This is a genomic window from Rhodohalobacter barkolensis (genome assembly GCF_002834295.1).
GTDB classification, from domain to species: domain Bacteria; phylum Bacteroidota; class Rhodothermia; order Balneolales; family Balneolaceae; genus Rhodohalobacter; species Rhodohalobacter barkolensis.
On sequence record NZ_PISP01000001.1, the window covers coordinates 1 to 230,686 of the forward strand.

A 230,686-nucleotide genomic window follows, 5' to 3' on the forward strand; every position below is an offset into this window, starting at 1 on the left:
CCCAACAACGTCATAAGAGATTCCATACAAGTTTTGATGTGGTGATTATAGCGCGGAGGTCCCACCCGTTCCCATCCCGAACACGGCCGTTAAGCTCCGCAGCGCCGATGGTACTGCATACGCGGTAGAGTAGGTCGTCGCCTCATCTTTATACTTCAAGCCCCTAACGCTATGCGTTCAGGGGCTTTTTTTATTTCCACACCTCCACAATACCATGAAATGGTTTTTAAACAGCTATTGTTTATATTTGCTGTATACAACCCATCAAATAAAAAAGCAGTAGACCATTGGAATTTAATTTAGCCCAAAACTTGAATATCAAAAAGGATATAACCTCATTCTTATCAGACTATAAAGAGAAATTGTCTGAACTTTTTACTGATAGAAATGATGAAAATGAAATGCTGGCCACCCGTGGCCTACCACCCTATGTTTTACGTGAAGTTTTAGAGCATAATCCATTATCCACATTCATTCCTAAAGAGTATAATGGAAGAGGAGCCATCACCAGTGAAGCACTTTCTATGCTGGAAACAACTTCATACCAATCATTACCTCTATCATTAATGATGGGGATAAACGGTGCACTATTTCTGCAACCGGTTGCTAATTATGGTAAAGAGGAGGCACAAAAGTCTGTTTTTCAAAGATTCTTGCAAAAGAAAAATATGGGTGGACTAATGATTACAGAACCTGATTATGGTTCTGATGCTTTGAGGATGCAAACCAGTTTTGAATACGATGAAGATCAAGATTCATACTCTATAAAGGGATTAAAACATTGGGCCGGCTTAACAGGATGGGCCGATTTTTGGTTGATTACTGCCCGTGGAATGGATAAAAATGGTGAGTTGGGTCGAGATATAGGATTTTTTATCCATGACAGTTCCAATGGTGGTATTGAAGTATTGGAGTATTACAAAAATCTTGGTCTCTACATGCTTCCTTATGGAAAAAATAGTATTGACATCAATGTTCCTGGCACCCACAGATTAGAGCCTAATACTACCGGGGTTACGATGATGCTGGATATTCTTCATCGAAGTCGCCTTCAGTTCCCGGGTATGAGTACAGGTCATTTAAAGAGAATGTTGGATGAAGCTTTAGATCACTGTAGAACCCGATTGGTTGGCGGACAAAGCTTATTCAATTACGATCAAGTGAAAGAGAGATTAGCTCAGCTCCAGTCATACTTTACAGTAAGTTCGGCAATGAGCTTTTTCACGAGTACGAATATTCCCTTGGAGAAAAACACATCCCGCATGGATGTAGCAGCTAATTCAATTAAATCAGTGGTTACAGATTATATGCATGAAGCTTCCCAATCATTGATGCAGTTGGTGGGTGCAAAAGGATACCGTTTGGATCATATTGCAGGAAGAGCGATGGTAGACAGTCGTCCATTTCAGATATTTGAAGGATCCAATGACATACTCTATCAGCAAATATCAGAATCTGTGCTGAAAAAGATGAGAAAGAGTAAAGAAACGAATCTTTATAAATTCCTGAAAAGTTACTCTCTGACAGAGAATGCAGCCGATTATTTTAAAGATCTGCTCAATTTTGAAATTGATTATAAACTGCCTCAACGTAAGCTCGTTCAATTGGGCCGCGCTTTGGGTCGTATCGTATCTATGGAAATGACACTGAAACTGGGCAATACAGGCTTCAATTCCGATATGATTTCAAACAGTTTAAAAGTATTAAGATCAGAAGTTCATTCCTTAGTGAGTACGTTCAGTAACAATGAAGAGCCTTCCGTGCTTGAAGATTACAGTGATGACAGCAGCTGGCTCAAATTTGTGAAAGCTTAAAATGATCTTGAATTCCAATTTCGTTGCTAGATAGGCCTATCGAACATATAGTTGTACTAACCGGTGCCGGTATTAGTGCCGAAAGCGGACTCTCAACATTCAGGGATGCCGGTGGATTATGGGAAGGCTTCGATATTAATGAAGTAGCTTCTATAGAAGGATGGTATAGGAATCGGGAGAAAGTTCTTGATTTCTATAACATCAGAAGGAAACAAGCGGCACAAGCTAAACCCAATGAAGCTCACACCGCTCTGGCTGAATTAGAGAATCGGTATCAGGTAACCGTTGTGACTCAAAATGTAGATGATCTGCATGAGCGGGCCGGCTCTTCGGAAGTTATTCATCTGCATGGTAAACTCAGAGAAGCACGCAGCGAGGAGGATCCCGACCTAATCACAGATATTGGCGAAAATCCAATATCGATCGGACAAAAATCGTCTGATGGCACACAGTTAAGACCAAATGTAGTATGGTTTGGAGAACCGGTCCCGATGATTTCTAAAGCAGCAGAAGTTGTTTCTAAGGCAGACCTTTTTATGGTAATCGGCACATCATTAGCTGTTTATCCTGCAGCAGGATTGACGGATTATACACGGCCGGGAATTGATAAATATTTAGTGGATCCAGGTACACCCGAGTTATACTCTTTCGAAGGATGGGAGCACATCAAAGAAAGTGCTGCAAATGGAGTTCCAAAATTAATAGAAAAATTGTTAAACGAAGATTATGAGTAATAGAGCATCAGATAAAGAGAAAGAAGCATTGGAGAAATATCTGCTCCAGTTTTTAAACATTGAAAAGCAATTTCCACTCCTACCGGGTATAACCGATAGAAACGCCATTGCCGGTTTGATGGGAATTGAAACGGAAGAACTAACCAAATTAAGAAATCATTTTGCAGACAGTGCAAAGGATGCCGCGCTGGAATTGTTAAAAGAAGATGATATCACAGATTGGCTGGACGATCTGCCATTCAAAAAGGATGATACCATCGTGGCGTTAGGTGATTCGTCAACGGATGACCTGCAGGGGTGGTTTGAAATTTTTAAAAACTTACTGAATATCACCATTGAAGGTGCCGATTTTATATTTATAAACGCAGGTATAGCGAATAATACAACATCAGAGGCGCTGCGAAGAATGCATCGGGATGTGCTGGCTCATGAACCTGACTGGGTGATTGTGAGCTTAGGTACATTTGACACGATACGTCCACGATTTATGCCGAAACGAACACTTCTTCCGCTATCCGAAACATGGGAGAACCTGGCTACGATTGGAGATGCGATTAAAACGGTTACGGATAATCCTCCTATCTGGATTTCACCCCAGCCTGTCATTCCGGGCCTGCTCGATGAAATGGAGCTGTTCGATTTTGATATAAATGAAAAGGATCTGTCTCAAATCCGCCAAATTCTGTTAGGAAAGGCTGGCTATATTGTTGATCCATTGGGTAAAAGAATGGGCAATCCGCCGGAAGCTTGGTATTATTTGAGTGATGGGATCAATCCATCACTTTCTGGACATGTTAATACCGTTCGCGAATTGATTAAAACTCTTGCTACTGCAGAAGAAAAAGACGGAACAATGGCTTCCGTTGATTTTGATCCGGAGGAGTGAAAAATCAGGTTATGAGCTGATCTAAAATTGCGCCTTGAAGGAGACCATTTTTAGTGCAGGTGTTAACTCATATCTTAATTCCTGAGTGCTCAGCGATTTTTGTGCGATGATGTCCGGTGCTATCAGTCCAACACTGATTTGATCGCTGTTGTACTCAATCAATGAGTCTCGGTTCATAAGGTTTGATGATACAAAGTCTGAATTGCGTTCTGCGTAGATGAAAGAGTCAAACAGTCCCACTCCAAAACCAACCCAGGCTCCAACTCCTGAACCATATTGTAATCCATCTACGATCGGGCTGTTGCTAATCAACATTACGGCAGAACCGAGAATTGCCCCACCGGCCGCTCCGTAAAATGTATCCAAAAGGACAATGACGGATGAGTTGTTGCCATCATTAAACATTCCTGAGATGAAAAATTCCTGACCCTGCGGAAGGGTTACGATATCGTACACGGCAACTCCCGCCCCTGCTAAAATACCGGCTCCTAAACCGATTCGCAGCGGCGCAAAATCGCTGCTGTTCTGAAGTCCCATTGTTGCTGCACCCAGTGCAGTTCCGGTTAAAGCTCCATTCAAAACATTACCGCCAAGCAGCTGTCCGGTTTGAGCGGATGACTTTTCAGAAGTAGAAATTGTTATCAATAACAGAAATAGAGTCAGCAGGGAAAATTGCTTCATGAAACACCTTGATTTAATGAGATAATAGCTTTGCAGAATTTACCAATAATCATCCTTTAAAACAGTTTAAATTCTAACCGGGATCACCCAACGTAACGGGTAAAATCTGGCCATTATAAAATTTGTGTCCGTTTATGATAAAATCAGAAATATAGTCCGCCATTTCCTGAGGGGAGACCGGTGCTTCGATACCCGGAAAAGCCTGCTCCAGCATCTCAGTTTGTACAGCTCCCAGGCACAGAGAATTACAAGATATTTTATCTTCAGAAAGCTCAGTTGCGAGGCACTCGGTTAAAATGGACAGGCCTCCCTTTGTGGCACTATAGACCGATAAACCAGGAAACTTGCTGCTTCCCTGGAAACCGCCCATACTGCTAATGGTTACAATGTGCGATCCAGGATTAAAGTGTGATTTTAACTCTTTGGTTAAAAGAGCCGGAGCCATCAGATTTACTTCAAACTGCTTTTGCCAATCAGCACGTTCTTGTTCGGCAAATGGCTTATTGATTAAAACTCCTGCGTTGTGAAGTAATCCGTCTATGTTCTGACTAAGACTATTTAGATGCTCAGCAATCTTTTTCCCGGCATTTTCTTCAGTAATGTCCAAAACGAGTGTCGAAATATGATTCGGGTAATCACTCTTTAACTGATTTAACTCTTCTTCTGATCTGGAAATAGCAGTCACAGTATGTCCCATTTCTGCCAACTTTCGTGAGGTTTTATTACCGATTCCCCGGCTGGCACCCGTTATAACAATGTGCTTTGACATTTTTACTCTATAGTTCTGAATGTTTAAATTTTTAGTGGAGAAACATAAGGTCTGAAACCATTTAAGCCCATCGGCTTAACCGGTATCTTAAAAATAGACCATGCTTTTGACTTTAAAAAGTTGCCATTGCAAGCGCTTTTTTTGTTTCTTTACGTGGCTTTAACAAAATTGCATTAGATTGAATTCGATGCTAATTAACAATTATGACTGTTTAAAACAGATAGAGACGCACAACATCTAAATAAAATTCAAATTGAATAAGAATCACTTGGGTTGATCGCCATGAATATTGCAGATTTACTACCGGAAAATATAAAACGATTAAAACCATATGTAGCCGGTAAAACCATAGCAGAAGTAAAAAAAGAGTATGGTCTGGAGCGAATATCCAAGCTGGCTTCAAATGAAAATCGGTTGGGCTGCAGTTCAAAAGTTAAGGACGCTGTTTTAACCAGTCTGAAAGAGATTCAGGACTATCCCGACCCAGTTTCGGGCAAATTGAGAGCTGCCATTGCAGATAGAAATGCAGTAAAAGAGTCTGAAGTAATTTTGGCGGCGGGTTCAGAAAGTATCATTTCAATTTTGTGCAGAACCTTTTTTAAACATGATGAAAATGCTGTAACCGCCAACGCAACCTTTGTCGGATTTTTTGTGCAGGCGGGGGTTCGGGGTGTAGAGCTGAAAAAAGTGCCGGTTACCGAAAGTTACCGCTTTCATGTGGATGGTATTCTGGATGCGATTGATGATAAAACAAAAATGGTCTACCTGGCCAATCCCAATAACCCAACAGGTACGTATTTAAAAGCAGATGAGTACAGGAAATTGGTCGATGGTATCCCCGAAAATGTACTTTTAATAGCTGATGAAGCTTATTTTGAATATGCCAATGAAGTAGACGACTATCTTTCGGCAATGGATTACCGTAAACCGAATGTGATTATCTTGCGAACATTCTCTAAAGCCTTTGGTCTGGCTGGTTTCAGAATCGGGTACGGCATCGCAGACGAAACGTTGATTACGGAGATGCTAAAAACAAAACTTACCTTTGAGCCCACTGCTCCGGCTCAGGCAGCTGCCTTGGTTGCGTACGATGACCTGGAATTTCTGAAAAAGAGTACTGAAGTAGTAAAAAAAGGCAGAGATCGGCTGTACTCATTTTTTGACGATCACAATGTTCAGTACGAAAAATCGATTTCAAATTCTGTGATGATGATTTTAGACTCCGAAAGTGAAGCGGTCGATTTTACTCAGAAAATGTTAGAACAAGGCGTTATTTTACGACGTATCAATGCGTTTGGACTCCCGAATTGTGTACGGATCACGATTGGAACACCATCAGAGATGGACCATTTTGAAGAAAGTTTTAAACAAATTTTTAAGCAGTAGAAAGAATCTGATTTATGGCTAAAAAGAAAGACGCGAAAAAAAAGATTGACTGGCTACAGGTTGCCGATACACTCCTACTTTCCAGGGCAATAGATGATCTTGAAGAAGCTGAACTGGTTCCAGATAAGAAGATTCTCTATCAATTTTCTGCCAGGGGACATGAATTAGGCCAGATTCTCTTGGGAATGCAGCTGGATCAACCCAATGATGCAGCTTCTGCATACTATCGCTCTCGCCCGTTAATGCTGACGCTTGGACTTTCTGCTGAAGATGCGATTGCATCAGGTATGGCAAAATCTGGCGGGTACAGTGATGGTCGCGATATCGGTGTGGTTTGCAATATGCCCGGTAATGAAGGAGTAACCGTTCTTCCCATGGCGGGTGATGTGGGATCGCAGTACACTCCAGCAGCAGGCTGGGCACAAGCTATTGAGTACAGGAAAAAAGTGTTAAAAGAAGAAGCATACTCGAATGCAATTTCTGTGATTCTGGGCGGCGATGCTTCAGTAGCGACGAACGGCTTTTGGTCGTGCCTTACCATGGCTACTACACTGAATTTGCCCATATTGTTTTACATCGAAGACAACGGATATGGAATTTCGGTCACCAGTGATATGCAGACGCCGGGAGCTAATATCGCCAATAATCTCTACTCATTTAAAAATTTAAGAATTTTTGATGGCGATGGTACAAGCCCGGAAGAAGCGTTAGCCCTGATTACTGAAGCTTCCGATTATACACGGGAAAGAAAAGGTCCGGCACTGCTTCGACTTACGGTTCCCAGATTAAACGGTCATTCATACCAGGATAATCAAGCTTATAAAGACGAAGAGCTGTTGAAAAAGGAGAGTGATAGAGATCCTCTCAAAACTCTGAAAGAATTTATGATACCTGATCTCATCAGCAAGAAGAAGTGGGATGAGCTTGAAGAAAAGAACCGTGAAAAAGCTCGTGAAGCAGCTGATTCTGCGTGGAACAGACCGGACCCGGATAAAGACAGTTTAACAAAGTATGCGTTTTTTAAAGAGGGTGATGAAATTCAGCAGGTAGGCGGTTTATTTAAAGAAGGGTTTGAGTTTCCTGATGCTTCAGAAGATCCGTCACCGGAAAAACAGAGAATCAATATTGTGGAAGGAGTTCGCCGAACCCTGGAACACGAACTGGATATCAATGAGAAGGTTGTGGTTTTTGGTGAAGACGTAGGCGCAAAAGGCGGAGTTCATGCTGCTACTATGGGGCTGCAGACCAAGTTTGGTGAGGAACGCGTATTTGATACCAGTTTGTCAGAGGAAGGAATTATCGGACGTGCAGTGGGGCTTGCCTACGCCGGACTGATGCCGGTGGCGGAGATTCAGTTCAGGAAATACGCAGACCCGGCAACGGAGCAATTGAAGAATACAGGAACCATACGCTGGAGGACGGCCAATAAATTTGCTGCCCCGATGGTAGTTCGAATGCCGGGCGGATTTGCGAAGTGCGGAGATCCATGGCACAGTGAATCGAATGAGGTGTTTTTTGCGCATATGATCGGCTGGCAAGTGGCCTATCCGAGCAATGCACAGGATGCTGTTGGACTTCTTCGATCGGCAATGAGAAGCAATAACCCAACAATCTTCTTCGAACATCGTAATTTGCTCGACTCTAAATATGCCCGAAAGCCATATCCGGGAGATGATTTTATTGTTCCGTTTGGAAAAGCTAACAGACTTCGGGAAGGAGAAGATCTCACCATTATCACGTGGGGAGCCATGTGCGAACGCTGCGAAGCTGCAGCAGATGAGTCTGATATCTCAATGGATATCATAGATTTGCGAACAATCATGCCCTGGGATAAAGAAGCTGTATTTGAATCCGTCAAAAAAACCAATCGATGTTTAATTGTGCATGAAGACAGTGAAACAGCCGGATTTGGTGCAGAATTGGGGGCAACGATTTCTAATGAGTTGTTTAGATATCTTGATGCTCCCGTACAGCGATTAACCATGCCGGATATTCCGATGCCCTACAATGTGGAATTGATGAATCATGTGCTGCCATCTGTAGAGAAAATTGTTGAAAGGGCAGATCAGATCGTTCACTATTAATTACCAAATCAAAAGGTTTGAAGACCTTTTTGTAGATTTATTAGTACAGTGATATTGAGACTGCGAATAAGCCAATTTTTATATCATTAAGAACACTGTTGTAAAAACCAGGGATTAGAGTACTTGCCGGCAACTCGGTTGCCGGTTATACTTTTTGCAAATACTTCTTTGTAAGTTTAAAAAAGCTTTACACTTCAGACTTAATAATTTCTGAAACTTCTCTACAAAATGTATTACATTCCCCTCAGAGTGATTTTTTGACTGACCAAGATGAGTAAATAAAATCGAGATATAAATGCGTCTTGGTACTAAATTATTATTGGGCTTTATCTCTATTGCACTACTGGTGTTGATTACCGGAAGTTTGTCGTACTATCTGAGTAATGCGGTAAAGAATGATCTGATTGAAACCAGTGAGTTAACCTCCCGTCAGCTTCAGTCTTTAACTGAGATGACGTCAGATCTGCAAAATTCCCTACTTTATACGCGGAATTATCTCACAGAATATGATAAACGAATCAGAGGGGATCGTTCGCTCCCGGTTACTGCACAGATACGGGAATCCCGCCGTATTGTAGAAAAGAGCCTGGATCAATTTGAATCTGACTTCAAGGAATTCAGGGAGTTTTCAACTAATAATTTCGGCAATACCGAAGATGATCCGTCATTTGAATCGGAAATCGATGGATTGGCTGATTCCCTTCAGGTATCATTTTCTTACTACAGTTCCCTCACGCGACAGATTATCGATGTGGATCAAACCGACTTTGGAAATGAAATTTTCAACGTAACCGTTGAGCCATATTTCCGGAATACAGTACTCCCATATTTGATTGAGCTTAGGGGAATGTTTCACGACCGGGTCAATTTGCAGCTCGCTGAGCTTGAAAACAGGGCAAATACAACTATTCGGCAGGTCATTGTAATTACCATACTTGCTTTCCTGATCGCAATTTTATTTACGTTTATTGTTTACCAATCTATTGCCAAACCCATACAGAAATTACAGCGAACGGCTGATGAGCTGGGTTCAGGAGATCTCTCGAAGCGGATTCATATTCAAACCAAAGATGAGCTGGCCGATTTAGCAAACTCATTTAATATGATGGCGGAGAACCTGAGCAAAAGCATGGTTTCCCGGAGTTATATGAATAATATTATCCAGTCGATGGGAGATATGCTGGTTGTAACGGATAAAGAAAATCGGATTGAATTGATAAATCATGCGGTTTCACTAACCCTGAACTATGATCCAAAGAAATTAAAAGGGAATAATTTCTTTGATCTTTTCAACGAGGATGACAGAACGGAAGTAGCTGAAACCTACGCCGAAACGAAATCTGATAATCCTGTTGTGGATGAGTGGATTATGAATACCGGTACGGATCAAAAGATTCCTGTAGTTGTGACCCATACCGAAATTCAGGATCAAAATGGCGAGAGAAAGCATATCTATGTTGCCCGGGATGTGACAGAGCAGAAGGAGGCCGAAAAGCGGATCAGCGACTCTTTGAAGGAGAAAGATGTAATGCTATCGGAAATTCATCATCGTGTAAAAAACAATCTGGCTGTCATTTCGGGGCTGCTTGAAATGCAGGTATGGAATACCGAAGATGAGTCGATTGCTGAAATATTACGCGATAGTCAGCTCAAAATTAAGTCGATGTCTTTGGTGCATGAGAAACTCTATCAGAATGAAAATTTTGCAAATATAGATATCGGCAATTATACGGAAGAATTGGTCAGTGAAATTCAGAAATCATATCAGTCGAAAAGAAAAAATATTGAAGCATTTTTTGACTGCGATTCCATCTCTGTTACGTTAAATCAGGCTATACCAATTTCACTGCTTCTAAATGAGAGTATCGTAAATATATATAAACACGCGTTTACCTCGATGAATGAAGGTGTTATTTCCATCAGAATGAAAATGTTAAATGGAAATATCGAAATCCGAATTTCTGATAACGGAATTGGTTTGCCGGATGGATTCGATAAGGAGACAGGCGGCTCAATGGGCCTTGTGTTAATTGACACACTTGCCAAACAGCTGAATGGTACTTATCAGTTTCAAAATGGAGAAGAGTCAGGAACCGAGCTGTTGATCTCTTTCCCTAAAAATGATAAAAGCGGCGGCGGATTTGTGAAGTAGTTCCCGGGTGTAATTGTGAATTACATTTTCTGAACTTAAAGAATATAGGCTGATGCTACGGCTTCGTATGAAGCGACTTGCGTTTTTTGCCACTCCCTGCTTTTGTCCATTTCATTCCCCATAAGTTCTGCAACTTCAGGAGCCATTTCCACACTGGCTTTTGCATCCAGAAGTAAAGCTCGGGTTCGGCGGGCCAGAACGTCTTCTACCGTCATGGCCATTTCATTTCGTACTCCCCATATTACTTCAGCTTTCAGGTAAGGAAGTCGCTCATGAAGCGGTTCTCCAAGTTCAGGATTTTCTTTGATTAGCTTTTCAATTTCAATACGATCTGACCCATAGTGGTGCAACGGATCGGAGTGGTCGGTGTTCTTGAGCCATCCGTGGATCCGCATATTTTCGGTCACACATTCATTGATGTTCAATCCGGCAATGGTGGCGGCCTGATCTACAGTATCCTGAGCCATTTTCCGATAGGTTGTCCATTTACCGCCTGTAATGGTAACCAATCCGCTGTTTGAAACGATGAGAGTATGGTCGCGGGATATGGAGGCGGTATCACTGCCGTCACCTCCTGCTTTAACAAGTGGGCGTAAACCGGCAAATACACTGCGAACATCTTCGCGGGTAGGGTCACCGGTCAAATATTGGGCCGCATGTTTTAAAATAAAGTCAATCTCTTCTTCCATTGCTTTCGGCTCAAGCTCAGGATTGTCAACGGGCGTGTCTGTTGTGCCTAATACGAGTTTCCCATTCCATGGAACGGCAAAAAGTACACGTCCGTCATCGGTATGCGGCACCATAATGGCCGATTCACCGGGTGAAAACTCACTGTCAATAACGATGTGTACGCCCTGACTTGGAGCAATTATCGGTTTCGCTTCAGGGTTGTCCATCTTTAGAATGTTGTCGGTAAAAACGCCTGTAGCATTGATAACTACCCGTCCATTTATTTCATACTCTTCCCCGGTCAGCTGGTCTTTAAATGCAACACCATCAACCATATTATTCGTTTTCAGGAGCTCCGTTACTTTACCGTAGTTAATGAGTGTAGCTCCATGCTCTGCTGCAGTTTGAACCAGATTGATTGCGAGTCTGGAGTCGTCAAACTGTCCATCGTAATAGATCACACCGCCACGGAGACCATTCTGCTCAAGTGTTGGAAGCTGCTCAATGGTCTTTTCCAGCGAGAGATTCTTAGATGGCCCCAAACCAAGTTTTCCCGCTAGCATATCATAAACTTTCATGCCGATACCGTAAAAAGGCCCTTCCCACCAATCGTAGTTGGGTACGATGAACGATTGATTACGAACCAGGTGAGGTGCATTTTGAATGAGAAGTCCACGTTCGCGTAAGGCCTCCAAAACCAAAGAAACATTTCCCTGCTGCAGGTAACGGACACCACCATGAACCAGTTTAGTGGAACGGCTTGAGGTACCCTTTGCAAAGTCGTGCTGCTCTAAAAGCAGCGTGCTATACCCGCGTGAGGCCGCATCAACAGCTGTTCCCAAACCTGTGGCTCCACCACCGATGATAATAAGATCGAAGTAGCCTTTTTTATTCTTAACAGCGTCGATCATTTCAGTTCTGATCATGGAATCGGGATTTGGTTTTCGTTGAAATTGATTGAAAATAATCTCTTATGGAATTACGTAATAACTGATCGAATTTTCCAATGATTTAAAAAATAAATCAGGAAAAAAATTATCAAAAATTCACTGTGAAATTAAAATGTAAAAAAAGCCAAAAATTGTTTGTTGTTTTATTCTGAATTAACTAATTAGGGTTTGGCTTGTTTTCAAACGAGCTGGAATGACTAAAATAAACCTTCATAATTATACAAATCACTAACCCCTACTTTATGAAAAATCAATACAAATCAACTCTTTTTATAGTGTTGTTCTTGTTTTTGTATTCGGGTAGTGCCTACGCTCAATTTACGGTGAATGGTACTATTGTAGATGCGGAAAGTAATGAACCACTATTTGGTGTTACTGTCGTCGATGCTCAAACAGGTGATGGCGCTGCTACAAATATTAATGGTGAATTTTCACTCAATGTATCTGGTGAGTCAACAACCCTGAGAGTGACCTATATCGGTTACATTACGCAGAATGTTGACGTAACTCGAAACGGTAACTCAGTAGTAGAAATTGAAATTGAACTCGAACCTGATATTTCCCGATTGGATGAAATCGTTGTAACAGGTTTGGCTTCAAATGTTAAGAGAAGTAACCTTGGTAATTCAGTTGCTACAGTTTCCAGAAAGGAGCTTGCAGGAACTACAATCGGACAATCGCTAGATAACTCTTTATCCGGTAAAATTCCGGGTGTAAATATAGTTGCAAACGGTGGTTCTCCCGGCGGTGGTAGCAACGTACAGCTAAGAGGAATTTCAACATTAGGATCCGGTTCATCTCAGCCACTCTATATTATTGATGGCGTTTATGTGGATAATACAGTTATCTCAACCGGACGGTCTTCGGTTAGTGGTGCCGGTGGATCTAATCAGGATGATTCTGCAAGCCGTATTTCAGATTTGAATCCAGAAGATATTGAATCCATTGAGGTGCTTAAAGGTCCCTCCGCCGCTGCTATTTATGGTGGACGAGCCAATGCTGGAGTTATCATCATCACCACGAAAAGAGGACAAGCCGGTGAAACACGTGTTGGTATCAAACAAGATATAGGTTTTACCAGTGCCTTAAACCTGCTTGGCTTTGACGATTGGAGTGAAGATAAAATAGACTTGGTTTACAGTGGTCAAAGAGCTGAAGCTGAAAAGGCAATCTTCAGACAGAATGGAAATTTATTAGACTATGAGGAAGAGTTCTACGGTGAAACCGGCCTGTTGAGTAATACACAGATCAGTGCTTCCGGTGGAAATGAAAGAACTCAGTTTTATGTGAGTGCAGGTGTACAATCGGAGGAAGGCATTATTAAAAATACCGGTTTTGATAGAAATAACATTCGTTTGAATCTGGATCACTCCATAAACAATAATATTTCTGTTACATCGAACTCAAACTATATCAGAACAGATTCGGATCGAGGTTTTACGGGTAACCAAAATGGAACAGGTGGAAGTATCGGGTATAATATTGCATATGTTCCGAGTTATTTCGACCTCAGACCCGATGAAAACGGTCTCTATCCGAACAACCCATATTTTGCGGAGAATCCATATAACCTGCGCGATAATGCGGAAAATAATCAGTTAGTCAACCGTTTCTTACAGAGTGTTCGTCTGGATGCTAATCTTTATAGCAGTGACAACAGTTTTCTAAGATTTAATACTCAGGTGGGTTTGGATTATCTGAATTCAAATTCAATAATTTACTTCCCGGAATCTTTTCAGTCACAACAGGCAAGTTCCACTCCCGGTGACGTTATTCACGGTAAGCAGGATAACTTCAACCTGAACATGCAGGCATTTCTGGTTTACAATGTTGATGTGAGTGATTTCAACTTCAATACACAGGTTGGATACACACGCTTGTATGAGGAGTCTAACAGACTTCTGAACCGTGGCCGAGGTCTAGCGCCCGGACAAACAAATCTGAATCAGGCACAGGTTCAATCTGTATTTTCACAAGTGTTTCAGGAAGTTTCGGAAATTGGTTTAGTTGCTCAGGAAGAGATCAACTGGGACGATAAAATTATTGCATCACTGGGTGTTCGGTTTGATAAATCAACACTTAATGCACAGCAAAATACATTCTATCCGTTTCCAAAAGCATCGTTAGCCGTAAATCTTACAAGCTTTGATTTCTGGAATGTAGATGAGATTGAACTCTTTAAACTCCGTACAGCTTATGGAGAAACAGGAGGTAAAGCACAGTTTGGAAACACTTTTGAAGCATTGGGTGGTGTGAACATCGGTGGCGGACTCGGTTCAGTAATTTCAACTCGAGCTATTGATCCTGACCTGAAGCCTGAGACAGCCAGTGAGATTGAATTTGGTGCAGATATCAGTGCATTTCAAGGAAGAGTGGGTCTTGAAGCAACGTACTACATCAAAAATGTAAGAGACTTGATTCTTGACCTTACACCCGCATCCTCAACAGGTATTACAGCGATTGCTACAAATGCTGCAGAACTTGAAAACAAAGGTGTAGAGCTGGCACTGACAGCATCACCGTACAGAAGCAGTAACCTTTCTTGGATTACAAGGCTGATGTATTGGAGTAATGATTCAGAAATCACACGACTGGATATTCCTTCTTACGATACCGGAGCTTTTGGACTATCGTTAGGACAGTATTTGATTCGCGAGGGTGAATCACCCACATCGATTGTTGGGAATCCACAGGATCCTGATCTGACGTTTTACGGTGACGCACAGCCTGATTATCAGATGTCCTGGTATAATGAATTCTCATTCTTAGGTAATTTCGAATTTAGTTTCCTATTTCAGTATCAAAAAGGAGGAGATAACATCAACCTGACTAACTTTCTGCTAGATGGCGGTGGCAATACGCCAGACTGGAGTAATGATGACGATGGTGATGGTACACCTAATGGTCTGGACAGAGGTCCATTTAATCCAAGTCAATTTGTGGAAGATGCTTCCTACATCAAACTGAGAGAAGTTGGTCTTTACTATACTCTTCCCGGTGAGGTTGTGTCAAACTTCTTCAACGCTCAGCGTATGCGTTTTGGCGTTTCAGGTCAAAACTTACTGTTATTTTCAGATTACAGCAGTTACGATCCTGAAGTATCGAACTTTGGCGCGCAACCGGTTTCGCAATCTGTGGAAGTGACACCGTATCCAAGTGCAAGAAGAGTATTCTTCCATATTAATCTCGACTTTTAAGAATGACTACTATGTTAAAAACAAAACACTACTTAACGACGATTTCTATAGTACTGTTGTCATTTTTAATGGCTACAGGATGTGATTTGCTTGATGTGGAGGAGGTTATTGACCCCAATAATCCGTCTTCAGCCGGCGTGTTAAATGATGCGACTCGCGGTGAATTACAAAATATGGTTACCGGTCTTGAAAGCCGGCATCGAGGATATGTGGCAAACACCACACAGCTCTTTGGGTCATTCGGCCGCGAAACATGGAACTTCTTTGCTTCTGATCCGAGATTCACCATTGACTGGTTGGGACAGGAAACCATAACAGAGCCGTATCCAAACTTCTTTTCCTCAGGAGGGACATATAACACACCCTATCAGGCAATTAAGCAGGCTAACCTGCTAATAGGAGCGGTGGAGAACACAACGACTGTGACTGAAGCCGAAGCAAATGCTTATCTCGGGTTAGCAAAGACGATTAAGGCATTTCAATATCTCATTCCGTTAAACGGACAGTACCAAAACGGAATTCGAATTGATGTGGCTGACCCTCTAAATCCGGGACCATTTTTAAGCTATGATGACGCATTGGATGAAATCCTTGCGCTTCTGGATGAGGCCTACAATGATTTAGGTAATGCTCCTGCAGATTTACCTTTTAATCTAACGGATGGATTTGGTGAGTTTGAATCTACGGATGGGTTAAGACAGGTGAACCGTGCCATCAAAGCACGAGCTTCTATTTATGCTGAAGATTTTACCGGTGCTTTAGACGCGTTGGATGACTCATTCATGGATTTAACTGCCGGTGAAGAGAGTATGAATCGCGGGGTGGCACATGTTTACGGAAATCCACCGGATTCATTCAACCCGCTGTTTTATCCTTTGGATGCAAATACAAATCAGATTATGGTTGTTCACCCATCCATGATTGAAGATGCGGAAGCCGGTGATTTGCGCGTTGAGAATAAATTCTTTGAGCGTACGACTCCTGTTTCCAATTCAAATGTTCCCGAAGATGCAGAATACCAGGATGCTCGATTTGAGAGTAATACCTCACCAATCCCTTATTTACGCAATGAGGAGTTAATTCTGATCTATGCGGAAGCGTTGGCACAAAGAGGACAGGGCACCGATTTTGTGGATGCTACAGCCGCAATTAATCTGATTCGAGAGACATGGGATTTAACCCCGGTTGCTCTGGCTACCTCGGATGAGATCATTGATCAGGTTTTGTTTGAAAGAAGATATTCACTTTGGGCAGAGGGCGGTCATCGTTGGATTGATGCTCGTCGTTACGATCGGTTGGATGAAATTCCAAATCGATACGGAAGAGTATTTACTCAATTGGCTCGCCCAACAAGCGAAACCAACTGGGAGAACCAGAACAATTAACTCAACCTATGTTTGGAACAGTCTGCTTGTAAGCATATAAAAGCAGACTGAGACGAGATCGAAGGATTAACAAAATCAAAAAAAGGCTCTGTGATTAAGTTCACAGAGCCTTTTTTATATCTTTAAACTTTCAAAACTTAGTAAAAAAAGGTGAGATTGAAGGCCTGAAAATCCCCTCCTTTCAAAGGAGGGGAATAAGGGGTGGTTGCATATAACTGACTTAGTTCCGAATAATCGGTAACGTGATACTACTCGGGTACTCCTTCGAATGGTGAATGTTATTTGTTGCTGTTACTCCTTCCGATTCATCATAGTTATTCCCACCGGTATTCAGGTTGCGATCAAACCGAGGAAAGTTGGAACTCGAAACTTCAATTCGAATTCGATGACCTTCCTTGAAATAGTTACTGGTCGACATGGGTGTCATGTTGACTTCATAAATATTTCCTTCTTCCATGAAGACCTCTTTCTCATAGCCTTCGCGATATCTGACACGCTGAATGGTTTCGTCAAGGTTATACGCGGTTCCATCCGGATAAACATCAATCAGCTTGATGGTTACATCCGTATCTTTAACATCTGAAGAGAGGTATAGTTTGCTCTCGATAAAACCGCTCACTTCAATGCCTTCTTCCAGCGGTTCAGATGTGTAGACCAGAATATCATCCCGCAATTCCATCTCCTGCTGATCAAAAGCACCACCCTGCACGGCATTTCCGGTACAGCAGACATTACCGCCATAAGAGGGAACCGGCTCCATTGGATCGTAGACAAAAGAGTCAGGCTGATCCTGATCAGGAGCTTCATCTTGAAGAGCACCGTCACCGTTTCTGGTGTTTGCACTACCGCCGCTGTTCAGGTAGAATGTGGTCATTTCTGCATTTGCGGGGGGCCATTGATCGGCAGTCTGCCACTCATTGGAACCCATCGTGTAGTATCGAACTCTCGGTAGCTCTTCAGTAATATTATTGTCTTCTCCTTTCATCCAAAAATCGAACCAGTCGTAGATCATCTCCTCGTAGTTGAGGGTGGCATCTCCCACATTTCGTTCACCTACTACGGTCTCTTCTGTGGCTCTTGTATAAGAACAGTGAAGGGTAGGGGCAATAACCAGGTACTGGTTGTCGCGGATATCCGGGTCGGATGCGTTTTCCCTGACGTGATTAAAAAGAGCCAGGTTTGGACTCACACCTACATCATACCAGGAAACGAACCAGAAGCTTGGAACTCCAAAATCCATGTCGTCGTGATACAGGCCGCTTTGATACCATTGGGGATCATTCGGTTTTCGGGTGATCATCTCTTCGTAAATCCCTTCCGGTCCGTTTACGTTTTTGATGATATCCTGAATGGGGAGATGACGTAAGCCTTCAGCCCAGTCAACCCGGGGATAGGTGGGAGCCATATCATAAAAACGCTGTAACCGTTGCAGGTCTTCCTGTGAAATACCGCGTGGAAGCTTGGGGGCCATGGGATCGTGCTGGGTAGAGTAGAGCCACGCTGTAAAGAGCATCTGTCCGGCACCGCCTCGGTACCAGTTGCCCTGCTCGTAAAACTCACCGACTCGCCCAACCCCGGCTCCATATCCCTGCGGAACCATAGCGGCGTGTGCGGGGTGATCCATGGCGGCCACAGCCATCTGCCATTCTGCTGTAGATGAACAGCCAAGCGTTCCGATATTCCCGTTGCTCCACTCCTGGTCGGCCATCCAGGTAAACGCATCGTAACCGTCCGTTAGCGGAGTGCCGAGGATATCCCAGTCGCCCTCAGAGAAAAATCGTCCTCTTTCGTTCTGAACCACGTAAGCATATCCACGCTGTACAGCTTGAAGTGCAGAGTTCATCGTTCGTGTATTCAGTTCTCCGTTACGGTAAGAGTTAAAATTATAGGGAGTTCTGGAAAAGATGATCGGCACCGGTTCATCTGTTTTGGGCCGATAGATATCGGTTGCTAATCGCACTCCGTCAGACATCGGCATCATCACTTTTTGATCGATGATGGCGACCTCTTCGAGCTGCTCTAATATATTTTGATTCTGCCCATACGCGAAACTGACACATAATATCAGAAATGAGGAGAGCAGAATTGAAATTTTATATCTCATAGTGGAAAGATTTGATTGATTGATAATACACTTAATGTATATGATTCGCAGTTGAGAATGAATCTGTATTAAAAAGAATGGATTAAAACAAAAAACGCCGGACAGCTCTTACCGCTCGGCGTTTTTGTTTGAATATGTTTTACCTCAACCCTCCAAGGGTTCATAACCCTTGGAGGGTTTTAGATGCTCACTCCGAATCAGTTTTCAATTCCCCTTTATTGTATTTATGGATGATGCTTGAAATAAGTTTCTGATAAGGAATGCCCTCTTCCATTGCTTTAACCTGAATATCCTTAAAGTCCTTTTCCGTGAGGCGAATATTAATTCGTTTATTTTTCAGCGTGCTGTTTTTGGCTGCTTGTCTGATCTCTTTCTTTAGTTCTACTCCGGAAGAAACCCACTCTTCGTTTTCATAGGACTCAATAATCTCTTTCTCTTCTTTATCTATATAATCCATTACTGATTCTCATTATTGATCTATGTTTGAGTTGCTTTACGGCTGCGTTAAACTGCAACCGTTTAACGTGAATCAATCCTGTGATCGTTTATGTTATGGTGATTTTGTATATTTAGGGTATTATAAATGGAAAAATACGTTAAAAAATATCACCTCGAAGACCCACAGCAGTACGAAGATGAACGGGAGTACTGGCGCAGTAAAACGCCGGAGGAGCGGCTTTTGGCACTCGAACAACTGCGCAAGCAATACATGAAACTAAAAGGGATAGATGCTGAGCAAGGAGTTCAAAGAGTTTGCGAAATTATTAAACGATCAGAAAGTTGAATATCTGCTTGTAGGTGGATATGCCGTAGTTCTTTACGGGTACGTTAGATATACCGGTGATATTGATTTCTGGATTAACCCAACCGAGGAAAATGCAAATCGCATAGTTGAGGTTCTCGATCGGTTTGGATTTGGAAGCTTAAATCTTACTATTAAAGATTTCACCAAAGATGATCAGATCATTCAATTGGGATATCCGCCCAACCGAATTGATATCATTACTTCTGTAACAGGTCTGACATTCACGGAGTGTTATCCTAAAAGAAAATCATTTTCAATTGAGGGAGTTGAAGTTCAAACCATTTCTCTTGAAGACCTGAAGAAGAATAAAAAAGCAGCCGGTCGATACAAAGATCTTGATGATCTTGAAAACCTTTAGTTTTATTAAGCAGAATTTTTAATTCAATAAACCCCGGACATCTTTCACCGCCCGGCGTTTGAATTTATTTACAACTAAACCTCCAAGGGTTTCGAACCATTGGAGGGTTTTAGTTTTTAGTATGAATGGTGATTAATGCCCGTGCCCATTACTGTTTCCACCGGTGATGGCATGCCAGTCGAACTGCTCGCTGTAGCCTTCCTGTTCCCACCAGAAGGGCAGACGCTCCCGCTCATGGTTACCGAACTCATTCATCGTTTTGGAATCGTATAGACGGCCGTTGATCATGGTGTACTCCACAAACTCGGTATCGTAGATATCCTCGAGAGGATTCCCGTCAATCACAATCAGGTCAGCCAGCTTGCCAGGCTCGAGTGAACCGATATGGTCTCCCATCCCAATGTAGTTGGCGCCGTTGAGAGTCGCCACTTTCAGTGCATCGTGATTGCTCATGCCACCCTGAGTAAACATCCATGTCTCCCAGTGAGCGGCGAGTCCCTGCAGCTGTCCGTGGGCACCGATATTTACAGTAATTCCGCGATCGTGAAGCTCTTTGGCCGCCGCGGCAACCTGCATGTGGCCAATCTCATACTCCTCTTCAGGAACCATCGTTCGGTGACGAGATCTGGAATCAACCATTCCTCTTGGAGTGAATGTCAGCAGATGCTCTTTTTCCCAAACGTTGGTATGCTGATACCAGTAATACTCACCATTCATACCGCCGTAGTTTACGACCAAAGTAGGCGTGTATCCCACATTCGACTCACCCCAAAGTGTTAGTACATCATTGTAAAGCGGAGCAATTGGAATATTGTGCTCTATTCCTGTGTGCCCGTCCAAAATCATGCTCATGTTGTGGGTGAAGGTAGAACCGCCTTCAGGGACTACATTCACTCCTAATTCGCGTGCGGCTTCCAGAACCTGCTGTCGCTGTTCACGCCTTGGCTGGTTGTAGCTTTTCACGGATGTGGCTCCGAATGCCTGAGTTCTGCGAATGGCTGAACGTGCGTCTTCCAAATTGTTAATGACTGTTTTTTGCACATTTTCCGCACCGTACAGAATTCGTCCGGTAGAGAAGATTCGCGGCCCGATCATATTTCCGGATCGCACCATCTCAGCCTGAGAGAAGATCATCTCTGTGTTGGATGACGGATCGTGGGCTGTGGTTACACCGTAAGCCAGGTTCGCAAAATACTCCCACTGTTGATTCGGACTCAGTCCGCTTCGGAAATTACCAATATGAGCGTGCGCATCCACAAGTCCAGGCATGATGGTTTTTCCTTCCACATCCATCACATAGGCACCGCGCGGAATGGAAATTTCGTCAGCCGTTCCAACGGCTTCAATTCGGTTTTCGCGAACCACAATGGTTCCGTTTTCTATAACCTCTTCGCCGTTCATCGTAATGATATGGGCGTTGGTAAACGCAACGGTACCGGATGGTTTGTCAGATTCAATTTCCAGGCCGATGCTGATTGCATCATTATCTCCAAGCGGAAGCTCCTCATTTGTTTCTCCATTCAGAAATTCAAAAGCTTCGTTCAAGCCTACGCTGTAGAATTGTTCACCGAGTGTCCATCGAAGTTCATCGCTGTCGGCTGACCAGTGCAGGTTGTATCCTGCATCACGAGCCACATGTGTGACCGGAATGGATCGAGTGTTGGAACTCAGTGTGATGTCTGTACCAACCTGCGGCATCGGAGCAATGTAAACCTTGTAGAGCTCGGTAAACGCAATCCATTTGTTGTCAGGGCTTGGCGTGTAATCGATAGCATACTCAGATTGGAAATGCTGGCGGTCATCCTGGCCATTCAAATCCATACTTCTAAAGCTGGTGTAGGCCTGATAAAAGATTCGGTCACCGGAAGCATTAAACTTCGGGTTACTTCCACTTTCGGAAATCAGTTTCATTTCGCCACCGCTAACCGGCATCGTGTAAATTCCCGGATTTTGCGTGTATGCATGTCCCTGATGGTTATTTCCGCTATCCCTGCGGAAGAGCAAGGTCTGTCCATCGGGTGAGAAAGATGGTGTACGGTAAATCCCCTTTTCAGTGGTGATCGTTTGCGGACGAGCGTTTCTTCGGTCTAATCGAAGAGTTTTAATTTTTCCAAGCTCTTCATCCGTCCAGGTAACATAGGCAAGTAAATTGCCATCCGGAGAGAAGGACGGTTCAAATTCCAGGTTTTCCTCTTCAGTGATTCGCTCTGGAGTACCGTTAGGCAGATCTTTCTTCCAGAGATATCCGGCCGCGTTGAATACCAGCGTTTCTCCATCAGGTGAGGTTACAGCGTGGCGTACGGCTTTAGCCTGAAATGTATCGGGGGCGGGATCAAACTCAAAATGGACAACATCCGCCAGTTGTTGGTTTACTTCTGCACTGAATGGTATTTCTTCTGCTTCAAGTGTTTCCGTATTCAATTTGTGAATTTTGCCCATGGCCCAGAATACGAGGTGATTTCCATCGGGAGTCCAGCTGATGTTAGTATAGGGACCAAAAATTGCCCAGGCCTGCTGTTGATCAAAACTTAGCTCATCATAAACAGGCTTTTCAATACCGGTTTCAAGATCACGAATGTAGAGAACGGATTTAGTTCGAACCCGCTTTACAAATGCGAGCTGCTTTCCATCGGGAGATACAGTAGGGGAGATTGCTCCGCCGGGTCCGCCTGTAATTCGGTCAATTTCACCGGTTTCGCGATCGTAACGGTTAATGACATAAATCTGACTATTGGCATCTCTGTTGTACTGAAATCCTCCACCGGGGTAAACATCCTGGCTATAGTAGATATATCGTCCGTCAGGAGAAACGTTTGGCTGACCAAGATCCTGCTGATCATTCATTCGTTCCACCAATTGAATACCTGAGCCTCCTGTGATGTGGTACAACCAGAGCTCTCCGGCTCCCAATGACCGACCCGAGGTGAAGTGTTTACGGGCTACGATGTAGTCGCCGTCGGGAGACCATGAGGCATTATTTAGCAGCCGAAAACTCTCTTCGGTAATCTGTTTGGCATCCGAACCGTCGCGATTCATCACCCAGATATTGTCTCCACCGCCGGCATCACTGGTGAATGAGATTTTGGAGCCATCGGGACTAAATCGAGGTTGAATTTCATATGCGAGGTTTTCGCGCAGAACTTTTGCCTCACCACCTTCAATCGGAATGATGTAGATATTTCCAAGAAGGTCGAACACAATTTCAGTTCCATCCGGACTCACATCCAGATTCATCCAGGTTCCTTCTTCAGTGTCGAAACTAATTTCTGTGAAATCGGCACGATGCTGGGTTACATCCCATTTATCGTCACCATTTTCCTGTGCGTAAGTACCCAACGCAAAAAAGAAAGATAGAGCAAAAAGTAAAAGTCGTTTCATGTAAGGTAGTTTTAGTTAAAAATCGATTGCTTGGATGTTACTAAAACTTGAGGAGAATCGTGGCGCAGAAATGTAATTTGTTTTAAACGGAAAGGGCGGTTTTGGTAATGGAACAAGTTGTTTCAAAAAGACTTTAAAAGAGTAGTACTGCCTTTAAAAGTGTTTAAAAAGGCAAAAAAATGAAATTTAATTTGAATTTTCGTTTTCATTCGGTCATATTCACCGTTTAGAAAAATATAAACATACAATGAATTTCTACCCGACCCGTTATGTTTTGGGTTAAAGAGCATCATTAACAAACAAGCAATAGATATGAAATCATTAATAATCACACTCGCAATGCTTATAGCAGGATCATCTGCTGTATTTGCACAGCAGGAACCCCCAAACGGTATGGGTGAGCTTCAGGCTTATGCTGTATTCATGGATGCATATAAAGGAGATGACTACGATATGGCCATCAATTTTGGTGCATGGATGATTGAAGCAAAACCTGAAAAAATTGAGGGTCATGATGGTTTTGACCTTCTTCGACAGTTTGACCGTATGGTGAAGGTTTACAAAGGTGCGGCAGAGAACGAGAGTGACCCGACATCTAAATCAGAATACATGAAAAAGGCTGTTGATGTATTCGATCAAGCGTTTGAAACGTTTTCGGAGGATGAAATGGATCAGTTTGAGTGGAAGCTAAAATTGGGTCGATTTTATCATGAGAACAATTCTGCTCTGAATGTTGGTACCAGTCAAATTGCTGAAAAATATGAAGAGGCTTACGAAGAAGATCCAGAAAGATTTGCAAATGCAAGTGATGGATACTTTGCAGGCTTTCTGCTCGATCGTTATGCATCTCAGGGTCAACGGGATAAGGCTTTTGCCATGATTGATGAAATTGAAAGCTACGCAACACCTGATCTTCAGAATAAAATTACTTCCGCACGTGAGTCACTATTCGACGGACCGGAAGAGCGTATTGAATTTTATGAATCACAGCTTGCCGATGCAGGTGATAGTGAAAAGGAACAGCTTCTTACCGACCTGGTTAATCTTTACGAGGAGACAAGTGAGGGTGATAAGGCTGCAGATGCTGCGATTCAACTTTATGAGCTGAATTCAACATATGCAAACACCCGAAAAGTTGCTTCAATCTATCTGGACGACGGAGAATATGAAGCTGCAATTGAATTCTTGGAAGAATCATTTGAAAAAGCTGAGAATGATGCGGACAAAAAAGAGATTTCACTTGAACTGGCAGAAACTCATCAGCAGCTTGAGGAATTTCGTCAGGCTCGACAGTACGCGCGTCAAGCCATTGATATCGACAGTAACTATGGTGAAGCTTATATGAGAGTCGCTGCCATCTATGCTGCATCTATTTCAGAATGTACAGGCGGACAGGCACTGGAGCGGGAAGATCGAACCGTGTACTGGTTGGTTGTAGACTATCTGAATAAAGCAAAAGAAGCAGATCCAAGTCTTGCGTCTAATGCTAACAATCGTGCCGAATCTTACAGTAGTGCAATGCCAACATCTGAGGATAAGTTTTTCAAAGGATGGGAAGCAGGCGATAACTTCAGAATTAACGGCGAAGTGAGAGAGTGTTATGCATGGATTGATGAGGCTACCACTGTGAAGTAATTTTTCAAAAGAAACAGTTAGAAAAGGCACCCTGATGTAAATTGGGGTGCCTTTTTTTATGTGTAAATTATTTTAGGCACAAGGGGAGACAGTACCTTCAATTGAGTATAGAAATGTACGTGGGTTAAAAGAGATGAAACCAAATGGGTAAGAATTTGATTATGTGAAAGCGTCCGGATTTATGTGAACACTCTATCTGCAATGCAAATACTCATGATAAAATATCTGATTAATAAGCCCCTGCTTAGAAAGGGTGATGGATATTTTCCCTCAATGAATTTGGCTGACCGCTATTTTAAACTGCTAATCACATCTTTCTTTCCCTTTTTTCTTCTACTGCTGTTTCCGGACCTGAACTATTCTCAAAGTACTGTTTCAGATGAAAAGGTGATTTCAGGGAGAGTTATTGATAAAATCTCCGGAGAAGCTCTGGAAGATGTAAATGTATATTTATCGTACACTACCAAAGGAATCGCTACTGATGAATATGGGCAATTTTCATTCGGAACAACTCTAACAGGGCAGTTTGAGTTGGTATTCAGCATCATAGGCTACGAGTCACAAAAAAGGATTGTAACATTGGGTGACGGAACAGATCATTTGATCTTTGAAGTTGAACTGATTAAAAAGCCAATACGTCTTACCGAATTAGAAGTTCGGGCGGATAATTCGGATTGGATAAGAAACTTTGATGATTTCAGCAGACAATTTTTGGGAGAAACATACAACGCTTCGGAGACTGAAATTGAGAATCGATGGGTTTTCAATTTTGATCGTAATGAAGACGGTGATCTTATTGCTACTGCGGATGGACCGATTCGAATTTTAAATCATGCTTTGGGTTACGAGCTTCTGGTAGATCTCACAGACTTCTCCTGGAATGTAAGTGAAGGAAGCGGATATTATCTTGTACAAATACGATTTAAGGAGATGGAACCGGAATCGGGCCAGGAATTTCGTTCTTGGGTCAGAAACAGGGAGCAGGCTTATAATGGATCCTTTCGGCACTTTCTGAAAAGCCTTTATGATGATCGGCTGGCAAGAAATCGATTTGAAGTGGTTTGGATGGACACAAATCAAAGAGGGCGTATCCAACCAATTGACCAGTCCCAATTGGATCAGAGTTTGCGTTTTCACGGTTTGAATCCAGGGTTAGCATCGCAAGGGGTAAAAGGGTATCTATTAAGAGAGCCTGTTGATATTCTGATTGGCAGAAGAAATGTTCTTGTCGATAACAGGAAACGGGCGCGGCTGGTACCGATGAGAGATGACAATATCTTTTTTATAATGCCTGACGGAAATCTTGCGGATCTTTTAGCAGTAGCCATTGCGGGCTATTGGTCTACATATAGAATAGCAGATATGGTTCCTATAGACTATGAGCCGGGTTAATTCAGAGTGTATTTTAGATTTAGAGAGCAAAAAAATATCATTCCGGACATTATCAAGAACACATTTTTCTGATTTAGCAAAATGATTCTTATCCAACACCCGGAATGACACGAATATACTTTCGTTAAGCCGTTGATTAATTTCAAAAGGGCGACAAGTTTACATTTTAAAATTTTGCACTTCTACACCTAACATTTGCTCTAGCTCAGAAAGTGTGTTTATATCACTTAGTTTCATCGCCTTGTTGGTATTCAAAAATGCAGCCGGAACGTGAACGGCACGAATCAGGAGATCTTCATATTCATCAATAGAACCCAGATTGTAGTTAGCATCCATGAATATTCGAATATCAACAAAGGTATAATCAAAATTGATCTGAACAGTCCCCCTGCTGTTGAAATCAGTTATTGGAAGTTGACGCCATACTTCAAGATCATCTTCAGGAATATAATCCTCTAAAACGTAGGCAAGCATAACATCAGACTCAAAAACCTCTATTTGAGTTGGAATATCCCTGAAGAATTCAAATCCATTGGATTGCGTCAGATCTGCTTCAAATTCAAATGAAGTTGGAAGTACTTCAGGTCCGGGAGGGCCCTGCGGACCTTCGGGGCCAACCGGGCCGGGTTCGCCACACCCGTTGAGAAGTAAAAATAAGGCAACAGAGGTAAAGAGAAATTTTATCAGCTTTTTCATAGCAGCAAAATTTAGTGAGGTTAGTTGAATGGTTTCCTTTTCTAACGCTGTATTGTACTGCAGGTTGCGCTGTGTTTTACAAGCCTTAAGTAATTGAAAATATTAGGATAATATATGGGATACTCCTCTCGCATATTCATGTTACAAACTAGGCGTTTTGTGCGTATAAAGATGAGTCGTGCCTCTGGCACTTTCGTTGTAGTGTACTACTCAATACACCAAAATAAATTGTGGCGTTACAATATTGGGCGTGCCGAGTGGCACTTACTTTAAATATCAAATAAAGTATTCATCATAGAGCTATTTTTATAGCAGTGAGGACTCAAAAATAAAGTGCTTAACTAGGTACACTGTTTTTTGAAAGTAAAACCAAACCCAAATGCCGTTAGGCATGAGCGGATATTGTATCCACAGAATTTAATCTGTGGGTTGAGGTGAGTAAAACACCCCAAAAAGTGCCGTAGGCACGGTGTATGTGAGTGGTAATTAATCGTCTTGGCAAAAGTGATCGCTTAATCAGATAGGCTCATGGAATAGATATTTTGCATTGTAGTCTATATCAAAATATTCAAGTAGCTTGACATACTCCTCGTGGAAACTTCTCTTTTTATGATGCTCTTCCTGATTTTTTATGTATTCATAAACCCGTTGAATTTGTGAATGTCCATAGCTGAAACAGCCAAACCCTTTTTGCCACTCAAATCGATTTGTAGTTAAAGCCTGTTCATTCACCCATTTTGAAGATTTTGACTTAACTGATTTCATGACTTCTGACACAGATATGTTTGGTTTTAGAGCAAAAAAACAGTGGATATGATCCTCGCAACCATTTACGATTAATGTGTTACACCCCATCTCATTGATCAGATTACCTATGACTCCACACAGTTTAGATCTCCATTTTTTATCTATAACTGCTTTTCTATATTTCACGGGAAAGACAGTTTGTATATAGATTTGATGGTATGTATTTGCCATTTTTGTATTCTTATTATGTTGTTATGTATGGATTTAACATAGGGAAAAAATGAGTACAATACTTGATATGAGTCGTGCCTCCGGCACTTCAGACGTGATGATCTACCCAATACACCACAATGAATTGTGGTGATACAACATTGACCGTGCCTAATGGCACTTGGTTTGAGTTTTATATCAGATATAAAATGCTTATCGCAGAGTTATAGCGTGTGGATGATTAGTTTTCTACTAAAGAGTATTCGATATGAGTTAAAAATTTTGGGTGATGCTCCCAAACCCAAATGCCGTTAGGCATGACTGGATATTGTATCCACAGAATTTATTCTGTGGGTTGAGTTGCCCAAACGACCAAAGGGTAAGTGCTGTAGGCACGGTTCATTTTGGTTTCGTCATGAGTGGTAAAATTTTGCAATGCCTTTGCGTCTCAACTAAGTTCTCACTATTTAGAAAGTCGATTATTTAACCAAACAAATCGACCTATATGACTGCACAACCTACTATTAAATCACTACTCATTTATTCTATTCTGATTCTGTTTACCGGGATTGCCTGTCAAACGACAGGACAAACCACAAGTTCAGAGAGTTCACCGTCATCTTCTCAAGCTATCCCTGCCAATGCGGAAGTGGACGAAGGGCTTTTTAATGTTTATCAATCCGGTGATAAAATCTATTATGCAATTCCTGAAGAGATGTTGGGACGAGATATGGCCATTATGAGCCGGATTGCAAAAACAGCGGAAGGCCTGGGTTGGGGCGGTGATCGACTGGCCGGTCAGCAAGTTGTGCAATGGGACAGAAGAGGGGATAAGATCCTTCTCCGCGGTGTATCCTACAGCAATACAGCTGATGAGAATCAACCCATTTACGAAGCGGTTCAGAATTCCAATTTCCCGCCAATCATCGAATCATTCGACATTCTGGAAACAAGAAACGGTTCGGTGGTGATCGATGTAAGTGATCTCTACCTGGAAGATTCCCGCATATTTGGCCTGCAAAACCGGCACCGCCAACAGTATACAGTTCGCGGACTGGACCGTGATCGATCGTTTATGGAGTTTGTAAAGAGTTTTCCGGAGAACATTGAGGTTCGAACCGTACTGACATACAATGCAGAAAATCCCCCATCACAGCAGAGAACGGGTTCGATCTCAATTGAAGTGAACCACAGTATGATTTTGCTACCTGAAGAACCAATGCGTCCTCGATTGTATGATGAACGTGTAGCAATGATCAGTATCTCACAAACCGATTACGGTGATGATGCTCAATTCAGCAAGACCAAGCGATTTGTTACCCGCTTTCGGCTCGAGCCGGTAGATGAGGATGCGTATTTGAGAGGGGAGTTGGTGGAGCCGAAAGACCCGATTGTGTTTTATATCGATCCGGCCACACCTGAGCAATGGCGCCCGTATTTTAAAGAAGGAATTGAGGAATGGAATGTTGCTTTTGAAGAGGCCGGATTTAAAAATGCGATACGCGCCGAGATGGCACCGGTTGATGACCCCGATTTCAGTATGCTGGATGCACGCTATTCTGTGATCCGATATGTCTCGAGCCCGGTGCACTCGGCCAATGCAGGTCCGGATGTGATCGATCCCCGTTCAGGTGAGACGATTCGTGCTCATATGAATATGTATCATAATGTTCAAAAAAGGCTACACTGGTGGTCACTTAGCCAGACCGGCCCTCGGAACCCGGAAGTTCAGCAGCCTCACCTCTCCACGGAGGAAATGGGCCAATATTTGCAGTATGTAGTATCTCATGAGTTGGCGCACGCGCTGGGCTATCCACATAATCAGCGTGGGAATACAGCTTACTCAATTGAAGATTTACGTGACCCGGAGTTTACGAATGAGAAAGGTAATTCATCCTCAGTGGTTGGGCGGACCCGATTTAATTATGTAGCTCAGCCGGAAGACGGGGATGTTCGTGTTCACAGAAGTGTAGGTGAGTATGATGTATGGGCAATAAAATGGGCCTATTCCTATCTTCCTCAATTTGACACACCTGAGGATGAGAAAGAACTCCTGAACGAGTGGGTTCTTGAAAGAGCTGATGATCCCGCCATGCAGTTCGGATATGGCTATGGAGATTTTGACCCAACTCAGACCACAGAGTCGATTGGTGACGACTGGGTTCGAGCCAGTGAATTGGGAATGCGAAATCTTCATCGGGTTATACCAAACCTGCTCGACTGGATGGGCGAAGAGGGAGAGACCTATGATGAGGTTCGCATGCGCTACATGCAGATGTTTGTGCACTGGGGCAGAATGACCGAGCGTGTAATTGCAGCCATTGGCGGATCGCGTGAGGAGCATAAACGATTTGGGCAGGAGGGACCGGTTTACTCCGATATTCCTAAAGAGGATCAAAAACGGTCGATGGAGTTTCTGGATGAACATTTGTTTGCAACACCGGAGTGGCTCCTTGATCAGGAACTGCTCAGAACATTTGAATATGTTGGCACGGTAGAACGAATTCGCTGGTACCAGGTGACCGGTCTCAACGCACTTCTATCACCACACCGTATGGAGCGTCTGGTAGAGCAGCATGCCATGAACGGGGATGACGCCTATGGCCCTGCTGAGATGCTGGATGATCTGCGTCAAAGCATCTGGAAAGAACTGGATGGCAGTGATCCGGTAGACACTTACCGGCGCAATCTCCAGCGCGCATATTTGGATAGAATGGAGTACTTGTTGAAGGAAGCTTCAGCCGAAGCGGGTAACCCTCCGGCAGATTATCGACCGGATGTTGGCATGGAAAACCTTAGGACCGATTTTCATATTCAGCAGTCGGATATTCGTCCATTGGTGATGGAGCAATTGAACGAATTGAAATCAGATGTTGAACGCAACTTGAACAGTACTTCTGACCGCTATACGCGAACTCACTTCGAGTATGTGGTGAAGCGGATTGATGAGATGATTTGATTGATTAGTCGGTTGAATAAATAAAAAAACCTGTCAGGTCTCGAAGACCTGACAGGTTTGAAATTAATTAAGCTAAATAAAAATAGACGCTGACAGGAGGCCTGTTCAGACCACGCTGTCAGGTCAAGTTTAAGATCTACTCATCACCCATATATGGATAGGTCCAGTCGAGCGGAGCCTGGTAGGTCTCTTTCATGGATCTCATGGAGAGCCACTTGTAGAGGTTCACCATACTTCCCGCTTTGTCGTTGGTACCTGACCGTCGGGCACCGCCAAATGGCTGCTGATTAACAACCGCGGCTGTCGGTTTATCGTTGATATAGAAGTTACCGGCTGCTTGACGCAACTTGTCGGCCATGATATTTAATGCGTAACGATCTTTCGCCCATATGGCACCGGTGAGTGCGTAAGGAGATGTGCTATTACACAGATCCAGTGTCTCCTCAAATTTGTCGTCTTCATAGACGTAGATTGTCAGAACCGGGCCGAAGATCTCTTCCTGCATGGTTTTAAACTTCGGGTTGGTTGTGAGGATCACTGTAGGCTGGATGAAGTAGCCTTTGCTGTCGTCATACTCACCGCCGGCAATGATCTCTGCATCATCGGCCTCTTTCGCATAGTCGATATATCCGGAGATTTTATCAAACGCTTTGCGGCTGATGACGGCTCCCATAAAGTTGGAGAAATCTTCCACGTCGCCCACTTTTATCTTCTTCACTTCAGCAAGAAGTTTCTCTCTGTACTCCGGCCAAAATGATTGCGGAACATACATTCGGGAAGCTGCCGAGCACTTCTGTCCCTGGTACTCAAATGCACCACGAATGGCTGCAATAACCAACCGGTCGACATCTGCTGTTTTATGAGCAAAAATGAAATCTTTACCGCCTGTTTCACCAACAATTCTCGGATAGGTTTTGTACTTATCTACATTGTTACCGATGGTTTTCCAAAGGTGATTGAACGTCGGTTCTGATCCGGTAAAGTGAAGTCCGGACAGATTTTCGTTTGCCAAGACAGGTTCACCCACATCAGCACCTTCTCCGGGAAGGAACTGGATTACACCGTCGGGCAGACCCGCTTCCTGAAGAACTTTCATCACGTAATAGCTGGAGTAAACAGACTCGACAGATGGCTTCCAGATTGCAACATTACCACACATTGCCGGAGCAGATGGTAGATTACCTGCAATTGCCGTGAAGTTGAATGGAGACACCGCAAAAATAAACCCTTCCAGCGGACGATACTCAACTCTGTTCCACATCCCGTCCGGTGAGTAAGGCTGGTCTTTATAAATTTTAGTCAGATACCAGGCATTGAATCGAAGAAAATCAGCCAGTTCGCCTACAGCTTCAATTTCTGATTGCTGTGGTGTTTTAGACTGCGCCAGCATGGTAGTCGCGTTCATGGTAAAACGCTCCGGGCCTGTAATGATATCAGCGGCTCGCTGGAAAATCGCTACACGTTCCTGCCACGGCATATTGGCCCACTCTTTTTGAGCCTCAAGTGCACCGTCAACGGCCATTTTCACCTCTTTCTCACCACAAAGATGAACGGTTCCAAGTTTATGCGAGTGATTATGAGGCATCGTAACATCTTGTGTGCGGTCTGTTTTTACCTCTTTCCCGTTGATAATAGCCGGGATCTCTATCTCTTCTTGTTTCAGTTCTTTAAGTCGTTCTTTGAGTACTTTTCTTTCAGCTGAACCCGGAGCGTACTGCAGATACGGCTCGTTGATCGGTTCCTGAAAGTTGAAATATGCGTTAGACATGGAGATATGTTTTTTTGATTTACGTGCTATGGTTTGTTCTGCCCTAAATATAGGAACTCTATAGCGGAGTTCCCGCATGGTTCACTGAATTTTAAAGGAGAGGAGGTCTATAAATAGAACTTAATTCTTCTTTCTTTATATCTCGTTTTACTCTTTTCTCGCACAGAAATGGCAAAAATTGATAAAAAAAATTGAAATGGGAGATGTAACAAAGCGCTTCTTTTTCATGGAGTTCAAAAGCCAGATGAGAGTATGAAGCGCTTTTCTGATTTGTGTTCGCTTGTTATTGGGTGTATAGATAATATCTACTGAAAAAAATCACCTGTAACGAATCATTAAGTTAGATTCTACGGTTTAATAATTGAAAATAAATCAAAGATAAACAGCTTCTGTGCAATACAAAGCTTGAAAGCTGAAATCAGTCAAAAATTAAATAAGAACCAACAAAATGAACGGTCTAAAAAAATTTTTCAAACTACATTTCGATCAAAATATTATCGTCTTTCACCCCAGAGCTATTGGAGGATTAAGCAGAGGCGGAAAGGATATCGAAAGGTTCAGAGGCTCACACACCGAAAAACCTCCTTCTAAAAAAGGGTAAAGCCCATATAGTCTTTTATTCGGAAAAGGAACTCTTCCCGGGTTAAATATCCCATAAACTGTATTTTCTTGGGATTTCGATTGATCCCAATAGGATGGTAGTTATTTAATTCTTGAAATGGCAGTAGCCGGCTCCGACTATTTATTATATCGACTGACCAGGTTGTAAATGGTTAAGTATGATATCGAACAAACCCTTCGATCGCCTCATACTCGGCCAGTCCCAGATCGTCGTAAATTTTTGCGGTTTCCCGGTTGCGGTCTTCAGAGCGCTGCCAGAACTCCCGAGTGTCTGTTCCCGGAAATAGAGGGCGATCCTTCTGAGACTGATGCTTAAAAATTGCCCGGCGCTTTCGCTTCAACTCGATTGGACTGAGCGGTACAGCCATCTCAATTTCGTTGACATCCCACTCTTGCCACGCTCCACGGTACATCCACACAAAGCAATCCTCGATCCATTTATCCTCTTTGCAGACTTCGAGTGCTTCAAAAACTGCTTTCAGACAAACCCGGTGTGTTCCGTGCGGATCAGACAGATCACCGGCCACATAAACCTGATGAGGCTTGATCTCGCGAAGCAGTTCAACGGTTAAATCGATATCCTCCTGCCCGAGAGGTTTTTTCTTCACACGACCGGTTTCGTAGAAGGGAAGATTCATAAAGTGCATATTCTCATCCGGTACGCCACAATACCGGCCGGCCGCTTTCGCTTCGCCCTTTCGTATCAGACCTTTGATGGTTTTAATCTCAGGTGAGTCCACTTCACCCGGATTCTTCTGTTTCAGGAAGTCGTTGATTTTATTCAGAAGAGCGTCCGCTTTTTCATCCTTCATTCCAAAAATGTCTGCGTAGTCGGTTACAAAATCGGCAAATCGAACAGCCTCATCATCAAACACAGCAATATTACCTGATGTTTGATAGGCTACATGAACATCATGGCCGTGATCTACCAGCCGGATCAGTGTTCCGCCCATCGAGATCACATCATCATCGGGATGCGGACTAAAAATCAGGCAGCGTTTAGGGAACGGTTCAGCACGTTCGGGACGATATTTATCATCCTCTTTCGGTTTACCGCCGGGCCACCCGGTGATGGTATGCTGAAGCTCATTAAATATTTTGATATTGATATTGTAAGCCGGACCTTTTTTGGTGATCAGATCGGCCATACCGTGCTCATTGTAATCTTCATCTGTTAATTTAAGCACCGGTTTATCGAGCTTTCTGCAGAGCCAAACGACGGCTTTACGGATCAATATATCGTCCCAATCACATTTTGAAAGAAGCCAGGGTGTTTTGAAGCGGGTTAGCTGTTCGGCCGCAGCTTCATCTAAAATTACTGCGGCGTTAGGATGTTCCTGAAGATAGGTAGCAGGGACTGTTTCTGTGATTTCTCCTTCTACAGCTTCACGAATGATGGGCGCTTTACCTTCGCCCCAGGCCATCAGAAAAATTCGTTTGGCTTTGAGGATCGTACCGACGCCCATTGTGATTGCTCTCCGCGGAACGTACTCTTCACCAAAAAAGCTGCTGGCAGCATCTGTTCGTGTTACTTTGTCGAGGGTGATAAGCCGGGTTTTGGAATCCTTGCGGGAACCAGGTTCGTTAAAGCCAATATGGCCGGTTTTTCCGATTCCCAATATCTGAATATCAATCCCGCCGGCACTCTTTATTTTCTTTTCGTACTGCTGGCAATACTGTTCCACTTTCTCCTCATCCAGGGTCCCGTCAGGAATGTGAATCTGATCTTTCGGGATGTTGATATGATCAAACAGGTGTTCGTGCATAAATCGAACATAGCTCTGAAGAGAATCGGGCTCTATTGGGAAGTACTCATCCAGATTGAATGTTACTACATTTTGAAAGCTCAGCTCTTCTTCCCGGTGCAATCGAACCAACTCTTCATAAACTTTTACCGGAGTAGAGCCGGTGGCAAGTCCTAAAACACACGGCTCACCTTTTTTTGCTTTATTTCGAATGGTTTCGGCAATTTCCTGAGCCACGGCAAGTGAAGCAGTCTGGCTGTCATCAAAGATGGCTGTTGGAATTTTTTCGAGAAGTCTGAGTCGTTCATCTACAGAGCTTACACGTTCCGAGATTGTGGATTTCATAAATGAGACAGGAGGTTGAATTTTGTAAGTTCATTGAACGCATAAATATAGTGATTTATCCGCCGCTATTCATTGGTGAACCGTTATGTTAACGTAAATTCCGGGTTGGGAAATCAATCTATGATTTCGGTGAGAGAATTATTAAAATAAAAGGTTTAAAAGATTCTGCAGACATAAATAACTGATTTCATATGCTTGATATTCAAAAGAGGTTATCGAACTCTTTTTACGCCCTTCTCGCTCTGCCTTCCACCGCGATGGGTTTTGCACTCTCCGTTCAAATCGCTGCACTTAGCTGGATTCTGACCTATCAATACGGACTTGAAATTTCTGATGTAGGTTTGGTCTGGGCTACCGGTCCTATCGCCGGAATTTTAGGTCAGGTAATTATCGGAATTATAAGCGATAACGTTTGGGTGTGGAATGGCCGCCGAAGAGTGTTCATCGTAGTGGGAGGTACACTGGCCTCATTGATGTTACTTGCGCTTCCAAACCTCGGTCTTATTCAGGCCGCACTTGGCCTCGAAGCTATTCTGGGAATTGCCATTCTGATTTCGATGATACTCGATCTCTCCATTAATGTCTCATTCAATCCAACCCGATCCATTATTGCGGATGTAACTCCGGAGGGGAGAGAGAGAACCAAAGGCTACACCTGGATGCAGACCGTTTCGGGTACGTTTGGCGTGCTGTCTTACTTTATCGGGGCTACATTGGGTAATATTTTTCTGATCTACTTCAGTGTTGGTTTGGTTTTCTTCTTCTCGGTGCTTCCGCCATTTTTTGTGAAGGAACCGAAATATCTGGGGCGATATGGCGAGGATGAAGAAGATATTGCTAAGGAAGCCGCAGAGGAGGAAGTACCGGGGAGTATCAATGATGCGTCTCTGGCAGAAATTTTGAAAAGTATTCGTCCGTTGTGGGGATTTTTGATTTATGGGATTTACGCCATTGTAAAGCGTTTGAGCGGATTTGAGTTTCCCGGCTACTGGTTTGAGTTCTTTGCCCTGGGTTTATCTCTTTTACTGATTGCCCAAGCACTTTTGAAAAGTGAAGAGGGAAAGAGCAAAGAAGAGGCCGGAAAAATCGGGTTTCAAAAAGTACTGGCTGCACACTCTTTCTCGTGGATCGGTGCACAGAGTATGTTTATCTACTTCTTTGCCTTTGTGGATTTCAGGATGCCGGGAATGAGTAATGAGGGCGTTGGCGATGTGGTAAACTGGAGTTTCTTCTCGCTCAATCTGGTAGCTGCTATTATCCCGGTTCTGGCATTAGAGCCGCTGGCTAACAAATTTGGCCGGGTAAAAACACATGCATACTCTCTGGTTGTAATGGCAATTGGGTATGCCTCGATTGTGTTCCTTGGTGAGTCGCCATTTGTGCTCTACATATTGATGGCAATTGTTGGAATTGGTTGGGCATCCATTATCAGTTTACCATTTGCCATTATGTCTCAGAAAATATCCCAAAACAAGATGGGTTTGTACATGGGACTGTTTAATCTTTCGGTTGTTCTGCCCCAGCTGGTATCCAGTTTTGCAGTTGGAGATCTTGTTCAAACATTTGATGACAAAACCGTGCTTTTGATGATCTGTTCGGTAACGGTTGCAATCTCTGCAATCTGCTGGTTCATGGTAAAAGAGCCAAAAGATGAATTCACCGAAAATCCGGTTCTGATGGATGAGAAAATCGATGAGAAGCTGGGTTGATGAGAGTAGAAAGTCCCCTCTTGAGAGGGGATTTAGGGGTGTGTATTGAATGAATTCAAAGAATAATTCCAGATTTTCCATAAAACAATTCATTCAAATAAATTCATATAGACGGCCTAAGATTTAAAAGCAGGGGCATGGGGGATGATGAGATCTCTCCACTCGTTTCACTCGGTCGAGACGACATTGGGTTACTTTATCACTGCGGCGTATGAGGTCTTGTGTAATGACGAATTCTGTAGTACGCCGCTACTGAATTTTTCACCCACCCCTCGCCCCCCTCTTTCCGAATAATCGGGACAGGCCAGAGTGGAGGTGTATGGTAAAATTTTCAGTTTGTTTGAAAAATGTACTCTAACTCCTTAGGAGTGAACAGCATATAGCCTCCCGATCAAAAACATCGGGACAGGCTCAGGGTTTCAACCCCGGGGATGTGAGGGTCAAAAAATGTTCCCGCCGAACAGTGGGATGGATTCGGAGACAAGGAAGGTTTGAGGAGGAAAACCTCAGATTCATTTTCAGACAAAAAAACCTCCAAGGTTTTCGAAACCTTGGAGGCATTACGACTCACCCTCTGGCTCCCTCTCTGTTCACTCCGTTCACAAAGAGGGAGGACGCGTGAAACTAAATTATGCTTTTCGAAATTCGTAAATCCTAATCATCATCTCGATTGACGAATTAAAGGTGAACCGAACTGCGATGGGCGAGGTAGACTTTGAATGATGAGATTGCTGCAATTGCAATCCGCACCCTGAAGGGGTGCAGTGTGATTAGCCCCGTACGAGCGTTAGCGAAGTGCGGGGTTGTAGAGAGCAAGGATGAATCCACGCCGAACAGAGGAATGGGTTCGTAGAAATAGAAGGTTTTGAGGCGGAAAACTCAGATTCATTTTCAAACAAAAAAACCTCCAATGTTTTCGAAACCTTGGAGGTTTGGTCTAAGGATTAAAACACTCGTGGCACAACTTAGAGGCGTGCCACGAGGAATAGAATCTACTTCTTCTTGAACTCCTGAATAAACTCACGGGTAAAATCAGAGAGCACCAGTCGCCCGCTGATTTCAGCACGCTGCTCCAAAGTGGCGTGCCAGTGTCCGGTACTCTGCCAAAGAATTTGTTTCATCTCCTTCATCGCTTCAGGGTTGCTTGAAGCCAGATCCGTGGCTAGCTGTTGAACCGATTCATCCAACTCTTCAGTCGTATCCATAACTTTATTGAATAAACCTTTCGAATGGGCCCAATCGGAGGTATACCAATTGCGTGCATCCAGGGCGAGAGAAGAAAAAGAGGCTGTGCCCAGCTTTCGGCTCACCGCAGGTCCCACGACAAACGGGCCAATTCCCAGTGCGAGTTCACTTAATTTTATGGACGCACTACGGTGTGCAATACAATAATCGGCCGCTGATGCAATCCCAATTCCGCCCCCAACGGTTTTACCTTGAACTCTTACAATGATCAGCTTGGGACAAGTTCGCATTGCGTTTAACACATGGGCAAATCCCATGAAAAATTTCTTTCCTTCATCTAAATTTTCAATAGCCAGCAGCTCATCAAAAGATGCGCCCGCACAAAAGGCACCGTCCCCATTACTGCGAATAACGATTACTTTGTTGGCATCATCAACACCTGCTTCAATGATAGTATCAGCAAGTTCTCGAAGTAATGCACCCGGAAGTGAATTACCTTTCGGATGGTGAAATTCGATGGTTCCAATATTGTCTTTGTTTGAATAGGAGATAGAGCCCTTTTCAATGTTAGTCATGATAGATTTTTTGATTCAAATGGTAGTTTTGTATAGATCCAATACAGAGAAAATAAGACTTATTCTGTAAGAGTGAACCTTTAATTTTGAAGCAGATTTTTTAAAGATTCCATATCAAATACCGGAGCTCTACAGGAAAAATTGCTGCAGACATATACGGCTGGCTTCTCCTTGATTGGGTAGGATTTGGCAAAAGGTGCGACAGCTCCAAGTTGATCTGAAGTTTCTACTGTTTTCAACAGGATTACAGAGCCCGTTCCGGCAAACTCTCGTGCGGTATTTAACAGAGAATTCGTTTTTTCATCGACCTTTTCGGCTGTGATCAGAATTTCGTTTGAAGGCTGTTGTATCACTTGATGGGCATAGATCGCAAAGGTATATCCGGCCGGTGCGTCAGAGATCTGTTCTGAAAAAGCCGTTAAAATCTGTTCGACTTGGTGTTCAAATTCCGATTGACCTGTGAGCCGGGAGAGTTTATAACCGTTGTAAACGGCAACTGAGTTGGATGACGGAATTGCTCCATCATAAATTTCTTTTTGCCGACCGAGTAGCACTTCGGCATGTTCAGCTGTGTAGAAAAATCCGCCGTGCTTTTGATCGGCAAAATGCTCAGTAAATCGTTTCTGAAGTTCAACCGCCTCTGACAGGTAACCGGGATCAAATGTGGCGTTGCAAAGTTCGGTAGCTCCCCAGATCAGAAAGGCGTAGTCATCTGCCATCCCTTCAATTTCAGCTTCGCCATCTTTGATTCGATGGAGCAGGAGTGATTGTTCTGTTTTACATAGATTGAGAAGTTGCTTGAACGCTTTCTCTGCCTTTTCAATCAATTCTGTTTCATTTAAAAGAACTCCGGATTTGGCCAGGGCCGCAATCATCAAGCCGTTCCAGTCGGTCAGGATTTTGTCATCCAATAGCGGACGGATTCTTTTTTCTCTTTGTTGATTAAGTTTCTGTCTTATTTCAGTCAGTTTACTTTCTTCTAGATCAGTTAGCAAATGCGACAGGTGTGGAATATTCTTTCCCGTTCGCTGCCGGGTCGACTCATCCAGGAAATTTCCTTCCGAACGGATATTGTAGTGTTTACAAAAAAGATCTGACTCTTCATCCGTTAAAACAGCGTCGATCTCTTCCCGACTCCAGACATAAAATTTACCCTCTTCACCTTCACTGTCTGCATCTTCGGCTGAGTAGAAGAGTCCGTCAGGCGACTTCAACTGAGATTCAACATAATCCACGATATCGAGTGCTGTTTCTTTGAATAGAGGCTCCCCGGTGAGCTTCCATCCCTCGGCGAAGGCCATCAACAGCGTGGCTTGATCGTAGAGCATCTTTTCAAAGTGGGGGAGAAGCCACTCATGATCGGTGGAGTAGCGATGAAATCCCTTACCGATGTGATCCCAGAGACCGCCGAGCCTCATCTGAAGCAGAGTCTTTCCTACCATCTCTTTTGCTTCATCATGTTCATGAATGTGTGCGTAATCGGCTAAAAAGAGAAGATTGTGAGGGGAGGGGAACTTAGGAGAACCACCAAACCCACCAAACTCGGGATCGTATCGGTTCTTCAGATTTTGGAATGTGTCCTCTGTGATATTTTCAGGAAGCGCCTGATTGGATTGCCCCAAATGCAGGCTTTTCGAGAAGCCCTCCTTAATTCTCTTCACGGCTTCATCAATTCGCTGCCGATCGTTCTGCCACGCATTTTTGATTTGCGGTACGAGGTCTGTCATTCCGATCCGATTCTGCATCGAGCGTTTGGGCAGATAAGTAGCGGCAAAAAAGGGTTCTTTGTCCGGAGTCATGATGATGGTCAGTGGCCAGCCACCCTGACCGGTCAGCATCTGGCAAACGGTCATATAGGTGTTGTCGATATCGGGGCGCTCTTCGCGGTCTACCTTAATGTTCACAAACGCTTCGTTCATCAACCGTGCAACCTCATCATCTTCAAAACTCTCATGTGCCATCACATGACACCAATGGCAGGTGGCGTATCCAATCGATAGAAAAACCGGTTTATTCTCTTTCCGAGCCTTATCAAACGCTTCTTCGCTCCACGGAAACCAATCCACAGGATTCTCGGCATGCTGAAGGAGGTAGGGTGATTTTTCTTTTGAGAGGCGGTTCATAAAAACTGGGTATTGATTTGAAAGAAGATAAAGTTAAAAGATACGGAAAATGAAAGAAGCATAAAGAGAAGAGCTATAGAGACCGGAATGTTCAATTCATTTTTTAATGAATGATGTAATTGAACATCACACTTTAAAATCACTAACTATAAATAAGTAAAGCCGAAGTTGGTGTATTTATTGAAAAGAAGTAAGTTCATCAATAATATGTTAGGCAACTTTACTTAGCATCTTCTTTCTCTTGAAAATCAATAATAATTGGAAGCTGTTTAACTTTTTTCCATTTCTTTTTGGTTTTTTCTTTGATAATAATTTTAAACTCTCCAGCTTGGTTTATCTCAAAGGGACTTATTCTTATATGAGTCCTATGGAAATTGCTATTAAATTTTATATCTGATAGTTCTTTTTCTTTTTTTACTTCACCATCAGGAGCTATTACTTCTATCTTGATGACTAAATCTTCTTCATCAGATTCCCTTTTCCATAAACTTGCCACAACTAATGGCGGGAAAGCATATGGTAATTCTGGAATACCAATTTGATCAAAGGAATTAATATAAGACACTAAATTTGTGTGCTTATCTACAATTGCATTCTGACATGTTACACTCCAAATATGTTTAGCCATTGTTACACCACCTCAATATTGTCTTTGTTACTTTCTTTTAGGCCAGTAAAATCAAAAAATGATGATTCTTGTATACCAGTGCTTACATCAATGCTTCCCTGTATGTATGGGTTAATCTGTCCAATCCACTTTGATTCAATGTTTCCAAGATTCCATCTATGGATTTCAGATGTTTTTTGGAATACATCAATCATCTTTTTAAATGAAAGTTGTTCTTTTTTGGTTGTGAATCCCTCAGTTAAATACTGAATCATTAAGGTATTTAATGAAACACCTTCTTCTTCAGCCATTCCAGCTAAACGAGCATGCAATGATTTAGGTAACCTTACTCTAATTTGTCCGCTGTATTCTTTGGTAAGGTTTGGATTAGGCAGTTCCTTGCATTCCTCTTCATAAGTTTCAATGAATAATTCTAACGCAATCTCTGCTTCCTGAATAGCTTCACTTGGAGTTTCACCAAACGCAGATAAACCTGGAAACTCAGGACATTCTGCGATATAACCTTCATCTTCTTCACTATAATGGACTTTAAAACTATACTTTTCTTCTTTTTTCATCAGTCTATAACTATAGGTTATGTTCTTCAATCGCATCAAGTAATTGCTTTACTTGAAATGGTTTGGCTTCACCATTTCGTTCTTGAAAATTCATAAATATGGATTTATCCGGATGATTCATCATAATATGGGAACCCTTTTGCCTTTTGAACACAAAGCCATGGTATTCAGCAAGTTTTATCAAGTCATTAAACTTGTAATTCTTAGCTGAGTTCTTTGCGCTTTCAAGTAACTTTTCCTTTTTCCCCATTGTGTAACGTAAAAGTCGGTACCATATTCGGTACCAAATATACTTTTTTATAAATTATCAACCAAATTTCGAAGTTGCCTAACAATACGCATTAACTAGGGGCGCGGAGGTGCCGTTAGTTTCCGGAGTTGCTTGTTTAGAATTTTTAGCCGTTAATTAACTCATAATCTCCGCGCCCGTTATACGCATTGCTGTTAGTCTACCAAATACATAATCAATGACCTTTTTCAGATATCATGGTTTCTCAATTTCACTTTATCACTAAGGCATATTGTAATCATGAAAAGATTTTAGCATGATTTGTCAGTTTATGGTGGTAAACTTCAATTCGATTATCGACACTGAGCCAACAATACTGACTATATGAAAACAGAACCCATCGTTTCAATTTTGACAGGGTCGGTTTTGGCAACTGCAATCATTTTCATTGGTTTATCAATAATGAATTCAGTTGAAATTGCGCTGTACAATTTTCTGGGATCACTTTTCGCTGCCGTCTCTATTCATTTAGTACACTACTATCGAAAACTGTATGACAGAAGTGGTTTTAAAAATGAGTATTGAAGCTATTGATTATCAAGTAAAACTAGGAGTTAAAGTTTCCCATTAAATTCTAAAAAAATTCAGACAGTGCGCCACAGCTCCAATGAGAGTTGGGAGTTAATTACAATTGGTTATAATGTTCTTTTCTGAAGCCTGAAGCCTGGTATTTAAAACCTACTCCTCATCTATCTTTAAATTTTTCAGTCTCTCACCATAATCCACCAAAAACCGGTCGTACTCTTTGTCCATCAGTTCTGAGGTAATTAAAAAATCGGCTGAGGTACGATCGCAGGCCAAGGCGATATTGTACACAATGGATATGCGAAGAAGTGCCTTCACGTCCACATCGTGAGGTTGCGCCTGGAGGGGATCCCAGAAAAAGATCAGAATATCCAGTTTGCTTTCGGCGATGGCTGCACCAATCTGAAGATCGCCTCCCAGAGGTCCGCTCATAAACCGGTGTACAGGCAAATTCAGTTTATCTGCAAGGAGACCGCCGGTAGTGCCTGTTCCGTAAAGATCGTGCTGCATCAGGATATCGCGGTTGTAATCGGCCCAGTCAATCAGGTCGCGCTTGCGATAGTCGTGGGCAACAAGTCCTATTCGTTTTCTTTCACCCATTGGTGCGGTGTGGGATGCAATGCTGGGGTGGGGTTTTCTTGTGTTGGTTTCTTTGCTCATACGAAATCTACATTTACTGTTCTCTAAAAGTTCGAAGCCGGAATAAGATCATTCTTTCTAAATAAAACAATCTGAACTCTTGTTCGAATATATGTTCTACTCAAACAATATATGATTTGTAAGCGAAGTGTGTAGAGTCATCAGTGAAGAAGAGGAGAAAAAAACGTATAAAATCAAGAATGGATTAAACAACAAGTCGAAGCGGACTCATTTTTTCAGACATCTTCAGGATTTCGAAGGGTTCGTCATCAAATCCTTTAAGGGTAACCTCTCTCGAATGGACGCGCAGTGAATTTGTTTTGGTCCTTAAATAATCTTTGAGATCCGAACACTTGTAGGATTCTGAAGATATTACAACCTCAGATCCCTGAGCGAAATCTACAAGTCGTGAAGCTATATTTACATTATTTCCAAAGTAGTCTATGCGGTTGTTGAGCGTTACCGCCATGCAGTTCCCGGTGTGAATCCCGCCCTTTAGCTCTATTGGTGAGTCGCCATCCGGACCTGTTTTAAATATTTGATCAGCTTTATAAAATGCTTTTACCGCATTAACAGGTTTGGGGAAAATAGCCATTACGGCATCGCCGATTGTTTTTACAACAGCTCCGCGCTCTTCAATAATGGCCTGTTCCAAAATGTCGAAGTGATCCATCACAATTCCCAGTGCAGATTCATCACCATCTTTTCTGTATAAATCTGAGGAGTTGTAGAGATCGGTAAAAAGGATCGTAAGGTTATTTGCATTCAGTTTTTTCTTGTCCCGGAGAAGTTCCTGGGGGAAAAGATTTCTGAACAGCTGCCATGATGTGACTTCAGCGGCAGAAACCGAGTAGTTTTCCCGATCAATATTCTCACACTGCACAATCATTTTTTCACCGCTTTGATTGTGAATGATCAAATTTGGTGTTGTTGAAAGATAAACTTCCTGGGTTTTTGCACGATTATTTTTGAAATGGATCGTTGCATTATTTAACCCGTTTTGATCTATTTGAGCATAGATCACTTCATTACCGGAATGTGAGAAGATTTTGTAAAACCCTTCTTTCAGGTTCATTTTTACAAAACGCTTTTGTCCCGGACTGAGGGTGATATGTAAATTGACTTGCGGTTGTTCGGCGGGATTTGCAAAACTGTACGTTTTCTTTGTCAGCTTGCGAACCAATGGGTGTGGTTGAAAAGTGAGCTCTAAAGCCTGATGGAAATCTACATTAAAATCTTGTTCACAATGACTGCAGAAAACGGGATCCGTAATCTCTTTCAGTTTTTTGATGTTCTTAACCTTTGATTTACACTCAGGGCAGAGAACATTCCAGCTGAAATTGAGCAAATCAATTTTTGCTGCGAAAAACAACACTTTTAAAACTGCAGAAAGAGGTTTGTCCCAAAGTTTAGAAAGATGATTGGGGTTTAGCCGTCTGAGTTCCGATTCATTACCTGTTCGAATCGTATGTATGAGCAATCGGGAAATGCTTTCATTTCCACTCACTTTTGTTAGCTGCTCAATATATAAATCCCATCGTCGAGCATTTGGAATAGAGATAAATCCGTTTCTGTTTTCGGGTAGAAAGCTTCCGGCGATGGATTGATCATAAGACTGAATCAGATTCTTCAGGCGAAACTTAAAACGGCTGTTAAATCTGCGTTTATTGAAAAGGTATCCTGTAAATCGGTTTGCTTCTCCACGGTAACGAAACGTCACAATACTTCCGCCTTCAACAGCATTGATGTCTATTGAAAAAAGCAACTCCTTAAAATAACCAGACTTGTAGACTCTTTTTACGCTCAAATGATAGGGCGCTTCCCATTGGATCGGTTCTTCTTCCCACATATCTGTTCTGTGAAGAGGCTCGTAAGTGAGCTCAAGAACTCCCTGTCGGTTTTTGTGAGAGAGGCTGGTTTGTTCTACCGGCAACTCACCTAAATCCCTGAATAACCGATTGGTATCCGATAGTACAGGCCAGAGTTGCTCAGGTGTTGATGAGCTTTGAATCTGCCAGCTATGTGAGAAATGATAGTCGATCATCAGGTTCGTTTTTCCGAGTAGTTTTACTCGTGATTTTTATGAGTATCCCGTATCTTTGTGCGTAGTAAAAAGAGAACTAAAACCGACAATTGTTACAAAAAAATTAAAATAATGGCTGTAGAAAGAACCCTCACAATTTTAAAACCAGACTGTGTTCGCAAGAATTTAATTGGCGAAGTTACCCGTAGAATTCAGGAAGCAGGATTTAAAGTAGTAGCGATGAAAATGACTCGTTTAACAAAAGAAACCGCCGGCGGATTTTATGCTGTACATAAAGAGCGACCATTTTTTGGTGAGCTGGTTGAATTTATGAGCAGTGGTCCTTGTGTTCCTATGATCCTTGAAAAAGAGAATGCTATTGAAGATTTCAGAACTCTGATTGGAGCGACGAATCCCGATGAAGCTGATGAGGGAACCATCCGTGCAGACTTTGCAGACAGTGTTGGAGAAAACATGGTTCACGGTTCAGATTCTGTAGAAAATGGAAAAATTGAAGCCGCTTACTTCTTTACCGAATCAGAAGTGGTTGCAAACAAAGCTTAAACAGATCTTTTTGCTTAAAAGATTTTGATAGGGTGAAGTGAAAACTTCGCCCTTTTTTATTTGTGAAAGAAAATCTGCAAAATATCAGCTTGTTTACCATTTTTGATACGAACTGATAGTAAACACGAATTAACAAATATGAATCGAATTCAATTAACAGCATATACTATTTCCGTTTCTTTTTTTCTGGTCACCTTAATCTCTTGTGAAGATGCTTCAACCAATCAGAAACAGATGGTTCGTACCGGAGCAGAAATGCTGATTGAAAATCATCTGGATGAACTGGAGGGGAAACGGGTCGGATTGGTCATGAATCCGACTTCCCGGATCGGAGAAACGCACATGCTGGATACGCTGATGGCAAGAGGCGTAAATGTTCAGGCACTCTACGCGCCGGAACACGGGTTCAGGGGAGAGGCCGGAGCGGGAGAAAAGATTGAAGACGGAGTGGATCAGCAAACCGGATTACCTGTCTTTTCTCTGTATGGTTCTACAAGGAAACCGACTGCTGAGATGCTGAGTCATGTAGATCTTCTGCTGTTTGACATGCAGGACGTCGGAGCGCGATTTTACACCTACATTGCAACGTTGGGTTTGGTAATGGAAGCCGCATCTGAGTCCGGTATTCCGGTATGGGTGCTCGATCGACCGAATCCTTTGGGAGGAAATTATGTAAGCGGCTGGATTTTAGAAGAGGAGTTTGAATCGTTTGTGGGTCCGTATCCAATACCCATTACACATGGGTTGACAATGGGAGAGATGGCTCAAATGATTGTCGGAGAAGAATGGATGCAATTCGAGTCAACGCCTGATCTCAACGTGATTGAAATGGATGGATGGCAGCGGGAAATGATTTGGCCCGAAACCGGCTTGGAGTGGGTTGCACCCTCACCTAATTTGGCAACGTTTGAGCAGGCATATCTATATCCCGGTACCGTCTTTTTTGAAGGAACAAGTATGAGCGAAGGGCGCGGTACTGATGAGCCGTTCCTGATTTTGGGAGATCCCGAAACAGAACTGCCCGCAGATACCATTAGAGCATTAAATGAAATATCTGATCAGCTTCAGATCAATTCATTAACTTTTACGCCCAGATCTATTCCCGGAGTAGCGGCTACACCAAAGCACATGGATTTGGAGAGTTTTGGGGTTCAGGTAGAAGTTTTGGGGTTTGACTTTGATCCTGTAAGAACCGGACTTGAAATATTCAGGGTGTTATTAAAGGCAACACCGGAAGCTGAAGTGAATAATTTTCTGTACAACCTTGCAGGTTCCGGAGATATTGATAGAGTTCTATCAGGTGAAGTGAGTCCGCAAGAAATCAATTTTGAAACGGAGTCGTTTATGGAGCTGCGTAAACCATACCTGATTTATAATTAGGGAATGTTAAATGGGATATAAAAACACACAAATCGGGTATTTTACGATCCTGGTTTTTGGGATTGTACTGATTTTCCTTTCGGTGATTACATTCTCCGGAGGGATCAACCCAGCTGAACAGCCAATCCTGAATGGTGCTCTTCTTCTGTTTCTACTGTTGTTTATCAACTTTTCAAGCCTGACGGTTCAGGTAAACCGCCGTGAGTTAATTTGGTATTTTGGACCCGGTGTTTGGAAATATCGAATACCAATCGAACAGATACGCGATGTCTCAGAGGTGAAAACAAATCCGCTTGAGGGTGTGGGCTTCAGGTGGAATCCGCTTAAAGGTTGGCTGTACAACGTTTCAGGATTGAAAGCAGTAAAGGTTATACAAAAAGATGGAAAAGCTACTCGCATCGGGACAAATGAACCTGAACAACTGGTTCAAGCGATTAGGGAAGAGCTGAACTATTTATAAGAATACATTGTCAGTTGGTTAAATTAAAAAAGTCAAAAATTGGCAGATATTTTAGTATTATCTGCAAGGGAAACAGTGTTTTTAAGAGTTTAACACCCAAAATTTCTAACTAACCGGCAGAGGTAAATTATGGAGAGAAAGTTATTCCGTTTTTGGTCAGTAGCTATGATTTTATTGATCATTCTTATTTCCGTTCCCACAGAATCTGATGCTCAACAGATTACACCAAAGAAAGTGAGTTTCACTGTTGGTTCGGGAGTAACTTACGGTTCGGCTGGAGATGGAGCTATAGGCCGATTAGCCGGTAATTTTAACACACCCTCATTTCGAAAACAGATCTATACAGGAAGTTTCCAATATGCATTTAGCCGGGCGTGGTCACTGGATATAGGCTTTCAATCCGGGAAATTCACAAATCAGTATGATTTCGACCCCGCTTATGAAAATGATTTCTTCAGTGTGACCGTAAAAGGAATAACCAATATGAATGGGTTATTTAATGTAAACTCAAGATTTTTAAATCCATATCTATCGTTTGGACTAGGCATGATTAGAAGCCAGCTGGAATCCGAGGATCTTAATTCGGAAGATTTGTCACTTTTGGCCACAGCCGGTGCGGGTATGAACTTTTATCTGTTTCGCGGTGCAGACCTTTTTATTCAATACGATTACAATGCTGCCGGGAGTGATTTGCTGGATGGATTGGCAGGTTCCGGGAGTTCAGATCAATTTGCATCTGTAACCGGGGGTATACGAATTAATTTTGGTTCCGGCGGGGGAAAACTTGCCTCTTGGCCACCGGCTCGGGAACGAACAACGATAACGCCTCAGCCGGAAGAAGCAGAGGTTGAGGATGAACCATTGACAAGAACAGAAGCAGAGCCGGTACAAGAGCCTACTGAAGAGCAGCTGATGGAGAGGGAGAAAAGAGAACAAGAGCTGCGTGAAAGAATCGATCAGGCTGAAGACGCTATGATGCAGAAGAGAGAAGAAGCAAGAATTTTCGCAGACAACTGGCGGGAAGAGCAGCGGATCAAAGAGATGGAGGCTCAAGTGAACAGATTCTATACAGATCAACCGGAACCCGGACATTATGTTCAGGTCTACTCCTTGCTAAACCGGGAAAATGCAGAAACGACAAGACAGAAATTGGTTGAATTACTTGAAGGAGATATCGATGATCCCTCCGATAAAGTACTCATACATCGGTTTGATGATTTCAACCGTGTGATAATAGGGCCGTTTCCACAATACAGAGAGGCGAACAGGGTTATGCAGTTGATGATTTCTGACTACGAAGAATCATTCATCATCACATTTCCAAGATCTGCTGAATAGTTCATGAGCTTTGAATTTTCTGTCGGCGCCATTCATAGCAAACGAGGGCGGCACTTACAGATGCATTCAAAGATTCGACGTTGTTCATCATGGGCAGGGAGAGCAGAAAATCGCAATGTTCTCCCGTCTTTTTACGCATTCCACGACCTTCGTTGCCAATCACAAAAGCCATAGGCACATCGTAGGTTTGATCCCAGACCATGGTATCGCTGTTTTGATCCAGACCGGCGATCCAGAATTTATGCTCTTTCAGGGAAAGGATAGCCTGGTTCAAATTTACAGCTCTTACAATTGGGATTCGTCCGGCTGTACCGGCGCTGGTTTTAAAAACGGCAGCATTGACCGGTGCTTGCCTGTGTTTAGGTACAATGACCGCCGTTATGCCTGCCGCGGCAGCTGTGCGTAAAATTGCCCCAAAGTTGTGTGGGTCTTCAATTTCATCCAAAAGTAAAACGGCCGTGCTTTGGTCGGGGGAAATGTTTTCAAGCCACTCTTCAAATTCCTGATACTCCGCCTGAGATATGGAAGCAACAATTCCCTGATCATTAACACCCCCCACCAGTTCATACAGTTTATTACCGGGAACTTCCGTCACCGGCACTCGGTTATTAGATGCAAGAGTTAGTATGTTAGCAATCTGAGAGTGCTGTAATCCTTTTCTGATATAGATTTTGTCAACATTCTCTGCACCCTCTTGAAGTTGTTCTTCAACTGGGTTTCTGCCATAGATGTAATGATTAGAATTTTGCACGAATTCCGAGGAATATTTTGTTAATTGGATACAGTTTGTATAATGGTAATGTGTTCTCAATTAAATTGATAATAAAATGATCGACAAATCAAATAAATCAAAAGATGTCGAGGGTTCTCAACTACTACCGGGGCATGCAACGGGTCCTCATTCGAACGATGTTCACCCGATTGTAAGCAATATCGACGTCATCATTCAAAATCTAGCCGGAATCTTACAAATCTTAACTGGAATAGCATTAATAACTGTGTCTGTACTAGGCATGATCACGCCAACGTGGCTCTCTGCAATTTTGAGTATTGCCGGAAGCGTTTCCTGTATGTTTGGTGTACTGCTGTTCTATTTTACGTCTGCCAAAAAAAGGTCATTCGAAAGTTTGATCAACCAGTCTATTCGACGAGTAATTAATTCGCAAAATTAATTACAGTTACGCGATTCGAACTTATACATTTCCCCTCTGGGCATTCATTTATTAGAATGCTTGGTTCGAATCATGTTTAAAGAGCAGTCTGTAAACTTTTTTAAAAAATTCTGTTTCTTTTTCCTTTTTTGTTTGAATGGCATGTGGTAGCCTCCTATTTTCAGTTTTCCCACAACAAGTTCCTATCACACATGTCCACAAAATATATTTTCGTCACAGGCGGTGTAACGTCATCACTCGGTAAAGGAATCATTTGCGCATCTTTAGGCAGACTACTGGTCGCCAGGGGATTGCGGGTAACCATCCAAAAACTGGATCCCTATATCAATGTAGATCCCGGGACAATGAACCCCTACGAGCACGGTGAGGTCTATGTTACCGATGATGGTGCAGAAACTGATCTGGATCTTGGCCATTACGAACGTTTTCTCGATGTGAAAACATCACAGGAAAACAATGTGACCACCGGGCGTATCTACTACGACGTGATTACAAAAGAGAGAAAGGGTGAGTATCTCGGTAAAACGGTTCAGGTTATTCCTCACATCACGGATGAAATTAAATCACATGTACTGAAGCTTGGCCAAAGTGATAATTATGACGTTGTGATCACAGAAGTGGGCGGAACCGTTGGTGATATTGAAAGCCTTCCCTACATAGAAGCAATGCGTCAGCTGCGATATGATGTTGGGAGAAAAAACACATTATCCATACACTTAACACTCGTACCGTATTTAGCAGCGGCTGGAGAGCTAAAAACGAAACCTACCCAACACTCCGTCCGAACACTATCTGAAAGTGGTTTGAGTCCTGATATTTTAGTTTGCCGTTCAGAATATGAGCTGGACAATTCTATCCGAAGTAAGATTGCTCAATTTTGTAATGTTGAAAATCAGGATGTGATTGCTTCACTTGATGCCGATTCAATTTATGAAGTTCCCCTTTTGATGAGAAAAGAGGGATTAGATCGGCGTGTTATTGAAAAGCTCGGGTTACCAACCAAAAATCCGGATCTGAACAGATGGGTGGAATTTGTTGACCGGATTAAAAATCCTGAGAGCAGAATCAAGGTTGCGCTTGTAGGTAAGTATGTAGAGCATCACGATGCCTACAAATCAATTGTGGAAGCCTTGATTCACGGCGGTGCCATGAACAACGCCGGTGTTGATATTGAGTGGATTCAATCGGATGATTTAACAGAAGAGAATGTGGCTTCTGAATTGGGCGGTGTATCAGCCATATTGGTTGCACCCGGATTTGGAGGACGCGGAATTGAAGGAAAACTGGCAGCCGTGAAGTATGCCCGCGTGAATAAAATACCCATGTTGGGCATTTGCTTAGGAATGCAGTGTGCTGTCATCGAATATGCCCGTAACTGTGCCGGTATGGAAGGTGCCAACAGTACAGAATTTGATGAAAAGACACCTTACCCTGTTATTGATTTTATGCCGGAACAGCGTGATGTTGAAGATAAAGGCGGCACCATGAGGCTGGGTAAATACGATTGTAAACTTGCAGAAGGCTCAAAAGCATTTGAAGCCTATGGTGAGAAGTTGATTGAAGAGCGTCATCGCCACCGTTTTGAGCTAAATAATGAGCTTCGTGATAAACTGGAGAGTTCCGGTTTAAAGATTACAGGTATCAATCCGGATCGAAATCTGGTTGAAATTATTGAATTGGAAAACCACCCTTGGTTTGTGGGTGTACAATTCCATCCCGAACTGCGCAGTACCGTTTACGACCCACACCCGCTTTTTGTTAAGTTTATAAAAGCTGCTGTGGAAAACAGTTCTGTATCGCTGGAAGGCAAAGCAGAAAAAGCAGCACTGTGACCCATCAGGATCCTTACTCAAACAGGATTAGAGTAAGGGCTTGCGGAATACTTGTAGTCGAAGAGAAGATTCTACTGGTAGAACAAAACGTTCCTGCCAGAAAACATCCGGTATGGATTCCACCCGGTGGTGGAGTAAGGACAGGAGAGTCTGCCGAAGATGCTTTGACGCGAGAGTTTTTTGAGGAGACAAATCTTCGGATCAGCGGACTTAAACTCAAGTATATAAATGAGTATATCCAAAATCCCTATCATGCCATGGAACTCTATTTTTTGGTGGAAAGTTATTCCGGTGAATTGAAACCGGGATATGACCCCGAACACACTCAAACAAATCAGTTGATTCGAGATGTTCGTTTTATACCTTTCAGTGAATTGAAGCATATTCAAATCGTACCGGAGTTTATCCGGGACGAGCTGAACTCAAAAAAATATCTGGATGATCAGATTACATTCTATAAAAGTGAGAATTGAAATCTTTGATAGAGTAGTTAAGCCAAACCATAACATCGACATATATGAATAAGATACAATCACTTTTTATAATCCTTCTTTTCCTTGTGGCAACCGCTTGTACATCACAGGAAAATGGGTTTATCATGCATAATGTAAACGGATACACGATAGCCGGAGAAGATCAGGAGCTGATCACATTTGATGCTATTGCTGTACAAGAGGGAAAGGTTGTAGCAACCGGGAATCTGGCAGATCTGCAGCAGCAATTGGCAGGATTCAATACCATTGACGGTGAAAGCAAAACGTTAATTCCCGGGTTGATTGATGCTCATGTTCACGTTATGGGACTTGGCTATCAACAGCTGGATGTTGATGTTCAGGGTGTCGATTCCCTGGAAGAAACGTTGGAAATGATTCGTGAATATGCCGAGGATAACCCTGATTTGGAGTGGATCCGTGGGCGTGGATGGAATCAGGTACTGTGGGAAGAGAATGAGTTTCCAACAGCTGAAGATCTCGACAGTGTTGTTCCGGATCGTCCGGTTTATTTAACGCGTGTGGATGGGCATGCAGCCTGGACCAACAGTAAAGCAATGGAGCTTGCAGGCATCAGCCGGGATACACCCGATACACAAGGCGGACGAGTTGTACGGGATGAATTTGGCGATGCAACCGGAATATTCGTAGATGCTACAATGTCGTACATCACACAGCATATCCCGGAAAGAACACAAAAAGAAAATGAACAGGCCTTTGAACTGGCTCTACAGGTGATGGCTGAACACGGTTTAACATCGGTACATGATGCCAGAATTGATGTAGACACCTGGGATATGTATAAAGATTTTGCAGATAATGACAAGCTGATTACCAGAATTTACGCAATGATTGGAGGTACAGGAGATATTTTTGATGAACTTGCAGAAAATGGTCCTATTGAAAGCTATGCGAACGATCTTCTTGCACTCCGGAGTGTGAAAATTTCAGCTGATGGTGCATTGGGGAGTCGCGGAGCAGCTATGATTGAACACTATCATGATGATCCCGGCAATGACGGACTTCTTTTTTATGATCAGGAAGAGCTGAATGAGATGGTTCTGAAAGGTGCATCCAATGGATTTCAGATGAATATTCACGCCATTGGTGATGCAGCAAACCGGCAAGTTTTAAACTCGTTTCAGTACGCACAGGAACAACTGGGAGATCAGTCTGAACTGCGCCACCGTGTTGAACATGCTCAAATTGTTCACCCTGATGATATTCCGCGATTTGTAGAGCTGGACATTATTGCTTCCATGCAGCCAACACACGCCACCAGTGATATGAATATGGCAGAAGACCGTGTTGGTTCAGAGCGAATGGAAGGCGCCTATGCGTGGCAAACCTTTTTAGATCAGGGAACAGTAATTGCCGGCGGTTCAGACTTTCCGGTAGAAAATGTAAATCCGTTTTATGGATTGTACTCGGCAGTTACCCGCCAGGATCACGGTGGAATGCCTCCCGGCGGATGGTACAGCGAGCATAGACTCAGCCGTGTGGAAGCTCTAAGAATTTTTACCCGCGATGCCGCTTATGCAGCTCATCAGGAAGATGTTTTAGGTACATTGGAAACCGGTAAATGGGCAGATTTTATCCTGATTGACAGAGATATTTTTGAAGTGGATGCTTCTCAGATCTGGGAAGCAGAAGTTTTAGAAACATGGGTAGCCGGAGAAAAAGTTTATCAGCAGTAGACAATGAAGATTAGAATTGAGCAGCTAAATCCAACGGTTGGAGACCTGGCCGGAAACAAATCACTAATACTAAATGCACTTCAGCAGGCCCAGAAGGATGGTATCGAACTTTTGATCCTGCCGGAGATGACGGTAACGGGATATCCGGTTGAGGACTTGTTGGAGGAGGCTGCTTTCAGGCAGAAGTGTTATCAAACAAACCGGGAAATTGTTGAATCGACGGGCAAGACAGCTCTTCTATTCGGGTCCATCACGCAAAATGATGGAGAATTTGGCCGGAAAATGTACAACTCTGCACTACTGGCTCAAGACCAAAAAGTTCTTGATACAGTTCATAAAACCCTGCTACCCACCTACGATATTTTTGATGATCTGCGTTATTTTGAACCCAACCGGGAATTTCGATGTATCGATTTTAAAGGTTTAAAACTGGGTGTAACCATTTGTGAGGATATCTGGTACAACGAAAACGAAATTCAGTACCATACGTATCCGGTTAATCCTGCTCGAGAATTAAAAAATTTGGGTGCAGATGTAATTATTAACATCTCGGCATCTCCTTACACAAATACAAAACATCAGAATCGTGTAAAGATGCTTCAGAATCATGCCAGAAACCTTAGTCTTCCGTTGCTGTATAGCAATCAGGTTGGTGCTCACACCGACGTGATTTTTGATGGTGACTCCATGGCGATCACAAAGTCGGGAGATGTAGTGGCCAGAACAGAACCCTTTTGGCCCGACTCTACAGATGTTGTATTAAATGCTGAAGATGGATCTGTTGAATCCATCAATAAAAATGAGAAACAGCCGATCTATCCCGGATTAAAACAAGAACGACAGCTTGAGGCCATCAAACTGGGTCTCCGTGATTACATCCGTAAAACAGGTGTGACAGATCAGGTATTATTTGGTTTGAGTGGCGGAATTGACTCTGCGGTCGGATGTGCGCTGGCGGTGGAGGCACTCTCACCCGATCAGGTAAAGGCCATTACGTTACCGGCAGAATTTTCGAGTGAAGGCAGTGTGACCGACTCTCAAAAGCTGGCCGAAAATTTGGGAATAGAGCTGTTTGAAGTTCCGATTCGGTCTATTTTTGAGGATTATCGGTCGGCACTGAAGCCGGTTTTTGAGGATAATACTTTTGGTGTGACCGAAGAAAATCTTCAGAGCAGAATTAGGGGAACTATATTGATGGCATACGCTAATAAGACGAACAGCTTTTTGATTGCTACCGGTAATAAATCGGAGTATGCTGTTGGTTACGCTACCCTTTACGGAGACATGAATGGTGCACTTAGCCTGATCGGTGATCTATACAAAACAGAAGTATATGAGATGGCCAAATGGTTGAACAGCTCTTATTATCGAAGTGAAGTGATACCTGAGGCAATAATAAACAAAGCGCCAAGCGCTGAATTGCGGCCTGGTCAAAAAGACAGTGATAGCCTTCCGGATTACGCCATTCTTGATGCAATACTCTATCAATATTTGGAACTGCAAAAAGGCAGATCAGAACTCATTGATGAAGGATTTGACGAAAAAGTTGTGGATCGTATTCTCAGACTTGTTGATTATAATGAATTTAAAAGAAATCAGGCCGTTCCCATACTTAAATTGGGTTCAAAATCGTTCGGTAGCGGAAGGCGTTGGCCCATTGTTCAAAAATGGACAGCCAATAGGGGTAATTTCGAAAACCAATGATATCCTGCTATTTTTATTCGATAATTCCGAATAACTGATGAAATCGTTAATTTAAAATATTCTAAAACTTCTAACTGCATACCCAATGAAGCAAACGGTACTTCTGCTGCTAACCTTTTTTATTACTCAACCATTATTTGCTCAGGACTCTACCCGGACAGATGAAATCGAGATTCCGGTAAAACTCTTACCCTATTCTAACCCTTTAACAGAGACCCAACAAGAACAACCCAGGCGTGAAACCCTTGGAGAGCAGACTGAACTGGATAAAGAGGTTCTAAGAAGAATTTCAGATGTATACAGGATTCAAGTGCTTGCAATTGATTCTCAGGTACAGGGAGATTTAGTGCAGACAGAGGCTTATATAAACCAGGCGTTTGGAGCCATTCAGTCTCTGATGGATGAATATCCCGAAGTTCAGAACAATCGACGATTTGCAGAACTTTACCGAACGGTGATGGCAGAACACAGCGAGTTTTACGGAATTACGGAGACTCGACGTGAAGTAGAGGGAGATGTTTTTGAGATTCAGGAAGAACTTTTCTCAGAGCAGGATGATTGGATTGCAGAAGGCTATGCGCTTCCGGATAATTTAACGATCAATCAAACTCAAGTGCCTCTGGTTCAGAACCAGCATGTAAACCGGCATCTGATGTATTACACACTTCGTCGACCAGATGTAATGGAGCGTTGGTTGGAGCGGTCGGAGTATTACTTTCCGATGATGCGTGAAATTTTTGAAGACGAAGGAGTTCCTACGGAATTAATTCATCTCTCTATGATTGAGAGTGGTCTGGTTCCAACAGCAAGAAGCTGGGCCAGCGCAGTTGGGTTATGGCAGTTTATCCGTGCTACAGGTGCCGTTTATGGGCTTGAAGCAAATTGGTGGGTTGATGAACGTCGAGATCCAATTAAAGCAACCAGAGCAGCAGCACAGCACCTTCGGGATCTGCATGATATTTGGGGAGATTGGCATCTGGCATTAGCGAATTACAACTTAAGTCCGCGAGGTCTGAGAAGAGCGATTCGTGCAGCCGGTGGAGTTGAAGATTACTGGGCTGCTTACCCTTATCTGCCCCGTGAAACACGTGGATATGTGCCCGGATATATCGCCGCAACTATGATTGCAATGAATCCGGATGAGTTTGGGTTCGAAAACGATTTTGATGTTACTCCCTACTCTTATGATGTAGTAGAAGTGGATGGTTTGATGCCGCTTGAAGAACTTGCAAAAGCTGCCGGTATTACACTGCAGGAGATAAAAGATTATAATCCAGAGTTGCTTCGATGGGCAACACCTCCGGGCGGGAAATATCCCCTAAAAATACCAACCGGAATACAGGAGCAGTTTTTGGCAGCCTATCAGGAAATTCCACAAGATTCACGTGCATCAGAAGTTGCAATGCATACCGTTAGCAGTGGTGAAACCCTTGGGTATATTGCCAGAAGATATGGTACATCTGTCCGTTCACTCTTTGAAACGAATGAAGGATTGAGCAGCACCATTCATCCGGGGCAACGAATTGTTGTACCTGTAGCTCCGGGTTCGCAGGAGCAAATTGCCTCAAACCGGCCAACCAACAGCTCATCTTCCAATACCAGAAGAACAACGCAGCAACCTCAGGCTCCACCAAACACAACTCCGGTAACCTACACGGTTAAAAGTGGTGATACCGTAGGGCACGTTGCCGAATGGTTTGATGTGCGGGCATGGCAAGTGCGTTCATGGAATGGAAGCAACAACACCATTAGAGTGGGACAAAGACTCACCATTCATGTTCCTACCCAGCAAAGTGATTATTTTGCACAAGTGGATGATCTGAGCTACGCCCAAAAACAAGAGGTTGAACGCAGACAGAGAGCCGGTGAAAATATTTATTCAATTCGGTTTGATGGAAGTTCCACAAATCCATCCGACAGTATTCAATACACTGTAAGAAGAAATGATACCCTTGGAAGTATTGCCAGAAGACACGGTGTATCTGTAGCTGAAATTCAGAGAGTAAATAATTTGAGTGGAACTACAATTTACGCAGGCCAGTCGCTTACAATCAGAAGATAAGTACAATTAAAAGAAGTTCATGAAAGCTGCATTTAAAAGACGATATATACTGCTAATTGCAGCTTTTTTGATTGTTACCACTGCATTTGTACAGGCTAATGATCTGTTTTTTCAAATAAAAAAGCAGATGACCATTTTTAGTGATGCTTACAAAGAGATTGCTATTCGCTATGTAGATGAGGTGAGTCCGGAAACATTGATGAAGAATGCTGTCAATGGGATGCTTTCAGAGCTTGACCCTTATACGGTATTTGTAGATGAGGGAGAGCAGCAGCAGTTGGAAATAATTTCTTCGGGTTCGTATGGCGGAATTGGGATTGAGGCCGGATTTAGAGGAGATCGAATTGTAGTTATTGCGCCTATGGATGGATATCCGGCGCAAAGAGCAGGGATTCGGCCGGGTGACGTAATTGAAGAAATTAACGGTGTGGAAATTCGAGACATAACGCCCGAAGAGGTTCAAAGATTAACCATTGGCGATGTAGGATCAGAAATAGAGATTGTAATTGAACGATCGGGAGTGGATCGGCCCATTTCATTTACCCTGGAACGGGAAAGAATTGAGGTGAAGAACATCAGTTATTATGGATTTGCAGATGCTGAGAACAGTATTGGATATGTTCAACTCAATCGGTTTGGAAACCAAACCGGCGAAGAGTTGCGGGAAGCCTTACTTGATCTGAAAAATCAATCAGAATTAAACGGATTGATTTTGGATTTGAGAAATAATCCGGGAGGCTTGTTGAATGAAGCGGTAGAAGTAGTGGATAAGTTTTTAGAACCGGGTATTACAGTTGCAGAAACCCGAAGCCGTTTTGAAAGCCAGAATAGCGTGTATGCAACTGAAGAACCACCACTGTTTGAAGATCTTCCTCTTACAGTACTGATAAATAGTGGAAGTGCCAGTGCATCTGAGATTGTAGCGGGGGCACTACAGGATTTAGATCGAGCTGTGATTTTCGGTGAAAAGAGTTTTGGTAAGGGATTGGTGCAAACGATACGGCCACTATCCTATAACACATCATTGAAAATTACAGTATCGAAATACCTGATTCCGAGCGGTAGAAGTATTCAATCCATTCAGTACCAGGATGAGGATAATGGAATCCGTACATTTAAAACTCGCAATGGGAGGGATGTACGAGATGGGAATGGCATTGAACCGGATGTACTGGGTCAAGAAAATATTCCATCACAACTGGACGTAGCCTTGAAACAGGATAATTATTATTTCTTCTATGTAAATAAAAAACTGAGAAACAGCGGTTTTGATTCAGGAGAAGCCCCGACATCACTCTACAGAGAATTTGTTCAGGAGTTAATTGAAGAAGGATTTACATTTTATACCTCAGCAGATGAGCATATTGAAGAACTGGAGCGGCAATTCCGGGACATTGTGGAACAAGAGGACGCTGAAGAGAATATATCTGAATTGAAAGCAATGCTTCGTGATTATAAAATTGCTCAAATTTATGACAGCCGGGAATACATTGAAAATGAACTTCAAAGAGAGTGGATTTCACAAACGATGGATGGCGAAGAAAGACAACACTCTCTGTTGCAGCTGGACAATGATGTGCAGCAATCGCTGGAATTAATTCTGGATAGAGGACGATACGAGTCGATATTAAAACCGTAATTTTGGGAAAAGCAGATCTACATACGCATACAATTGCATCGGACGGGGCTTACACTCCGGAAGAACTTCTTGAAAAAGCATTCGAGAAAAAATTAAAAATCATCTCCATAACCGACCACGATACGATAAAAGGGTATCTGAAGGGAAAGGAAAAAGCAAAAGAACTTGGAATTGAATTGATACCGGGTGTAGAGGTGACGGCAGTCTGGAACAAGAGAGAAGTACATATTTTAACGTACTGTTTTGATGAAGATGACCAGGAATTTCGCCGAATGCTGCTGAATCAAAAAAAATCCCGTGTTAAGCGTATGGAGAGAATTGTGAAAAAGCTCCAAAGCAAAGGTCTGGATATCACTATGGATGAAGTTCGAGCAGAGGCGGGTCCCGGAAATATTGGTCGCCCACATGCGGCTTCCGTATTGATCAACAAAGGGTACGTTGCCTCAGTGGCGGAAGCATTTATTCGCTATCTTTCTACTGATAAGCTGGGTCATATTAAAACGATGTATGTTTCCGTTGAAGAGCTGGTGAAGATTGCTAAAAAAGCAGGTGGTGTATTGTCTCTTGCTCATCCAGGGCCACTCTACACGCAGAGTGAAATTGATGAATTAATGGCGCTTGGGCTTGATGGACTTGAGTGTATTCATCCGAGTCATAATTTTAATTTACAGAGGTCGTTTTCAAAAATTGCAGAAAGGGATAATTTGCTGATTACGGGTGGAAGTGATTTTCATGGAAAAGGGAAAAAGGATTATGATCCCTATTTTGGAATTGTAACTGTTGGAGATCAGCACGTTATGTCATTAAAAAGAATGGCCCGAAGAAGACGCGAACTAACCAGAATGAATAACTAAATATGCCCGAAATAAAACAGAAATCAGAATCGAGTTTGAATGGGAAAAAGGTGGCTGTGGTAGCTGCAAAGTGGAACTCCTTTGTAACTGATGAAATGCTTGAAGGTGCGGTTACGGCTTTAAAAGCAAAAGGAATTGCAGATTCGAACCTGATTACTATGCGCTGCCCGGGATCGTTTGAATTACCTTTATCATGCAAATACTGCATTGACCACCTGAATGTGGACGCCGTAGTTGCAATCGGTGCTGTAATTCGAGGAGGCACACCTCACTTCGATTATGTCTGTGATGCAGTTACCCGGGGGATCACCGATTTGAATATGAGTTCTTCCATACCGGTGGCATTTGGTGTTCTGACAACCGATACCGTAGAGCAGGCAACCGAACGTGCCAGCATGGACAAAGGCAATAAAGGGGCGGAAGCAGCGCTCTCGGTTATTGAAATGATTCAGCTGAAAGAAGCTCTGATTCAACAAGGCTTATAATTAGCTCTTGAAAATCGCATCATTTAGCTCTATTTTTTAAAGCTTGAAACACCTCATGAAATTATTGCATTGGAACCACTAACACTGACAGATACAATTCAGAGCGAAGAGGACAAAAAGCTCCAGGAGGAGGTTAAATCTTCCGGTTCCATACCCAACCATATCGCAATTATCATGGATGGTAACGGGCGATGGGCCAAGGATAAAGGAAACATTCGCTTATTCGGCCATAAAGCCGGAGTGGAATCTGTACGCGATATTACAGAAAGTAGCGCTCAGATCGGTGTTAAACATCTTACTCTCTACGCGTTTTCAACCGAAAATTGGAATCGTCCGTCAGCAGAAGTCAATGGGTTGATGAAGCTCCTTGTAAATTCTTTGAAGAATGAGGCAGAAAGACTTCATAAAAATAATATCAAGTTAACGTCGATCGGCCAGATTGACCGTCTACCGGAAAGTTGTCAGAATCAATTGCAAGATGTGATTGAGATGACAAAGGATAACGATCGCCTGGAGCTCTGTTTAGCGTTGAGTTATTCGGGGCGATGGGATATCACGGAGGCCGTTAAAAAAATGTCACAGGATGTTGCCAAGGGGAAAATTTCTCCGGATGACATCAGCGACGACTTAATCAGTTCATATCTCTCAACTGCAGATATTCCTGATCCTGACCTTATTATCCGAACGAGCGGCGAGTATAGAATCAGTAACTTTTTACTGTGGCAACTTGCCTACTCAGAACTTTACATTACAAAGACATACTGGCCGGATTTTAGAAGAAATGAGTTGTATCAGGCAATAAATTCTTATCAAAAGCGTGATCGTAGGTACGGGAACGTGAAAAACGGATATACAAAAAAGTTATCCGCAGCAGTTATAAATAAAATTATCTCTTAAAGAAGTAATTATCTATCACGTGGTCAAATACAAACGACTCTACATTTGCATAATCGTCTCTTTTATCGGGTTACTATCCATCAATCAAAGTTTTGCACAGGATTCGACTTTTACAATCCAGGACCCGACTTCAATATCTCCCCTTGAATACGAAATACAGGAAATTACCGTCTCAGGTATTGTAACAGCTCGGGAAAGCTACTTGATCAGCAGTAGCGGGCTTCGTGTTGGGGACCGGATCAACATTCCCGGTGAAGAAATTTCTGAAGCCATTCGCCGGCTTCACCGAACCAGTCTGTTCTCGGACGTTTCGATTGAACACGAACGGGTATCCGGAGGCGTGCGAATCCATATTAAAGTGCAGGAGCAACCGCGTTTGGAAAGCTTTGAACTTGTTGGGGGTAAACGATCTCACCGAAGAGATTTGCGTGAGCGTCTGAATTTAATTTCCGGATTTGCCGTAACAAACTCCGTACGAACACAGGCTGTCAACACAATCCATCGGTACTACAGAGAGGAAGGATATTGGAATACCGAGGTAAATGTTGTTGAGGAAATGAGTGATGATGAGCGAAATAGAATTTCACTCACATTTGAGATCGATCCTGGCGAGCGAGTCAAAGTTCGAGAAATAAACTTTGAAGGTAATGAAGAGTTTAGTGATCGCAAGTTGAGAAAAAGTTTTAATACCATTAAACAGGATCGCTGGTGGAGAATTTTTAAGCGCCACGTATATACTCAGGATGAATATGAAGAGGGCATACAAAATGTTCTGGAGTTCTATCGGAATAGCGGTTTTCGAGACGTTCGGGTACTGGAAGATTCGGTTTATGTTGATGACTGGAGGAGAGATAAAGACGGTGTGATATTCGATATCGAAATCGAAGAAGGTCCACAGTATCGGGTGCGTAATATAAACTGGGAAGGTAATACGGTTTATACTGATCAGGAACTGACCAACACCCTGGGTTTTCAAACCGGTGACATATTCAATGAGTCAAAATTTGATGAAAACCTTACAGGTCGCCGTGATGAGGAAGACATTTTAAGCCTTTACCAAAATGTAGGTTATCTGTTTTTTGAATTTTATCCCGATTTAGAAATTGTTGATGGAGATTCACTGGACTTAAACATTGAGATTGTTGAAGGTGAAATTGCCACCATTCGAGAAGTTGAATTTTCGGGGAACACAAAAACACATGATGATGTAGTTCGAAGAACGTTACGAACCGTTCCCGGACAAACGTACAGCCGGTCAGCAATTATTCGATCGATACGTGAGCTCGGACAGTTGGGCTATTTCAATCCGGAAGGGATACAACCTGACCTACAGCCCGATCGTGAAAACCGAACAGTAGACATCGATTATCAGCTTGATGAAACACAGGGAACAGATAACTTTGAGTTCTCCGGTGGATTTGGTGGTCGTCAGATCGGGATTATCCTTGCTGCAAGAGTTAACTTTAACAACTTCTCTGTTCAACGAATGTTCGAGCCGGGCGGTTGGAATCCAATTCCTTCCGGCGACGGTCAAAAACTATCCCTTGGAGTACAAGTTACCGGACGTGGCTATCAAAGTTACAACTTCAGTTTTACAGAACCGTGGCTGAGAGGTCGACCTACTTCGTTGGGTGTTAGCTTGTCGTACGATTTCCTGAATTATAACAACAATCGCAGTTTTGGTGGAATTCAGCAGCCGGATAGAAGAAATGAGCTGTTTTCAGCCAGTGTAAGTTTAGGGCGAAGATTACAGTGGCCGGATGACTATTTCCAGCAAAGAACCGTATTAACCTATAATCACTTCAATGTTTCCGGATTTAGTGGAATATTTGAAGATGGTCGTGCAGACTTGATGACGGTGAAACATGAAATTGAACGGAATTCTACAGACAATCCAATTTCACCACGTTTTGGATCTAAATTCAGTATTTCGGGTGAGGTTGCATTGCCGCTTCCGGATTTCCAACAGTTTTACAAGATCAAATCGAAGTACCAGCACCATCATACAATTACAGGGAAACTTGTTTTAAGTGCCGGTGCTGAGTACGGTTATATGGGGTATTTGAGCAGCAGCGGGCAGAGTAATTTTCAGAGATTCTTCCTTGGAGGTACTCAAATACAGCAGCGTCAAAACTTCCTGAATGACAACGTAGACCTTCGTGGATTTCCCGGCGGCTTTAACGGTGTAATTTCTCCGCTGGATCAGAATCAAAATCTGATTGGCGGACGTGTATACAATAAATATACCCTCGAGCTGCGTTATCCTGCCGTATCATCAGAACAGATACAGTTAATACCTTATGCGTTTGTTGATGCAGGAAATACATTTATGGACTTAAACAGTTTTGATCCTTTTGAAGTAAAACGAGCAGCCGGATTCGGTGCCAGGATATTCCTGCCAATCTTGGGTCTTGTAGATCTGAGTTACGGTTACAGAATGGACGGTACACCGGCCTCAAACGAAGGATCCGGACTGCGACCGGGTGAATGGGAATTCCTGTTCAATATCGGAGCTCCATTTTAGAAACTCATTCAGATGAAGAAATTTCACTACTTCACAATAATTTTTCTTCTGGCAGGTTATGATGTCTCGATAGCCCAAAATCAAAAAATTGGGTTTATCGATTCTGAAGTAATCATGCAAAATATGCCTGAATACAGTGGAGTGGAACAAAGGTTGAACTTATTGAGTGAAAACTGGCGGCAAGAGATTCGTGAACTTGAGGATGAAGTTGAAAGGATGAGAGAAGATTTTGAAGCCAGGGAAATTTTATTCACAGACGATATACGGGAAGAAAGAGCTCAGGAAATTGAAATGAAAGCGGAAGAGCTGGATCAGTTGATCGAAACTAGATTTGGGCCGGATGGTGAATATTTTACACGGCAAAAAGAGTTGCTTGAACCCATACAAAGGCAGATATTTGATGCCTTAAACATCGTAGCTGAAAGGGAAGATTTTGACTTCGTTTTTGACCGTGCACAAGACTCTCGATTTCTGTTTGTACGCCAGCAATGGAACCTAACCGAAGATGTGATGTTAGAATTAGGGTTAGATTCATCAAGTAATTAAAGATTATAAATTATAACTTAGGTCGCTTAATAAATAGGACAATTTATGAAACAAACAATTCTGACAATACTATTCATTCTCTTGCCTCTCTCTGTTTTCGGACAGATGAAAGTGGGGATCATGAATCCGGATGATGTACTTGACGCACTGCCGGAAACTGAAGAGGTTGAATCTCAAATACAGGATTATATCCAACAGAGGCAAGCCGATTTTCAGGAACAATACCAGGTGTGGATCGAGGATGTGACAGAGTTCTCTGAACTTGTTGAAGCCGGTGAGATTTCTGAAGAAGAGCAGGCTCAACGTGAAGAAGAGTTTCAGGAAAGACAGGAAGAGCTCAACAACCTGGAAAGCAGAATTCAACGTCAGATTCAGCAACGACAAAATGAGCTGTTTTCACCTCTTCTCAACAGAGTGGATGAAGCCATGAGTGAAGTATCTGAAGAGCTTGGCCTGGATTTTGTTTTAAACAAAACGGCAAGTTCAGGCGACCCCATTGTTTACTACTCTTCCCAGCGCGGAGTAGACATTACAGAACGAGTTATTCAAAAACTTACACAGAACTAATACGAACTCTCTATTATCATGAAAAAAGTATATACACTAGGATTCATATTTCTCATTGCAATTACAACACTCATGGCAGCTCCTGCAGTACAGGCTCAGGATATGAAAATTGGGTTTGTAGAGCCTAGAGCGGTTCTTGAACGCATGCCCGAAATGAGAGCAGTACAGCAACGACTTCAAAATTTTGCTGAGCGTAAGCAGAATGAACTGGTTCAGAAAGAGCGTGAGCTTCAAACGGAAGTTGAAGTTTATCAACAAAAAGTAGGAGTGATTTCTGAGCAGGCACGTCAGGAAGAAGAGGAGCGTTTAAATACGATGGATACCGAATTCCGTCAGATGCAGCAAGAAGCTCAACAGGAACTTCAGCAGCAGCGAGCTGAATTGATGTCCCCACTTTTAGAGCAGATTCAGGGAGCGATTGATGCTGTAGCTGAAAGAAAAGGCTTGGACTACGTATTGAATACTACAACTTCAAACGGTGATGTGATCATTCTTTATGTTTCACCACAGGTTAGAGATGAGTACGATATCACGGATGAAGTAATGTCTGAGCTCGACATCTAATTGACTCAGAGTAAAACAGTTTTAAAAAAGGCGACGCTAAATAATTAGTGTCGCCTTTTTTTTATTTCACATTTTTTCTGCGGTTACGGATATAATCCTCAAATATATACCCGCCCAGTTTATCAAGAGAGGAGTAGTATGCACGTCCATGATTGGCCTGGGTAAGTTCGCGGACGAAATTTTGAAGGTATGGATCCCGGGCAATCATGAATGTTGTGATAGAGATCTGATCACGCTTACATTTGACGGCCTCATCCAAAACTTTATTCACAATTTTCCGATCCAGTCCAAAACTGTTTTTATAAAATTTACCATTCTCCACCATACATGATGGTTTACCATCCGTAATCATAAAGATCTGCTTGTTGGCAAACTTTTTCCTTTGAAGAATGTGCCGAGCCATTTGCAAGGCTTGAAGTGTATTGGTGTGATATGGGCCAACTTTAAGATATGGCAGGTCTTTAATTTCTATTTGCCAGGCTTTATTTCCGAAAGCAACGATATCCAGCGAATCTTTCTCATAGCTGTTCATGATCAATTCTGAAAGTGCCATGGCTACTTTCTTTGCCGGTGTAATCCGGTCTTCTCCGTAAAGGATCATAGAGTGACTCAAATCTATCAGGAGTACCGTAGCTGCAGATGTGTAGTGATCGGTGTTGTAGACCTCAATATCGTCTTCTCTGAGGCTAAACTGATCGAGAGAGGTATGCTTTAAAGCATTGATTAAGGTTTGAGTACCGTCGATGTGAGAAGTGTCGTCACCATGCTGCCATGAACGGGTTTCAGGTTGTCGTTCCAAGCCCCGCCCGGTATGGGCAGTTTTATGACCGCCCTCCCCACCTTTTTTCAGTTGATTGAATATTTCGTCCAGTGCTTTTCTTCGAATACTGCGGTCTGTTTTGGAAGTGGGCACCATTACGGACTCCTCTTCATCAAACCGGATATATCCGCGTTCTTTCAATTCTTCAATAAAATCTCCCAAACCGTAGCCGTCATCAAACTGATCTGTGATATTATACTCTTCATCCAGCTGATTTAACCACTTCAGCGCTTGAGAAACATCGCCACCCGCAATGGATAAGAGTTCCTGGAATAGGTTAAATAGCGTATCAAACGGAGCCTGATTACTTTGGTTGAACCGATCAGACCATTCTGAATATTTAAAATGCATAGGTGAACATCCGGTTTATCTTCTGCTTACATTTTTATAAACTCTCATTATCTAAAAATCATTGCACGGATCATGAATTAATTTGCTGAATCCGACTTTTAAAAATTTGACAGGCTATTGAATGAAGGAGATGTACCAATACGAAAATAATCTATGGCGAGATGGCTTTCAAAGAGTGATGGGGCTTGATGAAGTTGGGCGGGGATGTTTGTGCGGCCCGGTTGTTGCTGCCGGCGTCATAATAAAACCGGATTCAAAGCTCGACCCCGGTATCACAGACAGTAAAAAACTCTCCGATCTAAAAAGAAGAAGTCTGGTCGATGAAATTCAATCAAAATCCCTTTTTTGGACGATACAGTACTGCTCACCCGGTGAGATTGATCAACTGAATATATTAAAAGCGTCAATCCTGGCAATGATGAAATGTTCGGAACAGAAGGGAGCGGATCCGGACTTTTTATTGGTTGACGGGAATCGATTTACCGACACGCTTATACCGTATCAGTGCGTAGTGAAGGGAGACGATAATTCGGTATCCATAGCTGCCGCATCCATTCTGGCAAAGGTATTCAGGGATGATCTTATGATCAGGCTGCATCAAGAGTACCCTTATTATGGTTGGGAAAGTAATGTTGGTTATCCTACAGCTGCACATTACGATGGATTAAAAAAATTCGGCTATACAAAACATCACAGGAAATCCTTTAAACTCAGAACTGATAAAGCGTTTATCAAGCCGGATAATTTATCTGTAAATACTGAATGATCGTTTGTTAAGATCAAGATTGAGGCAAACAGCCAGCATCAAAGTATTGGCTAAAAAAGCAGATCCGCCATAACTGACAAACGGAAGTGGTACCCCCATGATAGGCAGAACACCTGTTGCACTTCCCATATTGACAACAAAGTGGGTAAAGTATATGAAGGTGATGGATATGATTACCAACTGAGCAAACGGGTGTTTATGAGTGCTTGCCATGGTCATTAATCGCAGAAAAAGAAATGTATAGAGTATAAACAGGAAGCTGGACCCGACAAATCCAAATTCCTCTCCAATAACGCAGTAGATAAAGTCTGTCCACTGTTCAGGTAAAAATCGAAGCTGAGTCTGGGTTCCTTCCATAAATCCCTTACCCGTTACACCTCCGGAACCGATTGCCGTTGTTGCCTGTAAGACGTTCCATCCGGCTCCCTGAGGATCAAGAGATGGATTTACGAAAGCTTCAACCCTGGCTCGCTGATGAGGTTGTAAAATATGCTGAAGTCCAACTTCTGTCCCCACAATAACAACAAGCCCAAGAACCAGGGCTGAAAGACTATACCATCTGCTTTTTTGCAGAAACAGAACGGTAACAGCGATGATGATTGCTGCAGCAATTCCAAAGGGGAGACCAATGACTGAGAAATACCCAATGATTGCCGGTGAAATCATAATTAGCGATAGTCCGTATGGTAAGCCTGACCAGAATAGAACTACTGGAATTAGTGCGAGCATTACCAATGCAGTACCGGTATCATTTTGGAGTATGACGATGATTGCCGGAACAAGAATGAATAAGATTGTAGTGAGTGCAGTTTTGACATTATTAGCAGTCATGTCTCTTTTATGAGTCAAATAGTTTGCAACAGCTAATATAGTGGCAAGTTTTAAAAACTCACTGACCTGTAGGCGTAACCCGAAAATTGAGAGCCAGCTTCGACTCCCCCCAACTTCAATTCCTGCAAAAACAGTAACAATGGCTAAGATGATGGTCACCCCATAAAAGAGATAAGCAACCCCTTGAAATGTTCTCGGAGATGTAAACTGAACGGCAATTAGGACGAACAACGAGAGTCCAATCCAGACGCTTTGACGCGCAAAATTATTCTGAATGTATTCGGGTAAAAATTGAGCAACTTCGCCCTGAGTAGCACTGTAGATTGCCGTTAACCCAAACAGGGCCAATGCTAACCATGCAAACAGAACGGGCCAGTTAAATTCGTTAGAGTTGTGCATCTTCCTCTACCTCCTCAACCGGTTGTTCAGTTCTGGGTTGGAAATTCAGTACGTAATCGAGAATCCAGTTTCTTTGGGGGCTGATTTCTCCATTGATGTACTTCTCAATTAACAGCCCGGCAACAGGTGCGGCGGATATGGATCCAAAACCTGAATTTTCTGTCAAAACAGCGATGGCAATTTTTGGATCATCCATTGGAGCAAAAGAGATGAACCAGCCGTGATTAGCTCCATGTGGATTTTGTGCAGTTCCGGTTTTCCCGGCTACTTCAATGTCAGGGATATTTGTGTAAAAGCGACCGCCTCCTTCTGTAATCACTCTACGCATCCCCTTTTTTACAATATTAAGATGGTCTTCTCTGAGCCAATCAATTTTATTTTTCTCCGGGTCAGTATATCGGACGTCATTCTCACTGTACTGAATTCGATTTACGATATGGGGTTGTACCCGGTAACCGCCATTTGCGATACTGGAAACAGCAACGGCCATTTGAAGAGGAGATGCAGAAACCAAACCCTGTCCGATCCCAAGATTGATAATATCACCGATACTCCACCTGCGAACTCCAAAAGTTTGATTCAGATACGTACTGTCGGGTACAATACCGGTTCTTTCAGAGGGTAAATCAATTCCGTTCAGAGGACCAATGCCAAAATCTTGAATTAAATTTGACCAGGTATTTAACTGTCCGTTAGAGGCAACTCTATCCATCATCCAGTAAAAAAAGTAATTACTCGATTCAGCAATAGATTTTTCAATGTCGTAATCACCTGGGTCTGCGAGATCTCCATAATTTCGCCCTCTCCTATAGTAGCCCGGACTTGTGAGTACCGTACGTTCATTAAATAATCCCATATGCAGGCCAACCAAAGCCATGAACGGTTTAAATGTCGAGCCGGGGGGTTGGCGAGCGGAAATGGCTCTGTTAAATAGTGGAGTTTTTGGGTCTGTGTTGATGCTTCTCCAGTAATCCATATCCATGCGACCGGCTAATCGCGATACATCATACTGAGGCGAACTTACCATACTTAAAATAGCTCCGGTTTGTGGATCCATAGCAACCAGTGCGCCTGTTTTATTTTCCATCAACTGCTCGGCCAATATCTGTAACTCAGTATCTATGGTTGTGATTAAGTTGCCTCCTTCCTGTGGGGGAGAATCCAACTCACCATTGTTGAAAGAGCCTAAAGCTTGTCCATAAGCGTTCACCTTGATATACTCATTACCCAACTCCCCGCGCAAATGGTCTTCATAAACCATTTCAATACCGCTCTTGCCAATTTTATCACCCAGTCGAATATAGTCTGACTGCTCATACTCTTCTCTTGAAGCTTCTCTCAGATAGCCAAAAATATGAGACGCTTTCAGGTCGGGATGAAAATTTCGTTTACTGTCTACCTGATGACCAATACCCGGAAGCTGCCATAAATTTTCCTGAATAATGGAAAAGACTTCGAAAGGTACTTCTGTAAATAAACGGGATGTACGCTGCCAGGAGTATTGTTGAGCTATTTGAATTCTTTCAAGGATAACTTGCTCATCCAAACCAAGCATATCCGACAGTAACGGAATTTTCCCCATATCAAAATTTGCGGGGGTGATGGTTATAGAGTAAATCGGCTGATTATCAACCAAAATGGTTCCATTTCGATCTAGGATTAGTCCTCGGGCAGGGTGAACCATCTCCATTCGGAGTGAGTTCTGCATACTGAGAGGTGAGTATTTTTCGTGATCCAAGATCTGAAGCTGAAAAATGCGTATAAAGAGAACAAGTAATCCTATGATTATCACACCTTGCAAAATGCGAATGGAAGCTTTAACCTGCTCCGGTTTTCTTCTTCTTCCCATAACTACGCCCTGTCGGTTCTGACCAAATGCAAGAATCCGCCAATAATGGCAGTCATCAGTGTACTTACTACTGCTAAACTCCAGAAAACATATCCGGATGCGAATGTTTCAGAAAACATGGTTAGTGCAAAGAAAATGAGATTATGCAGAAATGCCACAGCTAAGAGAATCAAGAATACTTGCCAAAAAATGAACCTGTTCTCTGATATACGATTTAAATAGCTATGTAGTATAAATACAACTACAGTTTTTGAAAACATGTTAAGTCCCCAAAGGTCTGTAAATGCATCCTGGAAAAAAGCCAGTGAGCCGGCTAAAATTAAACTCTCTACTTTACCCTGTTTAGTACAGAGCCAAATGAGGTAGACCAATACGAGATCTGCTTCGCCATCGAATATCCGCAGGTTCTTAAATAACAGAACCTGTACGGCAACCATACCCAGACCAATAAAGAGATACCGTAATGTATCAGATTTAATCAAAACAATTCTTCTTGTTGATTTAGAAGTTCATTGATGGTGGAATCCGGCTCAAAGGTGACGATAAACGCTTCTGAAAGAGTAAATAGATCTGCAAATGCTCTCACATAAATAGTTTGAGTTTCTACGCCGCGCCCGGGCTCTACTTCTGTAATTTCACCTATTGGTATACCGGGTGGAAATTGATTACTTGCTCCGGAGGTTTCCACGATCTGACCAATTTCTACCGGAATAGTTTGAGGTACATATTGTAAAACTAATTCATAATCCGATCGGCCGGACCACGAAACAATTCCATACGCTCGTGAACTTTGTATTCGGGCACTCACTCTGAAAAGAGAATTCGAATAGGGCAGAACTTGAGAATACTTTCCAGCTGTAAAACTGATGTGGCCAATCAGTCCGTCTGAATTGATGAGTGGCATACCCTGCTCGGCTCCATCATCAGATCCGGCGTTGATAGTCAGAGAGTTATTCAATCCGGTCAACTCTTTTGCTACAACCTTTACGGAAATGAGGGGATGCTCACTCTCTTCTCGTAGATTGAGTAGATCCCTTAAAATTCTGTTTTGTTGTTCTACAGAACGGAGACGGCTCAGCTCATCCTGCATTAAAATATTTTGTCGCTGGAGGTAGGTGTTTGTAGTTAGCGCTTGTCGGTAAATTCGAATATTCGACAGGGGTTGTTCGAGATAGCTTAATACTGTAATCGATATTTTACGCGCGTTTTGCAGGCCACCGTCATGTCTGCTTACCATCAGACCGATTGCGACAAGCAGAATGATAGCAGTAATGATGTAATCTTTTGCATCAGCTAAGCGTCGCATTCAGTTTTGCAGGTATTAAGAAATTACAGTTCGATAGTAGTCAATATCTTCAAGAATGGCTCCTGTACCTCGAACAACAGCTGTGAGTGGATCTTCAGCGATATGAACAGGCAGATCGGTTGTCTCCATAATCAATTTATCCAGATTCTTGAGCATTGCTCCGCCACCGGTAAGCATAATGCCGCGGTCAAGAATATCTGCTGAAAGTTCAGGAGGTGTCTGTTCTAATGATTTAGTAATAGCTTCAACAATTGTGTTTACTGATTCAGAAATCGCTTCCCGAACATCTTTTGATGTTACCTGCCGGGTTCTGGGAACGCCATTAACAAGATCACGGCCTTTGGTGATCATTTCCAGTTCTTCATCAAGTGGAGCTGCAGAACCGATTTCACACTTAATATTTTCTGCTGTACGCTCACCAATTAACAGGTTGTGATTTCTTCTAAAGTAGCTGATAATGTCATCGTTCAGCTCATCTCCACCTAAACGGACAGACTGTGCGTAAACAATCCCAGAAAGTGCAATCACAGCAATTTCTGTAGTACCGCCACCAATGTCTACAATCATATTTCCCACAGGTTCGTGTACATCCAGACCGATTCCGATTGCAGCTGCCATTGGTTCATCAACCAAATAAACTTCCTTTGCCCCGGCGTGTTCGGCACTGTCGCGAACAGCTCTTCTTTCTACCTCAGTAATTCCACTGGGAACACAAACAACCATCTGACGAGTGGTAGAGTACCACTTCATTTTAACTTTTTTGATCATACCCCTGATCATCTGTTCGGCAACTTCAAAATCTGCAATAACTCCATCTCGCAAAGGACGAACCGTTCGGATATTTCGGTGAGTCTTTTCGTGCATAAGACGTGCTTCATGTCCTGTTGCCACCGGCTCATTTTGATTATTCAGCGCTACAATGGATGGCTCATTTAAGACAATCCCTTGGTCGCGAGCGTAGATCAGGGTGTTTGCCGTACCAAGGTCAATTGCAATATCCGTATACAGAAAGTCAAAAAGTCCTTTCTTGGTTTGATTTTTGGAATCTTTAGATTTTGTCTTTGTAGGGGTATAGGTATCCGACATCGAAATGCTTGGCTTTTCGGTTAAATTTTAGGGCAACGAATAAAAATACGATTTTGAAGCTCTATTTGCGAATTCAACTTTATAAGATTTTAATATTTCTTTATCAATGCTTAAAGTGCCGTTTTCCGGTAAAAATCATGGACATGTTATTTTCATTTGCAGCTTGAATCACCTCTTCGTCACGAATACTTCCTCCGGGCTGAATCACTGCAGTTGCACCTGCTTTGGCAGCAGCTTCAACTCCATCAGCAAATGGGAAAAATGCATCCGATGCAATCACAGATTCTTCGAGGTTCAAACCCTCTTTTTGGGCTTTATCAACCGCAATTTCAGAGCTGTCGACCCGGCTGGTCTGACCTGTTCCTATCCCCAAAGTTTTCCGGTTTTTAGCGTAAACAATTGCGTTTGATTTTACGTGCTTCACAACTTTCCAGGCGAACAGCATATCTGCAAGTTCCTTGTCAGATGGATTACGCTCAGTTACCGATTTCAGGTCGTCTGTCTGTATAGTTTCGTAATCCGGTTGTTGTACCAATGCTCCGCCAAACAGTGATCTGAAAGTTAACTCGGTGTTAGAAGACGGAAACTGAAGAATCTCCACTAATCTTCGATTTTTTTTCTGAGCCAAAAGATCTTTAGCATCCTCATCAAACGAGGGGGCAAGGATAATTTCTGTGAATATTTCGTCAATTGCTTTCGCAGTTTCCAGATCAATTGACCGGTTAGCGATCACAATTCCACCAAAAGGCGACATCTTATCTGTTTCAAAGGCCTTTCGATATGCATTGGAGAGGTTCTCATCCGAAGCAACTCCGCAAGGTACCGTATGTTTAAAAATGGCAATGGTCGGATCATCATGCTGAAAGTCCGACATCAGATTTAATGCACTGTCAATATCAAGATAATTGTTGTAACTCAGTTCCTTTCCGTGAAAACAATTAATGAACTTATTTTGCTCACCGTAAATGGCAGCTTGCTGATGCGGGTTTTCGCCATATCTCAAATCTGATGATTTATGAAGACTCACATTGAGCTGATCCGGAAGGTTCAATTCATCAATCTCAGTAAAATATTTAGAAATTGCAGTATCATAATCAGCTGTGTGTTCAAATGCTTTTCTTGCAAGCTGTCGGCGTGTTTTAAAAGATATTCCCTGATCAGATTCCAGTTCATCTGAAAATGTACTGTATTGATCCGGATGGGTTAAAATGCAAACATGCGCAAAATTCTTAGCTGCAGCTCTTACCATCGTAGGCCCGCCAATATCAATATTTTCAGTAGCTGTTGCCGGAGTGATATTCTCTTTACTGATTGCTTCTTTGAAGGGGTAGAGGTTTACTACAACGAGCTCAATGGGGTCGATGTCTAATTTTTGAAGTTCTTCATTGTCAGGATCATGACTTGTTCTGGCAAGAATACCGCCATGAATTTTTGGATGCAGAGTTTTCACCCGGCCATCAAGACACTCTGGAAAGTTGGTGATTTCACTCACATCTTTAACCGGAATACCGGCATCCCTTATTACTTTTGCGGTGCCACCTGTACTTATAATTTCAACTCCATTTGCATGTAGGGAATTTGCTAAATCGGTAATGCCCTGCTTATTTGAAACTGAGAGCAGTGCGCGCTTAATTTTAAGAGGTGTTGTCGGGAGATTGGAGAGGGGTTTGAGTGCCACGTTGGATTTGATTTCAGTTAGAGTTTAAAATTTCAGCAATTACTTTGGGAAGAAGTTTGTGTTCTTCTTTTAAAACTTTTCGGGCCAGGCTTTCGGGAGTATCATCGGGAGAAACGGGTACTTTTTTTTGTTCAATGATATCTCCCTGATCATAAAATTCATTCACAAAATGAACGGTGCATCCGGATTCTTTTTCACTGGCATCTACAACTGCCTTGTGCACATTTAATCCATAAAACCCTTTTCCTCCATATTTAGGCAGAAGGGAGGGGTGTATATTGATTATCTGGTTGGGATACTTTTCTGTGATCGCTACAGGGATTTTCTTTAAATATCCGGCGAGTATGATAAGATCAGGTTTCCACTCGTCCAATTTATGAATCAACTGTTCAGTATAACTTGATTGAGTGTCATACTTAATTGTGTATACCGGAATGGATTCAGAATTTGCTCTTTCAATAGCGCCAATACCCGGTCGATCGGTTATGAGTCCGGCAATCCCGGCATCAAGAGTGCCCTCCTTAATTGAATCTATGATTGCCTGAAAATTGCTTCCTGATCCGGATGCGAATACGACGAGATTTTTCAACTCTGAAGGATTATCTGTGGACAGTTCGGGAAGAAGATAGGCAAAGATGGTAGATTAATCATCTCATTATTTGAGGTTACTCCTGAAGTTGATCCTGAACTTTAGGTTTTTCTACGGCTTCTCTGTTCAGACGGAAGATATGGTAATTATTAAAGCTCCAGATTACCTGATTGATGGTTATTTTTATAATTGTCGCGATCGGAATAGCGATTAACATTCCCAAAATTCCGGCTGTTTGAGCACCAATCATAATAATGAATAGTATAGCTACCGGGTGCATATCTGCAGACTTAGAGAAAATGAGAGGTTGCAGAACAACATTGTCTAATATCTGCGCAAAAAGCACGGCAAAAATACTGGGAAGAACAAGTGAAAAATCACCGGTTTCAATAATTGAAATGATAATTGAGAGCACGTAACCGATCAGTGGACCGAAATAGGGGATAGAATTGGATATACCGATGGCAATACCAACGGATGCGGCGTTATTCAAGCCTGCAAAGGATAAAGCCAGCCAGGATGCAATCCCTACCAAAGTACACTGCAAAACGACGCTTCTGAAATAGTATCCCAATCGGGTTTCAATTTTATCGATCAGAGTTAGAATTGATTCGAAATACTTATTGGGAACCAGTTCAAGCAGATCACGGCGAATCTTAAATCCATCTTTCAGAAAGAAAAATGTTGCAAATGGAATGATTAAAAATGCGGCAAAGAGATTCGTGAAAATACCTATGAGATCACTTAAAATATCTGAAAAGCGTCCGATGTTGAAGAAATCTTCAGCCAATATTTCAATATTTTCTCTTAAATAACCGGGAGGGATAAAATCCAGATATTCGCGCAGTTGCATTTCGATCTGATTTGCAATAAAGATCATGTTATCCATTGTAAGCTGTCGGGCAAGCCCTGCCATTTGATTTGCAACAATTGGAATAACACTTGTGGAAATCCAGACCAAGAGTAAAATAACGGAGGAGAGTGTTACCGTAATGGCTAACGTTCGATTCATCCCCGATGCCTGCATACGATTTACAATCGGGTCGAGCATGTAACTGAGCAGCATTGCAATGATCGCATATGCCACAAGGTTAATGAAATTAAAAATGATGAGTGCAACAACAGCCAATGCTGCGAGTCCCACAATAGATTTGAAGATATTTTCGAATGTCAGATTTTTAAACATCGAAATCGTTTTTAATCCTATCGATCGCTTTTTTTATAAATGAGCCGGTAAAGCCTTTGCCTGCAAGATAGCGATACATTTTTTGTTTTCTTTTAAAAGGGTCAGACTCACGCAAAAAGTGCCGTTTTCTTTTGATGAGTAAATCTACACAAATCTGCTGTTGGTCCAAATCGTTAGTTATGCTTTGAACAGCTTTTTCAGCAATATTTTTACTGATTCCTTTTTTTCTGAGGGCACTTTTAATTTTAATTGGCCCCCACTGCTTGAAATCCGCCTTGTCGGAGGCAAATTTTTTCGCAAAAGATTCATCATTCAGCAGACCTTTTTGATCCAGCTCATCTATTACATCATCGATTATATCTTTGGGGTAGCCTTTTTTTAGTCCCTTCTGCTTAAGCTCGAATGAACCGTGATCTCTGCGGCTGAGGTAATAGTAGAATGTATCCTTAATTTTCTGATACTCTTCTGATTGGGTTATCTGATCAAATAAAAAAGGCGTTAGTTCAACGCCTTTTTTTAGTGAATGGTCAATAAGTGTTTGAGAAGAAACGCCAACCAGGAATGTATCCTCATGAAAAAGCGAAAAGCGATCTTTCCGCTTTTTTTGAGGAGAGATGGAGGTGATTTTCAGAGGAAGTTTTTCTGAAATATCCGGTTTATCATATCTGTTTTTGTCCCGGTTATTCTTCATCGATTACTTTTTACCCGCTTCAGCGGTCTTTTTCTCTTTGGGTTCCTCTTCGGTCGGATTTTCATCCGGCATTAGTTTTTTGCGAACAATCTGTTCAATCTTGTTTGCAAGCTCTTCGTCCTCTTCGAGAAACTGTATGGCCGCATCGGTTCCCTGACCAATTGGTTCTCCGTCGTATCGGTACCAGCTTCCGCGTTTTTCAATAATATCATACTCCACGGCGAGGTCGAGAACTTCGTTAATTCGGGATATTCCCTGTCCATACAGAATATTAAACTCAACCACTTTAAATGGCGGGGCAACTTTGTTCTTCACAATCTTGGCTTTGGTTCGGTTTCCCAATACTTCGTCCCCTTTCTTGATCGACCCGATTCTACGAATATCGATCCGAACAGAAGAGTAAAATTTCAAGGCTCGACCACCGGTTGTGGTTTCTGGATTACCGAACATCACACCAATTTTTTCACGAACCTGGTTGATAAATACACATGCTGTTCGGGTTTTGCTTACAACACCGGTAATTTTTCGGAGTGCCTGCGACATCAATCTTGCCTGGAGACCCATATGTGAATCTCCCATTTCTCCTTCAAGTTCAGCGCGCGGTACAAGTGCGGCAACGGAGTCAACAACGATCACGTCCAAAGCTCCGGAGCGAATCAGTGTTTCGGTAATTTCCAGTGCTTGTTCGCCACTGTCCGGCTGAGATACGAGTAATTCGTCCGTATTTATTCCAAGATTCCGGGCGTATTTGGGATCAAACGCATGTTCCGCATCAATAAACGCAGCATAACCGCCTTTTTTCTGAGCCTGTGCGATAATTTGAAGTGCCAATGTTGTTTTACCACTCGCTTCAGGACCGTAAATTTCTGTGACTCTCCCTCGTGGAATTCCGCTCACGCCGAGCGCATAATCAACCATGATGGAGCCGGTGGAAATCGCATCCACTTCGTTGTAGGGATTGTCTCCCAGGCGCATCACAGTGCCTTTACCATGCTGCTTTTCTATCTGTCCGATTGCTATATCAATTGCTTTTGCCTTGTCGTTTTCTTTTGCCATGGTAATCTAATTATAGGTTGTTTAATTAATTCTGATACAATCTAAGAAAATCCGGTGTCAACATATTGTCATCCTGTATCAGAAAGAATTCAGTATATGTTCGATTTATATGTATGATACAAATTCGACAGGTTCCTTACAGAAATATTTTAATTTTTTTTCGAAAGCCCGTAATCAGGGGCTCAGACTTTATTTAAAATAAACCGTTTGGGTAATGAGTAATCGAGCGCACCAATGCCGAAAAGTGCATAGTCGTACCTTGCAGGGTCTTTCGGATTGAGGACGGATAACGTTTCAGTAAGTTCATGTACAGTTTTCCAGTCATCGGTTCTGCGAGCGATCAGTCCGTACTTCCTTGCCTGTCGGGCCACATGTACATCAAAGGGAATTAACAGTTCGGAGGGTTCCATAAAGTTCCAGATTCCTAAATCAACCGGACTGTTTTTCCGAATAGTCCATCGAAGATACATGTAGAGACGTTTACAGGTACTGCCTTTTTCGGGATTTGATACATGCTTTCGGGTTCGTTCAGCAAAGTCACTGCTCATGGAAAAAAACTCTTCATGAAAAATGGCTAAAAAGGGTCTCTGCTGTTCACTGCCTAATGCTCTGCACTTTTCCCAGAACGACTCAAAATCATAGTAATCTGTGTAGATTTGTTGGAGTGCCAGAATCAAACCGTGAATATCGATTGGTTTGAAGGTGCGATGTTTAAAACCTTTAAGTACTTCAAAATCTTTTTGGGTGTAACTTCTCACAAATTCATATGGATGGTAGTTCATCCGTTTTAGCAGGTCATCGACCTTTGCCACAACGATATCCCGCCTGCCCCAGGCCATTGTTGCAGCCAAAAATCCGGCAACCTCAATATCCTTTTTTTCTGAAAACATGTGCATAAACTGAACGGGATCATACCGGATGTAATCCGCTTGTTCTACTTCATCATTGATTTTGTCGAGTAGGGGTTTGAGCTCCATTAAAGCTTTACGTGACCTTTTTCGAAGTGGAGGACGAATATTCATGAATTAACAAACCTGGTAAGATCACTATTATCCATCTGATGTAACTCTTCAATCAGCGTCTTATTAGCTTTGGGGAAAGGGTGCTGATCAATCTCGGAAAGAGATACCCATCGCAGTTCTTGACCGGAAATAGGTTTGGGATTACCTGTGGTGATGACGCACCAATAGGCGTGCAGTGTAATTTTAAAATGAGAGTAGGCGTGTTTTAGTTCTTTGAATTTATTGAATACATCCACTTTTACCCCCAGTTCTTCTTCCAGCTCGCGTTGAACGGTTTGAGTCAAAGATTCACCGCTCTCTTTTTTTCCGCCGGGAAATTCCCATAAACCGCCAAGCATGGCATCATTGGGGCGTAACGCAATTAGCAGTTCATTTTGTTGATTAACAATGAGTCCCACCGCAATTTGATGATGTGGAATTTTTTTGGCCGGTGATTTATATGGAATGGTTTCTGTCTTTACGGCTTGATAGGCAACACAATCCGATGAAAGAGGACATTGATTGCAAAGCGGGTTTTTAGGGGTACAGACTGTTGCTCCAAGTTCCATTACAGCCTGATTAAAATCTCCGGGTTTATCAAATGGAATCAGATCATCCGCGAAAGTTTGGATTTTCTTTTTGGTTTTGCCGGATCGGATATCTTCTTCAATTCCATAATACCGTGTCAGAACGCGAATCACATTTCCATCCACAACCGCGTGTTTTTTGTCGAATGCGATACTCAAAACTGCAGCTGCCGTGTATGGGCCAATTCCCTTTAGTTCTGTAATTGTATTGTAGTCAGAAGGTATGCTTCCTTCAAAATGATCAACCACCATTTTGGCTGCCTGGTGCAAATTCCGGCCACGGCTGTAGTATCCGAGTCCCTCCCAGAGTTTCAGAACCTGCTGTTGATTAGCATCAGCCAAATCGTAGACGGTGGGAAAAGCTGCTAAAAACCTTTCATAATATGGAATTACAGTTTCAACACGAGTCTGTTGAAGCATAATTTCAGAGACCCATATTTCGTAGGGAGAATCTGTCTGCCTCCAGGGCAGGTCTCGTTTGTTTTTGTAGTACCAGTCGAGAAGTTGTTGTGAAAAGCTGTAAGCCACTCTATCACTCTTGGTCTGAATTGGATTCTTCCATTTCCACAACCCGGATTTCAAAATCCTGAGATGCAGCGGCTCCAAATTGATCCGTTGCAATTACCTGGAAAGTATGCGAACCCACCTGGCGGATATTTGGTGTCCAGGTAAATCGTCCATTTCTTTCATTTATTCGTGCGCCATCAGGAAGATCCACTCCCAGGTAACGGATTAGGTCCTGATTCATTCCATCCGGGTCGATGGCATCAATTTTATATTCAAAGGATTCATCAACCGGAATAGAAATAGGTCTTGCTGAAGAGAATCTGGGTGGAGCGTTAAACGGACGGAGGTCAATCATAAATTCCTCGCTATCACTCTGTCCGGAAGAGTTTGTAGCTGTGATGGTCACTCTATGTCGCCCCGTCTGGGTGGCAGATGGTTGCCAGTAAAATGTTTTTCCCCGGATACTCGCGTTATTGAATGATGAACTGTAACTGAAGGAAACTTCGCCGGGTTCATAACTGCTTTCAAGTTTGATCGGTAAAATCAGCGGACGGGGAAAGGGCAGAGTAATATCCTCTATGGGTTGAAGAGCTAATTCTGAAGCAGATGAGCGGTTTGAACCTGAGTTATCACCCGAAGTTAAAACCACCGGCGAAATCTGATTAAATTCAGACACCCAAAGCTGCTCTTCAGTAACCGTAAAGTAGTTTCCGGCATCACCGTCTGATTTCCATTCAGTCAATTCTGAGCCAAATTCACCAATCCATAAATTTTCATCTACGGTACGGACCACTAAATGATTATTCCAGATTTCTAATTTATCTACAGCGCTATTTGTCTGGGCAGTTTGGCGCATTTTGCCATCCGAATTGATCAGGAATATGTTACCGGATTGGTCTGTTCCAATCAGTTCGTCATCTGTAATAAATAGTTTTTCGATATTGCGCTCTGTTTCTACACTTTCATTGTGCTCCAGATTACCCTCTTCATCCTCGTCTGATGAGGGAGAGAAGATGTCAATTTGATTGCCATTGCTCAGAACATATAATGTTCGGTTTCTATCTGATGCCAGGCTTTGGATGTCATTGCCATTTAAAATGTTCTCAAAAGGAAATTCAACAGAAGCATCTACCGATTCAGGAGTTTCAAGGCTTAATTTGCCCAATCCTGTATTTCCCAAGGCGATGTAGAGATTATTTGCAACTCTTTCTACTGATTTTGGACTGGCAGGCATAACTGTTGATGAGTAGACTCCAAGAACGGATGTAGGTTCAACAATGGTTAGTCTGCGGTTACTCCCGTAAATGTACGCAAATCGAATATCGCTCTCTATAGAGTTTCCTCGCTGCTGCATACCGGTAGATGAGTAGAGCCATTGGAGAGAATCTTCATTCGCTCGGAAAACGATCAGCCCTTCGCTTTCAGACAGTACGTAGAGGTGCGTTTCTGAGCTGTGTACATTTATAATTTCAGGGATTTCCATCCGGTGCCTGAAGTCGTGAGACCATTGAGCAAACACCATTGTGCCGGCATCCAGGATAAAAAGAAGTAAAAATGTGAGTGGTAGAAATTTTTTCATCATTAAGCTATAGCCATCCATGTTTTTTGTACCATCTCAAAGTACGCGAAATTCCTTCTTCGAGCGAATATTCAGGTTGATAGTCTAATTCTCGGGTTGCCTTTTCATGCGAACATGTCCACTCCAGGATCATTTCGTTCGCTTTTTCCCGGTTAATAACGGGATATAAACCAAAAAATGATGCAGTTGTTTCAACCGTTGCTGCAATCTTTTTAACCCATTTCGGATTTAACTTAATTGGGATATTTTTTTTGTCTAAAACGGTTGTTACTATGTTACGAATCATATTCCAGTTGGCAACTTTATCACCACTGATAAAATAAGTGTGGATTCCTTTTTCTTTCTGTTCGGCAGCTTTTAAAATAGCTAAAACTACATCTTTAACATAGACGATGGATAATTCGGGATGGTTTCCGTCTCCAACAATGGGTGCAACACCGAATTTCATCATTTTAAAGAGGGTATAAATCTGATCCTCGCGCGGTCCGTAGACTGCTGGTGGACGTAAAATGGTGATCGACATATCATCAGTGGCTACCTCTTTCACCATCTCTTCCATTCTTTTTTTAGACTCTCCGTACATGCTTACGGGGTTCATCCGATCTGATTCTGTCTTTGGCCTTCCTTCGCTTGGACCGGCTGCCGCTAAAGAAGATAAAATGACCATTTTTTTGATCCCCTTTTTCATGGCCAAACGAAGCAGGTTTTCTGTGGCTTCAACATTGGCATAATTAAACTCAGCCTGGGTAGGGGCTTTTACAATCGCGGCAATATGAAATATCACATCGACATCATCTAAAGCTTTGTCGATGACGTTAATGGAATGGAGATGGCCATTAATTTTTTCGTACTTCTTTCCATCCAGCCATTTTTCGCTGCTTCTGACCAGGCATTTGATTTTATCATAATCCGGGTGGTCAATGAGAGAGTCTACAAGATGGCTTCCAATAAAACCGGTTCCACCGGTAACAAATGCGTTCATTTAATTTGTATATTCAAGGCTTTAGAAATCTAACAACCCAAACGGGAATTTGTCTAAGATACAAAGTTGCCCATTGCATTAAAACCATATGAGCAGGTTCAAAGTAGCGCTATTCACAGGAAATTATAACCATATTCGGGATGGAGTTTCTCTAACGCTAAACCGTATGGTTAAGTTTATGCTGGAGAACGATATTGAATTCAGGATTTTTGGTCCCACAATAGATCAACCTGCTTTAGAGCATGAAGGAACATTTGTATCTGTTCCTTCTGTAAGTTTACCGGGCCGGCCGGAATACCGGGTGTCGACATCTTTATCATCCGAAGCCAAAAGACATCTGCATGAGTTTGATCCGGACCTGGTTCACATTGCAACACCGGATCTGCTGGGATATAAAGCATTGCGATGGGCGATGGATTTCGATAAGCCGGTTGTTTCATCCTACCACACCCACTTTACCAGTTACCTTAAATATTACAAGCTCTCTTTTTTGGAGCCGCTGCTCTGGAAATATCTGAACTGGTTTTACGGTCATTGCGAACAGCTCTACGTTCCTACGCCATCTATGGCCGAGTGGCTTGAGGAGATGGGGGTGGTTGCCGATCTTAAAATTTGGTCGCGGGGTATTGATACAGACCATTTCAACCCGGAAAACCGAAGTGATGACTGGAGGAAAAAGCATGGATTTAAACCCGATGATGTTGTAGTCTCGTTTGTTTCGCGCTTAGTTTGGGAGAAAAACCTGAAGTTATACGCGGATGTTGTAAAACGCCTTCAGGAAAAGTATAAAAATCTGAAAGCCATGATTGTAGGTGATGGGCCCGCAGGTGATGAATTGAAACAAATTCTGCCAAATGCAGTTTATACAGGATTCCTGACAGGCGATGAATTATCCAAAGCTTACGCGAACAGCGATATCTTTTTTTTCCCATCAGATACTGAGACATTTGGAAATGTAACCCTCGAAGCAATGGCCAGCGGATTGCCCTGTGTAGTTGCTGATGCAGTTGGCAGTAAATCGTTGGTAGATCATGGCGGGAATGGATATCTTGCGCCGGTCGAAAAAAGTGATCTGTTTTACTCGTATATTGAAAAATTGGTTCTCAACCCGGATCTAAGACAAAAAATGGCTAATGCTTCGCTGCAAAAAGCCGGAAATTACAGTTGGCAAAATATTAATGGAAAATTGCTCAGCTATTACGAGCAAGTATTAGATTTATAAGCAGTAAGCGTGCGAATACTTTATATATCACATCTACATCCTCCAAAAGATCAGCCTCTCGAAAATGTGGGAGGAATGCAAAATGTAAGCATTCAGATGGTGAACGCCATGAAGCGTCGCGATGACGTAGAGATGGAAACAATCATATTAAATGCTACCTGGAAGTTTATAGGAGTCAAAAGTTTTTTCTTCCTGGTTTCGCTTTTATGGAGGATTCCTTCGGGAATCAAAAAGTTTAATCCCGATGTCATTCTTTTCTCTTCGATGGTAACGGCCGGCGTACTTCCGTTCATGATTCGTAAGCCTGAACCACCGTGTGTTACCATTAATCACGGGCAGGATGTTACGTTGCCCTTTTTTGTCTATCAATGGTACATTAAATATGTATTTAAAAATCTGCAGGGAGTCATCTCTGTATCTTCAGCTACAAGGCAAGCCTGTATAGATCGTGGGATGTCTCCGGAGATCGGAGTAGCACTTCCCAATGGTTTTGATATGAATGCCCTAAAAAAATTACCTGAAAAAGACGAGGCTCGGTCACTGTTAGAGAAAGAGTTCAACATAGATCTGACAAACAAAAAACTTCTCTTGACGGTAGGCAGGCAAGTGAAGCGAAAAGGTCATCAATGGTTTATCGACAATGTATTTCATAAGATTGATAAGAACACAATCTATTTAATGGTTGGAGATGGTCCGGAAAATGAAAATATTAATCAGGCAAGAGAGCGGTCTGCAGATAAAGACCGAATTATCATTGCCGGTAAGCAGCCCGATCATATATTAAATGCTGCTTATGCAGGAGCTGATTTATTTGTAATGCCAAATATTCCAGTGGAGGGAGATATGGAAGGATTTGGGATAGTGCTTCTTGAGGCAAACCGGGCGGGAGTACCTGCAATAGCTTCCGATCTGGAAGGAATAAAAGACGTAATAAAACAGGGAGTAAATGGTTACAGAGTTCCGCATGGTGATGAGGATGCATTTGCTTCTAAAGTGAATAAAGTGTTGAGTGATAATCTCGAAGAGTTGTCAAACTCGGCAGAAAAATATGTTAGGGAAAACTTTAACTGGGACTCTGTCGTAGACAAGTATATTCACTTCCTCAAAAGCGTGAATTAAATAGGTAATTGTCACGTTACAATAATTTGATAGAAACGTAATACTCGGTATATTTACCCGATTAATGAAAATGTAATTTGTTAGCATGGCCGATTCAAAAGCCGATACTTCTCATAAAAAGATATTTAATAAAGCGTACGATTTTACCAAAGCAGATGAGATTAAAGCTCAGGGCCTATATCCTTACTTTAAACCTCTTCAGGCCACAGACGGAACAACCGTTCAGATAGAAGGACGTGAAGTTATTATGGCCGGTTCCAATAACTATTTGGGACTCACTAATGATCCTCGAGTCATTAAAGCCGCACAAGATGTAATCAGTACTTATGGAACAGGGTGCACCGGTTCCAGATATTTAAATGGTACTCTCGATCTTCACCTCGAACTGGAGGAAAAGCTTGCAACATTCATGAACAAAGAGTCATGCGTACTGTTTAGCACCGGTTATCAGACGAATGAAGGTTCAATTCAAACGATTGCCGGCAGAAATGATATCATCTTTTCCGACCGTGATAATCATGCCTGTATTGTTGTTGGTACGCAAGTTTCAAATGCGAAAACTGTCAGATATCGTCATAACGATATGGAACATCTTCGCACAATGCTGGAAAAATCAGATCCCAACGCCGGTAAAATTATCGTCAGCGATGGTGTGTTTTCCATGTCGGGGACACTGGCAAAAGTACCCGAACTCGTACAGTTAGCCAAAGAATTTGATGCGGCAATCTACCTCGATGACGCTCATGCTGTTGGAGTGATTGGAGATGGGGGTCGCGGTACAGCTTCTGTGTTCGGACTTTCCGATGAGGTGGATTTAATTAGCGGTACTTTTTCAAAATCTTTTGCGTCCCTGGGTGGATTTATTGTGGGAGACCGATCAGTTATTGAGTATATCCGGCACCATTCTCCTGCGCACATTTTTAGTGCAAGTATGCCACCTGCAAATGTTGCAACAGTACTGAAATCACTGGAAATTCTGCAGGAAGAGACCTGGAGACTTGAGAGATTGGAAGAGATCTCTAACTATATGCGAAAAGAACTTCGTAATCTTGGGTTTAATGTGTGGTCCAGTCAAACGCCAATTATTCCCGTTGTAATCGGTGAAATGTATAACTGTTTTAGATTCTGGAAAGATCTGTTTGAGGCGGGTGTGTATGTAAATGCAGTTGTTCCGCCGGCTGTACCAAGAGGTCAGGCGCTTGTTCGTACAAGTTATATGGCAACTCACACCGATGAGCATCTCGATAAAATCCTTAGTGCGTTTAAAAAGGTAGGTATCATGCATGGGATTATCGATAAAAATGGAAGATCACTCATAGACGTAGAAGCATAGACGAAAACTGTGGAGAATAAACCGAAAAGCAATTCCGTAACGTTTATTTCAACAGATTCAGAAAAGAAGGATTTTATTCTTTTCCCTTACTCGCACTATGAAAATGATCAATTCTGGGTAGCTCCTCTTTTGATGGAGCAGAAAAAACTGCTCAACCCTAAAAAAAATCCATTCTATAATAATGCCGAGATCGCACTGTTCAATGCAGAGCATGAAGGTAAACCTGCCGGACGCTTAGCTGCAATAATTGATCATCGGTATAACGACTTTCATAATACTAAAACCGGATTTTTTGGGTTTTTTGAGTGTATAGATCGGCAGTCTACTGCTGATCTAATGTTTCGTGTAGCTGAAGATTGGCTTCGGGACAAAGGAATGACCGATGTTTTGGGACCGGCAAATCCAAGCATGATGGATGAAATTGGTATTTTAGTGGAAGGATTTGATAAATATCCCAGCATCTTAATGCCCTATCACAAACCATACTACGATAATATTTTGAAGGGTGCCGGATATGATAAGTCGATGGATCTGCTCACATACTTGGTTACGCAAGACAGCGTAGACCGCGATCGTGCAAACCGTGCAATGGAAATTGTGAAAAAACGTCTCCCGGGGATTTCCATCCGGAAATTAAATTTAAAGAAGATTAAAGATGAAGTAAAAATCATTCGCGACATCTTTAACTCAGCCTGGAAAAATAACTGGGGATTTATACCGCTATCAGCTGAAGAGTTTGATGCTCTTGCCAAAGACCTGAAAACCATCGTTGACCCAAATTTTGCGCATATAGCTGAGATTGACGGTGAACCGGTGGGATTCTCTGTTGCGTTGCCGGATTACAATCAGATATTTCGCAACATGAACGGTAAACTTCTGCCGTTTGGTTGGTTGAAAATTTTGATGAATAAGAATAAAATCGACAAAGTAAGAACTGCTTTGATGGGAGTTATTCCAGAATACCAAGGGCGCGGTATTGATGTACTGCTGCACAGGGAAGCGATTCAAAACGGTCTCGAAAATAATGTCTATTCGTCGGAAGTGGGTTGGATTTTGGAGAACAATGTACAGATGGTTCGGGTAGCCGAAAAAATTGGCGGAACTCTGGACAAGAGATATCGCATGTACAAAAAAGAGCTCTGATTTAATTGATTACCATTCTTGTTCAGTAGTAACAAGACAATTCTCTAAATATCCCTGATAATCACTTCTATTTGGAAGCGCTTCCCTTCAGATTTTGAGCTAAAATCCCTACCTTGGAAGAAAGATTATTCTAACTAATTAATTACTAAATATTATGAGTGAATTCCGCATTGAAAGAGACTCTATGGGTGAGATTAAAGTGCCGAAAAATGCATACTACGGTGCACAGACCCAGCGCGCATTTGACAATTTCCCAATCAGCAAGATTCGATTTAACAGAGATTTTATCTCAGCTCTCGGTCGTGTGAAACATACCGCTGCTAAAGTAAATTCCGAGCTTGACCTTTTGAACGAAAAAGTTGCCAAGGCGATTCAGGATGCAGCTGAAGAAGTGATGGAAGGAAAATTTGATGGAGATTTTGTTCTCGACATTTTCCAGACCGGATCAGGCACATCGACAAACATGAACGCGAATGAGATTATATCCAAGCGGGCAAATGAACTGAAGAATGGAACGGATGTTACGATACATCCGAACGACCATGTGAATTATGGTCAGAGTTCAAACGATGTGATCCCGACCACGATTCGTATTTCAGCGGTATTGGCTGTTCGAAACAATCTGCTGCCGGCGCTGAAACATCTTCACAAAACCATCCTTGAGAAAGGTGAGGAACTTAAAGATGTTGTTAAAACCGGCCGAACTCACCTGATGGACGCCATGCCGGTAACTATTCAGCAAGAGTTCAGTGGATATGCGCGACAGATTGAATTGGGTATTGCACGAATTGAGTCGGCGTTGGAGCGAATGCTGGAACTGCCACAGGGAGGTACGGCTGTTGGTACAGGAATCAATACGCATAAAGAATTTGGAGCAAAGTTTGCAGCTGAAGTAGCCAAAGCGACAGGCGAAAAATTCCGCGAAGCTGAAAATCATTTTGAAGCACAAGCCACGGTGGATGCCCCGGTTGAGCTGAGCGGTCAGCTTAAAACGCTTGCTGTCGGTTTGATGAAGATCGGAAACGACTTTCGCTGGATGAACTCCGGACCGAACGGCGGTTTGGGAGAAATTCAGCTGAAAGCTCTTCAGCCCGGCTCATCGATTATGCCGGGTAAAGTGAATCCGGTGATTGAGGAATCTCTTACAATGGTATCTGCCCAGGTAATTGGAAATGACGCGACTATTACGGTTGCCGGTCAGTCCGGTAATTTTGAGCTGAATGTGATGCTCCCGGTAGTTGCTCACAACCTACTTCAGTCTATTGAAATTCTTGCCAATGCGGCCAGAAACTTCGCTGAAAGATCTGTGAGCGGATTGGAAGCCCGACGGGAAGTAATCAGCCAGATGGTTGGAAAAAATCCAATTCTGGTAACTGCGCTGAATCCATTGATTGGCTACGACAAAGCTGCTAAGATTGCTAAGAAGGCATTTGCTGAAAACCGATCTGTAATGGATGTGGCAAAAGAAATGACAGACCTGTCGGACGAAGAGCTGGAAAAAGCCCTCGACCCGATTAATATGACATAAAATTGTCTTTGATTGGTAATTAGGTCAATCGGAATTAAAGTTTATAGAGACAACCACCAAGGGCACAACGAAGGCGCGAAGGTCACAAAGATTCAGGCACTAATATTTCCTATTTGATAAATGTACCGGCTTTGTGGCCATCGTGGTAAGAAGAGCTAAGTACAGTTGTATATTCCAAAATTAACTTGGCCTGATTTTGATCGATCAGCGGTTTATAACTGTTAAGAAAATGGTTGATTCTGCAACGGGTAGAATTACTTTCACTCTTTTTTGAAATTAAGACACAGGGTTGTATTATTCCGCCGCCCAATTTATGCGTAAGAAACGATAAGTTAAATTATTTAGACTATGAGCAAGCAAGCGACAAAAGAAAAGAAGAATAAAAAAACCGACAGTATTCTAAATGATTATAAACTTGTTTGCATGAGTCGCGAGATGTCACTTCTTGGGCGTAAAGAAGTACTGACGGGTAAAGCAAAATTTGGCATTTTTGGTGACGGAAAAGAACTGCCACAGCTGGCACTCTCCAAGCATTTCAAAAATGGAGATTTTCGATCGGGATACTACCGCGATCAGACTATTATGATGGCGATCGGGGAGCTTACAGTAGAACAGTTTTTTGCACAGCTCTACGCCAATCCGGATGTAGATAAAGATCCAAACTCGGGCGGGCGCCAGATGAATGCTCACTTTGCCACACGGCTGATTGATGAAGAGGGCAATTGGGTGGATCAAACCGCTCAGAAAAATACTTCTGCGGATATGTCGCCAACTGCGGGACAGATGGCACGTCTGCTTGGTTTGGCTCAGGCATCAAAAGTGTATCGCGAAAATGATCTTTTGAGCGATTGGAATCAGTTTTCAGATAATGGAAATGAGGTCGCTTGGGGAACAATTGGTGATGCCAGTACATCTGAAGGAATTTTCTGGGAAACCATAAATGCCGCGGGTGTGCTTCAGGTACCGATGGTGGTTTCGGTTTGGGACGATGGTTACGGAATTTCTGTCTCCAAAAAATATCAAACCACAAAGGAGAGTATTTCTACAGTATTGCGCGGGTTTAAACGGACGAAGAAACAGCCAGGATTTGAAATTATCAACGTGAAAGCGTGGGACTATCAGGCGCTACTTGATGCGTATGCAGAAGCATCAAAAATAGCCCGGGATGAACACGTGCCGGTTCTGGTTCATGTAGAAGAGGTAACACAGCCCCAGGGACACTCCACTTCCGGATCACACGAGCGTTATAAGGATGAAGATCGGCTGAACTGGGAAGAAGAGTACTGCTGTATCAATCAGTTCAGACAGTGGATTGAGAAAGAGAAGATGGCTGAATCAGAAGAGCTGGATCAAATTGAAGAAGAGGCGAAAAAAGAAGTTCGAGAGGCTCAGAAAAAAGCCTGGAAAGAGTATCAGGATCCGATCAAGCAGCAGAAAGATGAAATGCTGGCTCTGCTCGATAGTTTAATCTCCAATCACAATGATGTGAGTAAGTTGGAGGAGATTAAAAAAGGGTTGGACAGAAAGAATAATGTGATTCGTAAGGATGTCATTTCTGCCGGGCGACAAGCACTTTTCGCTCTGAGAGGTAAAGAGTCCGGTGCCAAAAGTGATTTGGTCAAATGGCTCGATCATCAGCAGGAGGAAAATCAGCAGCGTTTTAATTCTCATCTTCTCAGCGATACACCAAATTCACCACTGAAAGTGGAAGAGGTAAAACCGTCATACCCTGATGAAGCTAAAAATGTGGATGGCAGAGTTGTGCTGCGTGATAATTTTGATAAGATCTTTGAAAAGTATCCGAACGCGCTAGTCTTTGGCGAGGATGTGGGGCAGCTCGGAGATGTGAACCTCGGTCTTGAAGATATGCAGGAGAAGTATGGTGAGCTTCGCGTGAGCGACACCGGAATTCGTGAAGCAACCATTCTGGGGCAGGGTATCGGAATGTCGTTGAGAGGGCTTCGTCCGATCGCGGAGATTCAGTATCTCGATTACCTGCTCTATTGCTTCCAGGGATTGAGTGATGATGTTGCTACCGTTCGATACCGAACGAGTGGCGGACAAGCCTATCCTCTGATTGTGCGTACCCGTGGTCATCGTCTGGAAGGAATTTGGCATTCAGGATCCCCAATGGGAATGATTATCAACGGAGTGCGGGGCGTTCATGTCTGCGTACCAAGAAATCTGACGCATGCCGCCGGTTTTTACAATACCCTGTTCCAGGGAGACGATCCGGCGCTGATTGTAGAACCGCTCAATGCTTATCGGCTGAAAGAAAAACTACCGGAAAATCTGGGTGAGTTTACAATTCCGCTGGGAGTGCCTGAAATCGTTCAGGAAGGAGAAGACATCACAGTAGTTTCATACGGCTCCACATTCAATCTGGTACAATCCGTTCTGCCGCAGTTTGAAGAGGCGGGTATTTCCGTTGAGCTGGTTGACGCCAGAACACTTTTGCCGTTTGACCGAAACGGGATGATTCTGGAATCCCTGAAAAAGACCAATCGAATTCTTTTTGTGGATGAGGATGTACCCGGAGGAGCTACCGGTTATATGATGCAGCAGGTGATTGATGAACAGGGCGGATACCGATATCTAGACTCAGAGGCGAAGTGCCTGACTTCACAGCCTCATCGTCCGGCGTACGCTACCGATGGTGATTACTTCTCTAAACCCAATGCAGAAGATATCTTCGAATCGGTATACGAAATCATGCACGAAGCCAACCCCGGCAAGTATCCGGCAATTAGATAATAGAGTTTTCCAGACCTGACAGGTTTCTAAAACCTGTCAGGTCTTAGAATGTAATAAAAGGTTCAGCAGAGATGTTGAACCTTTTTTGCTTGTAGAGAGATTGTGTGTTAAACAATCATCCAATCCAGGAAGACGAATATCCAGACAAGCGGGAGGTAGACGAAGGAGGCAAACATAAGAGACTTTGCCGTTGGGATATCTCGTTTAATAGCGAATTTGATGCCATACCATAGAAATGCAAGAGTTGTAAGCATACCGCCGGACAAAAATAACCAGCCCATCAGCTCCATCAGGTAAAGTTTGTAAACGGTTGGAATTAATATGATAAGCGGCAGAAGTGCCCAAAGAGTTGCTTTAATACCTTTTGGATCATTTTTAGGTAACATTTTGAACCCTGCATGATCGTAATCTTTTTCACAAACCCAGGCAATGGCAATCACATGAGGGATTTGCCAGCAGTAAATAATTCCAAACAGAATCCACATTCCGTGTTCAAAAACGGTTCCGGTAGCTGCAGCCCATCCACCTACAACAGGCAAGGCTCCGGGAACGGCACCCACAAAAACGTTGAGTGCTGAAATCCGTTTCAGCGGAGTGTACATAAAGAGATAGATCATGGCTGTAGCAAGTGATACAGCCCCGGCAACGGGATTTACAACAAAGCTCAGGTAGAGCAATCCGGCAAAGATCAGGGTCAAAGAGAAGATAACACCGTGCTTTGGCGCGATACGTGAGTCTGGTAGGGGTCGTTTACTGGTTCGCTTCATCAGTCCGTCGTAGCGATGTTCCAGAAACATGTTGTGGGCAGCGGTACCGGCGGCTACAAAGTAAGTTCCAATCAAAGCGTGGACCATAAGAATATAGTCCATACCACCGGCCGAACCCATCAGAAATCCGATAAGCATACTGGCCAGTACGGTAAATGTAATTCCCGGCTTGGTCAGTTCGTAATAGTCGCTAATGGTAGCGGTAATAGACTGAATTGTACCGGTTTGGATATTTGTGTTCGCCATCACAGTGATTAGAATTATAGCAGGCCAAAATTAACGAATTTGCAGATGATATGTTACCTTAATATCCGCTTCAAATAAATGACATATTATAGGAACGATCTCTGCCTCTATTTGTATTTCAGTGCTATATTTTGGAGGTAATTAAACCTATTATTGTGAATTGAGAATGAAACTGAATCTGTATCAAAAAACGGCTATTACTACTGTACTTGCAACCATTGTTTTAATCTTTGTCGGAGGATTGGTTCGGGCATCCGGAGCCGGGTTGGGCTGTCCGGACTGGCCGCAATGTTTTGGAATGTGGATTCCGCCAACCAACGCTGCGGATCTGCCTGCTCAGTATGATGCCTCACTTTTTAATCCCCTTCACACCTGGCTGGAATATGTGAACCGTTTGGTGGGTGTGCTTATAGGATTCTTGATTTCACTTACATTTCTATTCTCTTTCAAGTACAGGAAAAAAGATCCTGTTGTGACGGTAGCTTCCGGGGCAGCGTTTGTAATGGTGCTTTTTCAGGCTTGGCTGGGTGGGCAGGTGGTAAGAAGCGGCCTGAGTGGAGGTATGATTACGATCCACATGATTGTGGCGATGATCATTTTGGCAACTCTTCTCTATGCCAGTTTCAGGGCCACAAGAGAGAAGGTCAATATTCAACTTTCTAAAAAGCATCAGAAAACATTGATTCTGATTGCAATCGTGCTGTTTGCTTTAACCATGATTCAAATGATTATTGGTACACAAGTGAGGGAGTCTGTCGATTTTGCTAAAAATGCTCTGGATCTTCCAAGAAGTGAGTGGATTGATACGGTGGGATCTCTCTACCCGATACATCGTAGTTTTTCGTGGATGGTTGTTGTTCCGGCCGGGCTCCTGCTGTTTTACAATAATAAGTTTAAGGTTCCATCTGTGTTAAACAGATTAGGCTGGGCAACTGCAGGTCTGATATTATTACAGGTAGTGGTTGGCGTCAGTCTCGAATGGTTTAACATGCCCGGCGTTTCGCAAATATTACATTTGGTAGGAGTGGCTGTGCTGATATGTGCCGAAATGCTTTACATCCTTCTATTGAGATTTTCCAACAAAAGAGTAAGTGCTTAATTGAAGTAATGTACTGTTTACAGTTTCTCTTTAAGCTTTTGGAGAAATAGCTTCACCTCTTGCAAATCTTTTTTCACTTCAGCTGAGAGAGGTTCCGGGGATGCCGCAGATTTTTCATCCTCTTTACCCTCAATAATTTTCTTTGCTCCGGCTGTGCTGTATTTCTTCTCTTGTATCAGCTCTTTTAGTTTGAGAACGAGAGTGATATCATCCTCTTTGTACGTTCTATTTCCGGCTTTATTCTTCCTGGGAGTTAAATCGTCAAAAATAGTCTCCCAATAACGAAGTACATGCGGTTCGATGTCGGTGATTTCACTCACTTCACCGATTGAGTAATACAATTTCTTCATGGCACGGAAATCTTTTATTTTCAGCTTAACATAAAATAAGAGGCAGTTACTGTGACCATTAAATTAACGAATTTGTAAATCATTGCAGGAAAAAAATATAGATAATTCCGAAAAGCCCGATTTAGTTGTACCGGATATCAGTATAGTGGTTCCCTTATTAAACGAGGAGAACTCACTCAATGAGCTATTTCAACAAGTTCACGATGCTTTAAACAGTTCGGGGTACAGTTACGAAATTATATTTGTTGATGATGGATCACGAGATCGATCCTGGGAGATTATTGAAGAACTTTCACTCAATAATAGCTGGATCAAAGGGGTGCGGTTGCGGCGTAATTATGGAAAGAGTGATGCATTGCAAGCGGGTTTTGAAGAGGTTAGCGGGAAATATGTGATTACCATGGACGCCGATCTGCAGGATGATCCCAAAGAAATTCCGTTGATGATTCAACAGTTAAAGAATGGGGCCGATCTGGTAAGCGGATGGAAAAAAAAGCGTCATGACCCGATAACCAAAACGATCCCATCCCGTTTTTTTAATGCAGTTACCCGATGGGTGACAGGGATTAAGCTTCACGACTTCAATTGTGGCCTTAAAGCGTACAAAAGAGAAGTGATCGACAATATCTACCTTTATGGGGAGATGCACCGTTACGTGCCGCTTTTGGCAAAATGGAACGGGTTTGATAAGATTGAAGAGAAGGTTGTTCAGCATCATCCCAGGAAATACGGTAAAACCAAGTTTGGGATATCCCGTTTTCTAAATGGATTTCTGGACCTGGTGACACTGCTGTTTATTAATCGGTACATTCAGAGGCCGATGCATTTCTTTGGATTGTTTGGTGTGCTCTTTCTTTTTGTGGGTGTAGCAATCAATCTATACCTGGCATATTTGAAGATCTTTCTGAATGAACCGCTTGGTAACAGACCTTTGCTCTTTCTCGGATTACTGTTGGTGATGGTTGGTGTTCAATTCTTTTCCATCGGATTTTTGGGTGAACTGCTGAATAGGGGAGTGAAGAAACAGAAGCCCAATAAAGCTGAAAAGACAGGTTTATGAGCAGGATTGCCTACGACCCGGTGAAAGACCGTTTTGCGAGCATTATTCGAAATTCCAGAATGTTGCGCAGAATATTTTATGCCCTTCTCGATCTTTTTTTCTTGCGAAGCTGGCACATCCGGAAAATATTGAAAATGATTGGTTCTGGTCTCGATAGCAAAGGTGAATGGAAACTTCTTGACGCCGGTTCCGGATTTGGGCAGTACGATCGATTTATCCTGTCAAAATTCAAGAACGTGAACATTACATCGGTTGATGTAAAGGAAGACTATTTGAGAGATTCTGAACACTATTTTTCGCAGGATATCAAAAATAACAGAATAGAGTTCAGGCAGGCGGATCTACTCACGTTTGATTCTGAGGAGAGGTTTGATGTTGTGATTTGTATCGATGTACTGGAGCATATTGAACAGGACGTTCGGGTTATGAAAAATCTGGTAAAAGTGTTGAACCCGGGTGGTTACTTTTTGATGCACTCACCATCTCACTATTCGGAAGAGGACGCCGGGGATGAGGAGTCGTTTGTGGATGAACATGCAAGACCGGGATATTCAAAAGGAGAGATTTCTGATAAATTGACCGAAGCCGGTTTGAATCCTGAAAAAGTGCACTATACCTATGGATTCTGGGGACACAAAGCGTGGGTTCTTTCTGTTAAGTGGCCGATGCTCTGGTTTAATAAATTCGGGATGATTGCTGCGTTGATTCTTCTGGTGTACTATCCGGTTACACTGCCGTTTGTGCTCCTGATGAATTTTGCTGATCTCATTACAGCCAATCCCAAAGGAAACGGAATTTACGCACTTGCACGCAAGTAATTTTAATTAACAAGGGCAGAATATTATATGAACTCATCCGATTACGGGAAGATTAAAGAGTTAATATCGAATTATAAAGAGTGGTTCATCAACAGGTTGAGAAAGTATGTAGAAGTTGAAACTCCAACTGGTGATACCATCCAGAACCGGAAGTTGCTCAACACAATTGCTGCCGATTTCAGGGATCTTGGGTTTGAAGTAGAGTGGAAGGAATCCGTCTCGAGTGCCGGGCAAATATTTTGCAGGCTGAAGTCTGTGAATACGGAAGAAGATCAGTTGATGATTGGCCATGCTGACACCGTTTGGCCGGTTGGAACACTCGAAGAGATACCGTGGAAAATAGACGAAAATGTAATCACCGGTCCGGGTGTGTATGATATGAAGTCCGGAATAGTGATGATGCAACTGTCCATCAAAGTTATGAAAGAACTTGGGTTGAATCCGGTATTACGTCCGGTTGTGATGATCACTTCAGATGAAGAGACCGGGAGTAGAGATTCGTGGGATGAAATTGAGAAGATAGCAAAGGAAGTGAAACGTGTTTTTGTGCCGGAGCCGTCGATTGGGCTGGAAGGAAAGATTAAAACCCAAAGAAAGGGATCCGGCCGGTATCAAATTACGGTAAAAGGGAGAGAGGCTCATTCGGGAGTAGAACCGGAAAAAGGTGTAAGTGCGGTTGTTGAAATGTCAACGATTGTACAAAATCTGGATAAGTTGAACGATTACGAAAAAGGAGTTTCCCTGAATGTTGGTATGATATCCGGCGGTAAAGCCGTAAATGTAGTGCCCGGTGAGTGTACGATTCATATCGATTTAAGGTTTTTAAAAAATGAGGATGGTGAAGAGGTTGATCGGTACATCAAAGAATTAGAGCCGCAATTGAAAGGAGCAGAAATTTTGATAGAAGGCGGTTTAAGACGGCCTCCCATCATTCAGAATGAACGAAATGAAAAGCTTTGGAAGCTTGTAAAAGAGTGCGCTAATCAACTGGATCTCTCTATTGAACAGGGATTGAGCGGAGGTGGCTCCGATGGGAGTATCACCAGCCAATTTACCGCTACCATTGACGGAATGGGTCCTGTTGGTGAAGGGGCCCATAGCCCTTCAGAAAAGATTTTAGTTCATGAGACATTGGATCGAGCTTCACTGCTTACGGCGATGTTACTGGCTGATGATGTTGGTTGATATTCAGTGAAATATTCCAATACCCGGTAAGTTCGCAATATTAATAAAATGCTTTGTCCAAAAACAGAACACCGATCTGTAGAGTTAAGTAATTTCGTAATGAAACAAATTCAAGATCGGTTTGATCGCGTAACTTAATTCAGTTTTCGCAATTTAGATGAAATGGCTCATCCAAAAACAAAACCCAGATCCTTGCAGTAGAGAATAAATGTTGCGGTATGTAGACAAAAAAGGCTTTCGCAACGTAGATTAAGTGTCGTACCCAAAAATAATATCCAATCTGCGGAGTCGGGTATAAATGTTTCGGTATGAAGTCAATACTGCTTTCTGATCATAGACTTAAAATCCTTTCAAAAAACATCACCCCGATCTGTAGAGTCTGTAGAAACGACAGAAACCCGGAAATAAAAAAATCCCAAACTCCGGGTGGAATTTGGGATGATTTGATGTGTACCGCGTACGGGATTTGAACCGCGAAAGCACTGCTTTCGCAATTTAGATGAAATGGCTCATCCAAAAACAAAACCAGATCTTTGCAGTAGAGAATAAATGTTGCGGTATATAGACAAAAAAAAGGCTTTCGCAACGTAGATTAAGTGTCGTACCCAAAAATAATATCCAATCTGCGGAGTCGGGTATAAATGTTTCGATATGAAGTCAATACTGCTTTCGCTTCTTAGATTTAAAGTCCTTTCCCGAAAAAAACACCCCAATCTGTAGAGTCTGTAGTAACGACAGAAACCCGGAAATAAAAAAATCCCAAACTCCGGGTGGAATTTGGGATGATTTGATGTGTACCGCGTACGGGATTTGAACCCGTGTTACCGCCGTGAAAGGGCGGCGTCCTAAACCCCTAGACGAACGCGGCTTAGATATGAAAAATTCAGTGAATGTTTTGTGGCTATCACTGCAGTAAAGATGGGAGCCCGATGGGAATCGAACCCACGGCCTCCAGGGCCACAACCTAGCGCTCTAACCGACTGAGCTACGGGCTCCATATAGAAAAGAGAAGTGAGTCTTGAGTCATGAGATCAAAAATCTCTAGACTCAAGACTTTAATCTCAAGACTAAATCAGTACCGCGTACGGGATTTGAACCCGTGTTACCGCCGTGAAAGGGCGGCGTCCTAAACCCCTAGACGAACGCGGCAGGGTAAAAAAATCTATTCATTAAAAAGAGGCGACAGGCGGATTCGAACCGCCGTACGAGGTTTTGCAGACCTCTGCCTAACCACTCGGCCATGTCGCCATTTTACTGTGTCGCCCAAATTTAATTGAACTCAAAATATAGAATAATACGTCAAAATAAGTTGTTGTACGCCCGACAGAATCGAACCGCGAAAGCACTGCTTTCGCAACATAGATCAAATGACTTATCCATTAACAGAACTCCATTTTAGGAGTCGACTTTGAATACGAACATCTGAAGCAAATCTGTTTTCGCAATTTACTGCCGATGTACAATGAAATAACAAGACTCATTGTGTTATTTCTAAATCTCAATACGTCAAAAAATTGTTGTACGCCCGACAGGAATCGAACCTGTAACCTACTGCTTAGAAGGCAGTTGCTCTATCCAGTTGAGCTACGGGCGCCCGAATACCGTTAAATAAAATCAACTGTCGGGTGGTACCTGTTGCAAAGTGCAACAACCCTGTAAATAAAACTCAGATTAAATGCCTGAAGTCGTCAATACGTCAAATAAAATCATAAAAGTCGGGGAGACAGGATTTGAACCCCGAAAGCACTGCTTTCGGAACCTGTACCACCAATCTTTGAAATATAAAACTCAGATTAAATATCTGAAGTCATCAATACGTCAATTAAAATTATAATAGTCGGGGAGACAGGATTTGAACCTGCGACCCTTCGCTCCCAAAGCGAATGCGCTACCGGACTGCGCTACTCCCCGTGATGTTGTTTCTATAAAAGTTTAATTCGTGAGCTCTTAATATGAGTAAGCAACTCCCGAAAAAATTGTCAATATGTCAAAGTAGTAATGAAAAATTGAATCAACTTATCCCCATTAATTTCCTTAGCGGGATGTGTTTGTAATCAGTTTTTCAAAAGAATTCAAAGATAAAAGATTTCAGTTCTGAATGCAATTTATATCCGTTGATTTTACCCACTTTTTTTGAAGTCCTTGCTCAGCTCTTCTAAAAAGCCGATACCATAAGCAGTTAATTGGATAAATCCTGCAACCATACCCAAAAAAGAGATTTTTAGATCTTTTGTTGAAGTGGCGGCATCAATAAAAAGCACCAAAGCATAAAGTGGATAGAGTAAAATCAATTTCGATAATACACCATCACCCGTTAGCATTAAAAATAGGGAGATTGGAAGCCCAATTACAAAAAACACCGGCAATAGATGAACCAGCTTTAATTCATTCGGATAAAACCGTTTGATGTTTATTCGAGCCCTTCCAAAAAAGTGTAGCTGGTGGTAAAACTGTTTGAAATCTGTTCGTCTCTTGTGATAGACGTATGCGTCCTCAATTAACCCTGTTTTGAACCCTTTATTAATGATTCGCAGTGAGAATTCAATGTCTTCTCCCATGCGGGTAATTTTATATCCACCCGTTTCTTTATACACTTCTTGAGAAATTCCCATGTTGAAGCTTCTGGGGTGAAATGTTCCGATATGATTTTTCCTTCCCCGAATACCACCGGTTGTAAAAAAGGAGGTCATACTAAAACTGATGGCCTTTTGAATAGGAGAGAAGGATTGATGAGCTCTGTCGGGTCCGCCCCAGCAATCCACATCGTGAATGGCTAGATACCGGTTAACGGATTCAAAATAATGAGGGGGAATAATACAATCGGAATCAAAAACAACAAAATAGTCTCCGGCTGCTTTGTCGAACCCGAAATTTCGGGAAAACCCCTGTCCACTATTTTCTTTATAAAAATATCGAATGGATAGTTGATCAGAATACTTTTCAACAATTTGGTCGCATCGATCTGTAGATCCATCTTCAATGACCAAGACCTCAAAATCGCCGTAGGTCTGAAGGGTTAAACTTTGTAGAAGCTCGTCAATTTCGTCCGGTCTGTTATAAATCGGAACAATTACTGAATAATCCATGTATGCATTTCATAGAGAAATTCTCGTTCTTTAGAGCCGACAATATAACAACATTATAAAACGATTTAATGAAGTATCTGCAAGTTATTCTGATTTTTACCCTTACTCTCTACTTTAATATCGATGCGGAAGCACGCCAGCTCACCGTGAGCTCAGTTTCTGAACATGCATCCAACTCTCAAGGTCAATATCCTCTGGATGGAGGGATAATGGAGTCCGACAGAGGAAGCTACTCTATAGGGGAGACCGATATCTACAATCCGAAATCCTGGAGTGTATCATATTGCCGTGAGAAGGCCGCATTCTTAGAAACGCGGGGAAGGGAAGTAATCCTGTCTATGTTTGAAACATCAGGAAAAAAACTAACTGAAAAGGAGTTGGAGTTTTTTGATTCTCAAGATGAAACATTAAAAGTATATCTTTTTGATGATGGCCAAATGGCAACCCGGGATAATGTTGCAAACTTCACCTTTTTTGATGCAACAGGAGATCAGCTCTATTCTGTATCAAACAGTTCCCAAAGCAGTGAAGGAGAGAGGGAATCTGAATTGGCAGCTGATTCAAATGGAAACACCGTCGTACTTTATAATCCCGTTATTAACTATGGAAACTCCAGGGGATCGCAAGCGAGATTAGTTTATGGTGAGGAAGATCACGAGGTATTTTTCAGGGATCAATCAGCAGAAATCATTCAGCTAAAAGTGAGTGAAAGTGGTTCATACATCTCAATTCTGACTTCAACCGGTTCAGGTTATCAACTTCATCTCTATGACAGATTTGGCAACAAATTAAAGGAACATAGTTTTGATGATGAGCAAAAAGGTGTTTCGCTCAGTGAAGATGCAAAATATGTAACGGTCTACTCAGGAGGCCGGACTCAAGTTCTGGATGTATTGAGTGGTGATCGTGTGGGAAGTACAAGCTCGAGGTCCCCTGTAATCTATTCACGATACATGGAAGATGACGATGTAATTCTAGTTTTTGGTGGCAGGCTTCAAGGTAATCGAATTGATGATCCGACTATATCAGCTATTCATGTTGGGGCACGACAGATATTGAGAGAGAATATTGATGAATCGCTTTCCATTTATGATATGGATCGTTTGAGCATTACTCGTTTACAAAGTAACAGCTACCAAATAGAAGGGCTAAACCGCTCGCTTAGGGTACAAGCCGGTTTTTGATATCTTTGGGGTAGATTTTCTGACTTTAAGTAAAAAAGCCCTCATGTTTAGTGAGGGCTTTTTCCATGAAATTATTACTAAGATTAAGCTTTTTGTTCTGACTCGGATTCCGACTTGGTTTCACTGTCAGAATCTGACTTTTTCTTTTCACTTCCTTCCGGATTATTCCAATCAAACTCGAGTCCGTCGCGCGATTTATTCATTTTGATCTTAATCACAGATCCTTCAGAATGCTCACCGCTAAGTATTTCTTCAGCAAGCGGATCTTCCACATATTTCTGAATAGCTCTGCGCAATGGGCGTGCACCGTATTTCTGGTCAAAACCTTTATCCGAGATAAAGTCTTTGGCACCTTTCGTCATCTCGATTTCATAACCGAGACTTCTGATTCGGGCAAACAACTCATCGCCAATGATGTCGATAATTTTGAAGATGTGCTCTTTCTCCAACGGGTGGAATGTGAGAACATCATCAATTCTGTTAAGGAATTCCGGGTTAAACACTTTTTTCAACGCATCCTGGATGGTTGATTTCATCTGTGCGTAATCAAACTCCTGACCTCCGGATGAGAACCCGATGCCTTTACCCATATTTCGAATATCACGAGCACCAATATTTGATGTCATAATAATAATGGTATTTCTGAAATCGACCTTACGTCCAAGACTGTCTGTCAGAATTCCATCGTCCAGAACCTGAAGCAGAATATTGAATACGTCGGGGTGTGCTTTCTCAATTTCATCAAGCAGAACCACACTGTAAGGCTTTCTCCTTACTTTTTCAGTCAGAATTCCGCCCTCTTCATAACCAACATATCCGGGAGGTGCACCGACCAGTCGAGATACACTGAATTTCTCCATGTACTCACTCATGTCGATACGGATCAGAGCTTCTTCCTTATCGAAAAGATATTTGGCAAGTACTTTTGCCATTTCGGTTTTACCAACTCCTGTTGGACCGAGAAAGATAAATGACCCAATAGGCCTGGAAGGATCTTTTAACCCGGCACGGGTACGCTGAATGGCTTTCGTAAGCTTTACGATGGCCTCATCCTGTCCGATAACCTTCTTGCCAAGCTCTTCCCGCATTTTGAGAAGTTTCTGGCCTTCTTTCTGGCTGATTTTATTTACAGGTACACCGCTCATCATAGCAACGACAGAAGCTACATCTTCTTCGTCTACTTCATAAACGATATGCTCAGATTCTTTCTCCCAATCTTTTTGGGCTTGCTCGAGCTCTTCCATGAGTCGTTTTTCGGTATCCCGTAAACGAGCAGCTTCTTCAAAGCGCTGCTTCTTCACCATGGAGTTCTTTTCGTTACTTGTCTTTTCAATCTCCTCTTCCAGTTCAATAATATGATCCGGTACGGTGATGTTTGACAAGTGAACACGTGCTCCAACTTCATCAAGGGCATCAATGGCTTTATCCGGTAAAAAGTGATCGGTAACGTATCGATCCGTTAATTTCACACATGCATCAATGGCGTCATCAGTATATTTAACACTGTGATGCTTCTCATATTTACCTTTAATCTGATTGAGTATCTCCAGGGTTTCATCCACTGAAGTCGGCTCAACCATGATTTTTTGAAAACGTCGCTCAAGAGCGCCGTCTTTCTCAATAAACTGTCGATATTCATTTAGGGTTGTTGCACCGATTGCCTGAACTTCGCCACGTGCAAGAGCGGGTTTCAACATATTGGAGGCATCCAGAGAGCCGCTTGCTCCGCCGGCACCCACAATGGTGTGGAGTTCGTCAATGAAGAGAATGACATTATCTGTCTTTTCGAGTTCGCTCATTACGGCTTTCATCCGCTCTTCGAACTGTCCACGGTATTTCGTACCAGCAACCAGAGCGGCCAGGTCGAGAGCTATAACTCTCTTTTCATAAAGAACCCGGGAAACTTTCTTTTCAATAATTCGGGTTGCCAAACCTTCAGCTATAGCGGTTTTACCAACACCGGGTTCTCCAATCAGAACCGGATTGTTTTTCTTGCGTCGGCTGAGTACCTGAGCAACACGTTCAATCTCTTTTTCCCTTCCAATAATAGGATCAAGTTTACCATCTTCGGCCAACTGTGTTAGGTCGCGGCCAAAATTGTCCAGAACAGGTGTTTTAGACTTTTCCATTTTCTTTTCTCTCGAACTGCCTGATGATTGTGAACCTTTCGGTGATTGTGGAATATTTGCACTTGTAGTGCGGGCATCTTCCCGGTCGGTATCCCTGGTGTTGCCGGAAATGATCATATCAAGCTCTTCTCTAACGGCATCATAAGAAACATTGAACTGCTGCAATATTTGTGCTGCAATATTCTCTTCATCTCTCAAAAGGGAAAGAAGAAGATGTTCAGTGCCTATCGTGTCGCTTTTATAGAGCTTAGCTTCGAGATAGGTAATTCGAAGTACTTTTTCTGCCTGTTTTGTTAACGGAATATTTCCGACGGTTACAGTACCTCCCGTTCCTCTTACGGTGTCTTCAATAGTCTTCTTTAACTTGAAAAGATCGCAATCGAGATTTTTTAAGATTCGTATGGCAACTCCATCACCCAGACGGACGATGCCTAATATTAAATGTTCTGTTCCGATGTAGTCATGTCCAAGTCGCAGTGCTTCTTCTCGACTGAACTGAATTACATCTCTTACCTTACTTGAAAAATTACCCTCCATATCGGGACCTACAAAAAGATTTGGCTTTGGTTGATTGCTGAAAAATGTAACGAGTGATAACCTGTTTTAGTTCACACCCAATGCCGCTATTGACGAAAGTAGTACGGTGATTTGCGAAATGCAAACTGTTTACACCCTTCTATAAAAATAGTCAGAAAAAAGGACTTTTTAGAATAGAGGTTTTCCGGTCATTTCCGGTGGTTGGTCGAGCCCCATCATTTTTAAAAGAGTAGGAGCAACATCGGCTAGAATACCGTTTTGGAGAGGCTCATGGTGGGTATCACTCACCAATATAACAGGTACCGGCGCGGTAGTGTGTGATGTGTGGGGGCTGCCATCGGGTTGAATCATACAATCGGCATTCCCGTGATCGGCAATGATGAGAACTTCATAATGATGTTCTTTTGCAGTTTCAACAACTTTCTTGAGTTTACGGTCGATCATCTCAACCGCTTTGATGGTTGCTTCCATATCGCCGGTATGTCCAACCATGTCGGGATTGGCAAAATTGAGAATCGCCAGGTCAAATTTCTCTTTGACAAGTTCTGCACAAAGTTTTGAAGTAACTTCTTCTGCACTCATTTCAGGCTGAAGGTCGTAAGTAGCAACCTTAGGACTTGGAACCATTACGCGAATTTCTCCTTTGTTGGAGGTCTCTTCGCCGCCATTAAAGAAGTAAGTAACATGAGGATATTTTTCAGTTTCGGCAATGCGAAGCTGACTTAGCCCTTTCCCGGATACATACTCTCCGAGTGTATTCTTCAATCGGGCGGGAGGGAAGGCTACCTTTACGAAACTGTCAAATGTTTCGTCGTATGAAGTGAATGTAACATAGTGCAGATCCAGCTCTTGTGTTTCAAAAGGAATTTCCTCATCTCTGAATAACGCCTTGGTAATCTGCCGGGCTCTGTCTCCTCTGATATTATAGAATATCACAACGTCGCCTTTTTGGATACGGCTGTTCTGTTCTGTTTTTACATTATGAGGAAGAATGAATTCATCCGTTACATCATTGGAATAGCTTAGGCTAAAGGCCTCAGCTGCCTGATCAACTAACTCGCCTTTACCATGCACTAAAAGGTCGTACGCTTTTTGGGTGCGTTCCCAGCGTTTGTCACGATCCATGGCGTAGTAACGGCCAACGACTGAAGCCAATGTTCCTGTTCCAATCTCTTTGGCTTTTTGTTCAAATTCCTTCAGGTACTCGGCTCCGCCGTGTGGAGAGGTGTCGCGCCCATCGGTAAAAGCATGAACATAAGCCTGATCTATGTCATACTTTTTGGCCATTTCCATCAATGCAAAAAGATGTTCGTTGTGGCTGTGAACACCGCCGTCTGAAAACAAGCCCATGAAGTGAATCCTGCCATTGGCTTTTGCTTTATCAAAAGCTTCTGTTAAAACAGAATTCTCAAAGAAATCTCCCTCTCTGATCGATTTATTGATTCTCGAGAGTTCCTGCCAGACAATTCGTCCGGCACCGATATTTAGGTGCCCGACCTCGGAATTTCCAAACTGTCCTTCCGGTAAACCCACATCTTCGCCGCTGGCAGAGAGTTGAGCATGAGGATATTTCTTGATCAGAGAATCAAAAAAAGGAGTGTCTGCCTTGTCGATAGCGCTGACGTCGGGATTTTCTGCAATCCCGTAGCCATCCAGTACAATGAGAAGTGCCTTTTGAGTAGAGGGAGTCAAATTCTTTATAGATTATTGACGTGATTCGTCAATTTAGACTTTTTGCGAGCAGCGTTATTTTGATGAATTATTCCTTTAACAGAGACTCTGTCGATGTAACTTACTGCTTCTTTCAGGTACTTTTCTGCAGTCTCTTTGTCAGTTTCGTTCAACACTTTCTTGATATGCGTTCTCATTTTAGAACGGCGGGTGTTGTTGTGTTGTTTTCTCTTTTCGCTTTGGCGAAGTCGCTTAATTGCGGATTTATGCTGTGGCATAACAAATTGGTTATTACGGTTAAATACTCGTTATCTTAAACAGTTCCCAAAATTAAGGGATATAGATTCAATTTACAAGAACGGATTGAAACTTAGACATAAAAAATTTATTTTAACCATTCTCTGAAATGATCATTGTCATCGATGGGCCGGCGGGATCCGGTAAAAGTTCAACAGCCAAAGAAATTGCGAATCGATTAAGTATTCAATTTCTCGATTCGGGTGCCCTTTACCGGGCAATTACTTATTTATGGCTGAAGGCTGATAAACCGGATAAAGCCATATTCTTTGAAAATTTGCCAACTGTAAAATTACAGGCACAGTATAGAGATCAGACGTTTTTCGTTCAAGCTAATGGTGAAGACCTGACGCGAAAAATAAGAACGCAGGATGTTGCTGATCATGTAAGTGAAATTGCATCACACAAGGCTGCCAGAAAGTTCGTAAATGAATTCATGCGCAACCTTGTTCAGAAAGATGCATATATAGCGGACGGGAGAGATCTCGGAACCGCCGTTTTTCCGGATGCTGATCTGAAATTCTATATGGATGCTTCACTCGAAGAGCGGTCAAAAAGACGCTTTGATGAAATGAAGTCTTCAGACAGTTCTATCACGTTGAAAGATGTGAAAGAAAATCTGAGATCCAGGGATGAAAAAGATCAAAACCGGAAAAATGACCCGCTTAAAAAAGCGGACGATGCTGTGGTAATCGATACAACCGGCAAAACATTTGAAGAACAGGTTCGTGAAATGATCTCGATTATTAAAGAGAACGTGAACATAAATTAAAACTTAAACTCTAATCCCATTTCGAAAGTCGAAATGAGGCTGACTTTTAACAGGTAATTAAATGACTGAAGAAACTAAAAACGAAAACGTAAACGAAGAAATCGAAACTGCTTCTGAAGAAGTAGAAGAGGTAGAAACTGCCGAAGAGGAGACAAAAGCAGAAGAGAGTAACGGCGAAGCAAAAGAACTGCCAACATTTACCGGAGAAGTAGAAGGTAAAACATATACGCTCGATGAACTTCAAGCCGCATCCGAAGATTATTCAGATGAAGAGTTCCATGAGCTTGCAGGGATGTATGAAAATACACTCAGCGAAATTGAAGAGAAAGAGATTGTTACCGGTATCGTTGTTTCTGTTGATGAGAAATATGTGATTGTTGATATCGGATTTAAATCAGAAGGTATTGTACCTGCCAACGAATTTTCGGACAAGGTTCTTGAAAACCTGCAACCGGGCGATGAAGTAGAAGTATTTCTGGATAGAGTGGAAGACCGCGAAGGTCAGCTGATTCTCTCCCGTAAGAAAGCAGATATTCTGCAAGCTTGGGAAAACATTGAGAAAGCACACGACACCGGCGAAGTTATTGAAGGTTACATTCAGCGAAGAATTAAAGGTGGTATGGTTGTGGATGTATTCGGTATCGATGCGTTCCTTCCCGGATCACAAATTGATGTTCGTCCTGTTCGCGATTTCGATGCCTATGTTGGAAAGACCATGGAATTCCAGGTTGTAAAACTCAACATGCAGGCAGAAAACGTTGTTGTATCTCACAGAGCGCTTATTGAAAGTGATCTTGAAGATCAGCGTCAGGAAATTCTCGAAACCATCGAAGCCGGTCAGGTTCTCGAAGGTATCGTTAAAAACATTACCGACTTCGGTGTATTTATCGATCTTGGTGGCGTTGACGGTCTGTTGCACATCACTGATCTATCATGGGGACGTGTTGAGCATCCGGAAGAGATTGTGAAGTTAGACCAGCGTATGAACGTTGCAGTAATCGACTTCGACGAAGACTCTAAACGAGTTTCTCTTGGACTGAAGCAATTGCAGCCGCATCCGTGGGAAGACATTGATATCAAATATCCTGAGGGAATGCGAATTCAGGGTCGTGTGGTATCCATTGCCGATTACGGTGCATTTATTGAGCTGGAGAAAGGCGTTGAAGGTCTGATCCACATCAGTGAAATGAGCTGGACACAGCATATTAAGCATCCATCTCAGCTTGTACAGAAAGATGACATTATTGAGTGCGTTGTTCTGAACATCAACGAAGATGAGAAGAAAATTTCACTTGGTGTTAAGCAGCTCGAAAAAGATCCATGGGAAGATCTAGGAGAGAGATACCCAATCGGTTCTACCCACAAAGGTATTGTTCGAAACCTCACCAACTTTGGTGTGTTTATCGAGCTCGAGCCGGGAATCGACGGATTGGTTCACGTTTCTGACCTGAGCTGGACTGAGAATGTAGAACATCCGAACGAAGTAGTTGATAAAGGTGAGGAGCTTGAAGTTGTGATCCTTGCAATTGACTTCGACAACCGTCGGATAACACTTGGTCACAAACAAGTTGAAGATAATCCTTGGGAAAAATATGCTGAGGAGTACGGACTTGGTGCCAAAGTGGAAGGCGAAGTTTCTAAGATCACAGATAAAGGCATGTTCATTAAACTCCCATTGGGTGTTGATGCATTCTTACCGGGTGATAAATTGACTGAACCTGTTGAAGACCTGAAAGAGTCTTTTAAAGAAGGAGACAAGATTGAAGGATTTGTGGTTGAGTTTGATGAACCAAGCAAAACCATCGAAATCTCACAGGTTGAAGAGGAAGTGAAGAAATCGAAGTCTAAAGCGAAGAAACAGCCTAAGAAGAGCGAAAGCGTAGAAACCGGAACACCGACTTTAGGTGAAGTTTCCGGATTGGCTGATAAGCTGAAAGAGAAAGAAGAGAACGATAAGAACAGCTAATCTCTTTCTGACTTCAAAAATCTAAAAAGGCTCCTGAATTCATTTTCAGGAGCCTTTTTTTATATCAGTCAATATACAGTAAGTCTTACAGGGAACGATTATAATCAGCAATACAGAATACGAACAATCAACGTCGGTACCTGAACTACTTTTCCATGTAGAAGAAAATGGTATTCTCGGAGGGGTTTGAACTGCTTCGGATGCGGGTGTCATGCTCTTTATTAAAAGCATAGGCTATATTACGAATTGAGTTTAATTCTTTTTTGTCTGAGAACTTAACACGCAATGCCTCTCCACCAGGTTTGAGCTGTTCAATCGCATATTTCACCTTGTCATACTTGGATTTGCTCTTGCGAGATACACGTATCTTCGAGCGCGGAACAATTCTTACTTTCATAATCTTGATTCTAATTTTAAGAGACTAAAAAAATGTAGTTAAATGCTGAGTAAGTAATAGAAACTTTAATGTTTTCTAACGCTTACTCATATTTAAAAATTAAGTACTTGTCAGTTCTCTTAAATCTAAAGAATTGAATAAAGCTATATCTTAGATACTACAGAGACTAACATTGAACACGAACACATTGAATTATTAAAAGAATATAGAAATTTTTGACAAAGTATCTAGAAGAGTAAAAATTATTTTAGATAGATAAATATTATGGAACTTGTACTGTCATAAGAATTTTTTCAATAATATCTTCTGACGTGATCTCTTCAGCTTCTGCCTCAAAAGTAGGAATAATACGATGCCGTAGTACATCCATAGCAATGGTTCGAACATCATCCGGGGTTACATATGCACGATGTTCCATAAATGCGTGAGCCCTTGCAGCGAGATTAAGATTGATTGAGGCTCGTGGAGAAGCACCAAATTCAATCAGCTCTTTTAGGTCGGAGAGATTAAAATTCTCAGGATAGCGGGTAGCGAAAATCAGGTCAATGATATATTTCTCAACTTTTTCATCCACGTAGATATCATTAATTACTTCGCGAGCGGCTAAAATTTTCTTGGCGTTGGTTACCGGGCTTAGCTGAGGTTTATCGCCGGTTCTGGCCATTCTTCTCATAATTTCCAGCTCCTCAGTTTCGGTAGGGTACCCAATTTTAAGTTTTAGCATAAACCGATCAACCTGAGCTTCGGGCAGGGTGTAGGTTCCTTCCTGTTCTACCGGGTTTTGTGTTGCGAGAACCAGAAAAGGTTTGTCGAGTGGAAATGTGCTTTCGCTGATGGTTACCTGCTTCTCCTGCATCGCTTCCAGCAGGGCACTTTGGACTTTGGCAGGGGATCGATTGATCTCGTCAGCCAAAACGATATTGGCAAAAATAGGTCCTTTTTTAACGTTAAATTCAGACTCCTTCTGATTATAGATTAAAGTTCCAATAAGGTCGGCCGGAAGCAGGTCCGGGGTAAATTGAATTCGTTGAAACTTGGTATCAATTACCTGGGCTAGCGAAGATACCGTTAGCGTTTTGGCCAGACCCGGAACACCTTCAAGCAGTACATGGCCATCGGCAAGCAGGCCGATCAAAAGGCGGTCTATCATATATTTTTGGCCTACGATAACTTTTTCCAGTTCTGAATAAATATCATCAATAAATGCACTGTGGAATTCAATTTTTTCGCCAAGTGCCTGCATATCAACTTCTATACTCATTTTAAAATCTGATTAAAATATTGATGTTCTATTTGGTATCTTTGGTGCTTCCAAACGGCCTGTAATGAACGAATAAATAGAATTAGCTGCAAAATCATTCAATACTGCTTACAGGTGCATGATAAAAATATCATTTTAAATTTAAATAAGAACTGATAACAGATGGATTTATTACAGGCTATCTTTTTAGGCCTTCTCCAGGGGATTACTGAATTTTTACCGGTAAGTAGTTCGGGGCATCTTGCACTGGCGCGTGCTTTTTTTGGGAATGATATCATACCGGGTATTACTTTCGAAATCGTTGTACACTTTGGATCTTTTTGCAGTATAGCGGTCTACTACAGAAGGAAACTGATAGCAATGATCGCTGATATTCTGAAAAGTTTTTCTCCCACCGGTATTCGGGAAAAACGATTTATCACAGACTACCACACGCGATTAGCTTATGTGATTCTTTTAAGTATGATACCCGCCATGCTCGTTGGTTTCACAATGAAAGATGCAATTGAGGGCTTATTTCTAAATCCGTTTGTTGTATCCATCATGCTGATGGTAACCGGCTCACTTCTATTTTCTACAAAATTTGCCGGTCGTCCGGAGAATGATGTCAATGCAACGAAAGGATTTTTGATGGGAATTGCTCAGGCATGCGCTATTATACCCGGTATCAGCCGATCGGGATCCACAATCTCAGTGGGACTTTTTACAGGAATTAGCAGGGCAAATGTCGCAAATTTCTCATTTTTGATGGTGCTGCCTGTGCTTGCCGGCGCCATGCTCTTAGAGGTTTTAGAGATTATGGAAAATGGGATTGAAATTGCAGCTGTCACCTTTTTAGCAGCAGGATTCCTGACTTCATTTATATCCGGATATTTTGCACTGAAATACTTAATTATTTTACTTAAAAAGGAAAAATTCCACTATTTTGCGTACTACTGTTGGGCTGTTGGACTCTTCGGGATAATATTCTTTTTCTAAATCGTAAAAGTGATGTAATACGGTTGATGCCATTTTTAAATTTGGCTACCTTTACAACCGTAAAAAGAAAAGCACAGAATGGAAACATATTTATTTGTACTATTTGCTGTTATAGCTATTGCCTCCGCATTGGGGATGATATTGAATAAAAGCACCGTTAACAGCGCATTGATGCTGGTCATTAATTTGGTGACTCTTTCCGGTATTTATCTTCTCTTAAACGCTCAGTTTTTAGCGTTGATTCAAATCTTAGTTTACGCCGGCGCCATAATGGTGCTCTTCCTTTTTGTTATCATGTTGTTGAATGTGGACGATGAGGAGAGTCTATTTGCTAAATTCAGGGTTAAATACTTTATCGCATTTCTACTGGGCAGTGTGATTTTTGCCCAAATTCTTTACAGTATTGGCGGTGCTGCTGAATTATTGCCGGAAATTTCATCTGATATGCTCGAAGCGGGTACAGTTGAAGCATTAGGTGATGTACTTTACACCGATTTTCTATTCACATTTGAAATGACCGCTATACTTTTGACAGCGGCTGTGGTGGGTGCGTTGATGCTTGCACAATTTCAAGTAAAAAAAGATGAGGATTCTGAATAATGGTAGGGATTGATTGGTATCTGGCACTCAGTGCTATCCTGTTTACAATTGGAGCAATCGGAGTTTTAATTCGAAGAAATGCAATTGTAGTATTTATGTGCGTCGAGTTGATGCTCAATGCCGTGAATTTATCGCTTATTTCATTCAGCGCCTTTCACGGGGATGTTACCGGGCAAATACTGGTATTCTTTTCTCTCTCAGTGGCAGCTGCGGAAGCTGTTGTTGGTTTGGCTATTATCATCTCAATATTCAGAAATAACTTATCTGTAGATATTACAAAGGTCAATCTGTTACGCTGGTAATATCTATATTTAATAAGATTTTGGAACACAATTTTAAAGCCTTCCTAAGTATGGAGGGCTTTTTTATTATTTACCCTTCTCTTCAACAGTCGATATTTCATTATTCCATTCATTCCTTCCTTGAACGGATATAGAGTCTATCTGTAGCAATTAGTGATTCTTGCATTTTAACTCGTCAATTTTCGTCCTTTTGCCTTCGGATAGATTTTTTAAAAAAAATCTGAATGTTGATTAGGGGAACACCCTGCCTTCATCTGTACTACCAACAGAACAACAACCCCATAATCAAAATATTCAAGACATGAAGAATTCAATATTTAAACTAATTAGTATGATTCTGGTCATCGGCGTGATTGCTGTTGGCTGTGATTTAACAGAATCATCTGTTGACGGTCAATCCGACGTTCAGGTTCAAATGAAAGTTAATGCCGGACCGGTTACTAAAGCGATGGTTACCAGCAACAATGAGCACACAAATACCCTGGAAATTCAGGAAGTGAAACTCTTCATCGAAGAGATGGAGCTTGAAAGTATCAATGACGATTCATCTGACTTTGAGATTGAATATTTCATCGCAGACCTTCCTTTAGATGGTTCTCCGCTGGTTATTACCAAGAAACAGATTCCAGCAGGACTGTACGACGAGTTTGAGCTCGAAATCGAAAAGCCAGACGATGATGATGTAGAAGTCAATGATCCCGATTTCCGTGATGAAACCGGAAGGTACTCACTGGTTATAAAAGGTCTCTTTAACGGAGAAGAATTTACATTCAGAAGTAGTGAAGATTTTGAATTAGAAATGGACCTGAATCCACCACTTGAAGTCACAGAATCTGAAAGCTCAACATTGGTTGTTTCAGTAGACGTAGACTCATGGTTCAAAGACAGCAATGGGGAGTATTTGGATCCTAAAGACTACTTCAACTCGGAAAGAATCAACGAAAACATTGAAAACTCATTCGAAGGGTTTGAAGACGATGATGATGACGACGATGATGACGATGACGACGACTAATTTTTCTTAAAAATATCCCTATACCCCATAAGCCCTGCTGTTGACCGCGCAGGGCTTTTCTTTTTTCTGTTACTGGGGCCGCTTGTCCACTTCTTTTCCCTTACACTTAAAGAATGTACTAAGCCATATAATAATACTTTGACTACAATCTGATCTTATATCCGGATTAATAAATACGTTTACCACCAAAAGAGTTTATTTGTTAAACCATTGCAGGAAGCTATTTCTACACTTTTTTCCTGAAGTGAATAATTTTCATGCCCTGGACCATTGGGCAGATTATTAAAAAACAGAATAATGATTAGGGGATACTCCCGCCTTCATCTGTACTACCAGTAGAACAACACCCCCATAATCAAATACCCAAGTCATGAAGAATTCAATTTTTAAACTTTTTAATGTGATTCTGGTCATAGGCGTTCTGGCTGTTGGCTGTGATTTAACCGAATCAACTGTTGATGAACCGTCAGACGTTCAGGTACAGATGAAGGTCAACGCCGGTCCGGTTGCCAAAGCGATGCTTACTAGCAACAACGAACATACTAATACACTGGAAATCCAGGAAGTGAAGATGTTTATCGAAAAGATGGAGCTCGAAAGTATTACTGATGATTCATCGGACTTTGAGATCGAAAATTTCATCGCTGATCTTCCTTTAGACGGTTCACCATTGGTTATTACCGAGAAACAGATTCCTGCAGGACTCTATGATGAGTTTGAACTCGAAATGGAAAAGCCTGATGACGATGATGTACAAGTAAAAGATCCCGATTTCCGTGATGAAACAGGTAGTTACTCCTTGGTTGTAAAAGGCCTCTTTAACGGAGAAGAGTTTACTTTCAGAAGCGCCGAGGATTTTGAAATTGAAATGGATCTGAATCCTCCTCTTGAAGTAACAGAAACGGAGAGTTCAACATTGGTAATATCAATTGATGTAGACAGCTGGTTTACCGGTTCTAATGGTGAAAAACTGGATCCTAAAGATTTCAAAAATACTGAGATGATTAATGATAATATAGAAAACTCGTTCGATGGGTTTGAAGATGATTATGACGATGATTCCGAAGAGTACGAATTTGAAGGCTATGTTGAGTCGGTAGATCTCACTGAGCAGACTTTCACCCTAACCAACGGAATGACGCTGCATGTGAACAGCGAGACCAGGTTTGATGATGACCTGAAATCTCTCGATGAACTTGAGTATGCTATTAGCGAGGGATACACCGTGGAAGCTGACGGAGAGTACTACGTCGACAGTTCCGGAAGAAATGTGGTTGTTGAAGTGGACCTAGAAATCGAAGATGAAGACGACTTCGAGGATTACGATTTTGAAGGCTACGTTGAGTCAGTGGATCTCACTGAGCAGACTTTTACCCTAACCAACGGAATGACGCTGCATGTGAATAGCGAGACCAGGTTTGATGATGACCTGAAATCTCTCGATGAACTTGAGCATGCTATCAGCGAGGGATACACCGTGGAAGCTGACGGAGAGTACTACGTCGACAGTTCCGGAAGAGATGTGGTTGTTGAAGTGGACCTGGAAATCGAAGATGAAGACGACTTCGAGGATTACGATTTTGAAGGCTACGTTGAGTCAGTGGATCTCACTGAGCAGACTTTCACCCTAACCAACGGAATGACGCTGCATGTGAACAGCGAGACCAGGTTTGAAGATGACCTGAAATCTCTCGATGAACTTGAGCATGCTATCAGCGAGGGATACACCGTGGAAGCTGACGGAGAGTACTACGTCGACAGTTCCGGAAGAGATGTGGTTATTGAAGTGGATCTAGAGATTGAAAACGGTGACGATGACTAAGTTTTCTTAAAAAATTCCCTATATACCCCATGGGCCCTGTTGCTGACGCACAGGGCTTTTATTTTATCGTTCCACTATTAGTCTGCTACTCTCAATTACAAGGATGGAATAATTTTACAATACAAGTTATTTATCTGTAGCTCATTCAAAGACTATTTCACCCCCCGTGGTTTCGTCCCAGAGTCATGTGACACGAGGTACGGTGTAGTACTTTTTTAGAACGAGTACTTCACCGAAAAAGAAGGGTGGAAGCCGAGGTCTAAAACATCAACAGGTACAGGGGTTAGTCTTGGGATTGACCTCGTCTCGTCAAAAGAGAACGCATAGTTTCTGTACCATACATTTTCCTGATCCAATACATTGAAAATCGAAAACGTAGCTTCAAGGCTGTTCTGGTTTCTGAACTGATGGGAGAAGCTCAACGTTGCATCAAGTCGCCGGTAGGCATCCAGGCGTTCCACAGGATCGGTCTGGAAAATATTTAACCTGTTTGGCGCTCCGCTCATCATCAGCCAGGAGAGATAGAAATCAATTCCCTTTCCAATATTTGTTTCCAGGATAGCATTGTAACTGTGCCGGCGATCCCAATCCGCATAAAATTCCTCGCCGTTCAGTAAAAAAGGGTTGCTAAAGGTCATTTCAGACAGCGTGTAGGTTTGGGATATGACAAAGCGCCCAAAGTAGTTGCGAAGGAGTATTTCGATACCTGAAGCAGTGCCGCTATTTTGATAAAACCATGGAGTGCCGGAAAAAGTATTAGCCAGAGACTGAGTATTTAATTCGTGGCTTCTGAGATTTTTATACTCTTTCTGATAGGCTTCTATTTGAAGTAAAAAATGGTTTGAAGGTAAAATCTGAAGTCCTATGGTGAACTGTTCTGCTTCTGCTGGTTTTTGATTTTCCGGAGTCAGAATCCAGACGTCTGAAGTGGCGCTGTTCTCGATTGTGATTCGATGCAGAAATTGTTGATTTATTGAATACCCACCCTTAATCCTTAGCCCGTTCAATGGTTTTATCACAACTTCTCCACGGGGAGAGAAGTAGAATTCACTGTTGAGGGTGTAGTAGGTTGAGCGAAGTCCTGCATGGATTTCCAGAAAACCGAGGGGTTCCCACTTGTTTTGAAGATAAGCCTGCACCATGTGTGAACCTACATTTTGAAAATAGGACGGGCGATCAAAAGAAAATTCGCTGTACTCACTCAGGTAATATTTCCACCCGGCTCCACCGGTCGCTGAGAAATTGGTTGTGTTGAATTCCAGCTCCTGATTGAATTTGAATTCATTCATTGCGCTTCTGTTTCGAAAGGGGTAGGTGAAGACAGAAACATTTTCAGATTCATCCGTTGAGTTTAAACGGGCGTAGACGAAATCCTCTTTTTCAAAATCGGTACGGTAGGAGCTGAATCCGGCCTGCGTAGAGCTGTAATATCTGTTTCTGAGCTCCTTCTCAAACTGAACGCTGAATGAAAGATTTCCCCATTCATTTGTGGTTTCAACCGGTTGAAAAGTAAATTCGCTACCCGATTCGGCCGTTCTGGTCCTGCGATCCGCCAGTTGATTGGTATAGTCGCCCCCAAAATAGCCACTGAAAATCCAGCGTGAAGCATCTTTGTTTTCAACATAAATTTTAGTGTGAAGATCAGCAAAAAATGCATCAGACTGACCGGGAACCAGGACCAGATCCGTAAAATCCTGAAAATTGCCGGTAACCCTTCGAGGTCGATTAATATCGAGACCCCATTGGATCATTTTAGAATTATTGAACCAGTTGAGTTGATCGATCAGAGAAACGCGACCGGAAAGAAGCCAGCTGCTTCTTTTGCCCAAAGGGCCTTCAAAAGTTCCATTTAAACTTGTATTACTCAACCCTACATTCCCATTGAATTCATTCATGGAGCCTGTACGTGTAATCAGATTGAGTGCACCACCGGTAGGGGAGTCCATCTGTGCAGGAGCTACACCGTAGTAGTAACCGGAATTCTGAATTGCATCCGGATTGAAACTATCCAAGAGACCAAAGAGATGACTTTGATTAAAAATACTGAGCCCATCGAGTTGCACCATAAATCCATCGGGAGTGCTTCCGCGTACATTGATTCCATTGTTGAAAGCTGTACCGGCAGATACGGATGGATGAGACTGCAGCGCCCGAATTGAGTTAGCCTCTCCCATGGGACTGAATCGGGCAGCATCCATCAGTCTGCTTGTTAGGGAATCGGAAGGATTGTAGCTCATCGAACCTGAAATGATAATCTCGTTACCCCGAACCGGTTCCGGTTCCAGGCGTATTGATAAATCACGTATTTGATTGGAAGCAGAAATATCCAGCTCAACTGTTTTCTGTTGATAACCGATATAGGAAAATGTCAACTGAACCGATTCAGTAGCCAGTTGTCGAGTTATGGAAAACCTCCCGGATGCGTTTGTAGCGGCACCTTTTCGATCGCCGGATTCATCCCAAGTGAGCGTGGCAAAGGGTAATCGTTCTCCTGTATTATGATCGAGAACTTGTCCTGAAATCAACACATTCAAGGTGCGGTTTCTGTCAAAATTATCCCGTTGGGTAATTAAAACCTGTTTTCTGTCATGGTCCGTCAGCAAGGAGATTTCAGTCCGGGCCAGTGCACTATTCAGGTCTTCAAATATTGATTCTACATCAGACTCGAGCGTAACCGTCACATCAGCAATGAGAGATTCCCGGTATAGAAAAAAGTATCCGGTTTCATTCTGCACGGTCTGGATAACCTTTTTTAGGGGAGTGTTTGAAAAAGAAAAATCGGAAGCTTTTGCAAACTCCGATTGTATCATGAGTAGGAATACAGCTATAAAGAAGCATCTACCAACTGAGTTCATATTTTCCCAAACCCCTATTAAAAATTACTGTAGTTGAAACTGATACCGATCTTCATCAATCTGAACGAATTCACCACCAAGCACAACTTCTAAATCCTGCAAACTCTGCTCGCGATCTTCGAGTGTGATAGAACCACCCAGAACTTCAGATCGAGTAGATTCTTCCATCTCAATTTCAATTCCAAAGTGAAATTCAAGTTCATCTGTTATTGATCCGGCACTTCGATCACTGAACATAAGCCTGCTCTGAGTCCACGAAGTGACTAAGGATTCTTCGAAACTGAAAGTTTCATAGAGTTGCAGATCGCGGATGGTTGCTCCTTCTCCGCTGGTTAATGTTACGGATTGATCCTGATCCGGTGTCTCAAATGAAACGCGGCCCTCTATAAGATAAACGTTTGTTTCGCTGTTTCTTTCACTCAAGTTGAATGTAGTACCCAAAACCCGAATCCGGCCCTCAGTCGTTTCAACAAGAAACTCACGCTCCGGATTATGAGTCACCTCAAATAAACCTTCTCCGGAAAGTGAATAGCTCATATGCTCTTCAGATTCTGAGTTCAGATACAGTTGGGAATTTGGTCGCAGTGTTACAATTGAACCATCCTTCAATTCTACAGGTGTGATAGTTGTACCTGCATCGGCGATAAGGGTGGACTCAACCTGAGTGTTTTGACGTAATAAAAAGATCGAAGTAAACATGATCAAAACAGCTGCAGCCGCCGCCCAGATCCACTTGCTTCGGGAGAGTGAATATATGTTGGCACTTCCTGAGGAAGTTTGATCCTTCTCCGTCTGATTGATTTGGTCAAAAATGGATGCTTTTACATCATCTTTTCCTTTTACAGCAATCTCTTCTGACTTTCCGTATTGATAGATTTTTGCTTCGTGCAGAAATTTAAAGAGCGGATCATCGATTTGAGCACTATCGAGTTCTCCGTTCAAAACTTTGCCGTAAGCCTTGCTTAGCAGAAGGTCCTGATCATTTTCCGATATGTTTGAATGGTTTGTCATCAATTTTATTAATCTTCTTCAGAGTCAGAATCTTCTTCAAATTTTATGCTGTAAACAATCCAGATTGCTTCGGCTGAATTGTAGTAGTAATCGCCATCCGCTTCCACAGAAATACCGGCATCCAGTGCAGCTGCTACTTCCTCGAGGGAATTGAAGTCGTCCTGTTCTATAATAGTCTCTTCCGTGATAAGAATTTGTTGACCATTGATCAAGGTGATGACTTGATTATCGATATCCACGGATTGAACCAGTTCTTCGAATTCATCCATTTCGAGTTCAAAATCCACTTCAGTTAAAATAAAGCGTTCGGTTTCCGGATCGACGTAAAAATCACCTTCTGCATATACCGGCAGATTTAGATTTAATGCTTCAATTACATCCTCCAGTGAGTTGAAATCGTCATCAAACTCAAGATCAGTTTTTGCATTGAGGTAGAAAATTTCTCCGGTACTCAACGTCAGAGAGCTATCGGCCAAGTTGAGGTTTTCTACAAACTCTTCGAATTCATTTCCTTCATTTTCGAATTCAACTTCACCGGCAATCCAAAGATTTACGTTTTCATCCGGTTTATAATACTCACCTTCTGCTTCAATACGGACTCCGCTCTCCATTGCAGAGACCACCTCATCAAGCGATTGAAAATCACTGTCATCATCAATTTCAGTTTCACTGTTGATCTGAATTTTCTGACCATTCGAAATTGTAAATATATTTTGCTGCAGATCTACCTCCACAATGCGTCCCTCGAACTCATCGTCATCAAACACTTCACCGCTTTCCAATCGAATTCTGTAGGTTTCAAAAACGTCCCTGAACTTGAGCAGTGCTGTACCGTCTCCGTTAAATTCAAGTGTACCGTTCACAATTTTCGCCTCTGTGTCGCTTCCGGTTTGATTGGACCGAATGGTCGATTCGTAGCTCAGCGCTCCTGTAACTCCTTTTCGAAAACTTCGGATCTGCTCTACAGTCTCTTTGTTAATCTTAACATCCAAAAAATTCAGGTCAACCAGGTACTCGCGCTGAATCTGCCCGGTTGCATCATTCCGGATAAACAGGCCTTCACCGGTGTGTGATCCATCTAACGAGAGAAGCGGAGATTGATCGGATAGTCCGTCCAGAATAAGCCGGTCTGTGCGGTTAAAGGTAGAAGATTTGGATACAGTTTCAATCTCTCCGGTTCGCTGACCTTCAAATTCAAGCGACTCAATCAAATGACTGTTTTGATTTGGGGATTCAATAAAATTTCCATCGCTGTCGCGAAAAATATATTTCAGGTCATATTGAGTCGGGATACCGGTCATTGCATCAGTTCGGCCGAATTGTACCTGATGAGCTCCCTGTGCTGAGATGTACTCGTAAGAATAGTCGTTAAGATTGCGGAAGCTACCGGTAGCCAACACAGAATTACCTGTAGCCAATCCGTTACTTGTAGGGATGGCAAATGCTTCGGTAAAACTGGACAGGAGACCACTGTCATTTTCAGAAACAGATTCGCCAATAATTTGTCCGGTTACGCGCAGCTCTTCGTCAGTTAAAATGGATCGGTTACTTTCAAAACTGTCGATGGTACACGAAGAGAGCGTGAAAACAAATAGGGCAAATAGAGTAAGAAGAATATGGGTTGAAAAATGTTTCATTTTGATAGTGTATTACGTTGTTCAACTATAATACAGATGAACCGGGGTGTTTCCCCTAATCATTTTTTCAAAAGATTGAATGTTTTTAGAAGGTCTTTACCATAAATTTCCGTGATGCCATGGCGCAGATCTTTAAATGCGAGTGCCATATGGTTTTCTATCGTTTTAGGACTGACATCCATGGCATCGGCTGCTTCCTTATAAGTGAACTCTTTCATAAAACAGAGTTCAAAAACCATTCCTCTCTTTTCCGGCATTGATGAGATAATCTTTCGAACAATTCGTAAAAGTTCTTTGTGATCGAGCGACTCTTCCGTGCTTTTTGCTGTTGAATGTTCTTCAGGTACCTCTTGCTCTTTAAATTTAGACTGATACTCGATGTGATTCAACATTCGGCTGTATGCGATTGTAAAGAGATAGGATCGCAAAGATTTGGTTTCATCGATACTGCCGCGCTTTTCCCAAATCATAATAAAAGCCCGTTGAACCAGATCCCGTGCCTCATCATGGTTCATGTTTCGGCTGACCAGAAATCGGTACAAGCTATCGTAATGACGATTAAAAAAGGTTTCAAACGCAGCCCGATCTCCATTACGGATAGCTATGGATAACTCAATATCATCCATATCACTCTCTTTAGAAAGAGCGAGGATTAAGAGTATGAGGTCTATGCCGGGTAGTATTGCCATTTAACGATTATTTTGATTAACCGAAGATGTAGAGTAATCATTCTAAGGTTGACAGAAAAGAGTGGAATTTTACTCAAATGATTGATCAAAAGTAAGCTGATCTTTTTCGTTTTCATTAGTTAGAAGTGTATTTTCAACACTCACGAAATTTTTTAGGAGGAGAAAAAAGTCGGCAAGTCGAATCTTGATGGTTATTCAATCCTCCGGTCAATAAAAACAGATATTACATTGAGCGATAAAAAGATCATTTTTTCGATGGTTGGGGTCAGCAAAGTTTACAAACCCAACAAAACAGTTCTGAAAGACATCTATCTTTCCTTTTTTTACGGTGCTAAAATTGGAGTTTTAGGACTCAACGGTGCGGGGAAAAGTACACTGCTCAGAATCATTGCCGGAGAGGATGAAAATTACATCGGCGATATTTCTCGTCAGAAAGGAATTACCTTTGGTTATCTGCCGCAGGAACCCCAACTGGATCCTGATAAAACTGTGAAGGAGATTGTTCAGGAGGGTGTTCAGGAGACGATGGATCTGGTCAAAGAGTATGAAGCGGTGAATGAGGGGTTCAGCGATCCGGATGCAGATTTTGAGGCTCTTATTGAGAAGCAGACCAAACTTCAGGAAAAGATTGATCGAATCGGCGCCTGGGATATTGATTCCAAACTGGAGCAGGCGATGGATGCTCTGCGGACACCTCCGGGTGACGCTAAAATCGGCGTTCTATCCGGTGGCGAAAAACGCCGTGTTGCACTATGCCGTCTGCTGCTGAAAAAGCCTGACGTTCTGTTATTAGATGAGCCGACCAATCATCTGGACGCAGAGTCTGTAGGCTGGTTGGAGCAGCACCTGGCCCGCTATGAAGGAACCGTTATTGCTGTAACGCACGATCGTTATTTTCTGGATAATGTTGCCGGCTGGATTCTGGAGCTGGATCGTGGTGAGGGTATTCCGTTTGAAGGGAACTACTCATCATGGCTGGAGCAAAAGAAGAATCGCCTGCAGCAGGAGGAGAAAGAGGAGTCGAAACGGCAGAAAACACTTCAGCAGGAACTGGATTGGATTCGTCAAAATCCAAAAGGCCGACGCAAGAAGAGTAAGGCGCGGATTAATTCGTACGAAAAACTGCTGTCTGAAGAGCATCAGAAACGCCGGGAAGATATGGAGATTTATATTCCGGCCGGCCCTCGTTTGGGTGATCAGGTGATTGTGGCAGAACATGTATCAAAAGGATTTGGAGATCGCCTTCTGATGGAAGATATGAACTTTGATCTACCACCCGGCGGTATTGTGGGAGTGATTGGTCCGAACGGTGCGGGTAAAACCACCCTGTTTAAAATGATCACCGGAGAGGAGGAACCGGATAAGGGTACCTTTATTACCGGAGATACAGTAGAGCTGGGATATGTGGATCAGAAGCGACCATTGGATCCCAACAAAACCATTTGGGAAGAGATATCCGGAGGTCATGATTTGATCAAGCTGGGAAGCCGTGAAATGAATTCTCGTGCATACGTAGCACGATTCAACTTTAGCGGCAGTGATCAACAGAAGAAAGTGAGTGAAATTTCAGGTGGTGAACGCAATCGGGTACATCTTGCCAAAATGCTGAAGGAGGGAGCTAACGTGCTGCTTTTGGATGAGCCGACCAACGATCTGGATGTGAATACACTTCGTGCGCTTGAGGAAGCACTTCTGGAGTTTGCAGGTTGTGTAGTGGTAATTTCGCATGATCGCTGGTTCCTGGACCGTGTGGCAACGCACATTCTTGCGTTTGAAGGAAACAGCCAGGTGTACTGGTTTGAAGGGAATTATGAGGAGTATGAGGAGAATCGGCGTCAACGCCTTGGAATATCTGAAGACCAGCCACATAGAATTCAGTACAAAAAACTGATGCGCGATTGATCTGAATATGCCACCCAAGCACATCATTCAACTCGATGATATTGAAATTGAAGTCACACGAAAGCGTGTGAAAAATCTCAATATTCGTATCTATCCGTCTGCCGGAAGGGTAGCCATGTCTATACCTAAGAGAACAGATCTTTCGGTAGCAGAAGATTTTGCGCGGAAGAAGTTTTCATGGATCAAAAAGCATCTGCACAAGAGAGCGATTCAAAAGGCAAAAAAAACAAGGAGTCTTTCTTATCGGGATGGTGAAATCCACCCGGTTTGGGGGCAGGAGATGGTTCTTACCGTGAATGAGGTAAATGGCCCGCCCAATGTTGAATGCAGAGATGATACGCTAAGTTTGATGGTGCGGCCGGAGAGTTCATCCGAAAAACGAGAGTCTGTTTTAATTGAGTGGTATCGCACAGAACTGAAGCGTGAGATTCCAAAACTGATTGAGAAGTGGGAAGGACCCATGGGAGTGGACGTTCGGGAGTTTGGGGTGAAGCGGATGAAAACCCGTTGGGGAACTTGTAATACAAAAGCTCGGCGTATCTGGCTCAGTTTGGAGCTGGCAAAGAAAAATCCAAAATGTCTGGAATATGTAGTGGTTCATGAAATGGTACACCTGCATGAAAGGCTTCATAATAAAAGGTTCTACAGGTTGATGGATCAGTTTTTACCTGATTGGCGAGAGCGTGATCTGTTGCTGAAGGGTAAGAGGAAAACCTGCTAAAATCATTATGACCAAAAAAAAGAGGATTTTGGGTGTCCGCCAAAATCCTCTGTTGGTGTGTTGAGAAACGCTGCTCACACGTTTCTCAAATGCTCTCTAACTTTATCTCTGGTTAATCTGCTCTTAGAATGTTTTAGATTGCTCTATGTATATGGAACAAATAACTGCGATTCCTTACAATGGTTTTTTAATTTATTTGTTTGAGCTAAAAATAAATAATAGAGTTCTCTAACTTCAGATAAAATAGTCGGATAAGGATTTGAGAAAATTAATTTTTTATCTGTATAGAGGGCTAAAACGGAAATAAAAAGACCTGTAGGCCTTTTTATTCAGAGGTTTATGTTCGCGGGTGTGCGTAGTTGGGATTGAACGCACCTCTGAATTTTTCGGATTCTGTCTCCTCTCGTTGATGAGATGTCATAGAACATCCCCTATTGAGAGGGGAAATGTAAAGGTGAGAATCCGTCAGCATGGCTCACTGTGCGAGGGGTGTGTACATTGATTGTAAAATTATTGCAATTCCGGTATAACATTTTTTGGTGTGCTGAATTTGGAGTGAATCGAAACGTTGAGGTTAGAATTTAACCTGGAGTTAACACACCTCTGAAGTACCGCTGGACGATTGTACTTCTGTCTCCTCTTCAGAGGAGATTTCCATTTTCACTCCTCGATAAATTATTTGGCAGGCTTCGAGGAGTGGTCTATTTTCTTAAACTACTGTTTATCCCGTTTAGGATTTACACTTAAGACGGCAGTGTTAACATGGCGGACCAGATTAGCCGTGGTACTTCCCATCATCAGATAGTTAATTCCGGTGCGACCGACGGTTGCCATTACGATGAGATTATAGTTGTTCTCCTTTACATGGTTGAATATTGCTTCGTGAGGAGAGTCCTGAGAAACGATCACCGTGGAGTTGACTTTTCCTTTCAGTGAGTGGAAATGTTCTTTTTCTAACACTTTGATTCGCTTCTCGCGTAAGTTTGAAAGTGAAATACTTCCCTCTTCCTCATCATCAAGCTGGTCGAAGCTTATAACATGAACGAGGTCGAGGTCTGCTCCGGCTTTTTCGGCAACTATTTTTGCATAAGGATATGCACTGGCAGCATTTTCGGAAAAATCGGTGGTAACCAGAATTTTCTTAAAGTCATCTACGTCTGATTCATCTTCAACAATCAAAACCGGAGTGTGTGCGAGTCGTAGAACTTTTTCGGCAACGGAACCCAATAGAAAGCGAGTAAATCCCGTTCGACCGTGCGTACTCATCACAATGTAGTCGTACTCTTCAGAAACATCGATGATGCTCTGAGCAGGATTTCCCATCATGATGATCGGTTTCTCAAGACGTTTCTTGTCAACTTTTTCTTCAGCCAGCTGGCTTAGGCGATCTGAAAGGGCATCTTCTATTTGGTCAAAATCCTGATACATTTGTGAGCTCATACCCAAAGCATACGGCTCATCCATTTCGGAAATGGGAATATGGGAGTGGAATGGCGTAATCGTTCCATCCATTAATTTTGCAAATCTGTTGGCTACATCCAGTGCCTTTTCACTCAGTTCGGAAAAATCGGTAGGGACAAGTATTTTCATGACTCTGATGGATTTAGTTTGTTTACTATTAAGTTCAATAAAAAAGATGAAATTACAAAGGGGAGTAACGGGCGAGAAGCTGGTTGGAATGTAGCTTGTGAAGCAAAGATAAATTTTTGAGGGGAACAACCGCGACACACCTCTGAAATGTTCAATTCAAAAGTGCTTTTCGTATCCCAATAAAAATTAAAATACCGACAGAGTACCAGATGAAAAACGGGAGAATCCACCCGATGAGTCCAACCGACAGGAAGATGGCAATGATCATTAACTGAAAGCCGAGACCGTAAAGGGAGAGAAGAGTCATAAACCATTTTGGGAAAGTATCACTCTCCGATGCATTTCGATCCAGAAAATAGATAATTCGATCAAAGAGTGTGTAGAATAGTAGATAGGTATTAAAAAGAAGATTAACCGACCACTGTTTTTCTCCGGGCAGTGCTTTTGGGGTGTCGGTTTCAAAAATACGGCTGGTTTTATCCCCATGAGCCGATTTTTGTCTGAGTATGACGTAATAGTAGTTGTAGAGTGTTCCCTGAAGCTGGATCGATGCAAAGGCGAACAGCATCAGCCAAAGGGGTTGGCCGGTGACCTGCTGAATGGTAAAAAGAATGATAAAATTGAGAATGATATCGAACACCGAATCGAGATATCGTCCGGTGTAGGAGGGAGTTCTTTTCATCCGTGCAAGTTCACCATCCGCAGCATCGAGAATAGATTTGAGGATCAGAAATAGTCCCGCGGGGGCATAATATCCTTTGATAATCAGCCAAGAAGCAGTTAAGCCGCTGATGCCAAACATCAACGTTACATGAACCGGAGTTATTGAGGTGTTCGAAAAGGTCTGTGCGATCTTGATAGCAATCGGACGACCATAATCGGAAAGATCAATAAATTTCTCTTCAGCAGAGAGTTTCGACATAACGGCTTTTTCTATATCTATTGGTTACCGTGATAAATTAAGTACTCTGCAAAGATAATAACACCCAATAACGTTCGATTTTTCACTAATTGTTTTGGACAGATTTGATATCACTCATGATTGAACTGTAGTACCTTTCTTCAAAAAACTGCATTTTCGGACAGACATATTTTACGATTAATAATTCAGAACATGACATAAAAAAACCTTTACCCGGTCGATCCGAACTTAAAAAAGTGCAAACCACACGGATAAAGGTTTTCTTTGCCAAAATACAGATCAAATCAAGATTCGACCTCTTTTACTTTTTTATCCAGCTTTTTGAGCAGACGCTTCACATCTTTGTCATGCCCCAGCTCTTTCAATTTGAAAAGAACAATGGCCAATGCGAAAAATGTTTGTGGCCATAAACCTATAAAGATACCGCTGCGCTCGGCGTGTGCGTTTTCTTCAGCGTCTTCACTTTTTTCTGTGTACCAAGCTGCTACGCTTGCTGCGATTGATGTAATTCCAAGTCCTGTAGAGATATAAGCTAATTTGTCTAACATGGTCTGCCCTAAATTTTAAATGTTTGTTATTTATGACGTTCACCTAAAGTAACGAAGCAGATCTTGTTACCGTTCGAACTAATTAGCTGCTGATCATTACAAATGTTACAGGATAAGGGTGGACTAGAGAAATTTAAAAAGCGAATTGTTCGCAGGTGTGATTTCCAGGGTGATATGCCTCTTTGATTCATCTACTACATTCTCATTAATCACGCTTCCTTTTAGGATAATGGTAGAGTCTGTGGGGATCTCTTCAATGTTTAACTCAAAATCCGGGTGTTCAGGGGCATATGACTTGAGGTCGTTCAATGCTATAGATTGATCATTATTCATGAAAAATGATCCATTTCCGCCACCGGCTTCTTCAGGCAGAATCCACGATTCGGTGGCATCAAAAGCAACGTGTGACATGTAAGATCGAAGCCGGTCCAAAGTACGGCTGGCTTCCATGCTTTGAATATTACTGCGCTCTACAGAATTGGAAGCAATTTGATTGATGCCGAAAATGGTTGGTAGAATAATACCAAAACATAAAATGACAGTGCCGATGTACCAGGAAAGTGGATACTTTTGATTATCGGTGTTGGCTTTCAAAATCCCTCTCAGGAAAAACCAGGGAGCCAGAATAAACAGCACTACCATTCCGATAAGAATTACCGATGCAGACCTAAAGAATTCATAAAATGAAATTTGATCCCCGCCAAACCAATTGATGGATTCAAGGGTAATGAATTTCAGTATTTCAGCACCGGGAAGTGCAGTAGACATTAACAGAGAAAAAATCCATAAATTGTAAATGGAAAAATTGAAAACGGAGGTTAAAAGGTACACCAGAAGAAATAGAATCAGAATTATTAACCCTATATTGATCCAGGGAGTGTAATATTTAATTTTGGCGTTCATAAACAACTCCGTCTTTGGTTAAAATGGCTTGGGCTTCATACATGCCCCGGTTGCCGCTTATGTTCAAAAAATCCGCATCGTAACCGGGTGTGAAAACAGCAGAGACCTCCAGGATTATGGAATCGGGAGATGCGATTTGGTAAGTGACCGGCATCTCCCTGTCTTGATCAGGAATTTCCGGATCAAATGTACCGTCTTCATTCAGGCGATCGGAAAAAAGTGTTCGAAATGATTCTTCAAGAGTGGTTTCAGAGTAATCAGTTTCCTGATAGTAGTGTCTTAAGGTTTGCTGAAGTGCTTTTTCCATCTCAATTTGAGAGATTGATTCAACAATTGTTGTACGAATGGTTCGTAAGTTCTCTCTTTGAAAGTCACTTCTCATATAGAAACGGACTGAAGCGAGTATCTGGGTGATGAGCAGCAGAACTACAAAAAACCGAAAGATTGGCTTGGCGGCCCGGTGTTTGCTTTTCGATACTATTTTTTGATCAATAATGACCAACCAAATGATCGCTGTGACGAATGCTGCGGTGTAACCAATCCATAAATTCTGAAAAAGAAATGCCAGAGAAAATGCGATAATTACCGCAATGATCCCTCCATAAAGAAGTTTAATATGATCTCTCATTAATCCCGAATTCGTTAATTTTAAAGTATTTACTGAAATTGATTGATAATGGCAAGGGGTGGATTGATTTACCTTTTTCTTTAATATTAAGGGATAAAGTTTGCAGTGTGTCAGAAGAGAAAATGAGATATTAATTCGCATATCGATTGACGAAACACCGAAGGATCGAACTGCGAATCACGATTTGGATCTTGATTCACGAAATGTACTAAAAACCCAATCTCGTAGAGGTGGAATACCATTAGCCCCGGGTTTCAACCCGGGGATATAAATTAGACGTTCATTTCTCCGCCGAATAGAGAGATAGGTAAAGAGTGAGAATCAAAATAGAGGTGGTATTGCGGGGATCTTATTAAAAATGGAATGTTCTGTTACTTTTGGCTTGATCCGCCTAAGGTCGGACAGGCTCCAAAAGTAACCCGAAAATCAAGGCTGAGAAAAATTGACACCGTGTTCTGTTCGAATGAGTCACAAATTCAATGCCTGAATGTCATCCTGAACGCAGTGAAGGATCTCAAAATTTGTTGCTAGTATTTTGGAGACCCTTCGACAAGCTCAGGGTGACGCTAGAGGCTGGTGAATTTGTGTTTTCCTCATTCTCACATTTACACTTTCACCTGTCAATTTCTCAATGCCGGTTTTGTTCAGTTTACATAGTACAGTGTATCGATAGAGAAAAAAATTTGTGAATAATATATTGCATATCGAATGACGAATCACTGAATGATCGAACTCTGTGAAGTGGTTATAACGAGGTGTCTATATTAAACCTCAGATTTCCCTCCTTAAAGACAACATCGTGTGCCATACAACGTACACCGCAAACCGTACAACGTATCACGTAAAAAACCTGACATTGACAGGTGCTGTGCACGCTGTCAGGTCTTTTGGATCATCAAAATGTATGGCAACAGGTTAAAACAATTCGTCAAAAAACTGCTTCATTCGCTCCCAAGACTGCTCATCAACATCGGCGTTGTAGGCGAGAGGGAGATCAAACTCCTGGCCAAGGCTGTCTGCTGCGGGATTGGTGTAGGCATGAGTAGCACCATCATAACTAACAAACTCATAAGAGGTACCTAATTCGTCGTAAGCAGATGTAAGGTTTTCGATATCCTCTTCAGAAACCATGGGATCGTCGGCGCCGTTGAGGATCAGGATTTCCGTGTCAATCTCTTCTTCCGGCATTATGGGGAGTTGAAGTCCGGCATGAAATGCTACGATTCCATCCAGGTCGGCACCGGAGTGGGCCATTGCCAGAATTACACTTCCTCCAAAGCAGTAACCGATAGCCCCGATCTGCTCTCCGTTTACCATCGAGTGGTTACGGAGTGTTTCCATTGCAGCGGTGAAACGTTCATTGGCATTCTCAAAATTTCCCATCACTTCACCGGAGAACTGCATAGCATCTTCAGGGTGATCAGCCATTCGTCCATCACCGTACATATCGACAGCCAGGGCCACATAGCCCAGTTCGGCTAATTTTTCAGCACTGTTACGAGCGTGCTCATCATGTCCCCACCATTCGTGGACGACCAGAATTCCGGGACGCTCTCCCTCCAAATTGTCATCATAGGCGATATATCCGTTCATCGTCAGATCGCCGGCGCTGTAACTCACTTCTTCACCAACTACTGCAGGACTATCATCCATCTCCATCTTTTCTGACTGAGATTGTGATTCGGGCTGTCCACAAGCTGCCAGCATTAATATTGATCCAAATAAAAAAAGGTATTTCAAAGATTTCATAACTGTCGGGTTGGTTGAAATTGAAATGTCGTACTCTTAACCGTGCTTTCAGGTTAAAAAATTCCACTGTTATGACAGTAGGTGATTTATGGTGTTCGGTGTACGGTATATACAATTCGATGTAAACTTTTCATTTACGTTAATAATCGAGAGCAAACCCCTGATATTTGAGCTAAACAGTTTTGCAATTTCAATTCAAGAATGTCTACACAAGCTGTTTCATTTATCACTTCCTATATGAGATCTATAGCTGTAAGTGTATGGGGGAGAATAAATTTATTTATCTGATGTAAACCTAAAAATTTCATTGGGATGCTGTATAAGTTTTCAGGTTAGCTCTACCTGAATTTCCAAAAAAGTGAAACCGGAAGGTGTCTGAACCGTAGAGTGGAGTGAATTACAACCTACAATCGGATAGATAAAAGATGGAGTTTACAGCTACAAAAAAGTTCACAATTTTACTATGTCTTTTTTGCATCCTGACCTGTGCACAGGCCGGATTTGCTTATGATAATGATAAGGTTTTGAAAATAGCTCAGGAATTAGAAGAACAGTCGGATAGTATTAAAATCAAGAAGCCGGCTGAATACCAACTGCAGGCTCATCGTGTAGAACCCGGTGCTGTTTCAATTGATGGTTACCTTGAAGAATCCATTTGGGAATCTGCACGCGTTGCCACAAACTTTACCCAACACACACCAGATACCGGAGAACCGGCCAGCCAGAAAACGGAAGTTCGGTTTCTCTATGATGATGATTACCTCTATATCGGGGCTCGAATGTACGATCAAAATCCGGACGAGATTGCGGCGACACTTTTTCGTCGGGACGGAAACGAGTATAGTGACTGGTTTTTAGTTGGTATTGACAGCTATAATGACAACCGAACAGCGTTTGTGTTTGGGGTAAACCCGAGGGGAGTTCGTAAGGACTACCTGATTTATAATGATAATCAGGATGATATGAGCTGGGATGCTGTCTGGGAAGCTTCGGCATCTATTGATGACGATGGGTGGACTGCTGAACTCAGGATCCCGCTTTCCCAGCTGCGCTACAATGGTGAGGTTGGCAAGATGAAAAGTTGGGGGCTCAACTTCTCTCGTGCAATTGCCCGAAACGGTGAAGAATCTTTTTGGGCACCAACACTACCGGACGACTCCGGAATTGTATCAAACTTTGGAAGAGTTACTAACCTGCGAGAACTGCCCGAAAAAAATCGTTTAGAAGTACTGCCATATCTTTCCGGTCAGCTCGATCGATCGCCGGGAGATCATCAAAATCCATTTTACAAACAGCATGACCCTTCCTTTAATCTGGGCGGAGATATCAAGTACGGTTTGAGTTCGAATATGACGCTGACAGCAACGGTGAATCCAGATTTTGCACAGGTGGAAGTAGATCCGGCCGTGGTAAACCTTTCAGCTTTTGAGACTTTTTATCCGGAGCGCCGGCCATTTTTTCTTGAGGGTTCGGAAATCTTCAGTTTTGGGTTTAGCAGTAATATTGATCTTGGTGATACACCCCGTCTTTTCTACTCAAGAAGAATCGGGCGTGCACCACAGGGACCTGTGCCAGGCGATCCCCAATTTATCGATCGTCCATCTCAAACCCCCATAGCCGGGGCGATAAAGCTGAGTGGAAAAACGTCCGATGGATGGTCACTTGGATTACTAAACGCATTGACTTTGGAGCAGAGTGCAAGCTACAGCGCAGAGGGAGATGATATTCAGAACGTGAGTGTTGAACCACTCAGTAACTACACTGTAGGAAGGCTGCAGCGCGATTTTCGGGAAGGTCACACCGTAGTAGGACTAATGGCGAATAGTCTCTACCGTGACCTGTCGATACCCAGTCTTGAATCTACTCTGACAGATCAGGCATTTAGCGGCGGACTTGATTTTGAACACTCCTGGCAGGATAGAAAATATCGATTCAACGGCCGGTTTGCGGGAAGTCATGTAAGCGGTGATCCTGAGGTAATCAACCGGTTACAGCGATCGAGCGCTCGCTATTTTCAGCGTCCTGATGCTGGTCATCTGAATCTTGATCCGGATCTGACCAGCCTCCAAGGGCTTTATGGAGACGTGATGTTTACTTCTCAAACCCGCCATTGGATGAGTCAGTTTCGTGCATATCAGATCACGCCCGGATTTGAGGTGAATGACATGGGATTTCAGTCGGCCGCCGATCGCCGGGCTATGACGGGAATGCTGATTCATATGCAACCCAGTCCAATTGGGATCCTTCGGAATTTCAATGTCTGGGCAGCCACTGCCAATAGCTGGAATACAGACGGTGACTATGTGATGAATTTGCACGGAACAGGTGGAAGTTTCCGATTTCAGAATTTCTGGAGCTTGAATTATGAACTACTTGGAGGCGTGCGCTCTCTTGATGATCGTCTGACAAGAGGAGGTCCGCTTGCTCAAAGTCCATCTTCCATCCGGTTGAATATGAATGTAAGTACTGATTCCAGAAAAGATTTCAGAACAACTGTACAGTTCAACCAGGTGAGATCAGAATTGGGTGACTGGTCACAACATTTCGGACTAACATTACGATATCGGCCCCATCCTGCAGCCTCGATTTCACTTGTGCCTTCACTGTCCAGAAACTTTAATAAAACACAGTATATAGCAGCGATTTCTGACCCAAATGCCACAGCTACCTTTGGAAATCGATATGTTTTCGCTGAACTGGAGCAAACCACGCTGGCTACAGCTATCCGTCTGGAGTGGACGTTCACGCCTGATATCAGCCTGCAGATGTTTGCCCAGCCGTTTGTATCGGTTGGATCGTTCGACCGGTTTAAGCAGCTCGAACGCCCGAAGAGCATGGATTATTCCGTATATGGAGAAGATATCGGAACGGTCAGTTATGATGATGTGTCCCGACGATATGAAATCGACCCGGATGGAAGCGGCGATGCAACGTTTGATTTTGGGAATCCGGACTTTAATTTCCGGTCCCTTCGTGGAAATGCCGTGGTTCGATGGGAGTTTCGACCGGGATCTACAATCTTCTTTGTATGGCAGCAAAACCGTACCAGTCGTGAATCAATTGGTAGCCTGAATATGGGGCATGATTATGGAGAGTTGTTCCGCACTCCTGCGGATCACACCTTTATGGTGAAATTCTCGTATTGGCTGGGGTATTAAATTAAAAAAGCGATCCTCGTCTGCCCGAATTCCGGCGTGCATTTCGCCGGTTCGTGCGACGAGTTTTCCAGGTTGCAGGCCAAAAGCCGGAGGTTTCCTTTCCTTGTCCAGAGCTCCGCTTCGGCGGTGATAAAACTGCAGCTCCGCAGCATATGTATATCTTCAACATCAATTTGAATTGTGATGGTGAATAGACGATCTGTTGACACCGCCTCAACAAGCCCTGAATACCAAACCAATCCCTCTGTTCGGCGGATTGTTGGTGATTACCTAAGAACCCATCCATGAATGGATGGGCTAGGATGTGTGTCATGGCTACGCCATTGAATTACTCATTGGTTATCATTCACAAATCGGTCGTTCGTCGTTTATTACCCCGTCGGCATGCTGCTTTTGCAGGCTGACGGGTTTTTCCAGGCTACAGATCGCAGGCCGCAAATCACAAATCGGCGTTCGTGATTCGTTATTCGCAGTTCAAAAAAGCTGTGCAATGGGTCGCCTGACGAGTGGAATGTATTTTTCCTCGTCCGGGAGCTCTGCTCCGGCGGTGATAAAACTGCAGCTCCGCTACATAAAACGTCTTAACCAGATTTCGAACGGGACCGCCTCAACAATCCCTTAATTCCAAACCAATCCCTTTATTCGGCGGATTATTGGGGGTTACCTGAGAACCCATCAATGAATTGATGGGCTAGGATGTGTGTCATAGCTACGCCATTGAATTACTAACTGGGTATCATTCGTAAACCTTACACCTTACACCTTATGCCGTAAACCGAATATCATTCGCATCTCGACGCAGACAGGATCCATCAGCCGATGGAACGCTGTCAGGTCGCATGGATTCCCACTAATTTTCAGGTACCTGATATACCATTGAATTGATATTCATTCCGGCACCGACGGAGGCGAAGATGATGGTATCACCGGGGTTTATGCTGTGGCCGTCCAGTTGTTTGCGGAGGATTAAATCGAGCAGGGTAGGTACGGTGGCCACGCTTGTGTTGCCGAGTTTGGAGATGGTCATCGGCATGATATCATTTGGCATCTCTTGCTTATCATAGAGCTTAAAGAGACGTTGGAGTATTGCTTCATCCATCTTCTCATTGGCCTGGTGAATCAGAACTTTATTGACATCCTTCAGATCGAGTCCCGCTTTTTCGATCGACTTTTTGACGAGTCCCGGAACGTTCGATAAGGCGTATTGGTAGAGTTTTCGACCATCCATTTTCAGGTAGAGAGTGTCATCGGCGCTCTCATCATAAGAACGATCCATATTCAGATAGTGAACCTGAGTTTCTGTATCTGTACGTGCGGCATGGGATAGGATGCCTGAATCAGTTCCGGAGTTGTCCGCTTGTAAAACGGTAGCACCGGCACCATCGGCATAAATCATGCTGTCGCGATCGTGGGGATCACAAACCCGCGAGAGGGTTTCAGTACCAATTACCAAAGCCGAGGTAGCATCTCCGCTACGAATAAAATAATTAGCCTGAATCATTCCCTGAAGCCAGCCGGGACAACCAAACGGCAGGTCATATGCCACACAGTATGGATTTTTGATTCCCAGGTGATATTTTACTTTTGAGGCCAGGCTCGGAACCATATCCACTCTGCGGTTCTCAGCACGAACATCTCCAAAATTGTGGGCAACGATAATATAGTCGAGATTTTCACGGTCCAGTCCGGACATATCAAGCGCCTTTTCAGAGGCTTTTGCGCCCATATCGGAGGCAAGCATGTTGGCGTCGGCAAAACGGCGTTCCTCTATTCCCGTAATTTCCCGGAATTTTTCAATTGTCTCCTCATTCGATTTCTCAAATGGTGTTCCGTTTTTCTCCAGAAAGGTGTTTTTTAAAAAATTGCTATTGGGAACAACTCTGTTAGGAATGTAAGATCCGGTTCCTGTGATGACTGTTCGGATTTGAGGGGCCATAAGAGTAACGTTTTGAGCTTTATTTGAGCCTAATTGGAGATATACGAAAAATGCTATTGAATGTCGAGTTGTTCAAGCTTCAAGTTTAAAGCCACAGGCTGCCATCGTATACCTGTCGGCATGTTGTAGTTGCAAGCTGACGGGGTTTTCCAGGCTACTAGTCGCAAGCTTCACTTCGTAATTCGGTGTTCGAAATTCACAAATCGGAGTTCAAACCACAATTGCAGAACGGGTCGCCTGACCCGTTGGATTGACTGCACCTCTCTTTGCATTGTTTGGGAACTCCCCCCTTATTCCTCTCTTCATTTCGTTTTTAGAGAGGGGAGACGATGTTGCAAAGATCTTATGTCAAACAAACTCCTTGTCTCTTTTGTCTTGATACAAAAGAGACATAAAAAATCAAGGCTGTGAGAAATTGACAGCGTGTTCTGTTCGAATGAGTCACAAATTCATGGCTTGTCTAATTGATACTTCGCATCTCTGCTTATTGGAGGCTGGTGAATTTGTGATTTTCTCATTCTTACATTCACACTTGTTTCTGTCAATTTCTCAAGGCCGTTTTTACTCTGTCTGCAAGCGTAAGGCTAATAGATTTAGTAAGTCAATTCGTAAATCGTCGTTCGAAATTCGGAGTTCAAATCACAATTGCTAAACGGGTCGCCTGACCCGTTGGATTGACTGCGCCTCTCTTTGCATTGTTTGGGAACTCACCCCTTGTTCCCCTCTCTCTTTACTCTGTTCTCAGAGAGGGGCGATGTAAACTCTGATTTTCGTATGGTAATAAATCTTGGAGGAAGTGGGATATCTGATAAGATATAATCAAAATTTTGAGGGGCATCGCCTCAACATTATTATGATCGCTGAACCAGACTATCTTTTCGTCGATTGTTTTTTTGGATCCTCATTACCCCGAGTTGAAACCCGGGGCTAATCACATTTTGCACCGCTTGGGCAGGTACTTTTTCCCTTCTATATGCTGCATTTGCTGGTTTATCACATTGCAAGTTCTCAGTGCCTCGATGCAGTTAATTAGGGAACTTGTCGACAACGAGGTTTCAGTCTTTAAGTCGCAAATCGTCGTTCGTGATTCGTTATTCGAAGTTCAAATCACCAATTTGCAATGATCTTATATCAATCAATTCGCTCTCTCTATTTGTAAGTACCAGTATATGATTCTCTCTCATCTTATTATTTCGGGAGAAGAATTGACAAAAACCTGACCTTTAAAATGATATCGAGTACTGATTTGGGTTAAGGGAGAGACTATTCGAGTCATAATATTAGATATAATTAATCATTCACACCTCTCAATTTACATTTCTTATAGTATATTTATGTACTACTTGTGTTTGGGTGTGTTGAATAAGTGAGAGAGAAAAAAAGATATAATTGATAAACACGATGTAGCAATTTTAATAAGGAGAGAATCAAAATCATGAGAAAGTCAGGATACTTTATATTCTTCGCATTTCTTTTAATGGCTTTCAGTTGTGAATCCTACCAGGGAGAATTTGATGAATCTGTGCCCGATCTACACACGTTAACAACGAATGTTTTACCTGAAGAAGGGGGCACTATTTTGCCATCGGGAGGTGAGTTTTTAGCCGGAGAAAGCAGACAGATTGTGGCACGTCCGGCAGATGGATATGTGTTTGACGAGTGGACAGGCGACCTTTCCGGAGATTCGAATCCACATACTATTCAGTTTAATTCAAACAAATCAGTTACGGCACAGTTTTCACTGAGGGATTATGATCTCAATTTAGAGATTGTTGGAAATGGTGCCGTCAGCGAAACTGTCGTTGAACGCTCTACATCAGTTACCGTCAGGCTCGAAGCTGAAGCCGAGGAGGAGTGGTTTTTTGATCGTTGGGAGGGAGATCTGACCGGAAGCAGCAGTCCGGAGACCATCACCATAGAAGAGAACGAGGAGAAGAGTGTGAGAGCCGTTTTCGAACAAATTCCACCGGAAGAGTATACTGTTAAAATCAATACGCAAGGTTCCGGTACGGTTGAAAAAGATCCGGACAAGGAAATCTACATAGAAGGTGATGAAATTACCCTAACAGCAAAGGCAGCAAATGGCTGGAGATTCAGTGAGTGGCGAGGAGATTTATCCGGCAGCTCGAATCCTGTAAAGATTATTGCAGATGAGGATAAAGAGATTACGGCTGTATTTGAGCGGAGCAGATTGGATGAATATTCCGTAACCATCAGCACGGAAGGCTCGGGAACAGTTGAGAAAGATCCGGACAAGAATGTCTATACGGAAGGAGAAGAGATCACTATGACTGCGAAACCGGCTGTAGGGTGGACATTCAGCGAGTGGAAGGGTGATCTGTCTGGAAGTACAAATCCGGCTTCAATTGTTGTTGATGATGATATGCAGATTACAGCTGTTTTTGATGAGATTATACAGAATGAATATACCCTAACTGTCAGTACAGAAGGCTCCGGATCTGTTAACATAGATCCGGATAAGGAGGACTATTCAGAGGGAGAAGAGGTCACCTTAACTGCGAATGCGGATCCCGGATGGACATTCAGCGAGTGGAGGGAAGATCTGTCCGGCAGTTCGAATCCGGAGACAATTACTGTGGATGAGGACAAACAGATTACAGCTCTTTTTGATGAGGAACCCGATTTTGGGATTTCTGTACAGGAAGTGAAATTTTACATCAGGGAGATGAGTCTTGAAGGGGCCCGTAGAACCGATGATTATAAAACCAAGGATTTTATACTGAATGTGCCTATCGATGGATCCCCTTTTGTGATTACACATGTTAACATTCCCTACGGATTTTATGAAGAACTCGAACTTGACATCAAAAAGCCCGATAGTAAAGCTGATATAGATGATTCTGATTTCAGAGATGGGTCCGGCAGCTATTCAGTGGTTGTTAAGGGGGTGTTTAATGGTGTCGACTTTACATATCGATCATCGGAAGATTTTGATATTGAAGTAGAGCTCAGTCCGCATCTTGAAATTAAGAGTGGTCAGACTGAGATCATCGCCTTAACGCTTGATTTTGATGGGTGGTTTATGAAAAGTGATGGCGGATTTCTTGATCCCAACGACTCCGGGGATAGGAAGCAAATCGAAAAAAATATTGAAGATTCCTTCAGTGATTTTGAGGATGGATTTTAGGGAACTCACCTTTCCGACCAAAGTCGTCGAGAGAGGCTGGTGAGTTTTTCTTTTCGTCTACCTGTTGCTCACATTTCCGCTGATTTCTCATGACCAAGTTTACAGAATTCAGTTAGGCAGAAATTCTAAACTAGTACAGTCTATGCCTTTTATTTAATTACCAAAATACGATTGGTGATTTGAATTTTAAACTACTGAATTTGTAAATGGTCAAACCTCGTAGAGGTGAAACACGAATAGCCACAGGTGAAGTGAAACGAAACCTGGGGTTTAGGAAGCACAATAATTTACCCGCTGAATAGAGGGATTTGTTTGGATTTTAAAGCTGTATTGATGTGGTTTAACACTGATTATGGAATGTAATATTTCATCAACAAAATTGTGGATTGATGATTTATTGAATGGCGGATTAGATATAAACGCATTCTGTGGGTCAACGCCTCTACGTTTTCCGGAGCTCTGAACTTTTCTCTCTGTTCGGCGATATTATTATCGCATTGCTATATCCCCGGGGCTAATTACATTTTGCCCCGTTAGGGCTGGGGTCGTGAATCACGGTAGGCCCACGCAACCGTCGCCTCCAGTTTGATCTGCGAACGGAATCATTAATTGTCCCGGAGGGATAACATGTTGGTAGCCCCAAGCGCCAGCTTGGGGTGTGAGTGAGTGAGAATTCAAAATCACCCGCCGAATTGAGGGATTGTGTTGGAGTGACGAATTGAATAGAGGCGGTTCAACTCAGATTATGGAATGAAATATTTCGTCAACAAAATTGTGGATTTATGATTTGTTGAATGGCGGATTAGGTATAAACGCATGCTGAGGGTCATCGCCTCTACGTTTTCCGGAGCTCTGAACATTTCTCTCTGTTCGGCGATATTATTATCGCATTGCTATATCCCCGGGTTCCGCTACGCTATACCCGGGGCTAATCACATTTTGCCCCTCCGGGGCAGGGGTGTATGTATACTTGGTAGCTGCTATAGTTGCAGAATAACGGTTTATTCGAGGTCATAGTTTTCAAGCTTCAAATCGAAGTTCTGTGATTTAAAATTCATTATTCTGAGTTCAAATCCCCTCTGTTTAATGAGACGCATGCTCAATGATTCTCAAATCACATAAAGCTCCGTAGGAGCGAAACGATGGTAGCCCCAAGCGTCAGCTTGGGGTTGTGAGTGACACAACAGAATTTTCCGCCGAACAGAGGGGTTCGTCTGGAGTATAAATCAGAAAAGAGGCGGTTTAACCCAGGTTGTGGAGTGAAATATACCGGCATAAAATTGTGGATTCGTGATTTTTTGTAGGACTGATTGGATATAAACAGATTCTGAGAATCATCGCCTCAATGTAATCCGGAGTTCTGGAGCAATCTCTCTGTTCGGCGGGGATGGGATTTCACTCAGGGCTAATTACATTCTACCCCTTTGGGGTAGGGGATTCCGTCTGCATGCTATATTTGCAGATTGATTGGTTAACATCAAGCCGCAAGGTACTGGTGGCAGGCTTTCTGTTGTTTGTGGGTGACGGTGGAGGCTGGTGAGTTTTTCTTTTCGTCTTCTGACAGCTCACTTATCCCTTCGATTAATCAAGGCCAGATTTTATCAGTGTTAGAATGGATCAGATATTGTGGAATAACAAAACCGCACACCTCATTCCTTATCGCGTAAACCGTATAACGTACGCCGTTCAAACCCATATACTGTAAAGATTTGACGTGTGTGAAACGCTGATAGGGAATATCCCAAAAATATCACTCCTTCAGTTTATCGGGCAATACGATGCCGAGACGTCCGGCGCGTTCACGCCACTTTTGGCGGGCTAGTTTCTGCATATCTTCTATGGTATCGATCTCGTCCACAATCTCCATACCGAGCAATGTCTCCACAGCGTCTTCCATGGTCACCACACCCGAAAATCCGCCGTACTCATCCACGGCAACGGCAATATGCTCCTGTTTTTCGAGCAGTCTCTCAAACAGCTCCTTGAGCGAAGCGGTCTCGGGAACAATCATCACATCGCGGCGGATATCCTTTAGTTTTTTGTCGCCATTTCCTTCCGAGAGATTGTAATAAAGATCGTTCTTTAGAATATAGCCGGTAATATCCTCTTCGTTATCGCCATAGACTGGAATTCTAGAAACGTGTAACTGCTCTTTCTTTTCCAGGGTTTCGTTGATGGTCAGATTCTCGCGAAACTTGATGACCACAATACGCGGCGTCATTACATCCCGCACTTTCAGTGATCGGAACTTAATCAGGTTTTTGAAGATCTTTGATTCACCCTCCTCAAATACTCCCTCCTCGAAACCGAGTTCGGCCATGGCACTAAATTCCTCACGACTTACGGTCGGTTCATTATCATTCCGGGAGAGCATCCGGGTAATGCCCATTGAAAGGAGTACCAGCGGGTAGGTCACATAGATCAAACCTTTGGTGGTGTAAGCGGAAAAACCGGAGAGCTCCTTCCAATAGGTTGCGCCGAGCGTTTTTGGGATGATCTCTGAAAAGATCAGAATGGCGAGAGTCAGAATGGCGGATGTGATACTCACGTATGCATTGCCAAAAACAACCTGTGCCTGGGCACCCACGCCGGCCGCACCGACGGTATGGGCAATGGTGTTGAGACTTAAAATAGCCGAGAGGGGTCGGTCGATATTGGTTTTGAGATCCTTGAGGATTCCACCTACGCGTGGATTTTTCTTCTGAAGAACTGTTACGAACGATGAGTTCATGGAGAGCAGCACCGCCTCCAGAATAGAACATAAAAAAGAGACTCCAATTGCCAGAGCCAGATAAAAAATCAGTAACGTCATAAATAGTAGTTGATATAAAATGGTCGCGGTACACGAAACGAATGCTAAGATACGAGAAATGATAACAAATCTCTTAAAGTGGTTTTTTACAGTTTAGAATGTACAATTAGACAGGGCAGTACACAGAATTTCTTAAAACATATATCGCATATTGAAAATCACATATCAGCATGAATATCGAATTTCAGAAGGATAAACTACGATTTGAATTATGAACTACTGAATATGCAAATGGCCAAACCTCGTAGAGGTGAAACACGAATAGCCCCAGGTGAAGTGAAACGAAACCTGGGGTTTGGGAAGCCCATTAATTTACCCGCCGAATAGAGGGATTGGTGTGGAGTATAAAACTGTATTGAGGCGGTTCAACTCAGTTTATGGAATGAATTGGCTCAAAGATGAGGAATGATGATTTATTATGTGACAGATTAGATATAAACACATTTTGAGGATCATCGCCTCAATTTTATTCGGAGCTCTGAACTTTTCTCTTTGTTCGGCGATATTATTATCGTATTGCTATATCCCCGGGTTCCGCTACACTATACCCGGGGCTAATCACATTTTGCCCCGTTGGGGAAGGGGTAGTGAATCACGGTAGGCCCACGCTACCGTCGCCTCCAGTCTGATCTGCGAACGAATCATTAATTGACCCGGAGGGACAGCATGTTGGTAGCCCCAAGCGTCAGCTTGGGGTTATGAATAGCACAACAGAATTTCCGCCGAACAGATGGATTTGTTTGGAATATAGAACAGTATTGAGGCGGTTCAACTCAGGTTATGGAATGAATTGGCTCAAAGATGAGGAATGATGATTTATTGAGTGACAGATTAGATATAAACACATTTTGAGGATCATCGCCTCAATTTTATTCGGAGCTCTGAACTTTTCTCTTTGTTCGGCGATTGTTTTTGTCATCCACGTTACCCCGGGTTGAAACCCGGGGCTAATTATATTTTGCCCCGTTGGGGCAGTGGATGACCGGATGCATGCTGACGGGTTCATTCCAAGCCTCAAGCTGCAGGCCTAAGGCAGCCGATCACAAATTGGTGATTCATAGTTCAATCAAAAGCTGTGCAACGGGTTGCAGATCCGTCGATTATTAGACTCACTCCTAGCCCCCTCTCTGTTCTCTTCCTTTCACAAAGAGAGGTAAGGAACTAAATAGGTATGGGGAGTACACCAACCCTGTTGGGGTGGAACACTAATAGCCCCGGGTTTCAACCTGGGGTATGATGCGATTATCACGAAATGCCGCCGAAGAGAGGGATTTGTTTGGATTTTAAAGCTGTATTGAGGTGGTTTAACACAGGTTTTGGAATGAAATGAATTGGTTCAAAATAGAGGATTGATGATTTATTGAAAGGCGGATTAGATATAAACGCATTCTGAGGGTCAACGCCTCTACGTTTTCCGGAGCTCTGAACTTTTCTCTCTGTTCGGCGATTGATTATTATCGCATTGCTATATCCCCGGGTTCCGCTGTGCTTCACCCAGCCTGTCCCGACGTTTTTGGTCGGGAGGGCTAATCATATGCTTCCCCGCTGGGGCAGGGGTAGTGAATCACGATAGGCTCAAGCTACCGTCGCCTCCCTTCTGATCTGGGAACGAATGATTAATTGTCCCGGAGGGACAGCATGTTGGTAACCCCAAGCGTCAGCTTGGGGTAAAAGGGATGAACAGATTCACCCGCCGAACAGAGGGTTTTGTTTGAAATGACAAATTGAATTTAGGCGGTTCCAATCAGTTTGTGGAATGAAATGAATCGGTTCAACAATGAGGAATGAAGGTATGTTGAATGACATTATGAGGATCATCGCCTCAAGGTAGTCGAGTACCCGGAACCACACTCTCTGTTCGGCGATTAATGGTTGTCATTATTCTTTACCCCGGGTTAAAACCCGGGGCTATTTATATGCTGCCCCTTTGGGGCAGGGATGGATTAGAAATGGACAGTAATTCTCAGTTCAAAAATCGATCATCGTATCATAATTGCCGTAGTCCGTACACCGTATAAACCTCTACGCTAACAGAATTCGCCTATCATTTCGAAAACGCTGTCAGGTCTCACATCTCATATCTAGCATCTCAAGTCTCATATCTCATATCTAGCATCTCAAATCTGAATAATTCCCCGTCATTGTGTAGATTACTTAAATCTACAGTGCTGCTGTACTTATCAATCCTTATAACAGATTTTATTTTGGCCGATCAAATCATTCTGGGTGCTATTCTATTTATCATGCTGATCTTTTTTGTGATCGGTAAGCCCCGCTACGATATTGTGGCAATTTTTGGATTGATTGCCGCTACTCTCTTTGGCTTGGTTCCGGGTGAGGAGGCGTTTCGGGGATTCGCGCATCCTGCAGTGATTACCATCGCGGCCGTACTGATTTTAAGCCGGGGACTCATTAACGCGGGCGTGGTGGATATTGTCTCAAATCGCCTTGAAACCCTTGGCAGCAACATCACACTGCAAACGGCGGCTATTACCACGCTGGTTGCGGTCTGTTCTGCATTTATGAATAATGTGGGAGCAGTTGCCCTTCTCATGCCGGTCGCCATTCAGCTTGCCCGCAAATACGATCGGCCTCCATCCATGCTGCTGATGCCGCTGGCTTTTGGCTCGCTGTTGGGCGGACTCATCACACTGATAGGTACACCGCCTAACATCATTGTGGCCGGGTTCAGGGAAACTGCGAATGCGTCACCGTTTGGGATGCTCGATTTTGCATGGGTGGGTATTCCTGTAGCGATTGGGGGTATACTTTTTATCACCTTTTTCAGCCGTTTTCTGGTTCCGCGTCGGGAGGGACAGACTAGCCGCGAGGATGTGTTCCATATAGAAGATTATACAACCGAAGTGAGAGTGCCGGCCGACAGCAAACTTGCCGGACTCAATCTGGAAGAGTTCAAACATCAAAAAGATAGGGAAGTGGTGATTGCCGGGATCATCCGGGACAAACACCGGATTCTCTCTCCCTCTCGAAATGAAAAAATTGAGGCCGGCGATACGTTGATAGTGGAAGCCGGAACCGAGGATCTGGAAAGATTTCTACTGCAGAACGGCCTGGAGCTGAAGGGGACCCAGAAGATGGGCGAGGCTCATTTCGGTTCGGATATTGTTCGTATGGTAGAAACTGTAATCATGCCCGATTCCGTACTGGAGTCGAAAACGGTTCGGGAGATGGATCTGCGATGGCGGTATGGCGTCAACCTGCTTGCGGTTGCCCGGAAAGGAAAACGCATCAACGAGCGGCTGGCCAAAATCCGTTTTCAGGCGGGGGATATGCTTCTTCTTCAAATACAAAAAGGGAATTTGCACGACACCTTTCAGCAGCTGAATCTGGTGATGTTGAATGAACGGGAGATCTTTTTAAGTAAAAAGCGGAATTTACTGGGAGCGATGGCCATTTTTGCCCTGGCAGTTGGGCTTTCCACCTTCAACCTGATGCGGATTGAAATTGCATTGGCCGGAGCAGCCGCCACATTTGCCCTATTCCGGTTTGTAAAACTTCGCGAGCTGTATCAGTCTGTCGACTGGCCCATTGTGGTTTTTTTGGGTGCGATTATTCCGGTTGCCGAAGCACTTGAACCTACCGGAACGGCAGACCTGATCTCATCGCTGTTGCTGGATCAGAGCGACCGGATGGCACCTTTTATGATTGTAGGTTCGGTTTTGATTACCACCATGCTGTTGGCAAACCTGGTCAACAAGGTGTCTGCCGTTTTGATGGCGCCGATTGCGATCAACATGGCGCAGCAACTGGATGTTTCGGCCGACCCGCTGCTGATGGCGGTGGCCATTGGGGCAACTTGCGCATTTTTAACCCCGCTCGGTCACCAGTCGAACATTCTGGTATTGGGTCCGGGTGGATACGATTTTACCGACTATTGGAAACTTGGGTTACCACTCTCCATTATTGTTATCCTCATTTCCGTACCGGCGATCCTCTGGGCGTGGCCGTTTTGAATTGGTGTTCGGTTTACGGTATAGGGTGTACGGTGTGCGCCTCCTTCTTCTGAAATTCTCCGCCTGCATTCTGCATGACAACCCACCCCCAGCCCCTCCCTCTCACGCAAATGCACGTGACATGGATGGGGGCTATTTAGCTTCAGATAATTCATGTTTGGGAATTGCTTTCCCAAGGGACAGTATGTAGGTAGTTCCCCCAACCTTGTCCATAGCGGCAGGATTAGTTTTAACCTGCGGTGTACAGATCAGGTCTCAGGGTTCTGGCAGCAGGAAGTCAATTCATAATTCACAATTCGGCATTCAACATTCTACATTCATCCCACTCCCTCCTCCCTGAGCTCGGCTCCGGAAACGAGAAACGTGCAGCTCTGCTGCGTTAAATAACTCTGCTCAGATTAGCACCGCCTCATCAAGACCAAGCACTCTGAACGGCTCTCTCTATTCGGCGGGGATGTGAGGTATACTTCATATACCCCGGGTTTCACTTTGTTACACCCAGCCTGTCCCGACGTTTTTGGTCGGGAGGGCTAATTATATTTTGCCCCGTTGGGGCAGTGGATGACCGGATGCATGCTGAAGTTGCAGGCTGAAGGATTATTTCAAGGCCTTTTGGAACTCACCCCCCTGCCCCTCTCTACTCTCTTTGTTCGTAAAGAGGGGGGCGTTTTAAATAGCATTTTGTTCTGGATACTTCGTAGATCGTACTCGGTTTATTTGATTGACGAATCACCGAATGACCGAACTGAGAACTACGATTTGAATTTTGAAAGATGGAATATGCGAATGCAGAACCTCGTAGAGGTGAAACACTAATAGCCCTCCCGACTAAAAGCATCGGGGCAGGCTGGGTTTTAACCCGGGGTAAAGAATAAAAACCTCATTTGTCCGACGAAGCGAGGGATTGGTTTGGAGTTGATAACAGAATTGAGGCGGTTTTGCGATGATCATATTTCAAACGCAATTCCTGTTCATTTTGTCTTGATCCGCCGGTGGTCGGACAGGTACAAAACGAACCAAAAAATCAAGCCTGCCTGCGCTGAAGCTTCGGAAGGCAGGGCTGTGAGAAATTATCGGCGTTCACAGCCAGGGGCCGGAAAAACTCAAGGCCTGATATCTTTCAATTATACTTCTAAATTCGTTGGAGGCTGGTGAGTTTTTCTTTTCGTCTCCTGTCTGCTCACTTTACCCGCTGATTTCTCTAGGCCGTTTTGACTCATCGCTTTGTTTTGGAACTCACCCCCCAATCCCATTCTTCCGCCAGCCGGCGGATCGTAAAGAGGGGAGTGTTTTAGATCATATTTGTTCTGCGTGCATCGTAGATTGTACTTCTTATTTTGATTGATGAATGACCGAACTGCGATTTGAATATTGAATAATTATATAGGTTAATGACCTAACCTCGTAGAGGTGAAACACTAATAGCCCCGGGTTTTAACCCGGGGTATGATGCGATTATTACGAATTGCCGCCGAATAGAGGGTTTTGTTTAGAATGACAAATTGAATAGAGGCGGTTCCAATCAGATTGTGGGATGAAATGAATCGGTTCAAAATTATGAATTGATGATTTATTGAAAGTCTGATTAGATATAAACGCATTCTTTGGGTCAACGCCTCAACGTTGACCGGAGCTTTGAACCAATCTCTCTGTTCGGCGATTGATTATTGTCATACACATTACCCTGGGTTGAAACCCAGGGCTAAAAATATACTGCTGCACTAGGGCAGGGATGGATTAGAAATGGTAAGTTATTGTTGCCAATCATATTGATGTTGTACTCCAAACTTCAGGTTACAAGTTGCAGGCCTCAGGCAGCCGATCACAAATTGGTGATTCATAGTTCAATCAAAAGCTGTGCAACGGGTTGCAAAATCTGTCGATAATAAGACTTACTCCGAGCCCCCCTCTCTGTTCTCTTCCGTTCACAAAGAGAGGTAAGGAACTAAATAGATATGGGGAGTACACCAACCCCGTAGGGGTGAAACACTAATAGCCCCGGGTTTCAACCCGGGGTATGATGCGATTAACACGAATTGCCACCGAACAGAGGGGTTGGTTTAGAATGACAAATTGAATAGAGGCGGTTCTGCTTAGATTGTGGAATGAAATAAATCGGTTCAAAATTGTGGATTGATGATTTGTTGAACGGCGGATTAGATATATACACATTCTTCGGATTTTCGCCTCTACGTTTTCCGGAGCTCTGAACTTTTCTCTCTGTTCGGCGATGTTTTACTGTCTACCTCGTTACCCTGGGTTGAAACCCAGGGCTAATCATATTCTGCCCCGCCGGGGCAGTGGATTACCGGCTGCATGCTGCCGATCACAAATCGGTGATTCGAAATTCAAAAAACCTGTTCAACGGGTTAATGGGGAACTCATTCCTCCGATCAAAATCAATGTGAAAGGTTCTATATCCATACTCACTGTTCTCTTCCGATTACAATGAGTGGCGATATAAATTTCATATTTCGTTTGATAATTAACTCCGTAGGAGTGTCCAAAATTATAGCTCCGGGTTGAAACCCGGGGCTATTTATATGCTGCCCCTTTGGGGCAGGAGGGTTGCAAATACTGCATGATTTCGTTGCCAACTGTCTGCATGCCGTACTACAAGCTACAGGCCTTAGGTTGCCTTTTGTAAATCAGAGATTTGAAATTCAACGATTCATTATTTTAAACTAAATCTGTGCTTAGGGTCGCGTGGACCGCTGATTTTCAACTCGTGTCTCCGGCCTGGAGAAGGCAGTGGTACACCGTAAACCGAACACCACCGGCCTAAAACGGCCAAACAATCGGAATCAGGAGGGTGGCGATGATCCAGAAAATGATATTGATGGGCAGCCCGAGTTTGGTGAAGTCGGTAAATTTATACTGTCCGGCGCCAAAAACCAGGGTATTGGCATGATGACCAAACGGAGTCAGGAACGTGAGGGATGCCGCGTAGGAGACACTGATCAGAAATGGCTCCGGGTTCACCCCGATAGAATCGGCAATCTGTATGGCAAGGGGAGCGACGAGGGCTGCTGACGCATTAGTAGACATAATGGCCGACATCAACATGGTAAGCAGGTAAAAACCGGCAAGCATGGCATGGGGGCCAAAGTCCGACAGGGAATCAATCAGAGTTTCGGCCATCAGGGTGGCAGCTCCCGTTTTATCCATTGCAAGACCCAGCGGGATCACCCCGGCAAGCAGAATGATGATTTTCCAGTTGATGGCTTCGTACGCTTCCTCTGTGGTGATACAACCGGTCAGGATCATCAGGATCACGCCGGAACCTGCGCTGATGGCAATCGGCAGCAGTTCGAGAGCGGCTACAATAACCACACTCAATAAAATGCCCAGCGCAATAAAGGTTTTGTCGCTTCTTTTATCCATTACACCCAATTTGGACGCAACAATAAACGCAGAACCCTTTTCAACCTCCTGGATACGATCGGAACTGAGGCTAAGCAGCAGGGTGTCGCCTCCGGAGATCTTCATTTTCTTAAGATCATCTTTTTTAATTTCACCTTTCTGCCGGACGGCCAGGGGAATCGCACCATATCGCTCATAGAAATCGATGCTGTCGAGCGTGCTGCCATCCAGGGGGGAGTCCGGTGTAACAACCGCTTCGATGAGTGCATCGCGCCCCTGTTCAAGGTCAACATCTTCCCAATCCTTTGCCACCACGGGAGAAAAACCTTTTTTCAGAAGCAGCTTGTTCAGATCGGCCGGATTTCCCCTAATCCGTAAAATATCACCGGCCTCAATTTGAACTTTTGATCGCTGTGCCGACCGGCTGCCGTCTGATTTGATAATTCGAAGAACATCCAGGTCAAACTGTTCGGTGAGCCGATCCTTATCGAACGTGTTGCCTACCAGCGTACAGTTGGGTTCGATGACCACATCGGTGAGATATCCCTCCAGTTCATAATCTTTGGTGAGTTCCTCCTTCTTTTCAGACCGCCGGGAGGGCAGCATTTTAAAACCAAACAGGAACAGAAACAGGTAGCCGGCAATGAGCAGTACAATGCCGATGGGGGCGAAATCGAACATTCCGAACGATGCGACTTCTCTCTCATCAGCGATAGAAGCAACCAGCAGGTTGGTGGACGTCCCGATCAGGGTTGAAATTCCGCCCATGATGGCCGCAAAAGAGACAGGCATCAGCAGTTTGGAGGCACTCACCCCAATTTTTGAAGCCACCCCGATCAGAATGGGAATAAATATCACCACGACGGCCGTATTATTCATGATTGCAGACATCGCGCTGATAAAGAGCATCATCACAAACATCCAGAAATAGAAATTTTCCTGAAGCCGTTCGGAAAAATAGTCGCCCGCCTTATTCAGAATGCCGGTACGCCGCAGACCTTCACTCAGTACAAACATCGATGCGATAGCCACCGTAGCCGGGTGACTGATTCCGGAGAATCCCTCTTCAAACGTGAGAATGCCGGAGACCAGGAGGGAGAAGAGCAGGATCATTGCGGCAACATCAAACGAGACGTAGTCTGTAGCAAAAAGGATGAATGCAGCAATGAGGAGAATAAAAACAAAAACAATCTCAAACGTCATGGTCTATAAATAGTCTGTTTCCGGATTATATAGGATGCCAGGAATAATGAAACCGCTCTAATTGTACGAATAGCAACAATTAAAGTCGATAACGGATTTCTTTTGCAGGAGGCAGGCTTCAGGCCACAAGTCACCACCGGGAGCTCCGCTTCCCGTCTGCATGCTGCAGTTGCAGGCTGACGGGTTGATTTCAAGGTCGTTTTGCAACTCCCACCTGTCCCCCCTCTCTGTTCACTATCGTTCACAAAGAGGGGGAACGTATAAATCAGTTTTGCTCTGCGTACATCGTAGAAGGTACTTCGCATTTTGATTGACGAATGACCGAACTGTGAACTACGATTTGGACTTTGATTTGAGTCGCGAAAAGTGATTTTGCCAAACCTCGTAGAGGTGTAATACAATTAGCCCCGGGTTTTAACCCGGGGTAAAGAATAAAAACCTCATTTGTCCGACGAAGCGAGGGATTGGTTTGGAGTTGATAACAGAATTGAGGCGGTTTTGCGATGATCATATTTCAAACGCAATTCCTGTTCATTTTGGCTTGATCCGCCGGTAGTCGGACAGGTACAAAACGAACCAAAAAATTCCCGAAGTTTCGGGATGAGAAATTGACAGCGTGTTCTGCTCGAATGAGGCACAAACTCAAGGCCGGAATGTCATCCTGAACGTAGTGAAGGATCTCTACATTTGTTGCTATTATTTTGGAGACCCTTCGACAAGCTCAGGGTGACGGTGGAGGCTGGTGAGTTTTTCTTTTCGTCTCCTGTCTGTTCACCTTACCCGCTGATTTCTCTAGGCCGTTTTGGAACTCACCCCTCGGTCTCCTCTCTTCCGCCAGCTGGCGGATCGTAAAGAGGGGAGGCGTTTTAAATCCGTTTTGCACTGCGTACACCTTACTCCGTACCCCGTACCCCGTACCCCGTACACCGTATGAAACCCGACGCTGTCAGGATTCGTCTGCCGACGAAACGCTTACAGGTCTTCATCAGAGACCGTCCACCATATCCCGTAATCCGTACGCCTAACTAATAAATTCATCACTCAACTAGAAGATCATACAGCTTAATGTTCACAAACAAATTTTCGCGGCCCACCTGTTTACTTCTGAGGATGCCGGCATCTTCGAGTTCGCGGAGGTATTCGGCAGCGGTCTGGCGTTTGGCGATTCCGCGATCTACCAAATACTTCACCTTGCAGTAGGGCTGCTCAAACAGGAGCTCAATCAGCTCTTTGGAATAGACCCGGTTTGGAAGCTTCTCTTTAGCCAGTTCCAGGGTCTCATGGAGCAGATCCAGAATTTGCCCAATCCGTGCCATCGTGGAATTGGATGTTTTTTCCACCGCATCCAGGATAAAAAGAATCCACGGTTCCCACTCTTGTTCTTCGGTTACGCCGCGTAGCAGTTTATAGTAGTCCTGTTTTTGAGTGATAATGGCGTTACTCAGATATAGAACCGGATGCAACAGCAGCTCTTTTTTCATCAGGTAGAGGATGTTGAGAAGCCGTCCCGTTCGTCCGTTGCCATCATCGAAAGGGTGAATGGCCTCAAACTGATAGTGCATGACCGCCATTTTGATGAGCGGATCAACACCGTCTTCTGTGCGGATGTAATCCTCCAGGTTTACCAAATGATTCCGGATCAGCTCTTCCCCCTCGGGCGGCCAGTAGATAATTTTGCGCGTATTGGGATTGGCAATCACCGTGCCGGGATCTGTCCGGATGCCCTCATCGGTCTCCTTAATTATCTGCATCAAACGGATGAAGAGATCTGTGGAGAGCGAATCTTTTTCGATGTGATCGACACCTTTCCAGAGCGCCTGACGGTAGCGAAGCACTTCCTTGGTTTGCAGATCTACCCGGCTGTCATCGGCGGAAAGCGCGGTAAAGAGTTTGTCGTTGGTGGTCACCACGTTCTCAATTTCAGAGCTCGACTTTGCCTCCTGCAGCACAATGCTGTTGATCAGAATCGACGGGTTGGGCAGACTTTCTGATTTTCCCTTCAGCTCGGCAAGGGCGCGGTTTGCGGCAATGGCTGATTTTAACACAGCGGGTGACTCTATCTCCGCATCGGGCGGCAGCGGAGGCAGGTGGTTGTACGGTTTATCAGGGCTGAATGACATGTCGATGATTTCGATACGTTTTATAGATATGTCGAAATATAGGTAATATATCGACATGAATGAAAAATGTGTCGATGTTATCTACCTAGTGGGATTTTTTGGAACTCACCCCTCGGTCCCCTCTCTAATCTCTCCGTTCTCAGAGAGGGGGGCGTTTTAAATCAGATTTGCTCTGCGTACATCGTAGAAAGTACACCCTATACCGTACACCGTATTTTAATTGACGAATCACCGATTGACCGAATTGTGAACTGCGATTTGAATATTGAATAATTAATAGGTTAATGACCTAACCTCGTAGAGGTGAGGCACATATAGCCCCGGGTTTTAACCCGGGGTAAAGAAGAGGCCATCATTTTATCGCCGAAAAGGGGGATTTATTTGGAGTGGATAACAGCATTGAGGCGGTGTTGCGATGATCTTATTTCAAACGCAATTCCTGTTCATTTTGGCTTGATCCAAAACGAACCAAAAAATCAAGGCTGTGAGAAATTGACAGCGTGTTCTGTTCGAATGAGGCACAAATTCAAGGCCTGATAAATTGGATTTTCTACCTCGATATTTAGAGGAGGCTGGTGAATTTGTGATTTCCTCATTCTCACATTACACTTTTTACTGTCAATTTCTCTAGGCCGATTTTTAACTCACCCCTCAATCCCCTCTCTATTCACTCCGTTCATAAAGAGGGGAGGCGTTTTAAATAGCATTTTGATCTGCGACCACTTTACTCCGTATACCGTACCCCATACACCGTTTAAAACCCGACGCTGTCAGGGTCAGCTGTCGATGAACGCTGACAGGTCTCGAATCCAACCCGTACCTCGTACCCCGTAAACCGTACGCCGTACGCCGTAAACCTATCGTAACATCACGTGTTGGCCGGCGGTCATCAGGTCGCGCCAGGTGCGGTTGAGGCGGGTGGTGCGGTCGAGGACCCGCATCCCGGAGTGCTGATAGAGCTCAAAGGCGATCTGTCTGCAGACCACAGCCAGCTCTTTCGAGGCGATATCTACCGACTGCTTCTCTTGGTCCGAAATCTCTGCCCCGCGTTCGCACTTCTCCCAAACGGCTTGAACCGCACGGTGCAGGCGTTCCCGCTGTTCCATCACCGGCTCTTCTGCTGAGTGCTCCCCATCCGGATCGGCCTCTCGGATAAATGCCCGGGTGATGCCGAGCAGGGAGGAGGCCAGGGTGGCCGGGGCAAACTGCATGAACGGAAACCGGTAGAGGGGTCGCCCGGCATACCTGGGTTGAGGCTCCATGGTAAATGATCTGCGGCGGGGCACCCGGATGTTACTCACCTCAAAATCGTGACTGGCCGTGGCGGTCAGCCCATAGCTGTTCCAGGTGTGGAGTCTGTTCACCTCGTTGGGGTAGAACGCCAGGGCGATCATTTTGGGATTATCCGGCGTGGATTCGGGGAGCAGACAGCTGGCTGTAAATAGCGTGGCGTAGGGCGAGCCGCTGGCGTACTTCCACCGTCCGCTGACTACAAAGGTGTCGGGATCGTCATCTGTGGGCTCAGCCTTGCCGGCGGGATAGCCCGAACCGGTGATAAACGCCTCGGGATTGGAAAAGACCTCCTCCGCAAAACCGGGATCCATATAGGCGCCAAACACTCCGGCGCCCGCGCCCAGCGTCAGGTTCCAGCCAAAACTTCCGTTCATGGAGGAGGCGTCCTCAAAAATTTTCATCAGGGAGAGAACCGGAAGTTCCGCTCCGCCGAGATCCTTCGGCACCGCCAGGTGATAGAGCTTTTTTTTCCGGCGGGCCAGCTCCAGCAGATCCGGGGTGAGCGTTCCCATCTCCTCAGACGTCTGCTCCCGCGTGAGCAGCAGACGCTTTTCATCATCCGTAAATTGAACCGTTGTGTCAGACATGTACGATGTTTTTGATCATGACCATTGAATAGAAACCCATTTCGCAGGAAGGTAGGATGTATATTGGCTAGATGCCAAATGATTCAAGCTGCAGGCTGCAAGCTTCCGTCGGGCCACCCGTCTGCATGCTGTATACAGGCTTCAGGCCCCAGGCCTCAAATCGCAGTTCGGTGTACGTTCTCGTCAGCCGTACGCCATCCCATTCGGCATTCTATATCCATATATTCAAACTTCATGGTTCCACCTGTGTCTCCCAGCCGTCGTAGGCTACATCGTAACGGCCGGCGATTTCATTGAAATATGTACAGAGATTGTTCATCATTTCGATTTTTGGACGTAATCGCTTTATGGAAATCAGAATGTATTTGTGTGTATCGCTACATGACTTTCCGCAATATCCGATCTTCATACTCAACTCCTGCAGATGGTGAGCCAAGCGATAGATATTTTCTTCTGAATTTGAATAGAACCAGAAAGTTATAATCCGTTCGACATCCGGATCAGAATCCAGCTGTTCGATAAACTCCAGTATCTCTCTGTTTATGTTTGTTATTATTGGGTCCATTGGGCTCTCCTTCATTTTTAATAGCGCTCATCGAATCATGAACTCTTACATCAAAATTTAAACTTTCATTATTCGACATTCGGTGTTCGATATTCGAATCATCTCTTTTCTATATGAAAGGAAAAAAAGCAAATCCTTACAGTATTTTTTGCCAGTGATTTTAGCCTTCCTCTACAGATGTTTCTTTTTTGATCTGAAATGGTATCTTAGAAATACAATTATTCATCACTAATCAGCTGGGCAGAACACCAGTCTATATCATCCAGATATTGAATACGCAGATTCTTACGGCTATTCTTTCTAAAGACAGCAAGGACTCTACTTACAAGTATGCTCTGCTGCGTGCAATGGTGCAGTGTGTTACGGATCAAAATCCCCATAAAGGAAAAGCCGAAAATGGTTGGATATCATATCCTTTTGGTCTTCTGGTTTACTACTGGATTCTCTATTACTACCCGATCTTCTCCTCTGATATTTTCATTCCACAAAAAAATGGGGAAAGCCCCAAACTCAAACAGGGCAATACGATCGCTATTCGCCGGGAATTTAATACGGTGATTAAATTTTACCTAGACAAAGGCGGCCTACCCCAATTTAGGTTTGATTTGATCCATGGAGGGATACCAGAACCGATTCATCGTGATGTCATCCTATTATTAAGAAAGCTTCAGCAAAAAATTAAAAACATGCCCATGAAGCATCTCGGTTTTTATGAGTTTGGAAAGCATTATAGTCTGGTGAATTTCAACACTGAAACCATCAAAACGCCATCTTATTACGGACTGATTCAGGAAGCCGGTCAATTTTATATTCTGCCTGAACTCCATCATCTTTTGGATGAAATTGGCCCTTTGATTATCGGACAGGATTCGATTATTGATGGATGGGCGGAGTTTACATCGCAGGCCTCCCTGCGGGTTGAGGGAATTGATCCGATCCCAAAAGAGAAAATCCTAACGGTACTGACGAAGGCGGTGCAGGTACCGAGGGATATTACCCAAGTGAAAAAAATCCTTAGAGGAACAGACAGCGACAAGATTCGTTGTATCTGGACGGGTGTTCGTTTGTCCAACAAATATCATATCGATCATGCCGTTCCGTTTAGTTTGTGGCAGAACAACAATTTGTGGAATCTTGTGCCGGTTAAATCCTCAATCAACCTGAGCAAAAGTGACAGGATACCTTCACCAAAACTTATCAATGAAAGCTCAGACAGGATTAAGGAAGTCTGGAAGCTCTATGCCGGGAAATTCGGCAAGCAGTTTGAACAGGAGATTTACGAAGGGCTTGGCACCGGGCTTGATAATAATATGGATGACGCGATTCATGCATTGATGAACAAAAGTGAATATCTAATTGAGAAGCGTGGATTTCAGAAATTTGAACCGAAATAAATCGAATTCTGCAAGATGAGATCATCCGTCTTTTCAAAAATACCGGTAACAGAATGGCTCCATAACAATGAGCACTTCTTCATCGTGAAGGACAAATATCCCGTAAGCGAAGGACATCTTTTGATTGTGTCGAAAAAACTTTGCCCTGATTTTTTTGGTCTTACTACTGAGGAAAAAGCAGAGCTTCCGGCAATGATCACACAGGCAAAATCACTGATTGAAAAGCATCATAGCCCGGACGGTTATAATATTGGCATAAACTGCGGAGAAGCGGCCGGTCAAACGGTTTTCCATTTTCATTGCCACGTGATTCCGCGATATGAAGGAGATATGGAAAATCCAAAGGGTGGTATTAGAAATGTAATTCCGGGGATGGGGGATTATTGAAAAAAATGGATTTTAACTGAGATAACTAAAAGTAGTATATCGGACATATTATTTAAGATTGAATAGAACCTTCGGTAAATTATGGCTGACTTGGTAATTACCATTCAATAAGTACTAGACTGAAACTGTTCTTGGTGCTTTCTCAAATAAACCTTGTTACCGTCATGTAATCTCTGCAATTTTTCATTTCCGTTAACACCAATTTTCAGAAAAGAGTCTCTCATTATTTGATCAGATAATAAAATCTTACCTTTTTCGTCGAACGTAATCAAATGTCTATCAAATAAAGCATCATAAGTTGGGGATAAGAGAATTCCATTATCAACATCCAAACGCTCTTCATCAGTCGAATTTTTCCATGGCACGATATGCGAAGCAATTAATATTCTAGGATCATCAAATTTTGTAACTGCGCACTTGTATCTCCATCTGTGAAGTATGCTTTTGCGGTAAGCCCCTTGCCCTACTCTACTTGTCACTAGTCCTTTACGTTCAGTTGTATCAGGTAAATCAAACTCTTGTACGAATAACGGCTCAGTATAAGTTCTAAAACTATCATCCAATTTAGGAAGATTTAGATCTACTCCTGCTCTTTTGAAAAAGAACTTAATAGCTTCCCTTTGTTTTCCTTTTCTATCATGTGTGGTAAAAAAATCCACATCGAGTAGTTCAAGTTCTGTTTCAAAACGAACGTAACCTTTTTTAACATACTCAAATAAAAAAACTCGTTTACCATTTTCGAGGTGGTTTTTGAGGGCTAAATTACCTCTCGTAAAGTCCATGTCACCTACTTGACCTTCCCCCGTGTAACTAAACACATCCTCATTTTCCCAAGCATCACGGTAACCATGTTTTTTACCCTTAGAGCCACTGAAGATAAATATATAGGGATAATTGGCACAAGGTGAAATGCCGCTTTGTCGGCTACCTCCATATTCGTCATGAATGGTAGATCTTTTATAATTAACTCCTGGTATGAAAGGTAGTTTTTGCAGAAGGTTTAAAACTATTTTTTAAAGTTTGACTGAATGTAATTCTAGGACTTATGCATTCCAAATGATTTTATTTCATTTAAGTACGAAAAAAGCATTTATAAAATAATTAGCCTTTTGCGTTTTCAGTAAGAGATTAGGGTGATGATATGAAAAGCCTAAAGACTAAAATTTCGTTTTGTAATTCAAAAATCTCTCAAGAGGTACATAAATGGGGAAGAAAATACCTCATAACATTAGATTATTATTTTTCTTTTAAGAAGAACTATTTTTAACTAAAATTAACAGCAAAAAGTCATTATTAAAGACTTATAAAACACTATCACCAAACATTACCCATACATCACCCACTCATCACAAATCAGATTTGATGCGGATAGGGGTTTCCTCGTATATTAAAAGTGTTATTCTAAAATCAAAGCCCACCTGACGAATAACGCTCCACAAAAACTGATTCCGGGGATAGCTGTGTCTGCCTTTAGAGTGAAATGTGAAAAGGACCTACTTCGCTGAAGCTTCGTTGGCCTGGCAAAAGGCAAAAATTTAAATAATGGATGTGTATGTATGACAGATGACCCGGAAATGGTGAATTTTGATTTTGGTACATAAAAGGTTCTCGACAGTCTCGACCTGATGAGTATTGGAAATGGAATTTGGTGCTTGGTATTTGGAGATTGGGATTTGGAACTTGTGGCCTGTGGCCTGCAACCTGGAGCCTGTAGCTTGTGACCTGGTTGATAGAGAAATCAATACGCAGCGGAGCTGCGGGGGCTGTCGTCTTCGGAGCAGAGCTCCGGACGAGGAGATGGTTTGAATATCGAATGATGAATGTTGAATTTCGAATTGTGACTTGTTGCCTGCGGCCTGCCGCTTGAGGCTTGGAAAGAACTCGTCAGGCGAACCGTCGCAAAAAACACGACGGAATTCGACAGACGAGGGTAGCCGCTTAACCTGAACTACGAATGACCGATGGACGAACGACCGAATCACCGATTTTTTTGAATATCGAATATCGAATATCGAACGCCGAATTTTGAAGTTGGGATTGCTGCCTGCAACCTGAAACTTGCCGCTTGCTAAGCGAATAGCCGTTTCTTTTTATTATACCTTTATAAATTCATTCAAATCTGATTTTAGGATGTATTCAATTTCTCTAAAATTAGATCTATCCGTTTCGCAAAAGAGAAAACCGAACATATGATAGTCCGCAACGTTCATTTTCCTCAGCTCAATGGGATGTTCGAAATGTTGAAGCAGCTGATCGTAGTCAAATGATTTTATTTCGTCCGGTTCATACCCGGTTGTATTGTCTAATACTATGATGCTGTAAAGTTTGTCGTCCCTGCCGCTTAAAATGGTTTTCCAATCCGGCTTTTGCTGGTTGAAGAAATATTCAATGGAATTAAAACCATACGAAAGATACGTTGAGTCTGCCGTAGTACACCAGCCACCGAATCGCATTGGATTAACTTCTATAGGAAAGAGTTTTCCGTCTTTTGTAATTCTTACTTCAACGTGAAGGGGGACGTTTTTCAAATCGGCAGAATTGCCAAGCATGTCAAGAAACTCCGTGAATGGTCGTAATTTTTTATTGATTATTTCGCCCGAAGAGAGATAAACTCTATCGCTAACATCATCCTCACTTGAAAAAAAATGTTTGAAAATATTCAATACCACCGGTTCACCGTTGCTGCCGAAATACGCATCAAATGCATATTCATCCCCTTCAATGTATTTTTCAACAATAAAAGCCCCGGCATTTAAAACAGAAGCCGGATATAATCTGCTTACTTTTTCAATTTCGTTCTCAACCTTTCGTACTTTTTTATTCCACTCTTCAACCGAATAAATCTTATGAACGCCCACGCTTAAGAAACCGACCTTTGGTTTTAATACTACAGGAAATGGATAACCGGAAGCATCCACTGTAAGGAGATCCTCCAGTTTAATTTCTTCAAAAAAGTAGTCCGGATAATATTTATTCAAAAAGCGGCGGAAGCGTACTTTGTCTTTAAAGAGATCAATGATATCGGGGAGTTTCGTTTTTTGCAGATTTTTTTCGATCCAATCAATGGAGTTTTCCGAATTTGTGTAAACCTTGGGAAACTCGTTCCTCTTAATAATGTCCTTTGCTTCTTCACTATTCATGAGAGGCAACCTGCCGCCCAGATTCAATTCCTCTTTCGATGAAAGTGCTAATGCCGGATAGCCGTTTTCCAGGATCGTATGTTGAAGGAAATCGGAAACGTAAGGTTTGTCAAGAAGTATCATTAAAAACGATTTAAATGGGTAAAAAGTAACCTGTTCGTATTTAGATAAAATTATGAATTAATTATCACTTTATATGAATAGGTTTCTGGGTTCAGGGTTCAAGGTCTAAGGTGTAGATGTTGATGCCTAAATACGGTTGGGCAAAATTCCCCTCCTCTGGAGGAGAGGTCTGAGGGGTGGTGGTTTTTTGAATCGTAAATCGTAAATCGGATATCGGATATCAAAAATCGCATATCCTATATCGTCTTTCAGGGTTTCTCGCGGAGTTGCACTGAGTACGTCGCCGAGTTTCGCTGAGGAATTTATGAGTCAATCTGCTTACGAAGATCTGCCTGCGGCGCGGTGGGGAGCAGGGTTCGATCTCAATACTTTATACGCTGCGCTTTCCTATCAGGAATCCTGTCATCAGTCGGTGAGCGGAGACAGGGTCCTGACCGAAGGCCGTGTCTTTCGGCCGGAGCAGAAGGATCTGGAGCAGACGTTGATGTTTGAATGGCGAATTACGATGGACGAATTTCGAATTGTGATTTGTTGCCTGAGGCTTGGAAAAACTCGTCGGGTCTATCCTCAGTATCCCGAAAACCTTCGGGAGAAGGAGGACTAGAACCGTCGCCAAAACATGCCGGAATTCGACAGACGAGGGTTCTTGGCAAGCTCCCCGATGTGAACTGCGATTGACCGAACGACGAACGACCGATTTGAGAATGAGTGCCAGTTATTGAGTAATGGCATAGCCATGAAACATATTATAGCCCATCAATTCATTGATGGGTTTAATGGCAACCCCCATTTCCCCGCCGAACAGAGAGTGTGGCTTGAAATATTGGTTTTTGTTGAGGCGTTTCCATCACGTTTTGGATTTGACCAAATCCCGTTCAAAAAGTGGTTAAGACGTATTGTGCAGCGGAGCTGCAGGGCTGTCGGCGGAGCAGAGCTCCGGACGAGGGGATGGTTTGAATATCGAATGATGAACGCCGGATTTCGAATTATGACTTGTTGCCTGCAACTTGAAACCTGCAAACCGCTTGTTATCGGAATAGCCAGCTGTTATCTTCCATTCAGCATCAAGAAACCCCGATAATCGGGGTTGCCAACCGACCTGCTCGGGCACGGTGGTTCAAACGATGTGGGATCACGGATCCAAAGCAACGAGTCCCGTCTTTTCCGCATCTGATCTTGATGTACGTATCACACAACCGAACCGAAACCGTACATCAAACGATACAGATCTTATGAAACAGTCAAAAAATAACCATAACGGAGAATCGTCCGGCAATCAGACCAATGACCCTCTGAGTTCTACACTTTCTGAAAGAGAGCGAAAAACCCTTCATAGCTCCTATGTTCAGGCGGGCATCAAATGGATGGGGATGTTGCACGGAATTTCATCAGCCGTGGCAGAGATGAAGAACGGCCTGCTGGTGGTCACCGTCACCCTGCCGGAGAGCTATTCAAAACCGGTGAAGGATGAGATGTTCATCCGAATTCTGAAGAACTGCCGGGAATGGAACTGCCTGGAGATGGAACGCCGGATGCGCCGACTCTACCTGATCGTGTATAGCGATAAGGGCAAGGCGGGGTTTATGGTCAGATCCGATGAAATGGACAACGAAGAGTTCGTACAGCGTGCACGCGAAATCCGCGAGTTTGGCAAAACCCGAAAGCTGCTCTACGACAGGATTTATGAGAGGGAAGAGGTGATGGGGATGTGATGATAACGGCGAGATGCTAGATGCAAAAAGTGAGAGGGAAGCGTGAGACGTTGGTGTTTGAATGTCGAATAACGATGGACGAACGCCGAATTGTGATTTTTTTGGTTAACCCTCGTCCGGAGCTCTGCTCCGCGGACGACAACTGGCAGCTCTGCTGCATGATAGTCCGCCTCAATTCTGATTTGCACTCCAAACAAGGCACTCTGTTCGGCGGTTGAGATGTTTGGATCTGTTTACATTGGTGTCTCACCCCTCCGAGGTTGTTTATTTTTTATAAGTAGATCAAAAACGGCCTTGAGAAATCAGCGGAAAAAGTGAGCAGACAGAAGGCGAAAAGAAAAACTCACCTGCCTCCACCGTCACCCTGAGCCCGCCTGCACCGTGGTTTCGGAGGGCAGGCTTGTCGAAGGGTCTCCAAAATAATAGCAACAAATGTAGAGATCCTTCACTACGTTCAGGATGACATTCAGGGCTTAATTTTTGGGTTGCTTTTGTACCTGTCCGACTACCGGCGGATCAAGCCAAAAGTAACAGGGGGATGAGTTTGAAATAAGATTTTAAGTCTATCGCCTCAATTCTGTTTTGTAATCCAAACCAAGCTCTCTGTTCGGCGAGGAGATGTGTGTCTCTGTTTACCCTGGGTTTCGCGAAGCTCCACCCAGGGCTATTGATATTCCACCCCCTCCGGGGTTGTTTATTTTTTATAAGTAGATCAAAAACGGCCTTGAGAAATCAGCGGAAAAAGTGAGCAGACAGAAGGCGAAAAGAAAAACTCACCAGCCTCCACCGTCACCCTGAGCCCGCCTGCACCGTGGTTTCGGAGGGCAGGCTTGTCGAAGGGTCTCCAAAATAATAGCAACAAATGTAGAGATCCTTCACTACGTTCAGGATGACCATATCGTCATTCTTCTCCTTAATGCTTTCGGGAGAAGAATCTCCCGGTGTTGACTTAATGGGATGGAGATCCTTCACTACGTTCCCCGAAAAAGAGTCGGGACGCAACAGGATGACATTCAGGCCTTGCCTGCGACCTGCTGCCTGCGACTTGCCGCTTGAGGCTTGAAAAACTCGTCAGGCGAACCGACGCAAAAGCACGCCTGGATTCGACAGACGAGGAGATTTGAATATCGAATGTCGAATAACGAATGACGAATTTTGAATAGTTTATCCTGATTAAATGGAAAAGGCAATTCCGGTATGTCAATTCTGTTCAGCTAAGTAGCTCCCCTCCATGTCACGTGCATTTTCGTGAAAGGGAGGGGCTGGGGGTGGGTTGTCCGAACTGATGGTGGGCTGTTTTTGTTGAGCTCTCAATACGATACGAATGGAAACTCAACAAAGAAACCCTTGCCTACTACTACAACATCCATCCTTTTAACCAGTTTGTTATTTGCTATGCTCTTTCCAGGTTTTGGGGCAGAGCTAAAGAGTTCTGATACTGAAAAGAACGATACAGAACAGGTCCTAATAGATTTCAGTGACACATCGGTGGCCGCTTGGCGGATTGTAAATGACAGCGTAATGGGAGGGATTTCAAGAAGCACACTTGAGCTGCATCCAGACGGATATGCCCTGTTCAGGGGCACGGTATCCCTGGAGAATAATGGTGGATTTGCATCAGTCCGCACACGGGCACAAACACCGGTGGACCTGTCAGGCTTTGAGGGATTGTCTGTTCACGTGTTGGGGGATGGAAAAATATACAGCTTGAGGCTCAGAACCGTAAAAAACGGACGGCTGACGCGCTACTCCTACGAGGCGCGTTTTGCGACCACGGCAGGGGAGTGGGAGACTCACGAAATGGCATATAGCGATTTCAAGCCGGTATTTAGAGGGAATGCAGTTCGCGGCAATCCGGAGTTGAACCCGGATGCGATTCTGGAGATCGGGTTTATGATTCAGGATGGACAAGAGGGTCCTTTTCGTCTGGGGGTGCAAAGGCTGAGCGTGTATTAATGGGGGGGGCGGATCAGCATTAATGATCAAATAATCTTTTGTGAAGAATTTTTTTGAATGATATGAAGCAGTCATTGGGTAGCTATAAACTAATATTATGTTATATCATCAAACATTAGTTGTATATAAAATAGCCATTCTCAAATTCATTTGATCTGAATAGGGTAATCATCGTACATTGAAAGTGTTATTCAAAAATCAAAGCCCACCTGACGAATAACGATCCACAAAAAACTGATTCCGGGGATTGCTGTTTCTGATCCAAGCGTTTGCCCGGCAGATTGAGTTTGTCTCAATCCAGAATTCCTCGTTCGGAGCTCCGATCCGCCGACGAAAGTGAGTAGCTCCGCTGCATATAATATCCGGTCTGACCTTGTGCAAAGGGATGCCTGACTCGTTGATGTTTGTTTTTGAATAATGAATATGTGTGAGAACCGCCTCAATTCTGGTTTGTCCTCCAAACTATTCTCTCTGTTCGGCGGGGAATGTATGGTGCCCTGTTTCCCCGGGTTTCGCTTTGCTACACCCGAGGCTATTGATATGTCACCTCTGCGGGGTTGTTCTTTTTTGATAAGCAGATGAAAAACGGCCTTGAGAAATCAGCGGAAAAAGTGAGCAGACAGTAGACGAAAAGAAAAACTCACCAGCCTCCAACAGAATCTGAAATCGGAATAAGGGATTAACAGGCCTTGAGTTTTTCCGGATCTAGGCTGAGAACGTCGATGATTTCTCACAGCCCTGCCTTCCGAAGCTTCAGCGCAGGCAGGCTTGATTTTTTGGTTCGTTTTGTTTCAAGACAAAATGAACAGTGGATAGAGGTTTGAAATGAGATTTTAAAACAAGCGTCCCAATTCTGTTTTGCACTCCAAACAACGCACTCTGTTCGGTGAGGAGGCTTGTTGATCTATTTACCCCGGGTTAAAAACCGGGGCTATTTGTGTGCTGACCCTGTGGGACAGTTTAATAATTTGCAGCAATTGTGCAGGTAAATAGCTCCCCTCCATGTCACGTGCATTTGCGTGAGAGGGAGGGGCTGGGGGTGGGTTATGATGCAGCGGAGCTGCAGGTTGTCGTCGACGGAGCTGAGCTCCGGGACGAGGAGATGGTTTGAATGCCGAATTTCGAATTATGAATGTCGAATTGTGATTTGTTGCATGCCGCTTGAGGCTTGGAAATACTCGTCAGGCGAGCCGTCGTAAAAACACGCCGGAATTCGACAGACGAGGGTTTTCAACGGTTGGTGGCTTTAAAATATCCATCCGGGCGGTATTCGCGCGGGGTGAGATCGGCCAGCCGGTGGAAACCGAGATATCCCTGCTGAATGGCGCCATAGGGTTCTACAACTTCGCCGGATGGGTCAACAGTGATGGATCGTTCATTGAGTTCCAACCAGGAAACCTGCGACCAACCCGGACCCCTGTTCCGTTCGTTTGTCCACTCCAGATAGCGCCAATCTTCCTCCTCACGCATATAAACGATCTCCAGTGATCCTGAAAACCGCACCTCTTTCAGGTACTCCTTTTCAGCCGGGCGGACAATGTCCTCAGCGGTTACCTTAAATAGATTATTCGTATCCCCGGGAAACATCGGTTCCCAAACTCTGTACATGTGAAAGCCCTCTTCTTCAACGCGGTCTTCCAGCACCGACAGCCAGAAATGCCTCATCGACCCGTGAAATGCCTTCAGCCTGTTGAATTCCCATAGAAATTTTTGTGTGGGATCGGATGGGGTCATCTCTTTAAACAGCGGTTCTCCATCCCAGTAAGTGGTATGTCCTGTGTGTTTGAACTCGAACAAGTAGTAGGTTATCTCATAACCCAATGATTTATTTACAATCTCAAGGGGTGCCAGCGCCTCCGCTTTTAATCGTCCCCAGAAGTTGGTATCAAAGCGTAAGACATCTGGATTGAGGATGAACACCGAATCGGCATTTTCGCTCATGCCGAGGAATAATTCTTCAAACCGAGCCAGGTTTCTCCGCCATTTTTTACCCAGGTCATCCACATTAATTTCATCCATTTCATACACTACAGGTTTCAGGTTCAGGTCGATGGTTAACTGATCTCCCGGCTCAACATCCACATTGTAGACCATCCGTTCATACCCGATCATGGTGACAATAATCCGAAAGGAACCGATTGGAATACGCCTCAAGGTATATTGGCCTGAACGATCCGAATAGGTGCCGAGCTTGGTGCCTGATAAGAAGACGTGCGCTCCCTGCAGTGGCTGTCCGGTATCGGTATCAACGACCTCTCCCTTAACAATAGCCTGGGCGCGCAGCAGATCTGTCAATCCAAAAAAGAAAAGAGTGGTGGTTAGAAATATGAAAATGACACGGCGCATGGCATGAACTCCGTATAATCCGGCATTGATTCCTGAACGGCAACATTCATAAATAAACGATCGGTGTTATCATTTTCAATAGGGAGTTTTTGATAGTTTTTGTACCTGTCCGACTACCGGCGGATTAAGACAAATAGTAGATTGAATATTTTTAGATGAGATTTTTGAAGCACCGCCTCAATTTTGTTTTGAATTTCAAACCGATCCCTCTGTTCGGCGTGTATATGGGCGCTTCATTCTTACCCGGGTTAAAACCCAGCCTGTCCCGACGTATTTGGTCGGGAGGGCTATTCATGTCCTGTCCCTTTGGGACAGGGTTGTTATGCAGCGGAGCTCTGGGACGAGGTAATGGTCGGAATTCGGCAGGTGAGGATGTCGTATATCGTAAACCTAATGCTGTATAACGCATCCAGGGTTTTTAAGGCCGTTTTAATAACCATACATTAAAAATCACAATAATTAATGTATGTTTGGTTTTGTTACCCTATTTTAAGGTCGGATTTGCTATCATATATTAAAAAACAAAGAAATTAATGCCAAAAGAGCAGCTCTACCCGGTCAACCCCGATCGTACAAAACCCTGGAATGATCTTCCGGAACTCCCGATTGCCCCGACTCTCTACCGGGATGTGGATATTTATGAGCAGCTGGGCTTGGCAAAGGAGGCCCTGGCGCTGCTGGCTGGACGAAGTATTGCAATTCCCAACCCCGGTATGCTCATCAACTCCATCACCCTGCAGGAGGCGAAGGTATCGAGTGCCATTGAGAATGTGTTTACGACCGATGATGATCTCTACAAGGCGCTCAGTGATTCCAAAGCGGATGGTAAAGCACCGGCCCCGGCGAAGGAGGTGCTGCGCTACCGTGAGGCTTTGTGGGAGGGATATCACTATTTGGAGGAGAACGGTGCATTTGACCGGGACTATTTTATCCGGCTCTATCAGATTATCCAAGAGAGCGGCGATGAAATCCGTCCGCCATTTGCCAGAACTTTTATACGGATGGGGGGTACCGGTCCGAACACAGGAAAGCCAGCCTACACCCCGCCCCGGGGCCAAGGGATAGTGGAGGCCAGGCTCGACAACCTTATCGATTTCCTGAATGATGAGCAGTCACAGCCCGATGATGTTCTGCTGAAGATGTGCATTGCCCATTACCAGTTTGAGGTGATTCACCCGTTCCGGGACGGCAACGGACGTGTCGGCCGTATCATGAACCTGCATATTATTACGCGGCATCATCAGTTGGATCTGCCCATTCTCTATTTGAGCCGTTATATCCTGGAGCACAAACAGGATTATTATGAATACCTGGCGGGGGTATCTCAGCAGGGCGACTGGAAGAGCTGGTTTCTCTATATGCTGAAAGCTGTGGAGTGGACTTCACGGCTCACCCTGCGCAAGGTGAATGATATCATCGAAAGCAAGGAGGAGATACTTGACGTGCTGCGCAGTCAGACGGATGTCCGCCGGCCGGAGGATCTCGCCGAAGCGATCTTTACCCAACCCTATATTAAGGTTAACCATCTGACCGATAAAGGCGTTTATGCAGAAAATACAGCGCGAAATTACTTGAATGAATTGGCGGATTTACAAATTCTGGAGAAAAAAGAGATCAAGGGAAAGCACTACTATATTAACCCGGCATTGGTGGAAATTCTGTCGTATTGAGCAAACTGTCATATTATTCAAAAAGGTGAATCGTCAATTAGTAATTACATCATTCATTCGGTAATGGTAATTGTAGCGGAGCTGCTGGGGTGTCGTCGCTGGAGCGGAGCTCCGGGACGAGGATATGGGAATGATGAATTGGGCGAGTTTGGGATTTGCTGTTTTGGTGCTTGCGTCCTGCGGCTTGAAAACTCTTCAGGCGAACAGCCGCAACTGCACGCCGGAATTCGACAAACGAGGAATAATCGAATAATGAATTGTGAAGTGTAATATTCAGATGGGTTAGAGCCGACTATCCCGGAGGGATAGAATGTGATTAGCCCTGGGTGAAGTGAAACGAAACCCAGGGAATAGAGGCCAACCAAAATTTTCCGCCGAATAGAGGGATTGGTTTGAAATACTGGGTTTTGTTGAGGCGGTTCCATAACGAATTGGGTTTGACTAAATACCGTTCGAAATGTGGTTAAGACATTTTGAACAGCAGAGCTGCAGGTTGTCGTCACCGAAGCAGAGCCCCGGGACGAGAAATGAGGAATGAAACTTGAAAAAACTTGTCAGGCGAACCGCCGCAAAAGCGCGTCGGAATTCGACAGACGAGGGAGAATCAACGGTTCAGACGAACCGTTGCATAGTGACGAATTGAACTGCGAATGACGAATCACGAACGCCGATATGCGATTTGGGGCATAGCTTATAGCCTGGATATACCCTCCAACTCCCAATCGCTATCTAGTGTGCAAAATCTTCGAAAAGCAAGCCCTGTAAAACAGAATGCCGACAGGTGATTTACACCCTGCCCCAGCGGGGTAGCATGTTGGTAGCCCCGGATGAAGTGAAACGAAATCCGGGGGATATTAGGCTGGCCAAAATAACCGCCGAATAGAGGGATTGGATTGGAGTACTGGATTTAATTGAGGCGGTTCCCTTTAAATTTGGTTAATACGATTTGTGCAGCTGAGCTGCGGTTTGTCGTCTTCGGAGCGGAGCACTGGGACGAGGAGAGTGCAATTGAATGTCGAATATCGAATGACGAACGCTGAGCTGTGAAGTGACTTCCTGCTGCCTGAAACTTGCGGCTTGGATAAACCCGTCAGTCTGCATCGTATGCCGTAAAACGAATTCCGTACGCCGTCAACCTCAGCTTACTCTTCAAATGAGAAATAGAGTCCGAAGTTTGCATTCAGGCTTGTGATCTCACCGTTTTGCCGTTGACCGGTTATCGAATTGAAGACAAGTTTTACCTTCAGGGATTCATTCTGCTGTTCGAGGGTCATCCTCTCAATAGATAAAGCTTCTATTTTCATCGCACCGGTTTCAGGCAGCTCTTCGATAAAGGGTTTAAGTTCAAATACCAACGAACGCCCGGTCGCTTTCTCTGTGATATGGATTTCAAGATTTTCGTCTTTCAGTGAAATCGTGTAAACCCGTTCTCCAATGGTTGTCTCAAACTCTTGTGAACTCAGCCACATCTCAATTTCACCGACATAATGGTCATAACCCTGCAAAGGTACAGGATCTGTCCTGCGCTTTTGCACCTGGAACGTGGCAAAGCCTGAGCCATCTCCCTCTTCCATCTCCCAGTTACTCACATAATCAATACCGATTAGGCCCGTAATGACTTGAGCATCTGAAACAACATTCATAGTGTCTTTATTTGCAAGTACCTCTTTTAGGTCTTCCTCAAAATAGGGCTGAATGGATTGAACACCCTTCAGATCGAGCAGGTACGTAATTCCCGAACTGATCTGCTTTCGATCGTTAAATGGGATTTCATTTTCGGTCTTGATGACGGTTCCGTTTTCAGAAAACAGACCGTGTTCTTCTAAATGATATTCCAGTCTGCTTAGCTGACTTCTTTCAGAGACCTCGAATGCACTCAGCGGACCAAATGAGATCAGTATCATAATCAGAAACAGGGAGGTTGGGATCACTCTGATATCTTTCACTTTACTGATCAGGAAATAGATCACCACTCCGGTCAGCCATACGGCCAGGGTTGCAACATAGTATCGATTCACCGTTACACCGTATTCAGAAATCCGGACCCAAATGGAGAGCATGAGGAGAATGATCAGCGGTATAAGAGCAATATAGTATCCTTTCGAAAACAGGCGTACCCATTTGTGATCATCTTCGTCCTGAATAGGGTAGAGTAAGAGTAGCCCCAATATTCCCGCGATCGAAAAATTGAGCACAAGGTGAGCCACCCAGCCGTTCGGCCACTGCCACTCGATGATGATCTTGCCCGTGTAGAGATAGAGAATTACTATGTATACGACGATCAGGGGAATGAGAACATACTGAACAAAAATTCTCAAACCTTTCGGATAGGCTTTCTCTTCGTCCGTTAATTGATTGGGATGGGGAACTCCTGATAGAAAGAACCAGGTACCAAAAATTCCGATCAAAAATATAGCTAGCTGCCCATATCGTTTCCCTTCAATGTCGAATTCGAGAAGTACTTCTAACGAATACATGGCAATCGTTAATCCAACGTACAAAACACCAACATACAGAACGGAGAGTAGAATTCTGAGGAACAGGGTTTTATTGTAGGCCCAGAAGTCCTGAACACTTTTATCCCCTAAATAAGGTGCAAACGAAACCAAAAGATGAGATGACAGAAACAGCAAGGAGTATCGGTAAAACGCTTCAGAATTTGAGGGCTCAAAATCTTCGGGCAGAAACAGGTAATAAACGGCAAGCAGAAGAACGGCCGCACCACTGGAAAGGTATCGTTTGATGGGATTCCAACTTCTGCTTTCGCTTAAAACGCTGATTGCGAGGAGCAGTGAAATGGATAGTGCAGAGACCCAGCTAAAATTCCGGACCCAATAGTATCCATCCCGCTGATCCCACGGTAAATCTACCAGCAAGATGACACCCAAAGTACCCAGAATGGCGAAGGTTAAAACGAAGGGGAATCTGCGAATTGTAGCTGAGGCATTTGAGGTAATTTGCTGAATAGACGGCAGCCGTATCATACTCTATCCTATAAATTTATGCTTAATTGAATGTAGCACTATTTGGGTTTATAAAAAGAAAAAAGCTCCACTCTCTTTGTCATGTGCTTTTGTATTAGAGGAAGGATTACGGTATACGATTTGAGATTATCTGGGAAGCTGGACTCTAGAAATAATGGCCTAGAGAAATCAGCGGAGAAAAGTGAGCAGCCGGGAGACGAAAAGAAAAACTTACCAGCCTCTCGTCGCCGGCGCAGAGCACCGGGACGAGGAGGGGGATTTTGAATGTCGAATATCGAATGACGAACGCTGAATGTCGATTTGAAGCCTGTTGCCTGTAAACTGCAAATACCGCATGTGTATACTGAATCGGAAATGCCCCAGAGGGGCAAAATGTGATTAGCCTCGGGTGAAACGCAGTGAAACCCGGGGTTTAGATGAGCCCATTAACATGTCGCCGATCAGAGGGAATGGTTCGAAGTGTAAAGAAAATTAGAGGCGGTCACCTCACGAATTTGATGTTACTGTTGAGTCAGGCAATCCCGGTATGTGAATTATGTGAAACTAAAAAACTCCGCTTCTTGTCACGTTCATTTTTGTGAGAGGGATGGGTTGTCCTGCAGCAGAGCTGCAGACTCTCGTCGCCGGAGTAGAGAACCGGGACGAGGTGATGGTTCGAATATCGAATATCAAATGACGAACGCTGAATGACGATTTGAAGCCTGTTGCCTGCAACCTGCAAATACAGCATGTGGATGCGGAACCGAAAATGCCCCAACGGGGCATAATATGATTAGCCCCGGGTGAAACGCAGTGAAACCCGGGGTTTAGATGAGCCCATTAAAAAGTCGCCGATCAGAGGGCATGGTTCGAAGAGTAAAAAAAATTAGAGGCGATCACCTCACGAATTCGATTTTACTTTTGGGACTCCATGTCACGTGTATATGCGTGAGAGTGAGGGGCTGGGTTTTCATACAGCGGAGCTGTGGGTTGTCGTCGTCGGAGCAGAGCTCCGGACGAGGAATAGACCTGCCGCTTGTCGCCTGCGACCTGCAACTTGAAACCTGCGGCTTGTGACCTGATTATGAATTGCTCAAATATTTCTCCTCAAAAAGGTAGATGCTTTCATCGGTTCCGGCAAGTATTACCTGGTCATTTTCTTTGAATTTGAAGGTCTGAGGGTCAACCGTAATAATTTTTTTATCATTTCGGATGGCCATTAAAATAGTGCACCCAGTCTCTTGTCGTACATCACTTTCAGCGAGTGTAGTTCCGACCAGCTGTCCGGCAGGAAGTTGTTTCAGATTTATCTGCTTTTCTACTGCCAGGGAATCTTCATCTTCAAAGACAGAGGCGGCGAGCATCCGTCCGCTTACCGTGGTAACGGCCTGTACATAATCGGCCCCGGCATCGAAGATTTTACGAATATTGCCTTTGTTGTTAGCTCGTACAATAATATGTGCTTTAGGATTCAGATGTCTGGCCATAAGCGTGGCATAAATCGCTTTTGTATCATCCTGAATTGTGACAATTAACGACATGACATCCTCAATATCGGCTTTCTTCAGCGTCTCTGTTTTCGTGATATCTCCAACAATATCCACGCCCTCTTTCTCCTGAATATCGATCACTTGTACGTCTACGCTTCTGCTTTTTAGAAACCGGGCTGCAGCATCTCCAGACTGCCCGTAGCCCAGTATCAGAACTTTACTTCGCCTAAATTGTCGAGTAGTGGATTCCGCTTTTTTGCTGAGTTCATCGATCTCCGCTTTTTCTCCGGCAACCAACAGCCGAATCTTTGAATCCAGAATTAAATCGGGAGAGACAGGACTGTTAAATTCATCTTTTTGCCATGCTCCAATGATGTTCACATGATGATTGTCCAAAAGTTTAGCCGATTTTACCGACCGATTACAAAGTTCACTTCCCTCTTCAATGTCGATCTCAATTAACTCGATATTATTATCAATTTCTACGCTGTCGATAATTGAAATTGCAGGGACCTGTTTGGCCAGGCTTTCACCGATAAGTTGCCGTGGGAGGATGGTGACATCGGCACCGGCCAATTTGTAGTACACCTCTTCCTCTTCCTGGTCCAACACCGCAATGATATTGATTGTTTCAGATGCATTTCTTGCTGTAAGTATGGTACTAATGGATTTTTCAACGGTGGATTGCAGAACCAGGGTAGATGCTGAACCGATACAGGCATTGAGTAGAATTGCATCCGACTCAGGGTTACCGACAATCACATTCATGCCTGATAGGTGAAGCTGTGATACCAGCTGATCATCCTGTTCAATAATTACATAATCTTTACCGCGCGAGTCTAACTCCTGAATTAAAACATCCGCATGGTTCGAGTAACCACATATAATTACATGGTCGGATTTGGAAATTTTTTGAGGCGGGCTTTTTTCAATAGCACGTTTTAGAATCGGGACAATCAACACCGGAAAAGCGAAAAAAACGAGTGCGACACCGGTCACATTCATGATTACAATAAAGTAGTTCATAAAATCGCTCTGCCAGGGCGCATAACCGCCGTATCCGCTTGTGGTTAAGGATTCAACGACTACCTGAAGTGACTGTGAAAAAGTTACATGCTGATCTTCAAAATAGAGCATCGACCACGAAAAGAGGATGGAATAGCTGATGATAATCCCCAATACAGTAAGTATGGAGAAGAATATTCTGTTTGAAAAGTTTTTATCCATAGAATTTTAAACGATCACAATTGCGCGTGGACATAAAATCAGCGTATTTATCAAAATAGATGAATTACGGCAAATCATAAATGTTTAATTGGAGAATGCAATTTTATTAAATGTGGTCAGAGCATTGTCACCTCAAATATATTGTGATTTTTTCCCGTCCTAGTGCTTAGTTCCGGGGACGACAATTCTGCAGCTCTACTGCATGAAATATCCGGACCAGCTTTTGAATGTTTTGTCGGTAATGTTATTCGGATACCGACCGCCTCTATTTTGATTTGTACTCCAAACCGATCTCTCTTTTCGGCGGGGGAGATGTATGGCTCATATTTACCCCACGCTGACGCGTGGGGCTACCAACATATTGTCCCTCCGGGACAGTCAATTCCGGGTAGTGAATTGTGTGCAAGTAAATAGCTCCTATCCATGTCACGCGCTTTTTGCGTGAGAGAGGAAGGGGTGGGTTGTCATACAGCAGAGCTGCAGGGTTGTCGTCAACGGAGCAGAGCACCGGGACGAGGAGATGGTTTGAATGTCGAATATCGAACGCCGAATAACGATCGGTTGCCCTGAAACTTATAGTCGGTGTAGTGAGTTATCGACAAGCTCCCCGATTAACTGCATCGGGGCACTGCGCACTGACGTTGGCCTGAAGCCTGCAGCTTGAATCCTGTAACTTGTATATACAGCATGTGGATGCGGAACCGAAAATGCCCCAACGGGGCATAATATGATTAGCCTCGGGTGAAACGCAGTGAAACCCGGGGTAAAGAGGATGACAATCATGAATCGCCGAATAGGGAGAGTACTTCAGGACCCCGGACAGCGTTGAGGCGATAATCCTTTGGATGTGTTTATATCTAAATTATAACTCAGCTAATCTAAAACCCTCATTTTTGTTGGGAGATACTTTATTTCGGCATTATTAAAAAAAAACCGCCTCAATTCTGTTTTGCACCCCAAACTCATCCCACTGTTCGGCGGGTGGAATGTGTTGATCTGTTTACCCCGGGTTAAAACCCGGGGCTATTCATGTGCTGTCCCTCTGGGACAGGGTTGATTTGTAGTAAAAGTGAAGAGAAAATTCCCCTCCATGTCGTGTGCGTTTGCGTAAGAGGGAGGGTTGTCATACAGCGGAGCTGCAGGCTCTCGTCACCGGAGCAGAGCACCGGGACGAGGAGATGGTTAGAATGTCGAATATTGAATGAAGAACACCGAATGTCGATTTGATGCTTGTTCCATGTAATTTGTATATACAGCATGTGGATGCGGAACCGAAAATGCCCCAACGGGGCATAATATGATTAGCCCTGGGTGAAACCCGGGGTTTAGATGAGCCCATTAAAATGTCGCCGAATAGAGGGAATAGTTTGGAGAGAAAAACAAATTAGAGGCGATCATCTCAGGAATTCGATTTTACTTTGGGACAGTCAATTCCGGTCGTGAATTGTGTGGAACAAAATAGCTCCCCTCCATGTCACGCGCTTTTTGCGAGAGAGAGGCTGGGCCTGCCTTCTGAATCCCGAATGATTTCGGGAGAAGGAAGGGGTGGCTTGTTCTGCAGCAGAGCTGCTGGTTGTCGTCACCGAAGCTGAGCTCCGGGACGAGGAGGGAGAATTTGAATGACGAATTTCGAATATCGAACACCGAATGACGATTTGTGGCTTGCTACCTGAGGCCTGAAACCCGGAAGTATTAATGACGAGTAGTTAGAACTACGTTAATTCTCATCATCTTTGGTGATTCCCAACTTTCTCCCAATCCTTTTAAAAATATTCCCTTTTTTATCATCATCGTCGGTTTCACCAATAACGCGGGGCTCATCACTGCTTTTTCCGGTGAAAAAATCCCGGATTCTATCGGTGAACTTGTCATTTCGTGTGTCGGTGCATGCCAGTGAGTAGGGCGTGTCGATCTGGTTAGGGCGAAAGGCGTTCGGCACGGCAGGCAGATCATCGGTCTGTGTCATGTTTTGCAAAAAGGTTCCGGCAATGGGCAGTGCGGTCTGAGAAGCATAGGCAGGATACTCGCGAAATCTTACACGATGATTCCACCCGCCCACACGGGTTCCAAATACCATATCTGGGGTAAACCCGATAAACCAGCCGTCAGTGAAATTCTGAGTGGTTCCTGTTTTTCCACCCAATGCATGACTGATTTGAAATTGTGATCGCAGAGGTACACCGGTTCCTTCATTAACGGTTTTTTCGAGCATCGTGACCATTGTGGCCGCGGTCTCGTCTGTGATTCTGTCCGAAGATGTAGAAGAGAACGGGGTTTCAATTTCTAGTCCGCCGGATACAGGTAGATGAATCTGATTGGATTCAACATTTTCATCCCCGGCTTCGTAGATAAGTTCTCCCTCATCAGTATAGATTTTGGTGATGAAAATCGGTTCTACAGGTTTGCCTTCGTTCAAAAATGCAGTGTATGCCGTTGTCAACTCCATCAGGGACATTTCTGCAGTACCCAAAGCTACAGACGGTCCGTCGGGGAGAGGCGCGGTTATACCCATATTCCAGGCTGTGTTTCGAATCGTTTCTATACCGGTTTCACCGGCAAGCTGGACGGCTACTGTGTTGACCGATTGTGCCAATGCCGCCTGCAAGGAGAATCGCCCACCATATTCCTGATCGTTGTTCCGGGGAGTCCAGTCATCATACTCGGCATACTGAGCCAACATATTTCTTTGGTAGTCGCACGGAGTTCTGCCCGACTCAATGGCAGCCGCATAGAGAATGGGTTTAAACGCGGAACCCGGCTGACGAGATGCCAGCACCTGGTCGTATGGAAAATGTCGATAATCAATTCCACCAACCCAGGCCAACACGTGACCGTTTTCGGGGTGAATGGCGTAAAAACCGGCGTTTAAAAAGGAGAGGTAATAACGGATTTCATCATATGGGGAGATTTCCGTTTTTCGATAACCGTCCCAGCTGTAGAGGAGTGATGGCACAGGCTCATGAAGGATCTGCTCAATCTCCTCTTCTGAAATACCCTCTGCTTGTAGTCGCTGATACGACTCGCTCCGGCGCCAAACCTGCAGCACTTCCGGATCCTCTTCCCCAAAAATGGGTCGGTTATCAATTTCTCTGTCAAAGATCGCCTGCAGTTGTTTCATCTGATTTTTCACAGCTACTTCAGCAGCCCGTTGGATTCGGGTATCGAGGGATGTGTGCACCGTTAAACCGTTATTCGACAGATCATTGCCAAGCTCCTGTTTTGTACCCAGAGTGTCCAGAATGGATTCCAGCTCTTTTTGAATCTGAACTTTGAAATAGGGAGCGATATTCTGAATGCCTGCCGATCGGTCGTAGTCAACCGGTAGTTCTCTGTTGATCCATTCTGATACCTGATCGGACTCAATCAATCCGTATTTTTCCATCTGAAGGAGAACCAGGTTCCTTCTGGTTTGGGCCCGGTCTGGATTTCTGTGCGGATTGTAGTAAGTGGTAGCCTTTAGAACACCGGCTAAGGTTGCAGCTTCATTCAGGTTCAGGTCAGCCGATGACTTACTAAAAAATCGATAGGAGGCCATCTCAATTCCGAAGGTGTCCTCACCAAAAGAGACATTGTTAAGATAGAGTTCCAGAATTTCATCTTTGGAGTAGACCGATTCAATTCGGTTAGCGATGATCATCTCCCGCAGTTTATCAGTGACGAGCATCAATCCACCGTTGCCTTCCCGCGGATAGAGATTTTTTGCCAGCTGCTGAGTCAGCGTGCTTCCTCCGCCGGTATTTTGTCCCATTAAAATGGTTTTGACGAATACACGGGCAAGCGCGCGATAATCCACGCCGTTGTGTGATCTGAACCGAATATCTTCAATGGCCAGGAGGGCATCCACCATGTTCGGACTGATCTCATCCAGTGGAACGTATACACGGTTTTGATCCCGGAAACTACCCATCTGAACGCCATCGGACGAGATCAAAACGGTGGCATTGTCAAGATCGAGTTGGCTGAGTTCCTTTGTACCCGGTACCGGACCGAAAACACCGGAGAGTGTCAGCAGAAAAATGAATAAAAAGATGACTACAGGTGCTAATACAGCTGCCGAGAGTACTTTTTTCCAAAGTGGAAAGGATGCGTAACTGTTTGATTTCAAACTGTGGTACGAAGGTTAGTGATTATAGGATGGTGTTCAATTTATCATAAACTTTAGGCCGGGTGAAATGTTTCGTGAGGATTAAAAGACCTGTCAGCGTTTTGCGGAGCAAATCCTGACAGCGTCTGGGTAATGTTTATTTGATTCGTTTTGATTTTTTTTAAAACAACTCTGTGTGTTACGCCTCTGTTATATTTTATACTTCGAACCCATCACACTTTTCGGCGTTTGTTTTTGCGTTCATATCTTACCCCGCACTCACGTACGGGGCTATTGTCTTCTCATCCCTTCGGGATTCATTACACCTCCAAGTCCGACCACAAATGTTTTTTGTACTATGGCAGCACACATTTATAAAAAACGTGAGTTTGAAATAAGAATCTTGAAAATGATTCTCCCCTCCTGTGTAAGGAGGGGTTGGGGGAGGTAGCCCTAATGATTTCAGGCTATAAATCTGATCTGATATTGGTTTCAACCACTCCTAAATCACTTCGTGGGAATCGCTTCGCTCGGAGCCTCTCCTTGGATAAGGAGGGGACTTTTTATATGCTTTTACATTCATTGTATATCGAACTCACGTTAAATATAAATTCAAGAAATTCCGTAGGAATATTCTGTTTATAGAAATCCTGGGCCAATGTTAAAAACGCTCCGTAGGTGCGTCCTGTTTATGCTCACTAGTTCTCGTACTGCATCATTAAGGAGGGCCTAACCGAGCCTGACAGAGTCTGGGTAATGATTGCATAAGGTCGTTTAGATTTGTTTAAATAACTCTGTGTGTTCCGCCTTTGTGATATTTTGTAATTCGAAAGATTCTCTTTGATCGGCGGGGAATGCTGTGCTTTGATTTTTCCCCGCGCTGACGCACGGGGCTATATGCTGATCATCCCTTCGGGATTGGGGTGACATCATATTTTTGTGAGGAGAGGTATTATCCCTGTGAATTAACTCAGCGAAACTCAGCGTACTTATCCTGACGCTGTCAAATCCGGTTGGTGTTGACAGGTCATGTTATCAAATACCCATTTATGGGTTAAACATACGAGCGCGGGATTTATCCCTGCGGGAATAAATCATATCATGGTTGTGACCGGCCATAAATGACCGGCTCGTATATCAAGCCCCAAAATAGGGCTTCTGCTTATGTGGTCAATTTATTTGAAAACGCCACGAAATCGGTAAGACTCTAAAATGCACAAAGCTTACTCTGCGAGAAACCAGACGCTGTCAAATCCGGTTGGTGTTGACAGGTCGTTTAAAATCTAAACATGGTATTTCTATAAAGTGGACTCTCCGTGTATCAGACTAAATTGAGTTGGGTGTAAAGTCCAAGATTTGAAAGAGACAGAAATACCATGTTTTCTATGGTCAAAATTTAATTTTTAAGAATCGATTCATCCAGCATATCGTTTTCAAAAAAGACCGCACGGTTAGATAGTTTAATGGCCAGATAAACGGAGAGAATCGTACCGGAGAAGATGGCCAGCATAATCATAATCTGATACTGAATGGCGGTCATCGGTGAACTTCCGCTCAGAATCTGACCGGTCATCATTCCCGGCAGCGAAACCAGCCCGATCGTTGCCATAGAAGCCAGAGTTGGATTGGCAGACTTTTTAAGGGCCGTCTGAAAAAACGGGTAGAGCGCTTCACTTCGGCTTGCTCCGCATGACAGGAAAAACTGAAACCGCTCCCGGTTATCCTTCAGGCTGTAGTAAAAGTCGTTGATACCAATCACATTGCTACGCAGGCAGTTTCCCAGAACCATTCCGGTAATGGGGATGGCGTACTGTGCTTCAAGCAGCGAGGGCAGCTGAATTACCAGTTCAAGGAAAAAGAAATTGATGAGCACAATACCAAAGAACGTCGCGGCAAATACCGGAATCAGAAGCTCTTTTTTACGGCTGAGTTCACTGCGGTCGATCGTGGCAAAGTCGGCAACAATTACCATCACCATGATCCAAGCTAGATTAATCCAGGCATTATCCAGTTCAAAAAGGTATTCGAGATAGTACCCGACAAAAATCAGCTGCAACGTCATCCGAATGGTGGCAATTACCATTTTGCTGTTGAGTCCGGTTCTGTAGTAGCCCAGGATGGCAGCCGGAATGAGCAGACTAATGAATGCGATGGAGAGTTGGAGCCAGCTGAGTTGAATGATTTCCATGCGGTTATTTTCCTTTGTTCAGATCGATAACAGTATCGCAACGCTCCACCCAGAACGGATCGTGCGAAGTGGAAAGAACGGTTTTTTCGGGTTGATCCAGTAGCTGTTTTGCTGCCCGCTTTTTAGAATCCAGATCCAGTGCGGAAGTGGGTTCATCCAACAGAATAAATGGCTGATCCAGCAGTATGCAGAGAGACAACCCGATTCGCTGGCGCTGCCCTGTGGAGAGGTCGGCAAACGGTTTCTCCAGAACTTCATCGGGCAACAGGCCAAAACTCTTTAGGATCTCTTCGATTCCGGATCGATTCGGTCTTTTCTCTTTGTGAGCCTGAAAGGTGAATGGAAATAAGATTACATCCGTAACTGAGCCGGTTCCGATATTCAAATCTTGAGGAAGCCAGGAGGAGTTTTTCCTGAGTCGCTTTATAATCTCGGGATTCCCTTTAATCGATTCTCCCCGGAATGTAATATCTCCCTGCTGGAGCTTTTCAAACCCGAGGATTAACCGAAAGAGGGTGGTTTTGCCACTGCCCGAATCCCCCTTCAAAACAACCCGGTCTCCTTCATTGATCTGAAACGAAAAGTCCCTGAAAACGACCTCATCACCATAACGGAATGAGATCTTTTTTCCTTCAATCAACGGGGTTTGGCTCATAGATCAGGTTGCTCTGTTGAGTTGGGAATATGTTAATATTGATATGGATTTTTTAGTCGTTGAACTCAGGAACAAATCGATGATTGGTTGCCTGTTCAAATGCATAGGCAATTTCCAGCAGTACGGGTTCACTCCAGGCTCGTCCGAAGAAAGAGACACCCACGGGCAGACCGTCCAGTTGCCCCATCGGCAGGGTGACAATCGGATATCCGGCCCGGGCAGATGGAGAGCTGGATGAGAGAGCAAAATTATCGCCAAGGGTCAAATCCGTTTTCCATGCCGGTGAACCGGTAGGGGAGACAAAGGCATCCAGGTTTTCTTCATCCATCACCTTGTCAATCCCTTCATCGCGACTGTGCAGGAGCATATTTTCAAGTGCTTCCCGGTACTCTTCCGAATCGAGATCTCCTTTCTCAGCAGCCATAAAAATTAAATTTCGATCAAACCGTTCTGTCTCCTCCGGATTTTCACGAGTAAGTTCGGCAAGCTCCTCAATACTGGAAACTGGTGCATTCTCGCCCAGCGATTCGAAGTATTTGTTCAGCCCGTCTTTAAACTCATAGAGAAGTACCTGAAAGGCATCACCACCAACATTCGTTTCAGAAATTTGGTCTATTTCAATCACTTCCGCTCCTAGCTCTTCAAGTTTACGAACGGTTTGGTTCATCAAGGTATCTACCCGGAAATGACTTCCCATCGGTTGTGTAAAAAATCCAATTCTTTTTCCTTCAAGACCGTTTTCATTTAGGAACTGTGTATAATCTTCATGAATGTGCTCTTCACTATCGGCTGTTTTGTCATCATTGGGATCAACCCCGGTGGCATAACTTAACAAAATGGCTGCATCCCGAACGGTTCGCACCATAGGTCCGGCACTGTCGGTTGTATGGGAAATCGGGATGATGCCGGATCGGCTCCACAAACCAATCGTAGGCTTAAGCCCGACAATTCCGTTGGCGTTTGATGGACATACAATGGATCCGTTGGTTTCGGTACCGATCGTTAATGTGGCGAGATTCGCAGATGCTGCCACCCCTGAGCCGGCGCTTGAACCGCACGGGTTTCGGGTAATATCGTAAGGGTTATTGACCTGGCCGCCCAATCCACTCCATCCGCTTGAGGACATGTTACTGTGGAAGTTTGCCCACTCACTCAGGTTTGCTTTTGCAATGATGATGGCTCCGGCATCTTTAAGCTTTTTCACTATGAATGCATCCTCAGGCGGGACTGAGCCTTCCATAAATCGTGAGCCGGCTGTCGTCTGCATATCTGCAGTGTTGATGTTGTCTTTCAAAATGATGGGTACCCCGTGCAGCGGACCGCGTACATTACCGTCGCGACGTTCACGATCCAGTGAATCGGCGATTTCCAGCGCATTGGGATTAATGGTGAGGATCGCGTTCAATCCGGGGCCATTTTTATCAATCTCCTCAATCCTGTCGAGGTAAGCACGAACAACCTGAGATGCGTTCAAATTTCCATTGTCATATCGTTCTTGCAGTTGGTCAACCGTAATCTCTTCCAGGTCGAGTAGTTCATAAAGGGATTCATCCCCGGATTGTGAACAGGCAGATATAAAAAGGAGGGCGAGTACCGAATAAATGAGCAGTTTTGTATTCATACAATTTTTTTCTGTTAAAGTATGGTAGGAATAAAGTGATAATCGGGCTTTGTAGCAACATTTGATAAGGAGAGATGCATAAAAAACCTAATCATTCATGTTGAGTGCCGGGTTCTTCATACTGATTAAATCACGGTTTTCAGGTTTTTTTATTTGGTCATCAGAGTGAAAGTGTGGCTTATTTTAATAACGGATTTAAATTTATCGTAAATATTCGCATTATTCATTCAGTTCATACTGTCATTCTGAGCGGCAGCGAAGAATCTTCTTTTTTGGACGACTTAGCCCAGAGATCCTTCACTCTGTTCAGGATGACAATCTTGTCATTCTGAGTGGCAGCGAAGAATCTTTCTGTTTGGACTACCTAGCCGGGAGATCCTTCACTACGTTAAGGATGACAACATTGACAGTATGACTACTAACCGACAAAAACAATTCATCAGAATAAACAATCCGATTTGGGAAAACAGGTAACCTTAAAAAACATTGCCGACGCTTTGGGAGTCTCTACAATGACCGTCTCCCGGGCATTGAATGATCGATCCAATGTCGATAAAAAGACAAAAGAGAAGATTATTCAAAAAGCGAAAAGTATGGGTTACACTCCAAATCGGGTAGCGAAAAGCCTGGTTTCCAGAAAGACACAGACGATTGGAGTAGTAATTCCTGAAATTACACACGCTTTTTTTCCTGAAGTGGTCCGGGGAATTGAAGAGGTGACCTACCGCTCGGATTATCAGCTGATCTTGACAAACGCCAATGAACAGTTTGAACGGGAACAGCACGCCGTAAATACCCTGCGCTCACAGCAGGTAGACGGTATTTTGATCTCATCATCACAAACAGTGGAGGACTACGCTTTTTACAAGGAGATCGTAAACTCGAAGACTCATCTGGTCTTTTTTGACCGCTGTATTCAGGGAATAGGGGCCAGTTGTGTACATGTGAACGATAGGGAGAGTTCGGAACTGATTACCCGTCATTTGATCGAAGTACATCAGTATGAAAAGATTGCCCACTTAAGCGGCCCCAGGGAAGTAACCATTGGACGTGAACGGTATATGGGATATCAAGAGGCGCTTGAAAAAAGTAATCTGACCGAGAATAGAGATTGGATTGTTGAAGCGGGTTTTAAAGAGGAGGGAGGATATCAGGCAATGAAAAAAATCCTGGAGCTTCCCCAATCGGATCAACCCAGGGCGATTGTTTGTGTGAATGATCCCGTTGCCTTTGGTGCTATGGAAGCGATTAAGGAGGCCGGACGAAAGATACCTGACGATTTTGCGATCACCGGATTTTCGGACGAGATTCGAGCACCTCTTGTGGAGGTTCCGCTGACAACCGTTCACCAGCCGGCATACGAAGTTGGGCGTCGGGCAGCAGAAAAACTTTTGAAATTGATCGACGGTGAGAGCGAGCAGCCTGAGGATATCGAAATTACTGCTACGATTCAGATTCGAAAATCGTGCGGTTGCTAAGGCAATCATTAAAAAGTAGCTGAAGCCTATTGCAATATTTTGAATTTGTTCTATCTTGATAGTGAAATGTTATCGTTAACATTTGATCGTTAGGTTCCGGTTGGGTGCGCTTTAAACCATTGTAAAATGAGCTACTTAAAAACGATTTTTCTACTTCTCTTACTATTTACATCCTGTTCATCCGATTCTTCCATCGGGCCGCGTGTAAATCAGGATGATGACCTGCCGGATGATTCAGATCCGGTTTACTATTCAGCCGATGAATTTGTAATGGGCGCCGATCTCTCGTACGTGAATCAAATTCTGGATCATGGCGGAATCTACTCTGTAGATGGTGAGATTCAGAATCCCTATAAAATTTTTGCTGATCATGGAACCAATACGGTTCGCCTTCGTCTGTGGCACAATCCGGAGTGGATTCAAACCGAAGTTTACGAAGATCCGGCCAAGCCGCTTTACAGCGGATTTGAAGATGTGAAACGAAGTATGGAGGAAGCGAAAGCACAGGGGATGGCGGTCAATCTCGATTTTCACTACTCCGATATCTGGGCTGATCCGTCGCATCAGGATATTCCGGCTGCCTGGCTGGAGATTACGGAATTGGAGGTGCTGAAAGATTCCGTTTACAACTATACGTACGAAACTCTTTCAAAACTGGACGCTGATGGAATAATGCCGGAATTTGTGCAGGTGGGGAATGAAACTAACTGCGGGATGATGTATACCAACGCTCCTGTTGATTTTCCTCCTTTGAACGGCTGTGATGGTCATTGGGAGAATCTGGGTGAGGTGATCAACAGCGGAATAGAGGCGGTTCGGGATGCAGGGGTAAATTCAGATATCCAACCAAAAATTATTCTCCATATTGCTCAGCCTGAAAATACCGAATGGTGGTTTGAAAATATCATGAGCGAAGGGGGCGTCAGTGATTTTGACATCATCGGAATTTCATACTACAGCCACTTTTCAGATACACCGCTGAGTGAACTCGATGAATATATATCAACATTTCGAGAGAAATTTGATCGCGAGGTGATGGTTGTGGAAACGGCCTATTCCTGGACAACCGAAAACGCAGATCAGTACAACAATATCTTTGGCGAAAGTGCCATCGAATCCAACTATCCCGCTACGAAAGAGGGGCAGCTTCAATATCTGATCGATTTGACACAAGCTGTAATGGATGGCGGCGGAAGCGGCGTGATGGTTTGGGAGCCGGCCTGGATCACATCCGACATGAAAGACCTTTGGGGAACCGGATCGTCCTGGGAAAACAACGCTTTCTTTGACTACGATGGAGATCTCCATCAGGGCATCAATTTTATGACAACCGACTACGAACTGTAACCAGATAATTTATGCGATACTTCACCTTATTTTTTACTCTCCTGCTACTTTTTGCCGGATGCAGTGCAGAAACGGAGCCTTCAGAATTTGACGACCCAACGACTCTAAATTTTAACAAAGGGTGGGAGTTTGTAAAAGATATAGATCCGAATGTGTCGGACGAATACTTTGATCGAAACAGCTCAATTGAATGGGAAATGGTATCTCTTCCGCATACCGCAAATATTGAACCCCTGGTGATTTCTGATCAGCAGTGGCAGGGTGACGTGTTCTATCGCAAGTTTTTTGAGATCGATCGGGATCAAGCCGGCAAACAGTTTGCACTTCGATTTCATGGGGCGATGCATGAAGCCGATGTATGGCTGAATGGGGAGATGATCCAAAAACATAAGGGTGGTTATCTTCCATTTGTGGTAGACATTACTGATCAGGTGGAAGTTGATCGTGAAAATGTATTGCTGGTAAAACTGAATAATGAGAACAACCCAACCATTCCGCCCGGTAAACCCATAGAAACGCTCGACTTTAACTGGTTCAGCGGACTCTACCGGAATGTGGATCTGCTGGTGAATGAGAAGCTGCAGATCTCCGATCCGATTGCAGCCGATCGAGTTTCAGCCGGTGGTGTTCTCGTCAACTACACGGATGTTACTGATGAATCCGCAACCATTAACATTCAAACCGATATCGAAAATTTTGATTCAACTTCCCGAAATGCGGTACTAAAAACGGTTTTGAGAGATCATTCGGGTATGAAGATTGCAGAACGATCAACGGATGAACAACCGATTTCTGCGGGTGATCATCATCTGTTTCAACACGAGATCGAGGTGGAAGAACCAAATTTATGGTCACCCGACTCCCCTTATCTCTACGAGTTGACGATAGAGCTGCATGAAAACGGTGAAGCAATCGATTTCTGGCAAAAGCGAATCGGTATCAGAACGATGTCCTTTACCGAAGATCATCAGTTTGTGTTGAATGGAAAGCCGCTTCAGCTGCGCGGGACGAATCGTCATCAATCCTATCCTTACATCGGGTATGCGCTTTCGGAAAATGCTCAATTCCGGGATGCGTATAAAATCAAAGAGGCCGGGTTCAATTTTATCAGGATTGCTCACTATCCGCCGGACCCGGCTTTTTTGGAAGCTGCGGATGAACTTGGGCTTCTGTTCATGAACGCGATTCCCGGCTGGCAGTTTTTCGGGGATGAGGAGTTCCAGGAGCTCGCTCTTCGTGATGTGAGGGAGATGATTCGCCGCGACCGCAATCACCCGAGCATCGTGATCTGGGAAGCTTCGCTGAATGAGTCTGATATGCCGGAAAGTTTTATGGAGCGTGCTCACGATATTGTGCACGAAGAGCTGCCGTTTGAGGGTATCTACAGCAGCGGATGGATCGATCACGCCTACGATATTTTTATTCCGGCGCGGCAGCACGCCTCACCACCGGAGTATTGGGCGAGTTATCCGCAGGAGAAACCACTTTTTATCGCGGAGTATGGCGACTGGGAATACTATGCTCACAATGCCGGGTTCAATCAGGACGCATATGAAGATCTGCAGGAAGAGGAGCGTAACTCTCGTCAGTTGCGGGGCGACGGACAGGTGCGGATGGCTCAACAGGCTCTCAACTTTCAGGAAGCGCACAACAGCAACCTTCAGGGTTGGGCGTTTGGTGATGCCAATTGGGTGATGTACGACTACAACCGCGGATACGATGTGAATCTGGAAGCGTCCGGAATTCGGGATATTTTCAGGCTGCCCAAGTTCACAAACTACTTTTATCAGAGTCAGGGCGGGCCAAATCCGGATCCCAATGCGGAGTTCAATCGCCCGATGATTTACATCGCCAATTTCTGGTCCGATCCCGATTTTAAAACAGTCAAAATATACAGCAATACAGAAGAGGTGGAACTGTTTTTGAATGGCAAATCTCTCGGACGAAAAAATCCGGACATCGATCGGGTTTCTACACATCTGAATCATCCGCCATTTACTTTTGATATTGAGGAGTTCGAGCCGGGCATCTTACGGGCAGTGGGTTACATCAATGGTGAAGTTGTTACCGAAGCGGAGCGAACCACGCCGGGAGAGGCGGCCGCCATAGAATTGGAGTACGATCGAAGCGGCAGAGAACTGGAAGCCGGTCAGAATGATGTCGTGTTTGTGTACGCTTCCATTGTGGATGAAAATGGCACAACTATTCCCAACGCAGAACCGGACGTACAATTTGAGGTGGAGGGAGACGGTGAGTTGATCGGTTACAACCCTATTGAAGCTGAAGCCGGTATTGCAACCGTACTTCTGAAAGTAGGGGAGAGCGATGGGGAGATTACGCTTCGAGCCTTTTCAGACGGGTTGAGATCAGATGAGTATCAAGTCATTGTTAATTAGAATAATTTGGAGGAGTGATGAATGTAATGATTTTAAGAAATAGTCTACTATCAATAATCATATTCTTGCTGATCGGAAAAGTTGGATTATCCCAGGAAACGCCGGAGATCAAACAGCAAGTGGATATCACCTATGCCATTGGAGCGGATCTCTCGTTTTTGAAGCAGGCCGAGGAACAGGGTGTAGAGTTTATGGATGATGGAGTGGTAAAACAGGGACTGGAGATCTTTTCCGATCACGGCTACAACTGGATTCGTCTGCGCCTTTTCCATACGCCGGATGAACTTCCAAACGATCTTGACTACACCATCGAGCTGGCTCAGGAAGCGAAAGAGTACGGATTCAAATTTCTTCTCGACTACCACTATGCCGATAGCTGGGCCGATCCCGGTAAACAGCCCATTCCCGCAGCATGGGAGGGACTTTCTGTGGATGTTTTAGCCGACTCCGTCTATGAGTACACCAAAAATACCATCACCGCCTTTCGGGAAGCCGGAGTGATGCCGGAGATGGTTCAGATCGGAAATGAAACCCGAAACGGAATGCTGTGGCCAACCGGTAAGCTTCCTGAAAACTGGGACAATTATGCGAAACTGACCAAAGCCGGAATTGATGGGGTGGATGCCGGACGAGCACAGGAGGCGCGACCGATCATCATGATTCACTACGATCAAGGTGCCGATAAAGTTGGTGCCCGTGAATTCTACGAAACGTTTGAGTCGTACAACATTCCTTACGACATGATCGGTCTGTCGTATTACCCATGGTGGCATGGGAATTTGCTCGAATTCAGGGCTAATCTGCTCTCTCTTGACCGCCACTTTGACAAGGATATCATGCTGGTGGAAACCGCCTATAACTGGAGACCCAGCGAATACGAAAATGCTCGTCCGCCTTATCCTGAAACACCGGAAGGTCAGGTGGAATTTCTGGAGTCTGTAAATGAAACGATGCTCAGTATCAACAGTGAGAAGATCAAAGGGATTATGTGGTGGGAGCCGGCCGTAATGGGCGGATTGCGTTCCCGCGGATTTTTTGATGATGACGGCAATGCGCTGCCGGTAATCAACGTGTTTGATAAATACCGGCTGGGAAGATTGGATAACGAAGGGATGCCCGACTAAACTGAGATGTCAAATTCATGAATGATGACCTGTCCATAGAAAAAGAAGTTGAATCGGTTCCGCTAAACCGTGAAATGGTGCTGGTGAATAGCCGACTTATTGTGACTGTACTTCCTGAGATGGGAGGTAAGATCTCCGGAATTGTACGAAGAAAGTCCGGTACGCAATTTCTTCATCAGACAGATGAGAACTACCAAAATGTTGAACTCCCTGCGTATGGGCAGGAATTTCAGCCACCCTATGCTGCCGGTTTTGACGACTGTTTCCCGACTGTTTCATCGTGTTCGATTTTGCTAAATGGAGAGACTATCGATCTGCCGGATCACGGCGAGCTTTGGACGTCTCAGTGGGAGGTGGAACAGTTAGGCCCCGGAGTAAAGCTGACCACTTATGGAAAAAAGCAGAACTACCGCTTTACAAAGTGGATCCATCTGGATGGCGAAACACTTACGATACGCTACCGGGTGGAGAATTTCAGCAACTCCACCATACCCTTTATCTGGTCATCCCACCCGCTGTTGAATGTAGATCCTGAAGATGAACTGATATTACCACCCGAGATCAATGAAGTTTTGGTGGATGGAATGACTGAAAAGGAGATTGGAAAGTTTGGAGATCGATTGTCGTGGCAGGGGTTGAAATCTGAAATACTTCCGTATGATCTGTCCATAGTTCAACCAAAAGAAGCCGGGTTTGCGGGTAAATTTTTTTCAAACAGACTTCAAAACGGACTGGCGGGTATCTATCGGAAGCAGACAGATGAGTCACTGCTTTTCCGGTTTGATACAGCTGAAATCCCCTACCTGGGAATCTGGCTCTGTTACGGTGGATGGCCGGAAGATTTAGATGAAAAAGATCTGACAGTTGCCCTGGAACCGTGTATCGGTCGGCCGGATAGTTTGAAGAAGGCAATGGAGTGGGGCGAAAATCAGGACATTGAGCCATCAAAACAGCGAGAGTGGTCGCTGGAAATATCCATCGAAGACGGAAAATTAAATTTAAAACCAACAAATTGAGCATATGGAATTTTCTCTAATAGATACGATTGTTTTTGTGGCATATGCACTGGCCATTGTGGGATTGGGGTTATGGGTATCCCGCGAAAAAGAGGGGCATCAGAAAAATGCTGAAGATTACTTCCTGGCCAGTAAGGCGCTGCCGTGGTGGGCGATTGGGGCATCGCTGATCGCAGCCAACATTTCGGCGGAGCAGATTATCGGGATGTCCGGTTCAGGTTTTGCGGTGGGACTTGCCATTGCATCCTACGAGTGGATGGCAGCTGTAACATTGATCATTGTAGGTAAATACTTTTTACCGATTTTTATTGAAAAAGAGCTGTTTACAATTCCGGAATTTATTGAGTACCGCTTCAATACCACACTGAAAACAATCCTTGCCGTTTTCTGGATTGCTCTCTTTGTTTTTGTAAACCTGACGACGGTGATGTACCTCGGAGCCCGCGCACTGGACACAATTATGGGAACCGGTGACGGTAGCCTGTTGATCTATGCATTAATCGGATTGGCATTTATTGCGGCGGCGTATTCACTTTATGGCGGACTTTCCGCTGTGGCGTGGACCGATGTGCTACAGGTTGCCCTGTTGATTGTTGGCGGTACGGTTACTACTGTAGTGGCACTGAACCATGTGACTCCGGATGGAGGAATTTTAAATGGGATGGCTCACCTTTATGATGTTGCAGGGGATAAGTTTAATATGATTCTGGACAAGTCGAATCCCGAATATAATAATCTGCCGGGAATCGGAGTTCTGATTGGCGGATTATGGGTGGCCAATCTCTACTATTGGGGGTTCAATCAGTATATCATTCAGCGAACACTGGCGGCCAAATCTCTTGAGGAATCACAAAAAGGAATTATATTTGCCGGCTTCTTAAAGCTGATCATTCCACTCATCGTTGTCATTCCCGGAATAATCGTTTACGTGCTTTACGTACAACCTGAAGGAACAACCATTATACCAGGAGTGGTGGATGTATTCACAAACCCCGACGGCAGTATTGTGTACGATAATGCATATCCATGGCTCATTAAAGTATTTCTTGCTCCGGGTTTTAAAGGATTGGTTGTGGCTGCACTTGCTGCGGCAATTGTATCTTCACTGGCATCCATGCTCAACTCAGTTGCTACGATTTTTACCATGGATATCTACCGGCCATACTTCAACCCGAATGCTACCGATAAGCAGACTGTGAACACGGGACGAATTACGGCTGCAGTTGCATTGGTAATCGCAGTATTGATGGCCCCGCAACTGGCAAATGTACCACAGGTTTTCCAGTACATTCAGGAGTATACCGGCCTGGTAAGCCCGGGAATTTTGGCGGTCTTTATCATGGGGCTTTTTTGGAAAAAAACAACGACTCAGGGAGCCATTTACGGAGTGTTGGCATCCATCGTGATTGCCCTGTTGCTCAAAGCTCCGGCGCTCAATCTTCCGTTTCTGGATCAGATGTTCTACACGCTCATCATCACCATTGTGATTATTGCCGGTGTGAGCCTGACGACCAATCCGTATGATGAAGATCCGAAAGCAATTCATACAACAGCGGATATGTTCAAAACGAGTCCGGCTTTCAATATCGGGGCATATATCATCCTGATTATTGTATCTGTGCTGTACGCTGCCTTTTGGTAAAAATTGAAGGTTTAGGAAGATTATGGAAGAGTTCATCAAAAAAATTAAGCGAGAATTTAAAACCCGTTTTCAGTCTGATTTTGTAGTGATCAAAGCTCCCGGACGTGTTAATCTGATCGGTGAGCATACCGATTACAATGACGGTTTTGTACTGCCGGCCGCTATTGATAAAGCGATCTGGCTGGTCATGAATTTGAATGATACAGGACGAATTCGACTCTTTTCAGTAGATATGAATGAGGAGTATAGCGTTGAGCTATCACCCAATCTCGAAAAATCAGGTATGGGCTGGCCCGATTACATTCTGGGCGTTGTGGATCAGCTGAGAAAACATGGAATGAACAGCGTTGGGTTCGACTGTGTGTTTGGTGGCAATGTGCCGATCGGCGCAGGACTTTCGTCCTCGGCTGCTCTCGAAGGCGGGGTACTGTATGGACTTGCTGAATTGAACGGATGGGAAATATCCCTTATGGAAATGGCTCAAATTGCCCAAAAAGCTGAAAACGAGTTTGTCGGGGTTCAGTGCGGGATTATGGATCAGTTTGCCAGCCTGAATGGAAAAGAGGCTCATGCACTGAAGCTGGACTGCAGAACCCTGGAGTTTGAAAAAGTACCCTTCCGCGACCCGAAGCTTAAAATTGTGCTGTGCGATACAGGAGTGAGAAGAGAGCTGGCCGGGTCGGAATATAATATCCGTCGTGCACAGTGCGAGCGGGGAGTATCGATTATTCAGAAATCGTACCCGCAGGTGAGAAAACTAAGGGATGTGACAATGGATATGCTTTATGAAAATCGGAGTGAGATGGATGAAGTCGTTTTCAGGAGATGTAAATTTGTTATCGAAGAAAATCAAAGGGTGCTCGATTCTTGTGATGATCTTGAAAGGGACGACATTCAGGCGTTCGGCCAAAGGATGTTCAAATCACATGACGGATTGCAGCACGACTATGAGGTGAGCTGCAAAGAGTTGGATATCCTGGTTGATATCGCCAAAGATGTGGACGGGACAATCGGCTCCAGGATGATGGGCGGTGGATTTGGAGGCTGCACCATTAACCTGGTTCGAACGGATTCTGTGGAATTGTTTGCAGACATTGTAAAAGAAAAATACCGCCAGCAAACCGGTAAAGTGGCTTCAGTTTATGTAACAACCATTTCAGAAGGAACACACCTGTTGAAACATGATGTACATACACCAAATGGCTTATAGAATTTATGAATTTGAAACTAGGCAGTAGATTTTCCTGAACAATTCCCTCCTTATGTAAGGAGGGGAAATAGGGGTGGTTGAGAGTAGTACTTGATTGATTTTTTTGTGCCAAATTATGTATAAATCGATCAACTATCCCATAATATGATCATCAATTCAAAAAATTAGAGAACCATGGCTTTAGATCTTTCAAACCATCCGCACAGAAGATACAATCCGCTGACCGGTGAATGGGTTCAGGTTTCGCCGCACCGGACCCAACGTCCCTGGCAGGGAAAGCAGGAGCGTATCCCGGGAGAAGAGAAGCCGGAGTACGATCCGAAATGCTATCTCTGTCCCGGAAACTCAAGGGCTGGTGATGCTAAGAATGAGGAGTACGAATCAACGTTTGTATTTGATAACGATTTCAGTGCCCTGCTCCCTGACACCCCGAATGAAGAGTTTAACAAAAATGACCTGTTGATTGCCAAAGGGGAGAAGGGAATTTGCCGCGTGATATGCTTCACACCACGTCACGACCTGACGCTACCGGAAATGGAGCATTCTCAAATTCGAAATGTGGTGGATGTTTGGGTTAAGGAATATGAAGAGCTGGGTTCGCGCGACTACATCAACTATGTGCAGATTTTTGAAAACAAGGGGGAGATTATGGGGTGCAGCAATCCGCATCCGCACGGACAGATATGGGCGCAGCAGACCATCCCGGAAGAACCGAAAAAAGAGTTGATTCAGCAGAAAGAATATTACTCAAAACATGGAAGAACGCTTTTGAGCGACTATTTAAAACTGGAAATCCAGGAGGATGAACGAATTGTGGCTCAGAATGACCATTTTGTGGTTTTGGTGCCTTTCTGGGCATTCTGGCCTTTTGAGACGATGGTGATTAGTCGGCGACCGTTTGCCCGATTTACCGATATGACAGACGAAGAGAGAGATGCTCTGGCAGACATTATCAAACAGATTACGGTGAAGTACGACAACATTTTTGAGATATCCTTTCCATACTCTGCCGGATTCCACCCGGCGCCCACCGATGGGAAGGATCATCCCGAGTGGCATTTTCACATGCACTTCTATCCGCCTCTATTACGATCGGCAACAGTCAAGAAATTCCGGGTTGGATACGAAATGCTCGGGAATCAGCAGCGGGATATCACAGCGAAAGCAAGTGCTGATTTGATGAAGTTGCTTTCGGATGTGCACTACAAGTTGAGGTGACGATGTAGTCATCCTGAACGAAAGTGAAGGATCTCCGAGGTGAGGAGGTAATATCGGGGAGATTCTTTTCCCGAATTCTCGGGATCAGAATGACGATTGGGTCATCCTGAACAAAAGTGAAGGATCCATACTCTAAATAGTCTAAACAATGAGATTCATCCCTACCGCTCAGAATAATTTTTAAAGAGAGAATTGAAATCCCCCGTTGGTTTTGTAAGGAAAACCCTTACGCATATGAAAGGTTTAATATTATATGTTGTAAAAATAGTTTTAGTTAGTATTAATAAGTAAAGTGTATTTTTGGTGAAAAGAGATTATTATTTAACCACTTCTGATAATGAATATAGCCCTCGGTCATGATCAGTACCATATTCTGGAGAACATTCTTCATGGAGTTATCATTACAGATGTTCGGGGCCATATTACGTTTTGGAATCCCACCAATGAAAAGCTGTTTAAGTACTCACAAAAAGAGATTATCGGTAAGCCGATCAGTATCCTTTATGGGGATAATGAAAAAATGCCGTTTAAAAAACTTTTAGAAACGTGCATTAAAGAGGGTAGTGTTCATGGGCAGTGGTTTGGCGTACAGAAAAATGGTTTACGTATCTGGCTGGACGTGAGGGCAAAAATTCTGAAAGACAACAACGGGGTTACAGATACATGTGTCATTACGGTATGTAATATCGGGAAACTGAAGTATACTGAGAGAAGGCTGAAGAAGAGAGAAATTATGGCTGATGCCGTTTTTGAAAACAGCAGTGACGCCATTTTGACACTGAACCGAGAGGGTAAGATTTTAAATTGTAATCCGGCTGCAATTAAACTTTTTGGATACAATAAAGAAGAGCTGATTGGAAAAGCGTTAAATGTATTAATGCCATTTCCCTACAGCGAAAGTCAGCAGGGTATGTTTCAGGCGAATATGGTTCCCGGGGAAAGAAAGATCATAGGAATGGATAAAGATATTCAGGGTTTGAAAAAGGACGGTTCCGTTTTCCCCATTGAGTTGTCGCTGACGATGATAGAGCTTGAAAACAGAATAATATTCACAGGGATTATTCGGGATCTATCCTTTCGAAGAAATCTTGAACGGCAGGTTATGGAAATCGGAAATGAGGAGCGTCGCAGAATAGGCCGGGAGCTGCATGATGGATTGGGACAGATGCTTACGGGTATTCGAATGTTGTCGGAGAATCTGGCCAAAAAATTACTGGCAAAGGGAGTTGAGGAGTCTGAGGATGTTGAAGAGATCGCCTCAATGGTGAGGGAAGCAGACGAATATGCAAGAACTTTATCAAGGGGTTTGGTTCAGGTAGATTTGGAGAAAAAGGGCCTGAGTGTTGCACTTCAAAATTTATGCAAACAGATCGCCAAGGTGAGTAAAATCCACTGCGAATATAAAGAAAGTGGTGAAGTGGAGATTGAAGATCATACAATGTCTCTGCATATTTTCCGAATTGTGCAGGAAGCAGTCAATAATGCAGTAAAACACTCCGGCGCGGAAAATATATATGTCCGGCTTTCAAGCAACATTCACCATACTTCAGTTACCATTAATGATGATGGCATGGGTTTTGAACTGAGAGATGAGAATCAGATGGGTTCAGGTATTCAGATTATGAAACATAGAGCGGGAATGATGGGAGGCGTTATCGAAATTGTTCGGACAGACGAAGAATTCACTCAGGTACGATGCATTATTCCCAACGATCTTCAGAAGTTTAATTAAACTATTCAGCATAAGACAAATCGAAAAAAATAAGAGACATGGGGAATTCAATTACTAAGCAGATTTTAATAGTAGACGATCATCCAATGATGAGGAGAGGATTAACTGATACACTTGAATCTGAACCGGGTTTTGAAGTGGTGTTGCAGTTAGAGCGCGCAGAGCAGGTACTGGATGTGATGGATGATTATGAACTCGATTTGATGATTATCGATGTATCACTGCCGGGAATGAATGGTATTGAATTGGTTAAGAATGTGATTTTTCAAAAACCGGATCAAAAAATTCTGGTGATTTCCCGTCATGAGGAATCTCTTTACGCAGAGCGGGCCTTACGAGCCGGAGCAAAGGGGTATATAATGAAATTTGAACCGAGTGATGTGCTTCTCAAAGCTGTTAAAAAAGTAATCGGCGGCGGTATCTATGTGAGCGAGGAGCTCAATGAAAAACTGCTGATGAATGCCATGCACGGAAAAAAAGATCCGGAGGCTTCCACGGTTGATTTATTAAGTGACAGGGAGCTTGAAGTTTTTGAGCTCATTGGGCATGGAAAAAGCAGTACCGAAATTGCCGAGCAGCTTCATCTGGCTGCCAAAACCGTCGAGACTTATCGCTCCAGAATTAAAGAAAAGATGGATTTTAAGAACTCAACAGAGATGATTTTTCATGCCGTGAAGTGGGTGGAAAATGAGAAAATGAGTTGATTACGCCGATGTAAGGTATTTTTGTATCCAACAGGTATCCGTTGTACTACAAATTCTTCCGAAGAGTACTCCAAGAGAGTATATCATTTCTTTGTTTCTTACTTGTACAGAACCACACAAGCAGTGGTAAAAAATTTCAGAAAGACAAGTGAGGAAAAAATGAAAGCGTTAAAGAAAAGAGTGAACGAACCCAGCCCGATTGATATGTTAAGAAGAGAGATGGACCTGTTTTTTGATGACATGGTTCCATTTTCGTGGTCTCGAGGAAATGGTGGAAAAGAATTAGATACATGGACACCAACCGCAGATATATCTGAAGATGAAAATGAATATGTGATTCGAATGGATATTCCAGGTATGGAGAAAAAAGACATCAAGGTCAATTTCCAGGATGGACGAATTACGATAACCGGCGAACGTAAAATGGAAGAGAAAGAGGATGAGAAAGATTTCATTCGAAGAGAGCGATATCGGGGAAGTTTTTACCGATCCTTTACGTTGCCTGAAACCATCAAAGAAGATCAGATTCAAGCCTCTTTCAAAGAGGGTGTTTTGAAACTGATAGTTCCAAAGGGTGAAGTCGTTAAACCAAAGTCCATTAAAATAAACTGATAGCTTAGTTAATCCAGGTGCCGGGAGATGACCCTCCCGGCACTTCTTATTTTTGTGAGGCAGTAAAGAAAAACCACTTCTAGTCAAGTAATCTATTCAAGCATCAGAAAAAACCACTCAGGACTCCCGCTAAATTTTATTAAATCCTGCTCCATTCTTCTCAGTATTGAGTCAACAGTAACCCCTCAAAAAAAAAAGACCATTCGGGCTTAAATGATTGATGCTTAATAGTTTATAATTATCCCAAAAAATATGGGAATCATCCTCTTTTTGTGTAATATTCCAATAGAGAGTTGTTTAAATGTGAACAAAAAGTCTTGAATATGAATAGCAGTATTCTTTCCACAGAACCTCAAAAAACAACCCTTCTTATTCGGTTTATGGTTGGTTTCTATTTTTTGGCCGGGGGTGTTCTTAAGTTTTCCTATCCTGAACTTCAGGAGACCGGTTTTTTTCAAAATCTGGGGTTTATTTCAGCTAACGCAACAGTCACTGTTATCTCTGTCCTCGAAGTGCTGTGCGGATTGATGATTATAGTCGGTTTCTTTACCAGAATTGCAGTCATTCCTTTAATTCTTATAGTCAGCTTTACGGTTTTGATTGGTAAATTTCCAATCCTCTTTGAAGAAGGTTTTTGGCTAATGGCTCACATTTCCAGAATCGATTTCGCGATGTTTCTCGGGTGCGTTTTTCTTTTCATTACAGGGTCTGGGTATTGGTCAGTTGACTGGAAAATGCTGCCTAAGGAAATTTGAAGAACACACCCCTGATCACTTCTTTGGACACTACGTGATTTGTCCCCTCTCGAGACTGTGTCCGCCTCAGGCGTGAGGGTATGATGTGAACCCCAAAGGGGTGGCACAAAAATAGCCCCGTGCGTCAGCGCGGGGGAATGATATATTATCTGATATAGTCGCCGAATAGAGAGAATGGTTTAAAGCTCAAAATAGAATAGAGGCGATAGTGCATCGGAATTAAATTCATATCCCAATCAATTGGTCAGACGACCCGTTTCACATAACGATTGAACTGCGAATGATCGATTGACGAACGACGAACTGTGAATTTTGTATCATTTGACTACGTCGTAATTCAAGATAAAAAGCAACTTCAGTAGTAGATTTAGAAAACCCCGAAGGGGTGAAACAACAATAGCCCCGGGTGGAGTGAAACAGAACCCGGGGTCAAGGATTTCTCAAAAAATTGTCGCCGATCAGAGGAACCGGTTTGGAGCTATAAATAGCATAGAGGCGAAGGTACACCGGAATTATTTTCACGTCCAACTCAAAGAGTCAGGCGACTCGTTGTACAGAGTGACTGAATTGAGAATGATCGATTGACGAACGACGAACTGTGAATTTTGTATCATTTGACTACGTCGTAATTCAAGATAAAAAGCAACTTCAGTAGTAGATTTAGAAAACCCCAAAGGGGTGAAACAACAATAGCCCCGGGTGGAGTGAAACAGAACCCGGGGTCAAGGATTTCTCAAAAAATTGTCGCCGATCAGAGGAACCGGTTTGGAGCTATAAATAGCATAGAGGCGAAGGTACACCGGAATTATTTTCACATCCAATTCAACGGGTCAGGCGACTCGTTGCACAGAGTGACTGAACTGCGAATGACCGATTGACGAACGACGAACTGTGAATTTTGTATCATTTGACTACGTCATAATTCAGGACAAAAAAATTAAATTCAGTAGTAGATTTAGAAAACCCCGAAGGGGTGGAACAACAATAGCCCCGGGTGGAGTGAAACAGAACCCGGGGTTAAGGGTTTTCTTAAATTTTCTCGCCGAAGAGAGAGAATGGTTTGAAGCTCAAAATAGAATAGAGGCGATGCTACGCTACGCCTGAATATTTTATATCCAATTCAAAAGATCAGGCGACCTGCTGCACAGAGTGAATGAACTGTGAATGACCGATGGACGAATGACGAACTGTGAATTTTGTATCATTTGACTACGTCGTAATTCAAGATAAAAAGCAACTTCAGTAGTAGATTTAGAAAACCCCAAAGGGGTGAAATAACAATAGCCCCGGGTGGAGTGAAACAGAACCCGGGGTCAAGGATTTCTCAAAAAATTGTCGCCGATCAGAGGAACCGGTTTGGAGCTATAAATAGCATAGAGGCGAAGGTACACCGGAATTATTTTCACGTTCAAATCAACGAGTCAGGCGACTCGTTGCACAGAGTGATTGAATTGAAAATGATCGATGGTCGAACAAAGAATAAGGTCAACTTCCGATCTACAGAGTAATTACTTTAGGTAGCTTTCAATAATTTCAGCCAGTTGATTTGATTTTAGTTCAGCCTGATCATGGTTCAAAACATTTCGATCGGGGCCTAAAAGAATGTAGTAGGGTACACCGGATACACCCATTTCTGTGACTTTAGCACTGCTTCTTGACTCAATTCCATGAACCCACGGCATATCCCATTCATTACGAAATGATTGAACAAATTCAGCTTCATCATCCAGGGAAATACTTACAATCGTAAAGCTGCTATCTGAATACTGTTCCTGAAGTTCATGGAGTTTTGGCATAGATGCAATACATGGGCCGCACCATGTTGCCCAGAAATCAAGCAGCAGATAATCTTCCTCCAGCTCATGTAGATTAAATGTACCGGAACCATCCAATCGATCAAACTCATCGAAGGGTAATGATTGACCTTCTGAAATAGGTTGCTCCGGAGCATAGTTTTCATAAGCATAGCTCACGGTGTAGTGATCCGGATACTTAGATACCAATTCAAAAAATGCCGCATGCCACTTCTCCTCATTTTCTCTATCATGATATTCTTGTACAAGCTGATATAGTGCTTCTCCCTTGAGCAGTTCAAAAGGACTTTTTTCAGCAATTGAACTCAGATATGACTCTGTCTCTTCAAATGAATATTTGTTGCTCATATCTGATACAGCCTCGTAGCTTAGCATCCAAAGGGGAGAGTCGGCTTCAAGTTTTTCAAACAGATTTATATTTCCGATTTCTGAGGAACCCAATTCTCTACTGAATCGATATTTTACGAGCTCTGCAGCAAGAGATATGGTAGGGGTACTATACAGCTGTTCAATATCCTGAATATCACTTAGATAATCTGAATAATCGTGCTCCAATGGTGGTCTATTTCCGGCAGCCAATTGTAGTTGATTCTCTTTCAATCGATTTAAAAATTCATCAATGCTTCGCGAATACAATCTGGCAATGCCTTCCAATTCTTCATTACCGGAAATGGAAAGAGAGTATTCACCCAGTTCAGCTTTGTAAACCGATGGATCAAAAGTTACAGTAACACTCTCCTTTCCATCCGGTTTAATGATTTCGGTGAGGAAATTTTGATCAAATCCCCGGGCAGATTCGTTGATCACAATCTCTCCATCCGTGCCGGGTACTTTTTCCAGCAGATGGACACCACTGATTATGTATCGAACCGTATCGAGATCTGTATCGATGGTTGCTTCCCACAAACCATCTGAGTTCTGCTCCATTGCAATTGCCGATCGACCATCAAAGTTGTTGAAATTTCCCCGAACCGCAGGATTCAGATCCGGAGTAGGAGCTGAGGGACTTAACTCAACATTAATTTCTGCAGACTCAAATCCGGCATTTAGAAACGTATAAACCGGGCGATGACCCGGTGCGGCGAATTTAAGAATGTGTGGCTCCATATTGGAAATTTCAACTTCGACAGGACTTCCATTTTTGGCAGTTACAGATTGTTCAGGTGCTGCCAGCCACTCATCATTAACGTCAATAACCTGAACCCCGGTTATGGGAAGAGGTGAATTTTCTGCACCGGTTATCGAAACAGAAACGTTAGTTGAAGTTCCATTTTCCGAGTTTGAACAGCCGGCAATGAGCTGAATAATCAGAATCAGAGGTAGCAGTGAAATTTTATATGATCTCATACAGAAGAATTTTGCATCGGTTTGATTTCTTAAATAACAAAAAATCAACTAGATCGAAATGATTTTTTATAAACCCACCCCGGCTCCTTCCTTAACTTTGTACTGCCTGACATTTTATAGGGCGAATTTCAGAAACAGTTTTTTGGGTAATTGAATCAAATAGAAGAATAACATGAATTTCATGGAACACACCCCTGATCACTTCTTTGGACACTACGTGATTTGTCCCCTCTCGAGACTGTGTCCGCCTCAGGCGTGAGGGTATTATGTGAACCCCAAAGGGGTGGCACAAAAATAGCCCCGTGCGTCAGCGCGGGGGAATGATATATTATCTGATATAGTCGCCGAATAGAGAGAATGGTTTAAAGCTCAAAATAGAATAGAGGCGATGCTACGCTACGCCTGAATATTTTATATCCAATTCAAAAGATCAGGCGACCTGCTGCACAGAGTGAATGAACTGTGAATGACCGATGGACGAACGTCGAACAGTGAATTTGGCATGGATTCATAAATACATCACTTTTATTCAAAATCCATATAATATAAACGTGCATTTAATTTCAGGTTATAGTTAATTGATGTACATAGGCCAACGTTAATATCAACTCCATCAAAAATACCATGACTCAAAAAAACAACTATTTAGATTATTCAGGATCCGAGGATCAATTCACGGGCGGCATCAACATGATTCCAATTTCAACTCCAAAAGGGGAATTCAACGTTTGGACCAAACGAGTGGGAAATAATCCCAGAATCAGGGTTCTGCTTCTTCATGGTGGTCCCGGAGCTACGCATGAACTCTATGAGTGCTTTGATGGATATTTTCCTTATGAGGGAATTGAATATATCTACTACGATCAGCTTGGATCTTATTATAGTGATCAACCAAGCGGTAACGAACTGTGGACGATAGAGCGTTTTGTAGACGAGGTGGAGCAGGTCCGGAAAACATTGGGTCTGAATCGTGATAATTTCTTTCTGATGGGACAGTCATGGGGTGGTATTCTGGCCATGGAGTATGCGTTTGCGCATCAGGAGAATTTAAAAGGGTTGATCATATCCAATATGATGTCTGATGTGAAAGCCTATAACAAATATGCGAAAGAGGTTTTGGGTCCGCAGATGCCGAAAGAGGTGCTTGACGAGGTGTTGGAGATGGAGGAGAATGAGGATTTCGAAAATCCACGATATGAAGAGCTGCTGATGAAACATCACTATACGGAACATGTACTCCGAATGCCGCTGGAAAAATGGCCAAACTCCATCACACGAACATTTGATCATCTGAATCCGGAAGTGTACGTCTACATGCAGGGACCGAGTGAGTTTGGAATCATCGAAAAAGCCACGCTTAACGACTGGGACCGCTCTGGGGATCTGGATAAGATCAAGGTCCCGACGCTGACGATTGGTGGCGCCTACGATACGATGGATCCCAAACACATGGAGTGGATGGCGGGTGAAATGCAAAAAGGCAGATATTTGCATTGCCCGAACGGAAGTCATCTTTCCCAGTATGATGATCAGAAAACATATATCGAGGGAGTTGTGAAATTTTTGAAAGATGTGGATGAAGGGCAGTTTTGATGTGAAATTTTGAATGTTGATTTCTTCATATTCGTTAAACATCACAGCGGTATTATTCACAAAATTTTCAAGCTAAGCTTAATCGTCTATATGATTTTTATCGAGAATGAAGGGATCACCGATCCCCGTATCAACCTTGCTCTTGAAGAGTATGCTCTTCGAAATTTTGGTGAGAGTGAGGACTATCTGCTATTCTACATCAACGGGCCTTCTATCATCATCGGGCGGAATCAGAACACCCTGGAGGAGATCAACGATGAGTATGTGAGGAAAAATGGAATCCATGTGGTTCGCCGGATGTCGGGTGGCGGAGCGGTTTACCACGATCACGGGAACCTGAATTTTAGTTTTATCACCAACTACAAGAAAGAGAATCTCCATAACTTTAAAAAGTTTACAAAACCGGTGATCCATGTTCTGAAGGAGATGGGTGTGGATGCTGAAATGAGCGGCCGGAATGACATTCTTGCCGAAGGACGAAAAATCTCCGGTAATGCTCAGTTTTCGACCGGAAAGAGAATGTTCAGTCATGGCACACTTTTGTTTAACAGTGACCTGGAGGAGGTGACCCGTGCTCTGGATGTGAAAATGAGCAAGATCGAATCGAAAGGACACAAGTCGGTTCGCAGCCGTGTGGCCAATATCAGTGAGTTTTTGAATGAAGAGCTGAGTGTCTCCGAATTCAGGCAGAGTCTGCTGGACGGACTCTATAGAGAACGAGACCATTTTGAAACGTATCACCTTACAGACGATGAGTGGAAAGCCGTTCAAGACCTAAGGGATGAGAAGTACGGAAACTGGGACTGGAATTTTGGCCGATCACCGGAGTTCAATATCCAGCGAACTAAACGTTTCACGGTGGGTGAGATAGACCTTCGCCTGGATGTCGAAAAGGGGCATATCAAAAATCTGAAAATCTACGGCGACTTCTTCGGAAAAGAGCCGGTTGATGAGATTGAGAAAATTCTCAAAGATGTACGGTATGAACCGTCAGATATAGAGATTGCACTCAATGGAATTGATGTGACAGAATATTTTGGTGATGTTGAGAAAGCGGAATTTCTGGAGCTTGTCTATGGTGATGATGAATAGCGGGTTGTAATTTTGACTCCAGATTCAGGAACAGTTACTTAAGCGCACTTGCTTTCTTTTTGATGGATTGAAGACTTTTCTGCCAGGCCGGTTTAGGTACAGGGACAACAGGTGGAAGCTCATTCAGTGGATTACTATTTGAGACATTTCTGCCTCCTTTTTTTGCCAGTCTTTCAAGAGATTTTCTGGGTGCATGATAGTTGTAGTTGAAAAACTCAACTGCATGATCAGATAAATCTACCTGGTACTGATAGACAAGTGTTTCTGCCAGACGGATCGCTGCCGTGCTCAGTCCGTTATCCACCTCTTTAGCCATCTTCTCTCCGAGCTCCTGTTTTTGCAGGGCACTCATATCCGGTGAGATTCCACCCAGGTAGATCGCTTTTGTGGCATTGATGTTTCTCTGAATTTCCGGTTTCGACAAACTGATATGAGGTTCCAATGCAACGGCAATCTCAATTGCAAGTCGCCTGGCCGCCATTGCACCCCGATTATTAAAAGAAGAGAATAGGGAGTAGCTCCTGTTCTTTAAATCCTCTTTTTTAAAATACCAGGATAGATGACGGCAAACTTCCAGTACCGCTTCTTCACTTAGAGAAATGACATTTTCATTAATGCGAATACCTTTTCTTCCCGATTCAATTTTTATACCGGTAGTTGTTTTTTCTATTTTTGTCTTTAGTTTACTCCACTCTTCGGATGCTTTTAGCAACTCTTTGTGTTGTTTTAAGGAGTCTCTGGATCCATCGTGTGCCATTTTGTAGAGCTCAATACAGGTATCCATAATGGCTGCCGTTCTCTCAATCTCACCGGGCGACATCTTATTTATTTTCACTTTTCGAGCAGTTTGTAACGAGATGTGATCTAAAATTTTTGAAATTTTTTCAATCAACGGGTTGATTTCGATCCCATCAGGAAGTTCATCGGCTTCTGCGAATCCGGTCTCTACCAGGTAGGCTGAAAGTGCTCTCATCCGGTTTCCAACCCTGGCCTGTGTCACCCGAAATTTACTTCGCCTCTTTTCCAGTTGATCCAGAGCTTTGGCATATTTCCATTTTCCGGAATAACTGAAAGTGAGTGTTGGAATCTCCCGACCGTTAATCAGTTCAAAAGCGAGAATCATCATCTCTTCCACGTCACGAAAAGTCATCAGATACGGATTGTTGTTCTCGATGGCTGCCATTACTCGTTGCAGGAACTGTTTTTCCCTGGGCACACCATATTTTAATTTCCCGGCTGTATTTCCTGTAAACCACCGCTTTAATTCACCGGCAGCATAAGGCGATGAAATTTCCAGTTTCTCGATAGTTTCGTATATGAGTTCTTTATGATCGCTGTACAGGTCTCTTACGCGGGTTTGCAGGCCAATTCTTCGGTAGGCATGGATCTGGCCCATCACTTCCCCAATTTTCCGGTTCCCGGTTAAGTCAGTAAATGCAACACTTACGCCATATGGAGTTAGGTCCACTCTGCGTAGAAGCTGAAGAGCCGCCTCCCGTTTTCTGGCATCCTCTTCATACGTCTCAACAATTTTATCGCGGGCAATCAAAATGAGATCACCGAGTTTGTCAGTCACGCTCAGGATGTCGCGCTTGCTTCTCTCTTCGAGGTGACCGCGTGTACCGTCTTTCACCACCTTCGCAACTAATCCAACCAAACCGGAAAAAACGGTGAACATCACAAAGTAGATCAGCAGTTCGGTTGATGGCATGGTACCATATCCGATGTAATACCCGCCAATTAACCCGATCGTTGTTACAGGCCCGGCCGTCCAGAAAATCTGCATGAGTGCGCTCGACCACTTAACTTTATTCAAGCTTCGTTTCAGTCGACGAGTGTGCTCGTTTGATTCGCGGTTTAGGGTAATTTTTTTCTCTTCAGATGCAGGCAATGGAAGTAGGTCAATTTTTAATGGTAAAATGTATTGAAAGATACGAGATTATAAATCATCGTTCTCCAAATCGGCTGATAGTGTAATAAAATTAAAATGTTTCGCTGATCGAAATGTAATTGATAAAAGAACGGAATGAATTTTCAACGTTAATGAAATGGGGAGTTTTGAAATGAAATCAGGAAAAATTATATCGTTGTTGGTTATTACTGTTTTACTTTTGCAGGCTTGTGGCAGCGTAAGTAATCCCGATACTGCGGTTAATCGCTTAGAAGAACAGTCACTGTTTTCAACTGAACAAACGGATTCCATTGCGTCAGTATTGAGTAAATTTCCAGATGGAACTCAGTTTTCGATAGCGGTTGTACAGGATACATCGGCAAGCTTTTATGGGGCACAAAGAGATAGTGATCAGCTTGTCAATGTAGATAACAGTGAACAAGTGTTCGAAATAGGATCCATTTCAAAAGTGTTTACATCAACGCTACTGGCACACGCCATTATGGATGGACTGGTTGAGCCTGATCGCCCGGTTACCGACTATCTTGACTTTTCAATCCATGAGAATCCGCAATTTACCTGGATGCAGCTATCCAATCATACATCAGGTTTACCGAGACTTCCCGGCGGATATTTCTTCAACTTTTTGATGAATATGAATAATCCGTACAAGAATTTTGACGAAGAAGAAATTCTTGATTTTCTTCAGAATCGACTGGAAATGAATACAGAGCCGGGTGAAGAGCATCTTTACTCTAATTTAGGTGCAGGAGTACTGGGGCTGTTTTTGGGTTTGATTGAGGAGAAGAGCTATGAAGAACTGCTTCAGGAAAAAGTGTTTGGTCCGCTTGAGATGGGGAGTTCAACTACGATACGAAGTAAGATTGAAGAACAACTGGTTCAGGGGCGAACAAAGCGTGGAGGCATCGCAAAAAATTGGGACCTTGCAGCGTTGGCCGGAGCCGGAGGGATACTATCAACTACAAGCGATCTATCCCGTTTTATGATGAAAAATTTTGATACTGAAGATGAGGTACTGGCGTATCAAAAAGAACCTACATACCGTGTTAGCGAATCAACGGAGATGGCAATGGGATGGTTTATCCTAACCCGGGATTCAGGACAAAAATGGTATTGGCACAACGGAGGTACCGGAGGCTATCGAACGTCTATGGTTTTCAGTCCTGAGCACAACGTCGGAGTCATTCTTTTGTCTAATATTTCGGCCGGGCATCAACACGCCGAAGAGATTGACAGATTGAGTTTTCTGTTGATGAATCACTATGCGTCTGTAGAAATTTTGGAAGAAAGTTGAACACGGTATTTTATGCGAAATTATTTACAGCTATACTCGATAAAATTCTATTTTGTAATGAATTACGTATAGGTAAATCAGAAATTCCCCTATTCCATTAAATTTTGTAAACGTGTATCGTGAAAGATACATCTAACAACTCAATCGGGGGAAAAATGAAAAACAGTTTTTCAATACTCTTTATATTAGCGGCTCTCATCTTTTCAGGTTGTACAAGTACCGGGGCATTTCTTTCAGCGAATCAAACCATAGTCAATTTAGAGGAAGGAAACTATACCATTGCGGCTACAAATGTGATGGGTGAATCTGAAGCCGGCTATGTTCTCGGACTAAGTTATTCCACGGGATTGACTGCTGCGACATTGGCAATTGCAAGAGTTGAGGGAACAGGTATGCTGTATGCTGAAGCACTTGAAAACCTTTGGACCAACTTTGAACTGTCAGGAGAGGATGTAGAAGGTCAAACATTAGCTCTGACAAACGTCAGATATGATTCTGATATCCTGAATCTGATTGTTTACACAAAGGTGAAAGTAACCGTAAGAGCGGATGTAGTGAGATTTGATTGAAGAAATATAAAAACTGAAAAATAATGAAAAGAGAGATGGGACCCTGGCTATTCTGGGGCACCGCGCTACTTGTAATCCCTCTTTGGATGATCTCCTTTCCCGAGTCTACCATACGGCAAAACCTCAAGCCTTTCTTTGTGTACGGAAGCCAGGTTACGGCATGGACCGGATTTGCACTTTTCGCTCTCACATTTGTGCTGTCAGCTCGATTGAAATGGCTGGAAGACTATTTCGGAGGGCTTGATAAGATGTATCATCTCCATCACTCCATGGGTAAAATCGCAGTTCTGCTGTTGTTGATACATCCCATCATGCTGGCTTTTCGCTGGGTGCCGGAGGATACCGGTCGGTTAATTTGGTATCTGTTCCCCGTTCACAATCGTTTTGAGATTAACATTGGAAGCTGGGCATTGTGGGGTCTGATCCTACTGATGATTTTTACACTTCTGATTAAGCTGCCCTATGACAAATGGAAAATTTCACACAAGTTCATGGGACTCTTTTTTATTCTGGGTGTGATTCATATCTATTTCCTGGGTCTATCCTTGAGTACCAACCCCGCTTTGGTGATCTATCTCTCCGTTCTTTCTGTGATGGGGATAACAGCCTGGGTCTACAAGTCAGTTGTTTTTGATTTCGTTGTGAAGAAATCTCGTTTCCGGGTGGCGAAAGTTGAGCGCCTGAATGACAAAGTTATTGAGATCGTGTTAAAACCGATAGATGAAGTACTGAGCTATACACCGGGCCAGTTCTATTTTTTTAGTTTTCATGCTGAAGGCATTTCCCACGAGTCGCACCCATATACGGTGTGTGATATGACAAAAGAGGGTGAAATAACCATTTTGGTGAAAGCACTGGGTGATTATACAAAACAGCTTCACAGGGAATTAAAAACCGGAGCAACGGCTTTGCTTGAAGGCCCATACGGACGATTTGATTATCAGAATGGAAAACCCAATCAGGTTTGGATTGGCGGAGGGGTGGGGATTGCCCCGTTTATTAGCTGGGCCAACGATCTGAAACGACAGAATAAATCTGATTTAAATGTCGATCTGTATTACTGTGTGAACACCGAAAAAGAGGCGACCCATCTTCCGCTATTCAGGGAGCTGGAAAATCAGATGGAAACGTTCAGGGTGCACCTGCTCAGAGCCGATATAGAAGGATTTTTTAAACCCGAAGTAATTCAAAGCATAAGTGAAAAGGATTTTTTTATATGCGGCCCAGGGGATATGATAAAAGCTTTACTTCCGAAATTAATAAAGCTGGGAGTTCCAAAGAGATCCATTCACTTTGAGGACTTCGATTTTTCCTGATAAACGGGGTTTGAATGACGAATAAAAAATGAAAAACTTCCCCTTTAAAAAAGGGAATTGAGAGGAATGATTCTCTAAATGTGAAAAAAAGTTGTTAAACACCCCTCTGTATCTCCCTTTGGTAGGGGAGCCTTTTTAGTAGGAATTTTAAATCGATGATTAACAGAACGAAAGTTGGTAACTATTTACATGTAAACATAACCAGTCATGAATAATCAAAAATCTTACAGTTTATACATTCTTATGGTGCTGATCCTTTTCCAGGGAATCAGCGGACTTTTTGGTGGCACCGCATTAGTGATTGACCCGACCGGTGAACTGCTTCAGATGCCGCTTTCCATGCTTGAGGGGTCACCGTTCAGAGATTTTAGAATACCCGGAATCATTCTACTCACAATCCTGGGGATCATTCCAACCATTGTTTTTTACGGATTGTGGAAACGCTCGAGCTGGGCATGGATGGGAGCGTTGACGGTAAGTGCTGCACTCATCATCTGGATTGGTGTTGAAATATGGATGGTTGGGTATCATTCTGAGCCGCCACTTCAGCTTGTTTACGGACTGCTTGGTTTGATTCTGCTTTTGCTGACACTGCTTCCATCCGTCCGGCACAATTTTCAAGAACCATCAAAACGGGAATAGCCATGCTCAAAATTCTTTTCTACTTCATTGTTGTCGTGCACGGACTGATCCACCTGTTAGGTTTCTTCAAGGCGTTTGATATTGGAAATATAACCCAGTTAACCACTTCAATATCCAAGCCAATAGGTATTCTATGGCTGGTTGCATCTGTATTGATTCTACTCACAGTGTTGATGAACCTTATGAATTATCGGTACTGGTCGGTTATCGCTATCATTGCTTTGGTACTGTCCCAGATCGTGATTTTCACGGCATGGGGAGACGCAAAATTCGGTACCATCGCCAACCTGATCATACTGTTGGTGGCTTTGCCGGCTTTGGGGGATAGGATGTTCAGTGACAGGGTGATGAAAGAACAACGAAATCTCTTGGAGCACGTTTCAAACCCTTCTGACAGAGTGATGCAGGTAGAGGATTTTCAGCATTTACCTGAGGTCGTTCAAACATGGTTGAAGAATTCCGGAGTAGCGGGTAAACCTGATGTGACGTTTGTACGGCTCAAACAATCCGGTGAAATGAAAACTGAACCGGAAGGCAGTTGGATGGATTTTTCTGCCATTCAATATTTTGATGTAAAGAACACCTCCTTTAACTGGAAAGTAGATGTGAAGATGATGCCGCTGGTCACTTTAACCGGTCGCGATAAGCTGCAAAACGGACAGGGAAAAATGCTGATAAAGCTTTTATCCCTGGTGAATGTGGTAAATGAAAAAGGCAGTGAGCAGATCAACACGGGCAGTCTGACCCGATTTTTGGGTGAAATCTGCTGGTTTCCATCAGCTGCACTCAATGAAAATATTACATGGGAGGAGATCGACGAAACCTCGGCTAAAGCCACGCTGACTACAGAGGATCAACAAGTTTCAGGGATCTTCAGGTTTGGAAAAAATGGCGAAATGAAGTTGTTTGAAGCCGATCGCTACTATGGGGGAGCAGAGGATGCAGAAATGCAAAAGTGGGTGGTTGAAGCTGAAGAGTATAAAACATTCAGCGGCTATCGAATACCCAACAGGCTATCCGTAACCTGGAAACTGCCGGATGGAGATTTTACCTGGCTGAAACTTGAGATTACGGATCTGGACGTGAACGGGCTTGCTTTGTATAACTGATCCGTTTACAGGCTTAATTCACTTCATTAGAAGGAAAAGAAGAATGCGCCATGATCCGATCGATCTGCTTTTGGTGATGAGCAACGTGATCTTCCATAAATTCAATAGCCTGTTTGATATTAAGCATGCCGGCTCTGGGATGTTTATAGAGTGCCTTGGAGAGCATCTTGCCGTCACTGTTCAAAATCATCTCCTGATACTCATTTCTTATATCATCCCACTCGAGAATCATCTGCTTTAAATCGGGATACTCTTCCTTGACTTCCGCAATTTTTGGAGCTTTAAATTTAATTGGCAGCAGAAGGGCAATCTTTAAAATAAATGAGCGAAATCGGGAACCAGTCCCGGCTTTCGGTGTATTTTCAGGATTGTTGATTTTGCGCTGAATATTAATCAGAGACTGTTTTTCTGCGATAACCAGGTGACGCATAACTTGCAGTAAATTCCATGACTCTTCATCTGGGTTGAATCGTAGTTGTTCAACAGATAACGACCGATAGAGTGAAAATAAATTCAACCGCTGCTTTTCAAGTCTTTCAAATGCCTTTTCGGTTTTTCTTTTCATAATGATTTGTTCATGGAGATTTCAGAGAGCTCTTTACAAGTTTGCCAGACATTCTCAGTTACTTGTTTGTCCAATACATAAGCGGGAAATACTGATGCTCCACTGCCTGCTTAAGATCTGTTATAATACCATTATTTACCTTTGCCGGCACCATTACTTCTTTCCGATGATTAAAGTGTAAGTCGGTTTAGGAAAAGTTCTTTTCAACCCGAATTTAAACATATTCGAGACCTTTTCTCATGTTTTGAAACTCATAATAAGAATGCTTCTCATGGGTAAACATTCAGACTGCAGCTTAAACAGTACATCCTACTTTAAATGATGTTTCGGTCAGCAGAGAAACTTTACATCACTTGACTTATAACACTCTTTAACTGATCCCAATCCGTATAGACATGATCTTTAGAGGTATCGGTGTCGCCTCCGGCCTTTTTTGAAATCATTCGCATAATAAACTTCTTCAGATAATCATACTTGGTATAAAGCAGAGCCCCGGCTGTGTATTCAACATGTTTAGGATTCCACCCGGTGCCTAATAGAAAATCTTCGGTCTGCTGCTTCAGTTCTTTCCACGATTCAGGTTCATCAGCTGCAGCTGTAAGGCTTACGGATACAAAAACAGAATTCATCTGATTCAGTGTTTTATGATGCTCCTGAACAAAATGTTGTATGGAAGTCTGATATTTACCGCCATGAATGGATCCCGCAATGATGACTGCATCAAACTCTGCAGGAGACGGCGGTTTAACTGTGGCGTCGAACAAACCTACGGTAACTCCCTTATTTTCTGCTTCTTTCTCAAGAAATTCAGCAATAGACCGGGTATGGCCTTCGGTTGTAGCGTAAACAATCATCAGCTTCATAAATCCCCCTTTATAATTTTGATTAATACCTCAATCTATGTAGAAATAGATCAATGCTGGATCAGTCTGACCATGGTTCATTTTTAGTAAAACCCCTATCAAAAATGTAATGATTTACCTGATTTTCAGGAATAGTGGTAAAACTTAGAATAGATCAGCGACATTACAGGTTTTGATATAAGGATTAACATTACATTGAGTTAGGATAAATACTGATTACAGTTCACTATTATTTTGGATAAGTTTAATAAAGTGAGGGTATTCTGCAGATTGAAGAGAAGATAACTATTGCTAAATCAGGAGTCTTATGTCGGATCAGCAACAACCGTTGACAGGTTCTATTCAAACCGATAAGTCGTGGTTCAATTTATCAAAGGATGAACTGTATAGGACGGTCGAAACATCATCACAAAAAGGGTTGACACAGGAAGAGTCTGTAAAACGTCTGCAGATTTTTGGTCCAAATGAAATTGAAACTCAGCAGGGCATGACCCGTTTGCAGATTTTGATGCATCAGTTTAAAGACCCACTTATCTACATATTGATAGCCGCCGCGTTTGTCACACTCATTCTTCAGGATTACACAGATTCTGCTGTGATCACCATTGTTGTACTTCTCAACGCGGTGATTGGTTACTTTCAAGAATCAAAAGCCCAAAGTGCAATTCATGCACTTTCAAAATTGGCGGCACCTAAAGCGCATGTCATAAGAGACGGACGTGAAATGGAAATTCCGGGCAAAGATCTGGTTCCGGGTGATGTTGTACTGCTTACTTCGGGCGGACGAGTAGCAGCGGATATGAGAATTATTCATTCCAATGGGCTGGAGGTGAATGAATCTGCTCTGACGGGAGAATCGATGATTACCCGTAAACACAGTGATGTGATTGACGTAGAAAATGCGGTTCCCGGAGATCAGAAGAATATGGCATTTGCAGGTACAATTGTTGCACAGGGACGTGCCAGGGCAGTAGTGGTCCGAACGGGAAAGTCGACCGAACTGGGGAAGATTGCTGAATCAGTCAAAGACATTGGAATTACCAAAACTCCATTGCAGATAAAGGTGGACAAACTGGGTCATATGATTGGTTATGTGATTGTTGGTTTTGCCATTTTGATTGCTATGATCGGGATATGGCATCAAATGAGTCCGACAGACATATTCATTACTGTCGTGGCTATGGCCGTTTCAGCTATTCCCGAGGGTTTGCCGGTCGTTTTAACAGTTACCCTGGCAATCGGTGTAAGAAGGATGGCAAATCGGCAGGCTATTATTCGTTCATTGCCGGCAGTAGAAACACTCGGAAGTACAACGGTTATCGGTTCGGATAAAACCGGTACGCTCACTAAAAACCAGATGACTGTCCGAAAAATATGGTCTGACCAGAAATTCTATTCTACATCGGAAGCAGGGTATAAATTGGAAGGTGGTGTTTATGATGGGGATATTAAATGGGAAACAGATGAACAATCCGGTCTTTACCAGACACTTCTTGCCGGGACTTTATCCAACGAAGCTAACGTGGCTTCACTTAAATTGGGTGAGCCACAAGGTGACCCAACTGAAATTGCTCTTCATGTTTCAGCTTTCAAAGGAGGAATAGAATTAAGCTCAATCAGAGACCAGATTACTGAACTGGACCTTTTCCCATTTGAACCGGAACGACAGTTCATGGCGACCTTGAATCAGAAAGGGGCAAAAAGGCAGATTAATATGAAGGGTTCGCCTGAAGCGATTTTATCCAGATGTACACATCAACTTGTAGATGGTGAAATTCTGGATCTGGATCATGAAAGTGTTCGGGATGCTGCAGCAAAAATGGCCGGTGAGGGACTTCGGGTTTTGGCAATGGCATATAAAGACACAAATATTGATCGGTTTGATGGATTGTCGGAACTGGAGACCGGGTTGATTTTTACGGGCCTGCAGGGGATGGAGGATCCGATTCGCCCCGAAGCTTTGGAATCGATCCGGATTTCTCAAAAAGCCGGCATCCGGGTTATTATGATTACCGGAGACCATATCCAAACCGCAATAGCCATTGGTCGTCAGCTGGGTTTGGATCCTGAGGAACATGGCGCTCTGGAAGGGAAAATGCTCGACCAAATGTCGGATGAAGAGCTTGATTTTAAATTGAGGGATATTAACATATTTGCAAGAGTAACACCCCAGCATAAATTTCGCATTGTAGAACGGCTTAAGAGTTTTGGTCATATAGTAGCTGTTACGGGAGATGGAGTAAATGATGCCCCGGCACTTCGTGCGGCACATCTGGGTGTTGCAATGGGAAAAAGTGGAACTGATGTGGCCAGGGAAGCGTCTGATATGGTACTTTCTGATGACAACTTTTCGACGATTACCGCAGCCATCGAGGAAGGGAGAATTGTTTTCTCAAACATCAGAAAAGTCACGTTCTTTTTACTGTCTACAGCAGTGGGAGAAGTGATTGTGATTTTGACAGCTGTTATCATGAATTGGCCTCTGCCTTTTGTAGCGGTTCAGATTTTATGGATTAACCTTGTTACCAATGGCTTGCAGGATGTTGCACTTGCTTTTGAACCCGGAGAACCGGGAATTTTAAAAAGGAAACCGCGACCGGTTAAAGAGGGCATATTAAGTGGTCGGCTAATTGAAAGGCTGGGTGGCGTGGGGATTGTTCTTGCAGTGGGTACACTTGGAATATTTTGGTGGGCAATGGAGAATACAGGCGGTGACGTTGATATGGCTCGTACTGTGGCTATGACTCAAATGGTGATTTTTCAGTTTTTCCATGTCATTAACTGCCGTTCACTCGACAGAAGTATTTTCAAAGTCAATTTCTTCTCGAATAAGTTTCTGTTTGTGAGTATGGCAGCCGCTATGCTGGCCCATCTTGCCGTTCTTCATATTGGCTTCTTACAATCGGTATTCAGAACAGTACCCCTGAATGTTGAACAGTGGATAATGATTGTTTCTATAGGTTCATTAGTCATTATTGGAGGTGAAATCGATAAAATTGTAAATCGATGGAGAAAGAGTTTTATTGGCTGATGAAATAGTCTGATAATTTAAATCAGACCTCACCACAAAAAATGAATAATACGTTTGGAACTACTTCTTTTTATTCTGGGCTTGGTTTTTTTGATTTTCGGAGCTGAAATTCTTGTTAATGGAGCTTCAAAAATTGCCGCCACAGTTGGACTTTCTCCACTTATTATTGGTTTAACGGTTGTAGCTTTTGGCACCAGCTCACCCGAATTGTCCGTCAGCCTCAAATCTCTCTTATCGGGGCAGGTTGATGTAGCTGCAGGAAATGTTATTGGCAGTAATATTTTTAATGTGCTGTTTATTTTGGGATTATCAGCTTTGATCACTCCACTTATTATTACTCAAAAGCTGATACGATTTGATGTTCCGATCATGGTAATTCTATCGGTTGCAGTTTGGCTGTTCTCACTAAACGGATCTATTTCTCAACTTGAAGGAGGAATCCTTTTTATAGCTCTTTTGATCTATATTTTTATTCTGATTTACAAAGGGAAAAAAGATCAAACTGAAGATACATCAGACTACTCAGAGGGTGGTTCACGTTTCAAACTGTTGTTGAAAAATGGAATCTTTGTAATTCTTGGGCTGGTACTATTGGTGTATGGTTCAAGATGGTTTGTGGACGGAGCTGTTACTTTAGCACGACACTTTGGAGTGAGTGAGCTGGTTATTGGGTTGACTATCGTTGCCATGGGTACCTCACTTCCGGAAGTATTTACATCAGCGGTTGCTGCATTTCGCGGGGAACGGGATATTGCCGTTGGGAATGTGGTGGGCAGCAATATCTTTAATTTATTGGGTGTATTGGGAATGACCGGTTTGCTGTCTAAAACGGGAATGATTGTGAATTCTTCTGCAATTTCATTTGATATACCGGTGATGATTTTTGCAGCCCTGCTCTGTTTGCCCATTTTCTTTTCAGGAAAAATCATTTCACGTAAAGAGGGCGGAGTCATGTTGGGTTTATATGTTCTGTATATTGTCTATCTGATCTACTGAAAAGGCTGCATATTTTAATTAGAATAGGTAGACATAAAAAAAGCCTGTTAACCATGGGTATGATTAACAGGCTACTCTCTCTTAATTGGATCGAAGTCAACAATTTCCTTACGGCCCGTATGATCGGGTTTCAAGTTCGAAGGGTACTTTCTCAGTCCTGATGGTCTCAGGGCACCCCTAACTGTTGACCTCGAGTTTCTTACCGAACCTCTCTTTTCTCTCTGGCTGATCTTGGTTCTCTCGTTTGCTCAACATTAACAACAAATTCAGACCGGGGCACAATCAAACATTTCTTTTGATCAAGATGCATTGATTAATCAGCGGACTATTTTCTGATAGATTCAACCTGCCACCGTAGTGACTGATTAAATTGTGCCCTAAATCTGTTTACTCTCATTAGCTCAAAGAACTCACTTATAGTATAAACACTTAGGTTATATTGCCATGTAAGAAATGGGAACAACAGAGTGTAATATTATCTCCATTCGCACTTGTCAAGTTATTTGAAATCATTCAATGTCAACTTTTTGAACATTAACGATATAAATTACTTCCTCATCTTTAATTTCAATTTCCCCATCAATTACCTGGAAAGCTTCACCGGCTCTGAATGGGAGATTTGCTTCTTCTAAAATGTCTGTTGATCGATCTACCGCAATTGCCCCGCCTTCATTCTCCCATTTTTGCTGAAGTTTGTAGTAGGCTGCGGTCTGTTTTGGCACGTCCAATATGATTCTTAGTTGCTTTTCGTAAGGTCCCATAGCTGTGATTTTTTAATGATTCATTCTAAATCAATACTTCACACTTAACACTGATTTTTTTCTAGTTAGAATGATAATAAAAGTTATTGTTCTGATATGTGCATCACAACTGATCTGATCATCAGGATTAACCAACTGTGAGTGTAGGTAATTTGCTGAGTAGGCATTGTTACTAACCCTTTCCGGGAAAAAACACTACACATGAATTCTCTTCTCTATTACAAATATGAGTGGTTTAGATGGTATGAAGTGTCTATAAAAGTACTCAACTTGAAAATGTGATATAAACTTAGTGAACATAATCAATGGAGAATAAAATGATCAAAATAGTAAGCAAATCGGCCGCACTGATTTTGGTGCTGTTGATCTCTTCTATGCCGCTTGCCGCTCAGCAAACCGGACAGCAAATGCAGCAACAACAGATGAGACAACATCAGGAGATGCAGGATATGATGCAGCGAATGAACCAAATTATGGAAAGAACCCAGGCGATGACACAGGACATGAATCGCCGGATGGAGCAGGCTCAAAATGAGCAGATGCGAAATCAGTTCCAGATGATGCATCGTTTTGGCGAGCAGATGAGTATGACCCTTGGCAATATGAAAAATGCTGCTGAGAGATGCGATCTGATGCTGCAAAACAGAGAAATGATGCAGAACCGTGATATGAGGCAAGACATGGAGAACATGCAGAAGCATCTTTCTGAAATGACAGAACGAATGGAAGAAGCAGTTCAAACCATGGAACGGATGACAACCAGATTACGCGAACACCAACAATAAAAATCAGGGTGTCGGGATGATGAGAGGAATCGGATTGAGTGGCATCTACATACTGACAGCCATTCTGATAGGCGCAGGGAGTTGCATGTCGGCTTATGCTCAAAAAGTGAGTTATTCGGGCGGTGTGCAACTCTCTTCCGGTTCCTACTATTTTGAGGAAAGTACCCAAAGTTTCTATCTGTTTAACGGTATGTCTATACAGTCGAACCATTTTACGCTTTCATTTCAGGTACCGTTTGTAGTTCAAAGTTCACCCTGGGTTTCATATAGCACGATTGGTGGATTGCCAACCGGTGGTACCGAGCACGGAGTGGTTGAAAGAAGTGGAAAAGGCGGTGGCTCAGGCCCAGGGCAGGGCATCCATCGGGAGCCTATCATACTGGCAGATACCACACAGTACACAAGAGCAAGTTTCAGTGACCCATCAATTAGCAGCGGTTATCGGTTCTATCGCAGTTCAAACGGCAGATCTACACTCTATTTGAATGGACAGGTTAAAGTACCTATTGCAGATCCCGCCGGTGGTTATGGCACGGGATCATGGGATACTGGACTCGGACTGTCGGCTTCCAGGGGGTTAGAGTCTATGTGGATCATATCTGCCGATTTGATGCATTGGTGGCTGGGAGATTTGGACGACATGAAGTTGAACAATGCACTTGCTTACAGTGTAAGTGCAGGAAAAATGCTGAACAACAGGAAATGGGTCTTAAGTAGTTCAGTTAATGGGTTAACAAGGTTAATAGATGACTTTGATCCTCCCGTTAACATGAATTTTGGTGTGGGTTTGATGCCAAAAGATGATCTGCTATTCAATACATCCCTATCCATTGGGCTGACTAAATCTTCGCCCGATATCGCATTTGGATTGGGTTGGTTGATAAATTTTTAGAGATTAAAATTTAATTGAAAGTGAGGGTAAAATGAGCATTCAGGTTAATTTTGAAAAGCACTGTAAAGAGGCAGATGAATGGATGGTGGAAATAGCGGAGCAGATGGGATATCCTGATCGATCTGACTGGGCATATGGTACATTGAAGACTGTATTGCATGTACTCAGAGACCGAACAACCGTTGAAGAGGTATTTCAGTTATCCGCACAGCTGCCGGTTTTGATACGTGGTATCTATTTTGAAGGATATAAACTATCCGGTAAACCTGATAAAATGAATGCCAAAGAGTTCATGTCCAGAATTAAGAAGGATCTGGGAAATAGCAATCCGATCACAGCAGAGGAGGCGTTCAGGGTTGTTCTGGAATTACTGTATGAAAAGACATCAACGGGTGAGATGGATGACATTCGCGGACAGATGCCAAAAGCTATTCAGCAAATTTGGAATAAGTATCGTCCCTTGGAAATGAGTGATGATTTTTGAACATAGTTTAAAACTCTTGAGAAAACCTTACACATGGATCATTGATTTGCCTTAAACACATGGTATAGGAGATTCATTAATTACAAAGTACATTCAAACAATAATAAAAAACAGGGAGATGTCATGTCACTAGCTAAAGTAATCGAAGTGATCGCCGAAGGGAATACAATGGAAGAAGCCGTGAAAAATGCTGTTAAACATGCTTCGGCAACGGTAAAGAATATAAAAAGCGTGTACTGCGAAAATATGCAGGGAATTGTTGAAAATAATAAGGTTGTGAAGTTCAGGGTCAATGCAAAAATCACTTTTGTTGTAGGCGACAAAGATTAAAAAGTAAAGCTGCACAAACGAGATAGTAAAATTAGGTATTAATAAGCATTCAAAAGAGAAATCTGTGAGGTTTTTATGAGAACAGGAAAGATTGAAATGGTGGCCGGAGGTGTAATTTTAGCAACATTAGCCGGTGCTACAATAGCAGGCCTTCAATATCGGAATCGGATGAAAATCTACAACAGAAAGTTCGATCCCGATGCGGTAGAAGAGTTTAAAGGCCGAATAGAAGAGATGTTGTACAGCGGTGGCGAAAATGGAGAAGACAAAGGAGTGGAGCTCATCTTGAGATCCGGTGATGAGCTACTATCTGTGCACATGGGTCCCGCCTGGTACATCAAACATCAACCGGAACACTTTAAAGTGGGAGATAAGGTAGTGGTTCGTGGTTCTAAAATTATGCACAACCATGATCAGATCATTATTGCTGAATGGGTTAAAAAGGGTGATTTAACCTTTCGCTTACGGCAAGAGAATGGCCATCCTGCATGGAGTGCTTGGAGTAAAAACTAGGATCAGCGATTTATATGCTTAAATAAAACAGCAAACTTAAATAAGGGGGCCAATATGGAACTGATGACTGGAACATTAATCTATTTCTTTATCTCAATCGGGTTGATTGTTGGTGCAATTAATGGATTTGTAATTGGCCGGGAGGGTGTCTCTTTAAAAGCAAACGTTTTCTGGGGGGTGGTTGGCGCAGTTATTATGGGATATATCGGTGTGATCTTTGGAATAGGAGACGGAGTTTTCTTCTCATTCATAGCAACGTGGCCGTTTCTGTTTCTGATCAATGTATTTCACCGCCACCATGTGGAAGAAGTTCTGGGTGAGACACATGATGCCGAAATTGTTTACGATCATTATTCAGATAAAAAAAGACCTAAACCGGTTTTGTAATTTATTTGTTGGATAACGGTTGCGGACGAAAAAGAATCCTGCATCCGTAATTTCCCCTCAAATATCATCGAGAATTCCTTATTAAGATGAGGGGTAATAAGCGGATATTGAATAAAGAAAAATTCTATTCTTTAAAAGGATTGCGGGAGTGTAATGAGTCAGGAGTCAAAGATTTCCTATAACATTAACTATTTGAAAGAGAGTGCCGCAAATCTTGCTCAGATTCATGCGGCATCAAAATCTTCGAAGCACATACGGCCTGTTAAACCTATTCTTGAAGACTCGAAAAAAGTATTAATTGATGCCTATCGGATACTTTCAGGGCTTGCTAAGAAAAATCAGGATCTGTCGCCGGCTGCCGAGTGGCTAATCGACAATTTCTACATTGTGCAGGAACAGGTAGTTCAGGTGGGTGTAGATTTTCCCCGCGAATTTCAGCGAAACCTTCCTCCCCTGTCAGGTGGCGAACATGAGGGATTGCCCCGTGTTTATGAGTTGGTCATGAACTTCCTAACTCATACGGATAACTTGGTAGATGAAGACGTACTGATCAACTATGTTCAGCACTATCAGCAGTTTGAAACATTGAAATTGGGTGAGATTTGGGCTATTCCGATTATGATTCGGTTGATTCTGATTCAGAAGCTATCAGAGAAAGCTTCCCGGATTTTACAAAGGAAGAAGATCTGGAGAGATGTCCACGAATTAACATCAAAAATTGATGAGAAGGATATTCGGGAACCGGGTATGCTGATCAATAAACTTTCTGAATGGCTCAAAAAATATGAGAGCGGCGGAGAGAAAGTTCTCGTTTTGATTGAGCTCTATAACCAGCTGCAACAGACAGGATTTCTTCAGGATGAGCAGAAAAGATGGTTCATCTACAGGTTTAAGCAGCACGATATTACGATTGATGAAGCCTTGCGATCGGAAGCTCAGCGACAATCGAGGCTGCAGGTCAGCATTCAAAATGCGGTGATTACACTTCGGGAGTCAACTGAAACCGATTGGTCCGACTTTGTTGAAGAGTGCTCAATAGTGGATCAAATTCTTCGACTCGATCCATACGGCGTTTATTCTCAAATGGATTTTGAAACGCGTGATCGCTATCGGCGAACTGTAGAACGAATAAGCCGTCACTCCAAACATTCAGAAACCGATGTGGCAGAAAAAGTACTGATACTTGCAGAAGATCAGGGGCGAATAAATGAAGAGAGCGATGATGATTCTGATCCACTTTTCAATCAATCCATAGTAAAAAAGCACATTGGATATTTTTTAGTAGGTAACGGTTACAGAGAATTGATTTCAGAGCTGGGATACCGAATGCCACTCCGGGAGCGCCTGCAAAAAAAGCTTGAGCAAAACCCATTTTTGTACATCCTCAGTATAATACTCCATACTGTACTCTTAATGGTTGTATTGTGGTATGTAACGGACGCCTTCAGTGAATCGATTTTTATTGCAACCAGTGTTTTGTTGATTTCTCTTTTTCCAGCATTAGATCTTTCAGTTGCGGCAATGAATCGATTTTTTGTTTTTTTACTGCCGCCCAGAAAGTTAAATAGAATGGATTTCGAAGATCGAATTCCTGATCAATCCAGAACCATGGTTGTGGTGCCTACTCTCTTCTCCTCGCCGGATGATGTTAGAGATCAGCTGAGTCGCCTTGAAATCCGGTCGCTTGCGAACCCTCATCCGGGACTACAGTTCGCCCTTCTTTCCGATTTTAATGATTCACCCAATGAAACGGAGCCGGGTGACCGGGAAATCCTGGATACCGCAAAGAGAATTGTTGCGGAAATGAATGAAAAGTATTCTTCGGCTTACGGCGATAAGTTTTTTGTACTGCACAGAGATCGCTTGTGGAATGATTCAGAAGAGGCCTGGATGGGGTGGGAGCGTAAGCGGGGCAAACTGGAAGAGTTTAATATGCTCTTGAATGATCCTGAGACCGAAACATCCTTCTCACTGGTAACAGGGAACCTTATTGACTCCATCCGTAGCGAAGAAGTAAAGTATATCATTACCTTAGATTCGGATACAAAACTCCCGCCCGACAGTGCAATCAAATTGATTCGTACTATTTCGCATCCGCTTAATCAAGCTTACTTCAACCCGGATGAAAAGAGAATTACCTCAGGCTATGCAATCATTCAGCCCAGGATTTCAATTCCTCCCTCATCCGCCAGACAAACCTGGTTTTCAAGGATTTTTTCCGGCAATGTAGGTTTGGATCCTTACTCAACGGCTGTTTCTGATATCTATCAGGATTTGGCCGGTGAAGCTGTATTTACGGGAAAGGGAATCTACAACGTCAGGGCATTTCATGAAGTTTTAAGTGATCGATTTCCAGAGAACCGAATACTTTCACACGATTTGCTTGAAAGCACTTATTTGAGGACCGGACTTGCCTCAGATATTGAGTTATATGATGATTATCCTCAGACTTATGCAAGTTTCAGCAAGAGGGCTCATCGCTGGACACGCGGAGATTGGCAAATTGCGTCCTGGCTTTTTAAGCAGGTACCCGGCCGGGAAGGGGTAGAGAGAAACCGCATGAATATTTTGTCGAAATGGAAGATTTTTGACAATCTTCGAAGATCGTTAAATCCATTTTTTCTTACCCTTTTCTTTATTGCAGGGTGGTTTTTTCTACCCGGATCGGCCTGGCTTTGGACACTCTTTGCATTAGGTATTCTTGCTTTTCCCATTTATGTAAGCCTCTCCACAGATATCATTAATCGTCCCGCAAGAGTTCGCTGGATGCTCTACTGGGAAAAGGTCAGAGCTAATTTAAAGATTAACACGGTACAGGCTCTCTTTACGGTTGTCATACTGCCGCATCATGCTTTAGTACAATTGGATGCTGTTTTCAGGACACTGTATAGGCTTAATTTTTCAAGGAAAAATTTACTGGAGTGGGTATCGGCATTTCAAACTGAATCCAGCAGCCCGAATTCCCTGGGTGCTTATCTGAAGATGATGATCCTACCCATGATTTTGGGAGTCTCAATATTGATTGGGGCTATTATTGTAAATCCCGGTTATCTTTGGGCGATAGCTCCATTTTTTGTGATTTGGGCCGGCAGCCCTTTTTACGTTTGGTATATAAGCCAACCGATTAGGGTTTCGGCAGCCAAGTACGATTTATCGGACGAGTTGAAATTAAGAGAGTATGCCCGCAGAACCTGGTTCTATTTTGAGCGAATGGTTACTGAAGAACACTCCTGGCTGCCACCCGATAATTTTCAGGTGGATCCTCCACTGCCACCCACCGACAGAACATCACCCACTAATATCGGTTTGGCGTTGGTCGCTAATTTGGTAGCGTACAACAGAGGGTATGTTACATATAGTGAGTTTTTGGAGCGAACTGAAAATATGCTGCTGTCTCTTGAAAAGATGGAGCGATATAAGGGACATTTTTTCAATTGGTATCAAACCAAACTGGGTGAAGTACTGAATCCGAGGTACATATCAACGGTCGATTCCGGAAATCTGGCCGCCGGTTTGATTGTGATTAAAGAAGGGGTAAAAGCTGCAGAGAAAGAGCAGGCGCTAAACGAAAAGTTTTGGGAAGGTTTAAAAGACACGGTCCGAACGGTAGAGAATATTTTCAGCCAACTTGAGAAAGAGTGCCCTGAAGTTGATCCCTGTTTTTCGGAAGTAAAAGAGAATACCAAAGCAATTCTGGAAAAAATTGAGTCAAGTCATAAAACCGGACTTGAGCTATTGAAGGAGATTAAAGAGAATGCGGCACGGTTAAGTGCGGTTGACCTATTGCCGCTGGGAAGTCATTTTGATGATCAATACATGCAGGATTTACTCTTCTGGCTTGAAAGTCCACTCAAACAGTTGGAAAAATCGATTGCAGAATGGAAATGCCTGACGGTGGATCCAACGATGGACCTGACTGCACACTCGCCTGAAATGCTGAATGATTTAATGCAAAAAAGAGATGGAAATTCTCAATGTGTGCTATTATTGAATAGATGGAGAGTTCAAACCGAGAATATAGTATCGATTAGTGAAAAACTGATTGATGATATGGATTTTACATTTCTCTACCTGAAAAAAAGAGGATTGTTCAGCATAGGTTTTAATGTGGAGAAAGCACATCTCGACAAGAGTACATACGACCTTCTGGCCAGTGAGGCACGCATTGCATCCTATATAGCGATTGCTAAAGGGGATATTCCTGTGGAGCACTGGTTCAGGTTGAGCCGAAGATTGACGAGCCTCAGCAGTAATGAAATACTGCTCTCCTGGGGTGGTACCATGTTTGAATACCTGATGCCGCTTTTGTTCATGAAGAGTATCGATGAAACTCTCATGGATCAAACCTATAAAAATGTAGTGAGATGGCAGCAGGAGTATGGAAAAAAACAAGGTAAACCATGGGGTTTCTCAGAAAGTGCCTACTATAATTTAAATATCGATATGCACTATCAGTACCGGGCTTTTGGGGCCCCGGGATTAGGGCTGAAACGAGGACTTGCCGAAGAGTATGTTGTTGCACCCTATGCCTCACTTTTATCACTTGCAGTAGATCCGGTTACGTCTATTAAAAATCTGAAGAGAATAGAGAAGAAAGGCGGTTCGGGACTATACGGATTTTTTGACGCAATTGATTTTACACCCTCCAGGATGAATAGCGGAGAGTCGCATAAAGTGGTGAAATCTTACATGGTTCATCACCACGGGATGGGATTGATTGCATTGGAGAATCTTCTGAATGACAACTCAATTCAACACTATTTCCATTCTGATCTTAGAATTCAGGGAAGCGAACTCATTCTGGAAGAGCGTGTTCCAAGGGGTGTGCCGATTAAAGAGCCTCATCCGATTGAAGTTGAGCTGGAACCGGGTGAACAAGAAGCAATCCAATATATTGTAGAGCATGCCGGTATGAACGATCTGGATATTAGCCCGCCTCGTCTTCGAATCCTATCAAACGGTAAGTATTCAACGATGGTAACTCATGCCGGAACCGGAAGTTCACAGTTTCATAACATTGCTATGAACGGATGGGAGCCTGACCCGACAACAGATCCGCTGGGTGTTTATGTATACATTAAAGATACTAACAGCGGTGAATTTTGGTCGGCGGGGCATCAACCTGTTAAACGAAAACCGGATCGGTATGACAGCTGGTTTCACAACGGGAAAATTGTAAACTCCAGAGTTGATGAATGGATTGAGACCACAACGGAAGTTTGTGTTTCGCCGGACTATCCTTTAGAACTTCGAAAAATTACACTAACCAACTATTCCGACAAAGAGAGACATCTTGAGGTAACGAGCTATGCAGAAGTTGTTCTGAATGGAAGGAAAGATCATAATTCACATCCCGCATTTTCTAAACTATTTATTCAAACAGATTACCTGGCTGAGCATCACGCACTACTGGCAAAAAGACGACCCAGAAGTGATAAGGAGTCTCCGATGTGGATGGTTCACACATTTGCAGGAGATGACAGCGAGAACCTCACAAATCCACTTCAGTACGAAACCGAACGTTCAAAATTTATTGGCCGAGGGAGAACACTGAGTCATCCAAAAGCTATGGATTCCAGTTCCAGACTGGAGTGTTCGCTGGGGAATGTTTCCGATCCGATCATGAGTCTTCGAAAAAATATAAGTATTGGTTCTGGGGAGAAAGTTGTTCTCTCATTTGGGACTGGATATGCCTCTTCAGAACAGGAAGCTATACAGATGGCTGATATGTATGATAATATACTTGCGGTGTTCAGGGCGTTTGATCTGGCCGAAGTTTACAGTTCTGTTGAGCTGAATCATATTGGAATAAAGTCGAAGGACGCTCACTACTTCCAGGAACTGGCATCATACGTAATATATTCTAATCCGAGATATCGGGCAGAATCGGCTCTGTTGCGTGAGAATAGAAAAAAACAGCATGATCTTTGGGCATATGGAATTTCAGGTGATTTGCCACTTGTGATTTTCAAGATCAGTCAGACAGATCAAATTAAGAATCTGAAAAAGATACTGAAAGCTCACGCATACTGGAGATTGAAAGGGCTGGAAACAGAACTTCTCATTTTAAATGATCACGCACCGAGCTACGCAGATGCAGTGCAGGAAGCAATCATTCAGCTGATAGAGTCATCATCTGAGAGAGGATTGATGAATAAATATGGCGGAATTTTTCTTCATCGAACCGATAAAATGCCGCCTGAAGATCTAACCCTGGTTTACAGTGTGGCGCACGCACAGTTCGATCATAAACTGCCCACAAAAGAGGATTTAGTCCGTCATGCGACGGATACAAAGTCATGGCTTTTGAATGATACAGAACCGGAAATCCAGCCGGCTGAAGTGGAATATCGTGATGACAATGAATCTCAACGACCAGTGGAGGACTTACAATTTTACAATGGATTTGGCGGCTTCAGCAGCGATGGAAAAGAGTATCGCATTCAACTGAACATTGACCCGGATACAAACCGACACATCTTTCCTCCGGCTCCATGGGTCAATATCCTTTCAAACCCGGATTTTGGTTCGTTGATATCCGAAAGGGGAGCGGGATACATGTGGAGTGAAAACAGCCGGGAGAATAAAATCACAACCTGGTCGAACGATCCGGTTATGGATCCACACTCTGAGGCTTTCTACATACGTCATAATGATAGAAGAATATATTGGTCTCCATCTCCGGGACCAGTTCCCGGAAATGGGAATTACGAGGTGGTACACGGTTTTGGCTATACCACATTTCTCCACACGAGTGAGGATTTAAACCAAGAACTAACTCATTTCGTACCACTGGAAAATTCAGTAAAAGTTAGCCGTCTGGTTGTTGAAAATTTGGATAACAAACCAATCTCCCTTTCAATATTCAGATATTTAGACAGGGTATTGGGAGTGAACCGAAACAGCTCGTCAAGGTTTGTTACTTCGAACTATTTACAGGAAATGAACACCTTAATTTCCAAAAATTATTACAATAACGAATTTTCCGGCAGGGTTGCATACTCAGGAGTATTTATGCCGGAAAGTGAGAGTGAAATTTTCTATACGACCGACAGAGAGAGTTTTATCGGCCGGAATCGTTCCCTTGAAAATCCAAATGCACTGTTCAGTTATCAGAATCTCGATAACTCCGAAAGCATGGGATCAGATCCTTGCGCTGCTCTTCAAATGAATCTGGATTTGGACAAAGGTGAGCGTAGAACGATCTACTTCCTGGACGGTGAAGCTAAAACTGAAGAAGAGGTTAAGAATACCCTATCAAAATATCGGGATCCTGAAAATGCAGAATCAGAGTTACAAGCTGTCAAAAAATTCTGGGCCGATAAAGTGGATAAGGTACAGGTTACCACACCGGATCAATCAATAGATCTGATGGTGAATGGCTGGCTGACCTATCAAAATTTATCCAGCAGAATGTGGGGCCGAACGGCATATTACCAGGCAGGCGGTGCTTTTGGTTTCCGGGATCAGCTGCAGGATTCCATGGCTTTGTTGTATGTTGATCCGGCTCTGACCAGAAAACAGATTTTACTGCATGCATCCAAGCAGTTCGAAGAGGGAGATGTTTTGCACTGGTGGCATCCGCCGACCGGAAGAGGGATTCGATCAAAAATTACGGATGATCGGCTCTGGCTCCCTTATGTAACAGAAAACTATGTCCGAGTAACCGGCGACAGAGATATTCTGTCAGAAGAGATCAACTACATCACTTCCCGGGCGCTGGAGGATCACGAACATGAAGTATATCTCACTCCTCAGGTGTCTGGAAAAACCGGTTCACTCTACGACCACTGCTGCAGGGCGATTGATATTTCTTTGCAGTTCGGGCAACACGGACTTCCTTTAATGGGAGCCGGAGACTGGAATGACGGGATGAATCGTGTTGGTGAGGAGGGAAGAGGTGAAAGCGTTTGGCTGGGCTTCTTTATCTACAGCACACTGCGCCGCTTTATTCCGATATGCAAAAAAATGGGTGATAGCGACCGGGCTGAAAGGTATAAGCAAACAGCATCCGAACTCAAAAAGCGATTGAATGATGAAGGCTGGGATGGAGAGTGGTACTTGCGTGCTTTTTATGATGATGGAACTCCACTCGGATCGGTAGAAAATGAAGAGTGTAAAATTGATGCTATATCACAAGCATGGGCCGTTATTTCCGGTGTGGCAACGGGAGAACGGGCTCAACAGTCACTGCTTTCGGCAGAAACACATCTCATTTCTGAATCGGATGGAATAATCCGACTGCTTAAACCTCCGTTTGACAAAACAGATAAAAATCCGGGTTATATCAAGGGTTATATTCCGGGTGTTCGGGAGAATGGAGGTCAATATACTCACGGTGCACTTTGGCTTATAAAAGCAATGGCAGAACTCGGAATGGGTGAAAAGGCTGTCAGCTATTTAAATATGGTAAACCCCATCAATCATTCATCATCCAAAGAGAGAAGTCTTCAGTATAAAGTTGAACCTTATGTGGTTGCTGCCGATGTATATGGTGAGCCGCCACTGACGGGAATGGGCGGTTGGACATGGTACACCGGGTCCGGCGGATGGATGTACCGTGTGATGTTAGAATCTGTTCTGGGTTTCAGTGTGGAGGGGAAATACATACTTCTCAGTCCGGCTATTTCGAAATCATGGAAATCGTACACCATTCGTTATAAGCCGGATGATATCGGAACAGAATACATTATAGATATTCATAATCAAGATCGTGTAGAGTCGGGCAGATTGACAGGGTTAATGGATGAAAAAGAGATATCCGTTAATGGAAAAGTGACCAGGATTAAAGTGGTAAAAGACGGAAAAACACACCGGGTAGAGTTGCAAATCAGTAAAGGAAAAGAAGCTAAAGTATAATTTTAAAAAGTCTGGTTGATTACAAACATACCTGTGAAAACACTACAACTGAATTTTAAGCCTGATGAATAGATAAGCTCCAATCTTTGATAGATTGTAAAACGTATTTTAATTGAAATGAAGTTTTGAAATACTGATTCGAAAGCTCGCTCTTAGCTCACCGATGAATCAAAATGAATGAACTGACTTAAGTCGGAGATTATTCATTATTGCTCAAGTTTAGGCATCAGATTTCAGAGACTTTATAAATCTTTAAATGGAAAAAATATGTCTGGAGAGAAAAAAAGATCATTAAAAGTATTGGTTGTAGACTCACATGTTTTGATTCGTCAAATTTTGGTATCTCTTTTCAGGGAGATGGATGAAATTCAATCCACAATTTCTCTTCATTATAAAAATTCAAACTACATTGAATCTGAAATTAAGCGCATCCAACCGGATATCCTCTTTTTAGGTTTGGATGCCAACCGAAGTGATGAAATTGAGCTGGTGAAGTCGATTCGAAATCACCGGCCGGACATGCCCATCATTATCATGTCGCCATTGAGTGAGAAAGGAGCTTCTACAGCATTACAGGCTTTAAAGTTAGGCGCGGTAGAATTTATTACCAAGCCAGACAGGCATATGGGTATCATGCTTTCCATGCGCCATTTTCGTAAAAGAATAGTTCCTGTGACCAAGATTTTAGGCAAACTGAACCGAGAACTTCTGGCTTCCACCAAAACGTCTGAAGATTCTATACCGGAAGTGAGTAAAGTATCGGATCAAAAATCGCAGCAATTTCTGTCAAATATTGAGTTAGTTGTGATTGCGGGATGTACGGGAGGAGTAAAAGCACTGTATCAGCTTATTTCTGAACTACCTGCTGAGTTGCCGGTTCCAATTGTAATCGTGCAACATCTCCCTAAAATATATACGAGGGCATTTGCATCAGAGCTGGATAAAATTACAGAAATGAATGTAAGAGAGGCGCAAAATGAAAACCCTCTTATTCCCGGTCAAATTTATCTGGCTCCCGGAGGCTATCACACGGTCGTCAAAAATATTGGAAACAGGAAAATTCTTGGCATTCACCGAGGACCAAGAGAGAACAAAAATCGCCCCTCTATTGATGTTTTACTTCGCTCAGCATCTCAAGCTTACAACAGTAAACTGCTCACGATCTTCCTTTCCGGAGGAGGAGTGGATGGATTAGCCGGCGCTAAAAATGTGGTTGAGGCAGGGGGTCAAATTATATTACAAAACCGTGAAAGTGCGCTTTTGTGGAATTTGAATCAGAAAATATTTGATCGGATATCTTCTCTCGATCAACATCCGACTGAAAAAATCAGTCAGGAGATCATCAAACATCTCTATGGGAAAAGAGCATCGAGAAGCCATCGCTATTCAGCTGAAGGTTCAGGTCAATGGGGGTTTAAATCTGTTTAACAAATTAGATAATAAATGAAAACTTATTGGGAGAGACTAAAATGATTAAGAGGATTTTGGTGGCTTTAGATCCGGATGGCGATACTCCTGTGGCAACACGCTACGCAATTCGCCTTGCAAAAAAGTTCGATGCCGAATTGACGGGTTTAGCAGTAGTAGATGTTGGGAATTTGAACACCATGATTGGTGTAGGAGG

Annotated in this window: 166 protein-coding genes, 6 tRNA genes, 1 rRNA gene and 1 riboswitch (1 of these 174 cut by a window edge); of the genes, 96 read left to right on the forward strand and 77 right to left on the reverse strand. The window is 43.3% G+C overall.

The features are described 5' to 3' along the window. The first annotated feature begins 37 nt into the window (after positions 1–37). The 4 genes from rrf to CWD77_RS00020 all read left to right on the forward strand — a co-directional run bounded on the left by rrf (position 38) and on the right by CWD77_RS00020 (position 3,434). Positions 38–146 (forward strand): 5S ribosomal RNA (rrf, locus tag CWD77_RS00005). A gap of 141 nt (positions 147–287) precedes the next feature. Continuing rightward, entirely contained in the window at positions 288–1,814 is a 1,527-nt protein-coding gene (locus tag CWD77_RS00010; protein ID WP_240596567.1) for an acyl-CoA dehydrogenase family protein, read from the forward strand. Between the two features lie 23 nt (positions 1,815–1,837). Further along, positions 1,838–2,548 carry an SIR2 family NAD-dependent protein deacylase gene (locus CWD77_RS00015; protein ID WP_206017914.1) on the forward strand — a complete coding sequence of 237 codons (711 nt, stop codon included), beginning with the start codon at positions 1,838–1,840 and terminating at the stop codon, positions 2,546–2,548. Continuing rightward, on the forward strand, positions 2,541–3,434 hold the full coding sequence (locus CWD77_RS00020) for an SGNH/GDSL hydrolase family protein (protein ID WP_101071148.1): 894 nt from the start codon (positions 2,541–2,543) through the stop codon (positions 3,432–3,434). Before CWD77_RS00015 ends, CWD77_RS00020 begins: the two co-directional genes overlap by 8 nt. Positions 3,435–3,455: 21 nt before the next feature. Here the strand turns inward: CWD77_RS00020 and CWD77_RS00025 are convergent, their stop codons facing one another. Together CWD77_RS00025 and CWD77_RS00030 are read right to left on the reverse strand one after the other, a co-directional pair. Continuing rightward, positions 3,456–4,115, reverse strand: coding sequence for a hypothetical protein (locus CWD77_RS00025; protein WP_101071149.1), 660 nt, complete (start codon positions 4,113–4,115; stop codon positions 3,456–3,458). A 73-nt stretch (positions 4,116–4,188) separates the two neighbouring features. Further along, positions 4,189–4,884, reverse strand: coding sequence for an SDR family NAD(P)-dependent oxidoreductase (locus tag CWD77_RS00030; protein ID WP_101071150.1), 696 nt, complete (start codon positions 4,882–4,884; stop codon positions 4,189–4,191). Between the two features lie 282 nt (positions 4,885–5,166). On the opposite strand from CWD77_RS00030, the gene hisC reads away from it, so the two are divergent. The 3 genes from hisC to CWD77_RS00045 all read left to right on the forward strand — a co-directional run bounded on the left by hisC (position 5,167) and on the right by CWD77_RS00045 (position 10,506). Beyond that, positions 5,167–6,270 carry a histidinol-phosphate transaminase gene (gene hisC / locus CWD77_RS00035; protein ID WP_101071151.1) on the forward strand — a complete coding sequence of 368 codons (1,104 nt, stop codon included), beginning with the start codon at positions 5,167–5,169 and terminating at the stop codon, positions 6,268–6,270. 14 nt (positions 6,271–6,284) lie between these two features. After that, on the forward strand, positions 6,285–8,354 hold the full coding sequence (locus CWD77_RS00040; protein WP_101071152.1) for an alpha-ketoacid dehydrogenase subunit alpha/beta: 2,070 nt from the start codon (positions 6,285–6,287) through the stop codon (positions 8,352–8,354). Between the two features lie 295 nt (positions 8,355–8,649). Beyond that, positions 8,650–10,506 carry a histidine kinase dimerization/phosphoacceptor domain -containing protein gene (locus CWD77_RS00045; protein WP_101071153.1) on the forward strand — a complete coding sequence of 619 codons (1,857 nt, stop codon included), beginning with the start codon at positions 8,650–8,652 and terminating at the stop codon, positions 10,504–10,506. Between the two features lie 35 nt (positions 10,507–10,541). On the opposite strand, the gene CWD77_RS00050 is transcribed toward CWD77_RS00045, so the two are convergent. Further along, the gene (locus tag CWD77_RS00050; protein WP_101071154.1) at positions 10,542–12,101 is read right to left on the reverse strand and encodes a glycerol-3-phosphate dehydrogenase/oxidase; all 1,560 of its coding nucleotides are present in this window, start codon (positions 12,099–12,101) and stop codon (positions 10,542–10,544) included. A 266-nt stretch (positions 12,102–12,367) separates the two neighbouring features. Here CWD77_RS00050 and CWD77_RS00055 point away from each other — a divergent pair, with 266 nt between their 5' ends. After that, entirely contained in the window at positions 12,368–15,322 is a 2,955-nt protein-coding gene (locus CWD77_RS00055) for a SusC/RagA family TonB-linked outer membrane protein (RefSeq protein WP_101071155.1), read from the forward strand. An 11-nt stretch (positions 15,323–15,333) separates the two neighbouring features. After that, positions 15,334–16,707, forward strand: coding sequence for a RagB/SusD family nutrient uptake outer membrane protein (locus CWD77_RS00060; protein WP_101072885.1), 1,374 nt, complete (start codon positions 15,334–15,336; stop codon positions 16,705–16,707). A gap of 220 nt (positions 16,708–16,927) precedes the next feature. Here the strand turns inward: CWD77_RS00060 and CWD77_RS00065 are convergent, their stop codons facing one another. Continuing rightward, complete coding sequence (locus CWD77_RS00065; protein WP_101071156.1) at positions 16,928–18,811, reverse strand: CocE/NonD family hydrolase; 1,884 nt, start codon at positions 18,809–18,811, stop codon at positions 16,928–16,930. 187 nt (positions 18,812–18,998) lie between these two features. After that, a complete protein-coding gene (locus CWD77_RS00070) occupies positions 18,999–19,268 on the reverse strand; it encodes an antitoxin (protein WP_101071157.1) in 270 nt (89 codons plus the stop codon). A gap of 126 nt (positions 19,269–19,394) precedes the next feature. Between CWD77_RS00070 and CWD77_RS15460 the strand changes: the two genes are divergently transcribed. Both CWD77_RS15460 and CWD77_RS00075 read left to right on the forward strand, forming a co-directional pair. Continuing rightward, positions 19,395–19,595, forward strand: coding sequence for a toxin secretion, membrane fusion protein (locus CWD77_RS15460; RefSeq protein ID WP_133120136.1), 201 nt, complete (start codon positions 19,395–19,397; stop codon positions 19,593–19,595). Next, positions 19,540–19,974, forward strand: a complete 435-nt coding sequence (locus CWD77_RS00075) for a nucleotidyltransferase (protein WP_101071158.1) — start codon at positions 19,540–19,542, stop codon at positions 19,972–19,974. The genes CWD77_RS15460 and CWD77_RS00075 overlap by 56 nt, the downstream gene beginning before the upstream one ends. 132 nt (positions 19,975–20,106) lie before the next feature. Here CWD77_RS00075 and CWD77_RS00080 read toward each other — a convergent pair whose 3' ends face one another. Further along, the gene (locus CWD77_RS00080; RefSeq protein ID WP_101071159.1) at positions 20,107–23,352 is read right to left on the reverse strand and encodes an amidohydrolase family protein; all 3,246 of its coding nucleotides are present in this window, start codon (positions 23,350–23,352) and stop codon (positions 20,107–20,109) included. A 312-nt stretch (positions 23,353–23,664) separates the two neighbouring features. On the opposite strand from CWD77_RS00080, the gene CWD77_RS00085 reads away from it, so the two are divergent. Further along, a complete protein-coding gene (locus CWD77_RS00085; RefSeq protein ID WP_108722883.1) occupies positions 23,665–24,987 on the forward strand; it encodes a tetratricopeptide repeat protein in 1,323 nt (440 codons plus the stop codon). A 213-nt stretch (positions 24,988–25,200) separates the two neighbouring features. After that, the gene (locus tag CWD77_RS00090; RefSeq protein ID WP_165779034.1) at positions 25,201–26,379 is read left to right on the forward strand and encodes a carboxypeptidase-like regulatory domain-containing protein; all 1,179 of its coding nucleotides are present in this window, start codon (positions 25,201–25,203) and stop codon (positions 26,377–26,379) included. A gap of 159 nt (positions 26,380–26,538) precedes the next feature. Here CWD77_RS00090 and CWD77_RS00095 read toward each other — a convergent pair whose 3' ends face one another. Together CWD77_RS00095 and tnpA are read right to left on the reverse strand one after the other, a co-directional pair. Further along, positions 26,539–27,075, reverse strand: coding sequence for a hypothetical protein (locus CWD77_RS00095; RefSeq protein ID WP_101071162.1), 537 nt, complete (start codon positions 27,073–27,075; stop codon positions 26,539–26,541). Between the two features lie 516 nt (positions 27,076–27,591). Then, positions 27,592–28,053, reverse strand: coding sequence for an IS200/IS605 family transposase (tnpA, locus tag CWD77_RS00100; protein ID WP_101071163.1), 462 nt, complete (start codon positions 28,051–28,053; stop codon positions 27,592–27,594). A gap of 484 nt (positions 28,054–28,537) precedes the next feature. Between tnpA and CWD77_RS00105 the strand changes: the two genes are divergently transcribed. After that, complete coding sequence (locus CWD77_RS00105; RefSeq protein ID WP_101071164.1) at positions 28,538–30,991, forward strand: zinc-dependent metalloprotease; 2,454 nt, start codon at positions 28,538–28,540, stop codon at positions 30,989–30,991. 136 nt (positions 30,992–31,127) lie between these two features. On the opposite strand, the gene pruA is transcribed toward CWD77_RS00105, so the two are convergent. Continuing rightward, on the reverse strand, positions 31,128–32,759 hold the full coding sequence (gene pruA, locus CWD77_RS00110; RefSeq protein ID WP_101071165.1) for an L-glutamate gamma-semialdehyde dehydrogenase: 1,632 nt from the start codon (positions 32,757–32,759) through the stop codon (positions 31,128–31,130). 773 nt (positions 32,760–33,532) lie between these two features. Continuing rightward, positions 33,533–35,470: a glucosamine-6-phosphate deaminase gene (gene nagB / locus CWD77_RS00115; protein ID WP_101071166.1), complete on the reverse strand. Its 1,938-nt coding sequence runs from the start codon at positions 35,468–35,470 to the stop codon at positions 33,533–33,535. Positions 35,471–35,661: 191 nt separating this feature from the next. On the opposite strand from nagB, the gene CWD77_RS00120 reads away from it, so the two are divergent. After that, positions 35,662–37,179 carry an MFS transporter gene (locus CWD77_RS00120; RefSeq protein ID WP_101071167.1) on the forward strand — a complete coding sequence of 506 codons (1,518 nt, stop codon included), beginning with the start codon at positions 35,662–35,664 and terminating at the stop codon, positions 37,177–37,179. 992 nt (positions 37,180–38,171) lie between these two features. Here CWD77_RS00120 and CWD77_RS00125 read toward each other — a convergent pair. The 5 genes from CWD77_RS00125 to CWD77_RS00145 all read right to left on the reverse strand — a co-directional run bounded on the left by CWD77_RS00125 (position 38,172) and on the right by CWD77_RS00145 (position 42,497). Continuing rightward, entirely contained in the window at positions 38,172–38,939 is a 768-nt protein-coding gene (locus CWD77_RS00125; RefSeq protein WP_101071168.1) for an enoyl-CoA hydratase/isomerase family protein, read from the reverse strand. An 80-nt stretch (positions 38,940–39,019) separates the two neighbouring features. Further along, positions 39,020–41,062, reverse strand: a complete 2,043-nt coding sequence (locus tag CWD77_RS00130; RefSeq protein WP_101071169.1) for a thioredoxin domain-containing protein — start codon at positions 41,060–41,062, stop codon at positions 39,020–39,022. Between the two features lie 220 nt (positions 41,063–41,282). Beyond that, entirely contained in the window at positions 41,283–41,690 is a 408-nt protein-coding gene (locus CWD77_RS00135) for a DUF6941 family protein (RefSeq protein WP_101071170.1), read from the reverse strand. A gap of 2 nt (positions 41,691–41,692) precedes the next feature. After that, positions 41,693–42,247 carry a type II toxin-antitoxin system HicB family antitoxin gene (locus CWD77_RS00140; RefSeq protein WP_101071171.1) on the reverse strand — a complete coding sequence of 185 codons (555 nt, stop codon included), beginning with the start codon at positions 42,245–42,247 and terminating at the stop codon, positions 41,693–41,695. A gap of 10 nt (positions 42,248–42,257) precedes the next feature. Continuing rightward, entirely contained in the window at positions 42,258–42,497 is a 240-nt protein-coding gene (locus CWD77_RS00145; RefSeq protein WP_101071172.1) for a type II toxin-antitoxin system HicA family toxin, read from the reverse strand. Between the two features lie 363 nt (positions 42,498–42,860). Here CWD77_RS00145 and CWD77_RS00150 point away from each other — a divergent pair, with 363 nt between their 5' ends. Then, on the forward strand, positions 42,861–43,061 hold the full coding sequence (locus tag CWD77_RS00150; protein WP_101071173.1) for a hypothetical protein: 201 nt from the start codon (positions 42,861–42,863) through the stop codon (positions 43,059–43,061). A gap of 153 nt (positions 43,062–43,214) precedes the next feature. On the opposite strand, the gene CWD77_RS00155 is transcribed toward CWD77_RS00150, so the two are convergent. Further along, positions 43,215–43,661, reverse strand: coding sequence for a methylglyoxal synthase (locus CWD77_RS00155; protein ID WP_101072886.1), 447 nt, complete (start codon positions 43,659–43,661; stop codon positions 43,215–43,217). 244 nt (positions 43,662–43,905) lie between these two features. Continuing rightward, positions 43,906–45,744: an adenylate/guanylate cyclase domain-containing protein gene (locus CWD77_RS00160; protein WP_101071174.1), complete on the reverse strand. Its 1,839-nt coding sequence runs from the start codon at positions 45,742–45,744 to the stop codon at positions 43,906–43,908. Positions 45,745–45,855: 111 nt separating this feature from the next. Between CWD77_RS00160 and ndk the strand changes: the two genes are divergently transcribed. The 4 genes from ndk to CWD77_RS00180 all read left to right on the forward strand — a co-directional run bounded on the left by ndk (position 45,856) and on the right by CWD77_RS00180 (position 49,465). Further along, the gene (gene ndk / locus CWD77_RS00165; protein WP_101071175.1) at positions 45,856–46,287 is read left to right on the forward strand and encodes a nucleoside-diphosphate kinase; all 432 of its coding nucleotides are present in this window, start codon (positions 45,856–45,858) and stop codon (positions 46,285–46,287) included. A gap of 138 nt (positions 46,288–46,425) precedes the next feature. Next, positions 46,426–47,667 (forward strand): exo-beta-N-acetylmuramidase NamZ family protein, encoded by a 1,242-nt coding sequence (locus tag CWD77_RS00170; RefSeq protein ID WP_101071176.1) that lies wholly within the window; start codon positions 46,426–46,428, stop codon positions 47,665–47,667. Between the two features lie 10 nt (positions 47,668–47,677). Next, positions 47,678–48,127, forward strand: a complete 450-nt coding sequence (locus tag CWD77_RS00175) for a hypothetical protein (RefSeq protein ID WP_101071177.1) — start codon at positions 47,678–47,680, stop codon at positions 48,125–48,127. Positions 48,128–48,256: 129 nt separating this feature from the next. Next, on the forward strand, positions 48,257–49,465 hold the full coding sequence (locus CWD77_RS00180; RefSeq protein ID WP_101071178.1) for an SPOR domain-containing protein: 1,209 nt from the start codon (positions 48,257–48,259) through the stop codon (positions 49,463–49,465). Position 49,466: 1 nt separating this feature from the next. Here the strand turns inward: CWD77_RS00180 and rlmB are convergent, their stop codons facing one another. Next, positions 49,467–50,216, reverse strand: coding sequence for a 23S rRNA (guanosine(2251)-2'-O)-methyltransferase RlmB (rlmB, locus tag CWD77_RS00185; protein WP_101071179.1), 750 nt, complete (start codon positions 50,214–50,216; stop codon positions 49,467–49,469). Positions 50,217–50,292: 76 nt separating this feature from the next. On the opposite strand from rlmB, the gene CWD77_RS00190 reads away from it, so the two are divergent. From CWD77_RS00190 to CWD77_RS00255, 14 genes are all read left to right on the forward strand, one after another. Continuing rightward, positions 50,293–50,637 (forward strand): hypothetical protein, encoded by a 345-nt coding sequence (locus tag CWD77_RS00190; protein ID WP_101071180.1) that lies wholly within the window; start codon positions 50,293–50,295, stop codon positions 50,635–50,637. Between the two features lie 191 nt (positions 50,638–50,828). Beyond that, a complete protein-coding gene (locus tag CWD77_RS00195; protein WP_101071181.1) occupies positions 50,829–52,469 on the forward strand; it encodes a CTP synthase in 1,641 nt (546 codons plus the stop codon). Continuing rightward, positions 52,466–52,942: an NUDIX domain-containing protein gene (locus CWD77_RS00200; RefSeq protein ID WP_165779035.1), complete on the forward strand. Its 477-nt coding sequence runs from the start codon at positions 52,466–52,468 to the stop codon at positions 52,940–52,942. Before CWD77_RS00195 ends, CWD77_RS00200 begins: the two co-directional genes overlap by 4 nt. A gap of 44 nt (positions 52,943–52,986) precedes the next feature. Continuing rightward, the gene (locus CWD77_RS00205; protein WP_101071183.1) at positions 52,987–54,657 is read left to right on the forward strand and encodes an amidohydrolase; all 1,671 of its coding nucleotides are present in this window, start codon (positions 52,987–52,989) and stop codon (positions 54,655–54,657) included. Between the two features lie 3 nt (positions 54,658–54,660). Then, positions 54,661–56,361, forward strand: a complete 1,701-nt coding sequence (locus CWD77_RS00210) for an NAD+ synthase (RefSeq protein ID WP_101071184.1) — start codon at positions 54,661–54,663, stop codon at positions 56,359–56,361. 85 nt (positions 56,362–56,446) lie between these two features. After that, positions 56,447–58,423 (forward strand): LysM peptidoglycan-binding domain-containing protein, encoded by a 1,977-nt coding sequence (locus tag CWD77_RS00215; RefSeq protein WP_101071185.1) that lies wholly within the window; start codon positions 56,447–56,449, stop codon positions 58,421–58,423. Positions 58,424–58,442: 19 nt separating this feature from the next. Next, positions 58,443–60,062, forward strand: coding sequence for a S41 family peptidase (locus tag CWD77_RS00220; RefSeq protein WP_101071186.1), 1,620 nt, complete (start codon positions 58,443–58,445; stop codon positions 60,060–60,062). 2 nt (positions 60,063–60,064) lie between these two features. Continuing rightward, entirely contained in the window at positions 60,065–60,916 is an 852-nt protein-coding gene (locus tag CWD77_RS00225; RefSeq protein ID WP_240596571.1) for a PHP domain-containing protein, read from the forward strand. 2 nt (positions 60,917–60,918) lie between these two features. Further along, positions 60,919–61,401, forward strand: a complete 483-nt coding sequence (ribH, locus tag CWD77_RS00230; RefSeq protein WP_101071188.1) for a 6,7-dimethyl-8-ribityllumazine synthase — start codon at positions 60,919–60,921, stop codon at positions 61,399–61,401. A 69-nt stretch (positions 61,402–61,470) separates the two neighbouring features. Then, the gene (locus CWD77_RS00235) at positions 61,471–62,298 is read left to right on the forward strand and encodes an isoprenyl transferase (protein ID WP_101071189.1); all 828 of its coding nucleotides are present in this window, start codon (positions 61,471–61,473) and stop codon (positions 62,296–62,298) included. Between the two features lie 19 nt (positions 62,299–62,317). After that, complete coding sequence (bamA, locus tag CWD77_RS00240; protein ID WP_101071190.1) at positions 62,318–64,822, forward strand: outer membrane protein assembly factor BamA; 2,505 nt, start codon at positions 62,318–62,320, stop codon at positions 64,820–64,822. A gap of 12 nt (positions 64,823–64,834) precedes the next feature. After that, on the forward strand, positions 64,835–65,368 hold the full coding sequence (locus CWD77_RS00245) for an OmpH/Skp family outer membrane protein (RefSeq protein WP_101071191.1): 534 nt from the start codon (positions 64,835–64,837) through the stop codon (positions 65,366–65,368). Between the two features lie 45 nt (positions 65,369–65,413). Continuing rightward, complete coding sequence (locus CWD77_RS00250) at positions 65,414–65,935, forward strand: OmpH/Skp family outer membrane protein (protein ID WP_101071192.1); 522 nt, start codon at positions 65,414–65,416, stop codon at positions 65,933–65,935. Positions 65,936–65,953: 18 nt separating this feature from the next. Beyond that, positions 65,954–66,499, forward strand: coding sequence for an OmpH/Skp family outer membrane protein (locus tag CWD77_RS00255; protein WP_101071193.1), 546 nt, complete (start codon positions 65,954–65,956; stop codon positions 66,497–66,499). Between the two features lie 61 nt (positions 66,500–66,560). Here CWD77_RS00255 and CWD77_RS00260 read toward each other — a convergent pair whose 3' ends face one another. After that, on the reverse strand, positions 66,561–67,670 hold the full coding sequence (locus tag CWD77_RS00260; protein WP_101071194.1) for a vWA domain-containing protein: 1,110 nt from the start codon (positions 67,668–67,670) through the stop codon (positions 66,561–66,563). Positions 67,671–67,791: 121 nt separating this feature from the next. On the opposite strand from CWD77_RS00260, the gene CWD77_RS00265 reads away from it, so the two are divergent. Beyond that, entirely contained in the window at positions 67,792–68,436 is a 645-nt protein-coding gene (locus CWD77_RS00265; RefSeq protein WP_101071195.1) for a ribonuclease HII, read from the forward strand. Here CWD77_RS00265 and rodA read toward each other — a convergent pair. The 14 genes from rodA to CWD77_RS00335 form a co-directional block, all read right to left on the reverse strand. Then, complete coding sequence (gene rodA, locus CWD77_RS00270; protein WP_101071196.1) at positions 68,416–69,666, reverse strand: rod shape-determining protein RodA; 1,251 nt, start codon at positions 69,664–69,666, stop codon at positions 68,416–68,418. The two genes, CWD77_RS00265 and rodA, sit on opposite strands and share 21 nt — an antisense overlap. Next, positions 69,653–71,515: a penicillin-binding protein 2 gene (mrdA, locus tag CWD77_RS00275; RefSeq protein ID WP_101071197.1), complete on the reverse strand. Its 1,863-nt coding sequence runs from the start codon at positions 71,513–71,515 to the stop codon at positions 69,653–69,655. The genes rodA and mrdA overlap by 14 nt, the downstream gene beginning before the upstream one ends. A gap of 2 nt (positions 71,516–71,517) precedes the next feature. Beyond that, complete coding sequence (locus tag CWD77_RS00280; RefSeq protein ID WP_101071198.1) at positions 71,518–71,997, reverse strand: hypothetical protein; 480 nt, start codon at positions 71,995–71,997, stop codon at positions 71,518–71,520. Continuing rightward, positions 71,994–72,821, reverse strand: a complete 828-nt coding sequence (gene mreC / locus CWD77_RS00285) for a rod shape-determining protein MreC (RefSeq protein ID WP_101071199.1) — start codon at positions 72,819–72,821, stop codon at positions 71,994–71,996. Before mreC ends, CWD77_RS00280 begins: the two co-directional genes overlap by 4 nt. A gap of 15 nt (positions 72,822–72,836) precedes the next feature. Next, positions 72,837–73,907 carry a rod shape-determining protein gene (locus CWD77_RS00290; RefSeq protein ID WP_101071200.1) on the reverse strand — a complete coding sequence of 357 codons (1,071 nt, stop codon included), beginning with the start codon at positions 73,905–73,907 and terminating at the stop codon, positions 72,837–72,839. A gap of 103 nt (positions 73,908–74,010) precedes the next feature. Beyond that, entirely contained in the window at positions 74,011–75,585 is a 1,575-nt protein-coding gene (gene purH, locus CWD77_RS00295) for a bifunctional phosphoribosylaminoimidazolecarboxamide formyltransferase/IMP cyclohydrolase (RefSeq protein WP_101071201.1), read from the reverse strand. 13 nt (positions 75,586–75,598) lie between these two features. After that, positions 75,599–76,174 (reverse strand): phosphoribosylglycinamide formyltransferase, encoded by a 576-nt coding sequence (gene purN, locus CWD77_RS00300; protein ID WP_101071202.1) that lies wholly within the window; start codon positions 76,172–76,174, stop codon positions 75,599–75,601. A gap of 76 nt (positions 76,175–76,250) precedes the next feature. Then, positions 76,251–77,360, reverse strand: coding sequence for an AI-2E family transporter (locus CWD77_RS00305; protein WP_101071203.1), 1,110 nt, complete (start codon positions 77,358–77,360; stop codon positions 76,251–76,253). After that, complete coding sequence (locus CWD77_RS00310; protein ID WP_101071204.1) at positions 77,353–78,051, reverse strand: regulatory protein RecX; 699 nt, start codon at positions 78,049–78,051, stop codon at positions 77,353–77,355. The genes CWD77_RS00305 and CWD77_RS00310 overlap by 8 nt, the downstream gene beginning before the upstream one ends. A gap of 3 nt (positions 78,052–78,054) precedes the next feature. Further along, complete coding sequence (gene recA / locus CWD77_RS00315) at positions 78,055–79,107, reverse strand: recombinase RecA (RefSeq protein ID WP_101071205.1); 1,053 nt, start codon at positions 79,105–79,107, stop codon at positions 78,055–78,057. Positions 79,108–79,289: 182 nt separating this feature from the next. Next, on the reverse strand, positions 79,290–80,129 hold the full coding sequence (locus CWD77_RS00320; RefSeq protein WP_101071206.1) for a TIGR02757 family protein: 840 nt from the start codon (positions 80,127–80,129) through the stop codon (positions 79,290–79,292). Next, entirely contained in the window at positions 80,126–81,265 is a 1,140-nt protein-coding gene (mutY, locus tag CWD77_RS00325; RefSeq protein ID WP_240596573.1) for an A/G-specific adenine glycosylase, read from the reverse strand. Before mutY ends, CWD77_RS00320 begins: the two co-directional genes overlap by 4 nt. Further along, positions 81,228–82,784: an Ig domain-containing protein gene (locus CWD77_RS00330; RefSeq protein ID WP_165779036.1), complete on the reverse strand. Its 1,557-nt coding sequence runs from the start codon at positions 82,782–82,784 to the stop codon at positions 81,228–81,230. The genes mutY and CWD77_RS00330 overlap by 38 nt, the downstream gene beginning before the upstream one ends. Positions 82,785–82,788: 4 nt before the next feature. Continuing rightward, positions 82,789–83,763, reverse strand: a complete 975-nt coding sequence (locus CWD77_RS00335) for an NAD-dependent epimerase/dehydratase family protein (protein ID WP_101071208.1) — start codon at positions 83,761–83,763, stop codon at positions 82,789–82,791. Between the two features lie 88 nt (positions 83,764–83,851). Here CWD77_RS00335 and CWD77_RS00340 point away from each other — a divergent pair, with 88 nt between their 5' ends. From CWD77_RS00340 to CWD77_RS00365, 6 genes are all read left to right on the forward strand, one after another. Continuing rightward, positions 83,852–84,985, forward strand: coding sequence for a glycosyltransferase family 4 protein (locus CWD77_RS00340; protein WP_101071209.1), 1,134 nt, complete (start codon positions 83,852–83,854; stop codon positions 84,983–84,985). A gap of 9 nt (positions 84,986–84,994) precedes the next feature. Beyond that, a complete protein-coding gene (locus tag CWD77_RS00345; protein ID WP_240596575.1) occupies positions 84,995–86,104 on the forward strand; it encodes a glycosyltransferase family 4 protein in 1,110 nt (369 codons plus the stop codon). A gap of 85 nt (positions 86,105–86,189) precedes the next feature. Further along, entirely contained in the window at positions 86,190–87,437 is a 1,248-nt protein-coding gene (locus CWD77_RS00350; RefSeq protein WP_101071211.1) for an aminotransferase class I/II-fold pyridoxal phosphate-dependent enzyme, read from the forward strand. 9 nt (positions 87,438–87,446) lie between these two features. Beyond that, positions 87,447–88,580 (forward strand): GNAT family N-acetyltransferase, encoded by a 1,134-nt coding sequence (locus CWD77_RS00355; protein ID WP_101071212.1) that lies wholly within the window; start codon positions 87,447–87,449, stop codon positions 88,578–88,580. 154 nt (positions 88,581–88,734) lie between these two features. Further along, positions 88,735–90,108 carry a class II fumarate hydratase gene (locus CWD77_RS00360; RefSeq protein ID WP_101071213.1) on the forward strand — a complete coding sequence of 458 codons (1,374 nt, stop codon included), beginning with the start codon at positions 88,735–88,737 and terminating at the stop codon, positions 90,106–90,108. A gap of 348 nt (positions 90,109–90,456) precedes the next feature. After that, the gene (locus CWD77_RS00365; RefSeq protein WP_101071214.1) at positions 90,457–92,862 is read left to right on the forward strand and encodes an alpha-ketoacid dehydrogenase subunit alpha/beta; all 2,406 of its coding nucleotides are present in this window, start codon (positions 90,457–90,459) and stop codon (positions 92,860–92,862) included. Positions 92,863–92,969: 107 nt separating this feature from the next. Here the strand turns inward: CWD77_RS00365 and cyoE are convergent, their stop codons facing one another. Next, positions 92,970–93,875, reverse strand: a complete 906-nt coding sequence (gene cyoE, locus CWD77_RS00370) for a heme o synthase (protein ID WP_101071215.1) — start codon at positions 93,873–93,875, stop codon at positions 92,970–92,972. A 166-nt stretch (positions 93,876–94,041) separates the two neighbouring features. Here cyoE and CWD77_RS00375 point away from each other — a divergent pair, with 166 nt between their 5' ends. Continuing rightward, positions 94,042–94,974 (forward strand): COX15/CtaA family protein, encoded by a 933-nt coding sequence (locus CWD77_RS00375; protein ID WP_101071216.1) that lies wholly within the window; start codon positions 94,042–94,044, stop codon positions 94,972–94,974. 17 nt (positions 94,975–94,991) lie between these two features. Here CWD77_RS00375 and CWD77_RS00380 read toward each other — a convergent pair whose 3' ends face one another. Further along, entirely contained in the window at positions 94,992–95,324 is a 333-nt protein-coding gene (locus tag CWD77_RS00380) for a MerR family transcriptional regulator (RefSeq protein WP_101071217.1), read from the reverse strand. A gap of 82 nt (positions 95,325–95,406) precedes the next feature. Between CWD77_RS00380 and CWD77_RS00385 the strand changes: the two genes are divergently transcribed. From CWD77_RS00385 to CWD77_RS00395, 3 genes are read left to right on the forward strand one after another with little or no spacing between them, the layout of a single operon-like run. Further along, positions 95,407–96,384, forward strand: coding sequence for a glycosyltransferase family 2 protein (locus CWD77_RS00385; RefSeq protein ID WP_240596577.1), 978 nt, complete (start codon positions 95,407–95,409; stop codon positions 96,382–96,384). Next, entirely contained in the window at positions 96,381–97,202 is an 822-nt protein-coding gene (locus CWD77_RS00390) for a class I SAM-dependent methyltransferase (protein ID WP_101071218.1), read from the forward strand. The genes CWD77_RS00385 and CWD77_RS00390 overlap by 4 nt, the downstream gene beginning before the upstream one ends. A gap of 27 nt (positions 97,203–97,229) precedes the next feature. Beyond that, positions 97,230–98,387, forward strand: a complete 1,158-nt coding sequence (locus CWD77_RS00395) for a M20 family metallopeptidase (RefSeq protein WP_101071219.1) — start codon at positions 97,230–97,232, stop codon at positions 98,385–98,387. Between the two features lie 795 nt (positions 98,388–99,182). On the opposite strand, the gene CWD77_RS00400 is transcribed toward CWD77_RS00395, so the two are convergent. The 7 genes from CWD77_RS00400 to CWD77_RS00430 form a co-directional block, all read right to left on the reverse strand. Then, positions 99,183–99,255: transfer RNA gene (locus CWD77_RS00400), tRNA-Glu, on the reverse strand. A gap of 53 nt (positions 99,256–99,308) precedes the next feature. Further along, a tRNA-His gene (locus tag CWD77_RS00405) sits at positions 99,309–99,382 on the reverse strand. Between the two features lie 81 nt (positions 99,383–99,463). Continuing rightward, positions 99,464–99,536: transfer RNA gene (locus CWD77_RS00410), tRNA-Glu, on the reverse strand. Between the two features lie 28 nt (positions 99,537–99,564). Further along, positions 99,565–99,635: transfer RNA gene (locus CWD77_RS00415), tRNA-Cys, on the reverse strand. A gap of 272 nt (positions 99,636–99,907) precedes the next feature. Further along, a tRNA-Arg gene (locus CWD77_RS00420) sits at positions 99,908–99,981 on the reverse strand. 243 nt (positions 99,982–100,224) lie between these two features. Further along, positions 100,225–100,298: transfer RNA gene (locus tag CWD77_RS00425), tRNA-Pro, on the reverse strand. A gap of 209 nt (positions 100,299–100,507) precedes the next feature. Beyond that, positions 100,508–101,473, reverse strand: a complete 966-nt coding sequence (locus CWD77_RS00430) for a glycosyltransferase family 2 protein (protein WP_101071220.1) — start codon at positions 101,471–101,473, stop codon at positions 100,508–100,510. 68 nt (positions 101,474–101,541) lie between these two features. On the opposite strand from CWD77_RS00430, the gene CWD77_RS00435 reads away from it, so the two are divergent. Further along, a complete protein-coding gene (locus tag CWD77_RS00435; protein ID WP_101071221.1) occupies positions 101,542–102,657 on the forward strand; it encodes a hypothetical protein in 1,116 nt (371 codons plus the stop codon). Positions 102,658–102,740: 83 nt separating this feature from the next. Here CWD77_RS00435 and CWD77_RS00440 read toward each other — a convergent pair whose 3' ends face one another. The 3 genes from CWD77_RS00440 to rpsT form a co-directional block, all read right to left on the reverse strand. Further along, entirely contained in the window at positions 102,741–105,323 is a 2,583-nt protein-coding gene (locus tag CWD77_RS00440) for an ATP-dependent Clp protease ATP-binding subunit (protein WP_101071222.1), read from the reverse strand. A gap of 168 nt (positions 105,324–105,491) precedes the next feature. Then, positions 105,492–107,015, reverse strand: a complete 1,524-nt coding sequence (gene gpmI / locus CWD77_RS00445) for a 2,3-bisphosphoglycerate-independent phosphoglycerate mutase (protein ID WP_101071223.1) — start codon at positions 107,013–107,015, stop codon at positions 105,492–105,494. A 5-nt stretch (positions 107,016–107,020) separates the two neighbouring features. Then, on the reverse strand, positions 107,021–107,272 hold the full coding sequence (rpsT, locus tag CWD77_RS00450; protein WP_101071224.1) for a 30S ribosomal protein S20: 252 nt from the start codon (positions 107,270–107,272) through the stop codon (positions 107,021–107,023). Between the two features lie 128 nt (positions 107,273–107,400). Here rpsT and cmk point away from each other — a divergent pair, with 128 nt between their 5' ends. Together cmk and rpsA are read left to right on the forward strand one after the other, a co-directional pair. Further along, on the forward strand, positions 107,401–108,063 hold the full coding sequence (gene cmk, locus CWD77_RS00455; protein WP_101071225.1) for a (d)CMP kinase: 663 nt from the start codon (positions 107,401–107,403) through the stop codon (positions 108,061–108,063). Positions 108,064–108,124: 61 nt separating this feature from the next. After that, positions 108,125–110,029: a 30S ribosomal protein S1 gene (gene rpsA / locus CWD77_RS00460; RefSeq protein ID WP_101071226.1), complete on the forward strand. Its 1,905-nt coding sequence runs from the start codon at positions 108,125–108,127 to the stop codon at positions 110,027–110,029. Between the two features lie 145 nt (positions 110,030–110,174). Here rpsA and CWD77_RS00465 read toward each other — a convergent pair whose 3' ends face one another. Continuing rightward, on the reverse strand, positions 110,175–110,426 hold the full coding sequence (locus CWD77_RS00465) for a hypothetical protein (RefSeq protein ID WP_101071227.1): 252 nt from the start codon (positions 110,424–110,426) through the stop codon (positions 110,175–110,177). Between the two features lie 262 nt (positions 110,427–110,688). Then, positions 110,689–111,687, reverse strand: coding sequence for an AAA family ATPase (locus tag CWD77_RS00470; RefSeq protein ID WP_101071228.1), 999 nt, complete (start codon positions 111,685–111,687; stop codon positions 110,689–110,691). A 162-nt stretch (positions 111,688–111,849) separates the two neighbouring features. On the opposite strand from CWD77_RS00470, the gene CWD77_RS00475 reads away from it, so the two are divergent. From CWD77_RS00475 to CWD77_RS00495, 5 genes are all read left to right on the forward strand, one after another. Beyond that, a complete protein-coding gene (locus CWD77_RS00475) occupies positions 111,850–112,665 on the forward strand; it encodes an undecaprenyl-diphosphate phosphatase (protein ID WP_101071229.1) in 816 nt (271 codons plus the stop codon). 78 nt (positions 112,666–112,743) lie between these two features. Continuing rightward, on the forward strand, positions 112,744–113,265 hold the full coding sequence (locus tag CWD77_RS00480; RefSeq protein ID WP_101071230.1) for an NADH-quinone oxidoreductase subunit J family protein: 522 nt from the start codon (positions 112,744–112,746) through the stop codon (positions 113,263–113,265). After that, positions 113,265–113,567: an NADH-quinone oxidoreductase subunit NuoK gene (gene nuoK / locus CWD77_RS00485; RefSeq protein ID WP_101071231.1), complete on the forward strand. Its 303-nt coding sequence runs from the start codon at positions 113,265–113,267 to the stop codon at positions 113,565–113,567. The genes CWD77_RS00480 and nuoK overlap by 1 nt, the downstream gene beginning before the upstream one ends. Positions 113,568–113,868: 301 nt before the next feature. Next, positions 113,869–114,582: a hypothetical protein gene (locus tag CWD77_RS00490; RefSeq protein WP_133120137.1), complete on the forward strand. Its 714-nt coding sequence runs from the start codon at positions 113,869–113,871 to the stop codon at positions 114,580–114,582. 370 nt (positions 114,583–114,952) lie between these two features. Next, positions 114,953–116,404 (forward strand): DUF5666 domain-containing protein, encoded by a 1,452-nt coding sequence (locus CWD77_RS00495; protein WP_101071233.1) that lies wholly within the window; start codon positions 114,953–114,955, stop codon positions 116,402–116,404. A 215-nt stretch (positions 116,405–116,619) separates the two neighbouring features. Here the strand turns inward: CWD77_RS00495 and CWD77_RS00500 are convergent, their stop codons facing one another. The 4 genes from CWD77_RS00500 to CWD77_RS00515 form a co-directional block, all read right to left on the reverse strand. Further along, complete coding sequence (locus CWD77_RS00500) at positions 116,620–119,214, reverse strand: TonB-dependent receptor (RefSeq protein WP_165779037.1); 2,595 nt, start codon at positions 119,212–119,214, stop codon at positions 116,620–116,622. Between the two features lie 69 nt (positions 119,215–119,283). Then, entirely contained in the window at positions 119,284–120,270 is a 987-nt protein-coding gene (locus tag CWD77_RS00505) for a FecR family protein (RefSeq protein ID WP_101071235.1), read from the reverse strand. Between the two features lie 8 nt (positions 120,271–120,278). Continuing rightward, entirely contained in the window at positions 120,279–121,907 is a 1,629-nt protein-coding gene (locus CWD77_RS00510) for a DUF5666 domain-containing protein (RefSeq protein ID WP_101071236.1), read from the reverse strand. 59 nt (positions 121,908–121,966) lie between these two features. Beyond that, positions 121,967–122,596: an RNA polymerase sigma factor gene (locus CWD77_RS00515; RefSeq protein WP_101071237.1), complete on the reverse strand. Its 630-nt coding sequence runs from the start codon at positions 122,594–122,596 to the stop codon at positions 121,967–121,969. 228 nt (positions 122,597–122,824) lie between these two features. Here CWD77_RS00515 and ettA point away from each other — a divergent pair, with 228 nt between their 5' ends. Next, positions 122,825–124,498 (forward strand): energy-dependent translational throttle protein EttA, encoded by a 1,674-nt coding sequence (ettA, locus tag CWD77_RS00520; RefSeq protein ID WP_101071238.1) that lies wholly within the window; start codon positions 122,825–122,827, stop codon positions 124,496–124,498. A 7-nt stretch (positions 124,499–124,505) separates the two neighbouring features. Beyond that, a complete protein-coding gene (locus CWD77_RS00525; RefSeq protein WP_101071239.1) occupies positions 124,506–125,219 on the forward strand; it encodes a M48 family metallopeptidase in 714 nt (237 codons plus the stop codon). Between the two features lie 714 nt (positions 125,220–125,933). Here CWD77_RS00525 and CWD77_RS00530 read toward each other — a convergent pair. From CWD77_RS00530 to CWD77_RS00555, 6 genes are all read right to left on the reverse strand, one after another. Next, a complete protein-coding gene (locus CWD77_RS00530) occupies positions 125,934–126,809 on the reverse strand; it encodes a universal stress protein (RefSeq protein WP_101071240.1) in 876 nt (291 codons plus the stop codon). Between the two features lie 151 nt (positions 126,810–126,960). Beyond that, the gene (locus CWD77_RS00535) at positions 126,961–127,731 is read right to left on the reverse strand and encodes a CDP-alcohol phosphatidyltransferase family protein (RefSeq protein WP_101071241.1); all 771 of its coding nucleotides are present in this window, start codon (positions 127,729–127,731) and stop codon (positions 126,961–126,963) included. Positions 127,732–128,015: 284 nt separating this feature from the next. Then, positions 128,016–128,279, reverse strand: a complete 264-nt coding sequence (locus CWD77_RS00540; RefSeq protein WP_101071242.1) for a hypothetical protein — start codon at positions 128,277–128,279, stop codon at positions 128,016–128,018. A 123-nt stretch (positions 128,280–128,402) separates the two neighbouring features. Then, positions 128,403–129,182 (reverse strand): hypothetical protein, encoded by a 780-nt coding sequence (locus CWD77_RS00545; RefSeq protein WP_101071243.1) that lies wholly within the window; start codon positions 129,180–129,182, stop codon positions 128,403–128,405. Further along, positions 129,166–129,810, reverse strand: a complete 645-nt coding sequence (locus CWD77_RS00550; protein WP_101071244.1) for a hypothetical protein — start codon at positions 129,808–129,810, stop codon at positions 129,166–129,168. Before CWD77_RS00550 ends, CWD77_RS00545 begins: the two co-directional genes overlap by 17 nt. A 915-nt stretch (positions 129,811–130,725) precedes the next feature. Further along, the gene (locus tag CWD77_RS00555; protein WP_101071245.1) at positions 130,726–131,559 is read right to left on the reverse strand and encodes a dienelactone hydrolase family protein; all 834 of its coding nucleotides are present in this window, start codon (positions 131,557–131,559) and stop codon (positions 130,726–130,728) included. A gap of 425 nt (positions 131,560–131,984) precedes the next feature. On the opposite strand from CWD77_RS00555, the gene CWD77_RS00560 reads away from it, so the two are divergent. Beyond that, a complete protein-coding gene (locus tag CWD77_RS00560) occupies positions 131,985–134,717 on the forward strand; it encodes a DUF5916 domain-containing protein (RefSeq protein ID WP_101071246.1) in 2,733 nt (910 codons plus the stop codon). A gap of 850 nt (positions 134,718–135,567) precedes the next feature. On the opposite strand, the gene CWD77_RS00565 is transcribed toward CWD77_RS00560, so the two are convergent. Continuing rightward, complete coding sequence (locus tag CWD77_RS00565) at positions 135,568–136,653, reverse strand: 3-oxoacyl-ACP synthase III family protein (protein WP_101071247.1); 1,086 nt, start codon at positions 136,651–136,653, stop codon at positions 135,568–135,570. A 1,435-nt stretch (positions 136,654–138,088) separates the two neighbouring features. Between CWD77_RS00565 and CWD77_RS00570 the strand changes: the two genes are divergently transcribed. Beyond that, positions 138,089–139,801: an InlB B-repeat-containing protein gene (locus CWD77_RS00570; RefSeq protein ID WP_101071248.1), complete on the forward strand. Its 1,713-nt coding sequence runs from the start codon at positions 138,089–138,091 to the stop codon at positions 139,799–139,801. Positions 139,802–141,551: 1,750 nt separating this feature from the next. Here the strand turns inward: CWD77_RS00570 and CWD77_RS00575 are convergent. Further along, entirely contained in the window at positions 141,552–142,613 is a 1,062-nt protein-coding gene (locus CWD77_RS00575; protein WP_101071249.1) for a CNNM domain-containing protein, read from the reverse strand. 2,204 nt (positions 142,614–144,817) lie between these two features. Here CWD77_RS00575 and CWD77_RS00580 point away from each other — a divergent pair. After that, a complete protein-coding gene (locus tag CWD77_RS00580; protein WP_133120138.1) occupies positions 144,818–146,587 on the forward strand; it encodes an SLC13 family permease in 1,770 nt (589 codons plus the stop codon). 2,781 nt (positions 146,588–149,368) lie between these two features. On the opposite strand, the gene CWD77_RS00595 is transcribed toward CWD77_RS00580, so the two are convergent. The 4 genes from CWD77_RS00595 to CWD77_RS00610 form a co-directional block, all read right to left on the reverse strand. Beyond that, entirely contained in the window at positions 149,369–151,153 is a 1,785-nt protein-coding gene (locus CWD77_RS00595) for a sodium:proton antiporter (protein ID WP_101071253.1), read from the reverse strand. A 1,037-nt stretch (positions 151,154–152,190) separates the two neighbouring features. After that, the gene (locus tag CWD77_RS00600) at positions 152,191–153,330 is read right to left on the reverse strand and encodes a Fic family protein (protein ID WP_206017915.1); all 1,140 of its coding nucleotides are present in this window, start codon (positions 153,328–153,330) and stop codon (positions 152,191–152,193) included. Between the two features lie 800 nt (positions 153,331–154,130). Then, positions 154,131–155,153 (reverse strand): acyl-CoA dehydrogenase family protein, encoded by a 1,023-nt coding sequence (locus CWD77_RS00605; protein WP_101071255.1) that lies wholly within the window; start codon positions 155,151–155,153, stop codon positions 154,131–154,133. Between the two features lie 232 nt (positions 155,154–155,385). Continuing rightward, the gene (locus CWD77_RS00610) at positions 155,386–155,718 is read right to left on the reverse strand and encodes a ribonuclease E inhibitor RraB (RefSeq protein ID WP_165779038.1); all 333 of its coding nucleotides are present in this window, start codon (positions 155,716–155,718) and stop codon (positions 155,386–155,388) included. 269 nt (positions 155,719–155,987) lie between these two features. Between CWD77_RS00610 and CWD77_RS00615 the strand changes: the two genes are divergently transcribed. Together CWD77_RS00615 and CWD77_RS00620 are read left to right on the forward strand one after the other, a co-directional pair. After that, the gene (locus CWD77_RS00615) at positions 155,988–157,112 is read left to right on the forward strand and encodes an HNH endonuclease domain-containing protein (protein WP_101071257.1); all 1,125 of its coding nucleotides are present in this window, start codon (positions 155,988–155,990) and stop codon (positions 157,110–157,112) included. A gap of 15 nt (positions 157,113–157,127) precedes the next feature. Further along, on the forward strand, positions 157,128–157,499 hold the full coding sequence (locus CWD77_RS00620) for an HIT family protein (protein WP_101071258.1): 372 nt from the start codon (positions 157,128–157,130) through the stop codon (positions 157,497–157,499). 104 nt (positions 157,500–157,603) lie between these two features. Here the strand turns inward: CWD77_RS00620 and CWD77_RS00625 are convergent, their stop codons facing one another. Both CWD77_RS00625 and CWD77_RS00630 read right to left on the reverse strand, forming a co-directional pair. Continuing rightward, positions 157,604–158,509: an SRA domain-containing endonuclease gene (locus CWD77_RS00625; RefSeq protein WP_476705521.1), complete on the reverse strand. Its 906-nt coding sequence runs from the start codon at positions 158,507–158,509 to the stop codon at positions 157,604–157,606. Between the two features lie 1,083 nt (positions 158,510–159,592). Then, positions 159,593–160,762, reverse strand: coding sequence for an ATP-grasp domain-containing protein (locus tag CWD77_RS00630; protein WP_101071260.1), 1,170 nt, complete (start codon positions 160,760–160,762; stop codon positions 159,593–159,595). A 304-nt stretch (positions 160,763–161,066) separates the two neighbouring features. Here CWD77_RS00630 and CWD77_RS00635 point away from each other — a divergent pair, with 304 nt between their 5' ends. From CWD77_RS00635 to CWD77_RS00650, 5 genes are all read left to right on the forward strand, one after another. Next, positions 161,067–161,366, forward strand: a complete 300-nt coding sequence (locus CWD77_RS00635; RefSeq protein WP_101071261.1) for a hypothetical protein — start codon at positions 161,067–161,069, stop codon at positions 161,364–161,366. 132 nt (positions 161,367–161,498) lie between these two features. After that, the gene (locus CWD77_RS00640) at positions 161,499–161,843 is read left to right on the forward strand and encodes a hypothetical protein (protein ID WP_101071262.1); all 345 of its coding nucleotides are present in this window, start codon (positions 161,499–161,501) and stop codon (positions 161,841–161,843) included. Next, a riboswitch (SAM-I-IV-variant riboswitch) is annotated at positions 161,819–161,920 on the forward strand. (Overlaps the previous gene by 25 nt.) Positions 161,921–161,994: 74 nt before the next feature. Beyond that, on the forward strand, positions 161,995–162,474 hold the full coding sequence (locus CWD77_RS00645; protein ID WP_133120139.1) for a hypothetical protein: 480 nt from the start codon (positions 161,995–161,997) through the stop codon (positions 162,472–162,474). An 889-nt stretch (positions 162,475–163,363) separates the two neighbouring features. Further along, positions 163,364–163,537, forward strand: a complete 174-nt coding sequence (locus tag CWD77_RS15505; RefSeq protein WP_165779039.1) for a hypothetical protein — start codon at positions 163,364–163,366, stop codon at positions 163,535–163,537. 284 nt (positions 163,538–163,821) lie between these two features. Continuing rightward, positions 163,822–164,430 (forward strand): CIA30 family protein, encoded by a 609-nt coding sequence (locus CWD77_RS00650; protein ID WP_133120140.1) that lies wholly within the window; start codon positions 163,822–163,824, stop codon positions 164,428–164,430. Between the two features lie 1,230 nt (positions 164,431–165,660). Here the strand turns inward: CWD77_RS00650 and CWD77_RS00660 are convergent. Continuing rightward, positions 165,661–166,776, reverse strand: a complete 1,116-nt coding sequence (locus tag CWD77_RS00660) for a carboxypeptidase-like regulatory domain-containing protein (RefSeq protein WP_101071266.1) — start codon at positions 166,774–166,776, stop codon at positions 165,661–165,663. A gap of 533 nt (positions 166,777–167,309) precedes the next feature. Between CWD77_RS00660 and CWD77_RS00665 the strand changes: the two genes are divergently transcribed. Beyond that, positions 167,310–168,446 carry a Fic family protein gene (locus tag CWD77_RS00665; RefSeq protein ID WP_101071267.1) on the forward strand — a complete coding sequence of 379 codons (1,137 nt, stop codon included), beginning with the start codon at positions 167,310–167,312 and terminating at the stop codon, positions 168,444–168,446. Between the two features lie 1,142 nt (positions 168,447–169,588). Here CWD77_RS00665 and CWD77_RS00670 read toward each other — a convergent pair. The 6 genes from CWD77_RS00670 to CWD77_RS00695 all read right to left on the reverse strand — a co-directional run bounded on the left by CWD77_RS00670 (position 169,589) and on the right by CWD77_RS00695 (position 182,674). After that, entirely contained in the window at positions 169,589–171,430 is a 1,842-nt protein-coding gene (locus CWD77_RS00670; protein ID WP_101071268.1) for a DUF4153 domain-containing protein, read from the reverse strand. A 1,061-nt stretch (positions 171,431–172,491) separates the two neighbouring features. After that, positions 172,492–174,126, reverse strand: a complete 1,635-nt coding sequence (locus CWD77_RS00675; protein ID WP_101071269.1) for a potassium channel family protein — start codon at positions 174,124–174,126, stop codon at positions 172,492–172,494. Between the two features lie 1,717 nt (positions 174,127–175,843). After that, positions 175,844–178,231, reverse strand: coding sequence for a transglycosylase domain-containing protein (locus CWD77_RS00680; RefSeq protein WP_101071270.1), 2,388 nt, complete (start codon positions 178,229–178,231; stop codon positions 175,844–175,846). Positions 178,232–179,606: 1,375 nt separating this feature from the next. Beyond that, positions 179,607–180,398: an ABC transporter permease gene (locus CWD77_RS00685; RefSeq protein WP_101071271.1), complete on the reverse strand. Its 792-nt coding sequence runs from the start codon at positions 180,396–180,398 to the stop codon at positions 179,607–179,609. 4 nt (positions 180,399–180,402) lie between these two features. Next, positions 180,403–181,053, reverse strand: coding sequence for an ABC transporter ATP-binding protein (locus CWD77_RS00690; protein WP_101071272.1), 651 nt, complete (start codon positions 181,051–181,053; stop codon positions 180,403–180,405). Positions 181,054–181,105: 52 nt separating this feature from the next. Continuing rightward, positions 181,106–182,674, reverse strand: a complete 1,569-nt coding sequence (locus CWD77_RS00695) for an amidase (RefSeq protein WP_101071273.1) — start codon at positions 182,672–182,674, stop codon at positions 181,106–181,108. Between the two features lie 458 nt (positions 182,675–183,132). Between CWD77_RS00695 and CWD77_RS00700 the strand changes: the two genes are divergently transcribed. The 12 genes from CWD77_RS00700 to CWD77_RS00755 all read left to right on the forward strand — a co-directional run bounded on the left by CWD77_RS00700 (position 183,133) and on the right by CWD77_RS00755 (position 197,908). Further along, on the forward strand, positions 183,133–184,152 hold the full coding sequence (locus CWD77_RS00700) for a LacI family DNA-binding transcriptional regulator (protein ID WP_101071274.1): 1,020 nt from the start codon (positions 183,133–183,135) through the stop codon (positions 184,150–184,152). Positions 184,153–184,278: 126 nt separating this feature from the next. Beyond that, the gene (locus CWD77_RS00705) at positions 184,279–185,499 is read left to right on the forward strand and encodes a glycoside hydrolase family 53 protein (RefSeq protein WP_101071275.1); all 1,221 of its coding nucleotides are present in this window, start codon (positions 184,279–184,281) and stop codon (positions 185,497–185,499) included. A gap of 11 nt (positions 185,500–185,510) precedes the next feature. Then, positions 185,511–187,895, forward strand: coding sequence for a glycoside hydrolase family 2 protein (locus CWD77_RS00710; protein WP_101071276.1), 2,385 nt, complete (start codon positions 185,511–185,513; stop codon positions 187,893–187,895). 17 nt (positions 187,896–187,912) lie between these two features. After that, the gene (locus CWD77_RS00715; RefSeq protein WP_101071277.1) at positions 187,913–189,019 is read left to right on the forward strand and encodes a glycoside hydrolase family 53 protein; all 1,107 of its coding nucleotides are present in this window, start codon (positions 187,913–187,915) and stop codon (positions 189,017–189,019) included. A gap of 17 nt (positions 189,020–189,036) precedes the next feature. Next, a complete protein-coding gene (locus tag CWD77_RS00720) occupies positions 189,037–190,035 on the forward strand; it encodes an aldose epimerase family protein (protein WP_101071278.1) in 999 nt (332 codons plus the stop codon). A gap of 4 nt (positions 190,036–190,039) precedes the next feature. After that, on the forward strand, positions 190,040–191,677 hold the full coding sequence (locus CWD77_RS00725; protein ID WP_206017916.1) for a sodium/sugar symporter: 1,638 nt from the start codon (positions 190,040–190,042) through the stop codon (positions 191,675–191,677). A gap of 22 nt (positions 191,678–191,699) precedes the next feature. Then, positions 191,700–192,887 (forward strand): galactokinase, encoded by a 1,188-nt coding sequence (gene galK, locus CWD77_RS00730; RefSeq protein ID WP_101071280.1) that lies wholly within the window; start codon positions 191,700–191,702, stop codon positions 192,885–192,887. A gap of 174 nt (positions 192,888–193,061) precedes the next feature. Next, on the forward strand, positions 193,062–194,105 hold the full coding sequence (locus tag CWD77_RS00735; protein ID WP_101071281.1) for a UDP-glucose--hexose-1-phosphate uridylyltransferase: 1,044 nt from the start codon (positions 193,062–193,064) through the stop codon (positions 194,103–194,105). A 337-nt stretch (positions 194,106–194,442) separates the two neighbouring features. Continuing rightward, positions 194,443–195,837 (forward strand): PAS domain-containing sensor histidine kinase, encoded by a 1,395-nt coding sequence (locus CWD77_RS00740; protein ID WP_101071282.1) that lies wholly within the window; start codon positions 194,443–194,445, stop codon positions 195,835–195,837. Between the two features lie 38 nt (positions 195,838–195,875). Next, positions 195,876–196,541, forward strand: coding sequence for a response regulator (locus CWD77_RS00745; RefSeq protein ID WP_101071283.1), 666 nt, complete (start codon positions 195,876–195,878; stop codon positions 196,539–196,541). Positions 196,542–196,700: 159 nt separating this feature from the next. Then, the gene (locus CWD77_RS00750) at positions 196,701–197,153 is read left to right on the forward strand and encodes an Hsp20/alpha crystallin family protein (protein ID WP_101071284.1); all 453 of its coding nucleotides are present in this window, start codon (positions 196,701–196,703) and stop codon (positions 197,151–197,153) included. Between the two features lie 323 nt (positions 197,154–197,476). After that, entirely contained in the window at positions 197,477–197,908 is a 432-nt protein-coding gene (locus tag CWD77_RS00755; protein ID WP_101071285.1) for a DoxX family protein, read from the forward strand. A gap of 1,508 nt (positions 197,909–199,416) precedes the next feature. On the opposite strand, the gene CWD77_RS00765 is transcribed toward CWD77_RS00755, so the two are convergent. Next, positions 199,417–201,069, reverse strand: coding sequence for a TlpA family protein disulfide reductase (locus CWD77_RS00765; RefSeq protein ID WP_101071287.1), 1,653 nt, complete (start codon positions 201,067–201,069; stop codon positions 199,417–199,419). A 624-nt stretch (positions 201,070–201,693) separates the two neighbouring features. Between CWD77_RS00765 and CWD77_RS00770 the strand changes: the two genes are divergently transcribed. Both CWD77_RS00770 and CWD77_RS00775 read left to right on the forward strand, forming a co-directional pair. Beyond that, complete coding sequence (locus CWD77_RS00770) at positions 201,694–202,662, forward strand: proline iminopeptidase-family hydrolase (protein WP_101071288.1); 969 nt, start codon at positions 201,694–201,696, stop codon at positions 202,660–202,662. A gap of 90 nt (positions 202,663–202,752) precedes the next feature. Beyond that, complete coding sequence (locus CWD77_RS00775) at positions 202,753–203,754, forward strand: lipoate--protein ligase (RefSeq protein ID WP_101071289.1); 1,002 nt, start codon at positions 202,753–202,755, stop codon at positions 203,752–203,754. A 34-nt stretch (positions 203,755–203,788) separates the two neighbouring features. Here CWD77_RS00775 and CWD77_RS00780 read toward each other — a convergent pair whose 3' ends face one another. Continuing rightward, the gene (locus CWD77_RS00780; protein WP_101071290.1) at positions 203,789–205,645 is read right to left on the reverse strand and encodes a hypothetical protein; all 1,857 of its coding nucleotides are present in this window, start codon (positions 205,643–205,645) and stop codon (positions 203,789–203,791) included. A gap of 172 nt (positions 205,646–205,817) precedes the next feature. Here CWD77_RS00780 and CWD77_RS00785 point away from each other — a divergent pair, with 172 nt between their 5' ends. From CWD77_RS00785 to CWD77_RS00805, 5 genes are all read left to right on the forward strand, one after another. Then, positions 205,818–206,960, forward strand: a complete 1,143-nt coding sequence (locus CWD77_RS00785; protein WP_165779040.1) for a serine hydrolase domain-containing protein — start codon at positions 205,818–205,820, stop codon at positions 206,958–206,960. Between the two features lie 155 nt (positions 206,961–207,115). Continuing rightward, positions 207,116–207,529, forward strand: a complete 414-nt coding sequence (locus CWD77_RS00790; protein WP_101072889.1) for a DUF6567 family protein — start codon at positions 207,116–207,118, stop codon at positions 207,527–207,529. A gap of 23 nt (positions 207,530–207,552) precedes the next feature. Next, entirely contained in the window at positions 207,553–208,845 is a 1,293-nt protein-coding gene (locus tag CWD77_RS00795; protein ID WP_101071292.1) for a ferredoxin reductase family protein, read from the forward strand. 207 nt (positions 208,846–209,052) lie between these two features. Then, on the forward strand, positions 209,053–209,487 hold the full coding sequence (locus tag CWD77_RS00800) for a hypothetical protein (protein ID WP_133120141.1): 435 nt from the start codon (positions 209,053–209,055) through the stop codon (positions 209,485–209,487). Positions 209,488–209,489: 2 nt separating this feature from the next. After that, positions 209,490–210,596 carry a DUF6544 family protein gene (locus tag CWD77_RS00805; RefSeq protein WP_101071295.1) on the forward strand — a complete coding sequence of 369 codons (1,107 nt, stop codon included), beginning with the start codon at positions 209,490–209,492 and terminating at the stop codon, positions 210,594–210,596. Positions 210,597–210,609: 13 nt separating this feature from the next. Here the strand turns inward: CWD77_RS00805 and CWD77_RS00810 are convergent, their stop codons facing one another. Both CWD77_RS00810 and CWD77_RS00815 read right to left on the reverse strand, forming a co-directional pair. Further along, positions 210,610–211,161: a DinB family protein gene (locus CWD77_RS00810; RefSeq protein WP_101071297.1), complete on the reverse strand. Its 552-nt coding sequence runs from the start codon at positions 211,159–211,161 to the stop codon at positions 210,610–210,612. Positions 211,162–211,505: 344 nt separating this feature from the next. Further along, a complete protein-coding gene (locus tag CWD77_RS00815) occupies positions 211,506–212,024 on the reverse strand; it encodes a flavodoxin domain-containing protein (protein ID WP_101071298.1) in 519 nt (172 codons plus the stop codon). A 307-nt stretch (positions 212,025–212,331) separates the two neighbouring features. Here CWD77_RS00815 and CWD77_RS00820 point away from each other — a divergent pair, with 307 nt between their 5' ends. Beyond that, the gene (locus CWD77_RS00820) at positions 212,332–215,055 is read left to right on the forward strand and encodes a cation-translocating P-type ATPase (RefSeq protein ID WP_101071300.1); all 2,724 of its coding nucleotides are present in this window, start codon (positions 212,332–212,334) and stop codon (positions 215,053–215,055) included. A 54-nt stretch (positions 215,056–215,109) separates the two neighbouring features. Beyond that, positions 215,110–216,051: a calcium/sodium antiporter gene (locus CWD77_RS00825; protein ID WP_206017917.1), complete on the forward strand. Its 942-nt coding sequence runs from the start codon at positions 215,110–215,112 to the stop codon at positions 216,049–216,051. Between the two features lie 509 nt (positions 216,052–216,560). On the opposite strand, the gene CWD77_RS00830 is transcribed toward CWD77_RS00825, so the two are convergent. After that, a complete protein-coding gene (locus tag CWD77_RS00830; RefSeq protein WP_101071303.1) occupies positions 216,561–216,812 on the reverse strand; it encodes a hypothetical protein in 252 nt (83 codons plus the stop codon). Between the two features lie 317 nt (positions 216,813–217,129). On the opposite strand from CWD77_RS00830, the gene CWD77_RS00835 reads away from it, so the two are divergent. The 9 genes from CWD77_RS00835 to CWD77_RS00875 form a co-directional block, all read left to right on the forward strand. Then, complete coding sequence (locus tag CWD77_RS00835) at positions 217,130–217,597, forward strand: DUF4175 domain-containing protein (RefSeq protein WP_240596579.1); 468 nt, start codon at positions 217,130–217,132, stop codon at positions 217,595–217,597. A gap of 16 nt (positions 217,598–217,613) precedes the next feature. Then, the gene (locus tag CWD77_RS00840; protein ID WP_101071305.1) at positions 217,614–218,489 is read left to right on the forward strand and encodes a transporter family protein; all 876 of its coding nucleotides are present in this window, start codon (positions 217,614–217,616) and stop codon (positions 218,487–218,489) included. Between the two features lie 31 nt (positions 218,490–218,520). Further along, positions 218,521–218,973 (forward strand): DUF2267 domain-containing protein, encoded by a 453-nt coding sequence (locus tag CWD77_RS00845; RefSeq protein WP_101071307.1) that lies wholly within the window; start codon positions 218,521–218,523, stop codon positions 218,971–218,973. A gap of 123 nt (positions 218,974–219,096) precedes the next feature. Continuing rightward, on the forward strand, positions 219,097–219,303 hold the full coding sequence (locus CWD77_RS00850) for a dodecin family protein (RefSeq protein WP_101071309.1): 207 nt from the start codon (positions 219,097–219,099) through the stop codon (positions 219,301–219,303). A gap of 75 nt (positions 219,304–219,378) precedes the next feature. Next, a complete protein-coding gene (locus CWD77_RS00855; protein WP_101071311.1) occupies positions 219,379–219,816 on the forward strand; it encodes a MamS/MamX family magnetosome protein in 438 nt (145 codons plus the stop codon). A gap of 63 nt (positions 219,817–219,879) precedes the next feature. Beyond that, a complete protein-coding gene (locus CWD77_RS00860) occupies positions 219,880–220,203 on the forward strand; it encodes a GlsB/YeaQ/YmgE family stress response membrane protein (protein WP_133120142.1) in 324 nt (107 codons plus the stop codon). Between the two features lie 153 nt (positions 220,204–220,356). Continuing rightward, positions 220,357–229,062 carry a GH36-type glycosyl hydrolase domain-containing protein gene (locus tag CWD77_RS00865; protein WP_101071314.1) on the forward strand — a complete coding sequence of 2,902 codons (8,706 nt, stop codon included), beginning with the start codon at positions 220,357–220,359 and terminating at the stop codon, positions 229,060–229,062. A 267-nt stretch (positions 229,063–229,329) separates the two neighbouring features. Then, positions 229,330–230,490 (forward strand): chemotaxis protein CheB, encoded by a 1,161-nt coding sequence (locus CWD77_RS00870; protein ID WP_101071316.1) that lies wholly within the window; start codon positions 229,330–229,332, stop codon positions 230,488–230,490. A gap of 41 nt (positions 230,491–230,531) precedes the next feature. After that, on the forward strand, positions 230,532–230,686 hold the start of the coding sequence (locus CWD77_RS00875) for a universal stress protein (protein ID WP_101071318.1). The gene runs 700 nt beyond the window's last position; only the first 155 of its 855 coding nucleotides appear in the window; it begins with the start codon at positions 230,532–230,534; its stop codon lies off the right edge, out of view.

Bases quoted from the DNA above. Each gene is read 5' to 3' on its own strand.
- CWD77_RS00020 (WP_101071148.1), top strand. From the start codon at position 2,541: ATGAGTAATAGAGCATCAGATAAAGAGAAAGAAGCATTGGAGAAATAT.
- CWD77_RS00025 (WP_101071149.1), bottom strand. From the start codon at position 4,115: ATGAAGCAATTTTCCCTGCTGACTCTATTTCTGTTATTGATAACAATT.
- CWD77_RS00030 (WP_101071150.1), bottom strand. From the start codon at position 4,884: ATGTCAAAGCACATTGTTATAACGGGTGCCAGCCGGGGAATCGGTAAT.
- hisC (WP_101071151.1), top strand. From the start codon at position 5,167: ATGAATATTGCAGATTTACTACCGGAAAATATAAAACGATTAAAACCA.
- CWD77_RS00040 (WP_101071152.1), top strand. From the start codon at position 6,285: ATGGCTAAAAAGAAAGACGCGAAAAAAAAGATTGACTGGCTACAGGTT.
- CWD77_RS00045 (WP_101071153.1), top strand. From the start codon at position 8,650: ATGCGTCTTGGTACTAAATTATTATTGGGCTTTATCTCTATTGCACTA.
- CWD77_RS00050 (WP_101071154.1), bottom strand. From the start codon at position 12,101: ATGATCAGAACTGAAATGATCGACGCTGTTAAGAATAAAAAAGGCTAC.
- CWD77_RS00055 (WP_101071155.1), top strand. From the start codon at position 12,368: ATGAAAAATCAATACAAATCAACTCTTTTTATAGTGTTGTTCTTGTTT.
- CWD77_RS00060 (WP_101072885.1), top strand. From the start codon at position 15,334: ATGTTAAAAACAAAACACTACTTAACGACGATTTCTATAGTACTGTTG.
- CWD77_RS00065 (WP_101071156.1), bottom strand. From the start codon at position 18,811: ATGAGATATAAAATTTCAATTCTGCTCTCCTCATTTCTGATATTATGT.
- CWD77_RS00070 (WP_101071157.1), bottom strand. From the start codon at position 19,268: ATGGATTATATAGATAAAGAAGAGAAAGAGATTATTGAGTCCTATGAA.
- CWD77_RS15460 (WP_133120136.1), top strand. From the start codon at position 19,395: ATGGAAAAATACGTTAAAAAATATCACCTCGAAGACCCACAGCAGTAC.
- CWD77_RS00075 (WP_101071158.1), top strand. From the start codon at position 19,540: ATGCTGAGCAAGGAGTTCAAAGAGTTTGCGAAATTATTAAACGATCAG.
- CWD77_RS00080 (WP_101071159.1), bottom strand. From the start codon at position 23,352: ATGAAACGACTTTTACTTTTTGCTCTATCTTTCTTTTTTGCGTTGGGT.
- CWD77_RS00085 (WP_108722883.1), top strand. From the start codon at position 23,665: ATGAAATCATTAATAATCACACTCGCAATGCTTATAGCAGGATCATCT.
- CWD77_RS00090 (WP_165779034.1), top strand. From the start codon at position 25,201: ATGATAAAATATCTGATTAATAAGCCCCTGCTTAGAAAGGGTGATGGA.
- CWD77_RS00095 (WP_101071162.1), bottom strand. From the start codon at position 27,075: ATGAAAAAGCTGATAAAATTTCTCTTTACCTCTGTTGCCTTATTTTTA.
- tnpA (WP_101071163.1), bottom strand. From the start codon at position 28,053: ATGGCAAATACATACCATCAAATCTATATACAAACTGTCTTTCCCGTG.
- CWD77_RS00105 (WP_101071164.1), top strand. From the start codon at position 28,538: ATGACTGCACAACCTACTATTAAATCACTACTCATTTATTCTATTCTG.
- pruA (WP_101071165.1), bottom strand. From the start codon at position 32,759: ATGTCTAACGCATATTTCAACTTTCAGGAACCGATCAACGAGCCGTAT.
- nagB (WP_101071166.1), bottom strand. From the start codon at position 35,470: ATGAAATCCACAATCTCGGAACGTGTAAGCTCTGTAGATGAACGACTC.
- CWD77_RS00120 (WP_101071167.1), top strand. From the start codon at position 35,662: ATGCTTGATATTCAAAAGAGGTTATCGAACTCTTTTTACGCCCTTCTC.
- CWD77_RS00125 (WP_101071168.1), bottom strand. From the start codon at position 38,939: ATGACTAACATTGAAAAGGGCTCTATCTCCTATTCAAACAAAGACAAT.
- CWD77_RS00130 (WP_101071169.1), bottom strand. From the start codon at position 41,062: ATGAACCGCCTCTCAAAAGAAAAATCACCCTACCTCCTTCAGCATGCC.
- CWD77_RS00135 (WP_101071170.1), bottom strand. From the start codon at position 41,690: ATGGCTAAACATATTTGGAGTGTAACATGTCAGAATGCAATTGTAGAT.
- CWD77_RS00140 (WP_101071171.1), bottom strand. From the start codon at position 42,247: ATGAAAAAAGAAGAAAAGTATAGTTTTAAAGTCCATTATAGTGAAGAA.
- CWD77_RS00145 (WP_101071172.1), bottom strand. From the start codon at position 42,497: ATGGGGAAAAAGGAAAAGTTACTTGAAAGCGCAAAGAACTCAGCTAAG.
- CWD77_RS00150 (WP_101071173.1), top strand. From the start codon at position 42,861: ATGAAAACAGAACCCATCGTTTCAATTTTGACAGGGTCGGTTTTGGCA.
- CWD77_RS00155 (WP_101072886.1), bottom strand. From the start codon at position 43,661: ATGGGTGAAAGAAAACGAATAGGACTTGTTGCCCACGACTATCGCAAG.
- CWD77_RS00160 (WP_101071174.1), bottom strand. From the start codon at position 45,744: ATGATCGACTATCATTTCTCACATAGCTGGCAGATTCAAAGCTCATCA.
- ndk (WP_101071175.1), top strand. From the start codon at position 45,856: ATGGCTGTAGAAAGAACCCTCACAATTTTAAAACCAGACTGTGTTCGC.
- CWD77_RS00170 (WP_101071176.1), top strand. From the start codon at position 46,426: ATGAATCGAATTCAATTAACAGCATATACTATTTCCGTTTCTTTTTTT.
- CWD77_RS00175 (WP_101071177.1), top strand. From the start codon at position 47,678: ATGGGATATAAAAACACACAAATCGGGTATTTTACGATCCTGGTTTTT.
- CWD77_RS00180 (WP_101071178.1), top strand. From the start codon at position 48,257: ATGGAGAGAAAGTTATTCCGTTTTTGGTCAGTAGCTATGATTTTATTG.
- CWD77_RS00190 (WP_101071180.1), top strand. From the start codon at position 50,293: ATGATCGACAAATCAAATAAATCAAAAGATGTCGAGGGTTCTCAACTA.
- CWD77_RS00195 (WP_101071181.1), top strand. From the start codon at position 50,829: ATGTCCACAAAATATATTTTCGTCACAGGCGGTGTAACGTCATCACTC.
- CWD77_RS00205 (WP_101071183.1), top strand. From the start codon at position 52,987: ATGAATAAGATACAATCACTTTTTATAATCCTTCTTTTCCTTGTGGCA.
- CWD77_RS00210 (WP_101071184.1), top strand. From the start codon at position 54,661: ATGAAGATTAGAATTGAGCAGCTAAATCCAACGGTTGGAGACCTGGCC.
- CWD77_RS00215 (WP_101071185.1), top strand. From the start codon at position 56,447: ATGAAGCAAACGGTACTTCTGCTGCTAACCTTTTTTATTACTCAACCA.
- CWD77_RS00220 (WP_101071186.1), top strand. From the start codon at position 58,443: ATGAAAGCTGCATTTAAAAGACGATATATACTGCTAATTGCAGCTTTT.
- ribH (WP_101071188.1), top strand. From the start codon at position 60,919: ATGCCCGAAATAAAACAGAAATCAGAATCGAGTTTGAATGGGAAAAAG.
- CWD77_RS00245 (WP_101071191.1), top strand. From the start codon at position 64,835: ATGAAGAAATTTCACTACTTCACAATAATTTTTCTTCTGGCAGGTTAT.
- CWD77_RS00250 (WP_101071192.1), top strand. From the start codon at position 65,414: ATGAAACAAACAATTCTGACAATACTATTCATTCTCTTGCCTCTCTCT.
- CWD77_RS00255 (WP_101071193.1), top strand. From the start codon at position 65,954: ATGAAAAAAGTATATACACTAGGATTCATATTTCTCATTGCAATTACA.
- CWD77_RS00260 (WP_101071194.1), bottom strand. From the start codon at position 67,670: ATGCATTTTAAATATTCAGAATGGTCTGATCGGTTCAACCAAAGTAAT.
- CWD77_RS00265 (WP_101071195.1), top strand. From the start codon at position 67,792: ATGAAGGAGATGTACCAATACGAAAATAATCTATGGCGAGATGGCTTT.
- rodA (WP_101071196.1), bottom strand. From the start codon at position 69,666: ATGCACAACTCTAACGAATTTAACTGGCCCGTTCTGTTTGCATGGTTA.
- mrdA (WP_101071197.1), bottom strand. From the start codon at position 71,515: ATGGGAAGAAGAAGAAAACCGGAGCAGGTTAAAGCTTCCATTCGCATT.
- mreC (WP_101071199.1), bottom strand. From the start codon at position 72,821: ATGCGACGCTTAGCTGATGCAAAAGATTACATCATTACTGCTATCATT.
- CWD77_RS00290 (WP_101071200.1), bottom strand. From the start codon at position 73,907: ATGTCGGATACCTATACCCCTACAAAGACAAAATCTAAAGATTCCAAA.
- CWD77_RS00305 (WP_101071203.1), bottom strand. From the start codon at position 77,360: ATGTTTAAAAATCTGACATTCGAAAATATCTTCAAATCTATTGTGGGA.
- CWD77_RS00310 (WP_101071204.1), bottom strand. From the start codon at position 78,051: ATGAAGAATAACCGGGACAAAAACAGATATGATAAACCGGATATTTCA.
- recA (WP_101071205.1), bottom strand. From the start codon at position 79,107: ATGGCAAAAGAAAACGACAAGGCAAAAGCAATTGATATAGCAATCGGA.
- CWD77_RS00320 (WP_101071206.1), bottom strand. From the start codon at position 80,129: ATGAATATTCGTCCTCCACTTCGAAAAAGGTCACGTAAAGCTTTAATG.
- CWD77_RS00330 (WP_165779036.1), bottom strand. From the start codon at position 82,784: ATGATGAAAAAATTTCTACCACTCACATTTTTACTTCTTTTTATCCTG.
- CWD77_RS00335 (WP_101071208.1), bottom strand. From the start codon at position 83,763: ATGAACGCATTTGTTACCGGTGGAACCGGTTTTATTGGAAGCCATCTT.
- CWD77_RS00340 (WP_101071209.1), top strand. From the start codon at position 83,852: ATGAGCAGGTTCAAAGTAGCGCTATTCACAGGAAATTATAACCATATT.
- CWD77_RS00350 (WP_101071211.1), top strand. From the start codon at position 86,190: ATGGCCGATTCAAAAGCCGATACTTCTCATAAAAAGATATTTAATAAA.
- CWD77_RS00360 (WP_101071213.1), top strand. From the start codon at position 88,735: ATGAGTGAATTCCGCATTGAAAGAGACTCTATGGGTGAGATTAAAGTG.
- CWD77_RS00365 (WP_101071214.1), top strand. From the start codon at position 90,457: ATGAGCAAGCAAGCGACAAAAGAAAAGAAGAATAAAAAAACCGACAGT.
- cyoE (WP_101071215.1), bottom strand. From the start codon at position 93,875: ATGGCGAACACAAATATCCAAACCGGTACAATTCAGTCTATTACCGCT.
- CWD77_RS00375 (WP_101071216.1), top strand. From the start codon at position 94,042: ATGAAACTGAATCTGTATCAAAAAACGGCTATTACTACTGTACTTGCA.
- CWD77_RS00380 (WP_101071217.1), bottom strand. From the start codon at position 95,324: ATGAAGAAATTGTATTACTCAATCGGTGAAGTGAGTGAAATCACCGAC.
- CWD77_RS00390 (WP_101071218.1), top strand. From the start codon at position 96,381: ATGAGCAGGATTGCCTACGACCCGGTGAAAGACCGTTTTGCGAGCATT.
- CWD77_RS00395 (WP_101071219.1), top strand. From the start codon at position 97,230: ATGAACTCATCCGATTACGGGAAGATTAAAGAGTTAATATCGAATTAT.
- CWD77_RS00430 (WP_101071220.1), bottom strand. From the start codon at position 101,473: ATGGATTATTCAGTAATTGTTCCGATTTATAACAGACCGGACGAAATT.
- CWD77_RS00435 (WP_101071221.1), top strand. From the start codon at position 101,542: ATGAAGTATCTGCAAGTTATTCTGATTTTTACCCTTACTCTCTACTTT.
- CWD77_RS00440 (WP_101071222.1), bottom strand. From the start codon at position 105,323: ATGGAGGGTAATTTTTCAAGTAAGGTAAGAGATGTAATTCAGTTCAGT.
- rpsT (WP_101071224.1), bottom strand. From the start codon at position 107,272: ATGCCACAGCATAAATCCGCAATTAAGCGACTTCGCCAAAGCGAAAAG.
- cmk (WP_101071225.1), top strand. From the start codon at position 107,401: ATGATCATTGTCATCGATGGGCCGGCGGGATCCGGTAAAAGTTCAACA.
- rpsA (WP_101071226.1), top strand. From the start codon at position 108,125: ATGACTGAAGAAACTAAAAACGAAAACGTAAACGAAGAAATCGAAACT.
- CWD77_RS00465 (WP_101071227.1), bottom strand. From the start codon at position 110,426: ATGAAAGTAAGAATTGTTCCGCGCTCGAAGATACGTGTATCTCGCAAG.
- CWD77_RS00470 (WP_101071228.1), bottom strand. From the start codon at position 111,687: ATGAGTATAGAAGTTGATATGCAGGCACTTGGCGAAAAAATTGAATTC.
- CWD77_RS00475 (WP_101071229.1), top strand. From the start codon at position 111,850: ATGGATTTATTACAGGCTATCTTTTTAGGCCTTCTCCAGGGGATTACT.
- CWD77_RS00480 (WP_101071230.1), top strand. From the start codon at position 112,744: ATGGAAACATATTTATTTGTACTATTTGCTGTTATAGCTATTGCCTCC.
- nuoK (WP_101071231.1), top strand. From the start codon at position 113,265: ATGGTAGGGATTGATTGGTATCTGGCACTCAGTGCTATCCTGTTTACA.
- CWD77_RS00490 (WP_133120137.1), top strand. From the start codon at position 113,869: ATGAAGAATTCAATATTTAAACTAATTAGTATGATTCTGGTCATCGGC.
- CWD77_RS00495 (WP_101071233.1), top strand. From the start codon at position 114,953: ATGAAGAATTCAATTTTTAAACTTTTTAATGTGATTCTGGTCATAGGC.
- CWD77_RS00500 (WP_165779037.1), bottom strand. From the start codon at position 119,214: ATGATACAATCGGAGTTTGCAAAAGCTTCCGATTTTTCTTTTTCAAAC.
- CWD77_RS00505 (WP_101071235.1), bottom strand. From the start codon at position 120,270: ATGACAAACCATTCAAACATATCGGAAAATGATCAGGACCTTCTGCTA.
- CWD77_RS00510 (WP_101071236.1), bottom strand. From the start codon at position 121,907: ATGAAACATTTTTCAACCCATATTCTTCTTACTCTATTTGCCCTATTT.
- CWD77_RS00515 (WP_101071237.1), bottom strand. From the start codon at position 122,596: ATGGCAATACTACCCGGCATAGACCTCATACTCTTAATCCTCGCTCTT.
- CWD77_RS00525 (WP_101071239.1), top strand. From the start codon at position 124,506: ATGCCACCCAAGCACATCATTCAACTCGATGATATTGAAATTGAAGTC.
- CWD77_RS00530 (WP_101071240.1), bottom strand. From the start codon at position 126,809: ATGAAAATACTTGTCCCTACCGATTTTTCCGAACTGAGTGAAAAGGCA.
- CWD77_RS00535 (WP_101071241.1), bottom strand. From the start codon at position 127,731: ATGTCGAAACTCTCTGCTGAAGAGAAATTTATTGATCTTTCCGATTAT.
- CWD77_RS00540 (WP_101071242.1), bottom strand. From the start codon at position 128,279: ATGTTAGACAAATTAGCTTATATCTCTACAGGACTTGGAATTACATCA.
- CWD77_RS00545 (WP_101071243.1), bottom strand. From the start codon at position 129,182: ATGAACGCCAAAATTAAATATTACACTCCCTGGATCAATATAGGGTTA.
- CWD77_RS00550 (WP_101071244.1), bottom strand. From the start codon at position 129,810: ATGAGAGATCATATTAAACTTCTTTATGGAGGGATCATTGCGGTAATT.
- CWD77_RS00555 (WP_101071245.1), bottom strand. From the start codon at position 131,559: ATGAAATCTTTGAAATACCTTTTTTTATTTGGATCAATATTAATGCTG.
- CWD77_RS00560 (WP_101071246.1), top strand. From the start codon at position 131,985: ATGGAGTTTACAGCTACAAAAAAGTTCACAATTTTACTATGTCTTTTT.
- CWD77_RS00565 (WP_101071247.1), bottom strand. From the start codon at position 136,653: ATGGCCCCTCAAATCCGAACAGTCATCACAGGAACCGGATCTTACATT.
- CWD77_RS00570 (WP_101071248.1), top strand. From the start codon at position 138,089: ATGAGAAAGTCAGGATACTTTATATTCTTCGCATTTCTTTTAATGGCT.
- CWD77_RS00575 (WP_101071249.1), bottom strand. From the start codon at position 142,613: ATGACGTTACTGATTTTTTATCTGGCTCTGGCAATTGGAGTCTCTTTT.
- CWD77_RS00595 (WP_101071253.1), bottom strand. From the start codon at position 151,153: ATGACGTTTGAGATTGTTTTTGTTTTTATTCTCCTCATTGCTGCATTC.
- CWD77_RS00600 (WP_206017915.1), bottom strand. From the start codon at position 153,330: ATGTCGATATATTACCTATATTTCGACATATCTATAAAACGTATCGAA.
- CWD77_RS00605 (WP_101071255.1), bottom strand. From the start codon at position 155,153: ATGTCTGACACAACGGTTCAATTTACGGATGATGAAAAGCGTCTGCTG.
- CWD77_RS00610 (WP_165779038.1), bottom strand. From the start codon at position 155,718: ATGGACCCAATAATAACAAACATAAACAGAGAGATACTGGAGTTTATC.
- CWD77_RS00620 (WP_101071258.1), top strand. From the start codon at position 157,128: ATGAGATCATCCGTCTTTTCAAAAATACCGGTAACAGAATGGCTCCAT.
- CWD77_RS00630 (WP_101071260.1), bottom strand. From the start codon at position 160,762: ATGATACTTCTTGACAAACCTTACGTTTCCGATTTCCTTCAACATACG.
- CWD77_RS00635 (WP_101071261.1), top strand. From the start codon at position 161,067: ATGAGTCAATCTGCTTACGAAGATCTGCCTGCGGCGCGGTGGGGAGCA.
- CWD77_RS00640 (WP_101071262.1), top strand. From the start codon at position 161,499: ATGAAACATATTATAGCCCATCAATTCATTGATGGGTTTAATGGCAAC.
- CWD77_RS00645 (WP_133120139.1), top strand. From the start codon at position 161,995: ATGAAACAGTCAAAAAATAACCATAACGGAGAATCGTCCGGCAATCAG.
- CWD77_RS15505 (WP_165779039.1), top strand. From the start codon at position 163,364: ATGACCATATCGTCATTCTTCTCCTTAATGCTTTCGGGAGAAGAATCT.
- CWD77_RS00660 (WP_101071266.1), bottom strand. From the start codon at position 166,776: ATGCGCCGTGTCATTTTCATATTTCTAACCACCACTCTTTTCTTTTTT.
- CWD77_RS00665 (WP_101071267.1), top strand. From the start codon at position 167,310: ATGCCAAAAGAGCAGCTCTACCCGGTCAACCCCGATCGTACAAAACCC.
- CWD77_RS00670 (WP_101071268.1), bottom strand. From the start codon at position 171,430: ATGATACGGCTGCCGTCTATTCAGCAAATTACCTCAAATGCCTCAGCT.
- CWD77_RS00675 (WP_101071269.1), bottom strand. From the start codon at position 174,126: ATGGATAAAAACTTTTCAAACAGAATATTCTTCTCCATACTTACTGTA.
- CWD77_RS00685 (WP_101071271.1), bottom strand. From the start codon at position 180,398: ATGGAAATCATTCAACTCAGCTGGCTCCAACTCTCCATCGCATTCATT.
- CWD77_RS00690 (WP_101071272.1), bottom strand. From the start codon at position 181,053: ATGAGCCAAACCCCGTTGATTGAAGGAAAAAAGATCTCATTCCGTTAT.
- CWD77_RS00695 (WP_101071273.1), bottom strand. From the start codon at position 182,674: ATGAATACAAAACTGCTCATTTATTCGGTACTCGCCCTCCTTTTTATA.
- CWD77_RS00705 (WP_101071275.1), top strand. From the start codon at position 184,279: ATGAGCTACTTAAAAACGATTTTTCTACTTCTCTTACTATTTACATCC.
- CWD77_RS00710 (WP_101071276.1), top strand. From the start codon at position 185,511: ATGCGATACTTCACCTTATTTTTTACTCTCCTGCTACTTTTTGCCGGA.
- CWD77_RS00715 (WP_101071277.1), top strand. From the start codon at position 187,913: ATGAATGTAATGATTTTAAGAAATAGTCTACTATCAATAATCATATTC.
- CWD77_RS00720 (WP_101071278.1), top strand. From the start codon at position 189,037: ATGAATGATGACCTGTCCATAGAAAAAGAAGTTGAATCGGTTCCGCTA.
- CWD77_RS00725 (WP_206017916.1), top strand. From the start codon at position 190,040: ATGGAATTTTCTCTAATAGATACGATTGTTTTTGTGGCATATGCACTG.
- galK (WP_101071280.1), top strand. From the start codon at position 191,700: ATGGAAGAGTTCATCAAAAAAATTAAGCGAGAATTTAAAACCCGTTTT.
- CWD77_RS00735 (WP_101071281.1), top strand. From the start codon at position 193,062: ATGGCTTTAGATCTTTCAAACCATCCGCACAGAAGATACAATCCGCTG.
- CWD77_RS00740 (WP_101071282.1), top strand. From the start codon at position 194,443: ATGAATATAGCCCTCGGTCATGATCAGTACCATATTCTGGAGAACATT.
- CWD77_RS00745 (WP_101071283.1), top strand. From the start codon at position 195,876: ATGGGGAATTCAATTACTAAGCAGATTTTAATAGTAGACGATCATCCA.
- CWD77_RS00750 (WP_101071284.1), top strand. From the start codon at position 196,701: ATGAAAGCGTTAAAGAAAAGAGTGAACGAACCCAGCCCGATTGATATG.
- CWD77_RS00755 (WP_101071285.1), top strand. From the start codon at position 197,477: ATGAATAGCAGTATTCTTTCCACAGAACCTCAAAAAACAACCCTTCTT.
- CWD77_RS00765 (WP_101071287.1), bottom strand. From the start codon at position 201,069: ATGAGATCATATAAAATTTCACTGCTACCTCTGATTCTGATTATTCAG.
- CWD77_RS00770 (WP_101071288.1), top strand. From the start codon at position 201,694: ATGACTCAAAAAAACAACTATTTAGATTATTCAGGATCCGAGGATCAA.
- CWD77_RS00775 (WP_101071289.1), top strand. From the start codon at position 202,753: ATGATTTTTATCGAGAATGAAGGGATCACCGATCCCCGTATCAACCTT.
- CWD77_RS00785 (WP_165779040.1), top strand. From the start codon at position 205,818: ATGAAATCAGGAAAAATTATATCGTTGTTGGTTATTACTGTTTTACTT.
- CWD77_RS00790 (WP_101072889.1), top strand. From the start codon at position 207,116: ATGAAAAACAGTTTTTCAATACTCTTTATATTAGCGGCTCTCATCTTT.
- CWD77_RS00795 (WP_101071292.1), top strand. From the start codon at position 207,553: ATGAAAAGAGAGATGGGACCCTGGCTATTCTGGGGCACCGCGCTACTT.
- CWD77_RS00800 (WP_133120141.1), top strand. From the start codon at position 209,053: ATGAATAATCAAAAATCTTACAGTTTATACATTCTTATGGTGCTGATC.
- CWD77_RS00805 (WP_101071295.1), top strand. From the start codon at position 209,490: ATGCTCAAAATTCTTTTCTACTTCATTGTTGTCGTGCACGGACTGATC.
- CWD77_RS00810 (WP_101071297.1), bottom strand. From the start codon at position 211,161: ATGAAAAGAAAAACCGAAAAGGCATTTGAAAGACTTGAAAAGCAGCGG.
- CWD77_RS00815 (WP_101071298.1), bottom strand. From the start codon at position 212,024: ATGAAGCTGATGATTGTTTACGCTACAACCGAAGGCCATACCCGGTCT.
- CWD77_RS00820 (WP_101071300.1), top strand. From the start codon at position 212,332: ATGTCGGATCAGCAACAACCGTTGACAGGTTCTATTCAAACCGATAAG.
- CWD77_RS00830 (WP_101071303.1), bottom strand. From the start codon at position 216,812: ATGGGACCTTACGAAAAGCAACTAAGAATCATATTGGACGTGCCAAAA.
- CWD77_RS00835 (WP_240596579.1), top strand. From the start codon at position 217,130: ATGATCAAAATAGTAAGCAAATCGGCCGCACTGATTTTGGTGCTGTTG.
- CWD77_RS00840 (WP_101071305.1), top strand. From the start codon at position 217,614: ATGATGAGAGGAATCGGATTGAGTGGCATCTACATACTGACAGCCATT.
- CWD77_RS00845 (WP_101071307.1), top strand. From the start codon at position 218,521: ATGAGCATTCAGGTTAATTTTGAAAAGCACTGTAAAGAGGCAGATGAA.
- CWD77_RS00850 (WP_101071309.1), top strand. From the start codon at position 219,097: ATGTCACTAGCTAAAGTAATCGAAGTGATCGCCGAAGGGAATACAATG.
- CWD77_RS00855 (WP_101071311.1), top strand. From the start codon at position 219,379: ATGAGAACAGGAAAGATTGAAATGGTGGCCGGAGGTGTAATTTTAGCA.
- CWD77_RS00860 (WP_133120142.1), top strand. From the start codon at position 219,880: ATGACTGGAACATTAATCTATTTCTTTATCTCAATCGGGTTGATTGTT.
- CWD77_RS00865 (WP_101071314.1), top strand. From the start codon at position 220,357: ATGAGTCAGGAGTCAAAGATTTCCTATAACATTAACTATTTGAAAGAG.
- CWD77_RS00870 (WP_101071316.1), top strand. From the start codon at position 229,330: ATGTCTGGAGAGAAAAAAAGATCATTAAAAGTATTGGTTGTAGACTCA.